Below are 230,686 nucleotides of genomic sequence, written 5' to 3'. Positions count from 1 at the left end.
TGCGCGCGATGAACAATAGCGAAAAAAACCGGCAGTTTGGCGAGGATAAGCGACGCACAATGGCACAAGAATGTGACTCCTGCTCATGGCAGTTCGCCTGTTATGGCGGTTGTCCTAAGCATCGTTTTTTGCCGTCAATATCAGGTAAAAGAAATCACAACTATTTGTGCGCGGGATTTAAGTCGTTTTTCTCTCATACCGCAATGACGATGAGTGCCATGAAAACACTCTACGAAAATGGTTTTTCACCTGTAGAGATAAAATCAGTATTTGCTTGAACGTATCGTATTCGCAGGGAGTGAATATGTTTTCCTGGATTAATGTCGATAGTTGTAAAACGCCCGGCTGCAAAAATATGGGTATGTTGAACAGCCCGGATTACCAAAACCAAGGGAAAAATATACTATGCCGGGCCTGCGGTTTTCTCTTCCCCATTATTTCGGAACGATCACTCAACCGCTTTCGTCAGTCGGTTAATCAGGCATGGAAAGGACTGATAAAATCCTGCCCCCACTGCGGGGGAATTTCACTCAAAAAGTACGGTTTTTCTGCGCAAGGAGAACCGCGTATTTACTGTCAGCGTTGTCATAAAACATTTATTTCTCCTGTCAGGCAGAAAACAGATGCGCGTCAGGATTATCTCGCCACGCTGATTCAGGAAGGTGCGACACTGGCGGATATTCGCACCGCACTCGTGCTGGATAGCACCGGGTTGAATCGGGAGTTACAGAAACTCTCTCGCAATGCAAATCTGGCGGAACGCGAATTTACTTTTCCTACGTTTGATATCGCCATGAGCACGCGCGCTTTTCGGATCAAATTTAACGGTAGTGATAGTTTTCTGTATGTGTTGGTCACTGCAGAAGAGAATACCGGTCGAATTGTTGCCGTTACGACAAATTACTCAGCTCATCCCGTAGAGGCTGAGTATCAGTATCATTCTGACTATGAAGAACGCCTGCCTCCCGGTACGTTGGCGCATATTGTGCAACGTAAAGAAGTGATAACGATGCGGCGGGAGACGCTTTTTGATGTGGATTACGGTCCTGCAATATTGCACAAAAATGATCCGGGGATGTTAGTTAAACCCGTTTTGCCAGCTTATCGCCATTTCGAGTTGGTTAAAATGCTCACGGATGAACGTTCTCTCAATATTCAGCATTACCTCGATCAGGAATGCTTTATCCTGGGAGGATGTATGATGGCGAATATACAGCATGTTCAGCAAGGGCGTTGCCACATTGCTTTTGTGAGAGAACGTGGAGAATCAGCACCGCAAAAAGATATTCCGCCAAGGTTATTTATGGGGGGCGGCATCCGTAATAACGTTTGGTGAACATTCACCACGCGTGACTACGCGCTGGCAGTATGCAACTTAACAGAGAACCGAAAAACGAGTATGCAACGCAGCGCCACGCTTGTGAGTGCGACCCGTTTTATCCATTTTATCGATACACATCCTTTTCTGGCACACCTCAACCGTATGTCTCCGGCAAATGTGACGGCAACGCTGGACCATCTCAGATACGCGTTTAATGCGCGACATCACCCAAGTGAAGGTTAACTGATACAACATTCTCTTATTATAATGCTCGGAAAAGCCGACTCATTCATCATGAATAATCTAATTTTAACGAGCTTTTTGCGGGTGTAAGATAGTAATTACGAAGTATTCACCCAATAGAGAGAATAAAAGTGAAACATCTGCATCGTTTTTTTAGTAGCGACGCCTCGGGAGGCATCATCCTGATCATCGCAGCCGCAGTCGCTATGCTGATGGCAAATATCGGGGTTACCAGTGGATGGTACCACGCCTTTCTGGAAACACCTGTCCAACTGCGGGTTGGCGCGCTTGAAATCAACAAAAATATGCTGCTGTGGATCAACGACGCGTTGATGGCGGTATTCTTCCTGTTGATTGGTCTGGAAGTGAAGCGTGAGTTAATGCAGGGCTCGCTTGCCAGCCTGCGTCAGGCGGCGTTTCCAATTATTGCCGCGATTGGCGGCATGATTGTCCCGGCGTTGCTGTATCTGGCATTCAACTATGCCGACCCTATCACTCGTGAAGGATGGGCAATCCCGGCAGCAACGGATATCGCTTTTGCATTAGGCGTGTTGGCGTTATTGGGCAGTCGCGTTCCGCTGGCACTGAAAATCTTCCTGATGGCGCTGGCGATTATCGATGACCTCGGCGCGATTGTGATCATCGCGTTGTTCTACACCAGCGATCTCTCGTTGTTGTCTCTGGGCGTCGCCGCGTGCGCAATTCTCGTCCTGGCGGCATTGAATCTGTGCGGTGTCAGACGCACCGGTATTTATATTCTGGTTGGCGTCGTGCTATGGACGGCAGTGCTGAAGTCCGGCGTGCATGCAACTCTGGCAGGCGTGATCGTTGGTTTCTTCATTCCGTTAAAGGAAAAACATGGGCGCTCACCGGCAAAGCGTCTGGAGCATGTCCTGCATCCGTGGGTGGCTTATCTGATCCTGCCGCTGTTTGCCTTCGCTAACGCAGGTGTTTCGCTGCAGGGCGTGACGCTGGATGGATTGACCTCTATCCTGCCGCTGGGAATTATCGCTGGCCTGCTTATCGGTAAGCCGCTGGGGATCAGCCTGTTCTGCTGGCTGGCATTACGTCTCAAGGTGGCGCAACTGCCTGAAGGCACGAGTTTCCAGCAAATTATGGCGGTCGGTATTCTGTGCGGCATCGGCTTTACAATGTCGATTTTCATCGCCAGTCTGGCGTTTGGTAACGTTGATCCGGAGCTGATTAACTGGGCAAAACTGGGGATCCTGATTGGTTCACTGTTGTCGGCAGTTATCGGTTATAGCTGGCTGCGTACCCGGTTGAATACGTCAGCCTGAGCAGATAACTCTTTGGTGACAATTTCAGGGAGAGAGTATGTCTCATATAAATTACAACCACCTGTATTACTTCTGGCATGTGTATAAAGAAGGATCGGTGGTGGGTGCCGCAGAAGCGCTTTATCTGACACCGCAAACTATTACCGGGCAGATCAAAGCGCTTGAGGAACGCTTACAAGGGAAGTTGTTTAAGCGTAAGGGGCGAGGGCTGGAACCCAGCGAGTTAGGCGAATTAGTTTTCCGTTATGCGGATAAAATGTTCACCTTAAGCCAGGAAATGCTGGATATCGTGAACTATCGCAAAGAGTCGAATTTGCTGTTTGATGTCGGCGTGGCGGATGCATTATCGAAGCAACTGGTTAGCAGCGTGCTGGATGCTGCTGTGGTTGAGAACGAGCAAATCCATCTGCGTTGTTTTGAATCAACACACGAGATGCTGCTGGAGCAGCTCAGCCAGCATAAGCTGGATATGATTATCTCCGATTGCCCGATCGACTCAACGCAGCAGGAAGGGCTGTTCTCGGTGCGGATTGGCGAATGCAGCGTGAGCTTTTGGTGCACCAGGCCGCTGCCTGAGAAACCGTTTCCGGCCTGTCTGGAAGAGCGTCGATTGCTGATCCCTGGTCGTCGTTCGATGCTTGGACGTAAGCTGTTGAACTGGATTAACTCACAAGGACTGAACGTTGAAATCCTTGGCGAGTTTGATGACGCCGCGCTGATGAAAGCGTTTGGCGCAACGCATAACGCGATATTCGTTGCCCCTACGCTGTATTCACACAATTTCTATGCTGATGATTCTATTGTTGAAATTGGACGCGTTGAGAATGTGATGGAGGAGTATCACGCCATATTCGCGGAGAGGATGATCCAGCATCCGGCGGTGCAGCGTATTTGCAATGCCAACTATTCAGCACTGTTCAAGCCGCCACAGGTCTAAACGCCTTCATGTTGCCGGCTGCGGTGTACTAACCGCAGCCGGGCTATGACTACAGTTTCAACATATTACGATACTGCCCGCCTTCGCGGATAAATACCGGAATTCTGTTCAGGGGAGCGTCATAGCGCAGCGTTTGTCCTCCCTGATAGCTCTCGCCGGTCGCAAAATCCGTCCATGTTTCCCCTTCTGGCAACCAAACGTCGCGTTCGCGCATACCTTCATGCATAACGGGCGCAACCAACAGATCGGGGCCGAAACAGTACTGGTCGGTGATTTCCCAGCTTTTTAGCTGATCGGGGAACTCAAAAAATAGGGTACGCATCACCGGTGTATTGTAGTTATGCGTTTCTGCCATTAACGCTTTGATGTAGGGCTTGAGCTTCTCACGCAGTGTCAGGCAACCCGTTAGCACATCACACACATCCTCACCGTAGCTCCAGATCTCGTTGGGCGCGCCGGTAGGGCACTGGGCAATCCCGTCCCGATAAGGCTGCTGCGGTAAAATCTGCGGATCGCGGTTGCCGTGCAGGCGCATCACCGGGCTAAACACGCCCCACTGGAACCAGCGAATCAGTAGCTCATGAAAGCGTGGGTCGTGAATATTGCCGCCATGAAAGCCGCCAATATCTGTTGTCCACCATGGGATACCTGCAATCCCCATATTCATCCCGGCGGCAAACTGATTGCGCAGAGAACGAAACGATGAGTGGATATCACCTGACCACACCAGCGCGCCGTATTTCTGACTTCCAGCCCAGGCGCAGCGCAGCAGGTTGATAACCTGGTCTTCGCCATTGGCTTTCATGCCGTCAAAAAAGGTTTTGGCGTACATTCGCGGGTAGATATTGCCCACTTCCAGCACCGGTCCGGCGTGGTAGCGATAGTTATCGTAGTCGTAAACGCTGAACTCCGGCTCGGCTTCATCTAGCCAGAAGAGCTTCACGCCTTTATCGTAATAGTTGCGTTTTGCTTTACTCCAGACGTAGTCGCGAGCGCCGGGATGGGTGGCATCAAAGAAAGTGGTATTGCCGAGAAAATCCATATTAATTGGCAATCCGCGCTCCGTTTGTACCAGCCAGCCGTTTTCGCGCATCTCCCGATAGCTCTCGGTGCGATTGTCCACCGTCGGCCAGACGGAGACCATCAGCTCAATACCCAGCGATTTTAACTCGGCGATCATGGCATCGGGATCGGGCCAGTCGCGCGAGTCGAACATCCAGTCCCCCTGATTTGGCCAGTGGAAGAAATCGATAACGATTACCGAGATGGGGAGATTGCGCCGTTTGTACTCGCGGGCGACTGCGAGCAGCTCCTCCTGGGTGCGATAGCGTAACTTGCACTGCCAGAAGCCCATGGCGTAATCCGGCATCATCGGCGGCGTGCCCGTGGCGAGCGCATACGCCTGGCTAATTTCTGCCGGGGTATCGCCAGCGGTGATCCAGTAGTCCAACTGTTCGCTGACCTGAGCTTCCCACTCGGTCACGTTATGGGCGAACGTCACGCGGCCGACCGCCGGGTTGTTCCATAAAAATCCGTAGCCCAGGCTTGAGAGCATAAAGGGCACCGAGGCCTGAGAGTTACGCTGGGCCAGTTCGAGCACGCATCCTTTGAGATCCAGATTGGCCTGCTGATATTGGCCCATGCCGTAAATTTTTTCCCCTTCGGCAGCTTCGAAGCGGGCTTTAATCGAATATTTTCCTCCCTGAATAGGGCGGAACTCGCGCCCTTCAAGGTTTAGGGCACTGACATACTGGCCGTGGGAAGATTCGTCCTCGCCGATTTCGCCCCGCAGACGCCAGAACTCCTGCAACAGGGGTTTGTGTGGATGGCGGTAAAAGGTAACTTGTCCTTTTTGATTGACGATAGCGATAATTTTGCCGTTGGTCAGCGTCGCTTGGTGGTGCTCATAAACGATGTGGCAGGCGCTTTCTGTGACTGGCTCCGTGAGCGCCCAGTCCTCATTTCGCATAACCGGAAGATGACGGCCACTGCGTACGCGCAGGCTGTTCTCGCCCCAGGGTTCAATCCACAAATAGCGATCGTTTTGCTGCCAGACCAGACGACGCGGGTCATGTTGCACAAATGGCATGGTGGTGCCTCCCATATTTTGAGGGTAAAGATTAAGAAAGTTATTGGGTGATGGTTTCCAGATCGTGGCGAATCGTCTCTTCCATTGCTTCGTACTTACGGAAGAAAAGTAGCGGGATCGCCGCGAGTGCGAAGAGCAGGGCGGGCGCCCAGATAAAGGCCCAGGTAATGCCTTCCAGGCCCGCAGCGCTTTGGGTCTGGTTCGGGACATAGCCAAAACTGTTCATGATCCAGGCGGCGAAAGCGGTACCCAGACCACTGCCCATCTTGATGCAGAAAGTACTGCCGAAGGCGATAAGAATGCCGGTGGCCTTGATGCCCGTTTTCCAGGCACCGAAGTCGACGGCAAAGCCCAACATGGCAAACGGTATTGAGCAGGCGATTCCGCTACCGATATTGCCGAGCACCCAGGCCGCGATGAGGAAAGGTATGTTGTCCGCCGCCAGCCACATCAAGACGCCGCCAAACGTGGCGACCAGCAAGCCGCCTACCCATATCCAGGTTTTAGCCAGGTATTTGCTAAAGAAAGGGATGGCGATGATAAACAGGATCTGAATCGTCGCCAGACTGTTAATCAGCGGAACCAGATCTTTGCGATCGAGGTTGTAGGTCAGATAATAAACAATGGTGGTGGACCGCTGTTGCAGGGCAATCCAGAAGATCAGATTGGCCAGCACCATCAGGATCCATGGCCAGTTACCTTTCATCGCCGTGAAACTTTTTTTCATCGGCAGTTTGGGTTCTTGCTGTATTTTATCCGCATCCATTTCGCGGATATTTTTAAAGGCGAAAAGCGTTAGCGAACAGGATATCGCAGCAAACAGAATCGCCGTATAAATAAATCCGGCATGATCATTTCCGTTACCTAAAAATGCAACCAGGGGTAATGCTGTGGCATTCATTAATAAAACCCCGATTTGTCCTCCGGTCATTCTCCAGGAATTTAATACCAGCCGTTCCTTAGGGGACAGGGTCATCAGAGGTAATATTGCACTGAGCGGTGTATTAAGTCCGGTAAATAAAATGCTGGCAATCATATAGGATATTGCTGCATATATGGCTTTTCCTGTCATGCTGATATCTGGAGACCAAAATGACAGCGCGCTGAATACACCAAAAGGCAGCGGCAGCCATAAAAACCAGGGACGACATTTACCGTAACGTGAACGTGTTTTATCGATAATGATCCCCCAGATTGGGGCATCTATACCATCTACGATACGCGCCAGTAGCAGGATGACACCTGCTACGGCGAGACTTATACCCGCAACGTCAGTGTAGAAATATAAGATGTAGGTTGAACCGAAACAGTACAGCAGATTACCTGCCACATCCAAAGAGCCGTAGCTAATACGCTGTAGTAAAGATAATGATGCTGACCCGCAAGACTGGGTATCCTCAATAACAGAACTCATAATAATAACTCCGATATTGGTGCGATACGCCCAGAAAAACAGCTTTTACTTTCTAAGCAGTAGGGTAGTTGTTATTTTTTATCTAAAAAATTAAACCTTTGGAGAGAAATAGTGGTTAATTGGTTTGGTGAAAAATAGTTAACACGGGCATTGTGATCAATTATCAAATCTTACATCAGGATTGCGTTTATTCGTTTTTGGGGGAGTAATTATGTCATTTGCTATGACGGTCACAATTTGATTAGCAATGAAATTAAAAAAATTAAACAGTGAAAGAAAATGACTTTCATGTGCCCGGTAAGGCGGCTGGCTGAAAAGAGAAGCGGCCCAGAGGAGTACGAACAAGGTCAGTGGATGACGGTTGCCTTCGAAGCTGGTTGTACAAACGACAGGCATAAAAAAACCCGCTTGCGCGGGTTTTTTCACAAAGCGACAACAGACAGGCGATTAAGCCAGTTTGTTGATCTGTGCAGTCAGGTTTGCTTTATGACGCGCAGCTTTGTTTTTGTGGATCAGACCTTTAGCAGCCTGACGGTCCACGATTGGTTGCATTTCGTTAAATGCTTTCAGTGCAGTAGCTTTGTCGCCAGCTTCGATAGCTGCGTATACTTTCTTGATGAAAGTACGCATCATAGAGCGACGGCTAGCGTTGTGCTTGCGGGCCTTTTCAGACTGAACGGCGCGCTTCTTAGCTGATTTGATATTAGCCAAGGTCCAACTCCCAAATGTGTTCTATATGGACAATTCAAAGGCCGAGGAATATGCCCTTTTAGCCTTCTTTTGTCAATGGATTTGTGCAAATAAGCGCCGTTTAAATTCCAGCACTCGTTGCGTAGTGATGGCGCAGGATTCTACCAGCTTGCGTGGCGTGAATACAGCTTTTCCACGAGAAAAATTGCATTGGTGTGCCCGTGAAGGGCGTCAATTTGTTTCATAACAATGAAAACCATCCTCTTTCTGTTTCGTAGAAACAATCGCCGGTTAACCTTGACCGCGGTACAGGGTATACTTTCACGATTTTCACTGTTTTGAGCCAGACATGAAGCTGATACGAGGCATACATAATCTCAGCCAGGCCCCGCATGGGTGTGTGCTGACTATTGGTAATTTCGACGGTGTGCACCGTGGCCACCGTGCGTTGCTGCAAGGCTTACGGGAAGAAGGGCGCAAACGCAATTTACCGGTGGTGGTAATGATTTTCGAGCCACAGCCGCTGGAACTGTTTGCGACGGATAAGTCGCCTGCGCGCCTTACCCGCCTGCGGGAAAAACTGCGTTATCTGGCCGAATGCGGTGTGGACTACGTGCTGTGCGTGCGTTTTGACAGGCGTTTCGCCGCATTAACGGCGCAGACCTTCATCAGCGACCTGCTGGTGAAGCGCCTTGGTGTACAATTTCTTGCCGTTGGTGATGATTTCCGCTTTGGCGCTAGCCGTGCGGGCGATTTCTTGTTATTACAGGAAGCGGGCGCTGAGTATGGTTTTGATATCACCAGCACCCAAACCTTCTGCGAAGGCGGTGTGCGCATTAGCAGCACCGCGGTACGTCAGGCGCTGGCAGAAGATAACCTGCAACTGGCCGAAAGCCTGCTTGGGCATCCTTTTACTATCTCAGGACGTGTCGTTCATGGTGATGAATTAGGGCGCACCATCGGTTTTCCGACGGCAAACTTACCGCTGCGTCGCCAGGTTTCTCCGGTGAAAGGGGTTTATGCAGTTGAAGTGATGGGACTGGGTGACAAACTTTTACCCGGCGTCGCCAACATCGGCACCCGGCCGACGGTAGCAGGCGTACGCCAGCAGTTGGAAGTGCATCTTTTGGACGTTGTAATGGACCTGTATGGTCGCCATATAGATGTAGTACTGCGTAAAAAAATACGCAGCGAACAGCGATTTGCTTCGCTGGATGAACTAAAAGCGCAGATTGCGCGTGATGAGTTGACTGCCCGTGAATTTTTTGGGCTAACAAAACCGGCTTAATGCCTATACGAGTTTTAAATACGGAACCGAGAATCTGATGAGTGACTATAAATCAACCCTGAATTTGCCGGAAACAGGGTTCCCGATGCGCGGCGATCTCGCCAAGCGCGAACCGGGAATGCTGGCGCGTTGGACTGATGATGACCTGTACGGCATCATTCGTGCGGCCAAAAAAGGCAAAAAAACCTTCATTCTGCATGATGGCCCTCCTTATGCGAATGGCAGCATTCATATTGGTCACTCGGTTAACAAGATTCTGAAAGACATTATCGTGAAGTCCAAAGGACTCACGGGCTATGACTCGCCGTACGTTCCGGGCTGGGACTGCCACGGTCTGCCGATCGAGCTGAAAGTAGAGCAGGAATACGGCAAGCCGGGCGAGAAGTTCACCGCTGCTGAGTTCCGCGCCAAGTGCCGTGAATACGCAGCGACCCAGGTTGATGGTCAGCGTAAAGACTTTATCCGTCTTGGCGTACTGGGCGACTGGTCGCATCCGTACCTGACCATGGACTTCAAAACTGAAGCCAACATCATTCGTGCACTGGGTAAAATCATCGGCAACGGTCACCTGCACAAAGGTGCGAAGCCGGTACACTGGTGCGTTGACTGCCGTTCCGCGCTGGCGGAAGCGGAAGTTGAGTATTATGACAAAACCTCCCCGTCCATCGACGTGGCGTTCCACGCTGCCGATCAGGATGCGGTGAAAGCGAAATTTGGCGTTTCTGACGTCAACGGCCCGATCTCGCTGGTTATCTGGACCACTACCCCGTGGACGTTACCGGCGAACCGCGCAATCTCTCTGGCACCTGATTTTGACTATGCGTTGGTGCAGATTGACGGCCAGGCTGTGATTCTGGCGAAAGATCTGGTTGAAAGCGTCATGCAGCGTATTGGCGCGGCTGAATACACCATTCTCGGCACCGTTAAAGGCGCTGAGCTGGAGCTGCTGCGCTTTACCCATCCGTTTATGGGCTTTGACGTGCCGGCTATCCTTGGCGATCACGTTACGCTGGACGCGGGTACCGGTGCGGTCCATACCGCTGGCGGTCACGGTCCGGATGACTACGTCATCAGCCAGAAATACGGTCTGGAAATCGCTAACCCGGTTGGCCCGGACGGCGCATACCTGGCGGGTACCTATCCGGATCTGGACGGTGTGAATGTCTTTAAAGCCAACGACAAAATCGTTGCGCTGCTGAGCGAAAAAGGCGCGCTGCTGCACGTTGAGAAGATGCAGCACAGCTATCCATGCTGCTGGCGTCACAAGTCACCGATCATCTTCCGTGCGACCCCGCAGTGGTTCGTCAGCATGGATCAGAAAGGCCTGCGCGCGCAGTCGCTGAAAGAGATCAAAGGCGTACAGTGGATCCCGGACTGGGGCCAGGCGCGTATTGAATCGATGGTTGCCAACCGTCCTGACTGGTGTATCTCCCGTCAGCGTACGTGGGGTGTGCCGATGTCTCTGTTTGTTCACAAAGACACCGAAGAGCTGCATCCGCGCGCTATCGAACTGATGGAAGAAGTGGCTAAACGCGTTGAAGTTGACGGCATCCAGGCGTGGTGGGATCTCGATCCGAAAGATATCCTCGGCGACGAAGCTGACCAGTATGTCAAAGTCCCGGATACGCTGGACGTGTGGTTCGACTCCGGTTCAACCCACTCATCCGTCGTGGATGTGCGTCCTGAGTTTGCGGGCCATGCGGCAGATATGTATCTGGAAGGTTCTGACCAGCACCGTGGCTGGTTCATGTCTTCTTTGATGATCTCCACCGCCATGAAAGGCAAAGCACCTTATCGCCAGGTACTGACCCACGGTTTCACCGTTGATGGTCAGGGCCGTAAGATGTCCAAATCTATCGGTAACACCGTTTCTCCGCAGGACGTGATGAACAAACTGGGCGCGGATATTCTGCGTCTGTGGGTTGCTTCTACCGACTATACTGGCGAAATGGCTGTTTCTGACGAAATCCTGAAACGTGCTGCCGACAGCTATCGTCGTATCCGTAACACCGCGCGCTTCCTGCTGGCGAACTTGAACGGGTTCGATCCGGTTAAAGACATGGTGAAACCGGAAGAGATGGTGGTGCTGGATCGTTGGGCAGTAGGTTGTGCGCAAGCGGCGCAGGACGAAATCCTGAAAGCCTATGAAGCTTATGACTTCCACGAAGTGGTACAGCGCCTGATGCGCTTCTGCTCCGTAGAAATGGGTTCGTTCTACCTCGACATCATCAAAGACCGTCAGTACACCGCGAAAGCGGACAGCGTGGCGCGTCGTAGCTGCCAGACTGCTCTGTTCCATATTGCAGAAGCGCTGGTTCGTTGGATGGCGCCGATCATGTCCTTCACCGCCGATGAAATCTGGGGCTACCTGCCGGGCGATCGTGAGAAGTACGTCTTTACCGGTGAATGGTACGAAGGTCTGTTTGGCTTAGGCGAAACCGAAGCGATGAACGATGCCTACTGGGACGAGCTGCTGAAAGTGCGTGGCGAAGTGAACAAGGTTATCGAGCAGGCGCGTGCGGATAAGAAAGTCGGCGGTTCTCTGGAAGCGGCAGTGACCCTGTACGCTGAACCTGAGCTGGCGGCGAAACTGACCGCGCTGGGCGAAGAGTTGCGCTTTGTTCTGCTGACCTCCGGCGCGACGGTTGCAGATTTTGCAGCGGCTCCAACTGATGCTCAGCAGAGCGAACTGCTCAAAGGTCTGAAAATTGTACTGAGCAAAGCCGAAGGTGATAAATGTCCGCGCTGCTGGCATTACACTACCGACGTCGGCCAGGTGGCGGAACATGCAGATATCTGCGGACGCTGTGTCAGCAACATCGCCGGTGATGGCGAACAACGTAAGTTTGCCTGATGAGTAAACCTCTTTGTTCAACAGGACTACGCTGGCTGTGGCTGGTGGTAGTCGTGCTGATTATCGATTTGGGCAGCAAGTACCTGATCCTCCAGAATTTTGCTCTGGGGGATACGGTGTCGCTGTTCCCGTCGCTTAATCTGCACTATGCGCGTAACTATGGCGCGGCGTTTAGCTTCTTAGCTGACAGCGGTGGCTGGCAACGTTGGTTCTTTGCCGGTATCGCGATCGGTATTTGCGTCATTCTGATGGTGATGATGTATCGCTCGAAGGCGACGCAGAAGCTGAATAACATCGCGTATGCGTTAATCATTGGCGGTGCGCTGGGCAACCTGTTTGATCGCCTGTGGCACGGTTTCGTGGTTGATATGATTGACTTTTACGTCGGTGAGTGGCATTTCGCGACATTTAACCTTGCTGATACGGCAATCTGTATCGGTGCGGCGTTGATTGTGCTGGAAGGCTTCTTACCGTCGAAAGAGCAAAAAAACGCATAAAAAAATACCGGATGGCGCTATGCTAATCCGGTCTACAATTTATCGCGATCCTTGTAGGCCCGGTAAGCGTAGCGCCTCCGGGCAAACAGGCGGCAGCAATTTTAAAGAGCAACCTGCATGTCTAAATCAGTACAGAGTAACAGTGCGGTGCTGGTGCACTTCACCCTAAAGCTCGACGATGGCTCCACCGCAGAGTCAACCCGCAATAACGGCAAGCCTGCGCTGTTTCGCCTGGGCGACGGTTCTCTGTCTGAAGGACTGGAGCAACACCTGCTGGGGCTAAAAGAAGGCGATAAAACCACCTTTGCTCTGGAGCCGGATGCCGCCTTTGGCGTATCAAGTCCGGACTTAATTCAGTATTTCTCGCGTCGGGAATTTATGGACGCGGGCGAGCCAGAAATTGGCGCTATCATGCTCTTTACCGCAATGGACGGCAGTGAGATGCCAGGTGTTATCCGCGAAATCAACGGTGACTCGATCACGGTTGATTTCAACCATCCGCTGGCTGGGCATACCGTTCATTTTGATATTGAAGTGCTGGAAGTCGAACCGGCACTGGAGGCGTAAAATGCAGATCCTGTTGGCCAACCCGCGCGGTTTTTGCGCTGGCGTAGACCGCGCTATCAGCATTGTCGAAAACGCGCTGGCTATTTACGGCGCGCCGATTTATGTCCGTCATGAAGTGGTGCATAACCGTTATGTGGTGGATAGCCTGCGCGAGCGCGGGGCTATTTTTATCGAGCAAATCAGTGAAGTGCCGGACGGTGCGATCCTGATCTTCTCTGCCCACGGCGTGTCTCAGGCGGTGCGTAACGAAGCCAAAGGCCGCGACCTCACGGTTTTTGATGCAACCTGCCCGCTGGTGACCAAAGTACATATGGAAGTCGCCCGCGCCAGCCGCCGTGGGGAAGAGTCGATTCTGATTGGTCACGCCGGTCACCCGGAAGTCGAAGGCACGATGGGCCAGTACAGCAACCCGCAAGGGGGAATGTACCTGGTTGAATCACCAGATGATGTGCTGAAACTGAATGTGAAAAATGAAGGCAAATTATCCTTCATGACGCAGACCACGCTCTCCGTTGACGACACTTCTGACGTTATTGATGCTCTGCGTCAACGCTTCCCGAAAATTGTCGGGCCGCGCAAAGATGATATCTGTTATGCCACCACCAACCGTCAGGAAGCGGTTCGCGCGCTGGCGGAGCAGGCCGATGTGGTGCTGGTGGTCGGCTCGAAAAACTCCTCTAACTCCAACCGTCTGGCTGAACTGGCACAGCGAATGGGGAAAGCGGCGTATTTGATTGACGATGCGACCGACATCCAGGAAGCGTGGGTGAAAGAGGCGAAGTGCGTAGGCGTGACGGCCGGAGCCTCGGCGCCGGATATCCTGGTGCAAAACGTGATTGCTCGCCTGCAGGAACTTGGCGGTGGGGAAGCTATTCCGCTGGAAGGCCGCGAAGAGAACATCGTTTTCGAAGTGCCGAAAGAGCTGCGTGTGGATGTTCGTGAAGTAGAGTAAGTCTTTCCGGTTACGATTATGAGAAGATGCCAGACTTAACGTCTGGCATTTTTTATGGAGAAACCATGCGCTTACCGATCATTCTTGATACCGATCCCGGCATTGATGATGCCGCCGCCATTGCCGCCGCGCTGTTTGCCCCTGAGCTGGATCTGCAACTGATGACCACTGTCGCAGGCAATGTGTCGGTGGAAAAAACCACCCGTAATGCGTTGCAACTGCTGCACTTCTGGAATGCGGATGTTCCACTGGCGCAGGGAGCATCGATGCCGCTGGTGCGACCGCTGCGTGATGCCGCTTCCGTGCATGGTGAGTCCGGTATGGAAGGGTATGAATTTGTCGAGCACGACCGCCAGGCGATGGCAAAACCCGCATTCCAGGCGATTCGCGATGCGCTGATGCATGCCCCGCAGCCCGTGACGCTGGTGGCAATTGGCCCTCTGACAAATATTGCGCTGCTGCTGACCCATTATCCTGAATGCGTATTTAACATTAAGCGCCTGGTGATTATGGGGGGCTCTGCCGGGCGCGGGAACTTCACACCCAACGCCGAGTTTAATATTGCTATCGATCCCGAGGCTGCCGCGAAAGTCTTCCAGAGCGGGCTGGAGATTGTAATGTGCGGGCTGGACGTGACCAACCAGGCGATGCTTGCGCCGGAGTATCTGGCGACGTTACCTCAGCTTAACCAGACGGGAAAAATGCTGCATGCGCTGTTCAGTCACTACCGTAGCGGTAGCATGAATACGGGGCTGCGAATGCACGATCTCTGTGCGATTGCCTGGCTGGTGCGCCCGGATCTCTTTACGCTCAAGCGCTGTTTTGTCGCCGTTGAAACGCAGGGGAAATATACCTCTGGCACAACGGTAGTAGATATCGAAGGGCGGCTGGGGCAACCCGCTAATGCCCAGGTGGCACTGGGGCTGAATGTCGAGGGGTTCCAGCAGTGGGTGGCGCACGTTCTGGCACTGGCCCCCTGATTTCCGCGTTATATAACGATATGACGCTGCTTATTCCGTGGCGTCATGCCTTTTACTGATATCTTTCCCTGTTTATCATTAAATTCTAATTATCGACGTTTTCGGCTGGCGGCGCAGCGATACGCTGGTTAATCTGAAAACGATTTACGTAAAATTAACAAAAGAGAATAGCTATGCATGATGCACAAATCCGCGTTGCCATCGCGGGAGCCGGTGGACGCATGGGGCGTCAGTTGATTCAGGCCACTCTTGGCATGGATGGCGTACAGCTTGGCGCGGCGCTGGAGCGCGAAGGCTCTTCCTTACTGGGAAGCGATGCCGGAGAGTTAGCCGGAGCCGGGAAAACGGGCGTTACGGTACAAAGTAGCCTTGAAGCGGTGAAAGATGATTTCGATGTTTTCATCGATTTTACCCGCCCGGAAGGCACGCTGGCGCATCTGGCGTTTTGCCGCCAGCATGGGAAAGGGATGGTAATTGGCACCACCGGCTTTGATGAGGCGGGAAAACAGGCTATTCGCGATGCCGCGCAGGATATTGGCATCGTCTTCGCCGCTAACTTTAGCGTCGGCGTCAACGTCATGCTGAAGCTGCTGGAGAAAGCGGCGAAAGTGATGGGTGATTACACCGATATAGAGATTATTGAAGCGCATCACCGCCACAAAGTGGATGCGCCGTCAGGCACTGCGCTGGCGATGGGCGAGGCGATTGCCGGGGCGCTGGATAAAGATCTGAAAGACTGCGCAGTCTATTCCCGTGAGGGTTACACCGGCGAGCGCGTACCGGGAACGATCGGCTTTGCCACGGTGCGGGCGGGGGATATCGTTGGTGAGCATACCGCGATGTTTGCTGATATTGGCGAGCGTATTGAGATCACGCATAAAGCCTCCAGCCGCATGACCTTTGCCAATGGCGCAGTGCGTTCGGCAATTTGGCTAAAATCAAAGCCAAATGGTCTTTTTGATATGCGAGATGTGCTTTATTTACGCAATTTGTAAGGTTTTTTACCCTTCGTGATGTGGTTATTGTAGTCATAATTATTTGATTACATGGGGCAATATTTTATTGCCCTTTATTTTATCTATTTCAAGTTTATTTTGAATTTAATGTCTTATTTTTATAAGTTTTATTGTCTTTTTGTGTTGGTTAAATGTAAATTTTGACCATTTGGTCTACTTTTTGTCTCTTGTTTCTGAGATTTAATACTCTTCCTGCCCCGCAAGCGTTTTCCACTCTAAGTTAGTTGATCTTTTTGGTGCCTGGAGGCGGGTTAATTCGTCAATGGCGCAAAATAATAATAAAAATTACCCTTTTGGGTAGACTTTTACGTGGGCTATCTCTAGAATGCCGCCGTTTGCCAGAAATCCATAGGTAAGCAAATTTGCATTGATTCATGATGTGTTAATGAATTAATATGCAAATAAAGTGAGTGAATATTCTCTGGAGGGTGTTTTGATTAAGTCAGCGCTATTGGTTCTGGAAGACGGAACCCAGTTTCACGGTCGGGCCATAGGGGCAACAGGTTCGGCGGTTGGGGAAGTCGTTTTCAATACTTCAATGACCGGTTATCAAGAAATCCTCACTGATCCTTCCTATTCCCGCCAAATCGTCACTCTTACTTATCCTCATATCGGTAATGTCGGCACCAATGAAGCCGATGCAGAATCTTCACAGGTACATGCGCAAGGCCTGGTCATCCGCGACCTGCCGCTGATTGCCAGCAACTTCCGCGATACCGAAGACCTCTCTTCTTACCTGAAGCGCCATAACATTGTGGCGATTGCTGATATCGATACCCGTAAGCTGACGCGTTTGCTGCGTGAAAAGGGTGCACAGAACGGCTGCATCATCGCGGGTGATAACCCGGATGCGGCGCTGGCATTGGAAAAAGCAAAAGCTTTCCCTGGCCTGAACGGTATGGACCTGGCGAAAGAAGTCACCACTGCGGAGCCGTATAGCTGGACGCAAGGTAGCTGGACGCTGGCCGGTGACCTGCCGGAAGCCAAATCTACCGATGAACTGCCGTTCCACGTTGTGGCGTACGATTTCGGTGCTAAACGTAACATTCTGCGTATGTTAGCGGACCGCGGCTGCCGCCTGACGGTTGTACCGGCGAAAACCTCAGCAGAAGACGTTCTGAAGATGAATCCGGACGGTATCTTCCTGTCCAACGGCCCTGGCGACCCGGCGCCGTGCGACTACGCGATTACCGCGATTCAGAAATTCCTCGAAACCGATATTCCGGTATTTGGTATCTGCCTCGGCCATCAACTGCTGGCGCTGGCGAGCGGTGCGAAGACCATTAAGATGAAGTTCGGCCACCACGGCGGCAACCATCCGGTAAAAGATATTGATAACAACACCGTGATGATCACCGCGCAGAACCACGGTTTTGCGGTCGATGAAGCGACGCTTCCGGCGAACCTGCGCGTGACGCATAAATCCCTGTTCGACCACACGCTGCAAGGCATTCATCGTACTGATAAGCCAGCCTTTAGCTTCCAGGGGCACCCGGAAGCGAGCCCCGGTCCGCACGATGCCGCACCGCTGTTCGACCACTTTATCGAGTTAATTGAGCAATACCGTCAGTCCGCGAAATAATCAGGAGTAAAAGAGCCATGCCAAAACGTACAGACATAAAAAGTATCCTGATTCTGGGCGCGGGTCCGATTGTTATCGGTCAGGCGTGTGAGTTTGACTATTCCGGCGCGCAGGCGTGTAAAGCCCTGCGTGAAGAGGGTTACCGCGTTATTCTGGTGAACTCCAACCCGGCAACCATCATGACCGACCCGGAAATGGCCGATGCCACCTACATCGAGCCGATTCACTGGGAAGTAGTACGCAAAATTATTGAGAAAGAACGCCCGGACGCGGTGCTGCCAACCATGGGCGGCCAGACCGCGCTGAACTGTGCGCTGGAACTGGAACGCCAGGGCGTACTGGCTGAGTTCGGCGTGACCATGATTGGCGCGACGGCGGATGCTATTGATAAAGCGGAAGACCGTCGTCGCTTCGACATCGCGATGAAGAAGATTGGTCTCGACACCGCGCGTTCAGGCATCGCTCACACCATGGAAGAAGCGCTGGCGGTTGCCGCTGACGTTGGCTTCCCGTGCATTATCCGTCCTAGCTTCACCATGGGCGGCACCGGTGGCGGTATCGCCTACAACCGCGAAGAGTTCGAAGAAATCTGCGAACGCGGTCTGGACCTTTCCCCAACCAACGAGCTGCTGATTGATGAATCGCTGATTGGCTGGAAAGAGTACGAGATGGAAGTGGTGCGTGATAAAAACGACAACTGCATCATCGTCTGCTCCATCGAAAACTTCGATGCGATGGGCATCCATACCGGTGACTCCATCACCGTAGCACCTGCCCAGACGCTGACTGATAAAGAATATCAAATCATGCGTAACGCCTCGATGGCGGTACTGCGTGAAATCGGCGTGGAAACCGGCGGTTCTAACGTCCAGTTTGCGGTAAACCCGAAAAACGGTCGTCTGATTGTCATCGAGATGAACCCGCGCGTATCCCGCTCCTCGGCGCTGGCATCCAAAGCTACCGGCTTCCCGATTGCGAAAGTCGCCGCCAAACTGGCTGTTGGATATACCCTCGACGAACTGATGAACGACATCACCGGCGGCCGTACTCCGGCTTCGTTTGAGCCGTCCATCGACTACGTTGTGACCAAGATTCCACGCTTCAACTTCGAGAAATTCGCCGGTGCTAACGACCGTCTGACCACGCAGATGAAATCTGTCGGCGAAGTGATGGCGATTGGCCGTACCCAGCAGGAATCGCTGCAGAAAGCGCTGCGCGGTCTGGAAGTCGGCGCGACCGGCTTCGACCCGAAAGTCAGCCTGGACGACCCTGAAGCGCTGACCAAAATTCGCCGCGAGCTGAAAGACGCGGGCGCTGAGCGTATCTGGTATATCGCCGATGCCTTCCGTGCTGGCCTGTCCGTCGACGGCGTGTTCAACCTGACCAACATCGACCGCTGGTTCCTGGTACAAATTGAAGAACTGGTGCGCCTGGAAGAAAAAGTAGCCGACCTTGGCATCAACGGCCTCGACGCTGACTTCCTGCGCGTACTGAAGCGTAAAGGTTTCGCTGATGCGCGTCTGGCGAAACTGGCCGGCGTTCGCGAAGCGGAAATCCGCAAGCTGCGCGACCAGTACAACCTGCACCCGGTCTATAAGCGCGTGGATACCTGCGCGGCAGAATTTGCCACCGACACTGCTTACATGTACTCCACTTATGAAGATGAGTGTGAAGCAAATCCGTCCGTCGATCGTGATAAAATCATGGTGTTGGGCGGCGGTCCAAACCGTATCGGCCAGGGTATCGAATTTGACTACTGCTGCGTACACGCCTCGCTGGCGCTGCGCGAAGACGGCTATGAAACCATCATGGTCAACTGTAACCCGGAAACCGTCTCTACCGACTACGACACCTCCGACCGTCTGTACTTCGAGCCGGTAACGCTGGAAGACGTGCTGGAAATCGTGCGCATCGAGAAGCCGAAAGGCGTTATCGTGCAGTACGGCGGTCAGACTCCGCTGAAGCTGGCGCGCGCGCTGGAAGCCGCAGGCGTGCCGGTAATCGGTACCAGCCCGGATGCCATCGACCGTGCGGAAGACCGTGAGCGCTTCCAGCACGCGGTTGACCGTCTGAAGCTGAAACAACCGGCGAACGCTACCGTAACGGCCATTGAACAGGCTGTTGAAAAGGCAAAAGAGATTGGTTACCCGCTGGTGGTACGTCCGTCCTACGTTCTCGGCGGTCGCGCGATGGAAATTGTCTATGACGAAGCCGACCTGCGTCGCTACTTCCAGACTGCGGTCAGCGTTTCTAACGATGCGCCGGTACTGCTGGACCGTTTCCTTGATGATGCAGTTGAAGTGGACGTGGACGCTATCTGCGACGGCGAAATGGTGCTGATTGGCGGCATTATGGAGCACATCGAACAGGCGGGCGTACACTCCGGTGACTCCGCATGTTCTCTGCCTGCGTACACGCTGAGCCAGGAAATTCAGGATGTAATGCGCCAGCAGGTGCAGAAACTGGCCTTCGAACTGCAGGTTCGCGGTCTGATGAACGTCCAGTTTGCGGTGAAGAATAACGAAGTTTACCTGATTGAAGTGAACCCGCGTGCGGCACGTACCGTTCCATTCGTCTCCAAAGCAACGGGTGTTGCGCTTGCAAAAGTCGCGGCGCGCGTAATGGTCGGAAAAACGCTGGCACAGCAGGGCGTCACCAAAGAAGTTATCCCGCCGTACTACTCGGTAAAAGAAGTGGTGCTGCCGTTCAACAAGTTCCCGGGCGTTGACCCGCTGTTAGGGCCGGAAATGCGCTCTACCGGGGAAGTGATGGGCGTGGGGCGTACCTTCGCAGAAGCGTTCGCTAAGGCACAGCTGGGCAGCAGCTCCACCATGAAAAAACAGGGTCGTGCGCTGCTCTCCGTTCGCGAAGGCGATAAAGAGCGCGTGGTTGACCTGGCGGCGAAACTGCTGAAGTTTGGTTTTGAGCTGGATGCAACGCACGGCACGGCGATTGTGCTGGGCGAAGCGGGTATCAATCCACGTCTGGTGAACAAGGTGCATGAAGGGCGTCCGCACATTCAGGACCGTATCAAGAATGGCGAGTACACTTACATCATCAACACCACCGAAGGTCGCCAGGCGATTGAAGACTCCAAGCTGATTCGCCGCAGCGCGCTGCAGTACAAAGTGCATTATGACACTACCCTGAACGGCGGTTTCGCGACGGCGATGGCGCTGAATGCCGATGCCACTGAGAAGGTGACCTCTGTGCAGGAAATGCACGCACAGATCAAAAAGTCATAAAAAATAGGTTCGGTGATAATTGCGTTAACCTGACCTGCAATATAATCTCGAAAGGGTTTCTGTAAAGAAACCCTTTTTTAAATTCGTGTAAGGTCATTCCTGGCCAAATGCACTTTCATAACCACATTTTCAATGTAATAAGCACGATATAGCTCACACTAATCAACATTCAAGTCGCATACTATCCTTTATATCCACAATTTTAATATGGCTTAGTTTTTATTAATTTGGACAGGCCGTAGCCAGATTTTTAATTTGTGAAATGGTGTGCTTATGTGTGAAAAATATGTTGAAAGACCGCTTTATTTGTTAATTGCTGACTGGATGATGGCTGAGGATCGTTGGATCACCGCAAAGGAAATTTCCCGCCATTTTGATATTGAGCACTGCAAAGCAATTAATACTCTCTCTTATATTCTGTCGGAAGTGGGAGAAATTGTTTGTGAAGTTAAGATGATCCCTAATCAGATTGCAGGCCGGGGCTGCCAGTGCCAGCGTCTGGTAAAAGTCATCAGTATTGATTCTCACCTCTACAACCGATTGAGCCACAATTTGCAGGAAAAAAAGGTGAGTGTGGCGAAAACGCCGCGGCTGTCTGCCGTTCCCCCAACAGAGCTCAACCGTGAGCAGAAATGGCAGATGATGCTCTCCAAGAGTATGCGTCGCTAATTGTCAGTTGCCTGATGGCGGTATAAACGGTGGTTGACGCGTAGGCCGGATAAGCGTGAGCGCATCCGGCATCAATTACTGTGCTGATTTGGGTTTTACGTCCGTCGTGCCTTTCAGGCGCGGCCGGTTTTTTTCGACCCGCGTTAATGGCTGCGTCTCGTGTAGGCTTGTTTGGCAGCGGGTTGCAAGGTCCTGATACTCTTTGGTGTTTAACCGTTTCCAGTGCAGTTCCTGAACCGTGACTTCACGCAATACGCGAGCAGGTGAACCGACCAGCAGTTGCCTGGCCTCCCCCTGAAAGCCGGCTTTGACAAAGCTCATGGCGGCGACAATGCTCTCTTCACCAATCACTGCGCCGTCCATAATGACGCTGTTCATGCCGATCAGCGCATCTCTGCCCACCACGCAACCGTGCAGGATTGCGCCATGGCCGATATGCCCATTCTCATGCACGATGGTGTCAGTGTCGCAATAACCGTGCATGATGCAGCCATCCTGCAAGTTAGAACCTGCCTCCAGAATCAGGCGACCATAGTCACCGCGCAGTGAGGCATGTGGGCCGACGTAGACGCCAGCCCCCACGATCACATCACCAATCAACACGGCGCTGGGATGAACATACGCCTCTGGATGCACTACCGGAATCAGGCCTTCAAAGGCGTAATAGCTCATCGGTTATCAGCGTCCTTTCCACACCGGATCGCGTTTTTCGGCAAATGCCTGCGGTCCTTCAAGCGCATCTTCGGAGTGCAGCACTGACGGATAGTGCTTCAGTACACCACTGCGGATGTAGCGGTAGCCTTCTTCCACCGGCATTTCGCTGGTCGCGCGGTAAATCTCTTTCAGTGCGGCAATAGCGAGCGGGGCGCTATTCACCAGCTGCTGCGCCAGTTCGCGCGCGCTATCCATCAGTTCGCTCTGGCTGACAACGCGGTTGACGATACCCCAACGCAGCGCTTCTTCGGCGCTCATTCGTCTGCCGGTCATCACCATTTCGTTGACGATAGCCGGTGGCAGTAGCTTCGGCAGACGCAGAACGCCGCCGCTGTCAGGTACGATCCCGAGCTTGGCTTCCGGTAGCGCGAAGCTGGCATTTTCCGCGCAGATGATAAAATCCGCCGCCAGCGCCAATTCAAAACCACCGCCAAACGCATAGCCGTTTACCGCAGCGATGACCGGTTTATCGAGGTCGAAAATTTCGGTTAAACCGGCAAAGCCGCCTGGGCCAAAATCGGCATCCGGCGCTTCACCTTCAGCTGCCGCTTTTAAGTCCCAGCCCGCAGAAAAGAATTTCTCACCGCCGCCGGTGATTATCGCTACGCGTAATTCCGGGTCATCACGAAAATGAAGAAACGCTTCACCCATGGCAAAGCTGGTTTTGGCATCAATGGCATTGGCTTTAGGCCGGTCGAGGGTAATTTCCAGAATCGGGCCGTTACGGGTCAGATGTAATGATTCACTCATAGTTCATCTCCAGATAAATAGATTTCCCGGCAGGAGGAATTCCTACCGGGAGGGTTATTTCAGATTTTTTTTGATTATTTTTCCTGAACAATTGCGCGGCAGGTCGGTTCTTATCTCCATAAACGAGGGAACCTTGAATTTCGCCATATTGTTTTCGCAGAAGCTGAAGAACTCGGCTTCGCTTAATGTTTCACCTTCATTAAGGACGATAAACGCTTTAATGGCTTCATCACGGATTGAATCTTTAATACCGACAACCACAATGTCCTGAATTTTCGGATGCGCAGAAATAATATTTTCCAGCTCGACGCAGGAGACATTTTCTCCGCCGCGTTTAATCATGTTGCAGCGTCTGTCGACGAAATAAAAATAGCCATCCGCATCCTGATAGCCCGAATCTCCGGTATGTAACCAGCCTTCAGGTTCCAGCGCTTTGGCGGTAGCCTCCGGCTGGGCATAGTACTCTTTGAAGATTGTTTTGCCCGGCACGCCTTTAATACAGATTTCGCCAATTTCTCCGGCGGGCAGGGGACGGTTGCGATCGTCACGGATTTCGGCTTCATAGCTAAAACCCACGCGGCCAATGGAGGGCCAACGCCGTTTGTCTCCGGGGCGATCGCCAATAATGCCGACGATGGTTTCGGTCATACCGTAGGAGGTCAGCAGCCTGACGCCAAAGCGTTCGGTAAAGGCGTCTTTTTCCTGTGCGGATAAATTGAGATAGAACATTACTTCGCGCAGGTGATGCTGTCTGTCGGTTGGCGCGGCAGGTTGTACCATCAGCGTTCTGATCATCATCGGAATGCATTCGGTAACCGTCACCTTATATCTATGCACCTGATTCCAGAACGCCCTGGCACTGTACTTCTCTAGCAGCACAAAGGTGCTGCCAGCGGAGAATGCGGGCATTGCGGCGGTACACTGACAGTCGATATGAAAAGCGGGCATCACCGTCATGTAGACGTCATCATCGCGCAGAGCGATTTGCCAGGAAGTGTAGTAGCCGGCAAATCGCAGGTTGTAGTGGGTAATCACCACCCCTTTAGGCCGTGAGGTGGTGCCAGAGGTAAACAGAATTTCCGCCGTATCGTCAGTGGATAACGCAGGTGTATAGCACAGCGTGGCGGACTGGCGGGATTGCAGTTGGGTAAAGTGGCTCACGCCGTCCTCAACCGGAAGCTGTTCGCCAATCAGACAGATATGATTAAGCGGTGTGGTATTTTCCAGCCGTATCTGGCGGTACATAGGATAAAACTGGGCGCTGGTGACCAGCAGGCTTACCTGGCTGTTTTGCAGGATCCAGGCGCTTTCTTCGCCCAGCAAGCGGGCATTAATCGGCACCATAATGGCGCCAATTTTTGCCAGCCCAAACCAGCAAAAAATGAATTCCGGACAGTTATCCAGATGCAATGCGACCTTATCGCCCTTGCGGATCCCTAAAGAATGGAACAGGTTTGCCGTGCGGTTAATCTCTTCATTGAGCGAGGCATAGCTAAATTGCCGAACGTTTCCTTCGCAGGATTCGAAAATTAACGCCGTTTTATCTCCGTACACCCCGGCCAGGTCGTCCCACATCAGACGTAAGTTTTGTCCGCCAACGATATCCATATTGCTTTATCCACTGAAATCAGGCGTGAGCGCTAACCCACTCGCGGGTCAGCGCGTCGCGTTTATTCCTCAACTCTGGCCAGGCCTTTGCCGACCAGCTCATTTATGTCTGCTTCGCTATATCCAATATTTTTCAGAATGGCGGCGGTATCCATGCCGTGTGACGGCATGCCACGCCAGATTTTCCCTGGGTTGTTTTTAAATTTCGGCATGATATTCGGTCCTTTGCAGGTGCGACCATCCATCGTTTGCCACTGAGTAATCGATTCACGGGCAACGTACTGCGGGTTGCCTTCCAGTTCCGGAATGGTCAGCACCTTCGCGCAGGCGATATTCAGCTCAGCAAAGCGCGCCTGGACTTCGGCGATGGTGTGCGTTGCCAGCCACGCGTCCAGTTTCTCTTCCACGAGCGGGCCGTAAGGGCATTCCACGCGATGGATAAGCTGGGTACCTTCCGGGACTTCCGGTGTGCCAAGAATGTGGGCGAGGCCAATATCTTTGAAGCACTCGTTGATTTGCGTGATGCCGACCAGCTCCATGACGATGTAACCATCGGCGCATTTATACAGGCCGCAGCCAGCGTAATACGGGTCTTTGCCTTTGGTCATGCGTGGGCAAATTTCGCCGCCGTTAAAGTAATCCATCATGAAATACTGGCCCATGCGCAACATCACCTCGTACATGGCGATATCAATGCTTTCACCTTTGCCCGTTTCGCGTACTTTGTGCAGGGCAGCCAGCGCCGCTGTCGTTGCGGTCATCCCGGAGAAGTAATCGGCGGTGTACGGGAAGGCAGGCATCGGCTGATCAACGTCACCGTTTTGAATCAGATAGCCGCTGAACGCCTGCGCGATGGTGTTGTAAGCCGGAAGATTGGTGTACTCCTCGGTACCAAACTGGCCGAAGCCGGAAAGGTGGGCGATAACCAGTTTCGGGTTATGTTCCCACAGCACTTCATCGGTAATGCCGCGACGGGCAAAGGCCGGGCCTTTACTGGCTTCAATGAAGATATCGGTGGTTTCCATCAGCTTCAGAAACGCTTCCCGACCTTCATCTTTGAAAATATTGAGCGACAGGGCGTGCAGGTTACGACGTGAGAGCTGCGGATAGTTAGGCTGTACGCGGATGGTATCGGCCCACGCAACGTTTTCAATCCAGATAACCTCAGCCCCCCATTCGGCGAACATCTGTCCGGCGAACGGACCGGCAATCTCGATCCCTGAAAAGACAACTCGTACCCCGGCAAGTGGGCCAAAGGTTGGCATTGGTAAGTGATCCATAATTTTGCTCCTGGCATTTTTTTGCGGTATGTATGCCGGATAAGCACAGCGCCATCCGGCATAATTGCCTGATGGCGACGCGAGCGTCTTATCAGGCCTACAAGGGGTCGATTAACGGTATTGCTTGAGTACCGCACGACCCAACGTCAGGATCTGCATTTCGTCAGAACCACCAGAAACACGGTCAACGCGCAGGTCACGCCAGAAGCGCGTGATGCGATGGTTACCCGCGATACCCACGCCACCCAGCACCTGCATGGCGGTGTCTACCACTTCAAATGCCGCGTTGGCGCAGAAGTATTTGCACATGGCCGCGTCGCCCGAGGTAATAGTGCCGTTATCTGCTTTCCATGCGGCTTCCAGCAGCATGTTTTTCATGGAGTTCAGTTTGATCGCCATGTGCGCGAACTTCTCCTGAATCAGCTGGAAACGGCCGATCGTTTCGCCAAACTGTACGCGTTGGTTGGCGTAGCGCGCGGCGTCTTCAAACGCGCACATTGCCGTACCGTAGTTGGTCAGCGCGACGAGGAAGCGTTCATGGTCAAACTCTTCTTTCACGCGATTGAAACCGTTACCTTCCCGACCGAACATGTCTTTCTCGTCCAGCTCAACGTCGTCAAAGGTGATTTCACAGCAGCTATCCATACGCAGACCGAGTTTCTCCAGTTTGTTGACCTTGATACCCGCTTTGCTCATGTCAACGAACCACTCGGTATAAACAGGTTTATCCGGCGATGCGCCATCTCTCGCCATCACCACGATGTACGGGGTATAGGCGCTACTGGTGATAAAGCACTTACTGCCATTAAGATAAACCTTACCATTTTTGCGTGTATAAGTGGTTTTCAGACTGCCAACATCCGATCCCGCTCCCGGTTCGGTGATGGCAGAGTTCCACATCTGCTTACCGGTTCCCTGGAACGCCATGATTTTATCGATTTGTTCCTGAGTCCCTTCACGCAGGAAGGTATTAAAACCACCCGGTAACTGGTACAGCACATAGGTTGGCGCGCCCAGGCGGCCGAGTTCCATCCAGACGGCGGCCACGGTGACAAAACCCGCTTCCAGTCCACCGTGTTCTTCCGGAATCAACAGGCTATCAATGCCCATATCCGCCAGCGCTTTCACAAAACGCTCAGGGTAGACGCTGTCGCGATCGCACTCGGCAAAATAAGCTTCCCAGTTCTCACTGGCCATCAGTTCACGAATACCGGCGACAAACAGCTCCTGCTCGTCATTTAAGTTGAAATCCATCTTTCAGCCTCTTGATCAATTGGGTTAATAAGAATTACTTGTCTTTCCAGTGCACTTTGGCGTCTTTAATAAAGGACAGCGTCACCATGATGTTGACGAAGAACAGCGGACATCCTCCGGCGATAATTGCGGTCTGAATGGGCTTCAGCCCACCCAGCGCCAGCAGAACGATGCCGATGACGCCGACCAGAACGGACCAACCGATACGCACCAACAGCGGCGGTTCTTCACCATCACGAACTTCGCGACAGGTGGACATCGCCAGGGTGTAGGAGCAGGCGTTAATTAGCGTGACGGTGGCAATAAAGCAGAGGATAAAGAATCCCCACATGGTGGCGGTGCTGAATGGCAAGGCGGCCCAGGTTTCGATAATGGCGCGCGCCACGCCGTGTTGTTCAATCAGCTGTGGGATGTTGAGAATGTTTTTATCCATCAGCAGCAGGGTATTGCTGCCAAGGACGGTCCACAGGATCCAGGTCGAAGCTGTAAGGCCCAGTACCATCCCGAAGCACAGTTCACGTACGGTACGACCACGAGAAATACGCGCCAGGAAGATACTCATCTGGATGGCGTAAATGACCCACCATGCCCAGTAGAAAACAGTCCAGCCCTGCGGGAAGCCGCCTTTGCCGATGGCATCGGTATAGAACAGCATGCGCGGCAGATACATCAGCAGCATGCCGACCGAGTCGGTGAAGTAGTTCATGATGAAGCTGGCGCCGCTGACAATAAACACCCAGCCCAGCATCAGGAAGCTCAGGTAGCTACGCACGTCGCTGGCGATCCTGACCCCTTTTTGCAGGCCGCAGGCTACGCAAATGGCGTTCAGAATGATCCAGCAGGTAATGATGATGGCATCTAATTGCAGCGTATGCGGAATACCGAACAGCCATTGCATACACTCGGTTACCAGCGGCGTCGCCAGACCGAGGCTGGTACCCATCGCAAAAATCAGCGCCACCAGGTAGAAGTTATCAACGATGGTGCCGAACAGCCCTTTCGCATGCTTTTCGCCCACTAACGGTACCAGCGTGGAGCTGGGACGGATCACATCCATCTTGCGCACAAAGAAGAAGTAGGCGAAGGCAACGGAGAGGAAGCTGTAGGTTGCCCACGGCAACGGCCCCCAGTGGAACAGGCTGTATGCCAGGCCTATCTCTTTCGCGCCGGTGGAATTGGGCGCCAGGGCGAACGGCGGGGTAGAGATATAGTAGTAGATCTCGATAGAGCCCCAGAACAGCACCGCGGCGGATGTACAGGAGGCGAACATCATAAAGATCCAGCTGGCGGTACTAAACTCCGGTTTTTCGTCGCCTAATTTCTTTTTGGCATACGGGCCAAAAACCAACCAGAACCAGCCGCCTAGCATGACGACCATATACCATTCAAATGCCCAGCCCCAGACATTGGTGACATAACTGAATACCGCATTAATAACGACGTTAGCGGCATCGAGATCTCTTACTGTTAGCCAACAAAGTATTCCAACTATTATTAATGGCGGAAAAAAAACCTTCGGTTCAATTCCCGATTTTCTCTTTTCATTTTTCATAAGTGAATTCCAGTGTGAAAACGAAATTTATTTAGCGTGCCCGTGCGTGATCGTTTGTTTATTTATTATTAATGATTTGTTGTTAACTTTTAACCTCTGGGAGCGCCTCAGTGAGTAACTCATAATGAGTATTCATTTCGGGTGGTTCTGTTATCTGTGTCACACTTTTTTATGCTGGTTAATTTGCTTAAGAATCCTGTATTTTTTGTTATTAATCAATGTATTGATTGTGTTTTTTTAACTTTTTTAAGTGACTGGCGTTCAATATTGTTGAACCCGCAGACAATATTGAAAATTTTCATATTTGACGTGACTCTTTCAATATTGGTGAGGTACGTAACACTATTGAAAGTTACGAATTTCAATGTGTGACATTTTCAATATTGGTGATTAAGGTTTTATTTCCGAATTAAAGAGCGTGATATCTGTATTTAACACCGCCGATATAAATACGTTTCCTTCATGATTTCTGGAGATGCAATGAAGATAATTACTTGCTACAAATGCGTACCTGATGAACAGGATATTGCGATTAATAATACTGATGGTTCACTCGATTTCAGCAAAGCGGATGGCAAAATCAGCCAGTACGACCTGAATGCGATCGAAGCGGCTTGTCAGTTAAAACAACAGGCAGGAGAGGCCCAGGTTGTCGCCATGAGCGTCGGCGGCAAAGCGCTGACCAATGCAAAAGGGCGCAAAGATGTGCTTTCCCGTGGCCCTGATGAACTGATTGTTGTCATTGACGATCAATTTGAACAGGCGTTACCACAACAAACGGCTACCGCGCTGGCCGCCGCCGCGCAAAAAGCCGGTTTCGATCTGATTATCTGTGGTGACGGTTCTTCCGATCTCTATGCTCAGCAGGTTGGTCTGCTGGTGGGCGAAGCGCTGAACGTTCCCACGATTAATGGCGTGAGTAAAATCCTCTCTCTTACCGATAGCACGCTGACGGTAGAGCGTGAACTGGAAGATGAAGTCGAAACACTGAGCATCCCGCTCCCGGCGGTTATCGCGGTCTCAACGGATATCAACACCCCACAAATCCCTTCCATGAAAGCCATTCTTGGCGCGGCGAAAAAACCGGTTCAGGTTTGGTCGCCTGCAGACATTGGGCTGAACAGCGTGCAGGCGTATTCCGCACAGCAGGTTGCTGCACCGAAACAGCGCGAGCGTCAGCGCGTTGTAATTGAAGGTGACGGTGAAGAACAGATTGCCGCGTTTGTCGAGAATCTTCGCAAAATCATTTAATTATCAGGGGATGTTATGAACAAATTTTCCAGTGTCTGGGTATTCAGCGATACCCCTTCTCGTCTGCCGGAACTGATGAAAGGTGCGCAGGCTTTAGGTGAAAAAGTTAACACGTTTGTGCTCAGCGATGCGGACAGCGCAACGGCATGTCATTTGGGGGCAGATCATGTCTGGTTGCTCAGCGGCAAACCAGAAGACCGTATGGTTGAAGAGTACGCCGATGTGATGGCTCAGACCATTCGTCAGCACAGCGAGGGCGGCGCAGTGCTGCTGCCGAATACACGTCGCGGCAAGCTGTTAGCGGCAAAACTGGGTTTTCGCTTGTCGGCAGCCGTTTCAAATGACGCCAGCGCAGTCGCGGTGCAGGATGGAAAAGCGGCGGTCAAACATATGGTTTACGGCGGCCTGGCGATGGGAGCAGAAACAATCGCTTCACCGTTTGCCGTGATCACTCTCAGTAGCGGAACGTTTGACGCGCAGCAACCGGATACTAACCGCCGCGGCGAGATGCATACCGTACAGTGGCAGGATCCGGCCGTTGCCGTGACCCGTACGGCAACTCAGGCGCGTCAGAGCAACAGCGTCGATCTCGACAAAGCCCGCCTGGTGGTCAGCGTGGGACGAGGTATCGGCAGCAAAGAAAATATCTCTCTGGCCGAAGCGCTGTGCCAGACGATTGGCGCTGAGCTGGCCTGTTCCCGTCCGGTGGCGGAAAACGAGAAGTGGATGGAGCACGAACGCTACGTCGGTATCTCCAACCTGATGCTCAAGCCTGAACTGTATCTGGCGGTAGGGATTTCCGGGCAGATCCAACATATGGTCGGCGCCAACGGCGCGCAGACGATTTTCGCCATTAACAAAGATAAAAATGCGCCGATTTTCCAGTATGCGGATTACGGCATCGTTGGTGATGCGCTGAAGATCCTGCCTGCGCTGACGGCTGCCTTAGCGCGTTAAACCATTTCGGGCAGGATGCTAAGGCGTCCTGCCGCTGACAGGAGTAGGTATGTCCGAAGATATCTTTGATGCCATCATCGTGGGTGCAGGTCTGGCTGGTTCGGTTGCGGCGCTGGTGCTGGCTCGGGAAGGCGCACAGGTGCTGGTTATCGAGCGCGGCAATTCTGCTGGCGCGAAGAATGTCACCGGTGGGCGCATGTATGCGCATAGCCTGGAGCGCATCATTCCCGGTTTTGCTGAGCAGGCCCCCATTGAACGCATAATCACCCACGAAAAGCTCGCCTTTATGACCGACAAAGGGGCGATGACCATCGACTATTGCAATGGCGAAGACGCCGTATCGTCGCAGGTTTCTTATTCCGTCTTACGTAGCAAATTTGACGCCTGGCTGATGGAGCAGGCCGAGGAGGCGGGCGCCCAGCTTATCACCGGTATTCGTGTGGATAACGTTGTGCAGCGCGAGGGTAAAGTCGTGGGCGTGGAAGCCGACGGCGATATTCTGGAAGCCAAAGTGGTGATCCTCGCCGACGGGGTGAATTCTCTGCTGGCTGAAAAGCTGGGTATGGCAAAGCGCGTCGAGGCATCGCATGTTGCCGTCGGCGTAAAAGAGCTGATCGAATTGCCAAAATCAGTGATTGAAGATCGTTTCCAGTTACAGGGGAACGAAGGCGCAGCCTGCCTGTTTGCCGGATCGCCAACCGATGGGTTGATGGGCGGTGGCTTTCTCTATACGAATGAAACGACCCTTTCTCTGGGGCTGGTCTGCGGCCTTCATCACCTGAAAGACGCGAAAAAATCGGTCCCGCAAATGCTGGAAGATTTCAAACAGCATCCGGCGGTTGCCCCGCTGATCGCCGGTGGCAAGCTGGTGGAATATGCCGCGCACGTCGTACCTGAAGCCGGTATCAACATGCAGCCCGAACTGGTGGGTGACGGCGTACTGATTGCCGGTGACGCAGCCGGAATGTGTATGAACCTCGGCTTTACCATTCGTGGCATGGATCTCGCCATTTCCGCAGGCGAGGTGGCGGCGAAAACGGTGCTTTCAGCCATGAAACGCGACGACTTTAGCAAGCAGTCGCTGGGTGAATACCGTCAGCATCTGGACGATGGCCCGATGCGCGATATGCGTATGTACCAGAAGCTTCCTGCTTTTCTTGATAACCCGCGCATGTTTACCGCCTATCCCGAAATGGCGGTCAGTATCGCGCGCGACCTGTTCACCGTGGATGGTTCTGCCCCGGTGCCAATGCGTAAAAAAATCCTGCGCCATGTGAAGAAAGTGGGCTTCATCAACCTGATGAAAGATGGCCTGAAAGGAGTGACCGTATTATGACATCTCCCGTCAATGTGGACGTCAAACTGGGCGTCAATAAGTTCAATGTCGATGAAGACAGCCCGCATATCATTCTCAAAACCGATCCTGATAAACAGGCGCTGGAAGTGCTGATTAAGGCCTGTCCAGCAGGGCTGTATAAAAAGCAGGACGACGGCAGCGTACGGTTTGATTACGCCGGATGCCTGGAGTGCGGAACGTGCCGCATTCTCGGGCTTGATACAGCGCTGGAAAAGTGGGAATACCCGCGCGGGACGTTTGGCGTGGAGTTCCGCTACGGCTAATAAGTACCAGGTTGTGCACCCGTAGGCCGGATAAGATGCGGTAGCGTCGCCATCCGGCAATCATGTGGCGCCAATGCCGGATGGCGGCGTAAATGCCTTATCCGGCCTACAGATGACGCTTTGCCCGTGTTGAAACAGGAAGTCGCTATGCAGCAGCCCAGGAACTTTGATGACATCAAATTTACCTCTATTCACCGCCGGATAATGCTGTGGGGAAGCGGTGGGCCGTTTCTGGATGGTTATGTGCTGGTGATGATTGGCGTGGCGCTGGAGCAGCTCACGCCAGCATTGAAACTGGACGCACAGTGGATTGGTCTGCTGGGCGCCGGCACGCTCGCCGGTCTGTTTGTGGGGACGTCGCTGTTTGGCTACATTTCCGATAAGGTCGGGCGGCGCAAAATGTTCATCATCGATATTATCGCCATTGGCGTGATATCGGCAGCAACCATGTTTGTTTCCTCGCCCGTTGAATTGTTAGTGATGCGCGTGCTGATCGGCATTGTGATTGGTGCCGATTATCCGATTGCTACCTCGATGATTACCGAGTTCTCCAATACCCGCCAGCGCGCTTTCTCCATCGGTTTTATCGCCGCGATGTGGTATGTCGGCGCCACCTGTGCCGATCTGGTCGGTTACTGTTTGTATGATGTTGAGGGCGGATGGCGCTGGATGTTGGGCAGCGCGGTGATCCCCTGCATTTTGATCCTGATTGGGCGTTTCGATCTTCCTGAATCGCCACGCTGGTTGCTGCGTAAAGGTCGGGTGAAAGAGTGCGAAGAGATGATGATCACACTGTTTGGCGAACCGGTGGTATTCGACGAAGAAGCACCGCAGGAGACGCGTTTCCTTCAGTTGTTTAATCGTCGTCACTTTCCATTTGTCCTGTTTGTTGCCGCCATCTGGACCTGTCAGGTGATCCCGATGTTTGCTATTTATACTTTCGGCCCGCAGATTGTTGGACTGTTGGGGCTTGGTGCCGGGAAAAGCGCCGCGTTGGGCAATGTGGTGATAAGCCTGTGCTTTATGCTGGGGTGTATTCCTCCCATGTTCTGGCTCAATAGCGCGGGCCGCCGACCGTTGTTGATTGGCAGCTTTATTATGATGACGCTGGCGCTGGCTGTGCTGGGGTTAATTCCTGATATGGGGGCGTGGCTGGTGGTGCTGGCGTTTGCGGTGTACGCGTTTTTCTCGGGGGGACCGGGAAACCTGCAGTGGCTATACCCTAACGAACTGTTCCCCACCGATATTCGTGCCTCTGCCGTCGGGGTGATTATGTCCTTAAGCCGTATTGGCACCATTGTTTCAACCTGGGCACTGCCGATCTTCATCACGAAATATGGGATTAATTCCGTGATGTTAATGGGGGCAGGGATTTCATTGATTGGTCTGTTGGTTTCTATTGCCTTCGCCCCGGAAACGCGAGGTCTGACGCTGGCGCAAACCAGCCAAATGACGATTCGCAGAAAACCGATGTCCAGAGCGAGCGGTTAAGAGTGTTCTGTATTTTCCCTGCAACTCAGTCAGTTAGCCTACAGTTAACGGGCATATCACTGAAAATGACTGAAAAGCAGGGAGAACACTATGCAAAAACATATTCTGATCACCTCCATTTTTACCGCCGCAACACTGTTTACCGTTGCCGGTTGCTCTTCTAATCAGGCGGTTAAAACGACCGACGGCAAAACAATCGTCACTGACGGCAAACCGCAGGTTGATGATGATACCGGCCTGGTGTCGTACAAAAACGCGCAAACAGGCAAGACGGAACAAATTAACCGCGATCAGGTTAAGGATATGAGCGAACTGGATAACTAGTTCAGTTTTCTCCATTCAGCCACTCAATAATATTGACTGTTAGCCTGTGGATTAAGTGACTAAACTCACTGTTATTACAATAATGCAGTGATACAGGCTAATCATGATTCTCATCATTTATGCGCATCCCTATCCGCAGCATTCGCATGCGAATAAGCGGATGCTTGAGCAGGTAAGGACACTGGAAGGGGTGGAGGTTCGTTCGCTCTATGAACTCTATCCCGATTTCAATATCGATATCGCCGCAGAACAGGACGCGCTGTCACGTGCTGATTTGATCATCTGGCAGCATCCGATGCAGTGGTACAGCACACCTCCATTACTCAAGCTGTGGATGGATAAAGTTCTTTCGCACGGCTGGGCGTATGGCCATGGCGGTACTGCGCTGCACGGTAAACAACTGCTGTGGGCGGTGACGACCGGCGGCGGTGAAAACCACTTCGATATTGGCTCCTATCCCGGATTTGATGTGCTTTCCCAGCCTTTACAGGCGACAGCGCTCTATTGCGGCCTCAAATGGCTACCGCCGTTTGCGATGCACTGTACGTTTATCTGCGATGATGAAACCCTGCAGGCGCAGGCGCGTCATTACAAACAACGTCTGCTGGAGTGGCAGGAGGTTCATCATGGATAGCCATACGCTGATACAGGCGCTGATTTATCTCGGATCGGCGGCGCTAATTGTGCCCATCGCCGTACGGCTGGGATTAGGGTCGGTACTGGGGTATCTCATCGCCGGGTGCATTATCGGACCCTGGGGTCTGAGGCTGGTGACGGACGCCGAATCCATCCTGCATTTTGCGGAGATCGGTGTGGTGCTGATGCTGTTTGTCATCGGTCTGGAGCTGGATCCGCAACGTTTGTGGAAACTTCGAGCCTCGGTGTTCGGCGGCGGCGCGCTACAGATGGTGGTTTGCGGCGGCTTAATTGGTTTGTTCTGTATGTTCCTTGGCCTGCGCTGGCAGGTAGCGGAACTGATCGGCATGACGCTGGCGCTTTCCTCAACGGCCATCGCTATGCAGGCAATGAATGAACGCAACCTGATGGTTTCGCAAATGGGCCGCAGCGCGTTTGCCGTGCTGCTGTTCCAGGATATCGCCGCTATTCCATTGGTGGCGATGATCCCGTTACTGGCGGCGAGCGGCGCATCGACTACGCTTGGGGCGTTTGCATTGTCAGCCCTGAAGGTAGCGGGCGCACTGGTATTAGTGGTGGTATTGGGGCGTTATGTCACACGTCCGGCCTTGCGTTTTGTTGCGCGTTCGGGCCTGCGGGAAGTATTCAGTGCCGTTGCGCTGTTCCTCGTGTTTGGCTTCGGTCTGCTCCTGGAAGAGGTTGGCCTGTCGATGGCGATGGGGGCGTTTCTGGCCGGGGTGCTGCTGGCAAGCTCTGAGTATCGCCACGCGCTGGAAAGCGACATTGAGCCATTTAAAGGATTGCTGCTGGGACTGTTTTTCATTGGCGTGGGGATGTCTATCGACTTTGGTACGCTGATTGATAATCCCTTGCGCATTATCATTTTGCTGGTCGGTTTCCTGGTTATCAAAACCGTCATGCTGTGGTTGATAGCGAAACCGTTGCAGGTGCCGAACAAGCAGCGTCGCTGGTTTGCCGTATTGTTAGGGCAGGGCAGTGAGTTTGCCTTTGTGGTGTTTGGCGCGGCACAAATGGCAAATGTGCTCGATCCTGACTGGGCGAAATCGCTGACGCTGGCGGTGGCGTTGTCGATGGCGGCTACGCCGATTTTGCTGGTGATTTTGACGCGTCTGGAAAAATCGGCGACTTCGGAAGAGCGGGAAGCCGATGAAATCGATGAGGAGCAACCGCGGGTGATCATCGCTGGATTTGGGCGATTTGGCCAGATAACCGGTCGTCTGTTGTTGTCGAGCGGGGTCAAAATGGTGGTTCTTGATCATGACCCGGACCATATCGAAACGCTGCGTAAATTCGGCATGAAGGTTTTCTATGGTGATGCGACCCGGATGGATCTGCTGGAGTCTGCCGGGGCGGCGAAAGCTGAAGTCATTATTAATGCCATTGACGATCCGCAAACCAGCCTGCAGTTAACCGAAATGGTGAAAGAGCATTTCCCGCATCTGCAAATTATTGCTCGTGCGCGCGATGTGGATCATTACATCCGCCTGCGCCAGGCGGGCGTGGATATGCCGGAACGTGAAACCTTTGAAGGTGCACTGAAGACCGGACGTCTGGCGTTGGAAGGTCTTGGGCTTGGGCGCTATGAGGCACGTGAGCGGGCCGACGTATTCCGCCGATTCAATACCATGATGGTAGAGGAGATGGTGAAAGGGGAAAATGACGCGACTTCCCGCGCGGCCGTTTATAAACGCACCAGCGCAATGCTGAGTGAAATTATTGCGGAAGATCGTCAGCACTTATCGTTAATTCAACGCCATGGCTGGCAAGGCACGGATGAAGGTAAGCATACGGGCGACGTCGCCGATGAGCCGGAAGTGAAACCGTCAGCATAGGGTAAAAAATGTGATGTTCTGCAAACTTTACTGCTAATTGGCTGTTTTTGAACTACTGTAATGCTGGCGTACCACCTTAAATAGGTCGGTTCGCCAGCAGAACGGAAAATTTTCCTGTTCATCCTCTTTCCGCCAGTCGACGAAAGATTGCGCTTTCCGTATAGTGGCGACAATTTTTTTGTATCCGGGAAATATTCAATGATCAGTCTGATTGCGGCGTTAGCGGTAGATCGCGTCATCGGTATGGAGAACGCCATGCCGTGGAACCTCCCTGCCGATCTCGCCTGGTTTAAACGTAATACCTTAAACAAGCCGGTTGTCATGGGACGCCACACCTGGGAATCCATCGGGCGACCGTTACCTGGGCGTAAAAATATCGTCATCAGCAGCAAGCCTGGCACCGACGATCGTGTGCAGTGGGTGAAGTCTGTTGATGAAGCCATTGCGGCCTGCGGTGATGAACCAGAGATTATGGTGATTGGCGGTGGGCGCGTGTATGAGCAGTTCCTGCCAAAAGCGCAGAAGCTGTATCTGACGCACATTGATGCTGAAGTCGAAGGGGATACGCATTTCCCGGACTACGAACCGGATGACTGGGAGTCTGTTTTCAGTGAGTTCCATGATGCCGACGCGCAAAACTCTCACAGCTACTGCTTCGAGATTCTGGAGCGTCGTTAATCCTGTAAATGCCGGATGGCTGCGAAACGCCTTATCCGGCCTACTCTTGTGCCAAGTGTAGGCCTGATAAGCGTAGCGTCATCAGGCATAAATCTCTCAGGCGTTGACCGCTTCACCAGGATCCAGATTCAGATGGCGATTTGATGGCTGCACAAAGTACTGTTTGTCTTCCCAGCGCAGACAGGTGAGATCGCCTCCCCAGCAACACCCCGTATCCAGCGCGTAAATACCTTCTGGCGTGCCTTTACCCTCCAGCGATGCCCAGTGCCCGAATGCAATGCTGTACGCTTCACTGACAGGTCCAGGAATGGCAAACCACGGCTTCAGCGGGGCAGGTGCGTCTTCTGGTGACTCTTTGCTGTACATATCCAGTTGACCGTTGGGGAAGCAGTAACGCATGCGGGTAAACGCGTTGGTAATAAAACGCAGGCGCGCCAGCCCCGTCAGCTCCGGGGTCCAGTTGTTCGGCATGTCGCCATACATCGCATCAAGAAAAAACGGATACGAGTCGCTCGACAGCACGGCTTCTACGTCCCGTGCGCAGTCTTTCGCGGTCTGCAAATCCCATTGAGGGGTAATGCCAGCGTGCGCCATGACCAGTTTTTTCTCTTCGTCTACCTGCAGCAGCGGCTGACGACGAAGCCAGTTGATTAATTCGTCAGCATCCGGCGCTTCGAGCAGCGATGTGACTCTGTCTTTTGGTTTATTACGACTGATGCCGGCAAACACGGCCAGCAGGTGTAAATCGTGATTACCCAATACTAACCGCACGCTGTCGCCCAGTGATTTCACGTAGCGCAAAACGTCCAGCGAACCCGGCCCACGAGCGACCAGATCGCCGGTGAGCCATAGGGTGTCTTTTTTGGAATTAAAGTCTACCTGATGCAGCAAGGCTACCAGTTCATCGTAACAACCGTGAACGTCGCCAATAAGGTATGTCGCCATAGTTATTGTTTTAATGAATGAGTGTTGGAACGGCGAGTCGGAATACGGGAATATCGATAGTAAAGGCGATGCCCTGCTCATCGATCATTTCGTAATGACCCTGCATGGTGCCCAGCGGCGTTTCAATAACGGCGCCGCTGGTGTACTGGTACTCTTCGCCAGGTTCGATATGGGGCTGAACGCCAACCACACCTTCACCCTGAACTTCGGTTTCGCGCCCATGACCATTGGTTATCAACCAATAACGCCCCAACAGCTGCACTGGCGCTCGCCCCAAATTGCGGATAGTCACGGTATAAGCAAAAACGTAACGTTCATCATCAGGTGAGGATTGCGCCTCAATGTAGACGCTTTGTACCTGAATACACACTCGGGGCGAATTGATCATGCTTAACTCTCCTTCGAAGGCGCGTTTTCTGACAGATAGTTAGCCATCCGGCAGTATTGCGCGACAGAGATATTTTCCGCTCGCATTGCCGGGTCAATGCCCAACTCTGTCAGCACTTCAACGCTGAACAGATTACCGAGGCTGTTACGTACCGTTTTACGGCGCTGATTAAACGCTTCGGTGGTAATGCGGCTCAGGACGCGAACATCTTTAACCGGGTACGGCATCGTCGCGTGAGGGACCAGGCGTACAACGGCGGAATCTACTTTCGGTGCTGGTGTGAAAGCCGACGGTGGAACTTCGAGCACCGGGATCACATTGCAGTAATATTGCGCCATGACGCTTAATCGACCATACGCTTTACTGTTTGGCCCTGCAACCAGACGATTGACCACCTCTTTTTGCAACATGAAATGCATGTCGGCAATGGCATCAGTATAGGTAAAAAGATGGAACATCAGCGGCGTGGAGATGTTGTACGGCAGGTTGCCAAATACGCGCAGCGGCTGACCCATCGTTTGTGAAAGCTCACCGAAGTTCATGGTCATGGCATCTTGCTGATAAATCGTCAGCTTCGGCCCTAAAAACGGGTGCGTTTGCAGGCGCGCGGCGAGATCGCGGTCCAGCTCAATGACCGTGAGCTTGTCCAGACGTTCGCCTACTGGTTCGGTCAATGCAGCCAGGCCCGGGCCGATTTCGACCATTGCCTGACCCTTTTGCGGGTTGATAGCAGAGACAATACTTTCGATCACAAACTGATCGTTGAGGAAGTTTTGCCCGAAACGTTTACGGGCTAAATGGCCCTGATGGACTCGATTATTCATTGGTATTAACAATCATTTTGATGGCGAGATTAAGCGCCGTAATAAAACTGCCGACATCTGCTTGTCCACGTCCCGCAAGTTCAAGCGCGGTACCGTGATCGACGGATGTGCGAATAAAGGGCAGGCCCAGCGTGATATTCACACCGCGACCAAATCCCTGGTATTTTAGCACGGGGAGGCCCTGATCGTGGTACATTGCCAGCACGGCATCCGCGTGGTCGAGATATTTAGGCTGAAACAGCGTATCTGCGGGCAGTGGACCGTTTAATTTCATCCCCTGCGCACGCAGTTCATCCAGTACCGGGATGATGGTGTCTATCTCTTCCGTTCCCATATGACCGCCTTCACCGGCATGCGGGTTAAGGCCGCACACCAGAATACGCGGATCGTTCAGGCCAAACTTAGTGCGTAGATCATGATGCAGAATACCGATCACTTCTCGCAATAATGCCGGGGTAATGGCTTCAGCAACGGCTTTAAGCGGCAGATGTGTGGTCGCCAGGGCAACACGCAGCTCTTCGGTTGCCAGCATCATGACAACCTTCTTCGCCTGTGAACGCTCTTCAAAAAACTCGGTATGCCCGGTAAACGGGACACCAGCGTCATTGATGACGCCCTTGTGAACCGGACCGGTAATCAGCGCCGCAAACTCACCTTGCAGACAACCATCGCAGGCGCGAGCCAGCGTGTCGACTACATATTGCCCATTCTCTACCGCCAGTTGGCCCGCGACGACAGGCGCGCGCAACGCAACCGGCAATAGCGTCAGCGTACCCGCTGATTGTGGTTGGGCTGGGATATCTGGAGAGTAGGGAAGGAGCGAGAGCGGTAAACCGAGCATGGCTGCCCGGTCACGGAGTAGCGTGGCATCAGCACAAACAACGAGTTCTACCGGCCACTCGCGCTGTGCAAGCTGGATCACAAGGTCCGGACCAATCCCGGCAGGTTCGCCGGGAGTGATCACAACACGTTGAATTTGAGTCATTAGTTGCTCAGAATTTTAACGTACGCACTGGCGCGCTGTTCCTGCATCCAGGTCGCTGCTTCTTCCGAGAATTTACGGTTCATCAGCATGCGATAAGCTCTGTCTTTCTGTGCCGCGTCAGTTTTATCAACATTACGCGTATCCAGCAGCTCGATAAGATGCCAGCCGAATGAGGAGTGCACCGGGGTGCTCATCTGGCCTTTATGAAGTTTAGTCAGCGCATCGCGGAAAGCCGGATCGAAAATATCGGCTGCAGCCCAACCCAGGTCACCGCCCTGGTTGGCAGACCCCGGATCCTGAGAAAACTCTTTAGCCGCTGCCGCAAAGGTGGTTTTACCGCTCTTAATATCTGCCGCGATTTGTTCCAGTTTTAGACGCGCCTGTTGATCGGTCATGATCGGCGACGGTTTCAGCAGAATATGGCGGGCATGAACTTCAGTCACGGAGATGCTCTGGCTTTGGCCACGCATGTCGTTGACTTTCAGGATATGGAAGCCGACACCAGAGCGAATTGGGCCGATGATATCGCCTTTTTTCGCGGTGCTTAACGCCTGGGCGAAGATGCCCGGCAGTTCCTGAATGCGTCCCCAGCCCATCTGGCCGCCTTTCAGCGCCTGCTGATCGGCAGAATAAGTGATGGCCAGTTTGCCGAAATCGCTACCATTACGTGCTTCATCAACCACTGAACGCGCCTGACTTTCCGCTTCGTTTACCTGATCGGAAGTTGGGTTTTCCGGCAGTGGGATCAGAATGTGGCTCAGGTTCAGTTCGGTGCTGGCATCATTTTGGTTGCCGACCTGCTGCGCCAGGGCATCAACTTCCTGTGGCAGGATCGTGACGCGACGGCGAACTTCATTATTACGCACTTCAGAGATGGTCATCTCTTTACGGATCTGGTTGCGATAGGTCGAATAACTCAGACCATCCTGAGCCAGACGGCTGCGCATTTGATCCAGCGTCATATTGTTCTGCTTGGCAATATTGGCGATGGCCTGATCTAACTGTTCATCAGAGATTTTTACGCCCATCTTCTGACCCATCTGCAGAACGATTTGATCCATGATCAAACGCTCCAGGATCTGATGACGCAGCGTGGCATCGTCCGGTAATTGCTGACCTGCCTGACCCGCGTTCAGTTTTACTGACTGCATTAAGCCATCGACGTCGCTTTCCAGAACGACGCCGTTATTGACGACGGCTGCGACTTTATCGACTACCTGTGGGGCAGCGAAACTGGTATTCGCGACCATGGCGATACCGAGAAGCAGCGTTTTCCAGTTCTTCATACTTTTTCCATTATCAATTAACCGCAATGCGGATTACGTTGTAAATCAATCAGATCATAAAGAGCTTTGATACGGCAAAATGTTCGAACGCAGCATCTGGTTGGTGCCAAGACCATAGTTAGAGCTCAGGCCGCGCAGTTCGATATTAAAGCCGATCGAGTTGTCATATACCGCGTGTTTCTGGGTGTCATCCCAACCATTCAGCTTACGTTCATAGCCGACGCGAATGGCATAACAGCAGGAGTTGTACTGTAAGCCCAGCATGGAATCCGCCACTTTGTTCACATTGGTATCGAAGTAGTAAGCTCCGACGATTGACCAACGCTCAGCGATCGGCACGCTCGCCACTGCACCCACCTGAGAAATCCCGTTTTTATACTGATCTGCCGTAGAGTAATACGACGGCAGGGTCGCCTGGATATATTCCGGGCTGGCATAGCGGTAGTTCAACTGCAGCATACGGTTTTCGTCGCGACGGTACTCGATGCTGCTGCTGCTGGTGGCGATACTGTCCAGACGTGTGTCGTATTGTATCCCACTGCGTAAACCCCAACGATCGGAGATGCGCCAGTAGGTATCGCCAGCCCATACCAGTGAACCGGTTTTGTCGTCATTCTCCCATTTAATGTTGTCATCGCCAGTGCGAGACTCGGTGAAATAGTAGATTTGACCCACAGAAATATTAAAACGTTCAATGGCCGCGTCATCATAAACGCGAGATGTGACACCTGTCGTTACCTGGTTTGCGGAGGCAATACGGTCCAGGCCGCCATAGGTGCGGTCACGGAACAGGCCGCTGTAGTCAGATTGCAGCAGGGAAGAGTCATAGTTATAGATATGACTTTGGTTGCGATACGGCACATATAAATACTGCGCACGCGGCTCCAGTGTCTGGGTATAGCCTGGCGCCAGCATTTCCATATCACGTTCGAAGACCAGCTTACCGTCAACTTTGAACTGCGGCATGACGCGGTTAGCGGAATCGTCGAGTTTATTTACGTTACTCGGATTGTTGTTATACCAGTCCAGATTGGTCTGCTGGTAGTGCGTCGCCATCAGTTTCGCTTCAGTGTTGATACTCCCCCACTGATTGGATAGCGGCAGGTTGATGGTCGGCTCAAGGTGAACACGCGTCGCTTCTGGCATGTCGTCATTGGTATTGACGAAATGCACCGCCTGTCCATAAATACGGGTATCAAATGGACCAACGTCATTCTGATAGAAGTTGACGTCTAACTGTGGCTGAGCGGAATAACTGCTGTTGTTCTGATCGTCAAAGACCTGGAACTGTTTAGTTGAGAGCGTTGCATCAAAGTTTTGCACCGCATAGCCGACGCTGAATTTCTGTGTCGCATAACCGTCGGTACTGGAACCGTACTTATTGTCAAAATCATTAAAGTAGCTGGAGTCGCTGACTTTGGTATAGTCGACGTTGAAACGCCACACCTGGTCCATCACACCGGCGTGTTGCCAGTAAAACAGCCAGCGGCGTGAATTATCATCATTCGGATGTTCGTCGTCGTAGACCCGGTCGGAATTCAGGTAGTCGAGTTCCATCAGACCTGCGCCCGCCTGGGTCAGGTAACGGAATTCGTTCTCCCACATCACGCCGCCACGGCGATGCATATAATGCGGCGTAATGGTGGCGTCCATGTTGGGCGCGATATTCCAGTAATATGGCAGGTAGAACTCAAAATAGTTCTTGGTGGAGTATTTTGCGTTCGGGATCAAGAAACCGGAACGGCGCTTATCGCCGACAGGTAGCTGCAAATAGGGGCTGTAAAACACCGGAACCGGGCCCAGTTTAAAACGGGCGTTCCAGATTTCAGCGACCTGTTCTTCACGGTCATGGATCACTTCACTACCGACGACGCTCCAGGTATTGGAACCCGGAAGACAGGAGGTAAAACTGCCGTTTTCCAGAATGGTATAGCGATTCTCACCGCGCTGTTTCATCAGGTCCGCTTTCCCGCGCCCCTGACGGCCCACCATCTGGTAATCACCTTCCCAGATGTTGGTATCTTTGGTATTCAGATTAGACCAACCCTTCGGTCCCTTCAGAATAACCTGATTGTCATCATAATGGACGTTGCCCAGCGCATCGACGGTACGTATTGGCTCCGGCTGGCCTTCAGCCTGCTTCTGATGAAGCTGTACTTCGTCGGCCTGCAGGCGGCTGTTACCCTGTGCGATGTCCACGTTGCCGGTAAACACCGCGTCATCGGGATAATTCCCTTTAGCGTTGTCGGCATTGATGGTGACGGGTAATTCATTAGTCTCGCCCTGTACCAGAGGACGGTCATAGCTCGGCACGCCCAGCATACACTGTGAGGCGAGATCGGCTGCCAGGCCCTGATGGCTATAGAGGGCACTGGCAATCATGGTGGCCAGAAGAGTGGGAATACGTTTTTTCATACGTTGTATTTATTGTTCCATCATCAGTAGCGTCGCGCGTGACAAACGGTCACAGCCTAACTTATCTCATCTTCACTGCGCTAGTGTTAATCCTGCCCATTTAGGCATCCGTGGTGTTAGGCACGGCATTGAATGACAGGTATGATAATGCAAATTATAGGCGATGTCCCACAATTGACCGCAGCCGTAAATCGGTAAAAGCACCTTATATTGTGGGACATAGCCTGGCTGAGAGCATAAAGATTTGGGGAGTCTATGCAGTATTGGGGAAAGATAATTGGTGTAGCCGTGGCCTTAATGATGGGTGGCGGCTTCTGGGGTGTGGTTCTGGGGCTGTTAGTTGGCCACATGTTCGACAAAGCCCGCATGCGCAAAATGGCGTGGTTTGCCAACCAACGTGAACGCCAGGCGCTTTTTTTTGCCACCACTTTTGAGGTGATGGGGCATCTGACCAAATCCAAAGGTCGCGTCACGGAAGCCGATATTCATATCGCCAGCCAGTTGATGGATCGGATGAATTTGCACGGTGACTCGCGAACGGCTGCACAACACGCCTTCCGGGTAGGAAAATCGGATAATTATCCATTACGTGAAAAGATGCGTCAGTTTCGCAGCGTCTGTTTTGGTCGATTCGATCTGATCCGCATGTTTCTGGAAATTCAAATCCAGGCGGCATTTGCCGATGGGTCGTTACATCCTAACGAGCGTGAAGTGCTGTATGTGATTGCTGAAGAGTTGGGGATCTCACGAGCCCAATTTGATCAGTTCCTGCGCATGATGCAGGGCGGCGCGCAGTTTGGCGGCGGATATCAGCAGCAGTCTGGCGGCGGTGGCTGGCAGCAGGCGCAACGCGGCCCGACGCTGGAAGACGCCTGTAATGTGCTGGGTGTGAAAACGACCGATGATGCGACTACCATAAAGCGCGCTTACCGTAAGCTGATGAGCGAGCACCATCCGGACAAACTGGTCGCGAAAGGTCTGCCGCCAGAGATGATGGAAATGGCGAAGCAAAAAGCGCAGGAAATCCAAAAGGCTTACGAGCTGATTAAGGAGCAAAAAGGATTCAAGTGATTGAATTGCCGGATGCGGCTAGCGCCTTATCCGGCCTACGTTAATGAATGTAGGCCGGGCAAGCGAAGCGCTCCCGGCATAAATTGGCTCAGAATTTAAAAATCCGCCGGGACTTTAAACGTCATACTGTTGCCGTATTCGGGATGCGTGATGGTTAACATCTCTGCATGCAGCAACAGGCGCGGCGCTAACGCCAGCGCTTCCGGCGGAGCATAGAAGCGGTCGCCGAGGATTGGATGCCCTAAAGCCAGCATATGTACACGCAACTGGTGGGAGCGTCCGGTAATGGGTTTGAGCACCACCCGGGCGGTATTATCCGCGGCAAACTCCACAACTTCGTATTCTGTTTGCGCGGATTTTCCGGTCTCATAACACACTTTTTGCTTTGGCCTGTTCGGCCAGTCGCAAATCAGCGGTAAATCAACCAGACCCTCGGCCGGAGCGGGATGCCCCCAGACGCGTGCAACATACTGTTTTTTCGGTTCGCGCTCGCGAAACTGGCGCTTTAGCTCGCGCTCTGCCGCTTTGGTTAGCGCGACTACAATCACGCCGCTGGTGGCCATATCCAGACGATGGACGGATTCAGCCTGCGGATAGTCGCGCTGAATACGCGTCATCACGCTGTCTTTGTGCTCATCCAGACGACCCGGCACAGACAACAAACCGCTCGGCTTATTGACCACCATAATGTGCTCATCCTGATACAGGATGACCAACCAGGGTTCCTGCGGCGGATTGTAGTTTTCCATCCCCATGTATGGCTCCGTTACTGATGCGTCACGACGATCAGGCGCAGGGCATCCAGACGCCAGCCCGCCTGATCCAGGCTTTCCATCACCTGCTGACGGTTGCTTTCAATTGCGCTGAGTTCGTCATCACGGATGTTCGGGTTAACGGCACGCAGCGCTTCCAGACGGGAGAGTTCCGCAGTCAGTTTTTCGTCCGCTTCTTTACGCGCCGCGTCGATCAGCGCGCGGGCTGATTTTTCCACCTGTGCTTCACCGAGTTGCAGAATAGCATGAACGTCCTGCTGCACGGCGTTGACCAGTTTACTGCCGGTGTGGCGGTTAACGGCGCTGAGCTGACGGTTAAAGGTTTCGAACTCAACCTGTGCAGCGAGGTTATTGCCGTTTTTATCCAGCAGCATACGTACCGGCGTTGGTGGCAGGAAGCGGTTCAGCTGCAGCTGTTTCGGCGCCTGCGCTTCAACCACATACACCAGCTCAACCAACAGAGTTCCGACCGGTAATGCTTTGTTTTTCAACAACGAAATGGTGCTGCTGCCGGTGTCACCAGAGAGGATAAGATCCAGACCATTACGGATTAACGGATGCTCCCAGGTAATAAACTGAGCGTCTTCACGCGACAGAGCGACATCACGCTCAAACGTAATGGTGCAGCCATCTTCCGGCAGTCCTGGGAAATCAGGCACCAGCATGTGATCGGACGGCGTCAGCACGATCAAATTGTCGCCACGGTCATCCTGATTAATACCAACGATATCAAACAGGTTCATCGCGAAAGCGATCAGGCTGGTATCGTCGTCCTGTTCTTCAATACTTTCAGTAAGCCGCTGAGCTTTTTCACCGCCGTTAGAGTGGATCTCCAGCAGGCGATCGCGACCTTGCTCCAGCTGTGCCTTCAGCGCGTCATGTTGCTCGCGACAGGTTTTGATCAAATCGTCAAAGCCATCGGTGTTTTCTGGCTCCGCCAGGTAGCCGATCAGATGGTTATAGACCGTGTCATAGATGGTGCGTCCGGTCGGACAGGTGTGCTCGAACGCATCCAGACCTTCGTGGTACCAGCGTACCAGCACGGACTGCGCGGTTTTTTCCAGATAAGGAACGTGGATCTGAATATCATGCGCTTGGCCAATACGATCCAGACGGCCGATACGTTGTTCCAGCAGGTCCGGGTTAAACGGCAGGTCAAACATCACCAGATTGCTGGCGAACTGGAAGTTACGGCCTTCTGAGCCGATTTCAGAACACAGCATCACCTGGGCACCGCTATCTTCTTCGCTAAACCAGGCGGCGGCACGGTCGCGCTCAATGATCGACATCCCTTCATGGAACACGGCGGCGCGGATACCTTCGCGCTCGCGCAGCACTTGCTCAAGTTGCAACGCGGTGGTGGCTTTCGCGCAGATCACCAGTACTTTCTGTGAACGGTGGCTGGTCAGGTAACCCATCAGCCATTCAACGCGCGGATCAAAGTTCCACCAGGTACCGGTATCACCTTCAAATTCCTGATAAATCTGTTCGGGGTAGAGCATGTCGCGAGCGCGATCTTCCGCGCTCTTACGTGCGCCCATAATGCCCGATACTTTGATGGCTGTCTGGTATTGGGTTGGCAGCGGCAGCTTGATGGTATGCAGTTCGCGTTTCGGGAAGCCTTTCACACCATTACGGGTGTTACGGAACAGCACGCGGCTGGTGCCGTGTCTGTCCATCAGCATCGAAACCAGTTCCTGACGCGCGCTTTGGGCGTCATCACTGTCGCTGTTCGCAGCCTGTAATAGCGGCTCAATATCCTGTTCGCCAATCATGTCGCCGAGCATGTTTAGCTCATCGTTACTCAGCTTGTTGCCAGCCAGCAGCATGGCAACCGCATCGGCAACCGGGCGATAATTTTTTTGTTCTTCAACGAACTGGGCAAAATCGTGGAAGCGGCTTGGGTCCAGCAGGCGCAAACGCGCAAAGTGACTTTCCATGCCGAGTTGTTCCGGCGTTGCGGTCAGCAGCAGGATACCCGGCACGCGCTCTGCCAGCTGTTCAATGGCCATATACTCGCGGCTGGGCGCATCTTCGCTCCATACCAGGTGATGGGCTTCATCGACAATCAACAGGTCCCATTCCGCATCACACAGATGCTCCAGACGTTGTTTACTACGACGGGCAAAGTCCAGAGAGCAGATAACCAGTTGCTCAGTTTCAAACGGGTTGTAGGCGTCGTGCTGCGCTTCCGCATAGCGTTCGTCATCGAACAGCGCGAAACGCAGGTTGAAACGGCGCAGCATTTCGACCAGCCACTGGTGCTGTAAAGTTTCAGGAACGATGATCAGTACGCGCTCGGCAGCACCAGACAGCAGTTGCTGATGCAGGATCATCCCGGCTTCAATGGTTTTGCCTAGGCCAACTTCGTCTGCCAGTAACACGCGAGGCGCATGGCGGCGGCCGACATCGTGGGCGATGTTAAGCTGGTGTGGGATCAGGCTGGTGCGCTGACCGCGCAGGCCACTCCACGGCATGCGGTACTGCTCGCTTTGAAATTTACGCGCACGATAGCGCAGTGCGAAGCGGTCCATACGGTCAATCTGGCCAGCAAACAGGCGATCCTGCGGTTTACTGAACACCAGCTTGCTGTCGAGCAGCACTTCACGCAGCATGACGCCAGTTTCTTCGGTATCGAGGCGAGTTCCGATATAAGCAAGCAGGCCGTTTTCTTCTTTTACTTCATCGACATGCAGTTGCCAGCCTTCATGGCTTGTTATCGTATCGCCAGGATTGAACATCACGCGGGTCACGGGGGAATCACTGCGCGCATACAGACGGTTTTCGCCCGTCGATGAGAAAAGTAAAGTGACGGTTCGCGCATCCATGGCGACAACGGTACCAAGTCCCAATTCGCTTTCTGTATCGCTGATCCAGCGTTGACCAAGTGTAAAAGGCATATGTGTTCGGCTCTATATCTTTAATTGCAGGCAATACTCGTCATTTTTCGGGCGAGCCCGAGGTTTTGAGAGCATACGACCCCGCTACCAGGCTAATAAATCAGTGGTAGTGGTGTTAAATGGGTCCAGGAATGGAAAGGGCGCTATGGTACTGGATGGCGGCGGTTTCGTCACGCGTCAAAATAACCCCAGTTGTCCTGTGAGTAGTGTAGCAAAATTATCATCAATAAAGGGAAGAATTCCCTCGGCAACCGGTTGGATTTGGCGAGTCAGATAGTGCTCGTAATCGAGTGCAGATTGCTGATAATCAACAGGTTCTGGGCCATTTGTCGTCCAGACATATTTAATCGTTCCACGATTCTGATACTGCGGCGGACGCCCCAGTTTGACATTCTGCTCATCGGCGAGACGTGCGGCGCGAACGTGCGGCGGAACATTCCGCTGATATTCGCTCAACGGGCGGCGCAGACGCTTACGGTACACCAGTTGTTCATCCAGTTCACCCGCCATCAGACGGCTGATAGTCTCGCGAACGAACTCCTGATAGGGCTCGTTACGAAAAATTCGCAGGTACAACTCCTGCTGAAACTGCTGGGCCAGCGGTGTCCAGTCGGTTCGTACCGTTTCCAGTCCCTTAAACACCATTCGTTGCTCAGCACCGTCCTGAATCATCCCGGCGTAGCGTTTTTTGCTGCCGGTATCGGCACCGCGAATGGTCGGCATTAGGAAGCGACAAAAATGGGTTTCAAACTCCAGCTCCAGCGCGCTGGTCAGATTTTGCTGCTTCAGCGATTGCGCCCACCAGTTATTGACATAGCTCACCAACTCACGACCAATTCTGGCGGCATTCTCTTCCGTGTGCGCACCTTTGAGCCAGACAAAGGTCGAGTCAGTATCGCCATAGATGACATCGTAACCCTGTGCTTCTATCAGCGCTTTAGTCTGGCGCATGATCGCATGGCCGCGCATGGTGATCGACGAGGCCAGGCGCGGATCAAAGAAGCGACAAGCTGTGGTGCCAAGTACGCCGTAAAATGCGTTCATGATGATTTTCAGCGCCTGCGAGAGCGGCTTATTCCCGTGGCGTTTTGCTTCATCGCGCCCATGCCAGATCCGGGTAACGATTTCCGGCAGGCAGTGCTTTTCACGTGAGAACCAGGCGTCAAGGAACCCTTCGGTGCTGTGCTCCGGATCCGGCTGCGCCATCCCTTCGATAAGCCCCACCGGATCGATTAAAAAAGTACGAATTATTGAGGGGTACAGGCTTTTATAATCCAGCACCAGTACCGAGTCGTATAAGCCTGGGCGCGAGTCCATCACGTAGCCGCCGGGGCTGGCATGAGGGGGAACTTCCCCCAGATTGGGCGCAACGTAACCGGCGCGGTGCATCCGCGGCAAGTAGAGGTGTCCGAAAGCGGCAACCGAACCACCGTGCCGGTCGGCAGGCAGACCGTTTACCGTCGAACGTTCCAGCAGAAACGGCATGATCTCGGTTTTATGAAAAATACGCGTGACCAGCTCACAGTCTTTGAGGTTGTAAGTGGCAAGAGCGGGCTTATCCTGAGCAAAACGGCGGTCAATTTCGTCCATTCTGTCCCAGGGATTATCGATCGACTTCCCTTCGCCAAGGAGTTCCTGCGATACCGTTTCCAGCGAGAATGACGAGAAATTCCAGAATGCGGATTTGAGTGCCTCAATGCCGTCAATAATCAGACGCCCTTTGGCCTGCGCGAAAAAAACACCGTTTTTAAAACCGTGTTCACGCCACTCCAGTTCGCTGTTGTCGCGACCAAAACGCAGTGGGATACGATAACGTTCAGCATGATTTTGCAGGACGCGTAAATCGAACTGCACCACGTTCCAACCGATTATCACATCGGGATCGTGACAGGCAATCCAGTCGTTAAGTTTTTCCAGCAACAGCGGGCGGCTGGCGACGTACTCAAGTTCAAAATCCAGCCGGGAGGCATCGCCATTCGGCGGGCCGAGCATATAGACATTACGCTGCCCGCAACCTTCAAGGCCGATGCAATACAGCTCGCCGTGACGCGTTGTTTCGATATCCAGCGATACCCATTTTAACGGTGGTCGGTAGTCCGGGTTCGGCTTCAGCCGCGCATTAATCAGCGTTCCGTCATGCTTGTCGCCTTCGACCCAAACCGGGGAGGTAATAAAGCGTTCCATCAGATAACGTTCTGGTGGACGCACATCGGCCTCGTAAACCGTCACACCATTTTCACGCAGCAGTTTTTCCAGCCGCATAAGCTGGCGGTGCGAACGGCAATACAGGCCCGAAACGGGCTGGCGGTGGAAATCTTGTAACTGAAGTGGCGTCAGACGATAGCCGTTCTCTGTACGTAATAATGACGTTATGCGAGGCGTCTGGTGTGTGGGGACAAACGCGACGGATTCCTGTGGCGCAAGCGTAACCCGCAGTGGCCCATTGTCTGTTGCCAGCCAGAATGAAACCTCTGTCCCCTGCGGGGTATCCCGCCAGTGTCGGGTTAAAATAAAACCAGCCTGCGCCACGCTGTGTATCCGTCAAAAAACCAGGAATTAGTATAGCCTGGTTTGCACGACTATACTGTCATTTTGTACAGTTATAAGATGGCAGGCGCGGGATGATGCGGTAGCAGTGACAGTAAAATTCTTTTCGGGTACAAATTTTCAGTGTCGAACTATTTAATATATGAATATAGTTTCTGATTATACCACCGTAAATTATTTGATTAGCCTGTTTTGATTGTTTATTTAAATTACTGCTTTTTGATTGTGTATTTTTCATAAGTTGATAGTCCGTTTCAGGCGTTTTGTTCACATTTTCAGAATAGTACTTAACCCATTCTGTTACTTATCCCTCGGTTCAGAAAAAATTGTGCTCTTTTTATTTGTTTTTATTCATGGTTAGTGTAACTATTTTAATCAAAGCATTCTGGTTGTCAGGTTGAATATAATATATTGAAGGATTGCTATTGTCTGGATAAAAAACGGATTTTCGGTTCGATTTCGTCGGGAATATCTCTCTGCATAATTTGATTTTTATCGCTTAATATAATTTATATTTATCTGGTAGCTAGGATGCTTTATATCAATAGCTTGGGTGCGTTGTGTGATGGAGTAGTATTATGAATGTTTATACTCAGGCGTTACAGGTGGGATATGATCACTATTTATTTGTTAATACTCAGCTATCTAACCCGACCATTAAGTCGGTAAGTCACTACATTGAGTATAGAACATGGTCAGGACAAATCTGGCGTACTGAGGTTATTGAGCGTGGGAATGCCTTCTTTCACTGGCAGGGACAGGACAGAATAAATGGGCATCGTGATACGGTTATTAATTATCTGTTGAATGGCCAGCGCTGGCAGTCAACAATTGCAGATTATATTTTCTTTCATTCGCTGGATGGCGAAGAGGCACTGGGACATTACGATAATGTGATTAAATACGTTTGTGCTAATAATTGTGTGTATCGAAGTGCGTTTGCGGAATATATAACCGAATAATAAGAGAGCGCGTCGCTGTTTCCGGACGCGCTTGTATTTTTTTTACTGACCGTAATAGGCTTTAGCACCGTGTTTACGCAGGTAATGTTTATCCAGCAACGTTTGCTGCATATCCGGTAACTGCGGTGCGAGTTGGCGGCAGAAAATCCCCATATAGGCGACTTCTTCCAGCACAATCGCGTTATGTACTGCATCCTCGGCATTTTTTCCCCACGCAAACGGACCGTGAGAATGCACCAATACGCCAGGCATCTGTGCGGCATCAATCCCCTGTTTCTCAAAGGTTTCGACGATCACATTCCCGGTTTCCCATTCATATTCGCCGTTAATCTCGACGTCGGTCATTTTACGCGTGCAGGGGATGGCGCCATAGAAATAGTCCGCATGCGTTGTACCCGTGGCCGGGATTGACTGGCCCGCCTGCGCCCAGATGGTTGCGTGACGAGAATGGGTGTGAACAATGCCGCCAATCGTCGGGAATGCCTGGTACAGCAGGCGGTGCGTTGGTGTATCAGAAGAGGGTTTTTTCTGGCCTTCCACCACTTCGCCTGTTGCGATACTGACAACGACCATATCGTCGGCAGTCATGACGCTGTAATCGACACCGGATGGTTTAATCACAAATACGCCGCGTTTGCGATCGACGGCGCTAACGTTGCCCCAGGTCAGGGTGACCAGATTGTGCTTAGGCAGCGCCAGATTGGCTTCCAGTACCTGACGTTTGAGATCTTCTAACATGATGCTCTCCGATGAATCTTGCCGGATGGCGCTACGCTTATCCGGCCTACAAATCGCACATTCTTGTAGGCCGGATAAGGTGTTTACGCCGTCATCCGGCAGTTGTTAACGTTTGAAGCCGTAATACACTTCGTTCCAGCGCAGCGCGTCCTTAAAGGCTGGCAGGCGGGTATCGTTATCGATCACCGCGATCTCGATATCGTGCATTTCAGCGAACTGACGCATGTCGTTCAGATCCAGCGCGTGGCTGAACACGGTGTGGTGCGCGCCTCCGGCAAGGATCCAGGCTTCAGATGCGGTTGGCAGATCCGGCTGGGCTTTCCACAGTGCGTTTGCCACCGGCAGTTTCGGCAGCTCATGTGGGGTTGGTACGGTGTCGATGCAGTTAACCAGCAGACGATAGCGATCGCCGAGATCGATCAGGCTGGCAACCACGGCCGGGCCGGTTTTGGTGTTGAAGATCAGACGGGCGGGATCGTCTTTACCACCAATGCCGAGGTGTTGTACGTCGAGGATCGGTTTCTCTTCCACCGCGATGGACGGGCACACTTCCAGCATGTGCGAACCAAGTACCAGATCGTTGCCTTTCTCGAAGTGGTAGGTGTAATCCTCCATAAATGAGGTGCCGCCCTGCAGACCGGTTGACATCACCTTCATGATGCGAAGCAGAGCGGCGGTTTTCCAGTCGCCTTCGCCAGCAAAGCCATAGCCTTGCTGCATCAGACGCTGTACGGCCAGACCCGGGAGCTGTTTCAGGCCGTGTAAATCTTCAAATGTGGTGGTGAAGGCGTGGAATCCGCCCTGTTCCAGGAAGCGCTTCATCCCCAGTTCAATACGGGCGGCTTCCAGGACGTTCTGACGTTTTTCACCGTGGACTTGCGTTGCCGCCGTCATGGTGTAAGAGCTTTCATACTCATCGATTAGTGCGTTGATTTCGCCGTCGCTAATTGCGTTCACGACCTGCACCAGATCGCCCACGGCCCAGGTGTTTACCGAGAAGCCGAATTTGATCTGCGCGGCAACTTTATCGCCATCGGTGACCGCAACTTCGCGCATGTTGTCGCCAAAACGGCAGACTTTCAGATGGCGAGTGTCCTGTTTGGACACGGCCTGTCGCATCCAGGATCCGATGCGTTCGTGTGCCTGTTTGTCCTGCCAGTGACCGGTGACCACGGCGTGCTGCTGACGCATACGTGCGCCGATGAAGCCGAACTCACGACCGCCGTGCGCGGTTTGGTTCAGGTTCATAAAGTCCATATCAATGCTGTCCCACGGCAGGGCGGCGTTAAACTGGGTGTGGAACTGCATCAGTGGTTTGTTGAGGATCGCCAGGCCGTTGATCCACATTTTCGCCGGCGAGAAGGTATGCAGCCAGACCACCATCCCTGCGCAGCGATCGTCATAGTTGGCGTCACGGCAAATAGCGGTGATTTCGTCAGGCGAGGTACCCAGCGGTTTTAAGACCAGTTTGCAGGGCAGTTTAGCTTCAGTATTCAGTGCGTTAACGACGTGCTCGGCATGTTGGGTTACCTGACGCAGGGTTTCAGGGCCATACAGATGCTGGCTACCAATCACAAACCACACTTCATAGTTATCAAAAATCGTCATTGTCGTGTCCTTAATGTGTCAGGGTTGCCTGGTTTACCGGTGTTTTTTGCGCCGGCATGGCAGTCGGAAGGTATTGTTGTTCAGCGCTTACTGCCCATTGCTGGTAGCGGCGGTAAAGCTGTTCAAAACGTTGAGCCTGGTCTGGGCGAGGTTGCATCGTCTTTTCTACGGCGCTCGCCATTTTTTGTTGGGCGGCGGGAATGTCCGCGTGGACCTTAGCGGCTACGGCGGCGAAGATAGCCGCACCGAGTGCGCAGCACTGGTCGGAAGCAACGATTTGTAGCGGACGGTTCAGCACGTCACAGCAGGTCTGCATGATGATCGGGTTTTTGCGGGCGATGCCACCTAACGCCATCACGTTATTAACCGCAATGCCCTGTTCGGTGAAGCATTCCTGAATTGCGCGCGCGCCAAAGGCCGTGGCGGCAATCAGCCCACCGAACAGCGCTGGTGCGTCGGTGGCCAGATTGAGATCGGTAATCACCCCTTTCAAACGTTGGTTGGCATTGGGCGTACGGCGACCGTTAAACCAGTCGAGTACCACCGGCAGGTGATCCAGCGACGGATTTTTCGCCCAGGCTTCGGTGAGCGCTGGCAACAGTTGTTTTTGGCTGGCTTTAATCTGGGTCTTCAGCTCCGGATGCTGCGCGGCAAGCTGCTCCAGCGGCCAGCTCAGTACGCGGCTAAACCAGGCATAGATATCGCCGAAAGCGGACTGGCCAGCTTCGAGGCCAATAAAATCAGGCACTACGCTGCCATCAACCTGGCCGCATATGCCTTTCACCGCGCGTTCGCCGACGCTGTGTTTGTCGGCAATCAGAATGTCGCAGGTTGAGGTGCCGATGACTTTTACCAGCGTATTGGGCTGTGCGCCCGCGCCGACTGCGCCCATATGGCAGTCAAAAGCGCCGCCTGCAATCACCACGCTTTCCGGTAGCCCCAGGCGCTGTGCCCACTCGGCGCACAGGGTGCCAACCGGCAGGTCGGCCGTGACGGTATCGGTAAACATTGGGTATGGCAGATGGCGGTTGAGGATGGGGTCGAGCTCATCAAAGAAACTGGCTGGCGGCAGACCGCCCCAGCTTTCATGCCACAGGGATTTGTGTCCGGCGCTGCAGCGTCCGCGGCGAATATCCTGCGGGCGTACGGTATTGGAGAGCAGGGCCGGAACCCAGTCGCACAGCTCAATCCATGAAACCGCAGCCTCTGCAACCGCATCATCCTGGCGGGTCACATGCAGGATTTTGGCCCAGAACCATTCGCTGGAATAAATACCGCCGATATAGCGGGAGTAATCGATCTTGCCCGGTGTGTGGCACAGGCGGGTGATTTCTTCGGCTTCTTCGACTGAGGTGTGATCTTTCCACAGGACAAACATGGCATTCGGGTTTTCAGCGAACTCCGGACGCAGTGCCAGTACGTTACCGTCTGCATCGATGGGCGCCGGGGTTGAGCCGGTACTGTCAACGCCGATCCCGACCACTTCCGCACGCTGTTCAGCGCTCAGTTCGACCAGCACGGTTTTCAGCGCCGCTTCCATCGATTCAATATAGTCGCGCGGATGATGGCGAAACTGGTTGTTCGGGCCATCACAATATTGCCCTTCCTGCCAACGTGGATACCACTCTACGCTGGTGGCGATTTCTTCACCGGTGGCGCATTCCACTGCCAACGCGCGTACTGAATCACTACCAAAATCGAGGCCAATTGTAATCGCCATCGTTTTACTCCATCCAAAAATACGGGTATGGATAAACAGTAGTGACCAGGGATAAAAACCGTCAGGCAGGATCCGCTAATCTTATGGATTAAAATGCTGTGGCATCACAAAGTGTGACGCCGTGCAAATAATCAATGTGGACATTTCTGCCGTAGTTATAGACACTTTTGTTAGCCGATTTTGAGGTTGGCTTGGGACATGTTTTTTACAAAGTGCTTTTCACAAGCGGGGTTGATGGTCCATTACCGCAAACACAGCGGCCCGCAGCGGCGACAGCGATTATGTCTGGCGTAATATGGACAAATTGTTTCTTGGCAGGACATAGGGAGTATTGAAATTATGGCTGAAACGCAAAACGATCCCCTGCTGCCAGGTTATTCGTTTAACGCGCATTTGGTGGCCGGATTAACCCCCATTGAGGCGAACGGATACCTGGATTTTTTTATCGACAGGCCGCTGGGGATGAAGGGCTACATCCTCAATCTCACCATCCGTGGCGAGGGGGTTATCAATAATCAGGGCCAGCAGTTTGTCTGTCGTCCTGGGGATATTTTGCTGTTTCCTCCCGGAGAAATTCACCACTACGGACGCCATCCTGACGCCAGCGAGTGGTATCACCAGTGGGTTTATTTTCGCCCGCGCGCCTACTGGCAGGAGTGGCTGGCCTGGCCGGCAATCTTTGCCCAGACCGGTTTTTTCCGCCCGGATGAAGCGCACCAGCCGCATTTTAACGAACTGTTTGGACAGATCATTCATGCCGGACAGGGGGAAGGGCGCTATTCCGAACTGTTGGCGATAAACCTGCTGGAGCAATTATTGCTCAGACGTATGGACGCCATTAATGAATCGCTGCACCCACCCATGGACAATCGCGTGCGCGATGCCTGCCAGTACATCAGCGATCATCTGGCGGACAGTAATTTTGATATTGCCAGCGTTGCGCAGCATGTCTGCCTGTCACCGTCCCGGTTGTCGCATCTGTTCCGCCAACAGTTGGGCATCAGCGTATTAAGCTGGCGCGAGGATCAGCGTATCAGCCAGGCCAAGCTATTGCTAAGTACCACCCGTATGCCTATTGCTACGGTGGGTCGCAATGTTGGCTTCGACGACCAGCTCTATTTCTCGCGCGTTTTCAAAAAATGTACCGGTGCCAGTCCGAGCGAGTTTCGCGCCGGATGTGAATAAAAAGTGAATGATGTGTCCTGAAAGTTGTCATAACTCGCAATCTATTCAGACAATTGATGGCTTGACGAAGTTGAGAAGGGTTAGCAGAATCCCTGCTTCGTAAATCTGACGGACACATTATGCAAGCATTGCTGGAACACTTTATTCTCCAGTCCGCCCTGTACTCTCTGATCGCCGTACTTTTGGTGGCCTTTCTGGAGTCGCTGGCGCTGGTTGGCCTGATCCTGCCCGGTACCGTGATGATGGCCGGGCTGGGGGCGCTGATTGGCAGTGGCGAACTGAACTTCTGGCATGCCTGGCTTGCGGGCATCATTGGTTGCTTATTGGGGGACTGGATCTCCTTCTGGCTGGGCTGGCGCTTTAAAAAGCCGCTGCACCGTTGGTCGTTCATGAAAAAGAACAAGGCATTGCTGGATAAAACCGAGCACGCGCTGCATCAGCACAGCATGTTTACTATTCTGGTGGGACGTTTTGTTGGTCCGACGCGACCGCTGGTGCCGATGGTGGCGGGCATGCTGGATCTGCCTGTCGCGAAATTTATTGTGCCCAATATCATCGGCTGCGTGTTGTGGCCGCCGTTCTATTTTCTGCCGGGGATCCTGGCGGGGGCGGCAATTGATATTCCTGCTGATATGCAGAGTGGGGATTTCAAATGGTTGCTGCTGGCGACGGCGCTACTGCTGTGGGTAGGCGGTTGGTTTTGCTGGCGGCTATGGCGCAGTGGCAAAGCGGCTGTCGATCGCTTAACGGCGTATTTCCCCCGCAGCCGTTTGCTGTATCTGGCGCCGTTGACGCTCGGGATCGGTGTGGTTGCGTTGGTGGCGTTGCTGCGACATCCACTGATGCCGGTGTATATCGATATTCTGCGTAAAGTCGTGGGTTACTGACGATTCCTTTGCCGGATGGCGGCTTCGCCTTATCCGGCCTACAGGTCGCACATTATGTAGGCCGGATAAGGCGTTCACGCCGTCATCCGGCAACGCATTATGCTTTAATGCCCAATAGCGCCGAGGCGCTAGCGTTACCGCTTAACAGATCGTCCGTATCGCCCTGCCAGGCGATGCGCCCGTCGGCGACCACAATCGAACGCGTCGCAATGCGCGCCGCATCTTCTACGCTGTGCGAAACCATCAGCAACGTAAGTTGCTTATCGCGACAGACCTCAGCCACCAGCGTTAACATCTCCTGGCGCAGCGCAGGGTCAAGCGCAGAGAACGGTTCATCAAGTAGCAAAATAGGCTGTTCGCGCACCAGGCAACGCGCCAGCGCCACACGTTGTCGCTGCCCGCCGGAAAGCTCGCCCGGAAGCCTGTCCAGCAGGTTATCAAGACCCATTTGCCGGGCGATATGGAGCATTTTCTCCCGCTGCGATGCGTTCAGCTTCAATCCTGGATTCAGGCCCAGGCCGATATTTTGCTGCACGTTCAGATGACTGAACAGGTTGTTTTCCTGAAACAGCATCGAAACCGGGCGACGAGAGGGCGGTGTGGTGGTGTGATCTTCACCTGCAATCATCATCGTGCCGCTGGCAGGTGTCAGAAAGCCGGCAATCAGATTCAGAAGCGTACTTTTCCCGGCGCCGCTTGGCCCGAGTATCGCTACCTGCTCACCGCGCGCGACCGACAACGTAAAGCGCATGGGCAAATGGTGATAAAGCCATGTGATATCAATCAGTTTTAACATTTCGACCCGGCAATTTCTCAATAACGGTAAACAGCGTAAAGCACAGGATCAGCAGTAATAACGCCGTAACCGCGCCATCCTGACTGCGATAAGAGCCAATCTGCTGATATAAATAAAACGGCAGGGTGCGGAAATCCTCATTACCAAATAACGCCACTACGCCAAAATCGCCAATCGACAGCACGCAGGCAAATGCCATCGCCTGTGCCAGCGGGCGCTTCAGGGCGCGCAGTTCAACCACTTTCAGGCGCGACCATCCCTCAATGCCCAACGACTGGCACAACATACTATAGCGCGCAGTGACGTCACGCATTGGGTTTTCCAGCACCTTCAATGCATAAGGGATCGCCATCAGCGCATTGGTAAAAATGACAATGCCGTCGGCAGATTCGGGAAGCCCAATAGTGTTATTGAGCAGCAGAAAGAAGCCGGTTGCCAGCACGATACCCGGCATGGCGAGGATCATCATGCCGCTCAACTCCAGCATCTGACCTGCCAGCATCTGCTGTCGGGCACGAAGTTCACGACTGCTCCATAACAGCATCATGGTGAGTATGACGCACAACGCACCTGCCGCCAGCGCAATGCGCAGCGAGGTTCCCAGCGCCTGCCACAGTACGGGTTGTCTAAGAACATCCAGTACATGGCGGTTTAAGCCATCGACAATCACCGCCAGCAACGGCGGAAGCAACAGCAACAGAGCGAGAACAATCAGAATTAAGTCAGCCAGACGGCTGTGCAGACGATCGTCGGGATCCCGCCAGCCCTGAACCAGCGTGGTGCCGGGGGCGATGGCGCGGCTCAAACGTTGGCTGAGCAGCACCAGTGCCAGACAACAAATCATCTGGATCAACGCCAGCATGGCTGCGCGGGCGGGATCGTAATCAAAGTTCAGCGCCTGATAGATAGCCAGTTCGATGGTGGTAGCTTGCGGCCCACCGCCCAGCGATAAAACGGTGGCGAAGCTGGCGAAGCACAGCATAAAGATGAGTGCTGCGACGGGCAGGATCTGACGACGCAGCCACGGCCATTCAACAAAACGGAAGAAATGCCAGCCGCGCATACCTAACTGAGCGGCTAACTGCCGCTGCTCGCCGGGAATATTCTCCAGCGACTGTAACAGCAGGCGGCTGGCCATCGGCAGATTGAAAAAGACGTGCGCCAGCAGAATGCCCTGCAAGCCGTACGGTGAAAACGTCCACTCTAGCCCGAAGACTTGCCAGAGCGAGGCCAGCCAACCCTGGCGACCGTAGACGCTAAGAATACCGAATACCGCGACCAGCACCGGCAGGATTAACGTCATTGCGCACAGACGCAGCAGCGCCAGACGTCCTGGAAAACGGCGACGATAGAGCGCTCTGGCAAGGAAAATCGCCGGGACAACCGACAGCACTGCGGATAAAAAAGCCTGCCAGAAAGAAAAGCGCACCACGTGCCACAGGTAGTCGTCTTGCCACAGTGAGAGCCATTCTCCCTGCGGGGCGTTAAACCACAGCGCCAGAAACGCGGCCAGCGCGACAGCCACCATCAATGTGGCAGCTGAAAGCCCTGGAACCAGCCAGCCGGGGATTAACGGCTGACGGCGCGTTGCCATTCGCTAATCCATGCCTGGCGTTGAGCTGCAACCTGCTGCGGCGTAAATTCCAGCGCGGTGGCTGGCTTAGTCAGTTGCTCGAATCCTGACGGCAGGGCGACCTGCGTCACCGGATACATCCAGTTGCCGGTCGGAATCGCATTCTGGAATGCCGGAGACACCATGAACTTCAGGAATTTCTCGGCCAGTTCCGGCTGCTTGCTGGCCGCGGTACGGGCGGCGACTTCCACCTGCAAATAGTGGCCTTCGCTAAAATTAGCGGCGGCGTAGTTGTCTTTTTTCTCGGCGATGATGTGATAGGCCGGAGAGGTGGTGTAGCTGAGCACCAGATCGCTTTCACCTTTCAGGAACAGGCCGTAGGCTTCGCTCCAGCCCTTGGTGAGGGTGACGGTTTTGGCTGCCAGTTTCTGCCACGCCTCTGGCGCTTTATCGCCATAGACTTTCTGCATCCATAGCAGCAGACCCAGACCCGGCGTGCTGGTGCGCGGATCCTGATAAATGACGCGCCATTTTTGGTCGCTTTCAACCAGTTCCTTCAGGCTTTTGGGCGGATTCTTCAGCTTGTTCTTATCATAAACGAAGGCGAAATAGCCGTAGTCAAACGGAACGAAGGTACCGTTTTTCCAGCCGCCGGGTACGTTAACGGTGTCGTTTGCTACACCACTTTTGGCAAACAGTTTGGTTTGTGTGGCGGCTTCCAGAAGGTTGTTATCCAGACCGAGTACAACGTCGGCTTTGCTGTTTTTTCCTTCCATGCGCAGGCGGTTAAGCAATGAAACACCATCTTCCAGCGCGACCAGTTTTAATTCACAGTTGCAGTCAGCTTCAAAGGCTTTTTTGATTGTTGGGCCCGGGCCCCAGTCAGCGGCGAACGAGTCGTAGGTATAGACGGTCAGTACAGGTTTGGCGAAGACAGGCGCTGCGCACAGCAGTAAAAGCGGAAGACATTTTTTAAACACTTTGCACCTCAAGAGTTGGGTGGCAAAGGACTTGAGATAAGCCTCAAATCCCTTCGCCGGCATTATCCGGATCAGGTTCGACGGGTATCTCTCAGCCCATACGCAGATCGAATGATTTTGCGTATGTTTTTATTTAGCACCCCGTTGAGAACGGCGTTAGTGTAATGATTTTGTTGCTTAGCAGCAATTAAGGATCCGGCGGAGCAAACCACGCCGATTTAAAATCAAACCAGCCGAGGGTATTCATGCGTAACCCGCGCATACTGCGCTGTCCCTGAATGATCAGCCAGTGGTGGATTAATGGCACAATGGCCTTGGTGGCGAGCAGCTGTTGGCACCATGCTGCCAGGCTCATTTCGCCCGTTCGCCAGCGAGCCGCATCGTTTTCCCAGTCCCGTGAGATACAGTTTTGCAGCAGCGGGACTTCGCACAAATGGGCGAACAGCGAGAAGTCCAGCGGTAGGGTAAAGTTGGCGCTGTTTAGCCAGATATCGCTGACGATTTCTCCCGCATGCCATTGATCGTAGTCGATCTCCTGAATAGTCAACTGCACCTGATGCGCAGCCAGCAGCGTTTTCATGATCTGCGCGATAATCCGGTGTTCGATGTGATCGCGATAGTAAGTGAGAGTCAGCGTTTCCAGCCCGGCTGGTTTTTCACCATGGCCGGGTCTGGCGTGATGCCAGCGAGGCAGTAAGCCGTAGGCGGGGAACCACAGTCGCTGATACTGTTCGTCGGCGTGGCAAATTAAATGGGTTGGCGAGAGTACGCGGCTAGCCCACTCGCGGACCTCCTGATTTGCGCCGCGGTGGGATCGTGCATCAAACAGCAGGTAGTAGCAACCTTCTTCGAGGCGACTTTCAATCGCCTTTTCATCCTCTGTGGGACCTTTTAGCGTCAAACCGCCGCCTGGCTCTTCGCCGATGTCAGGTAACACCCAAACGTTCACTTCGTCGATCAGCGCCCGGTAACCAAAGTAATCATCAAATGCGTGAATTTTCAGCTGGTTATTGGTGTTTCTCATCACCGCATATGGGCCAGTACCAATCGGGTGGCTGGAGAAGTTATTCAGCGTTTCCCATTCTCGCGGCAGGATCATGGCGGGGACTTGCCCCAATAACCAGGGAAGCCAACGGTCGGGCTGGGACAGATGGATATCCAGCGTCCAGGCCGTGGGAGAGACGATTTGTGTAATGTGCGAGTACAGAGGCAACGTGTTAATGCGGGTCAATGAGGTGATCACATCGTCCATCTCCAGCTCACGACCGTGATGAAAATGGATCCCCGGGCGCAGGAAGAATCGCCAGTGTAAAGGTGAAATCTGCTGCCAGTGATGGGCAATGTCCGCTTCCAGTTCCCCATTTTCCTCATTTACGCGAAGTAAGGCGCTGAAGATTTGTCGGGCGATATGGGTTTCGGAGCGGCGTAGCGCCGTACCAGGTAGCAGGTTGCGCATAGGACGATAATAGAGAACGCGCATGATATGCCGACCCTGACGAAAGCTGCGGCCGAGGTGGGAAACCAGCATTTGCCGTACGGCCGTTTTGTCACCGACCAGTTGCACCAGTTGATCGATGCGATCCTGTTCCAGCAGGTCTTCTGCGCGTTGCTGCTGGAGCGCCAGCCCGGTGTAGAGGAATGTCAGGCGTGAGCGTTTACCGCGTCCAACCTCGGCTTCCCACGTTAACCAACCGCGCTCCTGCATGGTATTAAGCAGGGTACGCATATGGCGGCGCGAGCAGCTAAGCAGCTCTGCCAGCTCGTTCAGCGTGGTGTCTTGCGTTTTGCCGTCACAGCATTGCCACAGACGGATGAACTGTTGTTGCAAACGACCAGAAGACATAAAAGGGGAACTCCTGCGAAAAACTCAGCAATTTTATTATCCCTATATTAAGCCAATAATAGATTCCGATGAAGCGATGAGACAACGAAGGGGTCATCTATGCGTCAATTCTGGTTGAAGTACTTTACCGCGACGGAAAAAACGTCCTGGTTGGCTTGCCTGAGCGCACCGCAGCGCTTAAAGATGCTCGAAGAACTGATGCAGTGGGAGGTGACAGCCTGACCTCTGAATTACGCATTGCAGACATCATGTGTGACTGAGTATTGGTGTAAAATCACCCGCCAGCAGATTTTTTCTGCTGGCTTTTTTCGTATCAGCCCAGCCAATAGGGATAACAATGCTCTGGATTATGACCATGGGACGGCGCCTCAATGGCGTTTACGCGGCATTTATGCTGGTCGCTTTTATGATGGGCGTGGCAGGGGCGTTGCAGGCCCCCACGCTGAGCCTGTTCCTGAGCCGCGAAGTCGGGGCGCAACCATTTTGGGTCGGGCTGTTTTACACCGTCAATGCGATTGCCGGGATCGTGGTTAGCCTCGGGCTTGCAAAACGATCCGACAGCCAGGGCGATCGGCGCAAGCTGATCATGTTTTGCTGCCTGATGGCGATTGGCAACGCGCTGCTGTTTGCGTTTAATCGCCATTATCTCACGTTGATCACCTGCGGTGTGCTGCTGGCCTCGCTGGCGAATACCGCCATGCCGCAGCTGTTTGCGCTGGCGCGGGAATATGCGGATAACTCCGCGCGTGAAGTGGTGATGTTTAGTTCGGTGATGCGTGCGCAGCTTTCGCTGGCCTGGGTGATCGGACCGCCGCTGGCCTTCATGCTGGCGCTGAATTACGGCTTTACGGCGATGTTTTCCATTGCCGCAGGGATTTTTGCCATTAGCCTGGTGCTGATTGCGCTGATACTGCCGTCTGTCGCTCGGGTGGAGCAGTCCGTTGACGTGCCGCTGGAACAGACCGGCGGTTGGCAGGACAAAAATGTGCGGATGCTGTTTATTGCCTCCACGCTGATGTGGACCTGCAATACCATGTACATCATCGATATGCCGCTGTGGATTAGCCAGGATTTAGGGCTGCCCGATAAGCTGGCGGGCATTTTAATGGGGACGGCTGCCGGGCTGGAAATTCCGGCGATGATTCTGGCGGGCTACTACGTGAAGCACTTTGGTAAACGGCGAATGATGATCGTCGCCGTGGCGGCCGGCGTGCTGTTTTATCTGGGGCTGATCTTCTTTCATAGCCATACGGCTCTGCTTATTTTGCAACTGTTTAACGCCGTATTCATCGGTATTGTCGCTGGGATAGGGATGCTGTGGTTTCAGGATCTGATGCCCGGACGCGCGGGTTCAGCGACCACATTATTTACCAACAGTATTTCGACCGGCGTCATTCTGGCGGGGGTGATTCAGGGTGCTGTTGCGCAAAGTTACGGACATTTTGCCGTTTACTGGGTAATCGCGGCGATTTCAGTGGTTACGTTGGTGATGACCGGGCGGGTGAAGGATGTTTGATTTATAAAGTGCCGGATGGCGGCGTAAACGCCTTATCCGGCCTACAATTGGAGCGCATATGTAGACCGGATAAGCGCAGCGCATCCGGTATAACAAAAGACTAGCGCATAAACGCTGGCTGCTCGTTTTCGTACTCGGTGATGGCCGCTTCATGCTGCAGCGTCAGCCCGATGCTGTCGAGACCATTCAGCATGCAGTGACGGCGGAAGTCGTCGATTTTAAAGCTGTAAGACTTATCGCCCGCTTTCACCACCTGCGCTTCCAGATCCACTTCAAATTTAATGCCTGGATTGGCTAACACCTGCGCAAACAGTTCATCCACCTGCGCATCACTCAGGGTGACCGGCAGCAGTTGGTTATTGAAGCTGTTACCGTAGAAGATGTCGGCGAAGCTTGGGGCGATCACCACTTTAAAGCCGTAATCGGTCAGTGCCCACGGCGCATGTTCGCGAGAAGAGCCGCAGCCAAAGTTTTCCCGCGCGAGCAGAATGGACGCGCCTTTATATTCCGGGAAGTTCAGCACGAACTCAGGATTAGGCTGTTGACCTTTTTCGTCCAGAAAACGCCAGTCGTTGAACAGATGGGCGCCAAAACCGGTACGCGTCACCTTCTGCAAAAACTGTTTGGGAATAATGGCGTCGGTATCAACGTTGGCGGCATCCAGTGGGACAACCAGGCCGGTATGCTGGGTAAATTTCTCTGCCATGGTAGTTTCCTTATTTGATGCTGCGAATGTCGGCAAAATGACCGGTAACGGCGGCTGCGGCGGCCATGGCCGGGCTGACTAAATGCGTGCGACCACCACGGCCCTGACGGCCTTCAAAGTTACGGTTGCTGGTGGAGGCACAGCGCTCACCCGGATTCAGGCGGTCATTGTTCATCGCCAGACACATCGAACAGCCCGGTAAACGCCATTCAAACCCAGCTTCGATAAAAATCTTATCCAGACCTTCTGCTTCCGCTTGCGCTTTCACCGGACCAGAACCCGGCACCACCAGCGCCTGTACGCCCGGTGCGACTTTACGGCCTTTGGCGATTTCCGCTGCGGCGCGTAAATCTTCAATACGCGAGTTGGTGCAGGAACCGATGAACACTTTATCGATAGCAACTTCTGTTAACGGAATGCCCGGTTTTAATCCCATGTAAGCCAACGCTTTCTCAGCCGATGCGCGTTCCACCGGATCGGTAAATGATGCCGGGTCGGGAATATTATCGTTTACCGAGATGACCTGACCCGGGTTCGTTCCCCAGGTGACTTGCGGCGCGATCTCTTCTGCCTGCAGGGTGACGACGGTATCAAAGGTGGCACCATCGTCGGTTTTCAGCGTTTTCCAGTACTCAACCGCGTGGGTAAAATCTTCGCCCTTCGGTGCGTGTAAACGCCCTTGCACATAGTTAAAGGTGGTTTCATCCGGTGCGACCAGACCCGCTTTGGCACCCATTTCAATGGCCATGTTACACAGGGTCATACGGCCTTCCATGCTCAGTTCGCGAATGGCTTCGCCGCAAAACTCAACCACGTGCCCGGTGCCGCCCGCGCTACCGGTTTTACCGATAATCGCCAGCACGATATCTTTGGCGGTAATACCAGGGGCTGCTTTACCGTTGACTTCAATCTTCATGGTTTTGGCGCGCCCTTGTTTCAGGGTCTGCGTCGCCAGCACGTGTTCAACTTCAGAGGTGCCAATACCAAAGGCCAACGCGCCGAACGCGCCGTGGGTGGCGGTGTGGGAGTCGCCGCAGACGATGGTCATACCCGGCAACGTCACGCCTTGTTCAGGCCCCATTACGTGGACGATCCCCTGATACGGATGATTCAGGTCGTACAGTTCGACGCCAAATTCATTACAGTTTTTGATCAATTCCTGCATCTGAATACGCGCCATCTCGCCGGAGGCGTTAATGTCTTTCGTTTGTGTCGAAACGTTGTGGTCCATGGTGGCAAAGGTTTTACCCGGCTGGCGCACCTGGCGGCCATGCGCACGCAGCCCATCAAACGCCTGCGGAGAGGTCACTTCATGCACCAGATGTCTGTCGATATACAACAGCGGGGTTTCGTTTTGCGCCTCAAAGACGACGTGCGCATTAAACAATTTTTCGTATAACGTCTTGGCCATGATTACACCCCTTCAGCGACGTAGCGAGCGATGATATTGCCCATCTCATCGGTACTGACTGCGGCAGCGCCACGGGCTAAGTCACCGGTGCGAATACCTTCTTCTAATGCGCGGTTGATGGCGCTCTCAATGGCGGTTGCCGCATCATTGGCATCCAGGCTGTAACGCAACAGCAGCGCCAGCGACAGGATTTGCGCGATAGGATTGGCAATATTCTTCCCTGCGATATCGGGTGCAGAACCGCCAGCGGGCTCGTACAGGCCAAAACCCTGCTCATTCAGGCTGGCAGACGGCAACATCCCCATTGAGCCCGTGATCATGGCGCATTCGTCAGACAGAATGTCACCAAACAGGTTAGAGCACAGCAACACGTCGAACTGGGAGGGATCTTTGATCAATTGCATCGTCGCGTTGTCGATGTACATATGCGCCAGTTCAACGTCCGGATATTCATTCGCAATTTCATTGACGATTTCGCGCCACAGAATCGATGTTTGCAGTACGTTCGCTTTATCAATCGATGTGACTTTACGGCGACGCTGGCGAGCGGATTCAAACGCGATACGCGCAATACGTTCGATCTCGAAACGGTGATAAACCTCGGTATCAAACGCTTTTTCATGTTGTCCGCTGCCTTCGCGGCCTTTTGGCTGACCGAAGTAGATCCCGCCGGTCAGTTCACGTACGCACAGGATGTCGAAACCGTTAGCTGCAATGTCGGCGCGCAGCGGGCAAAAGGCTTCCAGCCCCTGGTACAACTTCGCCGGACGCAGGTTACTGAATAATTTGAAGTGCTTACGCAACGGCAGCAGTGCACCACGCTCGGGTTGCTGGTTAGGCGGCAGATGTTCCCATTTCGGGCCGCCAACGGAGCCAAACAAAATGGCATCAGCTTGCTCACAGCCTTCAACCGTCGCTGGCGGCAGCGGCTGGCCGTGGTTATCAATGGCCGCACCACCCACATCGTAGTGGCTGGTGGTAATGCGCATGTTAAAACGGTTGCGGATTGCGTCCAGTACCTTCAAGGCTTGCGCCATCACTTCCGGGCCAATACCGTCACCCGGCAAAACAGCAATATGATAATTCTTCGACATCACACGGTTTCCTTGTTGTTCTCGTTGTTCTGAGCTTTGCGTTGCAATTCTTTTTCGACTTCTTCAGCGCGCCAGATGTTGTTCAGCACATGGACCATCGCTTTCGCGGAAGATTCGACGATATCCGTTGCCAGACCGACGCCGTGGAAGCGGCGACCGTTATAGTTGGCGACGATATCCACCTGACCCAGCGCATCTTTACCGTGCCCTTTGGCGGTCAGGCTATATTTCACCAGTTCAATGTTGTATTCGGTAACACGGTTGATGGCCTGATAAATGGCATCGACCGGGCCGTTACCGTTCGCCGCTTCGGCTTTCACTTCTTCACCGCAGGCCAGCTTGACGGAGGCGGTGGCGATGTCATTTGAGCCGGACTGCACGCTGAAGTAATCCAGACGGAAATGCTCTGGCTCTTCTTGCTGTTTGTTAATAAAGGCCAGCGCTTCCAGGTCGTAATCAAATACCTGACCTTTTTTGTCCGCCAGTTTCAGGAAGGCGTCGTACAGGTTGTCCAGGTTGTATTCATTTTCTTTATATCCCATCTCGTCCATACGGTGTTTTACCGCAGCGCGTCCGGAACGGGAGGTCAGGTTTAACTGTACCTGGTTCAGGCCGATGGATTCAGGCGTCATGATTTCGTAGTTTTCACGATTTTTCAGCACACCGTCCTGATGGATACCGGAAGAGTGGGCAAACGCGCCGCTACCGACAATCGCTTTGTTGGCCGGGATAGGCATGTTGCAGATTTGGCTGACTAACTGACTGGTACGCCAAATTTCCTGGTGATTAATGCGGGTCTGTACGTTCAGAATATCTTTGCGTACTTTGATCGCCATGATCACTTCTTCCAGTGAGCAGTTACCGGCGCGTTCGCCGATACCGTTCATTGCGCCTTCCACCTGGCGAGCACCGGCGTGAACGGCCGCCAGCGCGTTGCCAACGCCCAGACCTAAATCATCATGGGTGTGCACGGAGATGATGGCTTTATCGATATTCGGTACGCGTTCATACAGGCCAGAAATGATTCCACCAAACTCAAATGGCATGGTGTAACCGACGGTATCAGGGATATTGATGGTTTTGGCACCGGCGTTAATGGCGGCTTCGACCACGCGGGCCAGATCGGCGATAGGAGTACGTCCCGCATCTTCACATGAGAACTCCACGTCATCTGTATAATTACGCGCACGCTTAACCATATAGATTGCTCGTTCGATCACTTCATCCAGCGTGCTGCGTAATTTCGTCGCGATATGCATCGGCGAGGTGGCGATAAAGGTATGAATGCGGAAAGCCTCAGCGACCTTCAGCGATTCCGCGGCAACGTCGATATCTTTTTCTACGCAGCGTGCTAAGGCACACACGCGGCTGTTCTTAACCTGACGAGCGATGGTTTGTACGGACTCAAAGTCACCTGGAGAAGAGACCGGGAAACCCACTTCCATCACGTCAACGCCCATACGCTCGAGGGCCAGAGCTATCTGCAGTTTTTCTTTCACACTCAGGCTTGCCTGTAACGCCTGTTCACCATCGCGTAAGGTGGTATCGAAAATAATGACTTGCTGGCTCATGGTTTAAGTCCTTGGTGTTTAGGGCGCCTTGCTTCGAGCATAAAAAAACCCGCGCAATGGCGCGGGTTTTTGTCTTAACTGGAGCTGACTTAATGCTGAATGTCGTCCACCAGTCTACCGCGCAATGAGAATGCGTTTAGTAGTAGTAGACCGTTAAAACGAGCAATGTAAGTCATCAATCAAGCTCCAGGCGAATGCGATATGCTTTTAGTGGTACTGGATATGAAGATTGATGTCAACCCCATCCCCCACAAATGCCCCCACTCGGCGGAAAAAATCTCCTGAACTTTGAGCGAATTGTGCTGAATTTTTATGGTTGTATAAAATAAATCAGCGTGTGGATTACATACTTTCACGATTTGACATATTTGAGCATATTTGTTTTCAGCTATTGTAACGGCATATTGAAGAGATAACTTGTGGATGGATTTTCTATCTTTATGATTTATTGGTTTTTATATTAATTCTGAATAGATTTGAGGTGCCGTGGGAAAAATGATTGATAAATAAATGTTAAGCATCGCGGTGTTAATGATATAAACATTTAATTAAATCTTAAATATACATTCACTTCGTGCATGATTGTGTATTTGTCATGGTTATGTTTATATTGTTTTCGACATTTAAACGTATGAATCATCGTGCAGCGACCTCTGCCCCACTGCGCTCGCATTGGTTTTTGTTCATTCAGGCCAGGGTCTTTATGTTTTCCTAATTTTAATGCTTTCCCTTTTTCTTATTTTATATGCATGGTAAATCATATTAGCGGAGGTTATTTCTGAGCTCCGTCTGGGAAAAGGGAGTTTTGAGTGACAGTGGAGTTAAATATGCCAGAAGAAAAAATAATAGATAAATCTAATATTTTAGAGATGGGGAAACCGCAGCTGCGCATGGTTGACCTTAATTTATTAACCGTTTTTGATGCGGTGATGCAAGAACAGAATATTACTCGCGCAGCGCATTCTCTGGGTATGTCGCAGCCTGCAGTCAGCAACGCAGTCGCGCGTCTGAAAGTTATGTTTAATGATGAGCTCTTTGTGCGCTATGGCCGAGGCATCCAGCCCACTGCACGGGCTTTTCAGCTATTTGGCTCTATTCGTCAGGCGCTGCAATTGGTGCAGAATGAACTGCCAGGGTCCGGTTTTGAACCCGCCAGCAGCTCACGTGTATTTAATCTCTGCGTCTGTAGCCCATTGGATAATATCCTCACGTCATTGATTTACAATCGCATTGAGCAAGTTGCACCTAATATTCATGTTGTATTTAAATCATCGCTCAACCAAAATACAGAACATCAATTACGGTATCAGGAAACAGAGTTTGTTATTAGCTATGAAGAATTCCGCCGTCCTGAATTCACCAGCATTCCGTTATTCAATGATGAGATGGTGTTAGTCGCAAGTAAAAAACACCCGCGCATTAGCGGTCCATTACTCGAGAGTGATGTCTATAATGAACAACATGCCGTGGTTTCGCTCGATCGCTTCGCATCTTTCAGCCAGCCGTGGTATGACACACCAGATAAACAATCCTGCGTGGCTTATCAGGGAATGGCATTAATCAGCGTACTGAATATCGTATCCCAAACTCATTTGGTTTCTATTGCGCCACGCTGGTTAGCTGAAGAGTTCTCCGAGGCTTTAGAACTGCAAATATTACCGCTACCGTTAAAACTGAATAGCCGGACTTGTTATCTTTCCTGGCATGAAGCCGCAGGTCGGGATAAAGGACATCAATGGATGGAAGAGCTGTTAGTCTCCATCTGTAAGCAGTGACCTATGGCAGAGTAAATCCGATGACGCGTCTGGTTTATTCTGCTTTTTTATTTTTATTTGAAATTTTATGCTGAAATCTGCTTTCGGTTTTTGCCTGGGAGGGTGAAAAAATAGAGTAATCGCTGTAAGTGCTCATTTTTAAGCGATTATTTGTCATTTCATTTGCTTATACTGGTTTAATTCTCCGTTTATTCGATTCTTTCCTCCGTTTTATTCTTATCCGCTGTTACACCACCACTTCGGTGTTAATTGCCATGCCTTATCGTCAGCGGTTAATGTGTTGTTAAACCGTTATTCATTATAAGAGTGGAGGCAAGCCATGGAGATGTTGTCTGGAGCCGAGATGGTCGTCCGATCGCTCATCGATCAGGGTGTGAAGCAGGTATTCGGGTATCCTGGGGGCGCAGTCCTCGATATTTATGATGCTTTGCATACGGTCGGTGGTATTGATCATGTGCTGGTCCGCCATGAGCAGGCAGCGGTCCATATGGCCGATGGTCTGGCACGTGCGACGGGGGAAGTGGGCGTTGTGTTGGTCACCTCAGGGCCGGGAGCAACCAATGCGATCACGGGTATCGCAACGGCGTACATGGACTCCATCCCGCTGGTGATCCTCTCCGGGCAAGTGGCTACCTCTCTGATTGGCTACGATGCCTTTCAGGAGTGCGACATGGTGGGGATTTCTCGTCCGGTGGTAAAACACAGCTTTTTGGTCAAGCAAACGGAAGATATACCTCAGGTGCTGAAGAAAGCCTTCTGGTTGGCCGCAAGCGGTCGCCCTGGTCCTGTGGTTGTGGACTTGCCGAAGGATATTCTGAATCCAGCTAAGAAACTGCCTTATAGCTGGCCGGAGTCGGTGAGCATGCGTTCGTATAATCCGACGACAACTGGACATAAAGGGCAGATAAAACGTGCTCTGCAGACGTTAGTCGCGGCTAAAAAACCGGTTGTGTACGTGGGTGGTGGCGCCGTTAATGCCGCCTGCCATGAGCCGTTGGGCCAGATCGCTGAAGCACTTAATCTGCCAGTTGTTTCCTCGCTGATGGGGTTAGGCGCGTTTCCGGCAACGCATCGTCAGGCGCTGGGCATGTTGGGCATGCACGGTACTTATGAAGCAAACATGACCATGCATCATTCCGATGTGATCTTTGCCGTCGGCGTGCGCTTTGACGATCGTACAACCAATAATCTGGCAAAATATTGCCCGAATGCGACCGTGTTACATATCGATATCGACCCCACCTCTATTTCAAAAACCGTGACTGCGGATATTCCAATCGTGGGTGATGCTCTCCTGGTGCTGGATCAGATGCTTGAGCTGCTGGAGCAGGAGAAATCGCAGCAGCCGCTGGACGATAACCGTGACTGGTGGCAACAGATTGAGCACTGGCGCGCCCGTCAGTGCCTGAAATACGACACTCAAAGCGAAAGTATTAAACCGCAGGCGGTGATCGAAACCATCTGGCGTCTGACAAAAGGGGATGCATATGTGACCTCTGACGTTGGTCAGCATCAGATGTTTGCTGCGCTGTACTATCCGTTTGATAAACCGCGCCGCTGGATCAACTCAGGCGGCCTCGGCACCATGGGATTCGGTTTACCTGCGGCGTTAGGGGTGAAAATGGCTTTGCCGGATGAAACGGTAGTGTGCGTCACCGGGGATGGCAGCATTCAGATGAATATCCAGGAACTGTCGACGGCGCTGCAATATGAGCTGCCGGTGCTGGTACTCAACCTTAACAACCGCTATCTCGGCATGGTGAAACAGTGGCAGGACATGATCTATTCCGGGCGTCATTCGCAGTCTTATATGCAGTCGCTACCTGATTTTGTTCGTCTTGCTGAAGCATATGGGCATATTGGTATCCAGATAAATCATCCGGATGAGCTGGAAAGCAAACTGGGGGAAGCACTGGAACATGTGCGCAACCACCGGCTGGTGTTTGTTGATGTCACCGTCGATGGCAGTGAGCATGTCTACCCGATGCAAATTCGAGGGGGCGGTATGGATGAGATGTGGTTAAGCAAAACGGAGAGGACCTGATTATGCGCCGGATATTATCAGTATTACTGGAAAACGAGTCTGGGGCATTATCGCGCGTAATAGGCCTCTTCGCTCAGCGTGGTTACAACATTGAAAGCCTGACCGTCGCGCCGACTGACGATCCGACCTTATCACGGATGACGATCCAGACCGTGGGCGATGAAAAGGTCCTCGAGCAAATTGAAAAGCAACTGCACAAGCTGGTGGACGTTCTGCGCGTCAGCGAACTGGGGCAGGGCGCCCACGTTGAACGAGAAATTATGCTGGTGAAAATTCAGGCCAGCGGGTATGGCCGGGAAGAGGTGAAACGCAACACGGAGATTTTTCGTGGGCAAATTATCGACGTTACGCCGTCTATCTACACCGTACAACTGGCGGGCACCAGCGATAAGCTGGATGCGTTTCTGGCAACGCTGCGTGAAGTCGCTAAAATTGTGGAAGTTGCCCGTTCCGGCGTGGTGGGACTCTCCCGAGGCGATAAAATCATGCGTTAATAGCCGACTGTAGGCCTGATAAGCACAGTGCCATCAGGCATCATCGTGGAGGTCATGCCGGATGGCGGCGTAAATGCCTTATCCGGCCTACAGGTAACGTACCCGTTTTCGCTGATGCTACCTGTTGCGCTTTTTTTTGCGAAATCAGCAGTAACCAGAGACAAAAGCGGTTGCCGCAGTCATTATTCTGCGCTTAGATGTTAATAAATTTAACCCATGCCATCTTAAAGGTTATGGTTTGTACATTTTACGCAAGGGGCAATTGTGAAACTGGATGAAATCGCTCGGTTGGCCGGCGTTTCGCGAACTACTGCAAGCTACGTTATTAATGGCAAAGCAAAGCAATACCGCGTAAGCGACAAAACGGTCGAAAAAGTCATGGCGGTGGTGCGCGAACATAATTACCACCCTAATGCTGTGGCGGCCGGGCTCCGTGCTGGACGCACACGTTCTATCGGGTTAGTAATCCCGGACCTGGAGAATACGAGTTATACCCGCATTGCAAACTACCTGGAACGTCAGGCGCGTCAGCGTGGGTATCAACTGCTGATTGCCTGCTCTGAAGATCAGCCGGATAACGAAATGCGCTGTATTGAGCACCTTTTGCAGCGTCAGGTTGACGCCATTATTGTGTCTACCTCATTACCGCCGGAACATCCGTTCTATCAGCGCTGGGCGAACAGTTCATTCCCGATTGTGGCGCTGGATCGTGCGCTGGATCGTGAACACTTCACCAGTGTTGTCGGCGCAGACCAGGATGATGCGGAAATGCTGGCGGAGGAATTGCGTAAATTCCCTGCTGAAACCGTGCTCTATCTGGGGGCGCTCCCTGAATTATCGGTCAGTTTCCTGCGCGAACAGGGTTTCCGTACCGCGTGGAAAGACGATCCTCGTGACGTGCACTTCCTGTATGCCAATAGCTATGAGCGGGAGGCAGCAGCGCAGCTGTTTGATAAATGGCTGGAAACACATCCGATGCCTCAGGCACTGTTCACCACCTCATTTGCGCTATTGCAGGGGGTGATGGATGTGACATTGCGTCGCGATGGGCAACTGCCATCCGATTTAGCCATTGCCACGTTTGGCGATCACGAACTGCTCGACTTCCTGCAATGTCCGGTGCTGGCAGTGGCACAGCGCCACCGAGATGTGGCTGAACGTGTGCTGGAGATTGTCCTTGCAAGCCTTGATGAACCGCGTAAACCAAAACCAGGATTAACGCGCATTCGGCGTAATCTGTACCGCCGCGGCATCCTTAGCCGTAACTAAGTGGTTGCTATTGATGGCATTGGAGAGAATGCTTCGATGCCATCAAATATTTTATTCTCAGAAATAACCTTATTCTATTTAAGAATATTCTTTAGAATTATCTGAAATTTATTCTTTAATTATCCTAATTTAAAAATGCAACTATCCTTTTTTGGGTTATTGATACGTAACGGCGCGTTACGTTTGTATTATTTTGTTACATGCTTGTGTGGATTTGCCGAATTAACAAACACTTTGCCGCCGAATTGCGGCAATCTCTCACCTTCCTTGGCCGTACGGGCCGTACAGACCGATGAACTGGTACTGTTATCTCGCTGCATATTGTCCTAAAATGCCGCTCGCGTCGCAAACTGACACTTTATATTTTCCTCGGTTGATATTGAGTTGTTTTAAACAATGATGAGTTGTTGGATTTTTTTCTTACAAATATTCATGACGTTAATTTGCTTCGTTTGCTGTACGGAATTTGTTCAACGCAGATATTAGCCGTAAACAATGGGTTTTTTGCTCCGCTAAGCGCCGTGACTTGCTTGACAAGGTTTTCCTCCGCTCCGTAAACTCCTTTAAGTGGGATTTTGTGGGATAAAGTGGTGATTGGGGGTGAGACTGGCATGTTCCGGGGAGCAACGTTAGTTAATCTCGACAGTAAAGGGCGCTTATCAGTGCCTACCCGTTATCGGGATCAACTGCTTGAGAGCGCTACCGGTCAAATGGTTTGCACCATTGACATCCATCACCCGTGCCTGCTGCTGTACCCCCTGCCTGAATGGGAAATTATCGAGCAGAAGTTATCGCGTCTGTCGAGCATGAATCCAGTTGAGCGTCGCGTACAGCGCCTGTTGTTGGGTCATGCCAGCGAATGTCAGATGGATAGCGCTGGTCGATTATTGATAGCGCCCATTCTGCGGCAACACGCAGGGTTAACGAAAGAAGTGATGCTGGTTGGGCAGTTCAATAAGTTTGAGCTGTGGGATGAAACGACCTGGTATCAACAGGTCAAGGAAGATATCGACGCTGAGCAGTCTGTGACCGGCGCGCTGTCGGAACGATTGCAGGACTTGTCTCTATAAGATGATGGAAAATTATAAACACACCACGGTGTTGCTGGATGAAGCCGTAAATGGCCTGAATATTCGTCCAGACGGCATCTACATTGACGGGACATTTGGTCGCGGTGGTCATTCACGTCTGATCCTCTCACAGCTTGGTGAAGAGGGACGTTTACTGGCCATCGATCGCGATCCGCAGGCTATTGCCGTTGCCCAGACGATTACCGATCCCCGTTTCTCCATCATTCATGGACCTTTCTCTGCGCTGGCTGATTATGTCGCCGAGCGTGGACTTACCGGCAAGATCGACGGGATTCTTCTCGATCTTGGCGTGTCTTCTCCGCAGCTTGATGACGCTGAGCGCGGATTCTCATTTATGCGTGACGGTCCGTTAGATATGCGTATGGACCCCACACGCGGTCAGTCAGCGGCCGAATGGCTGCAAACCGCCGATGAAGCAGACATTGCCTGGGTGATTAAAACCTTTGGCGAGGAGCGCTTCGGCAAACGTATTGCCCGTGCCATCGTGGAGCGCAACCGCATAGAACCGATGACCCGTACCAAAGAACTGGCGGAAGTCATTGCAGCGGCAATGCCGGTGAAAGACAAATTCAAACATCCCGCGACCCGTACCTTCCAGGCGGTGCGCATTTGGGTAAACAGTGAACTGGAGGAGATAGAGCAGGCGCTAAAAAGCTCGCTCAGCGTGCTGGCACCAGGTGGTCGCCTTTCGATAATCAGTTTCCATTCGCTTGAAGATCGCATTGTGAAACGCTTTATGCGTGAACAAAGCCGCGGCCCTCAGGTTCCGGCTGGAATACCGATGACCGAAGCGCAGATCAAAAAGCTGGGCGGTCGTGAGTTGAGAGCACTAGGCAAGTTGATGCCGGGTGAAGAAGAGGTAGCTGAGAATCCTCGTGCCCGTAGTTCAGTTCTGCGTATTGCAGAGAGGACGAACGCATGATCAGCAGAGTGACAGAAGCCCTCAGCAAAGTTAAAGGATCGATAGGAAGCAACGAGCGCCATGCTTTGCCTGGCGTGATCGGTGACGATCTTTTGCGGTACGGGAAGCTGCCACTCTGCCTGTTCATTTGCATTATTTTGACGGCGGTTACCGTCGTGACAACCGCACACCATACGCGGTTACTGACCGCGCAGCGTGAGCAGCTGGTTCTGGAGCGAGATGCGCTGGATATCGAATGGCGTAACTTGATTCTTGAGGAGAACGCGCTCGGTGATCATAGCCGTGTTGAACGGATCGCAACGGAAAAGCTGCAAATGCAGCATGTTGATCCCTCACAAGAAAATATCGTAGTACAAAAATAAGGATAAACGCGACGCATGAAAGCAGCGGCAAAAACGCACAAACCAAAACGTCAGGAAGAACAAGCCAACTTTGTCAGTTGGCGTTTTGCGTTACTGTGCGGCTGTATTTTGCTGGCGCTGGGTTTTCTGCTGGGGCGTGTTGCCTGGCTGCAAATCATCGCGCCAGACATGCTGGTGCGTCAGGGAGACATGCGTTCTCTGCGCGTCCAGGAAGTGTCTACATCACGCGGGATGATTACCGACCGCTCAGGTCGTCCGCTGGCGGTGAGTGTTCCGGTGAAGGCGATTTGGGCCGACCCAAAAGAAGTTCATGACGCAGGCGGCGTGAGCGTTGGCGAACGCTGGAGAGCGCTGTCGACTGCGCTGAACCTCCCGCTTGATCAACTGGCTTCCCGTATTAACGCCAACCCGAAAGGGCGCTTTATCTATCTGGCGCGTCAGGTAAACCCTGACATGGCCGACTACATCAAGAAGCTGAAGCTGCCAGGCATTCACCTGCGCGAAGAATCCCGCCGTTACTATCCTTCCGGAGAAGTGACCGCTCACCTCATTGGTTTTACCAACGTCGACAGCCAGGGGATTGAAGGCGTTGAGAAGAGCTTCGACAAATGGCTCACCGGACAACCGGGTGAACGTATTGTACGTAAAGACCGCTATGGCCGCGTCATTGAAGATATCTCCTCTACCGACAGCCAGGCGGCACATAACCTCGCGCTGAGCATCGATGAGCGTTTACAGGCGCTGGTTTACCGTGAACTGAATAACGCCGTGGCGTTCAACAAGGCGGAGTCAGGCAGTGCGGTCCTGGTGGATGTGAACACCGGTGAAGTGCTGGCAATGGCGAACAGCCCGTCTTACAACCCGAACAATCTCACCGGTACGCCGAAAGACGCGATGCGTAACCGGACCATTACCGACGTGTTTGAGCCGGGTTCTACCGTCAAACCGATGGTGGTGATGACCGCGCTGCAGCGTGGCGTGGTACGTGAAAATACCGTACTTAACACCATTCCTTACCGAATTAATGGTCACGAAATTAAAGACGTGGCACGTTATAGCGAATTGACCCTTACCGGGGTTTTGCAGAAGTCGAGTAACGTCGGTGTTTCCAAACTGGCGTTAGCGATGCCGTCCTCAGCGTTAGTAGATACTTACTCACGTTTTGGGCTGGGAAAAGCGACCAATTTGGGGTTGGTCGGAGAACGCAGTGGCTTATATCCTCAAAAACAACGGTGGTCTGACATAGAGAGGGCCACCTTCTCTTTCGGCTATGGGCTAATGGTAACCCCGTTACAGTTAGCGCGAGTCTACGCAACTATCGGTAGCTATGGCGTTTATCGCCCGCTGTCGATTACTAAAGTTGACCCTCCCGTTCCGGGCGAGCGTATCTTCCCGGAGTCGACCGTACGCACTGTGGTGCACATGATGGAAAGCGTGGCGCTGCCGGGCGGTGGCGGCGTGAAGGCGGCGATTAAAGGCTATCGCATCGCGATTAAAACCGGTACGGCGAAAAAAGTCGGGCCAGATGGCCGCTACATCAATAAATATATTGCTTATACCGCAGGTGTTGCGCCTGCGAGTCAGCCGCGCTTCGCGCTGGTTGTTGTTATCAACGATCCGCAGGCGGGTAAATATTACGGTGGCGCCGTTTCCGCGCCGGTCTTTGGTGCCATCATGGGCGGCGTTTTGCGCACCATGAACATCGAGCCGGATGCGCTGACAACGGGCGATAAAAATGAATTTGTGAATAATCAAGGCGAGGCAACAGGTGGCAGATCGTAATTTGCGCGACCTTCTTGCTCCATGGGTGCCGGGTGCACCGGAGCGAGCACTGCGAGAGATGACACTCGACAGCCGTGTGGCTGCATCGGGCGATCTCTTTGTCGCAGTATTGGGTCATCAGGCGGACGGGCGTCGGTATATCCCGCAGGCGATAGCGCAAGGTGTGGCTGCCATTATTGCAGAAGCAAAAGATGAAGCTGCTGACGGTGAAATCCGCGAAATGCACGGTGTACCGGTTATCTATCTGAGCCAGCTTAACGAACGCTTATCTGCACTGGCGGGCCGTTTTTACCACGAGCCTTCTGAAAAAATGCGTCTGGTCGGTGTGACCGGAACGAACGGTAAAACCACCACCACCCAACTGCTGGCACAGTGGAGCCAACTGCTTGGTGAAACCAGTGCGGTAATGGGAACGGTAGGTAATGGCCTGCTGGGTAAAGTGATCCCGACGGAAAATACTACTGGTTCAGCCGTTGACGTTCAGCATGTGCTGGCGGGTCTGGTTGAACAGGGCGCGACCTTTGGCGCGATGGAAGTTTCATCGCATGGTCTGGTTCAGCACCGCGTGGCGGCGCTGAAATTTGCGGCCTCAGTATTTACCAACTTAAGCCGTGACCATCTCGATTATCACGGCGATATGGAGCACTACGAAGCCGCGAAATGGCTGCTGTATTCCACGCACCATTGCGGGCAGGCCATTGTTAATGCGGATGATGAAGTCGGTCGCCGCTGGCTGGCTAAACTTCCCGATGCGGTTTCCGTATCAATGGAAGACCACATTAACCCGAACTGTCACGGTCGTTGGTTAAAAGCGATTGACGTGGATTATCACGATAGCGGCGCGACGATTCGATTTGCTTCCTCATGGGGCGACGGCGAAATTGAAAGCCGCCTGATGGGGGCGTTTAACGTCAGCAATCTGCTGCTGGCGCTGGCAACGCTGCTGGCGCTGGGGTATCCGTTAGCTGATTTACTGAAAACGGCGACACAATTGCAGCCGGTTTGCGGGCGTATGGAAGTGTTCAGCGCGCCGGGTAAAACCACCGTGGTTGTTGATTACGCCCATACGCCAGATGCGCTGGAAAAAGCGCTACAGGCGGCACGTTTGCACTGTACTGGCAAACTGTGGTGCGTCTTTGGCTGCGGCGGCGATCGCGATAAAGGCAAACGTCCGTTGATGGGCGCAATTGCCGAGCAGTTTGCCGATGTTGTTGTGGTGACCGATGACAACCCGCGTACCGAAGAGCCGCGCGCCATTATTAACGACATTCTGGCGGGTATGCTGGATGCCGGACAGGCGAAGGTGATGGAAGGTCGCGCAGAAGCGGTGACAAACGCCATTATGCAGGCGAAAGAAAATGATGTGGTGCTGGTGGCCGGTAAAGGTCATGAAGACTACCAGATCGTTGGTTCACAGCGCCTCGATTATTCTGACCGCGTCACGGCAGCGCGTCTGCTGGGGGTTATCGCATGATTAGCGTAACGCTCAGCCAACTGGCGGATATCCTCCGTGGCGAATTGAAAGGGGCCGATCTGACCCTTGATGCCGTAACAACCGATACGCGTAAAGTGACGCCAGGCTGCCTGTTTGTGGCGCTGAAAGGCGAACGCTTTGATGCCCATGATTTTGCAGACAAAGCGCAAGAGAGCGGGGCTGGTGCGCTGTTGGTCAGCCGCCCGTTGGACACCAACCTGCCGCAGGTGATTGTTAAAGATACGCGTCTGGCGTTTGGTGAACTGGCGGCGTGGGTTCGCGCCCAGGTTCCGGCGCGCGTTGTCGCGCTGACCGGCTCATCCGGTAAAACGTCCGTCAAAGAGATGACGGCTGCCATTCTGAGCCAGTGTGGTAACACCCTATATACCGCGGGCAACCTGAATAACGACATCGGTGTACCGATGACGCTGCTGCGCTTAAACAACGATTACGACTATGCCGTGATTGAACTCGGTGCCAACCATCAGGGCGAAATCGCCTGGACCGTCGGCCTGACGCGTCCGGAAGCGGCGCTGGTGAACAACCTGGCCGCCGCGCACCTGGAAGGCTTCGGCTCTCTGACGGGCGTTGCGAAGGCAAAAGGTGAGATTTTTACCGGCCTGTCAGCGAACGGTATCGCCATTATGAATGCCGACAACAACGACTGGCTGAACTGGCAAAGCATCATCGGCGATCGCAAAGTCTGGCGTTTTTCCCCGAATGCGGCCAATAGCGACTTTTCGGCGACCAACGTTCATGTGACCTCGCATGGCACGGAGTTTTCGTTGCAAACGCCAACCGGAAGCATTGATGTTCTGCTACCGCTGCCGGGTCGCCATAACATTGCTAACGCCCTGGCGGCGGCTGCACTCGCGATGGCGGTAGGCGCGACGCACGAAGCAGTGAAAGCGGGTCTGAAGGATTTGCAAGCGGTCCCGGGGCGTCTGTTCCCGATTCAACTGGCAGAAAACCAGTTGCTGCTGGACGACTCCTATAACGCTAACGTCGGATCAATGACCGCAGCGGTACAGGTGCTGTCCGAAATGCCCGGCTACCGCGTGTTGGTGGTTGGCGATATGGCAGAGCTTGGCGCGGAAAGCGAAGCATGTCACGTGCAGGTGGGTATCGCCGCGAAGGCGGCGGGTATCGACTGTGTGCTGAGTACAGGGAAACTGAGTCAGGCAATTAGCCATGCCAGCGGCGTTGGTGAGCATTTTGCGGATAAAACCGCGCTGACCGCACATCTTAAAGCGCTGATTGCAGAACATCAGATCATGACGATTTTAGTGAAGGGTTCACGTAGTGCCGCCATGGAAGAGGTAGTACGCGCATTACAGGAGAATGGGACATGTTAGTTTGGCTGGCCGAACATTTGGTCAAATATTATTCCGGCTTTAACGTCTTTTCCTATCTGACGTTTCGCGCCATCGTCAGCCTGCTGACCGCGCTGTTCATCTCTTTGTGGATGGGCCCGCGTATGATTGCCCGCTTGCAAAAAATGTCATTTGGTCAGGTCGTGCGTAACGACGGTCCGGAATCGCACTTCAGTAAACGTGGTACGCCGACCATGGGCGGCATCATGATCCTCACCGCGATTGTTATCTCCGTGCTGCTGTGGGCCTACCCATCCAACCCGTACGTGTGGTGCGTGCTGGTGGTGCTGATTGGCTACGGCATTATCGGTTTTGTCGATGACTACCGCAAAGTGGTGCGTAAAGACACCAAAGGCCTGATAGCGCGCTGGAAATATTTCTGGATGTCGGTCATTGCATTAGGGGTCGCGTTTGCGCTGTATCTGGCAGGAAAAGACACCCCGGCAACTGAACTGGTGGTGCCGTTCTTTAAAGATGTCATGCCGCAACTGGGGCTGTTCTACATCCTGCTGGCGTACTTCGTCATTGTCGGTACCGGGAATGCGGTAAACCTTACCGACGGCCTGGATGGCCTGGCCATTATGCCGACCGTGTTTGTGGCCGCCGGTTTTGCGCTGGTGGCATGGGCGACCGGTAACATGAACTTTGCTAACTATCTGCACATTCCTTATTTACGCCACGCTGGCGAATTGGTGATTGTCTGTACGGCGATTGTCGGCGCAGGTTTAGGCTTCCTGTGGTTTAACACCTATCCGGCGCAGGTCTTTATGGGCGACGTCGGTTCACTGGCGCTGGGTGGCGCGCTGGGCATTATTGCCGTGCTGCTGCGTCAAGAATTCCTGCTGGTAATCATGGGCGGCGTATTTGTTGTGGAAACGCTGTCGGTCATTCTGCAGGTTGGCTCCTTTAAGCTGCGCGGACAGCGCATCTTCCGTATGGCGCCGATTCACCACCACTATGAACTGAAGGGCTGGCCGGAACCGCGCGTTATTGTGCGCTTCTGGATTATTTCGCTGATGCTGGTGCTGATTGGCCTGGCAACGCTGAAGGTACGTTAATCATGGCTGATTACCAGGGTAAAAAAGTCGTCATTATCGGTCTGGGATTGACCGGGCTGTCCTGCGTGGATTTCTTTCTGGCGCGTGGCGTGACGCCGCGTGTGATGGATACCCGCGCAACGCCGCCTGGCCTGGATAAATTACCGGAAGCGGTTGAGCGTCATGTTGGCAGCCTGAATGATGACTGGCTGCTGGCTGCCGATCTCATCGTCGCCAGCCCTGGTATTGCCCTGGCGCATCCTTCGTTGAGCGCCGCTGCTGATGCAGGGATTGAAATTGTTGGCGACATTGAGCTGTTTTGTCGCGAAGCACAGGCGCCGATCGTCGCGATCACCGGGTCCAACGGTAAAAGCACCGTCACGACGCTGGTTGGCGAAATGGCGAAAGCGGCCGGAGTAAACGTCGGCGTTGGCGGTAATATTGGCCTGCCTGCGCTGATGCTGCTGGATGACGAACGTGAACTGTATGTTCTGGAACTGTCCAGCTTCCAACTGGAGACAACCTCCAGCTTACGGGCTGTCGCGGCCACCATTTTGAACGTCACTGAAGATCATATGGACCGTTATCCGTTTGGACTGCAGCAGTACCGTGCAGCCAAACTGCGCGTCTATGAGAACGCGAAAGTATGCGTGGTCAACGCCGATGATGCGCTGACTATGCCGGTTCGTGGTGCAGATGAGCGTTGCGTGAGCTTTGGCGTCAATATGGGGGACTATCACCTGAATCGTCAGCAGGGCGAAACCTGGCTGCGAGTGAAAGGGGAAAAAGTCCTCAACGTGAAAGAGATGACGCTTACCGGCCAGCATAACTATACCAACGCCCTGGCAGCGCTGGCGCTGGCGGATGCTGCGGGTCTGCCACGGGCGTCGAGCCTGAAAGCACTGACCACCTTTACCGGTCTGGCGCACCGTTTTCAGTTGGTGCTGAACCATAACGGCGTACGCTGGATTAACGATTCGAAAGCCACCAACGTGGGCAGTACCGAAGCCGCGCTGAATGGCCTGCACGTTGACGGCACGCTGCACCTGCTGCTGGGCGGCGACGGAAAATCCGCTGATTTTATGCCGCTGCAACGTTACCTGAGCGGCAACAATATTCGTCTGTACTGCTTTGGCCGCGATGGCGCGCAACTCGCCGCTCTGCGACCTGATGTTGCGGAACAAACTGAAACCATGGAGCAGGCTATGCGTCTGCTTGCGCCGCGCGTGAAGCCGGGCGATATGGTGCTGCTGTCGCCAGCCTGCGCCAGCCTTGACCAGTTCAAGAACTTTGAGCAACGTGGTGACGTCTTCACCCGTTTGGCGAAGGAGTTGGGTTGATGCGCTTATCTCTCCCTCGTCTGAAAATGCCGCGCGTACCGGGACTGGGTGTCCTGGCGTGGATCTTCGCGGCACTTAAAGGCTGGGTGATGGCTTCGCGTGATAAAGACGCCGACAGCCTGATCATGTATGACCGCATGCTGCTGTGGCTGACCTTTGGTCTGGCAGCGATTGGTTTTGTGATGGTGACATCAGCATCGATGCCTGTAGGGCAACGCCTGGCGGGCGATCCTTTCCTGTTTGCTAAGCGTGACGCGTTGTACATCTTTCTCGCGTTTTGTCTGGCGATGGTGACGCTGCGTCTGCCGATGGAGTTCTGGCAAAAGTACAGTACGACGATGCTGATAGCCTCAATCATCATGCTGCTGATCGTACTGGTGGTGGGTAGCTCCGTTAACGGGGCGTCGCGCTGGATTGCGTTGGGCCCGCTGCGTATTCAGCCTGCGGAATTTACCAAGCTGTCGCTGTTCTGTTATCTCGCCAATTATCTGGTGCGTAAAGTGGATGAGGTGCGTAACAACCTGCGCGGCTTCTTAAAACCGATGGGCGTGATCCTGGTGCTGGCTATTTTACTGCTGGCGCAGCCTGATCTCGGTACGGTGGTGGTGCTGTTTGTTACCACGTTGGCGATGCTATTTTTGGCTGGCGCCAAATTGTGGCAATTCATCGCCATCATCGGCATGGGGATTTCGGCGGTCGTACTGCTGATCCTTGCCGAGCCGTATCGTATTCGCCGCGTAACTTCCTTCTGGAACCCGTGGGAAGATCCGTTTGGCAGCGGCTATCAGCTGACACAGTCTCTGATGGCTTTTGGTCGCGGTGAAGTGTGGGGCCAGGGATTGGGTAATTCAGTACAAAAACTGGAGTATTTACCTGAAGCGCACACCGACTTCATCTTCGCCATCATTGGGGAGGAGCTGGGTTATATCGGTGTGGTATTGGCACTTTTAATGGTATTCTTCGTCGCTTTTCGCGCGATGTCGATCGGTCGTAAGGCGCTGGAAATTGACCACCGTTTTTCAGGTTTCTTAGCCTGCTCCATCGGGATTTGGTTTAGCTTCCAGGCGCTGGTAAACGTCGGCGCGGCGGCGGGTATGCTGCCAACGAAAGGTCTGACGTTGCCGTTGATCAGTTATGGTGGTTCAAGTTTGTTGATCATGTCGACAGCCATCATGTTTTTGTTACGTATTGATTATGAAACGCGTCTGGAAAAAGCCCAGGCGTTTACACGAGGTGCACGATGAGTGGTCAACCGAAGCGGTTAATGGTGATGGCGGGCGGTACCGGTGGACATGTCTTCCCGGGGCTGGCGGTTGCGCACCATTTAATGGCCCAGGGCTGGCAGGTTCGTTGGCTGGGCACCGCCGATCGTATGGAAGCGGACTTAGTGCCGAAACACGGCATTGAAATTGACTTTATTCGCATCTCCGGTTTGCGTGGCAAAGGTGTTAACGCGCTGCTTGCCGCCCCCGTGCGTATTTTTAATGCCTGGCGTCAGGCGCGCGCCATCATGAAGCAGTTTAAGCCTGATGTGGTGCTGGGTATGGGCGGCTACGTGTCCGGCCCTGGCGGTCTGGCGGCCTGGTCATTAGGCATTCCGGTAGTTCTGCATGAGCAGAACGGTATTGCGGGATTAACCAACAAATGGTTGGCGAAGATCGCGACGAAGGTGATGCAGGCCTTCCCTGGTGCTTTCCCGAATGCGGACGTGGTGGGGAATCCAGTGCGTACTGATGTCCTTGCACTGCCGTTACCCGAAGAACGTTTGGCTGGGCGTGAAGGTCCGGTGCGCGTGCTGGTTGTCGGAGGTTCGCAGGGCGCGCGCGTGCTGAACCAGACGATGCCTCAGGTCGCCGCAAAACTTGGCGACGCAGTGACTATCTGGCATCAGAGCGGTAAAGGCGCGCAGCAAACCGTTGAGCAGGCTTATGCCGATGCGGGACAACCGCAACACAAGGTCACTGAATTTATTGATGATATGGCGGCAGCCTACGCGTGGGCGGATGTTGTGGTCTGTCGCTCAGGCGCGCTGACGGTGAGCGAGATTGCTGCCGCAGGTTTGCCGGCGTTGTTTGTGCCGTTCCAGCACAAAGACAGACAGCAGTACTGGAATGCGCTGCCGCTGGAGAAAGCGGGCGCTGCCAAAATTCTTGAGCAGCCGCAGTTTACTGTGGATGCCGTCGCCAGCACCCTTGCCGGGTGGTCGCGAGAAACCTTATTAACCATGGCAGAACGTGCGCGCGCCGCATCCATACCGGATGCCACAGAGCGTGTTGCAACTGAAGTGAGCCGGGCTGCCCGGGTGTAATTGTTGTGATGCCTTTTGCATCGCATGAACTGAGAAGTTAATGGCTAAAGAATGAATACACAACAACTGGCAAAACTGCGTTCCATCGTGCCCGAAATGCGTCGCGTTCGGCACATCCACTTTGTCGGCATCGGTGGTGCCGGTATGGGCGGTATTGCCGAAGTTTTGGCCAATGAAGGTTATCAGATCAGCGGTTCTGACTTAGCACCGAATCCGGTGACGCAGCAGTTGACGAATCTGGGCGCCACGATTTTCTTTAATCATCGCCCGGAAAACGTGCGTGATGCGAGCGTGGTGGTGGTGTCCAGCGCTATTTCTGCGGATAACCCGGAAATTGTTGCGGCCCATGAAGCGCGTATCCCGGTGATCCGCCGTGCGGAGATGCTGGCAGAGTTGATGCGTTTTCGTCACGGTATCGCCATTGCCGGGACCCACGGTAAAACCACGACCACGGCGATGGTCTCCAGCATCTATGCGGAAGCGGGTCTGGATCCGACTTTCGTCAACGGCGGTTTGGTGAAAGCAGCAGGCGTCCATGCTCGTCTGGGTCATAGCCGTTATTTGATTGCCGAAGCGGATGAGAGCGACGCGTCGTTCCTGCATTTGCAGCCGATGGTGGCGATTGTCACCAATATCGAAGCTGACCATATGGATACCTACCATGGCGATTTCGAAAATTTAAAGCAGACGTTTATTAATTTCCTGCATAACTTGCCGTTTTATGGCCGTGCGGTGATGTGCGTTGACGATCCGGTTATTCGCGAGCTGTTACCGCGAGTTGGCCGTCAGACCACGACCTATGGTTTCAGCGATGATGCTGACGTTCGCGTAGAAGATTATCAACAGATCGGCCCACAAGGGCACTTCACGCTGCTGCGTCAGGGGATGGCCGATTTACGTGTGACATTGAACGCACCGGGCCGTCACAATGCGCTGAACGCGGCGGCGGCGGTGGCAGTTGCAACAGAAGAAGGCATTGAAGACGAGGCTATTTTACGCGCGCTGGAAAGTTTCCAGGGGACCGGGCGTCGTTTTGACTTCCTCGGCGAGTTCCCGCTTGAGCCGGTGAACGGGAAAGCCGGAACTGCGATGCTGGTCGATGACTATGGCCATCACCCAACGGAAGTGGACGCCACGATCAAAGCCGCACGCGCAGGTTGGCCGGACAAAAATTTGGTGATGCTGTTCCAGCCGCACCGCTTCACGCGTACGCGCGATCTGTATGACGACTTTGCCAACGTGCTGACCCAGGTCGATGCGCTGTTGATGCTGGATGTATACGCCGCGGGTGAAGCCGCGATTCCGGGGGCCGACAGCCGCTCGCTGTGCCGTACGATCCGTGGTCGCGGTAAGATCGACCCGATTCTGGTATCCGATCCGGCTCAGGTGGCAGACATGCTGGCGCCGGTATTAACCGGCAACGATCTGATTTTGGTGCAGGGCGCTGGAAATATCGGCAAAATCGCGCGTTCCTTAGCTGAAATCAAACTGAAGCCGCAAAACCCGGAGGAGGAACAACATGGCTGATAAAATCGCGGTCCTGTTAGGGGGCACCTCCGCAGAACGAGAAGTGTCGCTGAATTCTGGCGCGGCTGTACTCGCCGGGCTGCGTGAAGGTGGTGTAGATGCCCATCCGGTTGACCCGAAAGAGGTTGATGTCACTCTTCTGAAATCAATGGGTTTTCAGAAGGTGTTTATTGCTCTGCACGGTCGCGGCGGTGAAGATGGTACGTTGCAGGGCATGCTGGAGCAGATCGGCCTGCCGTATACCGGTAGCGGCGTTATGGCATCGGCTATCTCAATGGACAAGCTGCGCAGCAAGCTGCTGTGGCAGGGGGCTGGATTGCCCGTTGCGCCATGGGTGGCATTGACCCGTGCTGAGTTTGAAAAAGGACTTAGCGATGAAGTGGTTACGAGAGTTTCTGCGTTAGGCTTGCCGTTGATTGTGAAGCCAAGCCGTGAAGGTTCCAGCGTCGGGATGTCAAAAGTTGAAGAAGAAAATGCTTTGCAAACTGCATTAGCATTGGCTTTTCAGCATGATGAAGAAGTACTGATTGAAAAATGGCTCAGTGGGCCAGAATTCACAGTTGCGATACTCGGCGAAGAAATTTTACCGTCAATACGTATCCAACCCGCGGGAACCTTCTATGATTATGAGGCGAAGTATCTGTCTGATGAGACACAATATTTCTGCCCTGCAGGTCTGGAAGTTGGCCAGGAGGCCGAATTACAGGCGTTAGTCCTGAATGCGTGGAACGCATTGGGCTGTAAAGGCTGGGGCCGTATTGACGTCATGCTGGACAGCGATGGCCAGTTTTATCTGCTGGAAGCGAATACCTCTCCGGGTATGACCAGCCACAGTCTGGTGCCGATGGCGGCACGTCAGGCGGGCCTGAGCTTCTCGCAGTTGGTGGTTCGAATTCTGGCGTTGGCGGACTGATATGTCGCAGGCTGCGCTGAACACGCGAAACGGTGATGAAGAAGAAGTAAACTCCTCACGCCGCAATAATGGAACGCGTCTTGCAGGAATACTGTTCCTGCTGACAGTGCTGTGCACCGTGTTTGTCAGCGGCTGGGTCGTGTTGGGATGGATGGAAGATGCGCAGCGTTTGCCATTGTCGAAGCTGGTATTGACCGGTGAGCGACATTACACGCGCAATGACGATATCCGTCAGTCCATCCTGGCGCTGGGCGCTCCGGGAACCTTTATGACTCAGGATGTGAACATCATTCAGAGTCAGATTGAACGCCTTCCCTGGATTAAGCAGGCGAGTGTCAGAAAGCAGTGGCCTGATGAATTGAAGATTCATCTGGTTGAATATGTGCCAATAGCGCGTTGGAATGACCAACATATGGTGGATGCCGATGGCAATACATTCAGCGTCCCAACCGGTCGGGCCAATAAGCAGGTATTACCCATGTTGTACGGTCCGGAAGGTAGCGCGAGTGAAGTGTTGCAAGGGTTCCGCGATATGGGGCAGGTGCTGGCTAAGGATAGATTCACCCTGAAGGAAGCGGCGATGACCGCTCGTCGTTCCTGGCAGTTAACGCTTAATAACGATATTAAGCTCAATCTTGGCAGGGGCGATACGATAAAACGTTTGGCTCGCTTTGTGGAACTCTACCCGGTTTTACAGCAGCAGGCGCAAACCGATGGCAAACGGATTAGCTACGTTGATTTGCGTTATGACTCAGGAGCGGCAGTAGGCTGGGTTCCCTTGCCTCCTGAGGAATCTAATCAGCAACAGAATCAGGCACAGGCAGAACAACAATGATCAAGGCGACGGACAGAAAACTGGTAGTTGGACTGGAGATTGGCACCGCGAAGGTAGCCGCTTTAGTAGGGGAAGTTCTGCCCGACGGTATGGTCAATATCATTGGCGTGGGCAGTTGCCCATCGCGAGGTATGGATAAAGGTGGGGTGAATGACCTTGAGTCAGTGGTGAAATGCGTACAGCGTGCCATTGACCAGGCTGAACTGATGGCAGATTGCCAGATTTCCTCAGTGTATCTGGCGCTTTCCGGTAAACATATTAGCTGTCAGAATGAAATTGGTATGGTGCCCATTTCCGAAGAGGAAGTGACCCAGGAAGATGTGGAAAATGTTGTGCATACGGCAAAATCCGTACGTGTGCGCGATGAACATCGTGTACTGCACGTTATTCCACAGGAATACGCCATTGACTACCAGGAAGGCATTAAAAATCCGGTCGGTCTTTCCGGCGTGCGTATGCAGGCGAAAGTACATCTGATTACCTGCCACAACGACATGGCGAAGAACATCGTCAAAGCCGTTGAACGCTGTGGCCTGAAAGTTGACCAACTGATATTTGCCGGGTTGGCAGCCAGTTATTCCGTGTTAACGGAAGACGAACGTGAGCTGGGTGTCTGCGTGGTCGATATTGGTGGTGGTACAATGGACATCGCCGTTTATACTGGCGGGGCGTTGCGCCATACCAAAGTAATCCCTTATGCAGGGAATGTGGTCACCAGCGATATCGCGTATGCCTTTGGTACGCCGCCGAGCGATGCTGAAGCCATCAAAGTGCGTCATGGTTGTGCGCTGGGTTCTATCGTTGGTAAAGATGAGAGCGTTGAAGTGCCAAGCGTCGGTGGTCGTCCACCACGCAGTCTGCAACGTCAGACTCTGGCTGAGGTCATTGAGCCGCGTTATACCGAGCTGCTTAACCTGGTCAACGAAGAAATTTTACAATTACAGGAACAACTTCGCCAGCAGGGTGTGAAACATCATCTGGCGGCGGGGATTGTGTTAACCGGTGGTGCTGCGCAAATTGAAGGTCTTGCGGCCTGCGCTCAGCGCGTGTTTCATACGCAGGTGCGTATTGGTGCGCCGCTCAATATTACCGGTCTGACAGATTATGCCCAGGAGCCGTATTATTCAACGGCAGTGGGGTTGCTTCATTACGGGAAAGAATCCCATTTAAGTGGTGAAGCTGAAGTTGAAAAACGTGTAACGGCATCAGTTGGCTCGTGGATTAAACGACTCAATAGTTGGCTGCGAAAAGAGTTTTAATTTTTATGAGGCCGGCAATAATTACGGCCTCAGGCGACAGGCACATACACAACGTCATTCAAGTTGCATCGCGACGGCAACTGAGCGAATCTCCTGGAACATAGTTTACTATGTGACGGGAGTGAGTGAAGGCAGCCAACAAAGAGGCGGCTTGAAGGATAAAGTGTAAAACGGAGAGAGAAACTATGTTTGAACCTATGGAACTGACCAATGACGCGGTGATTAAAGTCATCGGCGTCGGCGGCGGCGGCGGTAATGCCGTTGAACACATGGTGCGCGAGCGCATCGAAGGTGTTGAATTCTTCGCGGTGAATACCGACGCCCAGGCGTTGCGTAAAACGGCGGTTGGACAGACCATTCAGATTGGTAGCGGCATCACCAAGGGTCTGGGCGCGGGTGCAAACCCGGAAGTCGGTCGCAATGCGGCAGACGAAGACCGTGAAGCTCTGCGTGCAGCGCTTGACGGCGCAGACATGGTGTTCATCGCAGCAGGCATGGGCGGCGGGACCGGGACCGGTGCAGCGCCAGTGGTTGCTGAAGTAGCAAAAGATTTAGGTATTCTGACCGTTGCTGTCGTGACTAAGCCTTTCAACTTTGAAGGCAAGAAGCGTATGGCATTTGCGGAGCAGGGTATCACCGAGTTGTCCAAACATGTGGACTCTCTAATTACTATTCCGAACGACAAACTGCTGAAAGTGCTGGGTCGCGGTATCTCCCTGCTGGATGCGTTTGGCGCAGCGAATGATGTGCTGAAAGGCGCAGTCCAGGGTATCGCTGAACTGATTACGCGTCCGGGCCTGATGAACGTCGACTTTGCAGACGTGCGCACCGTGATGTCCGAAATGGGCTATGCGATGATGGGTTCTGGCGTGGCGAGCGGTGAAGATCGCGCTGAAGAAGCGGCTGAAATGGCTATCTCTTCACCTCTGCTGGAAGATATCGATCTGTCTGGCGCGCGTGGCGTGCTGGTTAACATTACTGCGGGCTTCGACCTGCGTCTGGATGAGTTTGAAACCGTGGGTAACACCATCCGTGCCTTTGCATCGGATAACGCGACCGTGGTAATCGGTACCTCTCTGGACCCGGATATGAACGACGAACTGCGCGTAACCGTTGTTGCGACTGGAATTGGTATGGACAAGCGTCCTGAAATCACTCTGGTAACCAACAAGCAGGTACAGCAGCCGGTCATGGATCGTTACCAGCAGCACGGTATGGCGCCGTTGACGCAAGAGCAGAAGCCGGTAGCGAAAGTGGTTAACGACAATACGCCGCAAACCACTAAAGAGCCGGATTATCTGGATATCCCTGCATTCCTGCGTAAGCAAGCTGATTAAGAATTAGCTGGAATTTGGGAATTGTGGCTCTTTGTGCTAAACTGGTCCACCGAATGTATAGTACACTTCGGTTGGATAGGTAATTTGGCGAGATTATACGATGATCAAACAAAGGACTCTTAAACGTATCGTTCAGGCGACTGGTGTCGGTTTACATACCGGCAAAAAAGTCACCCTGACATTACGCCCTGCGCCGGCCAACACCGGGGTCATCTATCGTCGCACCGACTTGAATCCTCCGGTAGATTTCCCGGCCGATGCCAAATCTGTGCGTGATACCATGCTCTGTACGTGTCTGGTCAATGAGCATGATGTGCGGATTTCAACCGTAGAGCACCTGAATGCTGCTCTGGCGGGCTTAGGTATCGATAACATCGTTATTGAAGTTAACGCCCCGGAAATCCCGATCATGGATGGTAGTGCTGCTCCATTCGTCTACCTGCTGCTTGACGCAGGTATTGAAGAACTGAACAGTGCGAAGAAATTTGTCCGCATCAAAGAGACCGTTCGCGTCGAAGATGGCGACAAGTGGGCTGAATTCAAGCCGTTTAATGGTTTCTCGTTGGATTTTACCATCGACTTTAACCATCCGGCGATTGATGCCAGCACGCAGCGCTATGCGATGAACTTCTCTGCTGATGCGTTCATGCGCCAGATCAGCCGTGCGCGTACTTTCGGCTTCATGCGTGATATCGAGTATCTGCAGTCCCGTGGCCTGGCCCTGGGCGGCAGCTTCGATTGTGCCATCGTTGTTGACGATTATCGCGTACTGAACGAAGACGGCCTGCGTTTTGAAGATGAATTCGTTCGTCACAAAATGCTCGACGCGATTGGTGACTTGTTCATGTGTGGTCACAACATTATTGGTGCATTTACCGCGTATAAATCCGGTCATGCATTGAATAACAAACTGTTGCAGGCGGTCCTGGCAAAACAGGAAGCCTGGGAATATGTGACCTTCCAGGACGACGCAGAACTGCCTCTGGCGTTCAAAGCACCTTCGACTGTACTGGCATAATAACTATACACAAAATCATTCAAGTTGCATCAAAGCGGCAACTGAGCGAATCCTCAGGAACGTACGACCAGTACGTGACTGGGGTGAGAGAAGGTAGCCAACAAAGAGGCAGCTTGAAGGATGAAGTGTATATCTGTCGTATAAATTCGACTGGTCAATCTGGCACTCTCTCCGGCCAGGTGAGCCAGTCGTTTTTTTTTATCCTCCGATAGCTCACCGTCTTTTTCGATGCGACTTTTTTCCCGCTGTCAGATTAAAATACAGCGCGATAGCTGCTTTCTTAAGCATATTTAACCACGGCTTGCTGTCATTACTGCTGTGGAGTGCGCGCTTTAATGATAAGATTCGTGCGCAAAAAAAATGTTTTGCATTCGTAACCCCAAATGCAGGGTATATCAGGTGGCAAAAACGTGAGTGGAATACTGACGCGTTGGCGACAGTTAGGCAGACGGTACTTCTGGCCGCATCTCTTATTAGGGATGGTCGCGGCAAGTTTTGGCCTGCCCGCGATCGGTAATGCCGCTGAACCGAATACGCCCGCGAAAGCGACCGCCAGCAACCACGATCAATCCGCTAAGGTTAACTTTAGCCAGCTTGCTTTGCTGGAAGCCACTAACCGTCGCCCGAATTTTACTGTCGATTACTGGCATCAACATGCCATTCGTACGGTTATCCGCCATCTTTCTTTTGCCATGGCGCCTCAGGCGTTGCCTGTTGCCGAAGAGCCGTTGCCAATCCAGGCGCACCATCTTGCGTTACTGAATACGCTCAGCGCGATGCTGACGCAAGAAGGCACTCCGCCCGCGACAGTAAGTCGCGTGACATACGCCCACTTTACTTCTCAGGCCGCGTTTAGCGTTCCGGTCTGGATCAGCCAGCTGCAGGGTATCCGCGCTGGTCCTCAACGCCTCAGCTAAAAAAGAACCTTCCAACTTATAATTTTTGACTCCGCATCGCGGGGCGTTTGAGATTTTATTATGCTAATCAAATTATTAACCAAAGTATTCGGTAGCCGTAACGAGCGTACGCTGCGTCGTATGCGTAAAGTGGTCAATGTCATCAACGCGATGGAACCGGAGATGGAAAAACTCTCCGATGATGAACTGAAAGCGAAGACCGCTGAATTCCGCGCCCGTCTGGAAAAAGGTGCCAGCGTTGAGAGCCTGATCCCGGAAGCGTTCGCAGTGGTGCGTGAAGCGAGTAAACGCGTGTTCGGTATGCGCCACTTCGACGTTCAGCTGCTGGGCGGTATGGTGCTTAACGATCGCTGCATCGCGGAAATGCGTACTGGTGAAGGTAAAACCCTGACCGCGACGCTGCCAGCCTACCTGAATGCATTAAGCGGGAAGGGCGTACACGTGGTTACTGTGAACGACTACCTGGCTCAGCGTGATGCCGAAAATAACCGCCCGCTGTTTGAATTCCTCGGCATGACCGTTGGTATCAACATGTCTGGCCTGCCAGCGCCAGCCAAGCGTGAAGCCTACAACGCCGATATTACTTACGGTACCAACAACGAATACGGCTTTGACTACCTGCGCGACAACATGGCGTTTAGCCCGGAAGAGCGCGTTCAGCGTAAACTGCATTATGCGCTGGTCGATGAAGTCGACTCCATCCTGATCGATGAAGCACGTACTCCGCTGATCATTTCCGGCCCGGCTGAAGATAGCTCGGAAATGTACAAGAAAGTGAACAAAATCATTCCAAACCTGATCCGTCAGGAGAAGGAAGATTCTGACACATTCCAGGGCGAAGGCCACTTCTCTGTCGATGAGAAATCGCGCCAGGTTAACCTTACCGAACGTGGTCTGGTTCTGATTGAAGAACTGCTGGTGAAAGAAGGCATTATGGATGAAGGCGAGTCGTTGTACTCTCCGGGCAACATTATGCTGATGCACCACGTGACTGCCGCACTGCGTGCGCACGTGCTGTTTACCCGCGATGTTGACTACATCGTGAAAGACGGCGAAGTTATCATCGTTGATGAACACACCGGCCGTACCATGCAGGGGCGTCGCTGGTCCGATGGTCTGCACCAGGCTGTTGAAGCTAAAGAAGGCGTAGAGATCCAGAACGAGAACCAGACGCTGGCATCTATTACCTTCCAGAACTACTTCCGTTTGTACGAAAAACTGGCCGGTATGACCGGTACAGCAGATACCGAAGCCTTTGAATTTAGCTCCATCTACAAGCTGGATACCGTAGTTGTACCAACTAACCGTCCGATGATCCGTAAGGATTTACCGGATCTGGTGTACATGACCGAAGCGGAAAAAATTCAGGCCATTATCGAAGATATTAAAGAGCGTACCGCGAATGGTCAGCCGGTGCTGGTGGGGACTATCTCCATTGAAAAATCTGAAGTGGTCTCTAACGAGCTGACCAAGGCAGGCATCAAACATAACGTGCTGAACGCCAAGTTCCACGCTAACGAAGCAGCAATCGTCGCACAGGCGGGCTATCCTTCAGCCGTGACCATTGCCACTAACATGGCGGGTCGTGGTACGGATATCGTGCTGGGCGGTAGCTGGCAGGCAGAAGTCGCCGAGCTGGAAAATCCGACAGAAGAACAAATCGCACAGATTAAAGCTGACTGGCAGGTGCGTCACGACGCGGTGTTGGCCTCCGGTGGTTTGCACATCATTGGTACCGAACGTCATGAATCTCGCCGTATCGATAACCAGCTGCGTGGCCGTTCCGGTCGTCAGGGGGATGCGGGTTCTTCTCGTTTCTACCTGTCGATGGAAGATGCGCTGATGCGTATTTTTGCCTCCGACCGCGTGTCTGGCATGATGCGTAAATTGGGTATGAAGCCAGGTGAAGCGATTGAACATCCATGGGTAACCAAAGCGATTGCTAACGCGCAGCGTAAAGTAGAAAGCCGCAACTTCGATATTCGTAAACAGCTGTTGGAATACGATGACGTTGCCAACGATCAGCGTCGTGCCATCTACAGCCAGCGTAATGAACTGCTGGATGTGTCCGACGTTAGCGAAACCATCAACAGCATTCGCGAAGATGTCTTCAAAGCCACCATTGATGCGTATATTCCGCCGCAGTCCCTGGAAGAAATGTGGGATATTCCGGGTCTGCAGGAACGTTTGAAAAACGATTTCGACCTCGAGATGCCGATTTCAGAGTGGCTGGATAAAGAGCCTGAGCTGCACGAAGAAACGCTGCGCGAACGTATTCTGGCAAACGCCGTAGAAGTTTATCAGCGTAAAGAAGATGTTGTGGGCGCAGAGATGATGCGTCACTTCGAAAAAGGCGTGATGCTGCAAACTCTCGACTCCTTGTGGAAAGAGCACCTTGCGGCGATGGACTATCTGCGTCAGGGTATCCACCTGCGTGGTTATGCGCAAAAAGATCCGAAGCAGGAATATAAACGCGAATCCTTCTCTATGTTTGCATCAATGCTGGAATCACTGAAGTACGAAGTGATCAGCACCCTGAGCAAAGTTCAGGTGCGTATGCCTGAAGAAGTAGAAGCGATGGAGCAGCAGCGTCGCGAAGATGCTGAGCGTTTAGCGCAGATGCAGCAGCTGAGCCACAAAGATGATGATTCTGCTGCGGCAGAAGAGCTGGCGGCACAAACCGGCGATCGTAAAGTGGGTCGTAACGATCTGTGCCCTTGCGGTTCCGGTAAAAAATACAAACAGTGCCATGGCCGTCTGAGCTAAGAAAATAACTCACTGAAAAGGCGCAGAATTCTGCGCCTTTTTTATGGACGATAAATATGAAAGTACTGCAAATCGCTGTTGGAATTATTCGTAATAAGCACAACGAGATTTTTATCACTCAGCGTGCCGCCGATGCTCATATGGCAAATAAGCTGGAGTTCCCCGGCGGAAAAATAGAAGCGGGCGAAACGCCGGAACAGGCGCTGGTTCGCGAGCTACAGGAAGAAGTTGGTATTACGCCGACTCAAAGCTCATTGTTCGAAAAGCTGGAGTATCAGTTTCCGGACAGACATATAACGCTGTGGTTCTGGCTGGTTGAAAGCTGGGAAGGAGAGCCATGGGGAAAAGAGGGGCAGCCAGCGCAGTGGATTGCGCAAGCCGCTCTGAATGCGCAGGATTTCCCGCCCGCGAATGCGCCGGTCATTGAAAAGTTGATTGCTGGCTAATGGTGTTGTAGGCCGGATAAGGCAACGCCGCATCCGGCAAATTATTGCGGGGACGCAACGCTTATCCGGCCTGCCGTTGTCGCTGAATTACTTCTGCTCTTCGCTCCAGTCATCGCTTTCTGACAGATCGCCGGAGCTTGGGATACGCTTCTCTTCCGCGGCCCATTCACCCAGGTCGATTAACTGACAACGTTTGCTGCAGAATGGACGAAACGGACTGACTTCTGCCCACACGACTGCTTTACCGCAGGTTGGGCAGTTTACGATAGTTTGTTCAGACATCTTAACTCCTTAACAGCACGCCAGATCGAAATCGAGGCGCTCAGGCACCTGACCATTCTCGCTATCCAGTGGCATAAAGCGAATGGCAAAGCGGCTCTTATGACCCGATATTTGCGGATAAAGCTGCGAAGCGAGCGGCAACTGTAAACGCAGTAGGTCTGCATCATCGCCGTTGTCCTGGTAAAAACCATTCAGGCTGGTTTGCTTACGAAACGGTGCTGAGTTGCGGATTAAATCCAGGACCAGAGACAATGCCTGGTTGAGCGGGTTCAGGCTGGCAAGCCAGGTCTCAACCTGTGTGTCACGCTGAGTCTGTGACAGATGCAGCCAGATATGTAAAGTCGGCAAATCAAAACTGCAGCATCCGCCGGGAATACTTAAACGCTGACGAACAAGGCCAATCAGACGGTCTTCACGCAGGGTTTGTCCGATGCGCGGGGCAGAAATCAGAATACTGCCCGCACTTTTTAATTGCTGACGTAAAGAGTCGATTCTGCTTTGATCGACGCCCGGAACTTCAACCCAGGCCTGAAGTTTTCGCTGCTGTCTTTCCAGCTCTTTGAGGAGTTCAGTACGGACTTCGCCACGTTCAAATACATCCAGTAAATCCCCCACATTGCGGAAAAAATGCAGTGCACCTGCGTGATCCACAATGGGCAAATTAATGGAGAGTTGTTGGATCAGAAACTCAATGCGCAACCATGTACGCATCTTCTCATTGAGAGGGTGTTCAAAAAGGACCTGGGTGTGCATTACGGTTTTTCCTGTGAGACAAACTGCGACGCGAATTGCAAATAGAGTGCGTGCAGGCGGGCGACATCCGAGACGATAGCATCCGGTGCGCCATTATTATCAATAACATCATCTGCCACGGCAAGGCGTGCTTCACGTGTTGCCTGGGCAGCCAAAATTTGTTCAACGTGCTCGCGCGTAACATCATCGCGCTGCATGGTTCGCCTGAGTTGAGTCTCAGGGGTGACATCCACGACGAGTACACGATCGGCTTTTTTATACAGCGCGTTTTCTACCAACAAGGGGACGACCCATAACAGATAAGGAGAGGTCGCTTGCTGAAACTGACGCTGTGTTTCCTGCTGAATAAGTGGGTGGAGCAAGGCATTTAGCCATTTTTTCTCATCAGGATCGGAAAAAATGCGTTCGCGTAAAATGCGTCGCTGCAACGATCCGTCCGTGGCTATCACCTCGGAACCAAAATGTTCTGCAATCGCCTTAAGGGCGGGTGTGCCGGGTTCAACCACCTGGCGCGCAATAATATCTGCATCAATGATGTTTATTCCGAGGTCAGCGAACGCATTTGCAACGGTACTTTTACCACTGCCAATGCCGCCGGTTAAGGCTACCGTATACCTCATAGATGCAGATCCTGGAGTTTAAGTTTGATTATCAAACAGTTAAAAGTTAAGCGTGCGAAGGCGAGGCTGCTGCAGGATTAACCTACTATTCGCCAGGTAAATTTATGGGATTGTAGCGTAAAAAAAGAGAATTTCGCAGTCTTGCGCGGCATTGATTAGTGCGTATGATAGCGTCACTGGAGTTGTGAGTTTCGATTTTTCGCCATTAACCCCAGGAATCCGCACATGCGTATCGAAGAAGATCTGAAGTTAGGTTTCAAAGACGTTCTTATCCGCCCTAAGCGTTCTACTCTCAAAAGTCGTTCCGATGTTGAACTGGAACGTCAATTCACCTTTAAACATTCAGGTCAGACCTGGTCCGGCGTGCCGATTATCGCCGCGAACATGGACACCGTTGGGACGTTTGCCATGGCAACGGCGCTTGCCTCCTTCGACATCCTGACCGCTGTGCATAAACACTATTCTGTTGAAGACTGGGCCGCTTTCATTGCAGATTCCTCAGCCGATGTACTGAAACACGTGATGGTTTCAACCGGGACGTCGGACACTGATTTCGAAAAAACCAAACAGATTCTGGCACTGAATCCAGCGCTGAACTTTATCTGCATTGATGTGGCAAATGGCTATTCAGAGCACTTTGTTCAGTTTGTGTCGAAAGCACGTGCGGCCTGGCCGACAAAAACGATCTGTGCTGGCAACGTGGTCACCGGCGAGATGTGTGAAGAACTGGTGCTTTCCGGTGCTGATATCGTCAAAGTGGGCATTGGCCCAGGTTCTGTATGTACCACCCGCGTAAAAACTGGCGTTGGCTATCCGCAGCTTTCTGCCGTCATTGAATGTGCTGATGCAGCGCACGGCCTGGGTGGCATGATTGTCAGCGACGGTGGCTGCACAATGCCGGGTGATGTGGCAAAAGCGTTTGGCGGTGGTGCGGACTTCGTGATGCTCGGCGGCATGCTGGCCGGCCATGAAGAAAGCGGCGGTAAAATCGTTGAAGAGAACGGTGAGAAATTCATGCTGTTCTACGGTATGAGCTCTGAGTCTGCTATGACGCGCCATGTTGGTGGTGTTGCTCAGTATCGTGCCGCTGAAGGTAAAACCGTTAAGCTGCCTCTGCGCGGCCCGGTTGATAATACCGCTCGCGATATCCTTGGCGGACTGCGTTCTGCTTGTACTTATGTCGGTGCATCCCGTCTGAAAGAGCTGACCAAACGTACAACGTTTATTCGTGTACAGGAACAAGAAAACCGCGTTTTCAATAGCCTGTAAGAACAGGTCGTACTGTTAAACGCCTGATGGCGCACAGCTTATCAGGCCTACGCTCATGCTCTGTGTAGGCCTGATAAGGCGTTTATGCCGTCATCCGACATTTAAATTTATCCCACACCACTCATTGCATCTCCCAGATGAAAAATCGGTAGATACATTGCCACAACCAGCGTACCGATAATCAACCCCGTAATGACAAGCAAGGCTGGCTCAAGTAATGACGCCAAATTTTCGGCCTGAGATAGCGTGTACTCGCTGTGATGTCGGGCGAGGTTTTGCAACATCGCATCCAGAGAGCCGGAAGCTTCACCGGTTCTCACCAGTTGCAAGCAAAGCGGACTAAATTCACCGCTATTTTTAAGCGCCAGCCATACCGGCTTCCCGGCACTGATATCGTGATGCACCTGTGCCAAACGTTGGGACCAATAAGGGCAGTTAAGGGTTTCAGTGACACTCTCCAGACCTTGCAGAAAGGGAATGCCCGCGTTTTGTGTTAATGCCAGTACGGTGAAGATCTGTGTAAGTTTTTGCCCCCTGACCATCGGCCCGATGATGGGGAAGTGCAGCAGTGTTTTCTGACGCAGAATAAGCCAGTAGGGTTTCTGCTTTATCAATCCGTATGTTGTTCCCAGCACCAGGCATAGCAACCCTGCCAGCCATCCCCATCGACTGCTGTAGTGTGCCGCGGCCATAATCCACTGAGTGAGCGTCGGTAGCGGGGTGTTGAACGTGCGATAGATGGCGGCAAATTCAGGTAACACAAAATGCAGCATCGCCAGCACGACCATTATCGCCATGGCAAGAATGATAATGGGGTAGCGTAGTGCTTTTTTGACTTTATCAGCGAGTTGCTGTTGGTTTTTTTGCTGACGGGCAAGTTCAAAGCAGCAGTCGTCCAGTTTGCCCGTTAGTTCTCCGGTGCGGATCATTGCCTGGTACAGCGGGGGAAATACGTGTTGCCACCGCGAAAGCGAGGCTGACAGCGCAATGCCTTGTTCCATATCGTAAGCCAGCGTGCGCAGTAATGCCTGCCACTGGTTGCTGGGATGCTGTTCAGCGAGCAGAGTTAACCCAGCGGAAAGCGTCAATCCCGCTTTAAGCAGTGTTGCCAACTGGCGTATGGCTTCGGCACTGTTTGCTCTGCTCCAGTGCGAGGTTTTAACGCGCATCCGGTTAATGTGAATTGGCGTAATCTGCTGCTGTTCGAGCACAAACAGGAGCGATGGTCGGGTATCAGCCCATAGCATCCCTGCTACAGGTTGACCTTCGTGGGTTATTCCTTGCCAGCGCCAGAGGTGTTTAGTTGGCATGGGGCGTGCCCAGTACGCGGATCAGTTCTTCAAATGTCGTTAACCCTTGTTCCACCGCCTGACAGCCATCCTCGAAAAGAGTACTCATACCGGCTTGCTGAGCATCCGATTCCACAACGTCTGCGGATGAACCATCGGCAATACGTTGCCGCAACGCAGGCGTAATGGGCAGTACTTCAAACAGAGCGGTTCGACCATAAAACCCGTGATAGCAGTGTTGGCAACCGGGTGCCTGCCAACGCGGTAGTGGCGTGGGCCAAAGTGTTGCCGGGAGTGTTATGGGAGTATCAAGTCGTCGCCGACAATGTGGGCATAATTTTCTGACTAATCGCTGCGCAACTATTAATGTCAGCGCGGAGGCAATCATCCAGCGTGCCACCCCCATTTGCTGCAGGCGTATCAGTGTTTCACTGGTGGAATTGGTATGCAGTGTCGAAAGAACCAAATGACCGGTTTGTGCGGCTTTCAGGGCAATCTCAGCTGTTTCGCCGTCGCGGATTTCGCCTACCATAATAATGTCGGGATCCTGGCGCAGTAGTGCACGTAATACACCCTGAAAATTAAGTCCGGCGCGAGGATGGATTTGTGTCTGATTGAGTCCTTCAATGGGGATCTCGACCGGATCTTCTACGCTACAGAGATTCACATCGGGGGTGTTTCGGGTTTGTAGCGCACTGTACAGGGTAACCGTTTTGCCGCTCCCGGTCGGCCCGGTGACCAGAATCAAACCCTGTGGTTGCTGTAATGCTTGTGAAAACGCAGCCAACTGTGCCTCATGCATGCCCAGTGCGTTGACCTCCAGCGTTTGATTAACCTGATGAAGCAGGCGTAGCACTACTTTTTCACCCCATCGGCAAGGCAGCGTGGCGATGCGAAACGAAATGGGGTCACCTGAAATCTCCACGGTAAATTGTCCATCTTGCGGGAGTCGGTGCTCGGCAATATCCAGACTGCCTAATACCTTTAATCTTGCAGCGAGAGCAATGCCCATCTCGGTTGTGACTTCCGGTAATGTGTGTAGTACGCCATCCACACGTATCCTGATCCGGTAGTGATTCTCCGCAGGTTCAATATGAATATCAGAAGCCCGTTGTGCCAACGCGGATTGAAAAGCATGGTTCAACAACCCTGCGGCAGTTGCGCTGCTTTCTGTGATGATGGCCGGGAGCATTTTACGCGGCGCGTGTGTGTGGCCCTCCATTTGCTGACGCGTCCAGCACACAATATCGATGCGTCGGGTCGTGGCAAAATGCAATGCATCCAGCAGTTCGTGGGAAGGGGCATCCACAACGGCGATATGCACCGCGTCATTGTCTGCATCCAGTAATATGGCCTGATAGCGCTGGCACAGCGCCGTTAGTTGGGTGGTATTCATCTCTTTTCCTTAGTTGGCATCAAAACGAAAAACGTCTTCGCAAGCCTGTTGCAGCGCGCTGTCATTCTGGATAGCGCAGTTGCGATTCCAGCCCGTTATGCCGTTGGCGTTGTCCCAACCCGGCGTCATGGTGATGCTTAGCCCGTTCAGGCTTTCCTGCCCGCTGAGGCTGACCACGCCTTTTTCCACGCTCATACCTGAGACATAGCGGGTGGTGGTCACTGAGGGGATGCCATTTGTTCCGGCATCACAGGTTTCTGTTCCGCCGTGCTCCAGCGCGCAGAGTTCGACGGCAGTACGGTAGGGGACAAAGGTTTGCAGCATGTCTGTCAGCGCGGCTTTGCGCAGATAGTTTTGATAAGCGGGGATACCGATAGCGCTGAGGATGGCAATGATGCCAATGACCACCATCAGTTCGATAAGCGTGAAGCCTCGTTGTTTGTCCATTGTTGATTTGCTCCTTGAGTTAGCTGGCGCTACTTTGGCAAATCGAAGGGATTTTAGGCGAGGGGCAAAAAATAGAACGAGAAGGCCGGTTCAGATGAATGTTACGAAATTACAGAATCAGACAACGTATTTGCGAAGATGCTCGAATAAACTGCCGATCGGCGGCGGGGCTGTAGGCCCGATACGCGAAGCGCCATCGGGCAGAACAGTCAGCGATTAGCGAAAACGCATCGAGAGGTCGAGTGCGCGAACGTGCTTGGTCAGCGCGCCCACAGAGATGAAATCCACGCCGGTTTCCGCGAATTCGCGTAGCGTTTCATAGGTGACGTTACCAGATACTTCCAGACGCGCCTGGCCGTTGGTACGTTTGACCGCTTCGCGCATTTGGTCGGTTTCGAAATTGTCGAGCATGATGATGTCCGCCCCGGCTTTCAGCGCGTCGTCCAGTTCATCCAGGCTTTCTACTTCGACTTCAACCGGCACATCCGGGTGCAGCCAGAAGGCTTTTTCTACGGCCTGTTTCACCGAACCAGACGCAATAATGTGGTTTTCCTTGATCAGGAAAGCGTCAGAAAGCCCCAGACGATGATTTGCGCCGCCGCCGCACAATACCGCGTATTTCAGCGCCGTACGCAGCCCAGGCAGGGTTTTACGCGTATCCAGCAGCTGGGTTTTTGTCCCCGCCAATAGGTCGACGTATTTACGGACTTCACTCGCTACGCCAGACAGCGTTTGCACAAAGTTGAGTGCGGTACGTTCACCGGTCAGCAGTACGCGGGAAGGGCCGTCCAGTTCAAACAGCGGCTGATTAGCCTTAATGCTGTCGCCATCTTCGACATGCCAGGTGACGCTGACATCATCGCCAGCCAGTTGAATAAAGACCTCTTCCACCCAACGCTTCCCACAAAAAACGCCATCTTCACGGGTGATTACGGTAGCGTGGGAGCGCATATCTTCGGGTAAAAGCTGTGCGGTGATATCGTTATTGGCATCAACTTCTCCGCCTAAATCTTCACGCAGCGCCTGAGCGACAGCGGCAGGGATATCCAGATTTATGCGTTCCAACAGCGCGTCACGTCGGTAGTCAGGGTTATAGCGGCGAGGCGGCATGATAAAACTCCAAATTGCTAACGAATCATAAGGTGGAAACATGCTACCCTGAACCTGATATGAGCACCACCAATAAGGAGATTCTGCATGTTGTTAGACGAGGGCTGGCTGGCAGAGGCGCGACGCGTTCCCTCTCCGCATTACGATTGCCGCCCGGATGACGAAACCCCTTCTCTGCTGGTGGTGCATAATATCAGCCTGCCACCCGGTGAATTTGGCGGCCCATGGATCGACGCGCTGTTTACGGGCACGATTGATCCCAATGCCCATCCTTATTTTGCCGGAATCGCCCATTTGCGCGTTTCTGCCCATTGTCTGATCCGCCGTGATGGTGAGATCGTGCAGTATGTCCCCTTTGATAAACGCGCCTGGCATGCCGGCGTCTCGAGCTATCAGGGCCGCGAACGCTGTAATGATTTCTCAATTGGTATTGAGCTTGAAGGGACGGATACGCTGGCTTATACCGATGCGCAGTACCAGCAACTGGCTGCCGTGACGCAGACGCTGATTCAGCGTTATCCGGCGATTGCCAGTAACATGACTGGGCATTGCAATATTGCGCCCGAGCGTAAGACCGATCCCGGCCCCTCATTTGACTGGGCAAGGTTTCGCGCCCTGGTCACCCCCTCGTCACACAAGGAGATGACATGACGCTGTTTACAACATTACTGGTGTTGATTGTTGAACGCCTGTTTAAGCTGGGTGAGCACTGGCAGCTTGATCACCGGGTTGAAGCTCTTTTCCGTCGGGTTAAGCATTTCTCGATGATGCGTACGGTAGGCATGGCCCTGGTTGCGATGGGGGTGACGTTCCTGCTGCTGCGCGCACTCCATGGGCTGCTGTTTAACGTGCCCTTGCTGGTGGCGTGGATCTTAATTGGCCTGCTGTGCATCGGCGCTGGCAAGACGCGTCTTCATTATCATGCCTATCTGAACGCGGCGGCTCGCGATGACGCTCACGCCCGTGAGGCGATGGCCAGCGAATTGACGCTGATTCATGGCGTGCCGCCGGACTGCGATGAGCGTGAGTTTTTGCGTGAACTGCAGAACGCGCTGTTATGGAACAACTTTCGCTTTTATCTGGCGCCGTTATTCTGGCTGATCGTCGGTGGTCCGTGGGGACCGGTGACGCTGGTGGGTTATGCTTTTTTACGTGCCTGGCAGTCCTGGCTGGCGCGCTATCAGACGCCGCATCAGCGTCTGCAATCGGGTATCGATGCAATTCTGCATGTGCTGGACTGGATCCCGGTGCGCCTGGCGGGCGTGGTCTATGCGCTGTTAGGACACGGCGAGAAAGCGCTACCGGCCTGGTTTGCCTCGCTTGCGGATATGCATACTTCGCAGTATCAGGTGTTGACGCGCCTGGCGCAGTTCTCGCTGGCGCGCGAACCCCATACCGATAAAGTCGAAACGCCAAAAGCTGCCGTTTCGATGGCGAAGAAAACTTCGTTTGTGGTGGTGGTGGTCATTGCGCTGCTGACCATTTATGGGGCATTAGTATAGCGTTGTGCCGGATGGCGCCAACGCTTATCCGACCTACAATGAAAAAACGTGTAGGCCTGGTAAGCGTTAGCGCTACCGGACAGTGCAACGGCTTAGTTCGTATCAGCAGGCGGCACGCCAAAATCTGGCATGCCGTTTTCGCCCCAACGCACGAGTTTCAGACGAGTGTGGCGGTTTGGGTCGTACAGCGGATCGCCTTCGATTTCGGTGTAATTTCTCGCGTGGTACACCAGCACATCTTCACCTTCCGGCGTTTGCGTAAAGCTGTTGTGTCCTGGGCCGAACTGGCGGTTTTCGTAGCTGGTGGTAAAGACCGGGCGCGGTGATTTGTGCCAGTTCTGCGGGTTGAGTGGATCGGCGTTGAGGTCAATCCACAATAATCCCATACAGTAATTCTCATCGGTGGCGCTGGCGGAATAGCTGATGAACAGCTTGTCGCCGTGAACCATGACGGCCGGACCTTCGTTGACCCAAAAACCCCGGCATTCCCAGTCATATTCTGGATGGCTGAGCATCACTGGCTCGCCTTTAATCGTCCATGGATTTTCCAGCTCAGCGAGGTAGATATTGGAGTTCCCGGCGATATCGGGCGATTTCTGCGCCCACAGATACCACTGTTTTCCCTGATGGTTAAAGGTTGTGGCATCAAGCGCGAAGGTATCAAACTGGGTTTTAATTTGCCCCTTTTCAACCCACTTACCACTTAGCGGATCGGCATCTGCGCACTCCAACGCAAACATGCGATGCTGGAACATACCCAACGTATCGAGCGCCTGAGTGTGCGTGGCCGCAAAGTAGATGTACCACTTACCTGCCAGATGATGGATTTCAGGCGCCCAGATGAGTTGGCTCATAGGGCCGCTGTCCGGTTTGTGCCAGACAACAACGGGTTCCGCGGTGCGTAATTCCCCCAGAGAGTCTGCCCGGCGGATCTCCAGGCGATCGTATTCGGGCACTGAAGCAATGAAATAGTAGTGGCTACCGTCACGTAAAATAAACGGGTCGGCACGTTGTTCAATAAAGGGGTTAGGCCACTGATTCATCAGGCTTTCCTTACGGTTTCAGTTGTTTTTATCTCGTGGTATTCATTCAGTTCACGGTAATTGGCGCGGCGCTTTTCTAAATCTGTCTGGATTTGCTGCATGAACTCGCGGTCAACCTTCAGCAGGCGAACCACGCCTGCAGTAATCAGGTAGCCTACGCCCGGAATAATAGTGAACAACAGCATAATGCCGTTAATCGCGGAGTCGCTTTGCGCTTTAGCGCCTGCATCGTAGCCGTACCAGGAAAGCAGGAAGCCCACCATCGCGCCGGCAATCGCCAGCCCCAGTTTCAGGAAGAACAGGTTGCCGGAGAAGCTGATCCCGGTGATGCGTTTACCGGTTTTCCACTCGCCGTAGTCATCGACATCCGCCATCAGCGACCAGTGCAGCGGGGATGGGATCTGATGCAGGATGTTGAGCAGGAAGTAGAGCACCATAATCATCATGGTTGCTTTCGGATCGAAGAAGTAAAATGCGACGGAGAAAATCGCCAGGATGATGTTGGTCCAGAAGAAGACTTTCAGTTTGCACCAGCGATCGGTTAATACCTTCGCGAGCATACTGCCGATCATCATGCCGACAACGCCAAGGCTGATAAACAACGTTGCGAACTGTGTGCTTTGCTGCATAACCCAGGTGACGTAGTACATGGTGGCGGCCATACGAATAAAGCCCGGACAGACGTTGCACAAGGTTAATAGCAGGATTTTCACCCACTGATCGTTCTTCCACACGTCTTTCAGATCGGCTTTCAAATCGTCGTTCGTGGGTACCGCAGGGCGTACACGTTCGCGCACGGTCGCGAAACAAAACAGGAACATGCACATACCAATGAAAGCCAGCACGGCCATCGCCATCTGATAGCCTTTGGCTTTATCTTCCCCGCCAAACCAGTCTGCCATTGGCAGTAGCGTGAGTGAGAGTAGCAGAGTTGCAATCCCGACCAGCACGAAGCGATACGACTGGCAGGCGACGCGTTCTTTCGGATCGTTGGTGATGACGCTACCAAGTGAACAGTAGGGAATGTTAATTGCTGTATAGGTAATAGAGAGCAGGAAGTAGGTGACAAACGCATAGATAACTTTGCTGTTATACGTCCACTCCGGAGTGGTAAACATCAATACGCTGAATAATGCGTAGGGGAAAGCCATCCACAGAAGCCATGGACGAAACCGACCATATTTACTGCGGGTACGATCGGCCATTGCACCCATGATAGGGTCAGTAACGGCATCAATAACGCGTACAGAAAGCAGCAATACGCCGACAAGTGCAGGCGCAAGACCAAAAATATCTGTGTAAAAATAGTTAACAAACAGCATGATAGCGCCGAATATGATGTTGCATCCGGCATCGCCCATTCCATAGCCGATCTTTTCTTTCACCGACAGCTTTCTGGTTTCCATCAAGCGCACTCCATTAATGTGATATGGAGAGAATTATTGTCTGGTGTTGGTGTTTTTGCGTTGCAGGATAGCGCCGCTGATATGGACTAAACAGTCATCTGTGGGAAAGTGTGAGGCAGGTAACAACCCCCACCTGGTGCAGGTGGGGGGAAGGATTAATGCGCTTTCACGGCACCGGCCGTTTTCTGTTTGCACAGATAGCCAATGCCAAGAATGGCAATCCATACCGGGATCAGGTACACAGAGATCGCCATGCCCGGCGTCATCAGCATAATCACCAGTACTGCAGCCATGAAAATCAGGCACACCCAGTTACCCAGCGGATAGAGCAGTGCCGGGAAGCGGGTGGTAACCCCCTGCTGCTGTTTTGCTTTGCGGAACTTCATGTGCGCCAGGCTGATCATTGCCCAGTTGATCACCAGGGCGGAAACCACCAGCGCCATCAGCAGGCCAAAGGCGGATTCTGGCGCCAGATAGTTGATCAGCACACATAGAGCCGTAACCAGCGCGGAAACCAGAATGGTGTTCACCGGTACGCCGCGTTTGTCGACGTTCATCAGCGCTTTTGGCGCGTTGCCCTGTTGAGCCAGGCCGAACAGCATACGGCTGTTACAGTAGACACAGCTGTTATAGACAGAAAGGGCAGCGGTCAGCACCACGATGTTCAGCGCATTGGCAACAAAGGTGTCGCCCAGTTCGTGGAAAATAAGGACAAACGGGCTGGTATCAGCCGTAACACGCGTCCATGGCATCAGGGAAAGCAGTACAGCCAGCGAACCCACATAGAAAATCAGGATACGGTAAATGACCTGGTTGGTGGCTTTAGGAATGCTTTGCTCCGGGTTATCGGCTTCTGCTGCGGTGATCCCGACCAGCTCCAGCCCACCGAAAGAGAACATAATAATCGCCATCATCATTACCAAACCGGTGAAGCCGTGCGGCAGGAAGCCACCCTGGTCCCACAGGTTACTGACGCTGGCCTGCGGCCCGCCGTTGCCGCTGAATAGCAGCCAGCCGCCGAAGATGATCATCGCGACTACGGCAATGACTTTAATAATGGCAAACCAGAACTCCATCTCACCGAACACTTTCACATTGGTGAGGTTAATGGCGTTAATAATCACGAAGAAGGCGGCCGCAGAGGCCCAGGTTGGGATCTCCGGGTACCAGAACTGAATGTATTTACCCACGGCCGTCAGCTCAGCCATGGCAACCAAAACGTACAGCACCCAGTAGTTCCAGCCAGAGGCGAAACCTGCGAAACTGCCCCAGTATTTATAAGCAAAGTGGCTAAAGGAGCCTGCTACCGGCTCTTCAACCACCATTTCACCTAGCTGACGCATAATTAAAAAGGCGATAAATCCGGCGATAGCGTAACCCAGAATAATACCCGGCCCTGCAGACTGAATAACGGATGCGCTCCCGAGGAATAACCCGGTACCAATCGCGCCACCCAGCGCGATAAGCTGTATATGGCGGTTTTTAAGGCCGCGCTTTAGCTGATCGCCATGCTGTTGACTTTCCATCATGAAACCTCGTGTGTGGTTTTACTCTTCATCTTTCGAGTACTTATATTTTGAACCACGCAGTGACGCGTGTGTAAGTTTGCAATTCCGTTTGTTGTATTAATTTATTTACAGTAATGAATTATGAAATGTTGCCTAAAGACTTTTGTCTTGATCAGAATAATGTTATGCGAGCGCGAATGCACCTGCTTTATGCGGCGTGAGAGACGAGTTGAATAAAAAGAAACCATTTGTAAGCGCGAGTTTATCTACCACAAAATTTCCAATTTGAATTTTTATTCGAAAATAGTGATTGATAAATCGATAAATAAGCAGGTGAATCGGTTCAGATAATATATTTTTTCGTTTCAATTCGGTTAAAACTACCTCGGGATGGGTAAATTTAACATTTGTGCATAGTTACATGTTTGAAACGTTATTTCTGTAATGTTGTTAAAATATGCCTCCTTTACTGATTTCAATCAAAACCTGTATGGACAGAAGGTGAATACTTTGTTACTTTAGCGTCAAGAACATGAAATTGGTAAGACCAATTGACTCCGGGCAAATGGCTTAAGACAGGAAATCATGGCCTACAGCAAAATCCGCCAACCAAAACTCTCCGATGTGATTGAGCAGCAGCTGGAGTTTTTAATTCTTGAGGGGACACTTCGCCCCGGAGAAAAACTCCCACCGGAACGCGAGCTGGCAAAACAGTTCGACGTCTCCCGCCCCTCCTTACGCGAGGCGATCCAACGCCTTGAAGCGAAGGGGTTACTGCTTCGTCGTCAGGGTGGTGGCACTTTTGTTCAGAGCAGCCTGTGGCAAAGCTTTAGCGACCCACTGGTAGAGCTGCTCTCCGACCATCCTGAATCCCAGTTTGACCTGCTTGAGACGCGCCATGCGCTGGAAGGTATTGCTGCCTATTACGCTGCACTGCGCAGCACGGATGAAGACAAAACGCGAATCCGTGAACTCCACCATGCGATCGAGCTGGCTCAACAGTCCGGCGATCTTGACGGCGAATCTGATGCGGTACTGCAGTATCAAATTGCTGTCACCGAAGCGGCACATAATGTGGTGCTGCTCCATTTGCTAAGGTGTATGGAGCCGATGCTGGCCCAGAACGTTCGGCAAAACTTCGAATTGCTGTATGCGCGTCGCGAGATGCTGCCGCTGGTAAGCAGTCACCGTACCCGTATCTTTGAAGCAATTATCGCCGGGAAGCCGGAGGAGGCGCGTGAAGCGTCGCACCGTCACCTGGCCTTTATCGAAGAGATCCTGCTGGACAGAAGCCGTGAGGAAAGCCGTCGTGAACGCGCCTTACGCCGTCTGGAGCAACGAAAGAATTAGTGATTTTTCTGGCAGAACGTTAACCAGAAGATGTTGTAAATCAAGCGCCATATAAAGTGCGCGGCAACTAAACGCAGAACCTGTCTTATTGTGCTCTCGCGAGCGAGAACACAATGGGACAGGTTCCAGATAACTCAACGTATTAGATAGATAAGGAATACCCCCATGTCAGAACGTTTCCCAAATGACGTGGATCCGATCGAAACTCGCGACTGGCTACAGGCGATCGAATCGGTCATCCGTGAAGAAGGTGTTGAGCGTGCTCAGTATCTGATCGACCAACTGCTTTCAGAAGCCCGCAAAGGCGGCGTGAAAGTAGCGGCAGGTGCAGGGGCCAGCAATTATGTAAACACTATTGCCGTTGAAGATGAACCGGAATACCCGGGCAATCTGGAGCTGGAACGTCGTATTCGTTCTGCTATCCGCTGGAACGCCATCATGACCGTACTGCGTGCGTCTAAAAAGGACCTCGAGCTGGGTGGCCACATGGCATCCTTCCAGTCCTCCGCAACGGTATATGACGTTTGTTTCAACCACTTCTTCCGTGCACGCAATGAGCAGGATGGCGGCGACCTGATTTACTTCCAGGGCCACATCTCTCCGGGCATCTACGCTCGCGCATTCCTGGAAGGTCGTCTGACTGAAGAGCAGATGAACAACTTCCGTCAGGAAGTACATGGCAAAGGCCTGTCTTCCTACCCGCACCCGAAACTGATGCCTGAATTCTGGCAGTTCCCGACCGTATCTATGGGTCTGGGCCCAATCGGTGCTATCTACCAGGCTAAATTCCTGAAGTATCTGGAACACCGTGGCCTGAAAGATACCTCTAAACAAACCGTTTACGCCTTCCTGGGCGACGGTGAGATGGACGAGCCAGAATCTAAAGGTGCGATCACCATCGCCACCCGTGAAAAACTGGACAACCTGGTCTTTGTTATCAACTGTAACCTGCAGCGTCTTGACGGCCCGGTCACCGGTAACGGCAAGATTGTTAACGAACTGGAAGGCATCTTCGCAGGTGCTGGCTGGAATGTTATCAAAGTCATGTGGGGCGGTCGTTGGGATGAGCTGCTGCGTAAAGACACCAGCGGTAAACTGATCCAACTGATGAACGAAACCGTTGATGGCGACTACCAGACCTTCAAATCCAAAGACGGCGCATACGTACGTGAGCACTTCTTCGGTAAATACCCGGAAACCGCAGCGCTGGTTGCTGACTGGACTGACGAGCAGATTTGGGCTCTGAACCGCGGTGGTCACGATCCGAAGAAAGTCTACGCTGCACTGAAAAAAGCGCAGGAAACCAAAGGCAAAGCAACTGTAATCCTCGCCCATACCATCAAAGGTTACGGCATGGGTGACACCGCCGAAGGTAAAAACATCGCTCACCAGGTTAAGAAAATGAACATGGACGGCGTACGTTACATCCGCGACCGTTTCAACGTTCCTGTGACCGATGAGCAGGTTGAAAACCTGTCTTACATCACCTTCCCGGAAGGTTCTGAAGAGCACACCTATCTGCACGCTCAGCGTCAGAAACTGCACGGCTACCTGCCTGCTCGTCAGCCGAACTTCACCGAGAAGCTGGAACTGCCGGCTCTGGAAGACTTCGGTGCGCTGCTGGAAGAGCAGAACAAAGAAATCTCCACCACTATCGCTTTCGTTCGTGCCCTGAACGTGATGCTGAAGAACAAGTCGATCAAAGATCGTCTGGTGCCGATCATCGCTGACGAAGCGCGTACTTTCGGTATGGAAGGTCTGTTCCGTCAGATCGGTATCTACAGCCCGAACGGTCAGCAGTACACCCCGCAGGACCGTGAGCAGGTTGCTTACTATAAAGAAGACGAGAAAGGTCAGATCCTGCAGGAAGGTATCAACGAGCTGGGTGCTGGCGCATCCTGGCTGGCTGCTGCGACCTCTTACAGCACCAACGATCTGCCGATGATCCCGTTCTACATTTACTACTCCATGTTCGGGTTCCAGCGTATCGGTGACCTGTGCTGGCAGGCTGGCGACCAACAGGCTCGCGGCTTCCTGATCGGTGGTACTTCCGGTCGTACGACGCTTAACGGCGAAGGTCTGCAGCACGAAGATGGTCACAGCCATATTCAGTCTCTGACTATCCCGAACTGTATCTCTTACGATCCGTCTTACGCGTACGAAGTTGCGGTCATCATGCACGATGGTCTGGAGCGTATGTACGGTGAGAAACAAGAGAACGTTTACTACTACATCACCACGCTGAACGAAAACTACCACATGCCGGCAATGCCAGCAGGTGCCGAGGAAGGTATCCGTAAAGGTATCTACAAACTCGAAACCCTCGAAGGTAAGAAAGGTAAAGTTCAGCTGCTGGGCTCCGGTTCTATCCTGCGTCACGTCCGTGAAGCAGCACAGATCCTGGCGAACGACTACGGCGTAGGCTCTGACGTGTACAGCGTGACTTCCTTCACTGAACTGGCGCGTGATGGCCAGGATTGTGAGCGCTGGAACATGCTGCACCCGATGGAAACGCCGCGCGTTCCGTACATCGCTCAGGTGATGAACGACGCTCCGGCAGTAGCATCTACTGACTATATGAAACTGTTTGCCGAACAGGTTCGTACTTATGTACCGGCTGATGATTATCGCGTACTGGGTACTGACGGTTTCGGTCGCTCTGACAGCCGTGAAAACCTGCGTCACCACTTCGAAGTTGATGCTTCCTATGTGGTTGTAGCGGCCCTGGGCGAACTGGCTAAACGTGGCGAAATCGATAAGAAAGTGGTTGCTGACGCAATCACCAAATTCAACATCGATGCAGATAAAGTTAACCCGCGTCTGGCGTAAGAGGTAAAAGAATAATGGCTATCGAAATCAATGTACCGGACATCGGGGCTGATGAAGTTGAAATCACCGAGATCCTGGTCAAAGTAGGCGACAAAGTTGAAGCTGAACAGTCGCTGATCACCGTAGAAGGCGACAAAGCCTCTATGGAAGTTCCGTCTCCTCAGGCTGGTATCGTTAAAGAGATCAAAGTCTCTGTTGGCGATAAAACTGAGACCGGCAAACTGATCATGATTTTCGATTCCGCCGACGGTGCAGCAGCAGCTGCACCTGCTCCGGCAGAAGAGAAGAAAGAAGCGGCTCCGGCAGCAGCACCTGCTGCAGCAGCGGCGAAAGAAGTACACGTACCGGACATCGGTGGTGACGAAGTTGAAGTTACCGAGATCATGGTTAAAGTGGGCGACACCGTTGCGGCTGAACAGTCTCTGATCACCGTAGAAGGCGACAAGGCTTCCATGGAAGTTCCAGCGCCGTTCGCGGGCGTGGTGAAAGAGATCAAAATCAACACCGGCGACAAAGTGTCTACCGGCTCCCTGATTATGGTCTTCGAAGTGGCGGGCGCAGCGCCTGCTGCAGCACCGGCTCAGGCGGCTGCTCCAGCAGCAGCGGCGGCTCCGGCTGCTTCCGGTTCGAAAGAAGTTAACGTACCGGATATCGGCGGTGACGAAGTGGAAGTCACTGAAGTGATGGTTAAAGTGGGCGATAAAATTGCCGCTGAGCAGTCACTGATCACCGTTGAAGGCGATAAAGCGTCAATGGAAGTTCCGGCACCGTTCGCGGGTACCGTAAAAGAAATCAAAATCAGCACCGGCGACAAAGTTAAAACCGGTTCTCTGATTATGGTCTTCGAAGTCGAAGGCGCAGCACCGGCTGCTGCCCCTGCACAAGCTGCTGCTCCGGCTCCGGCCGCTGCACCTGCACCTGTTGCAGCACCGGCTCCGGCCGCGAAAGCAGAAGGCAAATCTGAATTTGCTGAGAACGACGCTTACGTCCACGCTACGCCGCTGATTCGTCGCCTGGCGCGCGAATTTGGTGTTAACCTGGCGAAAGTGAAAGGATCTGGCCGCAAAGGTCGTATCCTGCGTGAAGACGTTCAGGCTTACGTGAAAGACGCTATCAAGCGTGCTGAAGCGGCTCCGGCTGCAGCAGCAGGCGGCGGTATCCCGGGCATGCTGCCTTGGCCGAAAGTGGACTTCAGCAAGTTTGGTGAAATCGAAGAAGTGGAACTGGGCCGTATCCAGAAAATCTCGGGTGCTAACCTGAGCCGTAACTGGGTGATGATCCCGCACGTTACTCACTTCGATAAGACCGATATCACCGATCTGGAAGCGTTCCGTAAACAGCAGAACGCCGAAGCTGAAAAACGTAAACTGGACGTGAAATTCACCCCAGTAGTCTTCATCATGAAAGCCGTTGCCGCAGCTCTGGAACAGATGCCGCGCTTCAACAGCTCCCTGTCTGAAGACGGTCAGCGCCTGACCCTGAAGAAATACATCAACATCGGTGTGGCGGTAGATACGCCGAATGGTCTGGTTGTTCCGGTCTTCAAAGACGTGAACAAGAAGAGTATTACCGAGCTGTCTCGTGAACTGACCGTGATCTCCAAGAAAGCGCGTGATGGCAAGCTGACTGCTGGCGAAATGCAGGGCGGTTGCTTCACCATCTCCAGCATCGGTGGCCTGGGTACTACCCACTTCGCGCCGATTGTGAACGCGCCGGAAGTGGCTATCCTCGGTGTCTCCAAGTCCTCTATGGAGCCAGTGTGGAACGGTAAAGAGTTTATGCCGCGTCTGATGATGCCGATTTCGCTCTCCTTCGACCACCGTGTAATTGACGGTGCTGATGGTGCGCGCTTTATCACCATCATCAACAACATGCTGTCTGACATTCGCCGCCTGGTGATGTAAGCGAAAAAGCCGGCCCGACGGCCGGCTTTTTTCTGGTAATCTCATGAAGTCAGTGAGGTTATTGTGCGAAAGACAAATCGGTTGCCGTTTGTTGTTTCAAAATTGTTAACAATTTTGTAAAATACGGGCGGATAGAACGACCCGGTGGACGACGGGTATAAATTAAGAGGTCATGATGAGCACTGAAATCAAAACTCAGGTCGTGGTACTTGGGGCAGGCCCTGCAGGTTACTCTGCTGCCTTCCGTTGCGCAGATTTAGGTCTGGAGACCGTCATCGTAGAACGTTACAGCACCCTTGGTGGTGTTTGTCTGAACGTCGGCTGTATCCCTTCTAAAGCGCTGCTGCACGTAGCAAAAGTTATCGAAGAAGCCAAAGCGCTGGCTGAACACGGTATCGTTTTTGGCGAGCCGAAAACTGATATCGACAAGATTCGTACCTGGAAAGAAAAAGTTATCACTCAACTGACCGGCGGTCTGGCGGGTATGGCCAAAGGCCGTAAAGTGAAAGTGGTTAACGGTCTGGGTAAATTTACCGGGGCGAACACCCTGGAAGTTGAAGGCGAAAACGGCAAAACCGTGATCAACTTCGACAACGCAATCATCGCGGCGGGTTCCCGTCCGATCGAACTGCCGTTTATTCCGCATGAAGATCCGCGCGTGTGGGATTCCACCGATGCACTGGAACTGAAAACTGTTCCTAAGCGCCTGCTGGTTATGGGCGGCGGTATCATCGGTCTGGAAATGGGTACCGTGTACCATGCGCTGGGTTCAGAGATCGACGTGGTTGAAATGTTCGACCAGGTTATCCCGGCTGCCGATAAAGACGTGGTTAAAGTCTTCACCAAGCGCATCAGCAAGAAATTCAACCTGATGCTGGAAACCAAAGTGACCGCCGTTGAAGCGAAAGAAGACGGTATCTACGTTTCCATGGAAGGCAAAAAAGCGCCTGCTGAAGCTCAGCGTTACGATGCTGTGCTGGTGGCTATCGGTCGTGTACCGAACGGTAAAAACCTCGATGCGGGCAAAGCTGGCGTGGAAGTTGATGACCGTGGCTTCATCCGCGTTGACAAACAGCTGCGCACCAATGTGCCGCACATCTTTGCTATCGGCGATATCGTCGGTCAGCCGATGCTGGCGCACAAAGGTGTTCACGAAGGTCACGTTGCCGCTGAAGTTATCGCCGGTAAGAAACACTACTTCGATCCGAAAGTTATTCCATCCATCGCGTACACTGAACCAGAAGTTGCATGGGTTGGCCTGACTGAGAAAGAAGCGAAAGAAAAAGGCATCAGCTACGAAACCGCCACCTTCCCGTGGGCTGCTTCTGGCCGTGCTATCGCTTCCGACTGCGCGGATGGTATGACCAAACTGATTTTCGACAAAGAATCTCACCGTGTTATCGGTGGTGCGATTGTCGGTACCAACGGCGGCGAGCTGCTGGGCGAAATCGGTCTGGCGATCGAAATGGGCTGTGACGCTGAAGACATCGCGCTGACCATCCACGCGCACCCGACTCTGCACGAATCTGTGGGCTTGGCGGCAGAAGTGTTCGAAGGTAGCATCACCGACCTGCCAAACCCGAAAGCGAAGAAGAAGTAATCTTCCCGCTTTTGTGAAAACGCCTCTTCGGAGGCGTTTTTTTTGCCTTAAGATTCACCGCAATTTTCCCGGCAGTCTCTTAATGACGAGACAACCAATGCGTTGGCTGTTCAGGGCGCTACGGGATGCCAGGTTTTTTCAGGGCTGTACTCAGTCATCGCCTGTGCTTTCTGTTGTGATGCTTCGCCAAGGTTGGCCTGATAAACATTGTCATCGCCGCTAATCATAAAGCTCATCACTCCGGTGTGACCGTAGCTAATCGGCCATGCAATCATGGCGAAACCACTGGCTTTGTCCGGCAGTATGCGGAAACGATAACCGTGATAACCCGTGCCGGGTTCTTGTGGGCTGAAGGCGGGTCCCAGAGGGCTTGGCGCTTCGCCTGGTGTGACGGGCCAGTAAAGCCCATCTTTTTTACCTTCGCTACTGACAATTTTTTGCGCATACGATTTGTTCAGCGCGTAATAGCTTTGCTGCGCGTCAACGTAGGCGTGCAGCGCTTCGATGGCTGAAAGCTCGTTGCGACCGATCGTTCGAGTGAGGATCTCCTCCTGGGCTTCGGTCATATCGAACGCCCAGCCTTTGCTGGTTTTCACCATCGGTATGGGTAACTGCCAGTCATCTTGCCCTACGTTGAGATGCGCCATATTGCCCTGCAGCACAATGTGATGGCTCACCTTCCAGTCGCGATTAAAGCGTGCCACTGCTTCCGGATCGGCCCCTTCTGGTGGCAAAAAATGTCGCCAGTTTTCACCCAGTAGCGCCGTGAGCTGCTTTTCATTTTGCTGCGTCACCGCAGCGGCAAATGCCCTTGCCGCGTCTTCGGGGGAGGTGAACGCCTGTTGCGCATAGCTCACCAGCGGCAAGGAGAGCAACAGGGCGCTTAACATAATTTTTTTCATCATCGGCTCCGGTTAACGACGGCGAAATTCGTGGTGCTCAGAAAAATTTTCACGTGCCGCAGCGCGCTGCCCGCTGTTGAGGTTGCCCGCGCGACGGCTTTCCTGCCCACGCAGTTGCTGGGACTGCCACGACGGTGAGCGACTGTCATTCCCGCTGAAGACGTTTGAATGCGTATTCTGACGGGAGGCCAGACGTTGTTGCGAGTTGGATGATTCAACGCGTTGGCGAGCGGTTTCCCTTTGCTGCTGTGAAACCGGATGCTGCTGAGCTTTTGACTTCAGTTCAGAGCGGTGCTGCTGTTGCGTAGTGGATTTATTCAGCGTCTTCTGTGCTGCTTCACGACGGCTGTTGTTTTGTGTTTCGTCATAGCCACGATAGTTATTGCGCTGGGCAATTTGATTTAGCTGTGAAGAGGCTGCTTTGCGTTGAGCATCCCGCGATGTCTGACCCGACAAGTTTGCCGGGGAGGTCTGGCTACGCTGTTGGAACTGCGTCATTGCGGCCTGACGCTGGCTGTCTCGTGTGGCAGTGGTGGTCGGTGTATGTTGAGTGGCGCTTAATCCCCCGCTAACGTTGGTCTGATGAAAACGTTGTGCGACCGCGTCGTTCTGGTAAGGCACGCCGTTACGGTACGCAGGGTTGTGCTGCCAGGCAATGTTTTGCCCTTTAAGGTTTTGTCCGGATATATGGTTGAAATTGTTAACATCAATATTGATGTTATCTCCGTTGTGCTGGTAGCCATTACCGCCGTGAGGGGCGTCATGGTCATGATAGTCATCATCATGGTGATGGTCGTCGTCATCCCAGTCGATGTTACTGAACAGTGCATACGTCGTCGCAACGCCCAGGCTATAGCCGAAACCTTTGACGAAGCTATCGGCAAACTGCTCGCCCGGAGGGGGCGGCAGATAGACAGGGGGGTAGGCGGTATTAGGCCAACTGCCGTAAACAACGGTTGGATTGTAGTTCGGCACATATACCACCTGTGGATCGGTCGGCTCAATTTTGATAACCGTCGAGGTGGGCGCGCTGCTGGTCACTTTCGTCGTTGATGATGACGGCGTCTGAATCACGGTTGTTTTCTGGGTGTTCGTGACCGTTTGCTGCGGAGTGGATTTTAGCGAGCCTGTTTGCTGAGCCAGCAAACGCAGGCGCTGTACGGCATCCATCACGTCCTGTGGTTGTGCCAGAAACGCATTCCCCAGGTTTTGTACCCAGTCAGGGTTTTCGCCCATCAAGGCCATCAATTGCGGAAATGCCACCAGCGACTTCACGCTGGGGTCCCATGACTGGCCGGACACTGCCTGAATGGCGGCGTCACCTTGCAGTGTCGGATTATCACGAGACCACTGAACCGCCTGCACCACGTTCGATGGATATGTTGAGGCCATCAGCACCTGAGACAGCAACGGGTCAGGGTAGAGCGCAACAGGGGCAACCCACTGATCGAGTTGAGCTGTGGTATACGTTGTTGGCGCCACCGGGGCTACTGCGGGAGCCGCCGCAACGGTCGGTTGAGGCGCTGCTGCCGGGGCAGGCTGAGAGGGGGCTTCTGGTGTGCGGCTGTTTACATACAGCACGCCCGCACCGACAAATAACCCTGCACTGCACGCCAGAGCAATGATATGGGGCTTAAAGGGCAACGTCATTTTATCTCTCCCGACTCATTAAGAATCGTCATAGTCATTATGCCTGCCGCCAGTGGGTGCAGTGTTCCGTGAGTATAAAGAGACAATAGTTTAATTTTTGACGAATCTTGGGATCGTTAACGCAAGTTTATTACCAGGGAGCTAAATAATGTGACTAAACATTGCGGGCGAAATTATCATTCCCCTTCTGCCATGACGAAGAGCGTTAGACCATCCTTAACGATTCAGCCAATTTTTTATGTTGCTTTTTTGTAAACAGATTAACACCCAACGAAAATCCTGTTATTGTGCCTTTTGCGGTACCGGGCATTTACCCTACTAACTGCTGTCTCACAGGAGCGTGAAGAGAATCGCCCATATACAAAAGCGCCGCATTATGACAATGAGAGCGAGGAGATATCGTCGTGCTAGAAGAATACCGTAAGCACGTAGCTGAGCGTGCTGCCCAGGGGATTGTGCCGAAACCCTTAGACGCAACCCAAATGGCTGCACTTGTCGAGCTGCTGAAGACCCCGCCTGTGGGCGAAGAAGAATTCCTGTTAGACCTGTTGATTAACCGCGTTCCCCCTGGTGTAGATGAAGCCGCTTACGTTAAAGCCGGTTTTCTCGCCGCTGTCGCTAAAGGTGACACTACCTCTCCGTTGATCACGCCAGAAAAAGCCATTGAACTGCTGGGCACCATGCAGGGTGGTTACAACATTCATCCGCTGATCGACGCGCTGGATGATGCCAAACTGGCGCCGATTGCCGCCAAAGCGCTCTCTTCAACGCTGCTGATGTTCGATAACTTCTACGATGTGGAAGAAAAAGCCAAAGCGGGCAACGAATATGCGAAGCAGGTCATGCAGTCCTGGGCTGATGCCGAATGGTTCCTCAACCGTCCGGCTCTGGCTGAAAAAATCACCGTTACCGTCTTTAAAGTGACCGGTGAAACCAACACCGATGACCTCTCTCCGGCACCGGACGCATGGTCCCGCCCGGATATCCCGCTGCACGCGCTGGCGATGCTGAAAAACGCCCGCGAAGGTATCGAACCGGATCAGCCGGGCGTGGTAGGCCCAATCAAACAGATCGAAGAACTGCAGAAAAAAGGTTACCCGCTGGCCTATGTGGGTGACGTTGTCGGTACTGGTTCTTCGCGTAAATCTGCGACCAACTCCGTGCTGTGGTTTATGGGTGATGATATTCCTCATGTACCGAACAAGCGCGGTGGTGGCTTGTGTCTGGGTGGCAAAATTGCACCTATTTTCTTCAACACTATGGAAGATGCGGGCGCGCTGCCAATTGAAGTGGACGTAAGCAACCTGAACATGGGCGACGTGATTGACGTTTACCCGTTCAAGGGCGAAGTGCGTAACCACGAAACCAACGAACTGCTGGCTACCTTCGAACTGAAAACCGATGTGCTGGTTGACGAAGTACGTGCCGGTGGCCGTATTCCGCTGATTATCGGTCGTGGCCTGACCACCAAAGCGCGTGAAGCGCTGGGGCTGCCGCACAGCGATGTATTCCGTCAGGCGAAAGATGTAGCGGAAAGCAGCCGCGGCTTCTCTCTGGCACAGAAAATGGTTGGCCGCGCATGTGGCGTGACCGGCGTCCGTCCGGGGGCCTACTGCGAACCGAAGATGACTTCCGTCGGCTCTCAGGATACCACTGGCCCAATGACCCGCGATGAACTGAAAGACCTGGCGTGCCTGGGCTTCTCTTCTGACCTGGTGATGCAGTCGTTCTGTCATACCGCTGCGTATCCGAAACCTGTTGACGTGACCACCCACCATACTCTGCCTGACTTCATCATGAACCGTGGCGGCGTGTCGCTGCGTCCGGGCGACGGCGTTATCCACTCCTGGTTGAACCGTATGCTGCTGCCGGATACCGTAGGTACCGGTGGTGACTCTCATACCCGTTTCCCGATCGGTATCTCTTTCCCGGCGGGTTCTGGTCTGGTCGCGTTTGCGGCTGCGACCGGCGTGATGCCGCTGGATATGCCGGAATCTGTTCTGGTGCGTTTCAAAGGCAAAATGCAGCCGGGTATCACCCTGCGTGACCTGGTTCACGCCATTCCGCTGTATGCGATCAAACAAGGTCTGCTGACCGTTGAGAAGAAAGGCAAGAAAAACATCTTCTCTGGCCGCATTCTGGAAATTGAAGGTCTGCCGGATCTGAAAGTTGAGCAAGCATTTGAACTGACCGATGCATCCGCTGAGCGTTCCGCTGCGGGTTGTACCATCAAGCTGAACAAAGAGCCGATCGTTGAATACCTCAGCTCTAACATCGTTCTGCTGAAATGGATGATCGCCGAAGGTTACGGCGATCGCCGTACGCTGGAACGTCGTGTGCAGGGCATGGAAAAATGGCTGGCGGATCCGCAGTTGCTGAAAGCTGACGCTGACGCAGAATACGCGGCAGTGATCGACATCGATCTGGCGGATATCAAAGAGCCGATCCTGTGCGCGCCGAACGATCCGGATGACGCGCGTCTGCTGTCTGACGTGCAGGGCGAGAAGATCGACGAAGTGTTCATCGGTTCCTGCATGACCAACATCGGTCACTTCCGTGCGGCGGGTAAGCTGCTGGATGCGCATAAGGGCCAGTTACCGACCCGTCTGTGGGTGGCTCCACCAACGCGTATGGATGCGGCACAGCTCACCGAGGAAGGCTATTACAGCGTCTTTGGTAAGAGCGGGGCGCGTATTGAGATCCCAGGCTGTTCACTGTGCATGGGTAACCAGGCGCGCGTGGCGGACAACTCAACCGTGGTGTCGACTTCTACTCGTAACTTCCCGAACCGTTTAGGGACTGGGGCGAACGTCTACCTGGCTTCTGCGGAGCTGGCAGCGGTCGCGGCACTGATTGGCAAACTGCCAACGCCGGAAGAGTATCAGACCTATGTGGCACAGGTAGATAAAACGGCTGTCGACACCTACCGTTATCTGAACTTCGACCAGCTGTCTCAGTACACTGAGAAAGCGGAAGGTGTGATTTTCCAGACGGCGGTATAATTCGCTAGCGCATTTTGCGCAAAAACGCATCAATGCCCGGAGAGGTCAGCTTCTTCGGGCATTTTTATTTCTATTCCTTATACCCGCTACGCTTTTTTTCTGCCGCGCTGCTGCGATAATTACAGCAAGGTGCAGTGCGGTATTGGCGCACTGCCGGGAGCAGAGGAACACATTATGGATTACGAATTTCTGCGCGATATTACCGGAGTGGTAAAGGTGCGTATGTCCATGGGCCACGAAGTGGTGGGGCACTGGTTTAATGAAGAAGTGAAAGATAACCTGGCCTTACTTGATGAAGTGGAACAGGCGGCGCGTGCGGTAAAAGGCAGTGAACGTTCCTGGCAGCGAGCAGGGCATGAATACACGCTCTGGCTGGATGGCGAAGAGGTTATGGTTCGCGCCAATCAACTGGAGTTCACGGGCGATGAAATGGAAGAAGGAATGAATTACTACGACGAAGAGAGTTTATCTCTGTGCGGCGTTGAAGATTTCTTGCAGGTGGTTGCCGCGTATCGTGAATTTGTGCAACAGCGTTAATTCGCACTCGGCTCTGCCGGGGGACGCTGCGTTTACCCGGCATGGCGCAACGATGTCATTCCCGGTTCGTAGGCCCGATAAACGTAGCGCCATCGGGCACGGTGCCTTATTTAACGTAAGCCAACAGGCTTAAGGAGTCGCGCGCCAGCGCTTTGCATTTCTTTGCCGTAGGGATGCCGATACCGCTGAGATCGCGATAGCTGTCTTCACCGAGTGCTTTCATATTGAAGGTGTCGTAGTTACTGAGGTCCCACTGGTTCTGTTGAGCAAAAAAGACCAGTGCGCGACGTATCTGCCCGTTGGGCAAATTCTGGTATCCACAGTCATTTTTCAGAAAAACAAAAACTGCCGTTAAATCGGCCATATCTTCGGCTTCGGACTCACTCAGCGCATAGCTGTTTGCGCATACGGCCATCAGGCTGCCGAACAAAACTGTTCTGAAAAACGTCTTCATTGCTTCTACCACTGCATCACGGAAATTAAACGTTAGCATACTGCGAGCGAAGCGACGACCTTTATTATCAGCCGTTCACTTGACCTTCCCGTAGGGGGAGGGCTTATGCTTAAAAGATAGCCTGCTTAAGCTGCTGAATATAAGGAAATGAATATGCAACGTCGTGACTTTTTAAAGTATTCCGTGGCGCTGGGCGTCGCGTCAGCTTTACCTTTGTGGAGCCGCACCGCTTTTGCGACTGACCGTCCTGCGTTACCCATTCCAGACCTGTTAACTGCGGATGCTTCTAATCGCATACAACTGATTGTGAAAGCCGGGCAGTCGACGTTTGCGGGGAAAACCGCCACCACCTGGGGATATAACGGTAACCTGCTCGGACCCGCAGTAAAACTGAATACAGGTCAGGCGGTGAGCGTGGATATCCATAATCAGCTGGCCGAAGAGACGACGTTGCACTGGCATGGGCTGGAAATCCCTGGAGAAGTCGATGGCGGGCCGCAAGGTGTTATTCCGGCGGGCGGGAAGCGTTCAGTGACCTTTACCCCCGCGCAACGGGCTGCAACCTGTTGGTTCCATCCGCATCAACACGGGAAAACCGGACGTCAGGTTGCGATGGGCCTGGCTGGGTTGGTACTGATTGAAGATGACGAGATCCGCAAACTATTGCTACCGAAGCAGTGGGGTATCGACGATGTGCCGGTGATTATTCAGGACAAACAGTTTTCCGCTGACGGACAAATTAATTATCAGTTGGATATGATGACCGCCGCCGTCGGTTGGTTTGGCGATACGCTGCTAACCAATGGGGCGATTTACCCACAACATGCCGCGCCACGCGGCTGGTTGCGCCTGCGTCTGCTGAATGGCTGTAACGCACGCTCACTGAATATCGCGGCCAGCGATAACCGTCCCCTGTACGTGATTGCCAGTGATGGTGGATTGTTAGCTGAGCCGGTAAAAGTGACCGAACTACCGATGCTGATGGGTGAGCGTTTTGAAGTATTGGTGGATGTGAGCGACGGAAAAGCTTTCGATCTGGTCACATTGCCTGTCAGTCAGATGGGGATGGCGATCGCGCCATTTGATAAGCCACATCCGGTGATGCGCGTTCAGCCGCTGCTGATTACCGCCTCCGGCACGCTGCCGGATACGCTGACAGCTATGCCGGCGCTGCCGTCGCTTGATGGGGTGACGGTACGCAAACTGCAGTTGTCTATGGATCCGATGCTCGACATGATGGGCATGCAAATGCTGATGAAGAAATACGGCGGGCAGGCCATGGCAGGGATGGATCATGGGCAGATGATGGGCCATATGAATAACGACAATATGGGCCACGGAAACATGGATCATGACAATATGAACCACGGTGAGATGGGGAATATGCAGCATGGCGGCATGGGCAACATGAAGCAGGATGGCACATTCGATTTCCATAATGCCAACCGGATTAACGGGCTGGCGTTTGATATGAATATACCGATGTTTGCCGCGACGAAAGGCCAGCATGAACGCTGGGTCATTTCTGGTCAGGGCGACATGATGCTGCACCCGTTCCACATTCACGGCACGCAGTTCCGCATTTTGTCTGAAAATGGCAAAGCGCCTGCTGCGCACCGTACGGGATGGAAAGACACTGTGCGGGTAGAGGGCGGCGTCAGCGAGGTACTGGTGAAGTTTGACCACGATGCGCCGAAAGAACATGCCTATATGGCGCACTGCCATCTGCTGGAGCACGAAGACACCGGCATGATGCTCGGTTTTACGGTTTAAACAACGACGTCTCTGCGCTTGCCCGGCCTGCAGGATATTTCTTGTCGGCTGGGTAAGGCACATCCCCTGCATATTCTGCCATTGAACATAAAGTAATCGCCTTTGGGGCCGATAATCATCACATACCCAATGTGAGTTCAATGGATGAAAAAACGTGATTAAACATATTCGTGTTATTACCGGTATTCTGCTGGTTCTCGCCATTTTCTGTTTACTGCAGGCCGTTACGGGAAGCCTGTTTTACTCTGCGGTAAACAATGACAGGCATAATTTCCAGAACTCAGGCACCCTCAACGCTCAGCAAGAAAATCTGAGTGACAGCGTCAATACGTTGATTAAAACCCGTGTTACGGTGACGCGCGTCGCCATCCGCTTTTTAAAAAATCAGCGCGATCCCGCCTCGTTGGCCGCGATCAACACGCTGCTCAATACCGCCAGTGATTCAATGAAGAAGGCCGAAGGCTATTTCGCCCAGTATCAGGGATTACCGCAGGTGACAGGGCAAGATCCGCAGATCGCCAGTGAAATGGAAAAGCAGTATCGCCAGATGCACGAAGTGATGAAATTATCGATTGAGTATCTGCGAGCGAATAACTATCAGGCTTATGGCGATCTTGATGCCCAGAAAGCGCAGGATGAGATGGAAACGAGCTATGATCACTGGCGAAACGAGAATAATGCGCTGCTGCAGCATGCTGCTGCGGAGAATCAGCTCAGTTTTTCCCGTATGCAGTGGACACTGGGAGGCATCGTTCTGGTTGTGCTGATCGTTCTGGGCATGATCTGGAGCGGGTTGCAACACATCCTGCTTAAACCGCTGGCGCAGATTATGGAGCATATTCGCGTCATTACCGGTGGAGACTTAACCCATAAGCTCAATGTTGAAGGTCGCAACGAAATGGGCCGACTGGCGATGGGGTTGGAAGAGATGCAACAGTCGCTGATTTCGACAGTCACTGCCGTACGCAATAGCTCGGAGTCAATTCATACCGGGGCCGCTGAAATATCCTCGGGCAACAACGACCTTTCTTCGCGCACCGAGCAGCAGGCGGCCTCGCTTGAGGAAACGGCCGCCAGCATGGAGCAGTTGACCGCGACAGTGAAGCAGAATACGGACAATGCGAAACAGGCAACCCAATTGGCGAAAAACGCCTCTGATACTGCCGCTCGCGGTGGTCGTGTTGTTGATACCGTTGTGCATACGATGAGTGAAATAGCGGACAGCTCGCAGCAAATCGCGCAGATCACGAACGTTATCGACAGTATTGCCTTCCAGACCAACATTCTGGCGCTGAACGCCGCGGTAGAAGCGGCCAGAGCCGGAGAGCAGGGGCGCGGTTTTGCGGTTGTGGCAGGTGAAGTCCGGACTCTGGCAAGCCGTAGTGCCCAGGCAGCAAAAGAGATCAAAGCGCTGATTGATAATTCAACCCACTGTGTAGGCATGGGATCGCAGCAGGTTTCGGATGCCGGTAAAACCATGGCAGAAATTGTCGCGGCGGTGACCCGTGTGACCGATATCATGGGCGAAATTGCGTCTGCTTCTGAAGAGCAGAGTCGGGGGATTGAACAGGTTAGCCTCGCGGTTTCGCAGATGGACAGCGTGACCCAGCAAAACGCCGCGCTGGTGGAGGAGTCTGCGGCGGCGGCGGCCTCTCTGGAGCAACAGGCCGAGCAGTTGCGGCAGGCCGTTGCGGTATTTCGTATTACCCGCGAGAAGGCGGTGAGTGGGGCTCGAAAACCACTGCAGGACGCTCCGCGCCAGGATCGCGTTGTCTCTACTACCCAGGATCAACATTGGGAAACGTTCTGACCTGAAAAAGTCCGATTTTGCTCACGCTAAAAGCCGGGTTCGTTGCCCGGCTTTCGTGTATTCAGAGCGCGTTAAAATGCGTGCGCAGGCTCTCTGAGTAACTATCAGAGGAATGCGGTCTCTTTGCTGGTATACTTCATCCACTGAATTGTTTGTATGCTGTCGCAAGTTTTGTGGTTAGTGCGAGCCACCGTCTCTTTGGCGGTGTATCAAGGTAAGTGCTTTCTTTCGATTTGCATGATGTGTTAACTGATAAAAATCAGTGAGTTATTTCTTTTATGAAACATACTGTAGAAGTCATGATCCCGGAAGCGGAGATCAAAGCGCGTATTGCCGAACTGGGACGTCAGATTAACGAGCGTTACAAGGACAGCGGCAGTGATATGGTGCTGGTAGGCCTGTTACGCGGTTCATTTATGTTTATGGCTGACCTGTGCCGTGAAGTGCATGTCTCCCACGAAGTCGATTTCATGACCGCCTCCAGCTACGGCAGCGGAATGTCCACCACGCGTGATGTTAAAATCCTCAAAGACCTGGATGAAGACATTCGTGGCAAAGACGTGCTGATTGTTGAGGACATCATCGACTCCGGCAACACGCTCTCAAAAGTGCGTGAAATCCTGAGCCTGCGTGAACCTAAATCTCTGGCGATTTGTACGTTGCTGGATAAACCTTCTCGCCGTGAAGTGAACGTACCGGTCGAGTTTATCGGTTTTTCCATTCCAGATGAGTTCGTTGTTGGCTACGGCATTGACTATGCACAACGTTATCGCCATCTGCCGTATGTTGGCAAAGTGGTGTTGCTGGACGAGTAATGGGCTGGAGCGCCTGATGGCGCTTCGCTTATCAGGCCTACGGCGCTGATTTGTAGGCCGGGTAAGGCGTAACCGCCACCCGGCAATATCACCTTACTTATGGTTGCTGTGCTTCTGGCTGAGGTTCGACAACCCCTGTCGGTAGCGTTGCTCCAGTGTTTCGCGGCTGGTAGCCGTGACGTCCAGATCGCGCAGCAGACCATCATGAATACCGTAAGCCCAGCCGTGAATTGTCACTTTCTGACCGCGTTTCCAGGCTGAACGCATAATGGTTGAGTGGCCCAGGTTATAGACCTGCTCCATAACATTCAGTTCGCACAGGGTGTCCATGCGACGTTCCTGCGGCATTTCGCCCAGCAGTGAGCTGTGTTTAAACCAGATATCGCGGATATGCAGCAACCAGTTATCAATCAGCCCCTGTTCTTTATTTTCAATAGCCGCCTGGACGCCGCCGCAACCATAGTGGCCACAAATAATAATGTGTTCCACTTCCAGCACATCCACCGCATACTGAACCACTGAGAGACAGTTCAGGTCGGTGTGAATGACCAGATTAGCAACATTACGGTGAACAAACAGTTCACCCGGTTCAAGACCGGTTAAACGTTCAGCGGGAACGCGGCTATCGGAACATCCAATCCATAGAAAACGCGGATTCTGCGCATGCGTCAGCGTTTCAAAAAATCCGGGATCCTCTTCTATCAGCATCTTTGACCATAGTGCATTGTTGCTGATGAGTGTATCTATGTCTTTCATGGAGTTGTACAACCCGAAGCCAGATAAATTCGATGGGCTAATATAGGGTAACTCCGGCATTATTTAAACTATATATAAAATGTCAGAACGTAAGGTAAGTAAAAAAACATGACCATTGCTCTGGAACTTCAACAACTTAAAAAAACCTATCCCGGTGGCGTTCAGGCGTTGCGTGGCATAGATTTGCAAGTCGAAGCGGGTGATTTCTATGCGCTGCTAGGTCCCAATGGCGCGGGGAAGTCCACCACCATCGGTATTATCAGCTCGCTGGTGAATAAAACCTCCGGGCGGGTGAGCGTGTTCGGCTACGATCTCGATAAAGACACGGTTAACGCCAAGCGTCAGCTTGGGCTGGTGCCGCAGGAGTTCAACTTTAACCCGTTTGAAACCGTGCAGCAGATCGTGGTCAACCAGGCCGGTTACTACGGCGTAGAGTATAAAGAGGCGGTTAAACGCAGTGAAATTTATCTAAAACAACTCGACCTGTGGGAAAAACGTAACGAGCGTGCGCGCATGCTTTCCGGCGGGATGAAGCGCCGCCTGATGATTGCCCGTGCGCTGATGCACGAGCCAAAATTACTCATCCTTGATGAACCAACTGCCGGTGTTGATATTGAATTACGCCGCTCAATGTGGGGCTTTTTAAAGGATTTAAACGATAAAGGTACGACGATTATTCTAACCACCCACTACCTTGAAGAAGCGGAAATGCTGTGTCGCAATATCGGCATTATTCAGCACGGCGAGCTGGTGGAAAACACCTCGATGAAAAATCTGCTCTCTAAGCTCAAATCTGAGACGTTTATTCTCGATCTGGCGGCGAAAAGTCCGCTACCTAAGCTGGAAGGCTATCAATACCGCCTGGTTGATACCTCCACGCTGGAAGTTGAAGTTCTGCGCGAACAGGGGGTGAACAGCGTGTTCTCGCAGCTGAGCGCTCAGGGTATTCAGGTATTGAGTATGCGGAACAAGGCGAACCGGCTGGAAGAGCTGTTTGTTTCTCTGGTTCATGAAAAACAAGGAGATCGCGCATGATGCAGCTTTACTGGGTCGCGCTGAAAAGCATCTGGGCGAAAGAGATCCACCGCTTTATGCGTATCTGGGTGCAAACCCTGGTGCCGCCCGTTATCACCATGACGCTCTATTTTATTATCTTTGGTAATTTGATTGGCTCACGGATCGGTGAAATGCACGGTTTTAGCTACATGCAGTTTATCGTGCCGGGGCTTATCATGATGGCGGTGATTACCAACTCGTACGCTAATGTGGCGTCGTCGTTCTTTAGCGCCAAGTTTCAGCGCAACATTGAAGAACTGTTGGTTGCACCGGTACCGACGCACGTAATCATCGCCGGTTTTGTCGGCGGTGGCGTGGCTCGCGGTCTGTGTGTGGGCATTCTGGTCACTGCTATCTCACTGTTCTTCGTGCCGTTCCAGGTGCACTCCTGGGTCTTCGTGGCGCTGACGCTGGTGCTGACGGCGGTGCTGTTTTCGCTGGCGGGCTTGCTGAACGCGGTTTTCGCCAAAACCTTTGACGATATCAGTCTGATCCCGACCTTCGTGTTAACGCCGCTGACCTATCTGGGGGGCGTTTTCTACTCGTTAACGCTGTTACCGCCGTTCTGGCAGGGACTGTCGCACCTGAACCCGATTGTCTACATGATTAGCGGGTTCCGCTACGGTTTCCTCGGCATTCACGATGTGCCGCTGGTGACGACCTTCGGTGTGCTGGTGGTGTTTATCGCCGCGTTTTATTTACTGTGCTGGTATCTGATTCAGCGCGGGCGCGGACTGCGCAGCTAACCTCTTTTCCTCTCCCTGAACGGGAGAGGAAACTTTTGATGTTTATCACCCTTACATATTTATCACCCTGATAAACTACTTGCCTGCTAAGGAGGTAGGCGATGCTAGGTTGGGTAATTACCTGTCATGACGATAAGGCACAGGATATGCTGCAGCGTCTGGAAAAAAAGCACGGCCCTTTGGTCCAGTGTCAGGCGGTGAGTTTTTGGCGAGGTCTCAGCTCGAACATGCTAAGCCGTATGATGTGCCATGCCCTGCATGCCACAGACTCAGGCGAGGGCGTGATATTCCTGACCGATATGGCCGGGGCTGCGCCTTACCGCGTGGCTTCGTTAATGAGCCATAAACATCCCCAGTGTGAAGTCATTTCTGGTATCAGCTATTCATTACTTGAGCGAATGATTTCGTCGCGGGAATCAATGAGCAGTTCTGCGTTCCGCGATTGCATCGTTGCGCTTGGCGGGCCTGAAGTCTCCAGTCTCTGGCATCAGCAACAAAAAAATCCCCCCTTCGTGTTGAAGCATGATTTGTATGAGTATTAATCATTGGTATTGATGGCGCTTTTGCTACAATAGCCGGGGTTTCTCGCCTCGGTTATCTCATATGGTTATGCGCCTTCTGCTTGTTTTATTGCTCCTGTTCTCTGGCAGCGTTGCTGCGGCGTTGCCTGCTCGTTATATGCAAACGACCGAAGCGGCTGCCGTGTGGGCGCAGATTGGTAATAAGATGGTGACGGTCGGGAATATTCGCGCCGGGCAAATCCTCGCCGTTGAGCCCATTGCGGCAGATTATTACGAATTCCCCTTTGGCTTTGGTACCGGGTTTATCGATAAGGGACACCTGGAGCCTGTTCAGGGCCGGCAGAAGGTTGACGATGGTTTAGGCGACCTCAACAAGCCGCTCAGCAATCAAAGCCTGGTAACCTGGAAAGACACGCCCGTTTATAATGCTCCGGATGTCGGTAGCGCCCCGTTTGGCGTACTGGCGGACAACCTGCGCTATCCCATCATTAGTAAGCTCAAAGACCGACTTAATCAGACCTGGTTTCAGATCCGCATTGGTGGCAGGCTGGCCTATATCAGTGCGCTGGATGCGCAGGAAGACCACGGTATTCCCGTGTTGACCTACCATCATATTCTGCGTGATGAAGAGAATACCCGTTTTCGCCACACCTCCACGACGACTTCTGTGCGTGCGTTCAGTAACCAGATGGCCTGGCTCCAGGATCGTGGTTACACCACGTTGACGATGTATCAACTGGAAGGCTACGTGCAGAATAAAATGAACCTGCCTGCACGGGCGGTGGTGCTGACTTTTGATGATGGTCTCAAGTCGGTGAGTCGTTATGCTTATCCGATTCTGAAGCAGCACGGCATGAAGGCAACAGCGTTTATCATCTCCTCACGCATCAAGCGGCACCCGCAGAAGTGGGATCCGAAATCGCTGCAGTTTATGAGCATCTCTGAACTGAATGAGATCCGGGACGTGTTCGACTTCCAGTCGCACACCCATTTTTTACATCGGGTTGATGCGAATCGCCGGCCGATCCTGCTGAGTCGCAGCTATCACAATATTTTGTTCGATTTCGCCCGTTCGCGCCGGGCACTGTCCCAGTTTAACCCTCACGTCCTGTATCTTTCGTACCCGTTTGGCGGTTATAACGCCACGGCGGTAAAAGCAGCAGGCGACGCGGGATTCCACATGGCGGTCACCACGGTGAGAGGGAAGGTTAAGCCGGGAGATAATCCGTTCTTATTGAAAAGACTTTATATTTTAAGAACGGATTCGCTGGAGACGATGTCGCGGCTGATAAGCAACCAGCCGCAGGGGTAAGGCTATCAGGCAACCTGTACCGGAATAGCTTTCGCGGTACGCTTCATTTCGTTGTCGCCTTCAAAGTAAGCCACTTTCGGGCGCCATGTACGGGCTTCTTCATCAGACATGGTGACGAAGCTGGCGATAATCACAATGTCGCCAACCTCTGCACAATGCGCTGCCGCACCGTTCACCGAGATGATTCTGGAGCCGCGTTCAGCCGCAATTGCATAGGTTGAGAAACGTTTCCCATTCGTCACGTTCCAGATATCAATAGCTTCATTTTCCAGAATACCGGAGGCATCAAGGAAATCCTGGTCGATGGCGCAGGAGCCTTCATAGTGCAGGTCCGCCTGCGTGACTTTTACACGGTGGAGCTTGCCTTGCAGCATGGTGCGAATCATAACTTCTATACCCTGTCGTTTACCTTGGCTAAGCAGGTGCTACTGACCTGCTTTGAGAATTTTCAGGCAGTATTGCCTGATTTTTAACCCCTGTCTACTGGGCTAATGTAACGCTTTGATTATCGATCAGACGAGCCTGACCCAGCCAGGCGGCAACCAAAATCACTGCGCGTTTACTGCTTTCAGTCAGTTCAAGCAGCGTGTCGGCGTCGCGGATCTGAATGTCGTCGGCGCGGAAGCCTTTTTCATTCAGCTCGTGTTCAGCAATGGCGATAATCTCTTCCAGATCGCGTTCCCCAGCCTGTAATTTTTCGCCAATGCGGCTCATCACTTTGTACAAGCCAGGGGCGACTTTACGCTGCTCTGCCGTGAGATAGCCGTTACGCGAGCTTAGGGCTAAGCCGTCTTTGGCGCGAATAATCGGTACGCCGACGATCTCAATGTCATAACCCATATCCGCCACCATTTTGCGGATCAGCGCCAGTTGCTGGAAATCCTTCTCGCCAAAGCAGGCGATATCTGGCTGGATCAAATTAAACAGCTTGCTGACGATAGTGGAAACACCACGGAAGTGACCCGGACGGCTGGCGCCTTCAAGCATGGTAGACAGTCCCGGAACATCAACATAGGTATGACCTTCCGTGCCCTGCGGATAGATTTCTTTCTCTGATGGCGCAAAGACGATATCGACTTTGCGTTTGTTCAGCTTTTCGCAATCTTCCTGCAGCGTGCGTGGATAGCGCGCCAGGTCTTCCACACGGTCAAACTGCATTGGGTTGACAAAAATACTGACGATCACCACATCAGCCTGAGCCTTTGCTTCATCAACCAGCTTCATATGGCCGTCGTGCAGGTTGCCCATTGTCGGAACCAGCGCGACGCGTTTGCCTTCCTGACGCAGACGACGAATGTGCTGGCGCAGCAGCGGCAGAGTTTCAATAATTAACACTTGGACTCCTTAATGGAAACTGTGTTCTTCACCCGGATAGACGCCGGATTCAACCTCAGCAATATACTGCCGTACTGCGGCGCGCATGTCGCCCGCTTCAGCGAGGAAATTTTTGGCAAATTTAGGGATATGGCCGCCGGTAATGCCAAATGCATCGTGCATGACGAGGATTTGTCCATCAGTGACGTTACCTGCGCCAATACCAATAACCGGAATCGACAACGCATCGGTGACGCGCTTCGCCAGCTCAACCGGTACGCATTCCAGCACCAGCAACTGAGCGCCAGCCGCTTCCAGCGCCAGCGCGTCGTCGAGCAGCGTTTGCCCGGCATCACCACGGCCTTGCACCTTATAGCCACCATAAATGTTGACGGACTGCGGGGTCAGCCCCAGATGACCGCACACCGGGACCGCGCGTTCGGTGAGCATTTTCACCGTATCGACCAGCCACGCACCGCCTTCTACCTTGACCATGTTGGCGCCCGCACGCATAACCACCGCGGCATTTGCAAAGGTTTGTTCTGGCGTAGCGTAGGCCATAAACGGGAGATCGGAAAGCAGCAGGCAGTTGGGTGCCCCGCGACGCACGGCGCGGGTGTGGTAGGCGATATCTTCAACGGTGACGGGGAGGGTAGAATCATGGCCCTGAACGGTCATGCCCAGCGAGTCGCCAACCAGCATCACATTGATACCTTCGTCGGCAAAGAGTTTCGCGAAGCTGTAGTCGTAAGCCGTAATCGTCGCGAAGCGTTTCTTCTCTTGCTTGTATTTTTGCAGCAATGAGATTGTTGTCGGTTTCATAACATTTCCTGATGGTGAAAGTCATATTTAACGGCATTCTAGCAGTCACATTCAGGGGGGCAATTGATTTAAGCAATCGTTTGGCGCGAAAGCAGTAAACGCTAAAGGGAAAGGATTACTTTACCAGTGTGCAGGTTTTGCTGCACCGAGTTGGGCGAGGTGTTGATGTAGGCTGGTTCCGTCCGGGAAGCTCAGTTCAGGCGCAATTTCATACAGCGGCCACAGCATGAAGCCGCGGTTCTTCATGTCGTAGTGCGGCACGGTCAGACGTTCGGTGTTAATCACTTCATCGCCAAACAGCATGATGTCGAGGTCCAGCGTACGCGGGCCCCAGCGTTCAGCTTTACGTACGCGACCCTGCTGTAGCTCAATGCGTTGGGTGTGATTAAGCAGTTCTTCGGGCGCGAGAGTCGTTTCCAGCGCCACGGCCGCGTTCAGGTAGTCTGGCTGATCCTGTGGGCCTAACGGCGGCGTACGGTAAAACGAGGAAACGGCGACGATGCGGCTGTCGGGAATGTCGCCGATCGCTTGCACGGCAGCATTAACCTGCTCCAGAGGTGAGGCTAAATTGCTGCCGAGCGCAATATAAGCGAGGGTCACGCGGAACCTTCGCGACGTGGCGCACGTTTGCGCGGACGACGATGGCGGCGGCGTTCTGGTTCTTCGTCGAGTTCGTTCAACATGCCTTTTTGTTCCGGCGGCGCGGAAACCTGGAATTCGCCCCACCACTGCGCCAGACGCTGCAGTTCGGCGTTATTTTCCACTTCGGCACGCAGGGCCAACAAGTCGTAGGCAGCGCGGAATTTTGGATGCTCCATCAGCTTCCAGGCGCGTTTGCCCTGACGACGGGACATGCGTAACTGAAGCTGCCAGATATCACGGGTGAGCGACGTCAGACGCTTAGGAATAGCCAGCGAGCGGCAGGCTTCGTCCAGTACATCGTTCATCGCCAGTGCGAAAGCGTCGTAATAGGCCAGACCGCTTTCCTGTGCGATTTTCTGCGCTGCTTCCAGTAACGGGTACCAGAACATCGCCGCAAACAAGAATGCCGGATTCACGCGCATATCATTGTGGATACGGGTGTCGGTATTCTTTAGTACCTGGGCAATGATGCGTTCCATCGCGCTGTCACCGTCTTCGGTGAAACAGCGGGTGATGGTTGGGAACAGCGGCTGGAACAGGCTGTACTCACGCAGTTTTTTATAGGTTTCATACCCGTAGCCCGCCTGTAACAGTTTGAGCGCTTCTTCAAACAGGCGTGCGGGGGGAATATCGTTAAGCAGCGTTGCCAGACGTGGGATCGGCTCTGCGGTTTCCGGGCTGATACGCATGTCGAGTTTGGCGGCAAAGCGCACGGCACGCAGCATACGTACAGGATCTTCGCGGTAGCGCGTTTCCGGATTACCAATCAGGCGGATGACGCCATCCTCGAGATCCTGCATGCCTCCGACGTAATCACGCACGGTGAAATCGGCCACGCTGTAATACAGGCTGTTAATCGTGAAGTCGCGGCGCTGGGCATCTTCTTCGATGGAGCCGAAGATGTTGTCACGCAGCAGCATACCGTTTTGCCCGCGCTGTGACGTTGTGCGATCGGACTCACTGCCTTCATGGTGTCCACGAAAAGTCGCAACTTCGATAATTTCCGGGCCAAACATGACATGGGCCAGACGGAATCGACGCCCAACCAGGCGACAGTTACGAAACAGTTTTCGCACCTGATCTGGCGTTGCATTGGTGGTGACATCAAAATCTTTCGGCTTTTTGCCCAGCAAAAGATCGCGTACGCCACCGCCTACCAGCCATGCCTCGTATCCGGCCTTATTGAGCCTGTACATTACCTTCAGGGCATTTTCACTGATATCTTTGCGGGAGATAGAGTGCTGCTCACGCGGGATTACCGTCATATGCGGACGGGCGACGGCAAGCTCGGCCTCGCGCTCCTCACGGCTTAGCACCTTGCGGCAAAAATTAGCGACTCGGGTAAAAATAGTGCACCTCGGTAGTGTCAAACTTCAGTCAGAACAAGTGTTGCTGTGTAAAAATCGCGGCTAATCATAGCTCAGCATGAGTCATTTGAGAATGCCGGATTTACATTCACTGAACCCGGCACAGTCGTAAGCGTCCAATTTTGCACCGCAGTTTGCAGTAATTCTTCCACACTCAGCGCTTGCCACGGTATTACAGTGTTCTGGCCGAGGAAGCGCAACGCGTTAATGAGAACCGGGCGTGGATCGCCTTGCGGCAGGGCAGGCGCATGATTCTGTTTAGAAAGTTTAGCGCCTTGCTCGTTGAGCGCCAACGGCAGATGAATATAGTCCGGTACTTGCCAACCGAACTGTTGATACAACGAAATTTGGCGTACAGTCGGTTCGATGAGATCCGCGCCGCGTACAATCTCTGTTACTCCCTGGAAGTGGTCATCAACCACTACTGCAAGGTTATAAGCAAACAGTCCGTCGCGTCGGTGGATAATAAAGTCTTCCCGTGCAAGCTCTGGGTCGGTGTGAATATTGCCGCGCAGCAGGTCGTTAAAGTGTAAAACGGGATGCTGTTGCTTGATGCGTACCGCTGCATTTTCCGGCCCGTGGCGTAACGCACGGCAATGACCGTCGTAAATCCCGCCAATACTCTGAATACGGGCGCGTGTGCAGGTACAGTAGTAACTTAAATCTTGTTGTTGTAACCAGGACAGTGCCTCACGGTAGGCGTCATGGCGTTGCGACTGCCACATGATTTCGCCATCCCAGTGCAGCCCGTAATGTTCCAGCTGACGCAGAATCGTCTCTGCAGCACCGGGAACTTCACGAGGGGGATCGATATCTTCAATGCGCACCCGCCAGATTCCGCGCTGTGCACGGGCCTGCAAATAACTGCCGAGGGCGGCTACCAGGGAACCAAAATGCAGTTCACCGGAAGGTGAAGGGGCAAAACGGCCAATGTAGGGTTTGTCTGTCATGTCGATGGATAATATAAAAGAATAAGGCGGGAGAAACTCCCGCCCAGGTACTGTCGGATTAGCGTAATGCTACCCGGCATGCAACAGTCTACGGGATTAACCCGCCATCTGTTTTTCGCGAATTTCTGCCAGCGTTTTGCAGTCGATGCACAGATCGGCCGTTGGACGGGCTTCCAGACGACGAATACCAATTTCTACGCCGCATGATTCGCAGTAGCCGAAATCTTCGTCTTCTACTTTCTTCAGTGTCTTCTCGATCTTTTTGATCAGTTTGCGCTCACGGTCACGGTTACGCAGCTCAAGGCTGAATTCTTCTTCCTGTGCGGCACGGTCAACCGGATCAGGGAAGTTAGCCGCTTCGTCCTGCATATGAGTCACAGTGCGATCGACTTCATCCCTGAGTTGATTACGCCATGCTTCAAGAATACGCCTGAAGTGCGACAGCTGGGCTTCGTTCATATACTCTTCGCCCGGTTTCTCCTGGTACGGCTCCACCCCAGCGATGGCGAGAATACTCAGGGACGATGTTTTACGGTTTTGCCCTTCTTGCATGTTGCTTCTCCTTAACACGCACTATCGATCCCCATGTTCGGGGGAAAAATCAGGTCGCTATAAATAGCAGATGCTTTTCCGGATAGCAATTATCTATACGTAACACTTGACAACCCTGTGAGGAAAAGCGTATTTGCGCACGCGGCCAGAATATTAATTAACCCGTTGTTTACACCATTACAAGGCAATGGGCAACGGCTCTTTAAGAGTCATACCATGGGCAGAAAGTTCCGCTTTATAAACCAGAATTTCGACCCCCTTTAGCTGTGCTTCGACTAATAACTGCGCATATTTTGCATCGATATGGCGCGCGGGTGAAAACCGTGTAATGGCTGAATGTAGTACCGCGAAAAATATGACGGCACGTTTACCTTCAGCCGCTACGCTCATCAATTCCCGAAGATGTTTCTGACCTCGTTCAGTTATGGCATCGGGAAAATAACCATACTCTTTTTCCGCCAACGTGACTGATTTTACTTCAATATAGCAGTCAGTCCGGGAATCTGCCTGTAACAAAAAATCAATACGGCTGCCTTCTGCGCCGTATTTTACTTCACTTTTCAACACGCTGTAGCCAGAAAGCTCCGCAATGAGTTCATTCTGAATAGCCTCTTTCGTTAAGCGATTGGCCCATAGCGTGTTAACACAAATAAATGCATCAGATGCGGTTTGCGTTAATTCCCAGGTATGTGGATATTTCCGCTTAATATTTTCTGATGTTGAATACCAGACGGTATCACCCGGAGTTGCGCATCCGGTCATTGCTCCGGTATTTGGGCAGTGTAGCGTCAAGGTTGTGCCATCCGGTGTGATCACATCCGCTAAAAAACGTTTATAGCGCTGAATTAGCGTAGCGCGTTGTAAAGGGGGAGAAAATTGCATGAATAATACCCTTGATTATTTGCTCAGCACCCAGCGTTGCAAGGTTGAATAGCGAGTGCGTCCTCGCTCAAATGACGAGGCGTAAAGCGCAAACTCCGTAACCGGAAATGACCAGCAAAAACCGGGTGGCGGGATGGCGACTGCATGACTGGCATCGCGCAAGAGCGTGATATGCGGGTGAAAGGGCTGTGGGCTCTGGTAGCATCCGCTGCGTGCGGCCTGTGCTCGCAGCATATTGGCCAGTTGCAATAACCCGCGTGGCGGCTGACGCATTCCCAGCCACACAACCCGCGAACGCAGCCATTGCCCTGCATCGTCCAGCCTGAGCGTGAACGCCGGCTGGCGAATGCGTCCAGCCAGTTGTGATAGCGCCTGCTGTTTCTCGGCACTCACATTCCCTAAAAAAGCCAGCGTCAGGTGCAGATTGTCTGCGGCGACCGGACGGCCCGCCTCTGGCGGAAATTGTGCGGCTCGCCAGTGGATGAGCTGCTCCCGAACCTCAGCAGGCAATTCAATGGCAAAGAACAGCCGTTTCGGCTCAGACATGATGGATACTCGGTTATGAATTAACGCGATGCTACAATGCAGCGCGAAGAATGTTAACCCTCTGGAGTCATTTGTGACGTCGTTGCCCGTTGCCGCCATAGTGCCTGAACTGCTTACCGCCCTTGATGCTTCACCGCAGGTCCTGCTGACCGCGCCGACCGGTGCCGGGAAATCGACCTGGCTGCCGCTACAGCTTCTGGCGCATCAGGGGATATCGGGGCGCATTATCCTGCTGGAACCGCGTCGCCTGGCGGCTCGCAATGTGGCACAACGACTGGCGGAGTCGCTGAACGAAAAGCCCGGCGAAACCGTGGGCTATCGCATGCGTGCGCAAAGCTGCGTGGGGGCGCAGACCCGGCTGGAAGTGGTGACGGAAGGTGTGCTCACACGCATGATCCAACGTGATCCAGAATTGCAGGGCGTTGGTCTGGTGATCCTTGATGAATTTCACGAGCGCAGCCTGCAGGCGGATCTGGCACTGGCGCTGCTGTTGGACGTACAGCAAGGCTTGCGGGACGATTTAAAACTGCTGATTATGTCAGCCACACTGGACAACGGGCGTTTGCAGCAGCTGTTGTTTGAAGCGCCTACCCTTGTTTCCGAAGGACGTGCGTTTCCTGTTGAACGGCGCTACCAGCCGCTGGCGACGCATTTACGTTTTGATGAGGCGGTTGCCATTGCCACCGCGGAGTTGCTGCGTAACGAGAGTGGCTCGTTGCTGCTGTTTTTACCCGGTGTAGGGGAAATTCAGCGCGTGCAGGAACAGCTGGCAGGCCGCGTGGGTAGCGATATTCTGTTGTGTCCGCTGTACGGCGCATTGACGCTTGCCGAGCAGCGACAGGCCATTTTGCCCGCGCCACCGGGGCGACGTAAAGTCGTACTGGCAACCAATATTGCTGAAACCAGCTTAACGATTGAAGGCATCCGGCTGGTGGTGGACTGCGCCCAGGAGCGCGTGGCGCGTTATGACGCGCGCACCGGTTTAACGCGGTTGATTACCCAGCGCATCAGCCAGGCATCGATGACCCAGCGAGCCGGGCGTGCAGGTCGTCTGGAGCCCGGTATCTGTCTGCATCTGCTTGCCAAAGAGCAGGCGGAAAGAGCGGCGGCGCAAGGCGAGCCGGAAATCGTACAGAGCGATCTGTCCGGTCTGCTGATGGAACTGTTGCAATGGGGATGCACCGATCCTGCACAGTTGAACTGGCTGGATACGCCGCCCGCTATCAACCTGCAGGCGGCAAAACGGCTGTTACAGATGCTGGGTGCGTTGGAGGGCAACAGGCTAAGTGCCACGGGGCAGAAAATGGCGGCGTTGGGTAATGATCCCCGTTTAGCGGCTATGCTGGTTAGCACCAACAATGATAACGAAGCGGCAACGGCGGCGAAACTGGCCGCGATTCTGGAAGAGCCGCCGCGCGGCGGCAGTACCGATTTAGCCGTCGCATTTTCACGAAATCAGCCCGCCTGGCAACTGCGTAGCCAGCAGCTATTGAAGCGCCTGAATGTGCGGGGAGGCCAGCCCGATAGCGAACGGTTAGCACTTTTACTGGCGCAGGCGTTTGCCGACAGGATCGCGCGCCGTCGCGGGTTGGATGGACGTTATCAACTGGCCAACGGGATGGGGGCGATGCTGGATTCCGATGACGCCCTGGGGCGCCATGAGTGGTTGATTGCGCCGTTGTTATTGCAAGGAAGCGCGTCACCGGATGCGCGTATTTTGTTAGCGTTGCCGCTGGATATTGAAGCGTTGATGCAGACGTGTCCTGAACTGCTGCAACAGTCCGACACCATCGAATGGGATGAAGCCCAGGGAACGTTAAAAGCACTGCGCCTCACGCGGATAGGCCAGTTGACGCTAAAAGTGCAGCCGTTGGCTAAACCTTCGGAAGACGAGTTGCATCAGGCGATGCTGAATGGTATTCGCGATAAAGGGCTAAGTGTGCTCAACTGGACGCCGGAGGCTGAACAGTTTCGGCTGCGCCTGCATTGCGCGGCAAACTGGTTGCCGGAGTACGACTGGCCTGCGGTAGATGAGGATTCTCTTCTGGCGGCGCTGGAGAGCTGGCTATTGCCGCATATGAGCGGTGTGCACTCTTTACGCGCGCTCAAAGCATTAAATGTGGCTCAGGCATTGCGCGGTTTGCTGGACTGGTCAATGCTGCAACGTCTGGATAGTGAACTGCCTGCGCATTACACTGTGCCGACGGGAAGCCGGATAGCCATCCGCTATCACGAGGATAATCCCCCGGTGTTGGCGGTCAGGATGCAGGAAATGTTTGGCGAAGCGAATACGCCAACCATCGCCGGGGGGCGTGTGCCGTTGGTGCTGGAGCTGCTTTCTCCGGCCCAGCGACCGCTACAGGTCACCAGCGATCTGAGCGCATTCTGGAAAGGATCGTACCGTGAGGTACAAAAAGAGATGAAAGGGCGTTATCCCAAACACGTCTGGCCGGACGATCCGGCGAATACCGCGCCAACGCGGCGCACCAAAAAGTATTCATAAATTGAGAGATTTCTTCTTCTGTCGCCTGACGGAAGAACAGAGAATCGGGCCTTTGCGCCTGAATGTTGCGGAGAAAAAGCATGGCGGGGAATGACCGCGAGCCAATTGGACGTAAAGGGAAACCGTCACGTCCGGTGAAACAAAAGGTGAGCCGTCGTCAACTCAGAGATGACGAGTATGACGACGATTATGATGATGACTATGAGGATGAAGAACCGATGCCGCGTAAGGGTAAGGGCAAAGGGCGTAAGCCTCGTGGTAAGCGTGGCTGGTTCTGGCTGCTGGTAAAACTGTCGATCGTCTTTTTGGTGCTGATCGCGATATATGGCGTGTACCTGGACCAAAAAATCCGTAGCCGTATTGATGGCAAAGTCTGGCAACTGCCTGCGGCTGTTTATGGCCGGATGGTTAACCTTGAGCCAGAAATGCCCATCGGCAAGAACGAGATGGTGAAACTGCTGGAGGCGACACAGTACCGTCAGGTGACGAAAATGACGCGCCCGGGCGAATTTACCGTGCAGGCGAAGAGCATTGAGATGATCCGCCGTCCGTTTGATTTCCCGGACAGTAAAGAAGGGCAGGTGCGTGCGCGTCTGACCTTTGATGGCGATCATCTGGATACTATTGAGAATATGGATAACAACCGCCAGTTCGGTTTCTTCCGTCTCGATCCGCGTTTGATCACCATGCTGTCTTCCCCTAACGGTGAGCAGCGTCTGTTCGTTCCGCGTAGCGGCTTCCCGGATTTGTTGGTAGATACGCTGCTGGCGACCGAAGACCGCCATTTCTATGAGCACGACGGCATCAGCCTCTATTCCATTGGACGTGCGGTGCTGGCGAATCTGACGGCCGGTCGTACGGTACAGGGGGCCAGTACGCTGACACAGCAACTGGTGAAAAACCTGTTCCTGTCCAGCGAGCGCTCGTACTGGCGTAAAGCGAACGAAGCCTATATGGCGCTGATCATGGATGCGCGCTACAGCAAAGACCGCATTCTTGAGCTGTACATGAACGAAGTTTATCTCGGTCAAAGCGGCGATAATGAAATTCGCGGCTTCCCGCTGGCGAGCCTCTATTATTTCGGTCGTCCGGTGGAAGAACTGAGTCTCGACCAGCAGGCGTTGCTGGTGGGGATGGTTAAAGGGGCATCAATCTACAACCCATGGCGTAATCCGAAGCTGGCGCTGGAGCGTCGTAATCTGGTGCTGCGCCTGCTGCAACAGCAGCAGATTATCGATCAGGACCTGTATGACATGCTGAGCGCGCGCCCGTTAGGCGTGCAGCCGCGTGGCGGGGTGATTTCACCACAACCAGCGTTTATGCAGATGGTACGCCAGGAGCTACAGGCGAAGCTGGGCGATAAAGTCAAAGATCTCTCCGGTGTGAAAATTTTCACCACCTTTGATTCCGTGGCACAGGATGCGGCAGAAAAAGCGGCGGTGGAAGGCATTCCGGTGCTGAAGAAACAGCGCAAGCTGAGCGATCTGGAAACCGCGATTGTGGTCGTTGACCGCTTTAGCGGCGAGGTTCGTGCGATGGTCGGCGGCGCAGAACCGCAGTTTGCGGGCTATAACCGCGCGATGCAGGCTCGTCGTTCCATCGGTTCTCTGGCAAAACCGGCAACCTATCTGACGGCGCTGAGCCAGCCGAAGCTGTATCGCCTGAATACCTGGATCGCCGATGCGCCGATTGCGCTGCGCCAGCCGAACGGTCAGGTGTGGTCGCCGCAGAACGATGACCGTCGCTATAGCGAAAGCGGTAAAGTGATGTTGGTGGATGCGTTAACGCGTTCAATGAACGTCCCGACCGTCAATCTGGGGATGGCGCTGGGTCTGCCCGCTGTTACCGAGACCTGGACGAAACTGGGCGCACCGAAAGATCAGCTCAATCCGGTTCCGGCGATGCTACTGGGGGCGTTGAACCTGACGCCAATTGAAGTGGCGCAGGCGTTCCAGACCATCGCCAGCGGGGGTAACCGTGCGCCGTTGTCAGCACTGCGTTCGGTCATTGCTGAAGATGGGACCGTGCTGTATCAAAGCTTCCCGCAGGCAGAGCGCGCCGTTCCGGCGCAGGCGGCCTATATGACACTGTGGACCATGCAACAGGTGGTTCAACGCGGTACGGGTCGTCAACTGGGCGCGAAGTACCCAGGGCTGCATCTGGCAGGGAAAACCGGGACCACCAACAACAACGTGGATACCTGGTTTGCCGGTATCGACGGCAGCCAGGTGACGATTACCTGGGTAGGCCGCGATAACAACCAGCCAACCAAGTTGTACGGTGCCAGCGGCGCGATGTCGATTTATCAGCGTTATCTGGCGAACCAGACACCAACACCACTGGTGCTGACGCCGCCGGAGGATGTTGTTGATATGGGCGTAGATTACGACGGTAACTTTGTGTGCAGTGGTGGTATGCGTACGCTGCCAGTGTGGACTACCGATCCGGATTCGTTGTGTCAGCAAGGTGAGATGCAGCAGCAGTCAGGTAATCCGTTCGATCAATCTTCCCAGCAGCCGCAGCAACAGCAGCCTCAACAGCAGCAACCGCCGCAGCAGGAGAAGAAAGATGGTGACGGCGTCGCAGGCTGGATTAAAGACATGTTCGGCGGTAACTAGCACACCGCAATAAGCTAAAAGCCGGTCAACATTGACCGGCTTTTTTATTAACACGAAAATCTTATATTTAATAAGATTTAACTCATTCTTAAGAATAAATAATTTAGTCATTATTGGTATAAAAAACAGCATATTAGATATTGTGATTGTTTAGCTTTTTTTTTGAACATCTGGACGCGTTTTGTATAGTCTGGTTTAATCATTCAACACAACAAATAATATATAAAAATGCCGTTTTTGTTCATTTATCTATTTTATCTGTGGTTTGCAATCCCTGTCATCTCCTGGGACGATAAAGATTATTTATTTGAAATTGAATGGATTTTAACGTTTTCATCTATAAGGAACATAGTTATGAAAAAAATGAGTGTTGCGTCATTATTATCGGTGTGTATTGTTGCAGCATTATCCATGCCAGTGATGGCCAGTGATTCGGGGACAGTGAATTTTGCCGGGAAAATTGTGGCAGATACCTGTGAGGTGAATGTTGATGATTCTGGCGCTACGGTTTCGACGGTAACGTTCGCGGATACGTATCCTTCTGATTATGGTATTGACGGCAAAGTAGGAGCTTCAAAGGATTTTAAAATTGAGGTCTCTAAGTGTGACCCGTTGGTAGCGAATCTCAACCTGAAATTTAGCGGCTCTACAACCGATGCAGGTTATAAGCGGTTACAAAACGATCTGACCGGTGAGGGCAATGCAACCAACGTTGGCATCACTGTAAGCAACAATAACGGCAGTAAAGGCGATGTATTGTTTGATGGTTCGGTTCCTGACAGTGGAACAGATGTAGCCAACGATCCTGACGGGCTAACAGCGTCTGTCTTTAATTATACCGCCAATGTTATTCAGGTAGGAGATACCGTTCCCACTGCGGGTCATTATGCGGCATCAGCAACGTTCGAAGTTATGTATCGTTAGATTATAAAGGGCAGCCTTTCTGGCTGCCCTGTCTGGAATCATTAATTTCATGAATATTTTATCGAAAATATTATGTGGCTGTTTATTTGTTAGCTGCTTTTCAGCACAGGCCAGTATTGTTCTGGGTGGCACCAGAATTATTTATTCAGCGAATAAATCTGAGGTGCAAATTGCACTGAAAAATAAAGATCCGCATACGCGTTATTTAGTGCAAAGCTGGATAAGTTATCCCGATGACGTTAAGGCGCCTTTTGTGGTGACGCCTCCGGTTTATAAGCTGCAGGAAAACCGTCAGACCCTGCTACATATTATTTACACGGGGGATAAAAATGCGTTGCCAAACGATCGGGAGTCCCTTTTTGTCGCCAACGTAAAATCGGTTTCTGCGATATCCCCTGAATTAAAAGATAAGAACACGCTGCAGTTTGCGATGAAAACGCGTCTCAAGCTGTTTTGGCGTCCGGCGCAGCTAAAAGAAGCCGACGCCTTGCAGGCGTGGGAGAACATCACTTTTCGTCGTCAGGGCAGCCAGCTCATTGCGAAGAATCCAACGCCTTTTTATGTCTCATTTGGCGAGCTCGCGGTAGGCGGTAAAGCTATCCCGGTTGTTGAAACCAAAACTACGCCTGGTGCGATTTCAATGATGGTTGCTCCATTCAGTGAACAGACGTTTACAGTGCCAAAAGGTGCGAACGGGCCTGTGACCTGGACCGCCATCAGTGACTATGGCGCCCAAACTCGCCAGCGGCAGCAGGCGTTATAAATCATGTTGGTAAGGTATGTCATTCTCTTCACTCTACAGGACGCTTCTTAACGCAACAGCGTGTATGTTGCTGACGGTAGGCCAGTCAGCAAGTGCAGATGATGAGTTCAACCTGCGTATCCTCGAGCTGGATACGCCGCTGGAAAATACCTCAACGCTAAAAAACTTCATCAGTAATAACAGTTTATTAGCCGGAAACTACCCCACCACCATTATGTGGGGCAAGGATGTTCTTGATAAGCGCACGGTAACGTATGTGCTTTCGCACGATAAGCAGCAGTTGTTGCCGAAGCTAACGAAAGCCGACCTGCGCGAGCTGGGCGTAAAAGTTGATACTTTGCCGGATATGAAAGATCTGGATGATAACGCCGGGATCGAAGACATCTCCCACTATATCACCGATGCGCGTTACGATTTTAATCAGGATAATCAAACCCTGAACCTCGTTATTCCCCAGATTTACCGTGACCAGACGGCAGCAGGAACCATTAATCCTAAATACTGGGATGATGGCGCTCCCGTTGCCTGGGCGAGCTACCAGTTAAGCAGTTCACAGCAGCATACCGATACGGGCAAAACGTCTTCAACCTGGCTTGGCCTGGATTCGGGAATCAATCTTGGCGCATGGCGGCTGCGTAACAACAGCACATGGAGCGATTCCTCCAGTTGGGAGGCCATTAGCACCAGCCTGCAACGGGATATTAAAGCACTGAAAAGCCAGCTTGAGATCGGTCAGACGGCAACGAACGGTGAGCTTTTTGACAGCGTGCAGATGATGGGGGTGAAGCTGGAAACCGACACCTCTATGCTTCCTACCAGCCAACAGGGGTTTGCCCCGGTGGTGCGTGGGATTGCCAACAGCGACGCCAGGGTCACCATCAAACAAAACGGTTACACCATTTATCAGACCAACGTCTCCCCTGGACCATTTGAAATCCGTGATTTAAGCCAGGTAACCTCGGAAGCCGATCTGGAAGTTACCGTAGAAGAGGCGGACGGTAGCGAGCACAGCTTTATTCAGGCCAGTGCGTCGGTGCCGGTTTTGCAGCGCGAAGGTGGTTTTAAGTATTCGCTGGCGGCCGGTACGTTTCGTGGTGACGAAGGAGAAGAAGAGCCAGGTTTTGCGCAGGGGACCGCCATCTATGGGTTGCCTTACGGCGTCACGGTCTATAGCGGGGCGTTAGGGGCGTCGTTGTATCACGCGCTATTAGCCGGAGTGGGGGCTGATTTAGGCCATTTCGGCTCTGCGTCAGTGGATGTTACAGCGGCTCGAACCTCTTTTGATGATGAGCGTGACGACGCAAATGGTATGTCGTGGCGAACACAGTACGCCAAAGATATTCCGGACACGGATACGACGGTCACGCTTGCCAGCTATCGCTACTCAACGTCGGGGTTTTATACCTTCCAGGAGGCTATCGATCAGCGTGACAGCCACATTGATGATGGCATTTATACCTATCGTCGGGAGAACAATCGCCGTAGCCGTATGCAGGTGAATCTGTCCCAGCGTCTGGGTGAATGGGGATCGGCGTATCTGAACGGCTACCAGCAAAACTACTGGAATTTGGGGGGGCATGAACGCAGCGTGAGCGCAGGGTTTAGCTCCAGCTGGCGCGATATTTCCTGGTCACTCAGCTACAGCCTGACCCGGACACCAAATGCGGATGATGACCGGCAGATGGCGCTGATGGTTAATATTCCGTTCTCGCGCTGGCTGGCAAATTCATGGGCAACGTACAGCGTGAGTTCTGCCAGCGGCGGCTATACCTCGCATCAGTTAGGGCTCGGCGGCACGGCGCTGGAAAACAATAACCTTAGCTACAACCTGCAGCAGAGCTACACCAACAATAACACCGGCTATGGCGCCAGTATGTCGGGTCGCTACAGTGGTTCTGCCGGAGAAGTGGGGATGGGTTACAACTATGCAGGAAGCAATAAACAGTGGAACTATAGCGCGAAAGGGTCGGTTGTGGCGCACGAGCACGGCGTAACGCTGGGGCAATCGGTGCGTGACGCTTTTGCCATCGTGCATATCAAAGACGGGGACAACGTCAAAGTACAAAACGGGCGCGGTATTTATACCGACTACTTCGGTAACGCTATTGTGCCAACGCTGACGGCCTACCGGCACAACACCGTATCGGTGAATACCCAGGATCGCGAAGATATCGATATTGAAGCCGCTGCGCAGGATTTGGTGCCAACCAAAGGCGCAGCTGTGTCGGCGAATTTTGACGCCAGGGTAGGGCAGCGAGCGCTGATTACGCTGCTCTATCTCGGTAAACCGGTGCCGTTTGGGGCCATTGTGGCGCTGGATAATACCACCGCGATTGTGGGCGACGACGGGGAAGTCTGGCTGACCGGTTTGCGTGATTCAGTTTCCTTCAACGTGCAGTGGGGGGAGGACGCCGGGCAGCAGTGTAAAGGGACACTTACTGTACCCTCCGAGGGTGCCGCTAACATTTTAACATCGACGGTGCATTGCCGTTAGGAGTGGGGGACAGATGGCGAATTTCTCATCACTGGCGCGTGTTCTTTTTTGCGTAACTTTACTGGGTTTGGCCGCTGAGCTGCCGTCTGCGTATGCCAGCACATGCACCGGGGACTACCAGGGAAATGGCGTAATGACGTTTCAACTCCCTGCAAGTATTCGGGTGGAGCCTGATACCGCCGTTGGGACCATCATTTATGAAGACAGTATTGAAAGCTCAAATGTTAAAATAGAGTGTCAGAGTACCGGGAACAAATATAAAGGTTACGTAACGCTAACCAGTTCTGATGCCCGCAATGGGGTGTTGGAAGGTGTCTATCAAACCAACGTACCGGGTATTGGTATTCGCATGGCCGAAACGAGTGATAATGTCCCCTCTTTTAGTTCAACTGATATCGTCACTCCGATGCATTTTTATAGTTATGGATCCAGCGGGTGGAGTGTTCTTGATACCATATTTCGTGCGTCACTTCAGTTAGTTGTTACTGGCGACATTGAAGAAGGATACATTGATACCTCAAGACTGGCAGCAGAAGAAAAGTGGGGAAATGATGTTATAGCCCAACTATTGGTTTCTCCCACGAGCATCTATATCCAGACCAATACCTGTAACCTGGTGGATAAGAATATCTATGTGCCGCTGAGAACCGTTCATGCCAGTGATTTCGATGGTCAGTATTCTGACGTGCTGACGGACGACAGTTTCAAAATCGAAATCTCAGACTGCCGGGCTGGTACTCAAATCGACTATCAGTTTAACAGCGCAGGCTCAACGGGGGTTACCGACGGTAACATTTTGGATATCGCCAGTGGAGAGAGCGCGGCGAGCGGTGTGGGTATCCAGATTCTGGACAACAACGATACTGTGCTGAGTTTTGACAGGGCTTATACCGCTGTCAGCAGCACCAGCGCTAACGAGGTGGCGGAAATCCCGCTGAAAGCACGCTACGTCAAAACCGGCGATGTCAAAGCCGGAAAAGTGGACGCCGTCGCCACTTTTGAAGTCTTTTACCGCTAATCCCTGGCGACCCGTTTTGGCGGGGTGCCTGAGCCCTGACATTTCAGCCTAATTTATTAACCCTTTCTTTTCATCTGGTTATTTCTTAACCCCTTAGTTTTAGTAGGGGCGCATATTGCTTGCGATCGTAACGGCGTTTCGAATATTATGCTCTCGTTATAATAATAATTCTCGTTTACGTTATCATTCACTTTCATCAGAGAAATACCAATGGCGCGTCTTAAAACTGCTCAGCCAAACGCCTCACTGCGCAAAATTGCAGTCGTGGTAGCCACAGCGGTTAGCGGCATGTCTGTGTATGCACAGGCGGCGGTTCAACCGAAAGAAGAAACAATCACCGTAACTGCAGCACCTGCCGCACAAGAAAGCGCATGGGGGCCTTCGCCGACGATTGCCGCGAAGCGTTCCGCCACTGCCACCAAAACGGATACGCCTATCGAAAAGACCCCGCAGTCTGTTTCGGTTGTGACGCGTGAAGAGATGGATATGCATCAGCCTGGGTCGGTAAAAGAGGCTTTAGCCTATACCCCTGGCGCTGCTGTTTCTACGCGTGGTGCTTCCAGCACTTATGATTTCGTTATTATTCGTGGCTTCTATACACCGGGCCCCACACCAAACAATTACCTTGATGGCGTCAAGTTACAGGGTGATTACTACAGCTCTGCCGTTGTTGATCCTTATATGCTTGAACGCGTCGAACTGATGCGCGGACCAACGTCTGTACTTTACGGGAAAAGTAATCCGGGTGGCTTGATCTCCATGGTCAGCAAAAGCCCCACATCAGAGCCGTTAAAAGAAATTCAATTCAAAATGGGTTCGGATAATCTGTTCCAAACCGGTTTTGATTTCAGTGATTCCCTGGATGATGATGGTGTCTATTCTTACCGTCTGACAGGGTTGGCACGTTCTAATGACGAACAACAGGATTTCGCGAAGCAGAAGCGTTATGCCATTGCTCCCGTGTTTAGCTGGAAGCCTGATGACAGAACCAACCTGACTCTGCGAGCAAACATTCAGAATGAGCCTTCAACAGGTTATTACGGCTGGCTGCCGAAAGAAGGTACGGTTGATCCGTTACCTGATGGTTCCCGTTTGCCGGTGAGCTTTACGGACTATGCGCCGAACAATACCTATTCGCGTTACGAGCGAATGGTTGGCTACAGTTTTGAACACAGTTTTGATGACACCTTCACTGTGCGCCAGAATTTACGTTATAGCCAAATCAAAACATCTCAACAGAGTGTGTATGGCTTCGGCGCAGTGGGTAATCAATTGACCCGTCAGATTATCGTCGCCGATGAACGCTATAATGATTTTGGCGTAGATACTCAGTTGGAAAGCAAGTTTGCGACGGGAGATGTTGGACACACTCTGCTTACCGGTGTCGACTATTCACGTCTACGAAATGATATTGATAACGCCTACGGAAGTGCGCCTCCGTTAGATATGAATAATCCGGTATATGAGGATGTAGATTTCCCGGATGCGAAGCCGTTCCAGCTTAACACGCAGCACCAAACCGGTGTGTATGTACAGGACCAACTGGAATGGAATAAATGGGTTGCGACGCTGGGTGGACGCTATGACTGGTCTCAGCAGGCAACCACTATTCGCTCCAGCAATCAAAAAGTTGAACGCAACGATGAGCAGTTCACCTGGCGCGGTGGGATTAACTATCTCTTTGACAATGGTATTACGCCATACTTCAGCTACAGCGAATCTTTCGAACCGAACCCATCTAAAGCATGGGCAGCAACACCGGCTGACAACGTTGCTTACGCGCCGTCAAAAGGTAAGCAATATGAAGCTGGCGTGAAATATGTTCCAAAAGATCTGCCCGTTGTTATGACTGCAGCGGTTTATGAGCTGACGAAAACGAATAACCTGACTACCGACCCGCTTAACCCGTATGCGCAGGTTCCGGCGGGTGAAATCCGTTCTCGTGGCGTTGAATTAGAAGCAAAAGCCGCAGTGAATGCGAACATTAACCTGACAGCGTCTTATACGTATACCGATGCAGAATATACAGAAGACACGACGCTTAAAGGTAAAACACCTGTCCAGGTACCAAAAAATATGGCCTCTCTGTGGGGGGATTACACCTTCTATGAAGGCCCGCTGTCTGGATTAACGTTGGGAACAGGTGGTCGTTATGTTGGTTCTAGCTATGGTGATCCGGGAAATACCTTCAAAGTGGGGAGCTCAACAGTGATGGATGCTGTCGTTAAATACGATCTCGCACGCTTGGGTATGGCGGGTTCTAGCGTTGCGGTTAACGTTACCAACCTGTTTGACCGTGAGTATGTTGCCAGTTGCTTCGACACTTATGGCTGTTTCTGGGGCGCAGAACGTCAGGTCGTTGCAACAGCAACCTTCCGTTTCTAATTTCTCTTTGGGCACGCTTTGCGTGCCCGTTTTACAAGTTGGCCGCTATGCAGGAAAACAGATCCCATCCCGACACGACGTTTGCGTTGAATAATGTCTCCTTCCGTGTGCCTGGCCGCACGCTTTTGCATCCTCTCTCGTTAACCTTTCCTGTGGGTAAAGTGACGGGTCTTATCGGCCACAACGGCTCCGGTAAATCCACCTTATTGAAAATGCTGGGACGCCATCAGCCGCCGTCAGAAGGTGAAATCCTGCTTGATGAGCAGCCGCTGGAGAGCTGGAATAGCAAAGCGTTTGCCCGTAAGGTTGCCTATTTACCCCAGCAGTTACCGCAGGCCGAAGGGATGACGGTACGTGAGCTGGTAGCGATTGGGCGTTATCCCTGGCATGGCGCGCTGGGACGTTTTGGCGTGGCCGACAGAGAGAAAGTAGAAGAGGCTATTTCGCTGGTCGGCTTAAAGCCGCTGGCGCATCGACTGGTAGATAGCTTGTCTGGCGGCGAGCGTCAGCGTGCGTGGATCGCCATGCTGGTGGCACAAGACAGCCGTTGCCTGCTGCTTGACGAACCGACCTCGGCGCTGGATATCGCGCATCAGGTTGACGTGCTGGCGCTGGTGCATCGCTTAAGCCAACAACGCGGGTTGACGGTGGTTGCCGTACTGCATGATATCAACATGGCGGCCCGCTACTGTGATTACTTAGTTGCGCTGCGCGGCGGTGAAATGATTGCACAGGGAACGCCTGCTGAACTGATGCGTAGTGAAACCCTGGAACTGATTTACGGTATCCCGATGGGCATTTTGCCGCATCCGGCCGGTGCCGCACCCGTGAGTTTTGTCTATTAATGATTGGATTACCTCATCTTTCCCGTCGACGGCTGCTAACGGCAATGGCGCTGTCGCCGCTACTGTGGCAAATGAATACAGCCCGCGCGGCGGCGGTTGATCCACAGCGTATAGTGGCGCTGGAATGGCTTCCTGTTGAGCTGTTGTTGGCGCTGGGTGTTACACCTTACGGCGTCGCGGATGTTCCAAACTACAAACTGTGGGTCAACGAACCCGCGTTGCCGGACTCCGTCATCGATGTCGGTTTACGTACGGAACCTAACCTCGAACTGCTGACCGAAATGAAACCCTCATTTATGGTCTGGTCGGCAGGTTACGGTCCTGCACCTGAGAAGCTTGCACGTATCGCGCCAGGTCGCGGCTTTAACTTCAGCGATGGCAAAAAGCCGCTGGCCGTTGCGCGACAATCGCTACAGGAAATGGCGCAATTGTTCAATCTGCAAGCCTCTGCTGAACGCCATCTGACCGAGTACGATCGCTTTATCGCCAGCCTGAAACCGCGCTTCATTCAACGTGGCGCGCGCCCTGTACTTCTCACTTCCCTGCTCGATTCACGACATATGCTGGTGTTTGGCCCAAACAGCCTGTTTCAGGACGTGCTGGATGATTATGGGATCCCCAACGCCTGGCAGGGAGAGACAAACTTTTGGGGCAGCACTGCCGTGAGTATTGACCGTCTGGCCGCCTTTCAGGATGCTGATGTTTTGTGTTTTGACCACGGCAACGATAAAGAGATGGCTGCGCTGATGTCTACGCCGTTGTGGCAGGCGATGCCGTTTGTTCGCGCCGGACGTTTTCAGCGTGTTCCCGCCGTCTGGTTCTATGGTGCAACGCTATCGGCGATGCATTTTGCCCGCATTCTGGATAATGCGCTGGGAGGCAAAGCGTGAGTAAACGAATTGCGCTGTTCCCAACGCTTCTTCTGGCGGTTCTGTTTGTCGCTGCCTGTTGGCTGACCTGGGTAAACTTCTCTGTTGCGTTACCGCGCAGTCAGTGGCAACAGGCTATCTGGTCACCGGATATCAATGCTATTGAGCAGATGGTTTTCCACTACAGTCTGCTGCCGAGGCTGGCGATTTCACTACTGGTTGGTGCCGGACTGGGGCTGGTCGGTGTCTTGTTTCAGCAGGTGCTGCGTAACCCACTGGCAGAGCCCACTACGTTAGGTGTCGCAACCGGGGCACAGTTGGGCATTACGGTTACCACGCTGTGGGCTATTCCCGGTGCGCTGACCACGCAATTTGCGGCGCTGGCGGGAGCATGTGTTGTTGGGGCACTGGTGTTTGGCGTTGCCTGGGGCAAACGTCTTTCTCCGGTGACGCTGATCCTTGCCGGGCTGGTGGTCAGCCTGTACTGCGGGGCAATTAACCAGTTGATGGTTATCTTCCATCACGATCAGCTGCAAAGCATGTTTTTATGGAGCAGCGGTACGCTAACGCAAACCGACTGGAGCGGCGTACAGCGCCTGTGGCCGCAGTTGCTGAGCGGCGTGATGCTGACGCTGCTGTTACTGCGCCCGATGACGCTGATGGGACTGGATGACGGCGTGGCGCGCAACCTCGGTCTGGCGTTATCGCTGGCGCGCCTGGCAGCCTTGTCGCTGGCGATTGTGCTGAGTGCTTTGCTGGTTAACGCGGTGGGGATTATCGGTTTTATCGGCCTGTTTGCGCCGCTGCTGGCGAAAATGCTCGGCGCGCGGCGTTTGTTGGCGCGTCTGATGCTGGCTCCGCTGATTGGGGCATTGATCCTCTGGCTCTCTGACCAAATTATTCTGTGGCTGACCCGCGTATGGATGGAAGTCTCCACCGGTTCGGTGACGGCGCTTATTGGCGCGCCGCTGTTGCTGTGGCTGTTGCCGCGATTGCGCAGCATGAGTGCGCCGGATATGAATGCCAGCAACCGTATCGCCGCTGAGCGTCAGAATGTACTGATGTTTGCCCTGGCAGGCGGGGCGATATTGCTGCTGACCGTTATTGTGGCGCTCGCGTTTGGTCGCGATGCGCACGGCTGGACATGGGCCAGTGGTGCAATGCTGGATGAGTTGATGCCCTGGCGCTGGCCGCGTATTCTGGCTGCACTGGTGGCTGGCGTAATGCTGGCTGTGGCGGGTTGTATTATTCAGCGTCTGACCGGAAACCCAATGGCCAGCCCGGAAGTATTAGGCATTAGTTCCGGGGCGGCATTTGGCGTGGTGTTAATGCTATTTCTGGTCCCCGGAAATGCCTTTGGCTGGCTGATGCCGGCCGGGAGCCTCGGGGCGGCAGCCACCTTGCTTATTATTATGATTGCCGCCGGGCGCGGGGGCTTTTCACCGCACCGCATGTTGCTGGCAGGGATGGCGCTCAGCACGGCGTTTACAATGCTGCTGATGATGCTGCAGGCCAGCGGCGATCCGCGCATGGCGGGTGTGTTGACCTGGATCTCCGGTTCAACCTATAACGCGACGGGCGAACAGGTGCTGCGCACCGGAATTGTAATGGTTATCCTGCTGGCAATGACGCCGCTGTGCCGTCGTTGGCTGACGATTTTACCGCTTGGCGGCGATACGGCGCGGGCTGTCGGTATGGCTATCACGCCATCACGCGTGGGGTTACTGCTGCTGGCGGCAGGGCTGACGGCGACAGCCACCATGACCATTGGACCGTTGAGCTTTGTCGGGCTGATGGCGCCGCATATTGCTCGTATGATGGGCTTTCGCCGGGCGATGCCGCATATGCTGATTTCGGCGCTGGCGGGAGGCGTGTTGCTGGTGTTTGCCGACTGGTGTGGGCGTATGGTGCTGTTTCCGTATCAGATCCCAGCGGGGCTGCTGTCGACGTTTATTGGCGCGCCGTACTTTATCTATCTGCTGAGAAAACAGAGTCGTTAATATGCCGGATGGCGGCATAAATGCTTTATCCGGCCTACGGGGGCAAATGTAGGCCGGGTAAGCGTAAGCGCCACCCGGCAATTCATCACTTACAATTTCGCAAACACCCGGCGTGCGGCGTCGATGGTGTTATTGATATCGTCTTCGCTGTGCGCGACAGACATAAAGCCCGCTTCGAAGGCGGACGGCGCCAGGTAAACGCCTTCATCCAGCATCATGTGGAAGAAACGCTTGAAGCGTTCAACATCGCAGGCCATCACGTCCTGATAGCAGGTCACGGTTTCGGCATCGGTGAAGAAAATCCCGAACATCCCGCCGACATGGTTAACCACCAGTGGAATATTTGCTTCTTCGGCAGCTTCCAGCAGACCTTCCGCCAGACGCGTCGTCAGTTCGTTCAACGTCTCATGAATCCCCGGCTGGGCGACTTCGGTCAGACAGGCGAATCCGGCCGCCATCGCAATTGGATTACCGGAAAGCGTCCCCGCCTGGTAAACCGGTCCGGTCGGCGCCAGTGCGTCCATCACATCGCGACGGCCACCGAATGCGCCAACGGGCATTCCGCCACCGATGATTTTGCCAAGACAAGTCAGATCCGGTACTACGCCGTAATAATCCTGCGCACCGGCCAGCGCGACGCGGAAACCGGTCATCACTTCATCGATGATCAACAGCGCGCCAAACTCATCGCACAGCGCACGCAGGCCTGGCAGGAATTCCGGCAGCGGCGGGATGCAGTTCATGTTGCCCGCGACCGGCTCAACGATGATGCAGGCGATCTCCTGCGGATACTGTTCGAATGCCGCACGTACTGAGGCAAGATCGTTATAGGTGCAGGTCAGGGTATGTTTTGCGAAATCTGCCGGAACGCCCGGGGAGTTAGGCTGACCCAGCGTTAACGCGCCGGAACCGGCTTTGACCAGCAGGCAGTCGGCATGACCGTGGTAGCAGCCTTCAAATTTGATGATCTTATCGCGACCGGTGAAACCGCGCGCCAGACGGATCGCGCTCATTGTGGCTTCGGTACCGGAGTTCACCATACGTACCATATCCATGGTTGGCACTAACTCAGTGACCAGCGCCGCCATTTTTACTTCCATTTCGGTCGGCGCGCCGAAGCTTAAACCGCGCTCTGCCGCTTCAATCACGGCATTGCGAATTGCCGGGTGGTTGTGACCCAGCACCATCGGCCCCCAGGAGCCGACATAATCGATATAGGCTTTACCATCGACATCATACAGATATGCGCCGTCAGCTTTTTCAATAAACAGCGGAGTACCACCCACGCCAGTAAAGGCGCGAACGGGGGAGTTAACGCCGCCTGGGATAAGTTCGCGTGCTGCGCTGTAGAGATTTTCAGACTTACTCATGGATGGGGTCCTGGTTCGTAGAAAAAGTAAATGCCCGCTATTCTAGTTATTCAGAGAAGGTTATGAAAGTTTTGCGTATTTGAAACAATACGATTTACAGGGGATTTTCACGAAACGTGCGAGTAGAATGCCGTTTCCGTATTTGTATTACCAATTAATGATTATCTGATGAAAACAGACACCCCTTCTTTTGAAGCACAACAAATTGTGCGTTTACGGCGCAGGGATCAGATCCGTCGACTCCTTGATCGTGACAAAACGCCGTTGGCGATCCTCTTTATGGCCGCCGTGGTGGGGACAGTGACGGGGTTGGTGGGTGTGGCGTTTGAGAAAGCCGTGACCTGGGTGCAGAATCTGCGTATTGGCACGCTGGCACAGGTTGCTGACCACGCCGTCCTGGTATGGCCTTTGGCGTTTATTCTTTCTGCATTGCTGGCGATGGTGGGTTATTTTCTGGTGCGTAAATTTGCCCCGGAAGCCGGTGGTTCGGGGATCCCTGAGATTGAAGGCGCATTGGAAGAGCTCCGCCCGGTGCGCTGGTGGCGTGTGCTGCCGGTAAAATTTATCGGCGGTATGGGTACGCTGGGTGCCGGAATGGTGCTTGGGCGAGAAGGACCAACCGTGCAGATTGGTGGCAATATCGGGCGCATGGTGCTGGATATTTTCCGCATGCGTAGCGCCGAAGCGCGGCACACCTTACTGGCAACCGGTGCGGCTGCGGGGCTGTCAGCCGCGTTTAATGCGCCTTTGGCCGGCATTCTGTTCATTATTGAAGAGATGCGACCACAGTTTCGTTATAACCTCGTGTCGATCAAAGCCGTATTTACCGGCGTGATTATGTCGAGCATTGTATTTCGTATTTTCAACGGCGAGGCCCCGATTATTGAGGTCGGGAAACTCTCCAATGCGCCGGTTAATACGCTGTGGTTGTACCTCATCCTCGGGATTATTTTTGGTTGCGTCGGGCCGTTGTTCAATACCATGGTGTTGCGTACCCAGGATATGTTTCAACGCTTTCACGGTGGTGAAATTAAAAAATGGGTGCTGATGGGCGGTGCGATCGGCGGCCTGTGCGGGATCCTCGGTTTGATTCAACCTGAAGCGGCAGGCGGTGGATTTAACCTGATCCCGATTGCCGCTGCGGGCAATTTCAGCGTGGGCCTGCTGCTGTTTATCTTTATCGCCAGGGTGATCACCACGCTGCTGTGCTTCTCATCCGGCGCGCCTGGTGGGATATTTGCCCCAATGCTGGCGTTAGGCACATTGCTGGGAACTGCATTTGGCATGGCTGCAGCAGCCTCTTTTCCGCAGTATCATCTGGAGGCGGGGACGTTTGCTATTGCCGGGATGGGGGCATTGCTGGCCGCTTCAGTGCGTGCGCCGTTAACGGGCATTGTGCTGGTGCTGGAAATGACGGATAACTATCAGCTCATTTTGCCAATGATTATTACCTGTCTTGGCGCAACACTATTAGCCCAGTTTATGGGTGGAAAACCGCTATACTCGACTATCCTTGCCCGCACGCTGGCTAAACAGGAAGTGGAGCAGGCGGCAAAAAGCCAGAGTACCGCCACGGGCGAGAATACTTGAACGAAATACCAGGGTATTAGATAATGGCCTTAACCATTGGGTTATAATTTGCCCAATTGCCAATGTCGTTTGGAGCAAAATATGAGTGATGACGTAGCGCTGCCACTGCAATTTACTGAAGCAGCAGCCAATAAAGTAAAAAGCCTGATCGCTGACGAAGATAACCCGAATCTGAAATTACGCGTGTATATCACCGGCGGTGGTTGCAGCGGTTTCCAGTACGGTTTTACCTTTGATGATCAGGTAAACGATGGTGATATGACCATTGAGAAACAAGGTGTTGGTCTGGTGGTTGACCCGATGAGCCTGCAATATCTGGTGGGCGGCGCGGTTGACTATACCGAAGGTCTGGAAGGTTCCCGCTTCGTTGTGACTAACCCGAATGCGAAAAGCACCTGCGGGTGTGGTTCTTCTTTCAGCATCTGATTGCTGTCTGTAATACCAGTGGTCTGATGGTGTAGGCCCGGTAAGCGTAGCGCCACCGGGCAATGTGCCGGATGGCGGCGTAAACGCCTTATCCGGCCTACATATTCTGCATCATCATGTCAACGTCCGTTATCATCCAGCGCAAACGTCGGCAATTTCAAATGCCAGCGAATGGCGGCAAGCCGAATCAACAGGGTGACAATCATCCCCATCATACTGGCGTTTTCCAGCGATACATTAAAGGTATAAAACGCTGTCGCATGCACGATCCCGCCGATAATACACGCCGTGGCGTAGATTTCGGTGCGCAAAATCATCGGCACTTCACGCGCTAACACGTCGCGAATAATTCCGCCGCCGACGCCGGTAATCACTCCCATACAAATCGCCACCAAGGGTCCTGTTCCTGCGAGAAAGGCCTTGTTGACGCCAATACCCACGAACACCGCCAGGCCAACGGCATCCAGCACCGGAAGGATCCATTTCGGCAGGCGTCTTGGTTGACGTACCAACAGGATCGTTAGCATGCTGGTGATCATCGCCACGACCAGATCGGTTGGATCTTTAACCCAAAAAACCGGTCCATTATCCAGCGCCATATCGCGGATCGTACCTCCACCGACGGCGGTAACCACGCCGAGGACCAGGACGCCAAACGGATCCATACGTAATTTTCCGGCCAGTAATACGCCAGAGATTGCAAATACCGCGGTGCCGACAATATCAAGCCAATAGACGAGCATTTTTAAATCCTCACAACAGACCTGGTGGGGGCAGGCGCTAATTTACTTGTGAAAGCGCATTACAGAGTTGTTTTGCGGCGAGGATAATACGCGGGCTCGCGCGTTCGAACCAGTCACTATTAAGTGTAATAATGGGTATTTTTAGCTGGTTTCCCCAGTATTGCTCAATTTTCAGAGTTTCGCCCGGACCGCCGGTTGCAACAATAGCCTGGGGGGCTCGTGCCAGGACCTGCTCACGGCTAACCTGCGGCCAGGGAACCCGACTACCGGCAAAGATGTTTTCTCCGCCGCATACCTCAAGAACTTCGTGCTGAATAGAACCTTTTCCACTGGTAAACAGAGGATTGGCACCAAACTGGAGAAACACGCGTTTTTTCGGTTTGTTAGCATACTGAGATTTAAGTACAGCATAGTCATCAAGCATGGTTTGCGCCGCCTGTTTAGCTTGTTCAGGCTTGGGGCTCCACGCAGCCAACTGGCGTAACGCATCGGCGACCTGCTCAATGGTAACGGCATCCACCCAGATGACCTTAATTCCCAGGGAGGTCAGTTGATTCACCTGCCGCTCAGCATTTCCCCCGCGCCAGGCGACGACCAAATCAGGTTTCAGCGCCACAATACGTTCAAGATTCATACCTTGCCAGGTTGAGACCTCTTCAATATTTTTGGCCTCGGGCGGGTAGTTTGAATAGCTGCTGACGCCAACGGGGGTAATACCGGCGGCGAAGGCCAGTTCAGTGTTGGCTGGGGAAAGCGAAATAACGCGCGGCGCGGCGTAAAGCCACGCCGGAAGAATGAAAAGCAGGGCGACCAGCGCCCTGGAGATGTATTTAGCCATGCGCCAGTTTCTGCACCAGCGTTTCAACCATCAGGCTTGACTGCTTCGCGGCAACGACCAGGAACTCGTCAAAGCTGAGATGGGACTGCTGATCGGCAACGTCTGAGATAGCGCGAACCACGACAAATGGCACCTTAAAGTTGTGGCAAACGTGCGCAATTGCGGTCGCTTCCATCTCAACGGCAATCGCCTGCGGGAAGTTATGCTTAATTTTAGCCAGCCCCACGGAACCATTAATGAATGCATCGCCGCTGACGATAAGTCCGCGAACAGCGTTCAGATTGAGTTCTGCGATGCAGGATTCTGCGGCTGCAATCAACGCAGGATCGGCTTTAAAACCAGCCGGGCAACCCGGTAGCTGACCAAATTCATAACCAAAGGCAGTGACATCGGCATCGTGATAGCGCGCTTCATCAGAAACTACGATATCGCCGACTTTCAGCGTAGAGGCCAGGCCGCCCGCGGAACCGGTATTAATGATGGCGTCCGGCTTGCAGCGTTCAAGCAGCAGCGTAGCGCCGAGCGCCGCAGCCACTTTACCGATACCTGATTTCAGAAGCGCAACCTCAGTACCATTCAGTTGGCCGGTGTAAATTTCACAACCGCCGAGCGTGATGGTCTGACGGTTTTCGATTTTGTCACGCAGCAGCGTAACTTCTTCTTCCATTGCACCAATGATGCCGATTTTCATAGATTTACTCGCGATAAGCCAGATTTGAGGGCATAGTCTATCATGCGCTTAAGGGGTAGCGCATTTCTCAGGCGGGAGAGGATATGGTACAGATCGATTTCCGAAAAAAAATAAACTGGCATCGCCGTTACCGTTCGCCGCAGGGCGTGAAGACGGAGCATGAGATCCTGCGAATTTTTGAAAGCGATCGTGGACGTATTATCAATTCTCCGGCTATTCGCCGGCTGCAACAAAAAACCCAGGTCTTTCCGCTGGAGCGTAATGCAGCGGTGCGTACGCGCCTGACGCACTCGATGGAAGTGCAGCAGGTTGGGCGCTATATCGCGAAAGAGATCCTCAGCCGACTGAAAGAGCTAAAGCTGCTGGAGCAGTATGGTCTGGATGAACTGACGGGACCGTTTGAGAGTATTGTCGAAATGTCCTGCCTGATGCATGACATTGGTAATCCTCCGTTTGGCCATTTTGGCGAAGCGGCGATTAATGACTGGTTTCGCCAGCGGTTGTATCCCGCCGACGCGGAAAGTCAGCCCCTGAGTGATGACCGCTGCCAGGTGACGCCATTACGTTTGCGTGAAGGTGAAGAGTCGCTGAATGATATTCGCCGCAAGGTGCGCCAGGACTTGTGTCATTTTGAAGGCAATGCGCAGGGTATTCGTCTGGTGCATACTTTGATGCGTATGAACCTTACCTGGGCGCAGGTTGGCGGTATTTTAAAATATACCCGTCCGGCATGGTGGCGCGGCAGTGCACCCGAGACGCACAACTATTTAATGAAGAAGCCTGGTTATTACCTTTCTGAGGAACCGTATATTGAGCGGTTACGTAAAGAATTATCATTAGCACCTTACAGTCGTTTTCCATTAACCTGGATTATGGAAGCTGCCGATGATATCTCATATTGCGTGGCCGACCTGGAAGACGCCGTTGAGAAAAGAATCTTTAGCGTCGAGCAACTTTATCACCATCTGCATGAAGCGTGGGGGCATCACGAAAAAGGCTCTCTGTTTAGTCAGGTTGTTGAGAACGCCTGGGAAAAATCACGTTCAAATACATTAAGCCGCAGCACCGAAGATCAGTTCTTTATGTATTTACGCGTCAATACGCTGAATAAACTGGTTCCGTATGCGGCCCAGCGGTTTATTGATAATTTGCCGCAGATTTATGAAGGTAGCTTTAATCATGCGCTGTTAGAAGATGCCAGTAGCTTCAGCCAGTTACTGGGCGTTTATAAGAATGTGGCGGTAAAACATGTGTTTAGCCATCCGGATGTTGAGCAACTGGAATTACAGGGCTATCGGGTGATCAGCGGGTTGCTGGAGATCTATCAACCGTTATTGAAAATGTCTCAGTCAGATTTTACTGAACTGGTCGACAATGAAAGAGTAAAACGTTTTCCTATCGAGTCCCGTTTATTTCAGAAGTTGTCTACCCGCCATCGTCTTGCGTATGTTGAGGCGGTTAGTAAAATATCGACGGGGTGTGCCGAGTATTCGGTTCTGGAATATTATTATCGCTGCCGGTTGATCCAGGATTATATCAGCGGGATGACAGATTTGTATGCCTGGGATGAATATCGTCGCTTGATGGCCGTAGAACAATAAATACTCATTTGTAAAGACGGCCAATAAAATTTTACTTTTTCCTTAAACTTAATTCTGGAACTTAGCGTTATAAAACGACTCTGACGTATACAGCAATTTTGCGTTACCTGTTAATCGAGAACGAAACACATGAAAAAAACCACATTAGCAATGAGTGCACTGGCTCTGAGTTTAGGTTTGGCGTTGTCCCCCCTGTCTGCAACTGCGGCTGAGACGTCGTCTTCAGCAATGACCGCCCAACAGATGCCAAGCCTGGCCCCGATGCTCGAAAAAGTGATGCCATCGGTGGTAAGTATTAACGTCGAGGGGAGCACGACGGTGAATACGCCGCGTATGCCGCGTAATTTCCAGCAGTTCTTTGGTGATAATTCACCGTTCTGCCAGGACGGATCTCCGTTCCAGAGTTCACCGTTCTGCCAGGGCGGCGCACCGGGCGCTGGTAATGGCGGCGGCCAGCAGCAGAAATTTATGGCGCTGGGTTCCGGCGTAATTATTGATGCTGCGAAAGGTTATGTCGTGACCAACAACCACGTGGTGGATAACGCTACGGTAATTAAGGTTCAGTTGAGCGATGGCCGCAAATTTGACGCGAAGATCGTGGGCAAAGATCCACGCTCCGATATCGCGCTGATCCAAATTCAGGATCCGAAAAACCTGACGGCGATTAAGCTGGCAGATTCCGACGCGCTGCGCGTGGGTGATTACACTGTAGCGATTGGTAACCCGTTTGGCCTCGGTGAAACGGTGACATCAGGTATCGTTTCTGCACTGGGGCGTAGTGGCCTGAATGCCGAAAACTACGAGAACTTTATCCAGACGGATGCGGCGATCAACCGCGGTAACTCTGGCGGTGCGCTGGTTAACCTGAATGGTGAGTTGATCGGGATTAACACCGCGATCCTCGCGCCGGACGGTGGCAACATCGGGATCGGTTTTGCTATCCCAAGCAACATGGTGAAAAACCTGACTTCGCAGATGGTTGAGTTCGGCCAGGTTAAACGCGGTGAGCTGGGTATTATGGGGACTGAGCTGAGCTCTGAGCTGGCGAAAGCGATGAAAGTGGATGCCCAGCGTGGGGCATTCGTCAGCCAGGTTATGCCGAACTCTTCTGCAGCGAAAGCCGGTATCAAAGCTGGGGACGTGATTACCTCCCTGAACGGTAAACCAATCAGCAGCTTCGCTGCCCTGCGTGCGCAGGTCGGCACCATGCCAGTGGGTAGCAAAATTAACCTTGGCCTGCTGCGCGACGGTAAGCCGGTAACGGTGAACCTGGAACTGCAGCAGAGCAGCCAGACTCAGGTTGATTCCAGCTCTATCTTCAAAGGCATTGAAGGTGCGGATATGAGCAACAAAGGCCAGGACAAAGGTGTCGTGGTAAGCGATGTGAAACCGAATTCGCCAGCGGCACAGATTGGCCTGAAGAAAGGGGATGTCATCATTGGTGCTAACCAGCAACCGGTGAAAAACATCGCGGAACTGCGCAAAATTCTCGACAGTAAACCGGCTGTTCTGGCGCTGAACATTCAGCGTGGTGACAGCTCTATCTATCTGTTGATGCAATAATCCCTCTGAACCCCTTCCCATATCAGGGAAGGGGTTTCTTTTTGTGATACCTACCACAACTCCATACTTCTCTCTTCTGCTTTGTGCATTTGCACAATGTCGCAGCCTGTTTTCTTCCCTATGCTTGAGCACTGCTCACAGGAGGGCTTTATGGCTGGCTGGCATCTCGATACCAAAATGGCGCAGGATATTGTGGCGCGAACCATGCGCATCATTGATACCAATATCAACGTAATGGATGCCCGTGGGCGGATAATCGGCAGTGGCGATCGCGAACGTATTGGTGAATTGCACGAAGGGGCACTGCTGGTGCTCTCACAGGGCCGGGTAGTCGATATTGATGATGCGGTAGCGCGACATTTGCACGGCGTGCGTCAGGGGATAAACCTGCCGCTGCGGCTCGAAGGCGAAATCGTTGGCGTTATTGGCTTAACCGGTGAGCCGGAGCATTTGCGTAAATACGGTGAACTGGTGTGTATGACCGCCGAAATGATGCTGGAGCAGTCGCGTTTGATGCATCTGCTCGCTCAGGACAGTCGTCTGCGCGAAGAACTGGTGATGAACCTGATTCAGGCTGAAGAAAACACCCCGGCGCTGGTGGAATGGGCGCAGAGGCTGGGTATAGATCTGAACCAGCCGCGCGTGGTAGCGGTGGTGGAGGTCGACAGCGGTCAGCTTGGTGTAGACAGTGCCATGGCTGAACTACAGCAATTACAAAATGCGTTGACGACACCAGAACGAAATAACCTGATTGCGATTGTTTCACTGACTGAGATGGTAGTTCTGAAACCCGCACTGAATCAGTTTGGCCGCTGGGATGCAGAAGATCATCGCAAGCGTGTTGAACAGTTGATCGCCCGTATGAAAGAGAACGGACAACTACGCTTTCGCGTATCGCTGGGCAACTATTTTACCGGGCCGGGCAGCATTGCCCGTTCGTATCGCACCGCACGTACAACCATGATGGTCGGCAAGCAGCGCATGCCGGAAAGCCGCAGCTATTTTTACCAGGATTTAATGCTGCCAGTGCTGCTGGACAGCCTGCGCGGCGGCTGGCAGGCTAATGAGCTGGCCCGTCCGCTGGTTCGGCTGAAAGCGATGGATAACAACGGCTTGCTGCGTCGGACTTTAGCGGCGTGGTTTCGGCATAACGTTCAGCCGCTGGCGACCTCAAAAGCGTTGTTTATCCACCGTAATACGCTGGAATATCGCCTGAATCGAATTTCAGAGCTGACCGGGCTGGATTTAGGGAATTTTGACGACCGATTGCTGCTGTATGTCGCGCTACAACTGGATGAGCAGCATTAATTCCTTGCCTGTTGGCGCTACGCTTATCAGGCAAAATGCCGGGGGGCGGCTTCGCCTTACCCGGCCTACGAACACATTCACTCGCGGTTATTTACGCGTTAGTTTTTCCAGATCGGCTTCAATTTCGCTGATCTTGTTGGTCACGACGCTTTCCAGATGACGTAAATCATCGAGGATCTTGCGTTTAAGATCGACTTCACTGCGATCGCGCTGGCAGATCTGATCCAGTTCGTCGATCACATAGCGCAGGTTTGGACTGATCTCCTGCACTTCTTTGTAGCCCTGACCGACGCCATCGGCGACAACCGTTTTACGCTGACGGGGATATTTGAACTTCACGCTCTTGGCAAAAAACTCACCTTTATCCTTTTGGAAATAGATTTTCAGGATATCGTTGTTGGCTTCTTGCCGCAGGCTGTAACGATCGATCTCTTCAGGATTAGTAATGCCCAGACTTTTCAGATTGTCATACATAGCGGTACCCTTAAGCTCACTATAACCATTGAATAATTAACGAAAAGCCTTGTTTATGCCACTCGCAGATGTAAAAAAAGCGGGCTAAGCCCGCTTTTTCAAATTGCTGTTAGTCGATGGTACGTAACAGTTCGTTGATACCCACTTTGCCACGCGTTTTAGCGTCGACTTTCTTCACGATCACCGCGCAGTACAGGCTGTATTTGCCATCTTTCGACGGCAGGTTGCCGGAGACAACCACAGAGCCCGCCGGAACGCGGCCATAATGCACTTCGCCGGTTTCACGATCGTAAATACGGGTGCTCTGACCAATGTACACGCCCATAGAGATAACAGAGCCTTCTTCGACGATCACGCCTTCAACCACTTCAGAACGTGCGCCGATGAAGCAGTTGTCTTCGATGATGGTCGGGTTAGCCTGTAACGGCTCCAGTACGCCACCGATGCCAACGCCGCCGGACAGGTGAACGTTTTTACCAATTTGCGCGCAGGAACCCACGGTCGCCCAGGTATCAACCATCGTACCTTCATCCACATAAGCGCCGATGTTCACGTAAGACGGCATCAGCACGGTGTTACGGGCGATAAACGCACCCTGGCGTACGGCCGCTGGCGGAACCACGCGGAAACCTTCTTTCTGGAAGCGTGCTTCGTCGTAGTTGGCGAATTTCATCGGCACTTTATCGAAGTAACGGCTTTCCGCACCCTCGATAACCTGATTATCGTTAATACGGAAAGAGAGCAGGACCGCCTTTTTCAGCCACTGATGCGTGACCCACTGACCCTCAATCTTTTCTGCGACGCGCAGTGCACCGGAATCCAGTAAAGCAATAACCTGATTCACCGCTTCGCGGGTTACGGTATCTACATTTGCCGGAGTAATGTCGGCACGGCGCTCAAAAGCGGACTCAATAACGTTCTGTAACTGCTGCATTGTTAAACTCTTTCCATAATAAATAAAAACATTACCCTTTATCGTTTGGATTGAGGGCCTCTGTCAACCGTTGATGTACTTCCTGCTGCAGCTCATTATTAAGGGCACGCCGGTCGGCGGTGGCGATTATGAATAAATCTTCTACTCGTTCGCCAATAGTTGTAATTCGGGCGCCATGCAGCGAAATTCCCAGATCGGCAAAAATCTGCCCGACCCGCGCCAGCAGTCCAGGCTGGTCGAGAGCGATAAGCTCAAGGAATGATTTACGGTCGGTATGGGTCGGAAGAAAAGTGACCTCGGTATCGACGGTAAAGTGGCGTAATTTTGCCGGCTGACGACGTGGTTGCGGTGGCTGCCAGCTGCGCTGCGTGATGGCCTGTTCCAGTCCAAAACGGATCGCTTCGTGCCTGTCTGACGACAGCGGACTGCCGTCCGGCTCCAGAACGATGAACGTATCCATCGCCATGCCATCACGGGTGGTGAAAATCTGTGCATCGTGAACGCTAAGATTACGTCTGTCCAGTTCGGCGCAGACGGCGGCGAACAGGTAAGGGCGGTCCGGGCTCCAGATGAAAATCTCCGTTCCGCCTCGCGTTGCCTGCGGGCTGAGTAAAATTAGTGGTTTACTGAGATCGTGCTGCAGCAGATGACGCGCATGCCAGGCCAGTTGATTTGGGCTGTGGCGCACGAAATAGTTGGCGCGACAGCGCGACCAGATGTGGTGCAGCGCTTCTTCATCAATGTTGTCCATACGCAGTAGCGCCAGTGCCTGCAGCTGATGATGGCGCACACGCTCGCGCATATCCGGTGTATTTTGCATCCCACGACGCAGCTGTTTTTCCGTGGCGAAGTATAATTCGCGCAACAGGCTTTGCTTCCAGCTATTCCACAGTGTTTCGTTAGTAGCGCAAATATCTGCGACGGTCAGGCACACTAAAAAGCGCAGACGATGTTCCGTTTGTACTTCTTCAGCGAATTGCTTGATCACCTCCGGATCCTGAATATCACGGCGCTGAGCGGTCACCGACATTAGCAGATGCTGGCGCACCAGCCACATGACCAGATTTGTTTCACGCGAGTTGAGTCCGTGTAATTCGGCGAACTTGAGTACGTCCTGAGCCCCCAGAATAGAGTGATCGCCGCCACGTCCTTTGGCGATATCGTGGAACAGCGCAGCAATCAGAATGAGTTCCGGTTGACGCAGGCGCGGCCACAGATCCACACACAGCGGATGGCGCGGGCGAGTCTCTTCCCTGGCAAAACTTTCCAGCTTGAGCATTACGCGGATGGTGTGCTCATCCACCGTATAAGCATGAAACAGGTCAAACTGCATTTGACCGACAATGTGTGACCACTGCGGCATATAGGCCCATAACACGCTGTGGCGATGCATTGGCAACAGGCCGCGACTCACTGCACCCGGATGGCGCAACATGCTGAGAAATAGCGAGCGCGCTTCCGGAATGTAGCACAGCGGTTGAGTTAAATGACGGCGGGCATGACGCAAATGACGCAGTGTGGTGGAGTAAATTCCGGTGATCGCGCTATTGCGTACCATGATGTAAAACATCCGCAAAATAGCCTCGGGCTCGCGGATAAACAGGTCGTCATTGCGCAGGTCAATCAATGTGCCACGCAACTGAAAGTCGTCATCAATTGGGCGCGGTTTTTCATCAGCCGGCATGGCGAGGATCGCCTCGTCAAACAGCTGGAGCAGCATGTGGTTCAGTTCACTCACTCGTCGCGTGACCCGGAAATAGTCTTTCATCATCCGCTCGATCGGCTCATTGCCTTCACCGCCATAATTGAGGCGTTGAGCCACGCTGAGCTGTCGATCAAACAGCAGACGATTATCGTAACGGTTCACGATCAGATGCAATGCAAAGCGAATGCGCCACAGAATATGCAAACATTCATTCAGTTCGGCGCGCTCCGCCAGCGTCAGGAAGCCGAAGCCGACCATCTCATCCAGCGACGTGGCACCAAAATGACGGCGGGCGACCCATTGCAGGGTGTGGATGTCGCGCAGTCCACCAGGACTGCTTTTGATATCCGGCTCCAGGTTGTAGCTGGTGCCGTGATAGCGCTGATGGCGTTGATTCTGTTCTTCCACTTTGGCAGCGTAAAATTTATCGGACGGCCAGAAACCTTCGCTAAAAATATGCTTTTGTAGCTCCAGAAACAGCGCCACATCGCCGATAAGCAGGCGTGTTTCAATCAGGTTGGTGGCGACGGTTAAATCCGATAGCCCCTCCAGCAGACACTCTTCCAGCGTCCGCACGCTGTGCCCAACCTCTAGCCTCACGTCCCATAGCAGCGTTAACAGCTCGCCGACTTTTTCGGCCTGTGCGTCAGGGAGCTTTTTACGACTCAGGATCAGTAGGTCAATATCGGAAAGGGGATGCAGTTCGCCGCGTCCGTAACCGCCAACAGCAACCAGCGCCAGATCGGCAATCTGACCGAAACCGGCTTCAATCCACAGACGCTGAAGTAACTGGTCAATAAACTCGGTGCGGGCCTCAATGAGTTGTTCTGCGGAGATCCCGCTGTCAAACGCTTCGCCTAACCAGTGCTGGAAAGCGTCGATATGCGCTTTAATGCCGGGGCAGTTGAGGTCGTGCTGTGGCCATGTCCCTGGGTTTTGCGGTTGGCCAGGCAGGGTGGGGAGGGCAGTATTTGCGTGCTGTTCAGGAAGAGTATTCATTATGCGCCACCCATTAAAAAGCCGGATGGCGGCTAATGCGCCTTACCCGGCCTACGGATTTACTCTTCATCCTTCAAGCTGCTTCTACGTTGGCTGCGCTCGTTCACTCCAGTCACGTACTTTTGTACGCTTCTGGAGATTCACTCTCTTGCCGTCTTGAAGCAACTCGAATGATTTTGAGTAAAGGTGCAATTTGTAGGCCTGATAAGATGCAGGGGCATCGCCATCAGGCAAAACATTATTCGCCGTGTGTGATGATCGCCGGGATGGTATCATCCGTGCGTAACGTCAGAATTTCACAGCCGTTTTCCGTCACCACAATAGTATGCTCGTACTGAGCAGACAAGCTCCGGTCTTTGGTTTTCACCGTCCAGCCGTCTTTCATGGTGCGGATACGGTAATCACCGGCATTCAGCATCGGTTCTACGGTGAAGGTCATGCCCGGCTGCAGTACCACACCGCCGTCGTCCGCATCGTAATGCAGAACCTGCGGTTCTTCATGGAAGCCGCGACCAATGCCGTGACCGCAGTATTCACGGACCACAGAGAAACCTTCGCCTTCCGCGTATTTCTGAATTGCAGCACCCAGGGTACGCAGGCGAATACCTGGTTTTACCATGCGCAGCGCCAGGTACAGGCTTTCCTGCGTGACGCGGCACAGACGCTCGCCAAGAATGGTCGGTTTCCCGACGATAAACATTTTGGACGTATCGCCGTGGTATTCGTCTTTAATCACTGTGACGTCAATGTTGACGATATCGCCGTCTTTCAGGAGCTTGGCATCGTCCGGGATCCCGTGGCACACGACTTCATTAATAGAGATGCACACGGATTTCGGATAACCGTGATAGCCCAGGCATGCGGAAATGGCCTGCTGTTCATTCACGATGTAGTCGTTACAAATGCGATCCAGCTCGCCGGTGCTGACGCCCGGTTTAACAAACGGTGCGATCATTTCCAGTACATCAGCGGCCAGGCGGCCTGCGACGCGCATTTTTTCGATTTCTTCAGGGGTCTTGATTGAGATAGCCATGAATTCTGTCCATCAGTGCCGATGATATCGGCAATAATTGTTTAAGTGCTGCCAATGGTATCAGTCCCGCATACATGCTGCCAAATTGAGAATCATTCTAAACTTCGCCTTTCGTGCCACAGGTGCGTTGGCTGTATTTTTTCACTCCAGTCACTTACTACATGTAAGCTCCTGGAGATTCAAAAATTTGCCGCCTTCCTGTAACACGAAATTCATCGTTCATTCAGCACACAGTACCAACAATTATTGGTGTCGACGGCGTATTTGTGGTATAAAGCGCGCCGGACTTCCGTTCTATTCGCAGACTACACACGATGGACGGGAGCGACAAATCTCACTTTGTGTAACAACACACACGTATCGACACATATTCCGGGGTGCCCTTAAGGGTCGGTAATATGGGATGCGTGGAGGCTTAACCCCAACTTTTATATATAGAGGTTTTAATCATGGCAACTGTTTCCATGCGCGACATGCTCAAGGCTGGTGTTCACTTCGGTCACCAGACCCGTTACTGGAACCCGAAAATGAAGCCGTTCATCTTCGGTGCGCGTAACAAAGTTCACATCATCAACCTTGAGAAAACTGTACCGATGTTCAACGAAGCTCTGGCTGAACTGAACAAGATCTCTGCTCGTAAAGGTAAAATCCTTTTCGTTGGTACTAAACGCGCTGCAAGCGAAGCGGTGAAAGACGCTGCTAACAGCTGCGACCAGTTCTTCGTGAACCATCGCTGGCTGGGCGGTATGCTGACTAACTGGAAAACCGTTCGTCAGTCCATCAAACGTCTGAAAGATCTGGAAACTCAGTCTCAGGACGGTACTTTCGAAAAGCTGACCAAGAAAGAAGCGCTGATGCGCACCCGTGAGCTTGAGAAACTGGAAAACAGCCTGGGCGGTATCAAAGACATGGGCGGCCTGCCGGACGCTCTGTTCGTAATCGATGCTGACCACGAGCACATTGCTATCAAAGAAGCAAACAACCTGGGTATCCCGGTATTTGCTATCGTTGATACCAACTCTGATCCGGACGGTGTTGACTTCGTTATCCCGGGTAACGACGACGCAATCCGTGCTGTGACCCTGTACCTGGGCGCTGTAGCTACTACCGTTCGTGAAGGCCGTTCTCAGGATCTGGCTTCCCAGGCGGAAGAAAGCTTCGTAGAAGCTGAATAATAAGGCACGCTCGTTAGAGCGACCCCTTATATATCCTAGATAATTCGAGTTGCTGGAAGGCGTTGACGCAACGAATCCCCCGGAGCTTACGTCAGTAAGTGACTGGGGTGAGTAAGGAAAACAACGCACCAGCAGCTTGAAGAATGACGGATATAGGCCAGGTAGTATCACGTTTGGTTAGGGGGCCTGTATATGGCCCCCTTTTTCACTTTTAAATCTGTGCGGTTTCATGCCGGGCAGATCAAATCTTCCGAGGATTTTAGAATGGCTGAAATTACCGCATCCCTGGTAAAAGAGCTGCGTGAGCGTACTGGCGCAGGCATGATGGATTGCAAAAAAGCACTGACTGAAGCTAATGGCGACATCGAGCTGGCAATCGAAAACATGCGTAAGTCCGGTGCTATTAAAGCAGCGAAAAAAGCAGGCAACGTTGCTGCTGACGGCGTAATCAAAACCAAAATCGACGGTAATATCGCTTTCATTCTGGAAGTTAACTGCCAGACTGACTTCGTTGCTAAAGATGCTGGTTTCCAGGCATTTGCTGACAAAGTACTGGACGCTGCCGTTGCTGGCAAAATCACTGACGTTGAAGTTCTGAAAGCACAGTTCGAAGAAGAACGTGTTGCTCTGGTTGCTAAAATCGGTGAGAACATCAACATCCGTCGCGTGGCTTCCCTGGAAGGCGAAGTACTGGGTAGCTACCAGCACGGTGCGCGTATCGGTGTTCTGGTTGCTGCAACTGGCGCTGATGAAGAACTGGTTAAACAGCTGGCAATGCACATTGCTGCAAGCAAACCAGAATTCGTTAAGCCGGAAGACGTTTCTGCTGAAGTAGTAGAAAAAGAATACCAGGTTCAGCTGGATATCGCGATGCAGTCTGGCAAGCCGAAAGAAATCGCAGAGAAAATGGTTGAAGGCCGCATGAAGAAATTCACCGGCGAAGTTTCTCTGACTGGTCAGCCTTTCGTTATGGAACCGAGCAAATCTGTTGCTCAGCTGCTGAAAGAGCACAACGCTGACGTAACTGGTTTCATCCGCTTCGAAGTGGGTGAAGGCATCGAGAAAGTTGAGACTGACTTTGCAGCAGAAGTTGCTGCGATGTCCAAGCAGTCTTAATTTTAAAAGGAGCCGCCTGAGGGCGGCTTCTTTTTGCGCCCGACTTGTAAATTCAGCTAAGCGCTATAGTGGCAGGGCTGAAAAGCGACATACAATGTCGCTGGAATTAACTCATCTCATTCGTTGACAGTCTCAGGAAAGAAACATGGCTACCAATGCAAAACCCGTCTACAAACGTATTCTGCTTAAGTTAAGTGGCGAAGCTCTGCAAGGTTCAGAGGGCTTCGGTATTGATGCAAGCATACTTGACCGTATGGCTCAGGAAATCAAAGAGCTGGTCGAGCTGGGAATCCAGGTTGGCGTAGTGATCGGTGGTGGTAACCTGTTCCGTGGTGCTGGTCTGGCGAAAGCAGGGATGAACCGCGTCGTGGGCGACCACATGGGCATGTTAGCCACCGTAATGAACGGTCTGGCGATGCGCGATGCGCTTCACCGCGCCTATGTGAACGCTCGCCTGATGTCCGCTATCCCTCTGAACGGCGTGTGTGATAACTACAGCTGGGCGGAAGCGATCAGCCTGTTGCGTAACAACCGCGTGGTTATTTTGTCCGCTGGTACAGGCAACCCGTTCTTCACCACTGACTCCGCAGCCTGCCTGCGTGGTATTGAAATTGAAGCGGATGTGGTTCTGAAAGCCACTAAAGTTGATGGTGTGTTTACCGCCGATCCAGCTAAAGATCCAACAGCAACCATGTACGAACAGTTGACCTATGCTGAAGTACTGGATAAAGAACTGAAAGTGATGGATCTGGCTGCGTTCACGCTGGCTCGTGACCACAAATTACCGATTCGTGTCTTCAACATGAACAAACCGGGTGCGTTGCGCCGCGTTGTGATGGGTGAAAAAGAAGGCACGTTAATCACGGAATAATTCCCGTTGCGGCTAAATGCAGGTAATATTCCGCTTTAATGTCGCGGGATACGTCCCTCAAAATTAATCAAGACTATACTTGTCACATCTTGCGTGGTGGGTATGGTCTGACTGAAACAAGCTTTCAAGGATTCGTAACGTGATCAACGATATCAGAAAAGATGCTGAAGTACGCATGGACAAATGCGTCGAAGCATTCAAAAATCAAATCAGCAAAATTCGCACGGGTCGTGCTTCTCCCAGCCTGCTGGATGGCATTATCGTAGAATATTACGGCACGCCGACTCCGCTGCGCCAGCTGGCAAGCGTAACGGTTGAAGATTCCCGTACCCTGAAAATCAACGTGTTTGACCGTTCTATGGGTCCGGCTGTTGAGAAAGCGATTATGGCTTCTGACCTCGGTCTGAACCCAAGCTCAGCGGGTTCTGACATCCGCGTTCCGCTGCCACCGCTGACCGAAGAACGTCGTAAAGATCTGACCAAGATCGTACGTGGTGAAGCTGAAGGCGCGCGTGTTGCTGTGCGTAACGTACGCCGTGACGCCAACGACAAAGTGAAAGCGCTGCTGAAAGATAAAGAGATCAGCGAAGATGACGATCGCCGTTCTCAGGACGACGTACAGAAACTGACCGATGCTGCAATCAAGAAAGTTGATGCGGCGCTGGCAGAGAAAGAAGCGGAACTGATGCAGTTCTGATTCGCCTGTACGCTAAAAACGCCGCTTAGAAGGCCTGAGAAGGCTGGATGGCGGCGTTTTGCTTTTTTATCCTGTCTCAATTCTTCTGGATGTCTCATGAAGCAATTAACCATCCTGGGCTCAACCGGCTCTATTGGTTGCAGTACGCTCGATGTAGTACGCCATAACCCGGATAAATTTCGTGTTGCTGCGTTGGTAGCGGGTAAAAATGTCGCCCGTATGGTGGAGCAATGTCTTGAGTTTTCCCCCCGCTACGCGGTGATGGATGACGATAAAAGTGCAGCGCTGGTGAAATCCGCATTGCGGGATCATGGAAGTCGCACCGAGGTTATGTGCGGGCAGCAGGCAGCCTGTGATATGGCCGCGCTGGATGATGTCGATCAGGTCATGGCGGCGATAGTCGGCGCGGCAGGTTTGTTGCCAACGCTTGCGGCAATCCGCGCGGGCAAAAACATTTTGCTGGCGAATAAAGAGTCTCTGGTAACCTGCGGGCGTCTGTTTATGGACGACGTGAAACGGCATAAAGCGCAGCTTTTGCCGGTAGATAGCGAACATAACGCGATTTTTCAGAGTTTACCGCAACCTATCCAACACAATCTGGGATACGCTGACCTTGAGCAAAACGGCGTTGTGTCCGTTCTGCTTACCGGGTCTGGTGGCCCTTTCCGTGAAACGCCATTGCCCGATCTGGCTCTAATGACTCCCGATCAGGCATGCCGTCATCCGAATTGGTCGATGGGACGAAAAATCTCCGTCGATTCCGCCACCATGATGAATAAAGGTCTGGAATACATTGAAGCGCGTTGGTTGTTTAATGCCAGTGCAAGCCAGATGGAAGTGCTGATCCATCCACAGTCGGTTATTCACTCTATGGTCCGTTATCAGGATGGTAGCGTCCTGGCCCAGTTGGGTGAGCCTGATATGCGCACGCCTATCGCCCATACGATGGCATGGCCGGAACGTGTGAGCTCTGGCGTTAAGCCTGTCGATTTTTGCCAACTCAGTGCGTTGACGTTTTCCGCACCTGATTATCAGCGTTATCCGTGCCTGAAACTGGCGATGGACGCGTTTGAGCAAGGACAGGCTGCGACAACTGCGCTGAATGCCGCAAATGAGATTACCGTTGCCGCATTTTTGGCGCAGCAGATTCGATTTACGGATATCGCCGATCTTAATTTGTCCGTACTGGATAGGATGGATTTGCAGGAACCGCAGAGCGTTGACGATGTGCTGAGGGTCGATGCCATCGCCAGAGACGTCGCGACAAAACAAGTGACACGACTCTCAAGCTGATGATAATCCCTCTGTGAGGGATCGTGCTATTTGTTAGCGTTGGGCTTCAGTGATATAGTCTGCGCCACCTGATCGCAGGTATTTGCTTTTTTTCGATCGGGTAAGCCGTGGTTTGACACGGCTTTTTTGTGGATAGGCTTCAGTATTCCTGAGTACCGTATAATCCTTTCAGGGACTAAAAACGCGTTATGTTGTCTGCAACTAAACCATTAAGCGAGAACTTGCCAGCACATGGTTGTCGCCATGTCGCAATTATTATGGATGGCAATGGCCGCTGGGCGAAAAAGCAAGGGAAGATCCGCGCCTTCGGGCATAAGGCCGGAGCAAAATCCGTCCGCCGGGCTGTCTCTTTTGCTGCCAATAACGGTATTGATGCGTTAACGCTGTATGCCTTTAGCAGTGAGAACTGGAACCGACCAGCGCAGGAAGTCAGTGCGTTAATGGAATTGTTTGTGTGGGCACTTGATAGCGAAGTGAAAAACCTGCACCGCCATAACGTGCGCCTGCGTATTATTGGGGATATCAGTCGATTTAACACACGTTTGCAAGAACGGATTCGCAAGTCGGAAGCGCTTACCGCCCAGAATACTGGGTTAACGCTGAATATTGCCGCGAATTACGGTGGACGGTGGGATATTGTCCAGGGCGTCAGGCAACTGGCACAACAGGTGCAGGAAGGTCTGTTGCGTCCAGAGCAAATTGATGAAGAGATGCTTGGTCAGCAAGTGTGTATGCATGAGCTGGCTCCTGTGGATTTAGTGATAAGGACTGGGGGAGAGCATCGAATTAGTAATTTTTTGTTGTGGCAAATTGCCTATGCCGAACTTTACTTTACGGATGTTCTCTGGCCCGATTTCGATGAACAAGACTTTGAAGGTGCGCTACATGCCTTTGCTAATCGTGAGCGTCGTTTCGGCGGCACCGAGCCCGGTGATGAAAAAGCCTGATGGGGGTCGCTTTTGCTGAAGTATCGCCTGATTTCTGCTTTTGTTTTAATACCCGTTGTCATCGCGGCGTTGTTTTTGTTGCCGCCGGTGGGGTTCGCCATTGTTACGCTGGTCGTTTGTATGCTGGCCGCCTGGGAATGGGGACAGTTAAGTGGTTTTGCCACTCGTACACAGCGAGTTTGGTTGGCGGTTTTGTGCGGGCTATTGCTGGCACTGATGCTATTTTTGCTGCCTGAGTATCATCATAATATTCACCAACCGCTGGTTGAAGTGTCGCTTTGGGCGTCGCTGGGCTGGTGGGCCGTGGCGCTATTACTGGTGCTGTTTTACCCCGGTTCAGCCTCGGTCTGGCGTAATTCCAAAACATTACGCATAATTTTCGGCGTGTTAACCATTGTTCCTTTCTTTTGGGGAATGCTGGCGCTGCGTGCCTGGCACTATGATGAGAATCATTATAGTGGCGCGCTATGGCTGCTGTATGTCATGATCCTCGTCTGGGGAGCGGATTCCGGTGCATATATGTTTGGTAAGTTGTTTGGCAAACATAAGCTGGCGCCGAAGGTTTCTCCGGGTAAAACCTGGCAGGGTTTTATTGGCGGACTCGCCACTGCGGCTGTGATCTCATGGGGTTACGGCATGTGGGCGAATCTTGAAGTTGCGCCTGTCACCTTGCTCATTTGCTCCATCGTTGCAGCCCTGGCCTCCGTGCTGGGTGACCTGACCGAGAGTATGTTTAAGCGTGAAGCAGGTATTAAGGATAGTGGTCACTTAATCCCAGGACACGGTGGTATTCTGGATCGTATTGACAGCCTGACGGCTGCGGTGCCGGTCTTTGCTTGCCTGTTGTTACTGGTATTCAGGACGCTCTAACGGATGGTCTTATGCTGAGTATTCTCTGGAATCTGGCTGCATTCATCGTTGCACTTGGTGTACTTATCACCGTGCATGAATTTGGTCATTTCTGGGTTGCACGGCGCTGCGGAGTCCGCGTCGAGCGCTTTTCCATTGGCTTTGGAAAAGCGCTTTGGCGCCGTACCGATAAACAGGGTACGGAATACGTGATCGCCTTAATTCCCCTCGGCGGTTACGTCAAAATGCTGGATGAGCGCGCTGAGCCCGTTGTACCGGAGCTGCGCCACTATGCTTTCAACAATAAAACAGTTGGGCAGCGCGCGGCCATTATCGCTGCAGGCCCGATTGCAAATTTCCTCTTCGCTATTTTTGCCTACTGGCTGGTGTTTATCATCGGTGTCCCTGGCGTTCGTCCGGTTGTTGGTGAAATAACACCCAACTCGATTGCTGCCCAGGCGCAAATTCAGCCAGGTACGGAACTAAAAGCGGTTGATGGTATCGAAACCCCTGATTGGGATACCGTCCGATTGCAGCTGGTAGCTAAAATTGGTGATGAGCAGACTATCCTCAGCGTGGCACCGTTTGGTAGTAACCAGCGACAGGATAAAACGCTGGATTTGCGCCAATGGGCATTTGAGCCAGACAAACAGGATCCCGTCACGAGTTTGGGCATTCGTCCTCGTGGTCCGCAGATTGAACCGGTGCTGTCAGAAGTGCAGGTAAACTCCGCGGCAAGTAAGGCGGGTTTGCAAGCTGGCGACAGGATCGTTAAAGTCAATGGTCAGCCGCTGACGCAATGGATGACGTTCGTGACGTTGGTGCGCGATAATCCGGATAAGCCGTTAGCGCTAGATATTGAAAGACAAGGAAGTTCCTTGTCTTTAACGTTAACCCCAGATTCAAAACAGGTTAACGGGAAGGCCGAAGGTTTTGCGGGCGTAGTGCCTAAAATTATCCCTCTGCCTGATGAGTATAAGACTGTACGCCAGTATGGGCCATTCAGCGCCATCCTCGAAGCCTCGGATAAAACGTGGCAGTTGATGAAGCTAACGGTCAGTATGCTGGGAAAATTGATTACCGGTGATGTAAAACTGAACAACCTCAGTGGGCCGATTTCTATCGCCCAGGGGGCTGGGATGTCAGCGGAGTTCGGGGTTATTTATTACCTGATGTTCCTTGCGCTTATCAGCGTGAACTTAGGGATAATCAACCTGTTTCCGTTGCCCGTTCTTGACGGGGGGCATCTGCTGTTCCTGGCGATTGAAAAGCTGAAGGGCGGTCCGGTATCCGAGCGGGTTCAAGACTTTAGTTATCGCATTGGCTCTATCTTGCTGGTGTTGTTAATGGGGCTTGCACTTTTCAATGATTTCTCTCGGTTGTAAGAGAGTGTTAGGAAGAACGCATAATAACGATGGCGATGAAAAAGTTGCTCATAGCGTCGCTGCTGTTTAGCAGCGCCACCGTATACGGTGCTGAAGGGTTCGTAGTGAAGGACATTCATTTCGAAGGCCTACAGCGAGTCGCCGTTGGTGCGGCTCTCCTCAGTATGCCGGTGCGCACAGGCGACACGGTTAATGATGAAGATATCAGTAATACCATTCGTGCTCTGTTCGCCACCGGTAACTTTGAGGATGTCCGCGTCCTGCGCGATGGTGATACCCTTCTGGTTCAGGTAAAAGAACGTCCGACGATTGCCAGCATCACTTTCTCCGGTAACAAATCGGTGAAAGATGACATGCTGAAACAAAACCTCGAGGCGTCTGGCGTACGTGTTGGCGAGTCTCTGGATCGCACAACGCTTGCCGATATCGAAAAAGGTCTGGAAGATTTCTACTATAGCGTCGGTAAATACAGCGCCAGTGTGAAAGCAGTGGTCACGCCGTTGCCGCGTAACCGCGTTGACCTCAAACTGGTCTTCCAGGAAGGCGTTTCGGCGAAGATCCAACAGATCAATATCGTCGGCAACCATGCCTTCACAACCGACGAGCTTATCTCTCACTTCCAACTGCGCGATGAAGTACCGTGGTGGAACGTGGTGGGCGATCGTAAATACCAGAAACAGAAACTGGCGGGCGACCTTGAAACCCTGCGCAGCTACTATCTGGATCGCGGCTATGCTCGCTTCAATATCGATTCCACACAGGTTAGCCTGACGCCGGATAAAAAAGGTATCTACATCACCGTTAACATCACAGAAGGCGAGCAGTACAAGCTTTCTGGGGTCCAGGTGAGTGGTAATCTGGCCGGGCACTCTGCCGAAATTGAGACCCTGACGAAAATCGAACCGGGTGAACTCTATAACGGCACTAAAGTGACCAAAATGGAAGATGATATCAAGAAGCTACTGGGACGCTATGGTTATGCCTACCCGCGTGTACAGTCGCAGCCTGAAATCAACGATGCAGACAAAACCGTTAAATTGCGTGTAAACGTGGATGCGGGTAACCGTTTCTATGTGCGTAAGATCCGTTTTGAAGGTAACGACACCTCGAAAGATTCCGTGCTGCGTCGCGAAATGCGCCAGATGGAAGGTGCCTGGTTGGGCAGCGATCTGGTTGACCAGGGTAAAGAGCGTCTGAACCGTCTGGGTTACTTTGAAACTGTCGATACCGATACTCAACGTGTTCCGGGCAGTCCTGATCAGGTTGATGTGGTTTATAAGGTGAAAGAGCGCAACACCGGTAGCTTTAACTTCGGTGTGGGTTACGGCACTGAAAGTGGCGTGAGCTTCCAGGCGGGCGTTCAGCAGGATAACTGGTTAGGTACCGGTTATTCCGTCGGGATTAGCGGCACCAAAAACGACTATCAGACCTATACTGAGCTGTCTGTCACCAACCCGTACTTCACCGTCGATGGTGTGAGTCTCGGTGGCCGTGTCTTCTATAACGACTTCCAGGCGGATGATGCAGATCTGTCCGACTATACCAACAAAAGCTATGGTACGGACGTAACGCTGGGCTTCCCGGTCAACGAATACAACACGTTGCGTGCAGGCCTGGGTTATGTACATAACAAACTGTCCAACATGCAGCCGCAGATTGCGATGGATCGTTATCTTGAATCCATGGGTGAAGACAATACCAACAGCTTTGCCGCGGATGATTTCACCTTCAACTACGGTTGGACCTACAACAAGCTGGACCGTGGGTATTTCCCTACGGAAGGTACGCGTGTCAACCTGAACGGTAAAGTGACCATCCCGGGTTCTGATAACGAATACTATAAAGCGACGTTGGATACGGCGACCTATGTGCCGATTGATGACGACCACAAATGGGTGGTTTTGGGACGCACCAAGCTGGGTTATGGTGATGGCATTGGCGGCAAAGAGATGCCGTTCTATGAGAACTTCTACGCGGGTGGTTCCAGCACTGTACGTGGCTTCCAGTCAAACACCATTGGTCCAAAAGCAGTCTACTTGCCAGGTGCTAAATCGGATTCCAATTCGAGTAACTATGAAGAGTGCTCGAGAACTGACAATAAACCTTGTCAATCAGACGATGCAGTCGGCGGTAACGCCATGGCTGTAGCGAGCCTGGAATTTATCACACCTACGCCGTTTATCAGCGATAAATATGCTAACTCGGTCCGTACTTCCTTCTTCTGGGATATGGGTACCGTGTGGGATACGAACTGGCAGAATACCGCTGACACCCGTGCAGTTGGCGTGCCAGACTACAGCGATCCGAATAATATCCGTATGTCTGCGGGTATCGCGTTACAATGGATGTCCCCATTGGGGCCGTTGGTTTTCTCCTACGCCCAACCGTTCAAGAAGTACGATGGAGACAAAGCGGAACAGTTCCAGTTTAACATTGGTAAAACCTGGTAATTGTTCTTCGCAAAGGAATGTAGTGGTAGTGTAGCGCTGACTTTAGGCGATCTTGCATGGGATCGCCTGGCCACGCAAAGAACTGCACCTTCGGGTGCAAATGGGATGGTAAGGAGTTAATTGTGAAAAAGTGGTTATTAGCTGCAGGTCTCGGTTTAGCGATGGCAACGTCCGCACAGGCTGCTGACAAAATTGCAATCGTCAACATGGGTAGCCTGTTCCAACAGGTTGCACAGAAGACGGGTGTTTCTACTACGCTGGAAAATGAGTTCAAAGGCCGCGCCAGCGAACTGCAGCGTATGGAATCCGACCTGCAATCTAAAATGCAGCGTCTGCAATCAATGAAAGCAGGCAGCGACCGTACCAAGCTGGAAAAAGACGTAATGGCTCAGCGCCAGACTTTCTCTCAGAAAGCGCAGGCTTTCGAGCAGGATCGTCAACGTCGTTCTAACGAAGAACGCGGCAAGCTGGTTAATCGTATCCAGACAGCTGTGAAATCTGTTGCGAGCAGCCAGAGCATCGATCTGGTTGTTGACGCGAACACCGTTGCATACAACAGCAGCGATGTAAAAGACATCACCGCTGACGTACTGAAACAGGTTAAATAAGTAATGCCTTCAATTCGACTGGCTGATTTAGCAGAGCAGTTGGATGCAGAATTACACGGTGATGGCGATATCGTCATCACCGGCGTAGCGTCCATGCAATCTGCGCAAACTGGCAATATCACGTTCATGGTGAATCCAAAGTACCGTGAGCACCTGAGTGCATGCCAGGCTTCTGCCGTTGTGATGACGCAGGACTCCCTTCCATTTGCTAAGAGTGCTGTGCTGGTAGTGAAGAATCCCTACCTGACCTATGCACGAATGGCGCAAATTTTAGATACCACGCCTCAGCCTGCGCAAAATATTGCACCGAGTGCAGTAATCGATGCGACGGCGAAGTTGGGTAACAATGTTTCTGTGGGCGCGAATGCGGTCATTGAGTCTGGCGTAGAACTGGGCGATAACGTGGTTATCGGCGCAGGTTGCTTCGTTGGAAAAAACACAAAAATCGGCGCAGGTTCACGCTTGTGGGCGAATGTGACGATTTACCACGACATTCAGATCGGTGAAAATTGCCTGATCCAGTCCAGCACCGTTGTCGGATCCGATGGATTTGGTTACGCGAACGATCGCGGGAACTGGGTGAAGATCCCTCAATTGGGTCGCGTGATTATTGGCGATCGTGTTGAGATTGGCGCATGTACCACCATTGACCGTGGTGCGCTGGACGATACGGTGATCGGTAATGGTGTTATCATTGATAACCAGTGCCAGATTGCGCATAACGTCGTGATTGGCGACAATACGGCTGTAGCCGGTGGCGTCATTATGGCGGGTAGCCTGAAGATTGGCCGTTACTGCATGATTGGCGGCGCCAGCGTGATTAATGGGCATATGGAAATATGCGACAAAGTCACGGTAACTGGCATGGGTATGGTGATGCGTCCTATCACTGAACCGGGCGTCTACTCCTCAGGCATTCCGCTACAACCCAACAAGGTATGGCGTAAAACAGCTGCACTGGTGATGAATATTGATGATATGAGCAAGCGTCTCAAAGCGATTGAGCGCAAGGTTAATCAACAAGACTAAAACATCGTTTTACGCATGTCTGACTTTACGGCCTGTCACATTCCTGGGATTGCGGCAGGCCGTGTTATTATTGCCTTTTAGTATATTTAGACAGGAAGAGTATTTTGACTACTAACACTCATACTCTGCATATTGAAGAGATTTTAGAACTTCTGCCGCACCGTTTTCCGTTTTTACTGGTAGACCGCGTGCTGGATTTTGAAGAAGGTCGTTTTCTGCGCGCAGTGAAAAATGTATCCGTTAACGAGCCTTTCTTTCAGGGCCACTTCCCGGGTAAACCGATTTTTCCTGGCGTGTTGATTCTGGAAGCGATGGCGCAGGCCACGGGTATTCTGGCGTTTAAAAGCGTAGGAAAACTGGAACCGGGCGAACTGTATTATTTCGCCGGTATTGATGAAGCACGCTTTAAGCGTCCCGTCGTGCCTGGCGATCAGATGATCATGGAAGTGACTTTCGAGAAAACGCGCCGCGGCCTGACCCGTTTCAAAGGGGTTGCGCTGGTCGACGGTAAAGTTGTGTGCGAAGCAACGATGATGTGTGCCCGTAGCCGGGAGGCCTGATACGTGATTGATAAATCCGCCTTTATTCACCCAACAGCCATTGTCGAAGACGGCGCCAGCATTGGCGCGAATGCTCACATTGGCCCATTTTGTATTGTTGGACCCCATGTTGAAATTGGTGAGGGTACCGTACTGAAGTCTCACGTTGTCGTGAATGGCCATACAAAAATTGGTCGCGATAACGAGATTTATCAGTTTGCCTCCATTGGCGAAGTAAACCAGGATTTGAAGTATGCTGGTGAACCGACCCGTGTGGAAATTGGCGATCGCAACCGCATTCGCGAAAGCGTCACCATTCATCGTGGCACAGTGCAAGGCGGTGGGTTGACGAAGGTGGGCAGCGATAACTTACTGATGATTAACGCACACGTTGCGCATGATTGTACGGTAGGTAACCGCTGCATTCTGGCGAATAACGCGACACTTGCCGGACATGTTTCACTTGATGATTTTGTTATCATCGGCGGCATGACCGCAGTGCATCAGTTCTGCATTATTGGTGCACACGTGATGGTGGGTGGCTGCTCTGGCGTAGCCCAGGACGTCCCGCCATACGTTATCGCCCAGGGCAACCACGCGACGCCATTTGGCGTTAACATCGAAGGTCTGAAACGCCGCGGATTCACCCGTGAAGCCATTACTGCGATCCGCAACGCCTATAAAGCGTTGTACCGCAGCGGTAAAACGCTTGAGGAAGTGAAACCGGAAATCGCCGAACTGGCGAAGCAGTACCCCGATGTTCAGGCTTTTAGTGACTTCTTTGAACGCTCAACGCGTGGTCTGATTCGTTAATGACTGAGCAGCGTCCTTTAACGATTGCCCTTGTCGCCGGAGAAACCTCCGGCGATATTCTTGGTGCCGGTTTAATTCGTGCACTCAAGGCTCGTGTTCCCAATGCGCGGTTTGTTGGCGTTGCGGGTCCATTGATGCAGGCGGAAGGCTGTGAAGCCTGGTACGAAATGGAAGAACTGGCAGTAATGGGCATTGTAGAAGTGCTCGGGCGCCTGCGCCGTTTACTGCATATCCGTGCCGATCTCACTCGCCGATTCACCGACCTTAAGCCGGATGTTTTCGTCGGGATTGATGCGCCTGATTTCAACATTACCCTCGAAGGCAACCTGAAATCGCAGGGCATAAAAACTATTCATTACGTCAGTCCTTCTGTGTGGGCCTGGCGACAGAAACGCGTTTTCAAAATAGGCAGATCCACCAATATGGTGCTGGCCTTTCTGCCTTTCGAAAAAGCGTTTTATGACAAATTTAACGTCCCGTGCCGCTTCATCGGCCACACTATGGCGGATGCCATGCCGCTGGATCCGGATAAAAACGCAGCGCGTGATGTGTTAGGCATTCCTCATGATGCTCACTGCCTGGCGCTTTTGCCTGGGAGTCGCGGTGCAGAAGTGGAGATGCTCAGCGCCGATTTTCTGAAAACGGCGCAGCTATTACGTCAGCATTATCCGGATCTCGAAGTCGTCGTGCCGTTGGTCAATGCCAAACGGCGCGAGCAATTTGAACGTATCAAGGCTGAGGTTGCCCCGGAACTTTCCGTGCATATGCTCAATGGAATGGGACGCGAAGCAATGGTCGCCAGTGATGCTGCGCTGTTGGCCTCTGGCACGGCTGCACTGGAATGTATGCTGGCGAAATGCCCGATGGTGGTTGGCTACCGTATGAAACCTTTCACTTTCTGGTTGGCAAAACGTCTGGTGAAGACTGATTACGTTTCGCTACCTAACCTGCTGGCGGGAAGAGAACTGGTTAAAGAGCTGTTGCAGGATGAATGTGAGCCGCAGGCGCTGGCGCACGCGTTGCTGCCTCTGTTGGCGAACGGTAAAACCAGCCATGCGATGCACGACACGTTCCGCGAATTGCACCAGCAGATCCGTTGCAATGCGGATGAGCAGGCGGCGGATGCAGTCCTGGAGTTAGCACAATGATTGAATTTGTTTATCCACATACGCATTTGGTAGCGGGTGTGGATGAAGTTGGACGTGGTCCATTGGTTGGCGCGGTAGTGACTGCCGCGGTCATTCTGGATCCGGCTCGTCCTATTATTGGTCTGAACGACTCAAAAAAACTGTCGGAAAAGCGTCGTCTGTCACTTTACGATGAAATCAAAGAAAAAGCGTTAAGCTGGAGTTTGGGTCGTGCGGAACCGCATGAAATCGACGAGCTGAACATTTTGCATGCCACCATGCTGGCGATGCAGCGTGCGGTTGCGGGTTTGCATATTGCGCCGGAATACGTACTGATTGACGGCAATCGTTGCCCGGCATTACCGATGCCGTCAATGGCGGTGGTCAAAGGTGATAGCCGCGTGGCGGAGATTAGCGCTGCGTCGATACTGGCAAAAGTCACCCGTGACGCTGAAATGGCGGCGCTGGATACGGTTTTCCCGCAGTATGGCTTTGCACAGCACAAAGGTTATCCGACCGCTTTTCATCTGGAAAAGTTGGCACTGCATGGCGCAACAGAGCACCATCGCCGTAGTTTTGGCCCCGTCAAACGCGCACTGGGACTCACGTCCTGATTCTTGTGTCGAAGGAATCTGAAGATGTCTGAACCTCGTTTCGTCCACCTGCGGGTGCACAGCGACTACTCCATGATCGATGGGCTGGCGAAAACCGGGCCGCTGGTGAAAAAGGCGGCCGCGTTGGGCATGCCTGCGCTGGCGATCACCGATTTTACCAACCTGTGTGGTCTGGTGAAGTTTTACGGAGCGGGTCATGGCGCAGGTATTAAGCCGATTGTTGGCGCAGATTTTCATGTCCGTAGCGAACTATTGGGTGATGAACTCACGCAACTGACTGTACTGGCTGCTAATAATACGGGCTACCAGAACCTGACGTTGTTGATATCAAAAGCCTATCAGCGCGGCTATGGTGCAGAAGGGCCGGTGATCGACAGAGACTGGCTGGTTGAGCTAAAAGACGGGTTAATCTTGCTTTCCGGCGGCCGTATGGGCGACGTCGGACGCAGCCTGTTGCGTGGGAACAACGCACTGGTCGACGAGTGCGTGGCGTTTTATGAAGAGCATTTCCCTGATTGCTACTTCCTTGAGCTGATCCGTACCGGTCGACAGGATGAAGAAAATTACCTGCATGCTGCAGTAGCGCTGGCCGAAACACGCGGCCTGCCGGTGGTCGCGACCAACGATGTTCGCTTCCTTGAAACCGGTGACTTTGACGCGCATGAAATCCGCGTAGCAATCCACGACGGGTTCACTCTTGATGATCCCAAACGCCCGCGTAACTATTCGCCGCAGCAGTACATGCGCAGTGAAGAGGAGATGTGCGAGCTGTTCTCCGATATCCCGGAAGCGCTGGAAAACACCGTCGAGATTGCCAAACGTTGCAACGTGACGGTGCGCCTGGGTGAATACTTCCTGCCGCAGTTCCCGACTGGCGACATGACCACCGAGGATTTCCTCGTCGCGAAATCGCGTGAAGGCCTGGAAGAACGTCTGGAATTTTTGTTCCCCGATCCTGAAGTTCGCGCGCAGAAGCGCCCGCCTTATGATGAACGTCTGGAAGTTGAACTTAAAGTTATCAACCAGATGGGCTTCCCGGGTTACTTCCTGATCGTAATGGAATTTATCCAGTGGTCGAAAGATAACGGTGTACCGGTAGGCCCTGGACGTGGTTCCGGTGCAGGCTCGCTGGTGGCCTACGCGCTGAAAATTACCGACCTTGATCCGCTGGAATTCGACCTGCTGTTCGAACGTTTCCTGAACCCGGAACGTGTCTCAATGCCCGACTTCGACGTTGACTTCTGTATGGAGAAACGCGACCAGGTCATCGAACACGTGGCGGAAATGTACGGTCGTGATGCGGTTTCGCAGATTATTACCTTCGGTACGATGGCGGCAAAAGCGGTTATCCGCGACGTGGGCCGCGTACTGGGTCACCCGTATGGCTTTGTTGACCGTATTTCGAAACTGGTGCCGCCCGATCCGGGCATGACGCTGGCTAAAGCCTTTGAAGCCGAACCTCAACTGCCGGAAATCTATGAGGCAGATGAAGAGGTTAGAGCGCTTATTGATATGGCGCGCAAGCTGGAAGGTGTCACGCGTAACGCGGGTAAGCACGCCGGTGGCGTGGTTATCGCACCGACCAAAATTACCGATTTTGCGCCGCTGTACTGCGATGAGCAGGGGCTGCACCCGGTTACCCAGTTTGATAAGAACGACGTGGAATACGCCGGCCTGGTGAAATTCGATTTCCTCGGTCTGCGTACGCTCACCATCATTAACTGGGCGCTGGAGATGATCAACGCGCGGCGTGAGAAGAACGGCGAACCGCCGCTGGATATCGCCGCGATTCCGCTGGACGACAAGAAAAGTTTTGACATGCTGCAACGCTCGGAGACAACAGCCGTCTTCCAGCTTGAATCCCGCGGCATGAAAGATCTGATCAAACGTCTGCAGCCTGACTGCTTCGAAGATATGATAGCCCTGGTGGCCCTGTTCCGACCGGGTCCGCTACAGTCAGGGATGGTAGATAACTTTATCGACCGTAAGCATGGCCGTGAAGAGATTTCCTACCCGGACGTACAATGGCAGCATGAGTGTCTGAAACCGGTACTGGAGCCGACCTACGGCATTATCCTGTATCAGGAACAGGTTATGCAGATTGCCCAGGAGCTGTCCGGATACACCCTTGGCGGCGCGGATATGCTGCGTCGTGCGATGGGTAAGAAAAAGCCGGAAGAGATGGCCAAGCAGCGCGGCACCTTTGAAGAGGGGGCGAAAAAGCGCGGCGTAGACGGCGAACTGGCGATGAAAATCTTTGACCTGGTGGAGAAATTCGCCGGTTACGGATTTAACAAATCGCACTCCGCTGCCTATGCGCTGGTTTCTTACCAGACGCTGTGGCTGAAGGCGCATTATCCTGCCGAGTTTATGGCGGCGGTAATGACCGCCGATATGGATAACACAGAGAAAGTCGTCGGACTGGTGGATGAATGCTGGCGCATGGGGCTCAAAATCCTGCCGCCGGACATCAACTCCGGGCTTTATCATTTTCACGTGAATGATGATGGCGAGATTGTCTACGGCATCGGCGCGATAAAAGGCGTGGGTGAAGGGCCAATTGAGGCTATTATTGAGGCGCGAAATGAAGGTGGTTACTTCCGCGAGCTGTTTGATCTCTGTGCGCGTACGGATATCAAAAAACTCAACCGCCGGGTGCTGGAAAAGCTAATCATGTCCGGGGCGTTTGACCGCCTTGGTCCGCATCGCGCTGCGTTGATGAACTCGCTCAGCGATGCCCTAAAAGCCGCCGATCAGCATGCGAAAGCCGAGGCAATTGGTCAGGCTGATATGTTTGGCGTACTGGCGGAAGAGCCGGAACAAATTGAACAGTCTTATGCCAACTGTACGCCGTGGCCGGAGCAGGTGGTATTAGACGGTGAGCGTGAAACGTTAGGTCTTTACCTGACGGGACATCCTATCAATCAGTATTTAAAAGAAATTGAGCGCTATGTTGGAGGCCACAGGCTGAAAGACATGCATCCGACAGAACGTGGTAAAGTCACCACGGCTGCGGGGCTCGTCATTGCTGCGCGGGTAATGGTCACCAAGCGCGGCAATCGTATCGGCATCTGTACACTGGATGACCGTTCCGGGCGTCTGGAAGTGATGTTATTTACCGATGCTCTGGATAAATACCAGCAATTGCTGGAAAAAGACCGCATACTTATCGTCAGCGGACAGGTCAGCTTTGATGACTTCAGCGGCGGGCTTAAAATGATGGCCCGTGAAGTCATGGATATTGACGAAGCCCGGGAAAAATATGCTCGCGGGCTTGCTATCTCGCTGACGGACAGGCAAATTGATGACCAGCTTTTAAACCGACTCCGTCAGTCTCTGGAACCCCACCGCTCGGGGACAATTCCAGTACATCTCTACTATCAGAGGGCGGATGCGCGTGCGCGTTTGCGTTTTGGCGCAACGTGGCGTGTCTCTCCGAGCGATCGTTTGCTAAACGATCTCCGTGGCCTTATTGGTTCGGAGCAGGTGGAACTGGAGTTTGACTAATACAGGAATACTATGAGTCTGAATTTCCTTGATTTTGAACAGCCGATTGCAGAGCTGGAAGCAAAAATCGATTCTCTGACTGCGGTTAGCCGTCAGGATGAGAAACTGGATATTAACATCGATGAAGAAGTGCATCGTCTGCGTGAAAAAAGCGTAGAACTGACGCGTAAAATCTTCGCCGATCTTGGCGCATGGCAGGTAGCCCAACTGGCGCGCCATCCACAGCGTCCGTACACCCTGGATTATGTCCGCCTGGCATTTGATGAATTTGATGAGCTGGCGGGCGATCGTGCCTATGCGGATGATAAAGCTATCGTCGGCGGCATCGCGCGTCTGGATGGCCGTCCGGTGATGATCATTGGTCATCAGAAAGGCCGTGAGACCAAAGAAAAAATCCGTCGTAATTTCGGCATGCCAGCGCCGGAAGGTTATCGCAAAGCGCTGCGTCTGATGGAAATGGCTGAACGTTTCAATATGCCGATCATTACCTTCATCGACACCCCAGGGGCATACCCGGGCGTGGGCGCGGAAGAGCGTGGCCAGTCTGAAGCGATTGCGCGCAACCTGCGTGAAATGTCGCGTCTGAGCGTGCCGGTTATCTGTACCGTAATCGGTGAAGGTGGCTCCGGCGGCGCGCTGGCGATCGGCGTGGGTGATAAAGTGAATATGCTGCAGTACAGCACCTATTCCGTTATCTCTCCGGAAGGCTGCGCCTCCATTTTGTGGAAAAGCGCCGACAAAGCGCCGCTGGCCGCAGAAGCGATGGGCATCATCGCCCCGCGTCTGAAAGAGCTGAAGCTGATTGACTCTATCATCCCGGAACCGTTGGGCGGCGCCCATCGTAACCCGGAAGTGATGGCTGCATCCCTGAAAGCACAGCTGCTGGCCGATCTCGCCGATCTCGACGTGTTAAGCAAAGAAGATTTGAAAAACCGTCGTTACCAGCGTCTGATGAGCTATGGTTACGCGTAAACTGCATTAATTCTGAAAAGGGCCACAACGCTGTGGCCCTTTTTTTTACCTGCAGTTTGACCAGGCTATGCTTAACTAAGGTTTTTCCAGGAGGAACGCATGAATATCATTGCCATCATGGGACCGCATGGCGTCTTTTATAAAGATGAGCCCATCAAGGAACTTGAACGTGCACTGCAGCAGCAGGGGTTTCAGATTATCTGGCCGCAGAATAGCGTCGATCTGCTGAAGTTTATCGAACATAACCCGCGAATTTGCGGCGTCATTTTTGACTGGGATGAATACAGTCTGGAGCTGTGCAGCGACATCAACCAGCTCAACGAGTATCTCCCGCTCTACGCTTTTATTAATACCCATTCGACGATGGATGTCAGCGCACACGACCTGCGCATGGCGCTGTGGTTCTTTGAGTACGCATTGGGCCAGTCTGACGATATTGCTACGCGTATTCGCCAGTACACCAATGAATATCTCGACAACATTACGCCACCTTTTACCAAAGCGCTGTTTACCTATGTGAAGGAAGGGAAGTATACCTTCTGCACGCCTGGGCACATGGCGGGAACGGCGTACCAGAAAAGTCCTGTCGGCTGCCTGTTCTATGATTTCTTTGGCGGTAATACGCTGAAAGCCGACGTGTCCATTTCGGTGACCGAGCTGGGCTCATTGCTTGATCATACCGGTCCGCACCTGGAAGCGGAGGAGTATATCGCGCGTACTTTTGGTGCCGAGCAGAGCTATATGGTGACCAACGGCACCTCGACATCGAACAAGATTGTCGGTATGTATGCTGCACCTGCAGGCAGTACGCTCCTGATTGACCGCAACTGCCATAAGTCACTGGCGCATTTGCTGATGATGAGTGATGTGGTGCCAATCTGGCTGAAGCCTACGCGTAACGCGCTGGGGATCCTCGGTGGTATACCCCGTCGGGAATTTACCCACGCAAGCATTGAACGCAAAGTTGAGGAAACCAATCAGGCGCAATGGCCGGTCCACGCGGTGATCACCAACTCCACCTATGATGGCCTGTTGTATAACACCAACTGGATCAAACAAACGCTGGATGTGCCCTCCATCCATTTTGATTCAGCCTGGGTGCCGTATACCCATTTTCATCCGATCTATCAGGGGAAAAGCGGGATGAGCGGCGAACGGGTACCGGGAAAGGTGATTTTTGAAACCCAGTCCACCCACAAGATGCTGGCGGCGTTGTCACAGGCTTCGCTGATCCACATTAAGGGCGACTATGATGAAGACACGTTCAACGAAGCCTTTATGATGCACACCTCCACGTCTCCGAGCTACCCGATTGTGGCATCGATAGAAACGGCGGCGGCAATGCTGCGTGGCAATTCAGGTAAGCGGTTAATCAATCGTTCGGTGGAACGGGCGCTGCATTTCCGTAAAGAAGTGCAGCGTCTGCGTGAAGAGTCAGATGGCTGGTTCTTTGACATCTGGCAGCCGGAAAGGGTGGATGAAGCAGAGTGCTGGCCGGTAGCGCCAGGTGAAGACTGGCACGGATTTGTCGATGCTGACGCCGACCACATGTTCCTCGACCCGGTGAAAGTGACCATTCTGACGCCGGGAATGGATGAACAGGGAAATATGAGCGAAGAGGGGATCCCCGCAGCGCTGGTGGCGAAATTCCTCGATGAACGCGGCGTCGTCGTCGAGAAAACGGGACCGTATAACCTGTTGTTCCTGTTCAGCATTGGTATTGATAAAACCCGGGCGATGGGGTTGCTGCGCGGCCTGACGGAATTTAAACGTTCATACGACCTGAATTTACGCGTGAAAAATATGCTGCCGGATCTGTATGCCGAAGATCCTGATTTCTATCGTAATATGCGTATTCAGGATCTGGCGCAGGGGATCCATCAGTTGATCCGCCAGCACGATCTCTCCGGGCTGATGCTGCGGGCATTTGATACCTTACCGGAAATGAAAATGACACCTCACCAGGCCTGGCAGCGGCAGATCAAGGGTGAAGTCGAAACGGTAGCACTTGATCAACTGGTGGGGCGCGTTTCCGCCAATATGATCCTGCCTTACCCTCCCGGTGTGCCGCTACTGATGCCCGGAGAAATGATCACTGCCAAAAGCCGCGCTGTACTCGATTTCCTGCTGATGCTGTGCTCGGTGGGGCAGCGCTACCCTGGATTTGAAACCGATATCCATGGCGCTAAACTGGGTGAGGACGGCGTGTATCGTGTGAGAGTCCTGAAAATGGCATAACGACTTGCCTGAACCCGTTGCGCACGAGTAACGTGCTGAGAGTAAAATTAAAGAGGCGAAGAGCATGCTGGGGTTAAAACAGGTTCACCATATTGCCATTATTGCGACGGACTACAGGGCCAGTAAGGCATTTTACTGCGATGTATTAGGTTTCACGTTAATGAGCGAAGCCTACCGGGAAGAGCGTGACTCCTGGAAAGGCGATCTGGCGCTGAACGGCCAGTACGTGATTGAGCTGTTTTCTTTTCCGTTTCCGCCTTGCCGCCCGAGTCGACCGGAAGCCTGCGGTTTACGCCATCTGGCGTTCAGCGTCGAGGATGTGGAAAAGTCGATTGCTCATCTTGAAGCCCATCATGTGAAATGTGAGCCGGTGCGCATCGATCCGTTTACCGGCAAACGCTTTACGTTTTTTAACGATCCAGACGGATTACCGCTTGAACTGTACGAGCTGTAAGGCTTGTCATTGTGGCGTTAGCCCGGTAACGTGCCGGGCAATGCTATTGTAAGCAATCATTATGACGACACTTACACTGAACACTTCACTTCTGAACACTAACGCGATCCTCGTTGCCTTTAGCGGCGGCCTCGACTCTACCGTACTACTGCATCAGTTGGTGCTGTGGCGAGCGCAGCATCCTGATGTCGCCCTACGCGCAATCCATATTCATCACGGATTAAGCCCGCACGCAGACAGTTGGGTACAGCACTGTGAGTCGGTATGTGCGCAGTGGCAGGTGCCGCTGGTGGTTGAACGGATCCATCTTGAGGATGATGGTCTGGGCATCGAAGCCCAGGCGCGACGCGCGCGCTATCAGGCGTTTGCGCAGACCTTACTACCGGGCGAGGTGCTGATGACCGCACAGCATCTCGATGACCAGTGTGAAACCTTTCTGCTGGCGCTTAAGCGCGGCAGTGGTCCTGCCGGACTTTCCGCCATGGGGGAAAGCTATCCGTTTGCCGGAACCCAACTGATTCGACCGCTGCTGGCGCAAACGCGAGAGGCGCTTGAAGCATGGGCACGGCAGCATGAATTATGCTGGATTGAAGATGAAAGCAATCAGGATGATACCTACGATCGCAATTTCCTCAGATTGCGCGTTACCCCATTGCTCCAACAGCGCTGGCCGCACTTCGCGCAAGCCACTGCTCGCAGCGCCGCGCTGTGCGCCGAGCAGGAGAGTTTATTGGATGAACTGCTGGCCAGCGATTTAGCCGATTGCATCACATCCCGCGGAACACTGTTACTGACGCCATTAATGATGATGAGCGGCGTGCGGCGTGCCGCGCTGCTTCGTCGCTGGCTGGCGGGGTTAAATGCGCCGATGCCTTCCCGTGATGGGCTGGAACGTATCTGGCAGGAAGTGGCACTGGCGCGGGAAGATGCGTCACCAAGTTTTCGCCTCGGGGAGTACGAGGTCCGTCGTTATCAGTCACAGCTGTGGTGGGTGAAGTCAGTCGATGGGCAAAGCGAAACTGTTATCCCGTGGTTAGAGTGGAAAACACCGTTGGCGCTGCCTGCCGGATTGGGTTCGGTTCAGTTAATCTCTGCGGGTGATTTGCGCTTGCCGCAAGCGGATGAAGTCGTCAGTATCCGTTTTAAAGCGCCAGGGGTATTGCATATTGTCGGGCGTAACGGCGGACGGAAATTAAAGAAAATCTGGCAGGAGCAGGGGATCCCGCCCTGGCGACGAGATATCACACCGCTGCTGTTTTACGGCGAAACGTTGATTGCGGCTGCGGGTGTTTTCGTGACGCGTGAGGGGGCGGCGGAAGGCGAAGAAGGCGTGAGTCTGGTATGGCATGCCTGATGGTGCTGCGCTTAACAGGCCTACGTATCACATGGAAAGCAGGCCGGATAAGGCGAAAAAAAGTTAAGATTCGCTGACCACCACGGTACCGATCTGCGGGTGGCTGAAGCTGGCAATTTTGTCGAGACGAAGCTCCCGGGTTTCACCTGCGACATCTGCGACCAGATACTCCACGTTTTTGCGTGAAACCAGGTCGTTCGCTTTCGCCTGCAAAACTTCGCCATCTTTTAGTGCCAGCGTCAGTAACAAATGGTGCTGGCAGGCGAGTTCAAGATTGTCGTAATCATCGCAGTTGATGGGTTGATACGTTTCATTCATTGACATAATCGCTCACCAGTAAGTTCGCGGCAGCATACGCCGCTTTTTCCCTGACCGACTCTGGAAGGGCGCTGTCTGCCGCCACTTCATTAAGCACCTTCAATACGCAACCCAGCGCATCCGGGATATACCCTAAGTCTCCGCTGGCGATTTCCGCGTACCGCTTGCGTATTAACTCACAATATTTTTCCACATGCCCTCCTGTCAGCACTCTGACTTAACCGTGGATGCAAGTCTAAGCCTACGAAGATAAACTCTGTTTAGCAAGGTGACTATACCATACTCATTCAAGCAATATCAGCGCCTTGATAGAGGAGCAGTTAGCAGCCTTTTGCCGCAGTTTTCGCTACAATGTGCGCCTGATTCGAAAGGAGTTCTCTCATGGCGCTTAAAGCGACAATTTATAAAGCCGTCGTCAACGTAGCGGATCTTGACCGCAACCAGTTCCTTGACGCGACATTGACGCTGGCGCGTCACCCTTCAGAAACCCAGGAACGCATGATGTTGCGTCTGTTGGCATGGATTAAATATGCTGACGAGCGGCTGCAATTCACGCGGGGTTTAAGCGCTGAAGACGAACCCGAAGCATGGTTGCGCAACGACCACCTGGGCATTGATCTCTGGATTGAACTCGGCTTGCCGGATGAGCGTCGCATTAAGAAGGCGTGTACCCAGTCTGCTGAAGTCGCTTTGTTTGCCTATAACAGCCGTGCAGCGCAAATCTGGTGGCAGCAGAACCAAAGCAAATGCGCGCAGTTTAAGAATCTTACCGTGTGGTATCTGGATGATGAACAACTGGCACAACTGAGTGACTTTGCCGGTCGTACAATGGCGCTACAGGCGACTATTCAGGATGGCGCTATCTGGCTGTCTGATTCTCAGAATAATCTGGAAATTCACCTGACCACGTGGCAGCCGCGTTCATGATTGTTATCTCCCGAAATGTCTCTATCCCAGATAACGAGCTGGAAATCACGGCGATTCGGGCACAGGGTGCAGGTGGACAGCACGTTAATAAGACCTCGACGGCTATCCATTTGCGCTTTGACATTCGGGCCTCTGGCCTGCCAGAGTATTACAAGGAACGCCTGTTGGCTGCCAGTCATCATCTGATTACAGGCGATGGCGTGATTATTATTAAGGCGCAGGAATACCGTAGCCAGGAGTTGAACCGGGAAGCGGCAATCTCCCGACTGGTGGCGGTGATAAAAGAATTAACCGCAGTGCAAAAAAGCCGACAGGCAACTCGCCCTACACGCGCCTCGAAAGAGCGCAGGTTGTCATCGAAGGCGCAAAAATCCACAGTGAAAGCACTGCGTGGGAGAGTTCGTCGAACGCAAGACTGACGAGCGGGAATAAAAATTTATAAGGAATTGATAGTGAAAACAGCAATATTGTCCGTAGTCGCTGCATGCACGCTTTTTTCCTTGATCGGCTGTAATAACCGTACTGAAGTTGAAGTACTACAGCCGACGCGGGCGGCAGAATTAAAACCGATGCAGCAAAGCTGGCGTGGCATCTTACCTTGCGCGGACTGTGAAGGGATTGAAACCTCTCTGTTTCTGGAAAAAGACGGTACATGGGTGATGAACGAACGTTATCAGGGCGTGCGGGATGAACCGTCTTCGTTTGCCTCTTATGGCACATGGGCGCGCACTGCCGACAAGCTGGTGCTGACCGACAGCAAAGGTGAAAAGTCGTACTACCGGGCTAAAGGCGAGGCGCTGGAAATGCTCGATCGTGAAGGTAACCCGATTGAGTCACAGTTTAACTACACGCTCCAGCCAGTTTCTGCCAGCTTACCGGTGACGCCAATGCCGATGCGAGGCATGTATTTCTATATGGCTGACGCGGCAATCTTTACCGACTGCGCAACGGGTAAACGGATGCCGGTGGCGAATAATGCTCAGCTTGAACGTGACTATTTAGCTGCGCGTGCAGAAAACGGACAGTCCGTATTGCTGACGCTTGAGGCGCATTTCACGCTGGAGTCAAACCCGGATACGGGTGAGAAAGTGAAAACGTTGATGGTGGATAAAGACGCGAAATTTATCCCCGGTAAAGCGTGTAATTAATCGATAGAAAAAAGGCCCTGATAATCAGGGCCTTTTTGTTGGTATTAGCCTTTAATGGCTTTGACCAGGAAGTCGACGATGTCGCCGGTTTTAATCAGCTCTTTCTCGCCGTTACGACGGTATTTGTATTCGATATCGTCGTTGTCGAGGTTACGGTCGCCCAGCACGATAGTGTGCGGAATACCGATCAGTTCCATATCGGCAAACATCACGCCCGGACGCTCTTTACGGTCGTCCATCAGCACTTCAATGCCCTGAGCGCGCAGCTCAGCGTACAGTTTTTCAGCCAGTTCCTGCACGCGGTAGGACTTGTGCATGTTCATTGGCAAAATCGCGACCTGGAACGGGGCAATGGCGTCTGGCCATACGATGCCGCGATCGTCATAGTTCTGTTCGATAGCAGCAGCAACCACGCGAGTCACCCCGATACCGTAGCAACCCATGGTCAGGATCTGGTTACGACCATCTTCGCCCTGTACGGCGGCTTTCATCGCTTCAGAGTACTTGGTACCTAACTGGAAGATGTGGCCGACTTCGATACCGCGTTTGATCATCAGCGTACCTTTGCCGTCCGGGCTCGGGTCGCCGGCGACCACGTTACGGATATCTGCAACTTCCGGGGTAACTACGTCGCGATCCCAGTTGATACCGAAATAGTGTTTACCGTCGATGTTGGCGCCGGCAGCGAAATCGCTCATTACTGCGACGGTACGGTCGATAACCACCGGAATCGGCATATTCACTGGACCGAGCGAGCCTGGACCTGCTTTTACCAACGCACGAATTTCTTCTTCGGTGGCAAAGGTCAGCGGGCTGGCAACCTGCGGCAGTTTTTCCGCTTTGACTTCGTTCAGCTCGTGATCGCCGCGAACCAGCAGGGCGACCAGCGGGTAGCTGCTGCCTTCAACCGCTTTCACCAGCAGGGTTTTCACGGTTTTTTCGATAGGCAGGTTGAACTGCTCAACCAGTTCGGCGATGGTTTTGGCGTTCGGAGTATCAACCAGCGTCATTTCCTGAGTTGCTGCTGCGCGCGGCTCTTTCGGCGCAACGGCTTCAGCAAATTCGATGTTGGCAGCAAAATCGGAGCTGTCGGAGAATACAACGTCATCTTCGCCGCTCTGTGCCAGTACCTGGAATTCGTGAGAAGCGCTACCGCCGATAGATCCGGTATCAGCCTGTACTGCGCGGAAATCCAGGCCCATACGGCTAAAGATTTTGCTGTACGCGGCATACATCGCGTCGTAAGTTTCCTGCAGAGATTCCTGAGAAGTATGGAAAGAGTACGCATCTTTCATCAGGAATTCGCGGGAACGCATCACGCCGAATCGTGGGCGAACTTCGTCACGGAATTTCGTCTGGATCTGATAGAAGTTCAGCGGCAGCTGTTTGTAAGAGCTCAGCTCATTACGGATCAGGTCGGTGATGACTTCTTCATGCGTTGGGCCGAGTACGAATGAACGATCGCCACGGTCTGCGATACGCAGCAGTTCCGGGCCGTACTGTTCCCAACGACCGCTCTCTTCCCACAGTTCAGAGGGCTGAACGACCGGCATCAACACCTCGATCGCACCGGCGTTGTTCATTTCTTCACGCACGATGTTTTCGACTTTTTTCAGGACGCGCACGCCGGTCGGCAGCCAGGTGTATAACCCGGAGGCCAGCTTGCGGATCATCCCGGCGCGCAGCATCAGCTGGTGGCTGATGACTTCGGCGTCGGCAGGTGTCTCCTTCAGAGTGGAGAGCAGATATTGGCTAGTACGCATGTTGTTACGGTTCCAGTTGAACGATCGAACAGGCTGGATGCCAGCCTGACACAAAAAAAGTGGTTTAGTTTACCAGCGAGAAAGGGATGTCAAAAGAGAAGGGCATGAAATTAGCGGGGTTCAAGCGCAAAGACTTCAAAACCTTCTTCCGTTACGCGCCAGCGCACGTTGAAATCGTGTAGCCAGACGGCATATGTTTTGCCTGTCTCTTCACCCTTACGATACGCAGGACGTGGATCCTGTGCCAGTACTTCGCCGATAAATGTTTTCAGCAATGGATAACATTTTTCCAGCGTCAGGAGCTGTTGTTCAACCTCTGTAGTGAAACTTACCGCCATTTCGGCAACCGGCGCATGCTGCGCGTAGCTGGCAGTGGCGTCAGGCAGTGCTTCTGCAAATGGCAGATAAGGTTTGATGTCGACCACCGGCGTTCCGTCGACCAGGTCCAGACTACCCAGTTTCAGAATGACGCTCTCTTTGTGGCAGACAATTTCTTTTAACTCAACCAGCGACATACCGACAGGGTTAGGACGAAAGGTCGAACGCGTGGCAAAGACGCCCATTCTGGCGTTACCGCCCAGACGGGGTGGGCGCACGGTTGGACGCCATCCACCTTCCATTGTCTGATGAAAAACAAAAATCACCCACAAATGGCTGAATGCTTCCAGGCCGCGAACAGCATCGGCCTGGTTATAGGGCGCGAGCAAATGCAGTTCGCCGTTGGCGCTTTTCACCAGACCCGGCTGGCGCGGCACAGCGAACTTTTCTTTATAAGGAGAGCGGATAACGCCTATTTGCTCGAACTGAAAATGACTCATTTAGACGAAATGTTCAGAGCAGAACCGATGCAAACTGCCTGACGATAGCAGCCCGGCGTCCCACTGGTTACTTCGCAGCTGTGCAGCAATACCGCATTTGCTTTCATTTTAGAGGCGTTAATCTGCATGCGTTTGCGTGCGGTTGGAATGCTCGGCGGGGAATCCTGGTTGGATGCCTGGCAGGATTCGCCGCTGACTTCGCCGAGATCGCGGAACGGTTTGCCCACTAAATCTTCAGCGTTAGTGATGATTCTTACCGGCGTCGCGCGCGGTGCTTTTGGTTTTTCCGGCTCCGCTTTTGGCGGGGTAGCGGTGCTTTGAACGGGTTCAACAGGGGATCTGCTTAACATAGAACAGCCGCTCAGCATGAGTGCTACTAAACAGATCGGTAAAGCACGCATAATATTTCCTCAATGAATGATCTAAACGTCAGATATTGAATCAGGTGCTTGCATAAATGACAAGACGGGCAAGCGCCCGTCCTGATGATATTACAGATTGTGAAAACAGCCTAAAATTACCAGCCTTTAACAGCACCGCCGTTGAAGACTTTGTTTGCCGCTTCGTAAACTTCGTCTGACTGGTATGCTTCAACGAATTTCTTCACGTTCTCAGCATCTTTATTGTCTTCACGCGTCACGATCAGGTTTACGTACGGAGAATCTTTATCTTCAACAAAGATACCGTCTTTTGCTGGCGTCAGGCCGATCTGGCTGGCATAGGTGGTGTTGATGACTGCCAGCGCGATTTGCGCGTCATCCAGTGAGCGTGGCAACTGCGGCGCTTCCAGTTCAACCAGCTTCAGGTTTTTCGGGTTTTCAATCACGTCCAGCGCGGTCGGCAGAAGGCCAACGCCATCTTTCAGTTTAATCAAACCGACTTTCTGCAGCAGTAGCAGGGAACGGCCGAGGTTAGTCGGGTCGTTTGGAATAGCGACCTGAGAGCCATCCTGCAGTTCATCCAGTGATTTGATTTTTTTGGAGTAACCTGCAATCGGATAAACAAAGGTATTACCTACGGCAACCAGTTTGTAACCACGATCTTTGATCTGCTGATCCAGGTACGGTTTGTGCTGGAAGGCGTTAGCATCGATATCGCCTTTGCTCAGCGCTTCGTTAGGCAGAACGTAATCGTTAAACGTGACCAGCTCAACATCCAGACCGTATTTTTCTTTAGCTACTTTCTGCGCGACTTCTGCAACCTGCTGCTCTGCGCCAACAATAACGCCCACTTTGATGTGGTTAGGATCTTTTTCATCCTGACCGCAACCCACAAGTGCCAGAGAACCGATCAGGGCTCCAACTGCCGCAAAGGTTTTGAATTTGAACGCCATGCTTATTTCCTTTTCTTAATGAGTTTTTAGTGTTGTGTGCAACGTTATTTGTGCGTGACAGCCCGGACGATGCGATCGCCGGATAACTGAATTAAATAAACCAGAACGACGAGCAATACCAGTACTGTATTCATTACTGTAGCGTTGTAACCAATATAGCCGTACTGATAACCAATCTGCCCAAGACCACCGGCACCGACGGCACCGCCCATCGCGGAGTAACCAACCAGCGTGATAAGGGTGATGGTGGCCGCATTGACCAGTCCTGGCAGCGCTTCTGGCAGTAATACCTTACGTACAATTTGCAGCGGCGTGGCGCCCATCGCACGAGAGGCTTCTATCAGCCCGGTCGGGATTTCGAGCAGCGCGTTTTCCACCATACGGGCGATAAACGGCGCGGCGCCGACGGTCAGCGGGACGATAGCGGCCTGCAGTCCGATAGAGGTGCCTACGATCATGCGGGTGAACGGAATCATCCACACCAATAAGATGATGAACGGGATGGAACGGAAAATGTTCACCAGCGCAGAGAGCGTACGATAGAGCTTCGCGTTCTCAATGATTTGCCCCGGACGCGTTACGTACAGCAACACGCCAACCGGCAGACCAATCACAAAACCAAAAAAACCGGACACAAAGGTCATTGCCAGCGTTTCCCATACGCCGCGAACCAGCAGCCACATCATCGGCTCAGACATAACCCAGTACCTCTACTTTTACATGGTGTTCCTGCAACCAGTTGATGGCTGCTTGTGTATCTTCCTGTGTGCCGTGCATTTCAGTCAGCATGATGCCGAATTTCACACCGCCGGCGTAATCCATCTGCGCGCTAATAATGTTGTTATTCACGTTAAAGCGACGGGCCGTCTCAGAAAGTAGCGGCGCATCGACCGAATGACCGGTGAATTCCATACGCAACATCGGCACACTGTCTGCTTCTGGCTTGGCTTTTAACCGTTCCAGATAATCTTCCGGGATATCCAGGTGCAGCGTGGACTGGATAAATTTCTGTGCCAGCGGCGTTTTCGGATGAGAGAAAACTTCGCTGACGGTGTCTTGCTCAATCAGTTCACCATTACTGATGACCGCGACGCAGTCACAAATGCGTTTTACAACGTCCATCTCATGGGTAATCAGCAGAATGGTGAGACCCAGGCGACGGTTAATGTCTTTCAACAATTCCAGAATCGAGCGGGTTGTTGCTGGGTCAAGGGCGCTGGTGGCTTCATCGCACAGCAGTACTTTGGGATTACTTGCCAGAGCACGGGCGATCGCCACACGCTGTTTTTGTCCACCGGAAAGGTTGGCCGGGTAGCTGTCGTGCTTGTCGCCAAGACCGACTAAATCCAGCAGCTCTGTTACACGGCGTTTAATCTCTTCTTTTGGTGTGTTATCCAGTTCCAGCGGCAGCGCAACGTTGCCAAACACGGTGCGGGAAGAGAGCAGGTTAAAGTGCTGGAAAATCATGCCAATTTGACGGCGCGCTTTAGTCAGCCCGGATTCAGATAGCGTCGTCAGCTCCTGGCCGCCGACCTGAACACTGCCTTCGGTGGGGCGCTCTAGCAGGTTTACGCAGCGGATGAGCGTACTTTTACCGGCACCGGAGGCGCCAATAACGCCATAAATCTGCCCGGCAGGAACATGCAGGCTGACATTGTTTAGCGCCTGAATGGTGCGAGTCCCCTGCTGGAACACTTTGGTGATATTCGAAAGTTTAATCATTGGTTATTTATTATCGTAATTAAGTTAGCCGTGGCATTTTCGTCTGTCTGGGACGGTCGACGCCGTCAACAAGATGGATGTTAAGGCATCCAGACGTCTAAATCAATCTAGCTTTGCACGATGAGCACTTTCTTGCCCGCCGAAACATGCGATACTAGAGCCACATGCCTTATTCAGGAGCTATAAAAGGTGGCAAAATCTGTACCCGCAATTTTTCTCGACCGTGACGGCACTATTAATGTGGACCACGGTTACGTCCATGAGATCGACGAGTTCGAATTTATCGACGGCGTTATTGATGCCATGCGTGAACTTAAAAAGATGGGTTATGCGCTCATTATTGTGACGAACCAGTCTGGTATCGCGCGTGGTAAATTTACTGAGGCGCAGTTTGAAACGTTGACCGAATGGATGGACTGGTCGCTGGCCGATCGCGACGTTGAGCTGGATGGTATCTATTATTGTCCTCATCATCCGCAGGGCACAGTCGAAGAGTACCGCCAGGTCTGCGACTGCCGTAAACCGCATCCGGGTATGTTTATCTCAGCGCGAGACTTTCTGCACATCGATATGGCTGCTTCTTATATGGTGGGCGATAAGATAGAAGATATGCAGGCGGCGACAGCTGCAAATGTAGGAACGAAGGTATTAGTGCGCACTGGCAAGCCAGTCACTCCGGAAGCAGAAAATGCGGCAGATTTAGTGCTAAATAGTCTGGCGGACCTGCCAATGGCGATAAAAAAGCAGCAAAAGTAAGCGTTATGGATAAAAGGTGAGCGGTTGAAACAAAAATGCATTTTTCCGCTTGTCTTCCTGAGTCGACTCCCTATAATGCGCCTCCATCGACACGGCGGATGTGAATCACTTCACACAAACAGCCGGGCCGGTTGAAGAGAAAAACCTGAAAATGAGGGTTGACTCTGAAAGAGGAAAGCGTAATATACGCCACCTCGCGACAGAGCGCTAAAGCGCGTCGCAACTGCTCTTTAACAATTTATCAGACAATCTGTGTGGGCACTCGAAGATACGGATTCTTAACGTCGCAAGACGAAAAATGAATACCAAGTCTCTGAGTGAACATACGTAATTCATTACGAAGTTTAATTCACGAGCATCAAACTTAAATTGAAGAGTTTGATCATGGCTCAGATTGAACGCTGGCGGCAGGCCTAACACATGCAAGTCGAACGGTAGCACAGAGAGCTTGCTCTTGGGTGACGAGTGGCGGACGGGTGAGTAATGTCTGGGAAACTGCCCGATGGAGGGGGATAACTACTGGAAACGGTAGCTAATACCGCATAACGTCGCAAGACCAAAGAGGGGGACCTTCGGGCCTCTTGCCATCGGATGTGCCCAGATGGGATTAGCTAGTAGGTGGGGTAACGGCTCACCTAGGCGACGATCCCTAGCTGGTCTGAGAGGATGACCAGCCACACTGGAACTGAGACACGGTCCAGACTCCTACGGGAGGCAGCAGTGGGGAATATTGCACAATGGGCGCAAGCCTGATGCAGCCATGCCGCGTGTATGAAGAAGGCCTTCGGGTTGTAAAGTACTTTCAGCGAGGAGGAAGGTGTTGAGGTTAATAACCTTAGCAATTGACGTTACTCGCAGAAGAAGCACCGGCTAACTCCGTGCCAGCAGCCGCGGTAATACGGAGGGTGCAAGCGTTAATCGGAATTACTGGGCGTAAAGCGCACGCAGGCGGTCTGTCAAGTCGGATGTGAAATCCCCGGGCTCAACCTGGGAACTGCATCCGAAACTGGCAGGCTAGAGTCTTGTAGAGGGGGGTAGAATTCCAGGTGTAGCGGTGAAATGCGTAGAGATCTGGAGGAATACCGGTGGCGAAGGCGGCCCCCTGGACAAAGACTGACGCTCAGGTGCGAAAGCGTGGGGAGCAAACAGGATTAGATACCCTGGTAGTCCACGCCGTAAACGATGTCGACTTGGAGGTTGTGCCCTTGAGGCGTGGCTTCCGGAGCTAACGCGTTAAGTCGACCGCCTGGGGAGTACGGCCGCAAGGTTAAAACTCAAATGAATTGACGGGGGCCCGCACAAGCGGTGGAGCATGTGGTTTAATTCGATGCAACGCGAAGAACCTTACCTACTCTTGACATCCAGAGAACTTTCCAGAGATGGATTGGTGCCTTCGGGAACTCTGAGACAGGTGCTGCATGGCTGTCGTCAGCTCGTGTTGTGAAATGTTGGGTTAAGTCCCGCAACGAGCGCAACCCTTATCCTTTGTTGCCAGCGGTTCGGCCGGGAACTCAAAGGAGACTGCCAGTGATAAACTGGAGGAAGGTGGGGATGACGTCAAGTCATCATGGCCCTTACGAGTAGGGCTACACACGTGCTACAATGGCGCATACAAAGAGAAGCGACCTCGCGAGAGCAAGCGGACCTCATAAAGTGCGTCGTAGTCCGGATTGGAGTCTGCAACTCGACTCCATGAAGTCGGAATCGCTAGTAATCGTGGATCAGAATGCCACGGTGAATACGTTCCCGGGCCTTGTACACACCGCCCGTCACACCATGGGAGTGGGTTGCAAAAGAAGTAGGTAGCTTAACCTTCGGGAGGGCGCTTACCACTTTGTGATTCATGACTGGGGTGAAGTCGTAACAAGGTAACCGTAGGGGAACCTGCGGTTGGATCACCTCCTTACCTTAAAGAAACGTTCTTTGAAGTGCTCACACAGATTGTCTGATGAAAAGTAAATAGCAAGGCGTCTTGCGATTGAGACTTATACGTCCCCTTCGTCTAGAGGCCCAGGACACCGCCCTTTCACGGCGGTAACAGGGGTTCGAATCCCCTAGGGGACGCCACTTGCTGGTTTGTGTGAGTGAAAGTCGCCGGCCTCAGTATCTCAAAACTGACTCCTGAGTCATGTTTGAGATATTTGCTCTTTAAAAATCTGGATCAAGCTGAAAATTGAAACGACACACTGTTTCATTTCTCCGTAATAAGAAATGAAAAATAGTGTGTTCGAGTCTCTCAAATTTTTGCAAGTCGATGATGAATCGAAAGAAACATCTTCGGGTTGTGAGGTTAAGCGACTAAGCGTACACGGTGGATGCCCTGGCAGTCAGAGGCGATGAAGGACGTGCTAATCTGCGATAAGCGTCGGTAAGGTGATATGAACCGTTATAACCGGCGATTTCCGAATGGGGAAACCCAGTGTGATTCGTCACACTATCATTACGTGAATCCATAGCGTAATGAAGCGAACCGGGGGAACTGAAACATCTAAGTACCCCGAGGAAAAGAAATCAACCGAGATTCCCCCAGTAGCGGCGAGCGAACGGGGAGCAGCCCAGAGTCTGAATCAGCTTGTGTGTTAGTGGAACGGTCTGGAAAGTCCGACGGTACAGGGTGATAGTCCCGTACACCAAAATGCACAGGTTGTGAACTCGAAGAGTAGGGCGGGACACGTGGTATCCTGTCTGAATATGGGGGGACCATCCTCCAAGGCTAAATACTCCTGACTGACCGATAGTGAACCAGTACCGTGAGGGAAAGGCGAAAAGAACCCCGGCGAGGGGAGTGAAAAAGAACCTGAAACCGTGTACGTACAAGCAGTGGGAGCCTCTTTATGGGGTGACTGCGTACCTTTTGTATAATGGGTCAGCGACTTATATTCTGTAGCAAGGTTAACCGAATAGGGGAGCCGAAGGGAAACCGAGTCTTAACTGGGCGTTAAGTTGCAGGGTATAGACCCGAAACCCGGTGATCTAGCCATGGGCAGGTTGAAGGTTGGGTAACACTAACTGGAGGACCGAACCGACTAATGTTGAAAAATTAGCGGATGACTTGTGGCTGGGGGTGAAAGGCCAATCAAACCGGGAGATAGCTGGTTCTCCCCGAAAGCTATTTAGGTAGCGCCTCGTGAACTCATCTTCGGGGGTAGAGCACTGTTTCGGCTAGGGGGTCATCCCGACTTACCAACCCGATGCAAACTGCGAATACCGAAGAATGTTATCACGGGAGACACACGGCGGGTGCTAACGTCCGTCGTGAAGAGGGAAACAACCCAGACCGCCAGCTAAGGTCCCAAAGTCACAGTTAAGTGGGAAACGATGTGGGAAGGCACAGACAGCCAGGATGTTGGCTTAGAAGCAGCCATCATTTAAAGAAAGCGTAATAGCTCACTGGTCGAGTCGGCCTGCGCGGAAGATGTAACGGGGCTAAACTGTGCACCGAAGCTGCGGCAGCGACACTATGTGTTGTTGGGTAGGGGAGCGTTCTGTAAGCCGTTGAAGGTGTGTCGTGAGGCATGCTGGAGGTATCAGAAGTGCGAATGCTGACATAAGTAACGATAATGCGGGTGAAAAACCCGCACGCCGGAAGACCAAGGGTTCCTGTCCAACGTTAATCGGGGCAGGGTGAGTCGACCCCTAAGGCGAGGCCGAAAGGCGTAGTCGATGGGAAACAGGTTAATATTCCTGTACTTGGTGTTACTGCGAAGGGGGGACGGAGAAGGCTATGTTAGCCGGGCGACGGTTGTCCCGGTTTAAGCATGTAGGCGGGTGTTTTAGGTAAATCCGGAACACTACTAACGCTGAGGTGTGATGACGAGGCACTACGGTGCTGAAGTAACAAATGCCCTGCTTCCAGGAAAAGCCTCTAAGCATCAGGTAACACGAAATCGTACCCCAAACCGACACAGGTGGTCAGGTAGAGAATACCAAGGCGCTTGAGAGAACTCGGGTGAAGGAACTAGGCAAAATGGTGCCGTAACTTCGGGAGAAGGCACGCTGATATGTAGGTGAAGTGATTTACTCATGGAGCTGAAATCAGTCGAAGATACCAGCTGGCTGCAACTGTTTATTAAAAACACAGCACTGTGCAAACACGAAAGTGGACGTATACGGTGTGACGCCTGCCCGGTGCCGGAAGGTTAATTGATGGGGTTATCCGTAAGGAGAAGCTCTTGATCGAAGCCCCGGTAAACGGCGGCCGTAACTATAACGGTCCTAAGGTAGCGAAATTCCTTGTCGGGTAAGTTCCGACCTGCACGAATGGCGTAATGATGGCCAGGCTGTCTCCACCCGAGACTCAGTGAAATTGAACTCGCTGTGAAGATGCAGTGTACCCGCGGCAAGACGGAAAGACCCCGTGAACCTTTACTATAGCTTGACACTGAACACTGGTCCTTGATGTGTAGGATAGGTGGGAGGCTTTGAAGTGTGGACGCCAGTCTGCATGGAGCCAACCTTGAAATACCACCCTTTAATGGCTGGTGTTCTAACGTGGACCCGTAATCCGGGTTGCGGACAGTGTCTGGTGGGTAGTTTGACTGGGGCGGTCTCCTCCTAAAGAGTAACGGAGGAGCACGAAGGTTAGCTAATCCTGGTCGGACATCAGGAGGTTAGTGCAAAGGCATAAGCTAGCTTGACTGCGAGAGTGACGGCTCGAGCAGGTGCGAAAGCAGGTCTTAGTGATCCGGTGGTTCTGAATGGAAGGGCCATCGCTCAACGGATAAAAGGTACTCCGGGGATAACAGGCTGATACCGCCCAAGAGTTCATATCGACGGCGGTGTTTGGCACCTCGATGTCGGCTCATCACATCCTGGGGCTGAAGTAGGTCCCAAGGGTATGGCTGTTCGCCATTTAAAGTGGTACGCGAGCTGGGTTTAGAACGTCGTGAGACAGTTCGGTCCCTATCTGCCGTGGGCGCTGGAGAATTGAGGGGGGCTGCTCCTAGTACGAGAGGACCGGAGTGGACGCATCACTGGTGTTCGGGTTGTCATGCCAATGGCATTGCCCGGTAGCTAAATGCGGAAGAGATAAGTGCTGAAAGCATCTAAGCACGAAACTTGCCCCGAGATGAGTTCTCCCTGAGACTATAAGTCTCCTGAAGGAACGTTAAAGACGATGACGTTGATAGGTCGGGTGTGTAAGTGTAGCGATACATTGAGCTAACCGATACTAATGAACCGTGAGGCTTAACCTTACAACGCCGAAGATGTTTTGGCGAAAGACAGACATCAGATTCAGCTTGATACAGATGACATCAGAACGCAGAAGCGGTCTGATAAACAGAATTTGCCTGGCGGCTGTAGCGCGGTGGTCCCACCTGACCCCATGCCGAACTCAGAAGTGAAACGCCGTAGCGCCGATGGTAGTGTGGGGTCTCCCCATGCGAGAGTAGGGAACTGCCAGGCATCAAATTGCAGTAAACCGGGATGAAGAATCCGGGTAGTGACAAAGAAATTCGGTGGAGCGGTAGTTCAGTTGGTTAGAATACCTGCCTGTCACGCAGGGGGTCGCGGGTTCGAGTCCCGTCCGTTCCGCCACTTATTAAGAGCCCTGAGCTAACGCTCAGGGCTTTTTCTTTGTTTACGATTTAATTATTGCTAAATCCGCAAAAATCATCTGCATTTTTCACTATTTTTCTATAAAGAGCTTAAGCTCATAATCCTCTTAGTTAACGAACATAGTGATTAAAAAGAGGAATTCTATGGCTATCCCTGCATTCGGTTTGGGTACTTTCCGCCTGAAAGACGACGTGGTTATCGCTTCTGTTAAAACGGCGCTTGAGCTGGGCTACCGTGCTGTCGACACTGCGCAAATCTATGATAATGAAGCGGCTGTTGGGCAGGCGATTGCCGAAAGCGGCGTACCGCGTAACGAACTGTACATCACCACCAAGATCTGGATTGAAAATCTCAGTAAAGGAAAACTGATCCCAAGTCTGAAAGAAAGCCTGAAGAAACTGCGTACAGATTATGTCGATCTGACGCTGATCCACTGGCCATCTCCAGGAGATGCTGTATCTATTGAGGAATTCATGCAGGCGCTGCTCGAAGCAAAACAGCAGGGACTGACTCGTGAAATTGGTATCTCAAACTTCACCATTCCGCTGATGGAAAAAGCCATCGCCGCAGTAGGTGCAGAGAATATCGCGACCAACCAGATTGAGCTTTCTCCGTATCTTCAGAGCCGTAAGGTGGTTGACTGGGCGAAAGCACACGGTATCCACATCACCTCATACATGACGCTGGCTTACGGTAAGGCGCTGAAAGATGAAGTGATTGCTGGCATTGCGGCTAAACATAACGCGACGCCGGCCCAGGTGATTCTGGCATGGGCGATGGGGGAAGGTTACTCTGTGATCCCTTCTTCTACCAAGCGTGAAAACCTGGCAAGCAACCTGCTGGCGCTGGAACTGCACCTTGATGCGGAAGACAAAGCGGCAATCGCTGCTCTGGATTGCAACGACCGCCTGGTTAGCCCGGAAGGTCTGGCGCCTGAGTGGGATTAATTGCCTGACCCCTCTGGGCCTTTAACCCTCTTTTACAGCTCCTTCGGGAGCTGTTCTTATATATTCACTTAAAAAATCGATGAATGCCCGAATACGAGTACTGACGGCACGATCGCTGTAATACACCGCGCTGAAAGGCATCTCGACTGGCAGTCGTTTATCCGCCATCAATTCGACCAGCTTACCCTGAGCGATCTCCTTATCAATCATATAATCTGAAAGACAAGCAATACCGTTGCCGTTCAGGCAAAGCTGCTTCAGCGTTTCGCCACTGTTCGAAGACAGGCCGCACTCAACCTCATGTAATTGTCCGTCACTACAGGCAATGGGCCATGTATTGAGCGAAATGGGTTCAGAAAACCCCAGACACAGATGCTGCTTTAACTCTTCAACAGTCTCTGGCTTACCGAAGCGGGCAATATAGTCAGGTGAAGCAATAATCTTGCGGTAGCTGGTAAAGAGTGGACGTGCGCGCAGACTTGAGTCAGTCAAGGCACCGGCACGTATCGCAACATCCACTTTTCGTTCAATAAGATTGATAAATGTCTCTGAGGAAACCAGCGACAACGTCATCTCGGGATAGCGCTCACGGAAAGGTTTGATCAGGGGCATCAGGAAATGCAACATCACCGGTGTTGCCGCATCGATACGTAGCAGACCGCGCGGAGTATTACGCGACTCGATGATTTCCATTTCTGCAGCTGCCATTTCCTGCAGTACCTGCTGCACACGTCTGAAGTAACGCTCTCCTTCTTCAGTCAGGCTTAGCTGTCGGGTTGTGCGATTCAGCAAACTGACGCCCAGTTTCATCTCCAGCTTTTTTACTGCCCGACTGACCGCGGAATTGGCTTGTCCAAGCTGTTCTGCCGCCCGGCTAAAGCTACCGCTTTCAACTACGGCTACAAAAATCGCAAGTTCATCGGATGTCGCTTTCATTTTTGCACCTGAAGCAAAATTATATTGAGATTTTGAATGTTTTTGTCATTAAAACATCCCGGCATACTACGTGTCATCTGATTATTGATGATATGGAGCTATTTATGCCTCTCGCTTTATTTGCACTCACAATAAGTGCCTTCGCTATTGGCACGACTGAATTTGTGATTGTCGGCCTGGTGCCGACCATTGCTGAACAACTGGCGATCTCTTTACCTTCTGCCGGGATGCTGGTTTCAATCTATGCGCTGGGTGTCGCGATCGGGGCGCCAGTATTGACTGCCCTGACCGGACGTCTGCCACGTAAGCAACTGTTGGTTGCGCTGATGGTTCTGTTTACGGCGGGGAATTTGCTGGCATGGCAGGCACCCGGGTATATGACACTCATTGTCGCCCGCCTGCTGACAGGCCTGGCACACGGCGTATTCTTCTCGATTGGTTCTACCATCGCGACAAGCCTGGTGCCAAAAGAGAAAGCCGCTTCCGCCATCGCCATTATGTTTGGTGGCTTAACGGTGGCGCTGGTGACGGGCGTGCCTCTGGGTACGTTTATCGGTCAGCACTTTGGCTGGCGCGAGACTTTCCTTGCTGTATCTCTGTTGGGTGTTATTGCACTGATTAGCAGCCAACTGCTGATCCCAGCCAACATCCCGGGTCGGGCGGCCGCCAGCATTCGCGACCAGGTGAAGGTGTTGACTCATCCCCGTCTGTTGCTGATTTATGCTGTTACAGCACTGGGCTACGGCGGTGTATTCACGGCATTCACCTTCCTGGCTCCTATGATGCAGGACCTGGCTGGCTTCTCGCCGGCAGCGGTAAGCTGGATCTTACTGGGCTATGGCGTATCAGTCGCTATCGGTAATATCTGGGGAGGTAAGCTGGCGGATAAACATGGTGCTGTCCCGGCGCTGAAATTTATCTTCGCTGCGCTGTTCGTCCTGCTGATGGTCTTTCAACTGACAGCCTCTACGCAATACGCTGCGTTAGTGACGATTCTTGTTATGGGGATCTTCGCCTTTGGTAACGTACCGGGGTTGCAGGTCTACGTGGTACAGAAAGCGGAACAATTTACGCCTAATGCTGTAGATGTGGCGTCAGGGTTGAACATTGCGGCGTTTAACATTGGCATTGCACTGGGTTCAGTGATTGGTGGACAAACGGTCGAGCATTATGGTCTGGCGCAGACGCCGTGGATTGGCGCACTTATTGTCCTGGTTGCTTTCCTGCTGATGGGACTCAGCGGTCGTCTTGATAAGCCCGCGCGCGTTGCTTTGGGGTAAATCATTGATGTAAGCGCCCACTTACAAAACAAACTGCAATTGTTCGTTGAAAGTGAGTGCTAAAATCCCTATAACAGAAGAACCAGTCCGGCTGCGGACTGGTTGACGTTACAGAGGTTTGAAAGTCTAAAGTGCGAAAAAACACCTATGCCATGCGCTATGTTGCCGGACAGCCCGTTGAGCGGATTTTACCGCCTGGGTCATTTGCGCATATCGGCCAGGCATTACCTGCAGGCGTGCCGTTAAGCAGTGAAGATCGCATTCGCGTGCTGGTGTGGAATATTTTTAAGCAACAACGGGCAGAATGGCAGTCGGTGTTGAAGAATTTTGGCAAAGACGCGCATCTGGTGTTATTGCAGGAAGCGCAAACCACGCCAGAACTGGTGCAGTTTGCGACCGCTAACTATCTTGCTGCCGATCAGGTTCCGGCCTTTGTGCTGCCTCAGCATCCCTCTGGCGTCATGACGCTTTCCTCCGCCCACCCTGTTTACTGCTGCCCATTGCGCGAGCGTGAGCCGATTTTACGGCTGGCGAAATCGGCGCTGGTGACGGTGTACCCATTGCCTGACACTCGGCTATTAATGGTGGTGAATATCCACGCGGTTAACTTTAGCCTTGGCGTTGATGTCTATAGCAAGCAGTTACTTCCGATTGGCGATCAGATTGCTCATCACAGCGGTCCGGTGATCATGGCCGGCGATTTTAATGCCTGGAGCCGTCGACGGATGAATGCGCTGTACCGCTTTGCGCGTGAAATGTCACTGCGCCAGGTACGCTTTACTGACGATCAGCGCCGCCGCGCGTTTGGTCGTCCTCTCGATTTTGTGTTCTATCGCGGTCTGAACGTGAGTGAAGCCTCTGTGCTGGTCACCCGCGCATCTGACCACAACCCGCTACTCGTTGAATTCAGTCCCGGCAAACCTGAACAATAACGGTGTGTCAGGTCTGCCGTAGGGCAGGCCTGTGATGGTGCTGCTCTTCATATTTCACAACAACCGAAGGACAACACAATGACAACACGCTCCCACCATGACAACGTCGAAAAGCAGTTTGGCTCTCAGGCTAATGCCTATTTAACCAGCACCGTACATGCTACGGGTCGTGATTTACAACGACTGGCGGAAAGGCTGTCTGCTTTTCCACAGGCACGGGTACTGGATATGGGATGTGGAGCGGGGCACGCCAGCTTTGTGGCCGCACAACACGTACAGCAGGTCGTGGCTTATGATTTATCGTCGCAGATGCTTGAAGTGGTTGCTGAGGCGGCAAAAGACCGAGGTCTGGGAAATATCGCTACACGGCAGGGGTATGCTGAAAGCCTGCCATTTGAAGATAACGTATTTGATGTGGTGATTAGCCGCTATTCCGCGCATCACTGGCATGATGTCGGGCGCGCGCTGCGGGAAGTGAACCGCGTTCTGAAGTCCGGCGGTGTGCTGATTGTGATGGATGTGATGTCGCCAGGCCATCCTGTACGTGATATCTGGTTGCAAACTGTCGAGGCGTTACGTGATACCTCGCACGTTCGCAACTATTCCAGCGGAGAGTGGTTGTCGTTAATCAATGATGCCAATCTGATTGCCGATACGTTGTTAACTGACCGTCTGCCGCTGGAGTTCAGTTCGTGGGTGGCACGGATGCGCACGCCTGCAGCGTTGAGCGACGCGATTCGTGTTTACCAACAGAGTGCTTCTGTTGAAGTGAAAACCTACTTTGCGTTGCAGGAAGATGGCTCGTTTACCAGCGACACGATCATGGTTGAGGCGCATAAAGCGGGATAAATAAAAAAGGCACTGGGGGGAAGCCAGTGCCTTCATTTCTACAATGCTATCAGGAGTCCGGCATGCCGTTGTTTTTCACAAACAACGTGAGCTGATCGCCTGGCTGCAGATTGTCCGTATCGTTGTTCCAGCGCATCACATCCTTGATGTTAACCCCGTGGCGTTTGGCAATGCTCGACAGCGAGTCGCCTTTACGCACACGATAGGTGATGCTATCGCTGTTATTAGCCAACCGCTGCGCGCTGGTACCCGCACCTACGGTCAGGCTTTGGCCCACTTTCAGCGATGATCCACGCAGATTATTCCACTGCTGCAGATCCTTCGTGCTCACGCCAAGACGTGCAGCGACGCCGGAAAGCGTATCGCCAGAGCGAACTTTGTAGCTACGGCTGTTCAGCGGCGTGTTATCCGCAACCAGCGTTGACTGTACGGCTGCAATTTCGCCGGAAGCCAAAGACTCACGCAGCTTCTCTGCATGCTTCTTTGGTACCATCACGTATTGCGGACCGCTGGCACCCAACGTGGAGCCTTTCACGCCTGCATTGAAGGTCTTCAGCTTGCTGACGGAAATACCCGCCATATCGGCAACCTGAGCCATCTCAACCGGGCTGTTCAGGCGAACACGTGCCAACGCGCGGCTTTCATCTGTTGTTGGCAGACGTACGCCATAGCGTTTGCTGTTTTTGAGTATATCGCTCAATGCCAGCATTTTGGGCACGTATAGCTTCGTTTCCTGAGGCAATGGCAACGACCAGAAGTCAGTGGGTTTACCACGAGCTTTGTTCGTTTTGATTGCCTTCATGACACGACCTTCACCGCTATTATACGCGGCAACAGTCAGCAGCCAGTCGCCATCAAACATCTTGTTCAGACGCTGCATCATGTCCAGTGCGGCGGTGGTGGAAGCCACAACGTCGCGACGTGCATCATAATTGCGGGTCTGTTTTAAACCATAATTGCGCCCCGTGCTCGGAATGATCTGCCAAATACCTGCGGCATTGGCGCCAGACGTTGCGTGAGGATCAAAAGCGCTCTCCACTATGGGTAGTAGTACCAGTTCCATTGGCATGTTACGTTTCTTAACCTGCCCGGCTATCCAGTACATATACGGCTCTGCCCGTAAAGTTACATCGTGGAGATAGCTCTTATTACGTAAATACTTCTGTTTCTGTTCGCGAATCCGGTTGTTTTCCGGAATTCCCATCTTTAGCTCGTCACCAATGAAAGCCCACAAATCTTGATCAGCTGCGATAGATGTTCCATCGTCCATCCATCGCGCCTGACTTGTAAACTTTCCTGCTTCCCCTTGACCAGCTGCAGAAAGGCTCTGTGCGTGTTGTTGGACGTTACCAGTATTCTGGCACCCAACAAGCAGGACAGAGGCGAGTAATATCGCTTTTGCCTTCATGTGTGTGTCAATAGTTGCTTAAAAGACGACCGATCATAACGGCGAAGTTTTCAAAAGGCAACCCGGAATTGTCAGAACGTATCTTTCTTTGACCTTAACCAGGCAAAACGCTCTTCAGGTTGTTGCAATATTGTTTCTTTGTTTATTTCATTAATTAAATCAATATCTTCCGTTCTTAAAAAAAGATTATTTCGTCGTTCATTTTTCAGAATTACGGGTAGTGTTATTTGTTTTTTTGCCCGTAACTCATTAACTTTACGATAATATTCATTAATAAACGAATCGTGCGGCAGAATGCTTAAGGCAAACTTCATGTTTGCTAATGTGTACTCATGGGCGCAGCAGATCAATGTATCATCAGGAAGCGCACTTAATTTATTAAGTGATTGATACATCTGTGAAGCTGTACCTTCAAATAGTCTGCCACAGCCGCCTGAAAAGAGCGTATCTCCACAAAATAGATAAGGTTGGCTAAAGTAACAGAGATGTCCTAAAGTGTGACCCGGCGTAGCAATTACCTTAAATTCATGCCCTAAAACGAGTGCAATATCGCCATCTTTGACTATATGGGTCGTTCCCTTATCTTGCGTTTCAGCCGGTCCGTAAACCACTAATTGTGGGAAATGTTGCAAAAGTTCTTTCACACCGCCTACGTGATCCTGATGGTGATGAGTCAGGAGAATGGCCTCCGGCACCCAGTGATGTTCTGCAATGGCTTTCAAAACGGGAGCGGCTTCGCCCGGGTCCACAATCAGACAATGTTTGTCATTATTCGACAGGACCCAGATGTAATTGTCCTGAAATGCGGGAATACTGTTAAGATTCATAAATTACCTCTCAATGCGTAGCGGAAGGTTGTGATGAAACCGGCAAGGCTCCCTCAAACTGCCATAGCACCCGTTAGCTGGGATGATTTACCCTGGGGCGAATACTATCGTGAGGCGCTGGAACATCAGCTTAATCCGTGGTTCGCAAAAATGTACGGTTTTCATCTGCTTAAGATTGGTAATTTAAGCGCAGAAATCGATTCCGAAGCGTGCGCGGTTTCTCATCAGGTAAATGTTTCATTGCAAGGCTCTCCTATGCAGGTGGCGGCCGATCCTTTGCATCTTCCCTTTGCCGATAAGTCCGTGGATGTCTGTTTATTGGCCCATACGCTACCGTGGTGTTCCGATCCCCATCGCTTACTGCGTGAGGCCGATCGCGTGCTTATTGATGACGGCTGGTTGATTCTGAGCGGTTTTAACCCAGTAAGCCTGATGGGGTTGCGTAAACTGGTGCCCGTGTTGCGTAACGCCTCGCCCTACAACAGCCGGATGTTTACGCTCATGCGGCAATTGGACTGGCTTTCATTGCTGAATTTTGAAGTGCTGCACTACAGTCGTTTTCACGTCCTGCCCTGGAATAAGAAGGGCGGAAAAATGTTAAGCGCCCATATCCCTGCGCTGGGATGTTTGCAGCTGGTGGTTGCGCGTAAGCGAACCATTCCGCTTACGCTCAACCCGATGAAACAAAATAAAAGTAAGGCACGCATCCGCCAGGCTGTTGGAGCCACCCGACAATACCGCAAGCCAGACGCTTAAGACTCTGCCTGATACCCAACATCATCCTGGGTGGGACTCATTGCCGCAGCACGAGCAAGCTCATCGCAGCGTTCGTTTTCCGGATGGCCCGCATGCCCTTTCACCCATTCCCATTTGATTTGGTGCGGTCCCAGCGCGGCATCCAGACGTTTCCACAGATCGACGTTCTTCACCGGTTTTTTATCTGCGGTTTTCCAGCCGCGCTTTTTCCAGTTGTGGATCCACTGCGTAATGCCCTGACGCACATACTGGCTGTCCGTGCTGAGTATCACTTCACACTGTTCTTTCAGGGCTTCCAGCGCAACGATTGCCGCCATCAGCTCCATGCGATTATTGGTAGTGAGGTTGTAGCCTTCGCTAAAGGTTTTTTCGCGCCCGCGATAGCGTAAAATCGCCCCGTAACCACCTGGCCCTGGATTTCCCAGGCATGAACCGTCGGTGAAAATTTCTACCTGTTTAAGCATCTCTGGTAGACTTCCTGTTTTAGCAAATCGAAATCAAACGATAAGTCTGACATAAATGACCGTTATGAGCACTGGAATTACACGACAGGTAGTCCTCGATACCGAAACCACCGGTATGAACCAGATTGGCGCCCACTACGAAGGCCACAAGATCATTGAGATCGGTGCGGTTGAAGTGGTGAACCGCCGCCTGACCGGAAATAACTTCCACGTTTACCTGAAGCCGGATCGGCTGGTGGACCCGGAAGCGTTTGGCGTACACGGAATCGCCGATGAATTCCTGCTTGATAAACCCACGTTCGCCGATGTTGCCGATGAGTTTCTCGACTATATCCGTGGCGCGGAGCTGGTTATCCATAACGCATCGTTTGATATCGGCTTTATGGATTACGAATTCGCGAAACTCCATCGCGATATCCCGAAGACGAACACCTTCTGTAAAGTGACCGATAGCCTGGCGTTGGCGAGGAAAATGTTTCCTGGCAAGCGTAATAGCCTTGATGCGTTATGCTCGCGCTATGAGATAGACAACAGCAAGCGTACCCTGCACGGCGCATTGCTCGATGCCCAGATTCTGGCCGACGTTTATCTGATGATGACCGGTGGGCAGACCACCATGGCGTTCTCAATGGAAGGTGACAGTCAGCAGCAGAATGATACGGGGATCCAGCGCATTGTGCGTCAGTCCAGTAAATTACGCGTTGTTTTCGCCACTGATGAAGAGCTGGCAGCCCATGAGTCGCGCCTTGACCTGGTACAGAAGAAGGGCGGAAGTTGCCTCTGGCGGGCCTAGTTCTGGTATTTACAGTACAGAAATGGTCATTCGGGTGATTTTTGCAGCAAACGATTAAAAAACGTGAGAAAAAGCGTTGACGAGGCGCGAGGCAATCCGTAATATTCGCTTCGTTCCCAAGCGGAACACAACGCGGAGTGGTAGTTCAGTTGGTTAGAATACCTGCCTGTCACGCAGGGGGTCGCGGGTTCGAGTCCCGTCCATTCCGCCACTATTCAGAAAGCCTGAATCAGAAATGATTCAGGCTTTCGTCGTTTTTACTGCTCAAAAAATAAAAGCCTGCAACCATATGTTATTGCAGGCCTTGCTGTTACTCGCTCAGCGTCTGTGCGATATCTTTTTGCACCTGCTGGCGTTGTTCTGGGGTCAGCACTTTGTTCAGGTCAAAATAGTATTTCACGCGGTAATAACGCGCCTGCTGTTCGATGTTGCTGAACGCCGAAAGCTGTTTTTTGACGGCTGATTCATCCCATTTCCCGGACTTAATGACGTCAATCAACGCGCCGTCTTTAACATCCTTCACCGAAATCTGCCCGACATTGGTTTCAAGCTGCTGGTGTAGTTTTTTAATCTGCGCAACCTGGTCAGTGCTCAGCTTAAGATGTTGTACTATCGGATCCTGGGCAGGAGCCGGAACATTAGATGTGGTTGCTGCAAGCGTGCTAAAAGAAGCGCCAGCCACGGTAACTGCCAGCAAAGTCATGCGTACGAAGTTTTTCATTATTGAAATCCTGATAAGGGAATTATCGACATTGTCTGCCACTCGCCGGTGACGAGTGATTATCCCTTGCAGAATACGTTGCCAGAAGCGTGTCGCCACGCGAATTTGTTTTGCGGTTGGTTACGGAGTGAAACAATCCCGCCGTGGATACATGGTCCGTGGCGGGAGGGTAGGTGATAGTTATAGCGTGAACGGGTCGGCATCCTGCCAGGCAGGAAATTTCTCGCGGTACTCGCGTAGCGCCGAAAGCGACAGCTCAGCATCAATTCGCGTTGCCTGATGCGGCTCGGCGGTGGCGATGACTTCACCCTGTGGGTTGATGACCCGGCTGTCACCGCGATAATGATGGCCGTTACCATCGGTTCCCACACGGTTACATCCTGCTACATACGCCTGATTTTCAATTGCCCGTGCGGTGAGCAGAATCTGCCAGTGCAGCGAGCGCGGCGCTGGCCAGTTGGCAACATACAAGGCGAGGTCGTAGTCGTTACGGTTACGTGACCACACCGGAAAACGCAGGTCATAACAGACCAATGGCAGAATGCGCCAGCCGCGCCATTCAAATATCACCCGCGCGTCACCGGCCTGATAATGCTGATGCTCATCCGCCATACGGAACAGATGGCGTTTGTCATAGAGATGCACGGTACCTTCGGGTTCAACCAGCAAAAAACGATTCACCGGCCCCCGTTCAGACTGTATCGCCGCGCTACCTGCTATCAGGGCATTCGTCTGCCGCGCTTTGCTACGCATCCAGCTTACAATCTCCTCTTGCGGCAACGATTTGTTTGCCGCTTCCATCGCAAATCCGCTGGTAAACATCTCGGGCAACACAATGACATCACGCCCGTTGACGGTTTCCAGTTGGCGGTCAAAATGGCGCAGGTTAGCCGGGCCATCCATCCAGCTCAGCGGTTGTTGCAGCAGCGTAATTTTCAAACCAGGCACGATCGAGGCTCCTCGTTGAACAACATTTTGACACTGTAGCATGAGCTTTAACGAAAATGTGGCAATAAAAAGCCCCGCATTGAGCGGGGCTAAACGTTGTGCGTGTGTCGTTATGCGGCTTCGACTTTACGCACCTTCTCTGGCAGCTTTACCGGCTGAGTCGCCAGCTCCTCGGGTTCAAAGTCATCCACGTTGATGCTGCGCAGACGACTCGCCTCGGCTTTCACCAGAATTGCGGCTTCGTCTTTATCAATCAGCCCTTTAGCCAACGCATTGTGCGCCAGTTCATCCAGGCGGGTAAACGGTAGATTTTTACCTAACTCTTTGCAGATCCGCTGGTGGATAGGGTCGGCTGCAATCACATCCAGCAGAGCCTCTTCCAGCAAACCAACCGGGTTATGCTCGCTCGGCGTCAGGTATTGACCGCGACCAAGGCGAGAACGGGTGGCGCTCGGAACCTGTAAAATCTTCGCAACCTTATGATCCAATTTGTCAGACGGTGCATGGTAGTGGCGACCGGTAGGGAAGATAACCACATTCAGCAAGCCCGCGACCAGACGGTTCGGGAAGTTTTTCAGCAGGTCGTCCATCGCCTGTTCTGCTTTGTACAACGCATCCTGAACGCCCCAGTGAACCAACGGCAGGTCTGCTTCATTACGGCCTTCATCGTCATAACGCTTCAGCACCGCAGAGGCCAGATACAGCTGACTTAACACATCGCCCAGACGCGCGGAGATACGTTCACGGCGCTTCAGGCTACCGCCCAGCACGGCCATGGACACATCTGAAAGCAGGGCCAGGTTGGCGCTCAAACGGTTCAGGTGCTGGTAGTAACGTTTGGTCGCATCGCCGGTTGGTGTGCTGCTGGTTAAGCCACGCGTCAGGCCAAGCCAGAAGCTGCGCACCTTGTTACTGCCGACGTGACCGATGTGTTTGAACAGCAGCTTGTCGAACGCATTCACATCGTTACTCTGTGCCGCAGCCATCTCTTCCAGAACATACGGATGGCAGCGAATCGCACCCTGACCGAAGATCATCATGCTACGGGTCAGAATGTTGGCACCTTCAACGGTAATAGCGATTGGCGCACCTTGATAAGCACGGGCAAGGAAGTTGCTTTCGCCAAGCATAATGCCTTTACCGCCAGTGATATCCATTGCATCGATGATTGACTGTTGCCCACGGTGGGTACAGTGGTACTTCACGATGGCCGACAACACTGCTGGTTTTTCACCCAGCATAATACCGTAGGTAATCAGCGACGCCGCAGCGTCCATCACGTAGGCGTTACCCGCAATACGTGCCAGCGGCTCTTCAATACCTTCCATCTTACCGATAGAGATTTTGAACTGGCGACGAATGTGCGCATACGCGCCGGTAGCCATCGCGACCGATTTCACACCGCCCGTCGAGTTAGACGGCAGGGTAATACCGCGTCCCACGGACAGACATTCCACCAGCATACGCCAGCCCTGACCGGCCATTTTGGGGCCACCGATGATGTAATCAATCGGTACGAAGACATCTTTACCCAGCGTTGGACCGTTCTGGAACGGTACGTTCAGCGGGAAGTGACGACGTCCAATTTGTACGCCCGGCGTTGAGGTTGGGATCAGCGCACAGGTAATGCCAAGATCTTCTTCGCCACCCAGCAGTTTTTCCGGGTCGGAGAGTTTAAATGCCAGACCCAGTACAGTAGCGATAGGAGCCAGCGTGATATAGCGTTTGTTCCAGGTCAGGCGCATACCCAGCACCTGCTGCCCCTGCCAGTCGCCCATACAAACCACGCCGGTATCAGGGATCGCGCCCGCGTCGGAACCCGCTTCCGGGCTGGTCAGGGCAAAGCATGGGATCTCCTGACCACGTGCCAGACGTGGCAGGTAATGATTCTTCTGCTCTTCGGTGCCGTAATGCTGCAACAGTTCGCCAGGGCCTAATGAGTTAGGTACGCCAACGGTGATCGCCAGGATCCCGGAAACGCCGGAGAGTTTCTGCAGAACGCGAGCCTGAGCATAGGCGGAGAATTCCAGCCCGCCGTATTCTTTCTTAATGATCATTGCGAAGAAGCGGTGTTCTTTCAGATACGCCCACAGCTCCGGCGGTAGATCCGCGAGTTCGTGGGTTATCTGGAAGTCGTTCGCCATGCGGCAGGCTTCTTCCACCGGGCCATCAATAAACGCTTGTTCTTCAGCAGTCAGATGCGGCTGAGGATAGTTATGCAGTTTTTTCCAGTCTGGCTTGCCCTGGAACAGGTCGCCTTCCCACCAGGTCGTACCGGCATCAATCGCTTCTTTCTCGGTGCGTGACATCGGCGGCATGACTTTACGGAAACCGCGGAACACCGGCGCAGAGATCATGGATTTGCGCATCGGCGTAAAGTTAAACGGTACGAGGATAATGGCCAGAGGAACCAGCAGCCAGACTGACCACAGGCCAGCCACGCCAAGCGCGGCCGTCCAGGCGAGCAAAATTAAGCTGCTGAGGAATAAGCTCACGCGGTGATAAAACAGAACGCTGAGCAGAACAACCGTAGCGATAATACTCAAAATCATCATAACGAAAAGCTCCCTTGCTTGTAGGAGGTCTGACCACTTGTGATGATATGGTTGTAGTGGATGTGAATTCTTTTAGCAATGTGTTTACAAAATAATTACAACAAAGCTCACATTGTTGTTGTTTTAACCGGCACAAAAAATCAAAAGCGACAGCCATTCCTGTGGCTTGTACTTCTCGCTGGTAGCGCTATCCGGTACACTGCATCTTGTCATTTACATTCATGCTGAAGGATATCCTCATGTACCAGGATCTTATTCGTAACGAACTGAGCGAAGCGGCGGAAACGCTGGCTAATTTTCTTAAAGATGACGCCAATATTCACGCCATTCAACGCGCGGCGGTCCTGTTGGCAGACAGCTTCAAAGCCGGCGGTAAGGTACTTTCTTGCGGTAACGGCGGCTCCCATTGCGACGCGATGCACTTCGCCGAAGAGCTAACCGGACGCTATCGCGAAAACCGTCCGGGCTACCCGGCGATCGCTATCTCTGACGTCAGCCATATCTCCTGCGTCAGCAACGATTTCGGTTACGATTATGTATTCTCCCGCTACGTGGAAGCCGTGGGCCGCGAGGGCGATGTCCTGTTAGGCATCTCCACTTCGGGTAACTCCGGTAACGTGATTAAAGCGATTGCCGCAGCGCGTGAGAAAGGGATGAAAGTTATCACCCTGACCGGTAAAGATGGCGGCAAAATGGCGGGCAGCGCGGATATCGAAATTCGCGTGCCGCACTTTGGCTACGCTGATCGTATTCAGGAAATTCATATCAAAGTGATTCATATCCTGATCCAGTTGATCGAAAAAGAGATGGTTAAACCATAAGAAGACGATTGCCGGATGGTGGCTGAAGCCGTATCCGGCCTACATGAGCGCCACGTAGGCCTGATAAGCGCAGCGCCATCAGGCAGTTCACGGTTTTAAGGTAGGTGATGTATGTGCGAACTGCTCGGGATGAGCGCCAATGTGCCAACCGATATCTGCTTTAGCTTCACCGGGCTGGTCCAGCGCGGCGGAGGTACCGGGCCGCACAAAGACGGCTGGGGTATTACGTTTTATGAAGGTAAGGGCTGCCGTACGTTTAAAGATCCGCAACCCAGCTTTAATTCGCCTATCGCCAAACTGGTACAAGACTATCCCATCAAATCCTGTTCCGTGATTGCCCATATTCGTCAGGCGAATCGTGGAGAAGTAGCGCTGGAAAATACCCATCCATTTACCCGTGAACTATGGGGACGTAACTGGACGTATGCCCATAACGGGCAACTCAGCGGTTATAAATCACTGGAGACCGGTAATTTCCGCCCGGTCGGTGAAACCGACAGCGAAAAAGCCTTCTGCTGGCTGCTCCACAAGCTGACGGAGCGTTATCCACGCACGCCTGGCAATATGACGGCAGTATTTAAATATATCGCGATGCTGGCAGGTGAACTGCGGGAGAAGGGAGTCTTCAACATGCTGCTATCTGACGGGCGTTATGTGATGGCCTTCTGTTCGACCAACCTGTTTTGGATCACGCGGCGTGCGCCATTTGGCGTAGCGACGTTGCTGGATCAGGATGTGGAAATCGATTTTAGCTCAGAGACCACACCCAATGATGTGGTCACCGTGATTGCCACACAGCCGTTAACCGGCAATGAAACCTGGCAAAAGATTATGCCAGGCGAGTGGGCATTATTTTGTCTCGGGGAGCGCGTAGTTTGATGCCAGCTGCGGCTGAACGACTTCGTGACTCAACGGCTTGCTGATAACATAACGGCCATCGACGACGGAAACAGTTGGTGGCTTACGCGTTTGTTCGAAGTAATCGTATCCCGGTTTTAGTTGCGACCAGAACTCTTTGTAATACGAGAACTTATGACGCTGCATGTTGGCGTCGGTCATACGGAACGGATAAATGCTGACCTGCACACTGGACTGCCCAAACACCAGCGCGCCGGTGACAAACTGGAAAATCTCATCAATGCCGTTATCGGTCATCGCGTAGCAGCCGACGGAAACGCAGGCACCGTGAATCATCAGGTATTTACCTTCATAACCGTGTGCGCGGTCGTAGGCGTTAGGGAAACCAATGTTAATCGCTTTGTAGAAGCGGCTATCCGGTTTCAGCTGTCCACGCTGTACGCTGTAAAACCCTTCCGGACTTTTGAAATCACCCTGACGCTGTTTCGGCCCTAAGCCGCCGGAATAATTGCAGATCTTATAGCTGTCGAGCAATTGATACTGTTCGCCCATCTTGACGTACAGATCCAACGTTCGCTCTTCTTTGAAGATCTGAATATAGACAGGGGAGCCCATTAATTGCTGCTTATATTCTTTGCTGACAGGCGTGGTCGGGCTGCTGCTGCTCAGCAAACCGGCAAACGAAACGCACGGCAATAAAAGCATCGCAAGAAAAAATGCGATTTTACGCATACTGCTTATTCCTTGATAAAACGATTACACACGCCAGGACGGCAAAAAGAGTCCCCAAATCGGATAAATCTGGATCTGGAGCGCTCACATTATCACCCAGAGAGTTTTTCGCAAGTCTCTCGTGCTGCGTTTACACTTTAGATTTTCTTTATACGGAAAATTGTGCTTAAAGTCTGTCAGACACCGGCGTATTTTGCGGGTGAGCGAACGTCATTGAGTCTTTTTAGTGCAGAATTTCTAATGTATTGAATTTAAAAAATTAATAATTTAATAATCGAATATTAAAATGGAATACCCGGCAATAGCGGTAGACTGCGCCGAACGTGTTTGATTAGGTATTTTTGTTTTCATGTCTTTTGTCTCTGCACCCCGACGCTTTTTGCCGGGTCTGCTGTCTTTGTGTGTTGTGTTGTCATCACCGTCTGTCGCCAAAGTTCAGCCCCTCTTATCTGACGCCCATCTAAGCTATGCGGCGCAAATGCGCATGCGTAATCGTGCCCGGCTGCTGAAGCAATACCACGCGCAGGTAAAAAAGCAGGCAAGTTATGTGGTGGTAGGTAATGCGCAAAGTAAAAGCGCGCTGCGCCAGCAGAACAGGACGCTGATTAAACAGCACCCGGAGTGGTTCCCTGGGCCGCTGAAAGCGAGCGATCATCGCTGGCAGGAGCTGGCGGAGAATGATCATTTTCTCAGCAGCGACCATCTGCACAACATGACCGAAGTGGCAATCCACCGTCTTGAGCAGCAGTTAGGTAAACCCTATTTGTGGGGAGGGACCAGCCCGGATCAAGGATTTGACTGCAGTGGGCTGATTTTTTATGCCTACAACAAAATCCTGGCGGCAAAATTGCCGCGTACGGCGAATGAAATGTATCACTACCGGCGGGCGACCATCGTCGCCAATCGCGACCTTCGTCGTGGTGATTTATTGTTCTTTCATATTCACAGCCGGGATATTGCCGATCATATGGGGGTCTACCTGGGACAGGGGCAATTTATTGAATCGCCGCGTACGGGAGAAACTATTCGGGTGAGTCATTTATCCGATGACTTCTGGCAGGATCATTATCTCGGCGCCCGTCGTATTCTGACGGAAAATACCATTCTGTAATCAATAAGGCGGTGCGAATGGCACCGCCTTGCCACGGGTTAACTCAGCGCCCCCATGATTTTTAATTCCAGCTCATCCGGAACTTCGTTATAAGACAGTACCTGCAAACCCGGTGCAAACAGGCGGGCATAACGCGCGAGCAGAGGACGAAGCTGCGGTGCGACCAACAGCACCGGCTCTTTACCCGCCGCTTTCATCTGTTCTTTAATCTGCGGCATATTGGTCTGGAACTGATTGAGCATATTCGGATCGACCGGTACGCTATCGAGCACTACTTTGCCGCTTTGCTGCGCCTGATTCACCACATTCGCCAGCAGATTCTCCAGCTCATTATTCAGCGTGTACACCGCCAGTTCATCTTTGCGCACAAACGGATGGGTAATACTGCGACGAAGCGCCAGACGCACATCGGCCGTTAACAGAATATGATCTTTGGTGACGGCGCTACTGGCGACCAGGACGGTGGCAATGGTGACGATATCGCGCAGCGGCACGCCTTCAACCAGCAGTGCCCGGTAAACCTTCAATAGCTGGCTGTAATTCAGCGCTGCGCTCAGATCTTCCGCCAGGCGAGGTGCCATTGAAGAGAGGCGGTTATGCAGTTGCGTAATATCATCGTAGTTAAACAGGTCGGGAATATAGCTGCGAATGACCTTATTCACATGCGTCGCAATAACGCTGGCGCTATCGATAACCTGATACCCCATATTTAACGCTTTGGCTTTTTGCGCTGGGACAATCCACGTGACCGGCATACCGTAGGCCGGATCGTGGCCTAAAACACCATCGATCTCACCGTAGGTTTCACTGGAGGGCAGCGCCATCAGCTTATCTGAGGGAATATCGGCCTCATCAGCCTTGATCCCATTGATAAAAATGGCGTACTGGGTCGGTTTCAGACGGAAGTTTTCGCGGATGCGAATTTCCGGCAGCAGCACGCCGTTGGTGTCTGAGATAACCTGTCGCACGCCGCGAATACGTTGAGTGAGCGGATTCCCTTTGGACTTGTCCACCAACGCCACGAGTTTGTATCCTAGGCTCAGGCTGATTGGCTCAATTAAGGGGATGGTTTCCCAACTGACCTGTTGCTCGGTGGTTTCAACGATGGTTTTGGTCAGCGTCTCAAGATTTTTTTCTTCGGTCTCCGCCACCTTCGGGCGCTTGCTCATACGCCAGGCGGTAAACCCCAGCAGGGCGCTGAATACCAGGAACGGGAAATGCGGCATTCCCGGCACCACAGCCAGGACAAACATGATGCTGGTGGCGGTATAAAGTACGGAGGGGCTTGCCAGCAATTGGCTACGAACGTCGGTGGCGATATCGCCGCTGTCGCTCACGCGAGTAACGATAATTGCCGCTGCCGTCGATAGCAGCAGAGAGGGGATCTGGGCGACCAGGCCGTCACCGATGGTCATCAGGACATATTGCTGGAAGGCGGCTTCAGCGCTTAAATCGTATTTAAAAATACCGATACAGACCCCGCCGATCAGGTTGATGGCCAGAATCATCATCCCGGCGATGGCATCACCGCGCACGAACTTCGACGCGCCGTCCATTGCGCCATAGAAATCCGCTTCGCCCGCCACATCTTTACGTCGGGCCTGCGCCTGGGCCTGATTAATCAGCCCCGCGTTCAGATCGGCGTCGATCGCCATCTGCTTGCCGGGCATGGCGTCCAGCGTAAAGCGGGCCGAAACTTCGGAGATACGCTCGGCACCTTTGGTCACCACGATAAAGTTGATTGTGAACAGCGTCAGTAAGGCCGATCGTGAAAACATCGTCGCGGCGCTGCATGGACAGTCTATTTTTAACGGTGGCGGCATGGCACCGTTAAACAAGCTCGGCAAACAGCCGATAGCGCCAGGCGCGCAGAAGAAAAACGTCACGCGCAACAAGCTGGATAAAACGGTTAACCCGCAAGAGACGGCGAAAATCACCGAAGATAACGCCAAAAAAGCGCTGGATGTGAATGAAAAAGCGGTGCTGCTGAAGCAAAAATCAGCCCGTGAATTGGGTGAGCTGGCGACCGACATTAACGTCATCGCCCGCAATGCGCATATGGAAACCAACCTTGAGATGGAGATTGTTCCTCAGGGGCTGCGCGTGCTGATTAAAGATGACCAGAACCGGAATATGTTTGAACGCGGTAGCGCCAAAATTATGCCGTTCTTTAAATCGCTGCTGGTTGCGCTGGCCCCCGTGTTTGACTCGCTGGACAACAAGATAATCATCACCGGCCATACGGATGCGATGAGCTATAAGAGCAACATTTACAACAACTGGAACCTCTCTGGCGACCGTGCTTTGTCAGCACGACGCGTGCTGGAAGACG

The 230,686-nt window shown here is 52.7% G+C and carries 191 protein-coding genes, 3 tRNA genes, 3 rRNA genes, 5 pseudogenes and 1 riboswitch (2 of these 203 only partly in view); of the genes and pseudogenes, 125 read left to right on the top strand and 77 right to left on the bottom strand.

All coding sequences use genetic code 11. The features are described from left to right. From HV041_RS16730 to nhaR, 4 genes and pseudogenes are all read left to right on the top strand, one after another. Positions 1 to 278, top strand: partial view of an anaerobic sulfatase maturase gene (locus HV041_RS16730; RefSeq protein WP_121584171.1) — the final stretch only. It extends 919 nt beyond the left edge of the window; only the last 278 of its 1,197 coding nucleotides appear in the window; the start codon falls outside the window, past its left edge; it ends in the stop codon at positions 276 to 278. 26 nt (positions 279 to 304) lie between these two features. Further along, positions 305 to 1,564 (top strand): annotated as a pseudogene (locus HV041_RS16725) (cytoplasmic protein). Positions 1,565 to 1,695: 131 nt separating this feature from the next. Further along, the gene (gene nhaA, locus HV041_RS16720; RefSeq protein WP_048212745.1) at positions 1,696 to 2,862 is read left to right on the top strand and encodes a Na+/H+ antiporter NhaA; all 1,167 of its coding nucleotides are present in this window, start codon (positions 1,696 to 1,698) and stop codon (positions 2,860 to 2,862) included. A 37-nt stretch (positions 2,863 to 2,899) separates the two neighbouring features. Further along, complete coding sequence (nhaR, locus tag HV041_RS16715; protein ID WP_048212744.1) at positions 2,900 to 3,799, top strand: transcriptional activator NhaR; 900 nt, start codon at positions 2,900 to 2,902, stop codon at positions 3,797 to 3,799. Positions 3,800 to 3,848: 49 nt separating this feature from the next. Here the strand turns inward: nhaR and HV041_RS16710 are convergent, their stop codons facing one another. The 3 genes from HV041_RS16710 to rpsT all read right to left on the bottom strand — a co-directional run bounded on the left by HV041_RS16710 (position 3,849) and on the right by rpsT (position 8,013). Further along, positions 3,849 to 5,888, bottom strand: coding sequence for a glycoside hydrolase family 31 protein (locus HV041_RS16710; protein ID WP_121584172.1), 2,040 nt, complete (start codon positions 5,886 to 5,888; stop codon positions 3,849 to 3,851). Positions 5,889 to 5,928: 40 nt separating this feature from the next. Then, on the bottom strand, positions 5,929 to 7,302 hold the full coding sequence (locus tag HV041_RS16705; RefSeq protein WP_121584173.1) for an MFS transporter: 1,374 nt from the start codon (positions 7,300 to 7,302) through the stop codon (positions 5,929 to 5,931). A 447-nt stretch (positions 7,303 to 7,749) separates the two neighbouring features. Next, entirely contained in the window at positions 7,750 to 8,013 is a 264-nt protein-coding gene (gene rpsT, locus HV041_RS16700) for a 30S ribosomal protein S20 (RefSeq protein ID WP_003018940.1), read from the bottom strand. 117 nt (positions 8,014 to 8,130) lie between these two features. On the opposite strand from rpsT, the pseudogene HV041_RS25115 reads away from it, so the two are divergent. The 11 genes and pseudogenes from HV041_RS25115 to caiF all read left to right on the top strand — a co-directional run bounded on the left by HV041_RS25115 (position 8,131) and on the right by caiF (position 21,642). Beyond that, positions 8,131 to 8,334: pseudogene (locus HV041_RS25115) on the top strand (DUF2575 domain-containing protein). Between the two features lie 7 nt (positions 8,335 to 8,341). Next, positions 8,342 to 9,280: a bifunctional riboflavin kinase/FAD synthetase gene (gene ribF, locus HV041_RS16695; RefSeq protein WP_121584174.1), complete on the top strand. Its 939-nt coding sequence runs from the start codon at positions 8,342 to 8,344 to the stop codon at positions 9,278 to 9,280. Positions 9,281 to 9,317: 37 nt separating this feature from the next. After that, positions 9,318 to 12,134, top strand: a complete 2,817-nt coding sequence (gene ileS, locus HV041_RS16690) for an isoleucine--tRNA ligase (RefSeq protein WP_121584175.1) — start codon at positions 9,318 to 9,320, stop codon at positions 12,132 to 12,134. Then, positions 12,134 to 12,631, top strand: a complete 498-nt coding sequence (gene lspA, locus HV041_RS16685) for a signal peptidase II (RefSeq protein WP_121584176.1) — start codon at positions 12,134 to 12,136, stop codon at positions 12,629 to 12,631. The genes ileS and lspA overlap by 1 nt, the downstream gene beginning before the upstream one ends. A 117-nt stretch (positions 12,632 to 12,748) precedes the next feature. Next, on the top strand, positions 12,749 to 13,198 hold the full coding sequence (gene fkpB / locus HV041_RS16680) for an FKBP-type peptidyl-prolyl cis-trans isomerase (RefSeq protein WP_003018929.1): 450 nt from the start codon (positions 12,749 to 12,751) through the stop codon (positions 13,196 to 13,198). A gap of 1 nt (position 13,199) precedes the next feature. Then, positions 13,200 to 14,150, top strand: coding sequence for a 4-hydroxy-3-methylbut-2-enyl diphosphate reductase (ispH, locus tag HV041_RS16675; RefSeq protein ID WP_003018925.1), 951 nt, complete (start codon positions 13,200 to 13,202; stop codon positions 14,148 to 14,150). A gap of 65 nt (positions 14,151 to 14,215) precedes the next feature. After that, entirely contained in the window at positions 14,216 to 15,130 is a 915-nt protein-coding gene (gene rihC, locus HV041_RS16670) for a ribonucleoside hydrolase RihC (RefSeq protein WP_165712596.1), read from the top strand. Between the two features lie 173 nt (positions 15,131 to 15,303). Next, positions 15,304 to 16,125: a 4-hydroxy-tetrahydrodipicolinate reductase gene (gene dapB, locus HV041_RS16665; protein ID WP_182294246.1), complete on the top strand. Its 822-nt coding sequence runs from the start codon at positions 15,304 to 15,306 to the stop codon at positions 16,123 to 16,125. A 454-nt stretch (positions 16,126 to 16,579) separates the two neighbouring features. Continuing rightward, on the top strand, positions 16,580 to 17,728 hold the full coding sequence (gene carA, locus HV041_RS16660; RefSeq protein ID WP_115643905.1) for a glutamine-hydrolyzing carbamoyl-phosphate synthase small subunit: 1,149 nt from the start codon (positions 16,580 to 16,582) through the stop codon (positions 17,726 to 17,728). A gap of 17 nt (positions 17,729 to 17,745) precedes the next feature. Next, a complete protein-coding gene (carB, locus tag HV041_RS16655; protein ID WP_048212736.1) occupies positions 17,746 to 20,973 on the top strand; it encodes a carbamoyl-phosphate synthase large subunit in 3,228 nt (1,075 codons plus the stop codon). 273 nt (positions 20,974 to 21,246) lie between these two features. Further along, positions 21,247 to 21,642, top strand: coding sequence for a carnitine metabolism transcriptional regulator CaiF (gene caiF / locus HV041_RS16650; RefSeq protein WP_003018912.1), 396 nt, complete (start codon positions 21,247 to 21,249; stop codon positions 21,640 to 21,642). A 75-nt stretch (positions 21,643 to 21,717) separates the two neighbouring features. Here caiF and caiE read toward each other — a convergent pair whose 3' ends face one another. The 6 genes from caiE to caiT form a co-directional block, all read right to left on the bottom strand. Beyond that, a complete protein-coding gene (caiE, locus tag HV041_RS16645) occupies positions 21,718 to 22,314 on the bottom strand; it encodes a carnitine operon protein CaiE (protein WP_060855456.1) in 597 nt (198 codons plus the stop codon). A 6-nt stretch (positions 22,315 to 22,320) separates the two neighbouring features. Then, on the bottom strand, positions 22,321 to 23,106 hold the full coding sequence (gene caiD / locus HV041_RS16640; protein WP_060855457.1) for a crotonobetainyl-CoA hydratase: 786 nt from the start codon (positions 23,104 to 23,106) through the stop codon (positions 22,321 to 22,323). Between the two features lie 54 nt (positions 23,107 to 23,160). After that, positions 23,161 to 24,714, bottom strand: a complete 1,554-nt coding sequence (gene caiC, locus HV041_RS16635; protein ID WP_121584178.1) for a crotonobetaine/carnitine-CoA ligase — start codon at positions 24,712 to 24,714, stop codon at positions 23,161 to 23,163. 62 nt (positions 24,715 to 24,776) lie between these two features. Next, a complete protein-coding gene (caiB, locus tag HV041_RS16630) occupies positions 24,777 to 25,994 on the bottom strand; it encodes an L-carnitine CoA-transferase (RefSeq protein WP_048212732.1) in 1,218 nt (405 codons plus the stop codon). Positions 25,995 to 26,105: 111 nt separating this feature from the next. Next, positions 26,106 to 27,248, bottom strand: coding sequence for a crotonobetainyl-CoA dehydrogenase (gene caiA, locus HV041_RS16625; RefSeq protein WP_003018898.1), 1,143 nt, complete (start codon positions 27,246 to 27,248; stop codon positions 26,106 to 26,108). A gap of 34 nt (positions 27,249 to 27,282) precedes the next feature. Next, positions 27,283 to 28,800: an L-carnitine/gamma-butyrobetaine antiporter gene (gene caiT, locus HV041_RS16620; RefSeq protein ID WP_048212731.1), complete on the bottom strand. Its 1,518-nt coding sequence runs from the start codon at positions 28,798 to 28,800 to the stop codon at positions 27,283 to 27,285. A 480-nt stretch (positions 28,801 to 29,280) separates the two neighbouring features. Here caiT and HV041_RS16615 point away from each other — a divergent pair, with 480 nt between their 5' ends. The 9 genes from HV041_RS16615 to folA all read left to right on the top strand — a co-directional run bounded on the left by HV041_RS16615 (position 29,281) and on the right by folA (position 37,610). After that, positions 29,281 to 30,051 (top strand): electron transfer flavoprotein FixA, encoded by a 771-nt coding sequence (locus tag HV041_RS16615; RefSeq protein ID WP_121584180.1) that lies wholly within the window; start codon positions 29,281 to 29,283, stop codon positions 30,049 to 30,051. Between the two features lie 15 nt (positions 30,052 to 30,066). Beyond that, positions 30,067 to 31,008: an electron transfer flavoprotein subunit alpha/FixB family protein gene (locus HV041_RS16610; protein WP_121584181.1), complete on the top strand. Its 942-nt coding sequence runs from the start codon at positions 30,067 to 30,069 to the stop codon at positions 31,006 to 31,008. 49 nt (positions 31,009 to 31,057) lie between these two features. Then, on the top strand, positions 31,058 to 32,344 hold the full coding sequence (locus HV041_RS16605) for an FAD-dependent oxidoreductase (protein WP_121584182.1): 1,287 nt from the start codon (positions 31,058 to 31,060) through the stop codon (positions 32,342 to 32,344). Next, positions 32,341 to 32,628 carry a ferredoxin-like protein FixX gene (fixX, locus tag HV041_RS16600; protein ID WP_000203736.1) on the top strand — a complete coding sequence of 96 codons (288 nt, stop codon included), beginning with the start codon at positions 32,341 to 32,343 and terminating at the stop codon, positions 32,626 to 32,628. The genes HV041_RS16605 and fixX overlap by 4 nt, the downstream gene beginning before the upstream one ends. 147 nt (positions 32,629 to 32,775) lie before the next feature. After that, on the top strand, positions 32,776 to 34,119 hold the full coding sequence (locus tag HV041_RS16595; RefSeq protein WP_121584183.1) for an MFS transporter: 1,344 nt from the start codon (positions 32,776 to 32,778) through the stop codon (positions 34,117 to 34,119). A gap of 90 nt (positions 34,120 to 34,209) precedes the next feature. Next, entirely contained in the window at positions 34,210 to 34,443 is a 234-nt protein-coding gene (locus HV041_RS16590) for a YgdI/YgdR family lipoprotein (RefSeq protein WP_121584184.1), read from the top strand. Positions 34,444 to 34,546: 103 nt separating this feature from the next. Further along, positions 34,547 to 35,077 carry a glutathione-regulated potassium-efflux system oxidoreductase KefF gene (kefF, locus tag HV041_RS16585; RefSeq protein WP_121584185.1) on the top strand — a complete coding sequence of 177 codons (531 nt, stop codon included), beginning with the start codon at positions 34,547 to 34,549 and terminating at the stop codon, positions 35,075 to 35,077. Beyond that, a complete protein-coding gene (kefC, locus tag HV041_RS16580) occupies positions 35,070 to 36,932 on the top strand; it encodes a glutathione-regulated potassium-efflux system protein KefC (RefSeq protein WP_003018875.1) in 1,863 nt (620 codons plus the stop codon). Before kefF ends, kefC begins: the two co-directional genes overlap by 8 nt. Before the next feature lie 198 nt (positions 36,933 to 37,130). Next, entirely contained in the window at positions 37,131 to 37,610 is a 480-nt protein-coding gene (folA, locus tag HV041_RS16575) for a type 3 dihydrofolate reductase (protein WP_003018873.1), read from the top strand. A 96-nt stretch (positions 37,611 to 37,706) separates the two neighbouring features. Here the strand turns inward: folA and apaH are convergent, their stop codons facing one another. Genes apaH through lptD form a run of 6 tightly spaced genes read right to left on the bottom strand, consistent with a single transcriptional unit; the run spans position 37,707 to position 44,453 of the window. Then, positions 37,707 to 38,555, bottom strand: a complete 849-nt coding sequence (gene apaH / locus HV041_RS16570; protein ID WP_061067221.1) for a bis(5'-nucleosyl)-tetraphosphatase (symmetrical) ApaH — start codon at positions 38,553 to 38,555, stop codon at positions 37,707 to 37,709. Positions 38,556 to 38,565: 10 nt separating this feature from the next. Continuing rightward, positions 38,566 to 38,943, bottom strand: coding sequence for a Co2+/Mg2+ efflux protein ApaG (apaG, locus tag HV041_RS16565; RefSeq protein WP_003018867.1), 378 nt, complete (start codon positions 38,941 to 38,943; stop codon positions 38,566 to 38,568). A gap of 2 nt (positions 38,944 to 38,945) precedes the next feature. Continuing rightward, positions 38,946 to 39,767 carry a 16S rRNA (adenine(1518)-N(6)/adenine(1519)-N(6))-dimethyltransferase RsmA gene (rsmA, locus tag HV041_RS16560; protein WP_048212723.1) on the bottom strand — a complete coding sequence of 274 codons (822 nt, stop codon included), beginning with the start codon at positions 39,765 to 39,767 and terminating at the stop codon, positions 38,946 to 38,948. Further along, positions 39,760 to 40,752, bottom strand: a complete 993-nt coding sequence (gene pdxA / locus HV041_RS16555) for a 4-hydroxythreonine-4-phosphate dehydrogenase PdxA (protein WP_121584186.1) — start codon at positions 40,750 to 40,752, stop codon at positions 39,760 to 39,762. The genes rsmA and pdxA overlap by 8 nt, the downstream gene beginning before the upstream one ends. Then, positions 40,752 to 42,038 carry a peptidylprolyl isomerase SurA gene (gene surA, locus HV041_RS16550; RefSeq protein WP_048212721.1) on the bottom strand — a complete coding sequence of 429 codons (1,287 nt, stop codon included), beginning with the start codon at positions 42,036 to 42,038 and terminating at the stop codon, positions 40,752 to 40,754. The genes pdxA and surA overlap by 1 nt, the downstream gene beginning before the upstream one ends. A 54-nt stretch (positions 42,039 to 42,092) precedes the next feature. Next, entirely contained in the window at positions 42,093 to 44,453 is a 2,361-nt protein-coding gene (gene lptD, locus HV041_RS16545) for an LPS assembly protein LptD (RefSeq protein WP_048212720.1), read from the bottom strand. 255 nt (positions 44,454 to 44,708) lie between these two features. On the opposite strand from lptD, the gene djlA reads away from it, so the two are divergent. Next, the gene (djlA, locus tag HV041_RS16540) at positions 44,709 to 45,524 is read left to right on the top strand and encodes a co-chaperone DjlA (RefSeq protein WP_048212719.1); all 816 of its coding nucleotides are present in this window, start codon (positions 44,709 to 44,711) and stop codon (positions 45,522 to 45,524) included. 95 nt (positions 45,525 to 45,619) lie between these two features. Here djlA and rluA read toward each other — a convergent pair whose 3' ends face one another. The 3 genes from rluA to polB all read right to left on the bottom strand — a co-directional run bounded on the left by rluA (position 45,620) and on the right by polB (position 51,726). Next, positions 45,620 to 46,279: a bifunctional tRNA pseudouridine(32) synthase/23S rRNA pseudouridine(746) synthase RluA gene (gene rluA, locus HV041_RS16535; protein WP_003018849.1), complete on the bottom strand. Its 660-nt coding sequence runs from the start codon at positions 46,277 to 46,279 to the stop codon at positions 45,620 to 45,622. An 11-nt stretch (positions 46,280 to 46,290) separates the two neighbouring features. Next, on the bottom strand, positions 46,291 to 49,197 hold the full coding sequence (gene rapA / locus HV041_RS16530; RefSeq protein WP_121584187.1) for an RNA polymerase-associated protein RapA: 2,907 nt from the start codon (positions 49,195 to 49,197) through the stop codon (positions 46,291 to 46,293). 177 nt (positions 49,198 to 49,374) lie between these two features. Then, entirely contained in the window at positions 49,375 to 51,726 is a 2,352-nt protein-coding gene (polB, locus tag HV041_RS16525; protein ID WP_121584188.1) for a DNA polymerase II, read from the bottom strand. A gap of 596 nt (positions 51,727 to 52,322) precedes the next feature. Here polB and HV041_RS16520 point away from each other — a divergent pair. Next, entirely contained in the window at positions 52,323 to 52,706 is a 384-nt protein-coding gene (locus HV041_RS16520) for a DUF4751 family protein (protein ID WP_048212716.1), read from the top strand. A 42-nt stretch (positions 52,707 to 52,748) separates the two neighbouring features. Here the strand turns inward: HV041_RS16520 and araD are convergent, their stop codons facing one another. The 3 genes from araD to araB form a co-directional block, all read right to left on the bottom strand. Beyond that, positions 52,749 to 53,444 carry an L-ribulose-5-phosphate 4-epimerase gene (araD, locus tag HV041_RS16515; protein ID WP_048212715.1) on the bottom strand — a complete coding sequence of 232 codons (696 nt, stop codon included), beginning with the start codon at positions 53,442 to 53,444 and terminating at the stop codon, positions 52,749 to 52,751. A 105-nt stretch (positions 53,445 to 53,549) separates the two neighbouring features. Next, complete coding sequence (gene araA, locus HV041_RS16510; protein ID WP_121584189.1) at positions 53,550 to 55,052, bottom strand: L-arabinose isomerase; 1,503 nt, start codon at positions 55,050 to 55,052, stop codon at positions 53,550 to 53,552. A 10-nt stretch (positions 55,053 to 55,062) separates the two neighbouring features. Further along, the gene (araB, locus tag HV041_RS16505) at positions 55,063 to 56,772 is read right to left on the bottom strand and encodes a ribulokinase (protein ID WP_121584190.1); all 1,710 of its coding nucleotides are present in this window, start codon (positions 56,770 to 56,772) and stop codon (positions 55,063 to 55,065) included. A gap of 339 nt (positions 56,773 to 57,111) precedes the next feature. Here araB and araC point away from each other — a divergent pair, with 339 nt between their 5' ends. Together araC and HV041_RS16495 are read left to right on the top strand one after the other, a co-directional pair. Continuing rightward, positions 57,112 to 57,957: an arabinose operon transcriptional regulator AraC gene (gene araC / locus HV041_RS16500; RefSeq protein ID WP_048212712.1), complete on the top strand. Its 846-nt coding sequence runs from the start codon at positions 57,112 to 57,114 to the stop codon at positions 57,955 to 57,957. A 119-nt stretch (positions 57,958 to 58,076) separates the two neighbouring features. Beyond that, positions 58,077 to 58,844, top strand: a complete 768-nt coding sequence (locus tag HV041_RS16495; protein WP_061067229.1) for a DedA family protein — start codon at positions 58,077 to 58,079, stop codon at positions 58,842 to 58,844. A gap of 97 nt (positions 58,845 to 58,941) precedes the next feature. Here the strand turns inward: HV041_RS16495 and thiQ are convergent, their stop codons facing one another. From thiQ to sgrR, 4 genes are all read right to left on the bottom strand, one after another. After that, positions 58,942 to 59,640 carry a thiamine ABC transporter ATP-binding protein ThiQ gene (gene thiQ / locus HV041_RS16490; protein WP_101741373.1) on the bottom strand — a complete coding sequence of 233 codons (699 nt, stop codon included), beginning with the start codon at positions 59,638 to 59,640 and terminating at the stop codon, positions 58,942 to 58,944. Beyond that, the gene (gene thiP / locus HV041_RS16485) at positions 59,624 to 61,234 is read right to left on the bottom strand and encodes a thiamine/thiamine pyrophosphate ABC transporter permease ThiP (protein WP_121584191.1); all 1,611 of its coding nucleotides are present in this window, start codon (positions 61,232 to 61,234) and stop codon (positions 59,624 to 59,626) included. The genes thiQ and thiP overlap by 17 nt, the downstream gene beginning before the upstream one ends. Further along, positions 61,210 to 62,193, bottom strand: coding sequence for a thiamine ABC transporter substrate binding subunit (thiB, locus tag HV041_RS16480; RefSeq protein ID WP_121584192.1), 984 nt, complete (start codon positions 62,191 to 62,193; stop codon positions 61,210 to 61,212). The genes thiP and thiB overlap by 25 nt, the downstream gene beginning before the upstream one ends. Before the next feature lie 30 nt (positions 62,194 to 62,223). Then, a riboswitch (TPP riboswitch) is annotated at positions 62,224 to 62,347 on the bottom strand. 33 nt (positions 62,348 to 62,380) lie between these two features. Further along, entirely contained in the window at positions 62,381 to 64,036 is a 1,656-nt protein-coding gene (sgrR, locus tag HV041_RS16475) for an HTH-type transcriptional regulator SgrR (RefSeq protein WP_086523579.1), read from the bottom strand. A 99-nt stretch (positions 64,037 to 64,135) separates the two neighbouring features. Between sgrR and sgrT the strand changes: the two genes are divergently transcribed. Both sgrT and HV041_RS16465 read left to right on the top strand, forming a co-directional pair. Next, positions 64,136 to 64,258 (top strand): glucose uptake inhibitor SgrT, encoded by a 123-nt coding sequence (gene sgrT / locus HV041_RS16470; protein ID WP_048212707.1) that lies wholly within the window; start codon positions 64,136 to 64,138, stop codon positions 64,256 to 64,258. 115 nt (positions 64,259 to 64,373) lie between these two features. After that, positions 64,374 to 65,552 (top strand): sugar efflux transporter, encoded by a 1,179-nt coding sequence (locus HV041_RS16465; RefSeq protein ID WP_048212706.1) that lies wholly within the window; start codon positions 64,374 to 64,376, stop codon positions 65,550 to 65,552. Between the two features lie 100 nt (positions 65,553 to 65,652). On the opposite strand, the gene leuD is transcribed toward HV041_RS16465, so the two are convergent. From leuD to leuA, 4 genes are read right to left on the bottom strand one after another with little or no spacing between them, the layout of a single operon-like run. Further along, the gene (gene leuD, locus HV041_RS16460; protein WP_048212705.1) at positions 65,653 to 66,258 is read right to left on the bottom strand and encodes a 3-isopropylmalate dehydratase small subunit; all 606 of its coding nucleotides are present in this window, start codon (positions 66,256 to 66,258) and stop codon (positions 65,653 to 65,655) included. A gap of 10 nt (positions 66,259 to 66,268) precedes the next feature. After that, on the bottom strand, positions 66,269 to 67,669 hold the full coding sequence (gene leuC, locus HV041_RS16455; protein WP_048212704.1) for a 3-isopropylmalate dehydratase large subunit: 1,401 nt from the start codon (positions 67,667 to 67,669) through the stop codon (positions 66,269 to 66,271). A 2-nt stretch (positions 67,670 to 67,671) separates the two neighbouring features. Then, complete coding sequence (leuB, locus tag HV041_RS16450) at positions 67,672 to 68,763, bottom strand: 3-isopropylmalate dehydrogenase (RefSeq protein WP_048212703.1); 1,092 nt, start codon at positions 68,761 to 68,763, stop codon at positions 67,672 to 67,674. Then, positions 68,763 to 70,334 carry a 2-isopropylmalate synthase gene (leuA, locus tag HV041_RS16445; RefSeq protein WP_048212702.1) on the bottom strand — a complete coding sequence of 524 codons (1,572 nt, stop codon included), beginning with the start codon at positions 70,332 to 70,334 and terminating at the stop codon, positions 68,763 to 68,765. Before leuA ends, leuB begins: the two co-directional genes overlap by 1 nt. A gap of 827 nt (positions 70,335 to 71,161) precedes the next feature. Here leuA and leuO point away from each other — a divergent pair. The 23 genes from leuO to mutT all read left to right on the top strand — a co-directional run bounded on the left by leuO (position 71,162) and on the right by mutT (position 98,623). Continuing rightward, positions 71,162 to 72,109, top strand: a complete 948-nt coding sequence (gene leuO / locus HV041_RS16435; RefSeq protein WP_121584193.1) for a transcriptional regulator LeuO — start codon at positions 71,162 to 71,164, stop codon at positions 72,107 to 72,109. A gap of 319 nt (positions 72,110 to 72,428) precedes the next feature. Continuing rightward, positions 72,429 to 74,153 carry an acetolactate synthase 3 large subunit gene (ilvI, locus tag HV041_RS16430; RefSeq protein WP_121584194.1) on the top strand — a complete coding sequence of 575 codons (1,725 nt, stop codon included), beginning with the start codon at positions 72,429 to 72,431 and terminating at the stop codon, positions 74,151 to 74,153. 2 nt (positions 74,154 to 74,155) lie between these two features. Continuing rightward, complete coding sequence (gene ilvN / locus HV041_RS16425; protein WP_003829566.1) at positions 74,156 to 74,647, top strand: acetolactate synthase small subunit; 492 nt, start codon at positions 74,156 to 74,158, stop codon at positions 74,645 to 74,647. A 264-nt stretch (positions 74,648 to 74,911) separates the two neighbouring features. Beyond that, positions 74,912 to 75,916, top strand: coding sequence for a catabolite repressor/activator (gene cra / locus HV041_RS16420; protein ID WP_005124558.1), 1,005 nt, complete (start codon positions 74,912 to 74,914; stop codon positions 75,914 to 75,916). 611 nt (positions 75,917 to 76,527) lie between these two features. Then, a complete protein-coding gene (gene mraZ / locus HV041_RS16415; protein ID WP_005124560.1) occupies positions 76,528 to 76,986 on the top strand; it encodes a division/cell wall cluster transcriptional repressor MraZ in 459 nt (152 codons plus the stop codon). A gap of 1 nt (position 76,987) precedes the next feature. Then, complete coding sequence (gene rsmH, locus HV041_RS16410; protein WP_121584195.1) at positions 76,988 to 77,929, top strand: 16S rRNA (cytosine(1402)-N(4))-methyltransferase RsmH; 942 nt, start codon at positions 76,988 to 76,990, stop codon at positions 77,927 to 77,929. After that, complete coding sequence (ftsL, locus tag HV041_RS16405; protein WP_006686695.1) at positions 77,926 to 78,291, top strand: cell division protein FtsL; 366 nt, start codon at positions 77,926 to 77,928, stop codon at positions 78,289 to 78,291. Before rsmH ends, ftsL begins: the two co-directional genes overlap by 4 nt. Before the next feature lie 15 nt (positions 78,292 to 78,306). Then, entirely contained in the window at positions 78,307 to 80,073 is a 1,767-nt protein-coding gene (gene ftsI, locus HV041_RS16400; RefSeq protein ID WP_121584196.1) for a peptidoglycan glycosyltransferase FtsI, read from the top strand. Further along, the gene (gene murE, locus HV041_RS16395; RefSeq protein ID WP_121584197.1) at positions 80,060 to 81,547 is read left to right on the top strand and encodes a UDP-N-acetylmuramoyl-L-alanyl-D-glutamate--2,6-diaminopimelate ligase; all 1,488 of its coding nucleotides are present in this window, start codon (positions 80,060 to 80,062) and stop codon (positions 81,545 to 81,547) included. The genes ftsI and murE overlap by 14 nt, the downstream gene beginning before the upstream one ends. Next, positions 81,544 to 82,902 (top strand): UDP-N-acetylmuramoyl-tripeptide--D-alanyl-D-alanine ligase, encoded by a 1,359-nt coding sequence (murF, locus tag HV041_RS16390; protein ID WP_121584198.1) that lies wholly within the window; start codon positions 81,544 to 81,546, stop codon positions 82,900 to 82,902. The genes murE and murF overlap by 4 nt, the downstream gene beginning before the upstream one ends. Beyond that, on the top strand, positions 82,896 to 83,978 hold the full coding sequence (gene mraY, locus HV041_RS16385; RefSeq protein ID WP_005124610.1) for a phospho-N-acetylmuramoyl-pentapeptide-transferase: 1,083 nt from the start codon (positions 82,896 to 82,898) through the stop codon (positions 83,976 to 83,978). Before murF ends, mraY begins: the two co-directional genes overlap by 7 nt. A 2-nt stretch (positions 83,979 to 83,980) precedes the next feature. Continuing rightward, the gene (murD, locus tag HV041_RS16380; protein ID WP_121584199.1) at positions 83,981 to 85,297 is read left to right on the top strand and encodes a UDP-N-acetylmuramoyl-L-alanine--D-glutamate ligase; all 1,317 of its coding nucleotides are present in this window, start codon (positions 83,981 to 83,983) and stop codon (positions 85,295 to 85,297) included. Continuing rightward, on the top strand, positions 85,297 to 86,541 hold the full coding sequence (gene ftsW / locus HV041_RS16375) for a cell division protein FtsW (RefSeq protein WP_115600969.1): 1,245 nt from the start codon (positions 85,297 to 85,299) through the stop codon (positions 86,539 to 86,541). Before murD ends, ftsW begins: the two co-directional genes overlap by 1 nt. Then, a complete protein-coding gene (gene murG, locus HV041_RS16370; RefSeq protein WP_115600968.1) occupies positions 86,538 to 87,605 on the top strand; it encodes an undecaprenyldiphospho-muramoylpentapeptide beta-N-acetylglucosaminyltransferase in 1,068 nt (355 codons plus the stop codon). The genes ftsW and murG overlap by 4 nt, the downstream gene beginning before the upstream one ends. A gap of 51 nt (positions 87,606 to 87,656) precedes the next feature. Beyond that, positions 87,657 to 89,132, top strand: coding sequence for a UDP-N-acetylmuramate--L-alanine ligase (gene murC / locus HV041_RS16365; RefSeq protein ID WP_121584200.1), 1,476 nt, complete (start codon positions 87,657 to 87,659; stop codon positions 89,130 to 89,132). Continuing rightward, complete coding sequence (locus HV041_RS16360; protein WP_121584201.1) at positions 89,125 to 90,045, top strand: D-alanine--D-alanine ligase; 921 nt, start codon at positions 89,125 to 89,127, stop codon at positions 90,043 to 90,045. Before murC ends, HV041_RS16360 begins: the two co-directional genes overlap by 8 nt. A 1-nt stretch (position 90,046) precedes the next feature. Continuing rightward, positions 90,047 to 90,880, top strand: a complete 834-nt coding sequence (ftsQ, locus tag HV041_RS16355) for a cell division protein FtsQ (RefSeq protein ID WP_048212692.1) — start codon at positions 90,047 to 90,049, stop codon at positions 90,878 to 90,880. Next, positions 90,877 to 92,139: a cell division protein FtsA gene (gene ftsA / locus HV041_RS16350; protein ID WP_003018755.1), complete on the top strand. Its 1,263-nt coding sequence runs from the start codon at positions 90,877 to 90,879 to the stop codon at positions 92,137 to 92,139. Before ftsQ ends, ftsA begins: the two co-directional genes overlap by 4 nt. Before the next feature lie 185 nt (positions 92,140 to 92,324). After that, positions 92,325 to 93,476 (top strand): cell division protein FtsZ, encoded by a 1,152-nt coding sequence (ftsZ, locus tag HV041_RS16345; protein ID WP_003018753.1) that lies wholly within the window; start codon positions 92,325 to 92,327, stop codon positions 93,474 to 93,476. Between the two features lie 100 nt (positions 93,477 to 93,576). Continuing rightward, positions 93,577 to 94,494: a UDP-3-O-acyl-N-acetylglucosamine deacetylase gene (gene lpxC / locus HV041_RS16340; RefSeq protein WP_003018750.1), complete on the top strand. Its 918-nt coding sequence runs from the start codon at positions 93,577 to 93,579 to the stop codon at positions 94,492 to 94,494. 410 nt (positions 94,495 to 94,904) lie between these two features. Further along, entirely contained in the window at positions 94,905 to 95,411 is a 507-nt protein-coding gene (secM, locus tag HV041_RS16335) for a secA translation cis-regulator SecM (RefSeq protein ID WP_121584202.1), read from the top strand. Between the two features lie 60 nt (positions 95,412 to 95,471). Further along, positions 95,472 to 98,177: a preprotein translocase subunit SecA gene (gene secA, locus HV041_RS16330; protein WP_121584203.1), complete on the top strand. Its 2,706-nt coding sequence runs from the start codon at positions 95,472 to 95,474 to the stop codon at positions 98,175 to 98,177. Between the two features lie 56 nt (positions 98,178 to 98,233). Next, a complete protein-coding gene (gene mutT / locus HV041_RS16325) occupies positions 98,234 to 98,623 on the top strand; it encodes an 8-oxo-dGTP diphosphatase MutT (protein WP_048212688.1) in 390 nt (129 codons plus the stop codon). 87 nt (positions 98,624 to 98,710) lie between these two features. On the opposite strand, the gene yacG is transcribed toward mutT, so the two are convergent. From yacG to coaE, 3 genes are read right to left on the bottom strand one after another with little or no spacing between them, the layout of a single operon-like run. Then, positions 98,711 to 98,905, bottom strand: coding sequence for a DNA gyrase inhibitor YacG (gene yacG, locus HV041_RS16320; RefSeq protein WP_005124648.1), 195 nt, complete (start codon positions 98,903 to 98,905; stop codon positions 98,711 to 98,713). 9 nt (positions 98,906 to 98,914) lie between these two features. Continuing rightward, the gene (zapD, locus tag HV041_RS16315) at positions 98,915 to 99,658 is read right to left on the bottom strand and encodes a cell division protein ZapD (RefSeq protein ID WP_048212687.1); all 744 of its coding nucleotides are present in this window, start codon (positions 99,656 to 99,658) and stop codon (positions 98,915 to 98,917) included. Then, on the bottom strand, positions 99,658 to 100,278 hold the full coding sequence (gene coaE / locus HV041_RS16310; RefSeq protein ID WP_048212686.1) for a dephospho-CoA kinase: 621 nt from the start codon (positions 100,276 to 100,278) through the stop codon (positions 99,658 to 99,660). The genes zapD and coaE overlap by 1 nt, the downstream gene beginning before the upstream one ends. Positions 100,279 to 100,503: 225 nt before the next feature. Between coaE and HV041_RS16305 the strand changes: the two genes are divergently transcribed. Continuing rightward, positions 100,504 to 101,547, top strand: a complete 1,044-nt coding sequence (locus HV041_RS16305; RefSeq protein WP_040229985.1) for a GMP reductase — start codon at positions 100,504 to 100,506, stop codon at positions 101,545 to 101,547. A 107-nt stretch (positions 101,548 to 101,654) separates the two neighbouring features. On the opposite strand, the gene hofC is transcribed toward HV041_RS16305, so the two are convergent. The 4 genes from hofC to nadC all read right to left on the bottom strand — a co-directional run bounded on the left by hofC (position 101,655) and on the right by nadC (position 105,789). Then, positions 101,655 to 102,857, bottom strand: a complete 1,203-nt coding sequence (gene hofC, locus HV041_RS16300; RefSeq protein ID WP_121584204.1) for a protein transport protein HofC — start codon at positions 102,855 to 102,857, stop codon at positions 101,655 to 101,657. Beyond that, entirely contained in the window at positions 102,847 to 104,232 is a 1,386-nt protein-coding gene (gene gspE, locus HV041_RS16295) for a type II secretion system protein GspE (protein WP_121584205.1), read from the bottom strand. Before gspE ends, hofC begins: the two co-directional genes overlap by 11 nt. 9 nt (positions 104,233 to 104,241) lie before the next feature. Beyond that, positions 104,242 to 104,679, bottom strand: a complete 438-nt coding sequence (ppdD, locus tag HV041_RS16290; protein WP_101741392.1) for a prepilin peptidase-dependent pilin — start codon at positions 104,677 to 104,679, stop codon at positions 104,242 to 104,244. Between the two features lie 216 nt (positions 104,680 to 104,895). Beyond that, positions 104,896 to 105,789 carry a carboxylating nicotinate-nucleotide diphosphorylase gene (nadC, locus tag HV041_RS16285; protein ID WP_048213473.1) on the bottom strand — a complete coding sequence of 298 codons (894 nt, stop codon included), beginning with the start codon at positions 105,787 to 105,789 and terminating at the stop codon, positions 104,896 to 104,898. Between the two features lie 87 nt (positions 105,790 to 105,876). Between nadC and ampD the strand changes: the two genes are divergently transcribed. Continuing rightward, positions 105,877 to 106,440: a 1,6-anhydro-N-acetylmuramyl-L-alanine amidase AmpD gene (gene ampD / locus HV041_RS16280; protein ID WP_061067253.1), complete on the top strand. Its 564-nt coding sequence runs from the start codon at positions 105,877 to 105,879 to the stop codon at positions 106,438 to 106,440. Further along, positions 106,437 to 107,291, top strand: a complete 855-nt coding sequence (gene ampE, locus HV041_RS16275; RefSeq protein WP_048212681.1) for a beta-lactamase regulator AmpE — start codon at positions 106,437 to 106,439, stop codon at positions 107,289 to 107,291. The genes ampD and ampE overlap by 4 nt, the downstream gene beginning before the upstream one ends. A 92-nt stretch (positions 107,292 to 107,383) precedes the next feature. On the opposite strand, the gene HV041_RS16270 is transcribed toward ampE, so the two are convergent. The 3 genes from HV041_RS16270 to aroP all read right to left on the bottom strand — a co-directional run bounded on the left by HV041_RS16270 (position 107,384) and on the right by aroP (position 111,269). Beyond that, positions 107,384 to 108,334: a family 43 glycosylhydrolase gene (locus tag HV041_RS16270; protein WP_116360679.1), complete on the bottom strand. Its 951-nt coding sequence runs from the start codon at positions 108,332 to 108,334 to the stop codon at positions 107,384 to 107,386. Continuing rightward, positions 108,334 to 109,740, bottom strand: a complete 1,407-nt coding sequence (locus HV041_RS16265) for an MFS transporter (protein WP_121584206.1) — start codon at positions 109,738 to 109,740, stop codon at positions 108,334 to 108,336. The genes HV041_RS16270 and HV041_RS16265 overlap by 1 nt, the downstream gene beginning before the upstream one ends. Positions 109,741 to 109,895: 155 nt before the next feature. After that, positions 109,896 to 111,269, bottom strand: a complete 1,374-nt coding sequence (gene aroP / locus HV041_RS16260) for an aromatic amino acid transporter AroP (protein WP_086523581.1) — start codon at positions 111,267 to 111,269, stop codon at positions 109,896 to 109,898. A gap of 564 nt (positions 111,270 to 111,833) precedes the next feature. Between aroP and pdhR the strand changes: the two genes are divergently transcribed. From pdhR to lpdA, 4 genes are all read left to right on the top strand, one after another. Further along, entirely contained in the window at positions 111,834 to 112,598 is a 765-nt protein-coding gene (pdhR, locus tag HV041_RS16255; RefSeq protein WP_003018699.1) for a pyruvate dehydrogenase complex transcriptional repressor PdhR, read from the top strand. A 165-nt stretch (positions 112,599 to 112,763) separates the two neighbouring features. Then, a complete protein-coding gene (aceE, locus tag HV041_RS16250; RefSeq protein WP_115643881.1) occupies positions 112,764 to 115,427 on the top strand; it encodes a pyruvate dehydrogenase (acetyl-transferring), homodimeric type in 2,664 nt (887 codons plus the stop codon). A gap of 14 nt (positions 115,428 to 115,441) precedes the next feature. Next, positions 115,442 to 117,331, top strand: coding sequence for a pyruvate dehydrogenase complex dihydrolipoyllysine-residue acetyltransferase (gene aceF / locus HV041_RS16245; protein WP_121584207.1), 1,890 nt, complete (start codon positions 115,442 to 115,444; stop codon positions 117,329 to 117,331). Between the two features lie 175 nt (positions 117,332 to 117,506). After that, positions 117,507 to 118,931: a dihydrolipoyl dehydrogenase gene (lpdA, locus tag HV041_RS16240; protein ID WP_003018686.1), complete on the top strand. Its 1,425-nt coding sequence runs from the start codon at positions 117,507 to 117,509 to the stop codon at positions 118,929 to 118,931. 110 nt (positions 118,932 to 119,041) lie between these two features. On the opposite strand, the gene HV041_RS16235 is transcribed toward lpdA, so the two are convergent. Together HV041_RS16235 and HV041_RS16230 are read right to left on the bottom strand one after the other, a co-directional pair. Beyond that, a complete protein-coding gene (locus HV041_RS16235) occupies positions 119,042 to 119,836 on the bottom strand; it encodes a DUF2950 family protein (protein WP_121584208.1) in 795 nt (264 codons plus the stop codon). Between the two features lie 9 nt (positions 119,837 to 119,845). Then, positions 119,846 to 121,483, bottom strand: coding sequence for a DUF3300 domain-containing protein (locus HV041_RS16230; protein WP_121584209.1), 1,638 nt, complete (start codon positions 121,481 to 121,483; stop codon positions 119,846 to 119,848). Between the two features lie 404 nt (positions 121,484 to 121,887). Here HV041_RS16230 and acnB point away from each other — a divergent pair, with 404 nt between their 5' ends. Together acnB and yacL are read left to right on the top strand one after the other, a co-directional pair. Then, a complete protein-coding gene (acnB, locus tag HV041_RS16225; protein WP_121584210.1) occupies positions 121,888 to 124,485 on the top strand; it encodes a bifunctional aconitate hydratase 2/2-methylisocitrate dehydratase in 2,598 nt (865 codons plus the stop codon). A 174-nt stretch (positions 124,486 to 124,659) separates the two neighbouring features. After that, positions 124,660 to 125,022, top strand: a complete 363-nt coding sequence (yacL, locus tag HV041_RS16220; RefSeq protein ID WP_048212673.1) for a protein YacL — start codon at positions 124,660 to 124,662, stop codon at positions 125,020 to 125,022. 106 nt (positions 125,023 to 125,128) lie between these two features. Here the strand turns inward: yacL and HV041_RS16215 are convergent, their stop codons facing one another. Continuing rightward, entirely contained in the window at positions 125,129 to 125,476 is a 348-nt protein-coding gene (locus HV041_RS16215) for a YacC family pilotin-like protein (RefSeq protein WP_003018667.1), read from the bottom strand. A gap of 153 nt (positions 125,477 to 125,629) precedes the next feature. On the opposite strand from HV041_RS16215, the gene cueO reads away from it, so the two are divergent. From cueO to hpt, 3 genes are all read left to right on the top strand, one after another. Beyond that, positions 125,630 to 127,249, top strand: coding sequence for a multicopper oxidase CueO (gene cueO / locus HV041_RS16210; protein WP_121584211.1), 1,620 nt, complete (start codon positions 125,630 to 125,632; stop codon positions 127,247 to 127,249). A 154-nt stretch (positions 127,250 to 127,403) separates the two neighbouring features. After that, on the top strand, positions 127,404 to 129,059 hold the full coding sequence (locus tag HV041_RS16205; protein ID WP_121584212.1) for a methyl-accepting chemotaxis protein: 1,656 nt from the start codon (positions 127,404 to 127,406) through the stop codon (positions 129,057 to 129,059). A gap of 278 nt (positions 129,060 to 129,337) precedes the next feature. Beyond that, positions 129,338 to 129,874 (top strand): hypoxanthine phosphoribosyltransferase, encoded by a 537-nt coding sequence (hpt, locus tag HV041_RS16200; RefSeq protein WP_003018658.1) that lies wholly within the window; start codon positions 129,338 to 129,340, stop codon positions 129,872 to 129,874. Positions 129,875 to 129,967: 93 nt separating this feature from the next. Here hpt and can read toward each other — a convergent pair whose 3' ends face one another. Beyond that, on the bottom strand, positions 129,968 to 130,630 hold the full coding sequence (can, locus tag HV041_RS16195; protein WP_008786227.1) for a carbonate dehydratase: 663 nt from the start codon (positions 130,628 to 130,630) through the stop codon (positions 129,968 to 129,970). A gap of 108 nt (positions 130,631 to 130,738) precedes the next feature. On the opposite strand from can, the gene HV041_RS16190 reads away from it, so the two are divergent. The 4 genes from HV041_RS16190 to HV041_RS16175 all read left to right on the top strand — a co-directional run bounded on the left by HV041_RS16190 (position 130,739) and on the right by HV041_RS16175 (position 134,265). Continuing rightward, positions 130,739 to 131,665, top strand: coding sequence for an ABC transporter ATP-binding protein (locus HV041_RS16190; protein WP_048212670.1), 927 nt, complete (start codon positions 130,739 to 130,741; stop codon positions 131,663 to 131,665). Continuing rightward, the gene (locus HV041_RS16185) at positions 131,662 to 132,432 is read left to right on the top strand and encodes an ABC transporter permease (protein WP_003829467.1); all 771 of its coding nucleotides are present in this window, start codon (positions 131,662 to 131,664) and stop codon (positions 132,430 to 132,432) included. The genes HV041_RS16190 and HV041_RS16185 overlap by 4 nt, the downstream gene beginning before the upstream one ends. A 101-nt stretch (positions 132,433 to 132,533) precedes the next feature. Then, complete coding sequence (locus tag HV041_RS16180; RefSeq protein ID WP_048212669.1) at positions 132,534 to 132,974, top strand: PTS sugar transporter subunit IIA; 441 nt, start codon at positions 132,534 to 132,536, stop codon at positions 132,972 to 132,974. Between the two features lie 61 nt (positions 132,975 to 133,035). Then, on the top strand, positions 133,036 to 134,265 hold the full coding sequence (locus HV041_RS16175) for a polysaccharide deacetylase family protein (RefSeq protein WP_121584213.1): 1,230 nt from the start codon (positions 133,036 to 133,038) through the stop codon (positions 134,263 to 134,265). Positions 134,266 to 134,270: 5 nt separating this feature from the next. On the opposite strand, the gene panD is transcribed toward HV041_RS16175, so the two are convergent. From panD to thpR, 9 genes are all read right to left on the bottom strand, one after another. After that, positions 134,271 to 134,651 (bottom strand): aspartate 1-decarboxylase, encoded by a 381-nt coding sequence (panD, locus tag HV041_RS16170; protein WP_000621526.1) that lies wholly within the window; start codon positions 134,649 to 134,651, stop codon positions 134,271 to 134,273. A gap of 94 nt (positions 134,652 to 134,745) precedes the next feature. Next, entirely contained in the window at positions 134,746 to 135,600 is an 855-nt protein-coding gene (gene panC, locus HV041_RS16165; protein ID WP_061067264.1) for a pantoate--beta-alanine ligase, read from the bottom strand. A 9-nt stretch (positions 135,601 to 135,609) separates the two neighbouring features. Further along, on the bottom strand, positions 135,610 to 136,401 hold the full coding sequence (panB, locus tag HV041_RS16160; protein WP_048212666.1) for a 3-methyl-2-oxobutanoate hydroxymethyltransferase: 792 nt from the start codon (positions 136,399 to 136,401) through the stop codon (positions 135,610 to 135,612). 120 nt (positions 136,402 to 136,521) lie between these two features. Beyond that, a complete protein-coding gene (gene folK, locus HV041_RS16155; RefSeq protein ID WP_048212665.1) occupies positions 136,522 to 137,001 on the bottom strand; it encodes a 2-amino-4-hydroxy-6-hydroxymethyldihydropteridine diphosphokinase in 480 nt (159 codons plus the stop codon). Further along, positions 136,998 to 138,392 carry a polynucleotide adenylyltransferase PcnB gene (pcnB, locus tag HV041_RS16150; RefSeq protein ID WP_220471089.1) on the bottom strand — a complete coding sequence of 465 codons (1,395 nt, stop codon included), beginning with the start codon at positions 138,390 to 138,392 and terminating at the stop codon, positions 136,998 to 137,000. The genes folK and pcnB overlap by 4 nt, the downstream gene beginning before the upstream one ends. A gap of 71 nt (positions 138,393 to 138,463) precedes the next feature. Beyond that, positions 138,464 to 139,360, bottom strand: coding sequence for a tRNA glutamyl-Q(34) synthetase GluQRS (gene gluQRS, locus HV041_RS16145; RefSeq protein WP_121584215.1), 897 nt, complete (start codon positions 139,358 to 139,360; stop codon positions 138,464 to 138,466). 96 nt (positions 139,361 to 139,456) lie between these two features. Next, entirely contained in the window at positions 139,457 to 139,912 is a 456-nt protein-coding gene (gene dksA / locus HV041_RS16140) for an RNA polymerase-binding protein DksA (RefSeq protein ID WP_003829221.1), read from the bottom strand. 177 nt (positions 139,913 to 140,089) lie between these two features. After that, positions 140,090 to 140,794 carry a DNA/RNA nuclease SfsA gene (sfsA, locus tag HV041_RS16135; protein ID WP_061067266.1) on the bottom strand — a complete coding sequence of 235 codons (705 nt, stop codon included), beginning with the start codon at positions 140,792 to 140,794 and terminating at the stop codon, positions 140,090 to 140,092. Positions 140,795 to 140,809: 15 nt separating this feature from the next. After that, complete coding sequence (gene thpR, locus HV041_RS16130; protein ID WP_048212662.1) at positions 140,810 to 141,340, bottom strand: RNA 2',3'-cyclic phosphodiesterase; 531 nt, start codon at positions 141,338 to 141,340, stop codon at positions 140,810 to 140,812. A gap of 73 nt (positions 141,341 to 141,413) precedes the next feature. On the opposite strand from thpR, the gene hrpB reads away from it, so the two are divergent. The 10 genes from hrpB (at position 141,414) to fhuB (ending at position 157,759) form a co-directional block, all read left to right on the top strand. Next, positions 141,414 to 143,843, top strand: coding sequence for an ATP-dependent helicase HrpB (hrpB, locus tag HV041_RS16125; protein ID WP_121584216.1), 2,430 nt, complete (start codon positions 141,414 to 141,416; stop codon positions 143,841 to 143,843). Between the two features lie 80 nt (positions 143,844 to 143,923). Next, a complete protein-coding gene (gene mrcB, locus HV041_RS16120; protein ID WP_121584217.1) occupies positions 143,924 to 146,461 on the top strand; it encodes a bifunctional glycosyl transferase/transpeptidase in 2,538 nt (845 codons plus the stop codon). 354 nt (positions 146,462 to 146,815) lie between these two features. Further along, the gene (locus HV041_RS16115) at positions 146,816 to 147,385 is read left to right on the top strand and encodes a fimbrial protein (RefSeq protein WP_121584218.1); all 570 of its coding nucleotides are present in this window, start codon (positions 146,816 to 146,818) and stop codon (positions 147,383 to 147,385) included. 49 nt (positions 147,386 to 147,434) lie between these two features. After that, positions 147,435 to 148,148, top strand: coding sequence for a molecular chaperone (locus HV041_RS16110; protein ID WP_121584219.1), 714 nt, complete (start codon positions 147,435 to 147,437; stop codon positions 148,146 to 148,148). A gap of 16 nt (positions 148,149 to 148,164) precedes the next feature. Next, complete coding sequence (locus HV041_RS16105; RefSeq protein ID WP_165712449.1) at positions 148,165 to 150,642, top strand: fimbria/pilus outer membrane usher protein; 2,478 nt, start codon at positions 148,165 to 148,167, stop codon at positions 150,640 to 150,642. Between the two features lie 13 nt (positions 150,643 to 150,655). Then, on the top strand, positions 150,656 to 151,660 hold the full coding sequence (locus tag HV041_RS16100; protein WP_153070197.1) for a fimbrial protein: 1,005 nt from the start codon (positions 150,656 to 150,658) through the stop codon (positions 151,658 to 151,660). 210 nt (positions 151,661 to 151,870) lie between these two features. Further along, complete coding sequence (fhuA, locus tag HV041_RS16095) at positions 151,871 to 154,045, top strand: ferrichrome porin FhuA (protein ID WP_121584220.1); 2,175 nt, start codon at positions 151,871 to 151,873, stop codon at positions 154,043 to 154,045. A gap of 47 nt (positions 154,046 to 154,092) precedes the next feature. Beyond that, a complete protein-coding gene (gene fhuC / locus HV041_RS16090) occupies positions 154,093 to 154,890 on the top strand; it encodes a Fe3+-hydroxamate ABC transporter ATP-binding protein FhuC (protein ID WP_121584221.1) in 798 nt (265 codons plus the stop codon). Further along, positions 154,890 to 155,780, top strand: coding sequence for a Fe(3+)-hydroxamate ABC transporter substrate-binding protein FhuD (fhuD, locus tag HV041_RS16085; RefSeq protein WP_121584222.1), 891 nt, complete (start codon positions 154,890 to 154,892; stop codon positions 155,778 to 155,780). Before fhuC ends, fhuD begins: the two co-directional genes overlap by 1 nt. Then, positions 155,777 to 157,759, top strand: a complete 1,983-nt coding sequence (gene fhuB / locus HV041_RS16080; protein WP_121584223.1) for a Fe(3+)-hydroxamate ABC transporter permease FhuB — start codon at positions 155,777 to 155,779, stop codon at positions 157,757 to 157,759. The genes fhuD and fhuB overlap by 4 nt, the downstream gene beginning before the upstream one ends. Positions 157,760 to 157,848: 89 nt before the next feature. Here the strand turns inward: fhuB and hemL are convergent, their stop codons facing one another. Continuing rightward, on the bottom strand, positions 157,849 to 159,129 hold the full coding sequence (gene hemL / locus HV041_RS16075) for a glutamate-1-semialdehyde 2,1-aminomutase (protein ID WP_116360691.1): 1,281 nt from the start codon (positions 159,127 to 159,129) through the stop codon (positions 157,849 to 157,851). A 168-nt stretch (positions 159,130 to 159,297) separates the two neighbouring features. Between hemL and clcA the strand changes: the two genes are divergently transcribed. From clcA to erpA, 3 genes and pseudogenes are all read left to right on the top strand, one after another. Continuing rightward, complete coding sequence (gene clcA / locus HV041_RS16070) at positions 159,298 to 160,719, top strand: H(+)/Cl(-) exchange transporter ClcA (RefSeq protein WP_121584224.1); 1,422 nt, start codon at positions 159,298 to 159,300, stop codon at positions 160,717 to 160,719. 23 nt (positions 160,720 to 160,742) lie between these two features. Then, positions 160,743 to 160,808, top strand: a pseudogene (gene yadW, locus HV041_RS24905) (small protein YadW). Continuing rightward, entirely contained in the window at positions 160,801 to 161,145 is a 345-nt protein-coding gene (gene erpA / locus HV041_RS16065; protein ID WP_003018581.1) for an iron-sulfur cluster insertion protein ErpA, read from the top strand. Before yadW ends, erpA begins: the two are co-directional and overlap by 8 nt. Before the next feature lie 119 nt (positions 161,146 to 161,264). On the opposite strand, the gene HV041_RS16060 is transcribed toward erpA, so the two are convergent. The 3 genes from HV041_RS16060 to mtnN are packed head-to-tail and all read right to left on the bottom strand — an operon-like array spanning position 161,265 to position 163,417. Beyond that, on the bottom strand, positions 161,265 to 161,888 hold the full coding sequence (locus tag HV041_RS16060; RefSeq protein ID WP_121584225.1) for a TRIC cation channel family protein: 624 nt from the start codon (positions 161,886 to 161,888) through the stop codon (positions 161,265 to 161,267). Between the two features lie 37 nt (positions 161,889 to 161,925). Beyond that, entirely contained in the window at positions 161,926 to 162,726 is an 801-nt protein-coding gene (gene btuF / locus HV041_RS16055; protein WP_121584226.1) for a vitamin B12 ABC transporter substrate-binding protein BtuF, read from the bottom strand. Then, positions 162,719 to 163,417 carry a 5'-methylthioadenosine/S-adenosylhomocysteine nucleosidase gene (mtnN, locus tag HV041_RS16050; protein ID WP_003018572.1) on the bottom strand — a complete coding sequence of 233 codons (699 nt, stop codon included), beginning with the start codon at positions 163,415 to 163,417 and terminating at the stop codon, positions 162,719 to 162,721. Before mtnN ends, btuF begins: the two co-directional genes overlap by 8 nt. A gap of 83 nt (positions 163,418 to 163,500) precedes the next feature. On the opposite strand from mtnN, the gene dgt reads away from it, so the two are divergent. From dgt to cdaR, 3 genes are all read left to right on the top strand, one after another. Then, the gene (gene dgt, locus HV041_RS16045) at positions 163,501 to 165,018 is read left to right on the top strand and encodes a dGTPase (RefSeq protein ID WP_121584227.1); all 1,518 of its coding nucleotides are present in this window, start codon (positions 163,501 to 163,503) and stop codon (positions 165,016 to 165,018) included. Between the two features lie 129 nt (positions 165,019 to 165,147). Beyond that, positions 165,148 to 166,581: a serine endoprotease DegP gene (gene degP, locus HV041_RS16040; protein ID WP_121584228.1), complete on the top strand. Its 1,434-nt coding sequence runs from the start codon at positions 165,148 to 165,150 to the stop codon at positions 166,579 to 166,581. A gap of 150 nt (positions 166,582 to 166,731) precedes the next feature. After that, positions 166,732 to 167,889, top strand: coding sequence for a DNA-binding transcriptional regulator CdaR (gene cdaR, locus HV041_RS16035; RefSeq protein ID WP_005132128.1), 1,158 nt, complete (start codon positions 166,732 to 166,734; stop codon positions 167,887 to 167,889). 87 nt (positions 167,890 to 167,976) lie between these two features. On the opposite strand, the gene HV041_RS16030 is transcribed toward cdaR, so the two are convergent. The 4 genes from HV041_RS16030 to map form a co-directional block, all read right to left on the bottom strand. Beyond that, on the bottom strand, positions 167,977 to 168,363 hold the full coding sequence (locus HV041_RS16030; RefSeq protein ID WP_003018562.1) for a DUF3461 family protein: 387 nt from the start codon (positions 168,361 to 168,363) through the stop codon (positions 167,977 to 167,979). Positions 168,364 to 168,472: 109 nt separating this feature from the next. Further along, positions 168,473 to 169,297 carry a 2,3,4,5-tetrahydropyridine-2,6-dicarboxylate N-succinyltransferase gene (dapD, locus tag HV041_RS16025; protein ID WP_003837532.1) on the bottom strand — a complete coding sequence of 275 codons (825 nt, stop codon included), beginning with the start codon at positions 169,295 to 169,297 and terminating at the stop codon, positions 168,473 to 168,475. A 31-nt stretch (positions 169,298 to 169,328) separates the two neighbouring features. After that, positions 169,329 to 172,001, bottom strand: coding sequence for a bifunctional uridylyltransferase/uridylyl-removing protein GlnD (gene glnD / locus HV041_RS16020; protein WP_048212649.1), 2,673 nt, complete (start codon positions 171,999 to 172,001; stop codon positions 169,329 to 169,331). Positions 172,002 to 172,239: 238 nt separating this feature from the next. Then, entirely contained in the window at positions 172,240 to 173,034 is a 795-nt protein-coding gene (map, locus tag HV041_RS16015; protein ID WP_048212648.1) for a type I methionyl aminopeptidase, read from the bottom strand. A gap of 449 nt (positions 173,035 to 173,483) precedes the next feature. Here map and rpsB point away from each other — a divergent pair, with 449 nt between their 5' ends. The 20 genes from rpsB to tilS all read left to right on the top strand — a co-directional run bounded on the left by rpsB (position 173,484) and on the right by tilS (position 197,072). Then, entirely contained in the window at positions 173,484 to 174,209 is a 726-nt protein-coding gene (rpsB, locus tag HV041_RS16010) for a 30S ribosomal protein S2 (RefSeq protein WP_005132117.1), read from the top strand. A 264-nt stretch (positions 174,210 to 174,473) separates the two neighbouring features. After that, entirely contained in the window at positions 174,474 to 175,325 is an 852-nt protein-coding gene (gene tsf / locus HV041_RS16005; RefSeq protein WP_005132116.1) for a translation elongation factor Ts, read from the top strand. Positions 175,326 to 175,470: 145 nt separating this feature from the next. After that, positions 175,471 to 176,196, top strand: a complete 726-nt coding sequence (gene pyrH, locus HV041_RS16000; RefSeq protein WP_005132114.1) for a UMP kinase — start codon at positions 175,471 to 175,473, stop codon at positions 176,194 to 176,196. A 139-nt stretch (positions 176,197 to 176,335) separates the two neighbouring features. Next, positions 176,336 to 176,893: a ribosome recycling factor gene (frr, locus tag HV041_RS15995; protein ID WP_005132113.1), complete on the top strand. Its 558-nt coding sequence runs from the start codon at positions 176,336 to 176,338 to the stop codon at positions 176,891 to 176,893. A 96-nt stretch (positions 176,894 to 176,989) separates the two neighbouring features. After that, positions 176,990 to 178,186 (top strand): 1-deoxy-D-xylulose-5-phosphate reductoisomerase, encoded by a 1,197-nt coding sequence (ispC, locus tag HV041_RS15990; RefSeq protein ID WP_005132112.1) that lies wholly within the window; start codon positions 176,990 to 176,992, stop codon positions 178,184 to 178,186. A gap of 188 nt (positions 178,187 to 178,374) precedes the next feature. Next, positions 178,375 to 179,133: a (2E,6E)-farnesyl-diphosphate-specific ditrans,polycis-undecaprenyl-diphosphate synthase gene (ispU, locus tag HV041_RS15985; RefSeq protein ID WP_040230029.1), complete on the top strand. Its 759-nt coding sequence runs from the start codon at positions 178,375 to 178,377 to the stop codon at positions 179,131 to 179,133. Positions 179,134 to 179,145: 12 nt separating this feature from the next. After that, on the top strand, positions 179,146 to 180,003 hold the full coding sequence (gene cdsA, locus HV041_RS15980; protein WP_040230031.1) for a phosphatidate cytidylyltransferase: 858 nt from the start codon (positions 179,146 to 179,148) through the stop codon (positions 180,001 to 180,003). A gap of 11 nt (positions 180,004 to 180,014) precedes the next feature. Continuing rightward, a complete protein-coding gene (gene rseP, locus HV041_RS15975; RefSeq protein ID WP_121584230.1) occupies positions 180,015 to 181,367 on the top strand; it encodes a sigma E protease regulator RseP in 1,353 nt (450 codons plus the stop codon). A 29-nt stretch (positions 181,368 to 181,396) separates the two neighbouring features. Further along, on the top strand, positions 181,397 to 183,817 hold the full coding sequence (gene bamA / locus HV041_RS15970; protein WP_061067279.1) for an outer membrane protein assembly factor BamA: 2,421 nt from the start codon (positions 181,397 to 181,399) through the stop codon (positions 183,815 to 183,817). A 122-nt stretch (positions 183,818 to 183,939) separates the two neighbouring features. Then, entirely contained in the window at positions 183,940 to 184,425 is a 486-nt protein-coding gene (gene skp, locus HV041_RS15965; RefSeq protein WP_005132103.1) for a molecular chaperone Skp, read from the top strand. Positions 184,426 to 184,428: 3 nt separating this feature from the next. Next, on the top strand, positions 184,429 to 185,454 hold the full coding sequence (gene lpxD, locus HV041_RS15960; protein WP_040230032.1) for a UDP-3-O-(3-hydroxymyristoyl)glucosamine N-acyltransferase: 1,026 nt from the start codon (positions 184,429 to 184,431) through the stop codon (positions 185,452 to 185,454). 104 nt (positions 185,455 to 185,558) lie between these two features. Next, complete coding sequence (gene fabZ, locus HV041_RS15955; RefSeq protein ID WP_003018528.1) at positions 185,559 to 186,014, top strand: 3-hydroxyacyl-ACP dehydratase FabZ; 456 nt, start codon at positions 185,559 to 185,561, stop codon at positions 186,012 to 186,014. A gap of 3 nt (positions 186,015 to 186,017) precedes the next feature. Then, entirely contained in the window at positions 186,018 to 186,806 is a 789-nt protein-coding gene (gene lpxA / locus HV041_RS15950; RefSeq protein ID WP_005132096.1) for an acyl-ACP--UDP-N-acetylglucosamine O-acyltransferase, read from the top strand. Further along, positions 186,806 to 187,954, top strand: coding sequence for a lipid-A-disaccharide synthase (gene lpxB / locus HV041_RS15945; RefSeq protein WP_061067280.1), 1,149 nt, complete (start codon positions 186,806 to 186,808; stop codon positions 187,952 to 187,954). The genes lpxA and lpxB overlap by 1 nt, the downstream gene beginning before the upstream one ends. Continuing rightward, positions 187,951 to 188,547 (top strand): ribonuclease HII, encoded by a 597-nt coding sequence (gene rnhB, locus HV041_RS15940; RefSeq protein WP_048212642.1) that lies wholly within the window; start codon positions 187,951 to 187,953, stop codon positions 188,545 to 188,547. The genes lpxB and rnhB overlap by 4 nt, the downstream gene beginning before the upstream one ends. 24 nt (positions 188,548 to 188,571) lie before the next feature. Beyond that, positions 188,572 to 192,054 (top strand): DNA polymerase III subunit alpha, encoded by a 3,483-nt coding sequence (gene dnaE, locus HV041_RS15935; protein ID WP_086523582.1) that lies wholly within the window; start codon positions 188,572 to 188,574, stop codon positions 192,052 to 192,054. 12 nt (positions 192,055 to 192,066) lie between these two features. Further along, positions 192,067 to 193,026: an acetyl-CoA carboxylase carboxyl transferase subunit alpha gene (gene accA / locus HV041_RS15930; protein WP_061067282.1), complete on the top strand. Its 960-nt coding sequence runs from the start codon at positions 192,067 to 192,069 to the stop codon at positions 193,024 to 193,026. Positions 193,027 to 193,125: 99 nt separating this feature from the next. Further along, the gene (ldcC, locus tag HV041_RS15925) at positions 193,126 to 195,264 is read left to right on the top strand and encodes a lysine decarboxylase LdcC (protein WP_121584231.1); all 2,139 of its coding nucleotides are present in this window, start codon (positions 193,126 to 193,128) and stop codon (positions 195,262 to 195,264) included. A 64-nt stretch (positions 195,265 to 195,328) separates the two neighbouring features. Continuing rightward, complete coding sequence (locus HV041_RS15920; protein ID WP_048212638.1) at positions 195,329 to 195,718, top strand: VOC family protein; 390 nt, start codon at positions 195,329 to 195,331, stop codon at positions 195,716 to 195,718. Between the two features lie 61 nt (positions 195,719 to 195,779). Next, positions 195,780 to 197,072 (top strand): tRNA lysidine(34) synthetase TilS, encoded by a 1,293-nt coding sequence (gene tilS, locus HV041_RS15915; protein WP_121584232.1) that lies wholly within the window; start codon positions 195,780 to 195,782, stop codon positions 197,070 to 197,072. Positions 197,073 to 197,135: 63 nt separating this feature from the next. Here the strand turns inward: tilS and rof are convergent, their stop codons facing one another. Beyond that, the gene (rof, locus tag HV041_RS15910) at positions 197,136 to 197,396 is read right to left on the bottom strand and encodes a Rho-binding antiterminator (RefSeq protein ID WP_003018503.1); all 261 of its coding nucleotides are present in this window, start codon (positions 197,394 to 197,396) and stop codon (positions 197,136 to 197,138) included. Further along, complete coding sequence (locus HV041_RS15905) at positions 197,383 to 197,583, bottom strand: YaeP family protein (RefSeq protein WP_003018499.1); 201 nt, start codon at positions 197,581 to 197,583, stop codon at positions 197,383 to 197,385. The genes rof and HV041_RS15905 overlap by 14 nt, the downstream gene beginning before the upstream one ends. Before the next feature lie 188 nt (positions 197,584 to 197,771). Between HV041_RS15905 and HV041_RS15900 the strand changes: the two genes are divergently transcribed. Genes HV041_RS15900 through nlpE form a run of 3 tightly spaced genes read left to right on the top strand, consistent with a single transcriptional unit; the run spans position 197,772 to position 199,465 of the window. Next, a complete protein-coding gene (locus tag HV041_RS15900) occupies positions 197,772 to 198,317 on the top strand; it encodes a YaeQ family protein (protein WP_061067286.1) in 546 nt (181 codons plus the stop codon). Beyond that, a complete protein-coding gene (arfB, locus tag HV041_RS15895) occupies positions 198,314 to 198,736 on the top strand; it encodes an alternative ribosome rescue aminoacyl-tRNA hydrolase ArfB (RefSeq protein WP_121584233.1) in 423 nt (140 codons plus the stop codon). The genes HV041_RS15900 and arfB overlap by 4 nt, the downstream gene beginning before the upstream one ends. A gap of 30 nt (positions 198,737 to 198,766) precedes the next feature. After that, on the top strand, positions 198,767 to 199,465 hold the full coding sequence (gene nlpE / locus HV041_RS15890) for an envelope stress response activation lipoprotein NlpE (protein ID WP_121585461.1): 699 nt from the start codon (positions 198,767 to 198,769) through the stop codon (positions 199,463 to 199,465). A gap of 44 nt (positions 199,466 to 199,509) precedes the next feature. Here nlpE and proS read toward each other — a convergent pair whose 3' ends face one another. The 6 genes from proS to metN all read right to left on the bottom strand — a co-directional run bounded on the left by proS (position 199,510) and on the right by metN (position 205,101). Then, on the bottom strand, positions 199,510 to 201,228 hold the full coding sequence (proS, locus tag HV041_RS15885) for a proline--tRNA ligase (RefSeq protein WP_115600943.1): 1,719 nt from the start codon (positions 201,226 to 201,228) through the stop codon (positions 199,510 to 199,512). 110 nt (positions 201,229 to 201,338) lie between these two features. Beyond that, complete coding sequence (gene tsaA / locus HV041_RS15880; protein ID WP_121584234.1) at positions 201,339 to 202,046, bottom strand: tRNA (N6-threonylcarbamoyladenosine(37)-N6)-methyltransferase TrmO; 708 nt, start codon at positions 202,044 to 202,046, stop codon at positions 201,339 to 201,341. Further along, positions 202,043 to 202,447, bottom strand: coding sequence for an Rcs stress response system protein RcsF (gene rcsF / locus HV041_RS15875; RefSeq protein WP_040230040.1), 405 nt, complete (start codon positions 202,445 to 202,447; stop codon positions 202,043 to 202,045). The genes tsaA and rcsF overlap by 4 nt, the downstream gene beginning before the upstream one ends. A 116-nt stretch (positions 202,448 to 202,563) precedes the next feature. Beyond that, entirely contained in the window at positions 202,564 to 203,379 is an 816-nt protein-coding gene (gene metQ / locus HV041_RS15870) for a methionine ABC transporter substrate-binding lipoprotein MetQ (protein WP_003829145.1), read from the bottom strand. A 44-nt stretch (positions 203,380 to 203,423) separates the two neighbouring features. Further along, entirely contained in the window at positions 203,424 to 204,077 is a 654-nt protein-coding gene (locus HV041_RS15865; protein WP_003018471.1) for a methionine ABC transporter permease MetI, read from the bottom strand. Further along, positions 204,070 to 205,101 carry a methionine ABC transporter ATP-binding protein MetN gene (metN, locus tag HV041_RS15860; RefSeq protein ID WP_121584235.1) on the bottom strand — a complete coding sequence of 344 codons (1,032 nt, stop codon included), beginning with the start codon at positions 205,099 to 205,101 and terminating at the stop codon, positions 204,070 to 204,072. Before metN ends, HV041_RS15865 begins: the two co-directional genes overlap by 8 nt. 189 nt (positions 205,102 to 205,290) lie before the next feature. On the opposite strand from metN, the gene gmhB reads away from it, so the two are divergent. From gmhB to dkgB, 7 genes are all read left to right on the top strand, one after another. Beyond that, a complete protein-coding gene (gmhB, locus tag HV041_RS15855; RefSeq protein ID WP_115600940.1) occupies positions 205,291 to 205,857 on the top strand; it encodes a D-glycero-beta-D-manno-heptose 1,7-bisphosphate 7-phosphatase in 567 nt (188 codons plus the stop codon). Positions 205,858 to 206,223: 366 nt separating this feature from the next. After that, positions 206,224 to 207,763: ribosomal RNA gene (locus HV041_RS15850) — 16S ribosomal RNA — on the top strand. A gap of 85 nt (positions 207,764 to 207,848) precedes the next feature. Next, positions 207,849 to 207,924, top strand: a tRNA-Glu gene (locus HV041_RS15845). A gap of 221 nt (positions 207,925 to 208,145) precedes the next feature. Next, a 23S ribosomal RNA gene (locus tag HV041_RS15840) occupies positions 208,146 to 211,052 on the top strand. Positions 211,053 to 211,147: 95 nt separating this feature from the next. Further along, positions 211,148 to 211,263: ribosomal RNA gene (rrf, locus tag HV041_RS15835) — 5S ribosomal RNA — on the top strand. Together the 16S, 23S and 5S rRNA genes with 2 tRNA genes alongside form the textbook arrangement of a ribosomal RNA operon. A 55-nt stretch (positions 211,264 to 211,318) precedes the next feature. Then, positions 211,319 to 211,395: transfer RNA gene (locus HV041_RS15830), tRNA-Asp, on the top strand. 164 nt (positions 211,396 to 211,559) lie between these two features. After that, positions 211,560 to 212,363 (top strand): 2,5-didehydrogluconate reductase DkgB, encoded by an 804-nt coding sequence (gene dkgB / locus HV041_RS15825; protein ID WP_121584236.1) that lies wholly within the window; start codon positions 211,560 to 211,562, stop codon positions 212,361 to 212,363. A gap of 21 nt (positions 212,364 to 212,384) precedes the next feature. Here the strand turns inward: dkgB and yafC are convergent, their stop codons facing one another. Beyond that, positions 212,385 to 213,299, bottom strand: coding sequence for a DNA-binding transcriptional regulator YafC (gene yafC, locus HV041_RS15820; protein ID WP_061067293.1), 915 nt, complete (start codon positions 213,297 to 213,299; stop codon positions 212,385 to 212,387). Positions 213,300 to 213,403: 104 nt separating this feature from the next. Between yafC and HV041_RS15815 the strand changes: the two genes are divergently transcribed. The 3 genes from HV041_RS15815 (at position 213,404) to HV041_RS15805 (ending at position 216,360) form a co-directional block, all read left to right on the top strand. Continuing rightward, positions 213,404 to 214,579 carry an MFS transporter gene (locus HV041_RS15815; RefSeq protein WP_121584237.1) on the top strand — a complete coding sequence of 392 codons (1,176 nt, stop codon included), beginning with the start codon at positions 213,404 to 213,406 and terminating at the stop codon, positions 214,577 to 214,579. A gap of 131 nt (positions 214,580 to 214,710) precedes the next feature. Then, entirely contained in the window at positions 214,711 to 215,511 is an 801-nt protein-coding gene (locus tag HV041_RS15810) for an endonuclease/exonuclease/phosphatase family protein (RefSeq protein WP_048212545.1), read from the top strand. Between the two features lie 78 nt (positions 215,512 to 215,589). Then, a complete protein-coding gene (locus HV041_RS15805; RefSeq protein WP_121584238.1) occupies positions 215,590 to 216,360 on the top strand; it encodes a class I SAM-dependent methyltransferase in 771 nt (256 codons plus the stop codon). A gap of 49 nt (positions 216,361 to 216,409) precedes the next feature. On the opposite strand, the gene mltD is transcribed toward HV041_RS15805, so the two are convergent. Together mltD and gloB are read right to left on the bottom strand one after the other, a co-directional pair. Then, entirely contained in the window at positions 216,410 to 217,768 is a 1,359-nt protein-coding gene (mltD, locus tag HV041_RS15800) for a murein transglycosylase D (protein WP_121584239.1), read from the bottom strand. A gap of 71 nt (positions 217,769 to 217,839) precedes the next feature. Beyond that, complete coding sequence (gene gloB, locus HV041_RS15795) at positions 217,840 to 218,595, bottom strand: hydroxyacylglutathione hydrolase (RefSeq protein ID WP_040232875.1); 756 nt, start codon at positions 218,593 to 218,595, stop codon at positions 217,840 to 217,842. A 33-nt stretch (positions 218,596 to 218,628) separates the two neighbouring features. Here gloB and HV041_RS15790 point away from each other — a divergent pair, with 33 nt between their 5' ends. After that, complete coding sequence (locus tag HV041_RS15790; RefSeq protein ID WP_121584240.1) at positions 218,629 to 219,351, top strand: class I SAM-dependent methyltransferase; 723 nt, start codon at positions 218,629 to 218,631, stop codon at positions 219,349 to 219,351. Here the strand turns inward: HV041_RS15790 and rnhA are convergent. After that, positions 219,348 to 219,926, bottom strand: a pseudogene (gene rnhA, locus HV041_RS15785) (ribonuclease HI). The gene HV041_RS15790 and the pseudogene rnhA overlap by 4 nt on opposite strands. Between rnhA and dnaQ the strand changes: the two are divergent. Next, on the top strand, positions 219,880 to 220,608 hold the full coding sequence (gene dnaQ, locus HV041_RS15780; protein ID WP_075551413.1) for a DNA polymerase III subunit epsilon: 729 nt from the start codon (positions 219,880 to 219,882) through the stop codon (positions 220,606 to 220,608). The pseudogene rnhA and the gene dnaQ sit on opposite strands and share 47 nt — an antisense overlap. A 134-nt stretch (positions 220,609 to 220,742) precedes the next feature. Next, positions 220,743 to 220,819 (top strand) — tRNA-Asp (locus tag HV041_RS15775). 99 nt (positions 220,820 to 220,918) lie between these two features. Here the strand turns inward: HV041_RS15775 and HV041_RS15770 are convergent. From HV041_RS15770 to fadE, 3 genes are all read right to left on the bottom strand, one after another. Next, a complete protein-coding gene (locus HV041_RS15770) occupies positions 220,919 to 221,329 on the bottom strand; it encodes a Spy/CpxP family protein refolding chaperone (protein ID WP_040232868.1) in 411 nt (136 codons plus the stop codon). 180 nt (positions 221,330 to 221,509) lie between these two features. Then, positions 221,510 to 222,277, bottom strand: a complete 768-nt coding sequence (locus HV041_RS15765) for an amidohydrolase (RefSeq protein WP_121584241.1) — start codon at positions 222,275 to 222,277, stop codon at positions 221,510 to 221,512. A gap of 110 nt (positions 222,278 to 222,387) precedes the next feature. Then, complete coding sequence (gene fadE, locus HV041_RS15760) at positions 222,388 to 224,832, bottom strand: acyl-CoA dehydrogenase FadE (RefSeq protein WP_121584242.1); 2,445 nt, start codon at positions 224,830 to 224,832, stop codon at positions 222,388 to 222,390. 239 nt (positions 224,833 to 225,071) lie between these two features. Here fadE and lpcA point away from each other — a divergent pair, with 239 nt between their 5' ends. Continuing rightward, positions 225,072 to 225,653: a D-sedoheptulose 7-phosphate isomerase gene (gene lpcA, locus HV041_RS15755; protein WP_003031390.1), complete on the top strand. Its 582-nt coding sequence runs from the start codon at positions 225,072 to 225,074 to the stop codon at positions 225,651 to 225,653. 111 nt (positions 225,654 to 225,764) lie between these two features. Then, a complete protein-coding gene (locus HV041_RS15750; protein ID WP_003031388.1) occupies positions 225,765 to 226,532 on the top strand; it encodes a class II glutamine amidotransferase in 768 nt (255 codons plus the stop codon). Here HV041_RS15750 and dpaA read toward each other — a convergent pair. Further along, a complete protein-coding gene (gene dpaA / locus HV041_RS15745; protein ID WP_003843847.1) occupies positions 226,503 to 227,243 on the bottom strand; it encodes a peptidoglycan meso-diaminopimelic acid protein amidase in 741 nt (246 codons plus the stop codon). The two genes, HV041_RS15750 and dpaA, sit on opposite strands and share 30 nt — an antisense overlap. A 349-nt stretch (positions 227,244 to 227,592) precedes the next feature. On the opposite strand from dpaA, the gene HV041_RS15740 reads away from it, so the two are divergent. Then, the gene (locus HV041_RS15740) at positions 227,593 to 228,354 is read left to right on the top strand and encodes a C40 family peptidase (protein ID WP_048212535.1); all 762 of its coding nucleotides are present in this window, start codon (positions 227,593 to 227,595) and stop codon (positions 228,352 to 228,354) included. 38 nt (positions 228,355 to 228,392) lie between these two features. Here HV041_RS15740 and HV041_RS15735 read toward each other — a convergent pair. Continuing rightward, a pseudogene (locus HV041_RS15735) lies at positions 228,393 to 230,096 on the bottom strand (flagellar biosynthesis protein FlhA); the annotation flags it as partial. Between HV041_RS15735 and lafU the strand changes: the two are divergent. Next, positions 230,023 to 230,686: the 5' portion of a putative lateral flagellar export/assembly protein LafU gene (lafU, locus tag HV041_RS15730; protein ID WP_197081314.1), read on the top strand. The gene runs 251 nt beyond the window's last position; 664 of the gene's 915 nt are visible here — the first part of the coding sequence; its start codon is at positions 230,023 to 230,025; its stop codon lies beyond the right edge, outside the window. The pseudogene HV041_RS15735 and the gene lafU overlap by 74 nt on opposite strands.

Origin of the sequence: Citrobacter sp. RHBSTW-00029, from assembly GCF_014104295.1 — a bacterium.
In the GTDB taxonomy this organism is placed as follows: domain Bacteria; phylum Pseudomonadota; class Gammaproteobacteria; order Enterobacterales; family Enterobacteriaceae; genus Citrobacter; species Citrobacter youngae.
The sequence above is the reverse complement of the archived record's forward strand: the minus strand, read 5'-3'. Positions and strand labels throughout refer to the sequence as shown.

What these genes read in the sequence shown, in the direction of transcription:
- murC (WP_121584200.1), top strand. Translation starts at nt 87,657, where the DNA reads ATGAATACACAACAACTGGCAAAACTGCGTTCCATCGTGCCCGAAATG.
- HV041_RS15790 (WP_121584240.1), top strand. Translation starts at nt 218,629, where the DNA reads ATGAAACCGGCAAGGCTCCCTCAAACTGCCATAGCACCCGTTAGCTGG.
- ribF (WP_121584174.1), top strand. Translation starts at nt 8,342, where the DNA reads ATGAAGCTGATACGAGGCATACATAATCTCAGCCAGGCCCCGCATGGG.
- rsmA (WP_048212723.1), bottom strand. Translation starts at nt 39,767, where the DNA reads ATGAATAATCGAGTCCATCAGGGCCATTTAGCCCGTAAACGTTTCGGG.
- gspE (WP_121584205.1), bottom strand. Translation starts at nt 104,232, where the DNA reads ATGAATACCACCCAACTAACGGCGCTGTGCCAGCGCTATCAGGCCATA.
- sgrT (WP_048212707.1), top strand. Translation starts at nt 64,136, where the DNA reads ATGCGTCAATTCTGGTTGAAGTACTTTACCGCGACGGAAAAAACGTCC.
- thpR (WP_048212662.1), bottom strand. Translation starts at nt 141,340, where the DNA reads ATGTCTGAGCCGAAACGGCTGTTCTTTGCCATTGAATTGCCTGCTGAG.
- sfsA (WP_061067266.1), bottom strand. Translation starts at nt 140,794, where the DNA reads ATGCAATTTTCTCCCCCTTTACAACGCGCTACGCTAATTCAGCGCTAT.
- gloB (WP_040232875.1), bottom strand. Translation starts at nt 218,595, where the DNA reads ATGAATCTTAACAGTATTCCCGCATTTCAGGACAATTACATCTGGGTC.
- proS (WP_115600943.1), bottom strand. Translation starts at nt 201,228, where the DNA reads ATGCGTACTAGCCAATATCTGCTCTCCACTCTGAAGGAGACACCTGCC.
- metN (WP_121584235.1), bottom strand. Translation starts at nt 205,101, where the DNA reads ATGATTAAACTTTCGAATATCACCAAAGTGTTCCAGCAGGGGACTCGC.
- rcsF (WP_040230040.1), bottom strand. Translation starts at nt 202,447, where the DNA reads ATGCGTGCTTTACCGATCTGTTTAGTAGCACTCATGCTGAGCGGCTGT.
- HV041_RS15740 (WP_048212535.1), top strand. Translation starts at nt 227,593, where the DNA reads ATGTCTTTTGTCTCTGCACCCCGACGCTTTTTGCCGGGTCTGCTGTCT.
- mraY (WP_005124610.1), top strand. Translation starts at nt 82,896, where the DNA reads ATGTTAGTTTGGCTGGCCGAACATTTGGTCAAATATTATTCCGGCTTT.
- cueO (WP_121584211.1), top strand. Translation starts at nt 125,630, where the DNA reads ATGCAACGTCGTGACTTTTTAAAGTATTCCGTGGCGCTGGGCGTCGCG.
- cdaR (WP_005132128.1), top strand. Translation starts at nt 166,732, where the DNA reads ATGGCTGGCTGGCATCTCGATACCAAAATGGCGCAGGATATTGTGGCG.
- ftsI (WP_121584196.1), top strand. Translation starts at nt 78,307, where the DNA reads ATGAAAGCAGCGGCAAAAACGCACAAACCAAAACGTCAGGAAGAACAA.
- lpcA (WP_003031390.1), top strand. Translation starts at nt 225,072, where the DNA reads ATGTACCAGGATCTTATTCGTAACGAACTGAGCGAAGCGGCGGAAACG.
- sgrR (WP_086523579.1), bottom strand. Translation starts at nt 64,036, where the DNA reads ATGTCTTCTGGTCGTTTGCAACAACAGTTCATCCGTCTGTGGCAATGC.
- HV041_RS16230 (WP_121584209.1), bottom strand. Translation starts at nt 121,483, where the DNA reads ATGACGTTGCCCTTTAAGCCCCATATCATTGCTCTGGCGTGCAGTGCA.
- caiC (WP_121584178.1), bottom strand. Translation starts at nt 24,714, where the DNA reads ATGGATATCGTTGGCGGACAAAACTTACGTCTGATGTGGGACGACCTG.
- HV041_RS16605 (WP_121584182.1), top strand. Translation starts at nt 31,058, where the DNA reads ATGTCCGAAGATATCTTTGATGCCATCATCGTGGGTGCAGGTCTGGCT.
- metQ (WP_003829145.1), bottom strand. Translation starts at nt 203,379, where the DNA reads ATGGCGTTCAAATTCAAAACCTTTGCGGCAGTTGGAGCCCTGATCGGT.
- rof (WP_003018503.1), bottom strand. Translation starts at nt 197,396, where the DNA reads ATGTCAATGAATGAAACGTATCAACCCATCAACTGCGATGATTACGAC.
- aceF (WP_121584207.1), top strand. Translation starts at nt 115,442, where the DNA reads ATGGCTATCGAAATCAATGTACCGGACATCGGGGCTGATGAAGTTGAA.
- ftsW (WP_115600969.1), top strand. Translation starts at nt 85,297, where the DNA reads ATGCGCTTATCTCTCCCTCGTCTGAAAATGCCGCGCGTACCGGGACTG.
- ftsA (WP_003018755.1), top strand. Translation starts at nt 90,877, where the DNA reads ATGATCAAGGCGACGGACAGAAAACTGGTAGTTGGACTGGAGATTGGC.
- carB (WP_048212736.1), top strand. Translation starts at nt 17,746, where the DNA reads ATGCCAAAACGTACAGACATAAAAAGTATCCTGATTCTGGGCGCGGGT.
- ppdD (WP_101741392.1), bottom strand. Translation starts at nt 104,679, where the DNA reads ATGGACAAACAACGAGGCTTCACGCTTATCGAACTGATGGTGGTCATT.
- HV041_RS16610 (WP_121584181.1), top strand. Translation starts at nt 30,067, where the DNA reads ATGAACAAATTTTCCAGTGTCTGGGTATTCAGCGATACCCCTTCTCGT.
- rpsB (WP_005132117.1), top strand. Translation starts at nt 173,484, where the DNA reads ATGGCAACTGTTTCCATGCGCGACATGCTCAAGGCTGGTGTTCACTTC.
- HV041_RS16190 (WP_048212670.1), top strand. Translation starts at nt 130,739, where the DNA reads ATGACCATTGCTCTGGAACTTCAACAACTTAAAAAAACCTATCCCGGT.
- leuO (WP_121584193.1), top strand. Translation starts at nt 71,162, where the DNA reads ATGCCAGAAGAAAAAATAATAGATAAATCTAATATTTTAGAGATGGGG.
- pyrH (WP_005132114.1), top strand. Translation starts at nt 175,471, where the DNA reads ATGGCTACCAATGCAAAACCCGTCTACAAACGTATTCTGCTTAAGTTA.
- lpxC (WP_003018750.1), top strand. Translation starts at nt 93,577, where the DNA reads ATGATCAAACAAAGGACTCTTAAACGTATCGTTCAGGCGACTGGTGTC.
- tsaA (WP_121584234.1), bottom strand. Translation starts at nt 202,046, where the DNA reads ATGAGTCATTTTCAGTTCGAGCAAATAGGCGTTATCCGCTCTCCTTAT.
- surA (WP_048212721.1), bottom strand. Translation starts at nt 42,038, where the DNA reads ATGAAGAACTGGAAAACGCTGCTTCTCGGTATCGCCATGGTCGCGAAT.
- lpxD (WP_040230032.1), top strand. Translation starts at nt 184,429, where the DNA reads ATGCCTTCAATTCGACTGGCTGATTTAGCAGAGCAGTTGGATGCAGAA.
- leuC (WP_048212704.1), bottom strand. Translation starts at nt 67,669, where the DNA reads ATGGCCAAGACGTTATACGAAAAATTGTTTAATGCGCACGTCGTCTTT.
- HV041_RS16360 (WP_121584201.1), top strand. Translation starts at nt 89,125, where the DNA reads ATGGCTGATAAAATCGCGGTCCTGTTAGGGGGCACCTCCGCAGAACGA.
- panB (WP_048212666.1), bottom strand. Translation starts at nt 136,401, where the DNA reads ATGAAACCGACAACAATCTCATTGCTGCAAAAATACAAGCAAGAGAAG.
- ampD (WP_061067253.1), top strand. Translation starts at nt 105,877, where the DNA reads ATGTTGTTAGACGAGGGCTGGCTGGCAGAGGCGCGACGCGTTCCCTCT.
- ilvI (WP_121584194.1), top strand. Translation starts at nt 72,429, where the DNA reads ATGGAGATGTTGTCTGGAGCCGAGATGGTCGTCCGATCGCTCATCGAT.
- djlA (WP_048212719.1), top strand. Translation starts at nt 44,709, where the DNA reads ATGCAGTATTGGGGAAAGATAATTGGTGTAGCCGTGGCCTTAATGATG.
- mrcB (WP_121584217.1), top strand. Translation starts at nt 143,924, where the DNA reads ATGGCGGGGAATGACCGCGAGCCAATTGGACGTAAAGGGAAACCGTCA.
- hpt (WP_003018658.1), top strand. Translation starts at nt 129,338, where the DNA reads ATGAAACATACTGTAGAAGTCATGATCCCGGAAGCGGAGATCAAAGCG.
- caiF (WP_003018912.1), top strand. Translation starts at nt 21,247, where the DNA reads ATGTGTGAAAAATATGTTGAAAGACCGCTTTATTTGTTAATTGCTGAC.
- HV041_RS16110 (WP_121584219.1), top strand. Translation starts at nt 147,435, where the DNA reads ATGAATATTTTATCGAAAATATTATGTGGCTGTTTATTTGTTAGCTGC.
- HV041_RS16185 (WP_003829467.1), top strand. Translation starts at nt 131,662, where the DNA reads ATGATGCAGCTTTACTGGGTCGCGCTGAAAAGCATCTGGGCGAAAGAG.
- rapA (WP_121584187.1), bottom strand. Translation starts at nt 49,197, where the DNA reads ATGCCTTTTACACTTGGTCAACGCTGGATCAGCGATACAGAAAGCGAA.
- gluQRS (WP_121584215.1), bottom strand. Translation starts at nt 139,360, where the DNA reads ATGACAGACAAACCCTACATTGGCCGTTTTGCCCCTTCACCTTCCGGT.
- zapD (WP_048212687.1), bottom strand. Translation starts at nt 99,658, where the DNA reads ATGCACACCCAGGTCCTTTTTGAACACCCTCTCAATGAGAAGATGCGT.
- rnhB (WP_048212642.1), top strand. Translation starts at nt 187,951, where the DNA reads ATGATTGAATTTGTTTATCCACATACGCATTTGGTAGCGGGTGTGGAT.
- HV041_RS16030 (WP_003018562.1), bottom strand. Translation starts at nt 168,363, where the DNA reads ATGTATGACAATCTGAAAAGTCTGGGCATTACTAATCCTGAAGAGATC.
- dkgB (WP_121584236.1), top strand. Translation starts at nt 211,560, where the DNA reads ATGGCTATCCCTGCATTCGGTTTGGGTACTTTCCGCCTGAAAGACGAC.
- ispU (WP_040230029.1), top strand. Translation starts at nt 178,375, where the DNA reads ATGTTGTCTGCAACTAAACCATTAAGCGAGAACTTGCCAGCACATGGT.
- HV041_RS16270 (WP_116360679.1), bottom strand. Translation starts at nt 108,334, where the DNA reads ATGAATCAGTGGCCTAACCCCTTTATTGAACAACGTGCCGACCCGTTT.
- aroP (WP_086523581.1), bottom strand. Translation starts at nt 111,269, where the DNA reads ATGATGGAAAGTCAACAGCATGGCGATCAGCTAAAGCGCGGCCTTAAA.
- HV041_RS16175 (WP_121584213.1), top strand. Translation starts at nt 133,036, where the DNA reads ATGGTTATGCGCCTTCTGCTTGTTTTATTGCTCCTGTTCTCTGGCAGC.
- tsf (WP_005132116.1), top strand. Translation starts at nt 174,474, where the DNA reads ATGGCTGAAATTACCGCATCCCTGGTAAAAGAGCTGCGTGAGCGTACT.
- clcA (WP_121584224.1), top strand. Translation starts at nt 159,298, where the DNA reads ATGAAAACAGACACCCCTTCTTTTGAAGCACAACAAATTGTGCGTTTA.
- HV041_RS15920 (WP_048212638.1), top strand. Translation starts at nt 195,329, where the DNA reads ATGCTGGGGTTAAAACAGGTTCACCATATTGCCATTATTGCGACGGAC.
- bamA (WP_061067279.1), top strand. Translation starts at nt 181,397, where the DNA reads ATGGCGATGAAAAAGTTGCTCATAGCGTCGCTGCTGTTTAGCAGCGCC.
- caiE (WP_060855456.1), bottom strand. Translation starts at nt 22,314, where the DNA reads ATGAGCTATTACGCCTTTGAAGGCCTGATTCCGGTAGTGCATCCAGAG.
- apaH (WP_061067221.1), bottom strand. Translation starts at nt 38,555, where the DNA reads ATGGCGACATACCTTATTGGCGACGTTCACGGTTGTTACGATGAACTG.
- HV041_RS16100 (WP_153070197.1), top strand. Translation starts at nt 150,656, where the DNA reads ATGGCGAATTTCTCATCACTGGCGCGTGTTCTTTTTTGCGTAACTTTA.
- lptD (WP_048212720.1), bottom strand. Translation starts at nt 44,453, where the DNA reads ATGAAAAAACGTATTCCCACTCTTCTGGCCACCATGATTGCCAGTGCC.
- araA (WP_121584189.1), bottom strand. Translation starts at nt 55,052, where the DNA reads ATGACGATTTTTGATAACTATGAAGTGTGGTTTGTGATTGGTAGCCAG.
- mutT (WP_048212688.1), top strand. Translation starts at nt 98,234, where the DNA reads ATGAAAGTACTGCAAATCGCTGTTGGAATTATTCGTAATAAGCACAAC.
- dgt (WP_121584227.1), top strand. Translation starts at nt 163,501, where the DNA reads ATGGTACAGATCGATTTCCGAAAAAAAATAAACTGGCATCGCCGTTAC.
- ftsQ (WP_048212692.1), top strand. Translation starts at nt 90,047, where the DNA reads ATGTCGCAGGCTGCGCTGAACACGCGAAACGGTGATGAAGAAGAAGTA.
- mraZ (WP_005124560.1), top strand. Translation starts at nt 76,528, where the DNA reads ATGTTCCGGGGAGCAACGTTAGTTAATCTCGACAGTAAAGGGCGCTTA.
- can (WP_008786227.1), bottom strand. Translation starts at nt 130,630, where the DNA reads ATGAAAGACATAGATACACTCATCAGCAACAATGCACTATGGTCAAAG.
- leuD (WP_048212705.1), bottom strand. Translation starts at nt 66,258, where the DNA reads ATGGCAGAGAAATTTACCCAGCATACCGGCCTGGTTGTCCCACTGGAT.
- apaG (WP_003018867.1), bottom strand. Translation starts at nt 38,943, where the DNA reads ATGATCAATTCGCCCCGAGTGTGTATTCAGGTACAAAGCGTCTACATT.
- HV041_RS16060 (WP_121584225.1), bottom strand. Translation starts at nt 161,888, where the DNA reads ATGCTCGTCTATTGGCTTGATATTGTCGGCACCGCGGTATTTGCAATC.
- folA (WP_003018873.1), top strand. Translation starts at nt 37,131, where the DNA reads ATGATCAGTCTGATTGCGGCGTTAGCGGTAGATCGCGTCATCGGTATG.
- HV041_RS16520 (WP_048212716.1), top strand. Translation starts at nt 52,323, where the DNA reads ATGAATGTTTATACTCAGGCGTTACAGGTGGGATATGATCACTATTTA.
- kefF (WP_121584185.1), top strand. Translation starts at nt 34,547, where the DNA reads ATGATTCTCATCATTTATGCGCATCCCTATCCGCAGCATTCGCATGCG.
- yafC (WP_061067293.1), bottom strand. Translation starts at nt 213,299, where the DNA reads ATGAAAGCGACATCCGATGAACTTGCGATTTTTGTAGCCGTAGTTGAA.
- btuF (WP_121584226.1), bottom strand. Translation starts at nt 162,726, where the DNA reads ATGGCTAAATACATCTCCAGGGCGCTGGTCGCCCTGCTTTTCATTCTT.
- coaE (WP_048212686.1), bottom strand. Translation starts at nt 100,278, where the DNA reads ATGAGGTATACGGTAGCCTTAACCGGCGGCATTGGCAGTGGTAAAAGT.
- HV041_RS16465 (WP_048212706.1), top strand. Translation starts at nt 64,374, where the DNA reads ATGCTCTGGATTATGACCATGGGACGGCGCCTCAATGGCGTTTACGCG.
- pdhR (WP_003018699.1), top strand. Translation starts at nt 111,834, where the DNA reads ATGGCCTACAGCAAAATCCGCCAACCAAAACTCTCCGATGTGATTGAG.
- caiB (WP_048212732.1), bottom strand. Translation starts at nt 25,994, where the DNA reads ATGGATCACTTACCAATGCCAACCTTTGGCCCACTTGCCGGGGTACGA.
- HV041_RS15750 (WP_003031388.1), top strand. Translation starts at nt 225,765, where the DNA reads ATGTGCGAACTGCTCGGGATGAGCGCCAATGTGCCAACCGATATCTGC.
- HV041_RS16615 (WP_121584180.1), top strand. Translation starts at nt 29,281, where the DNA reads ATGAAGATAATTACTTGCTACAAATGCGTACCTGATGAACAGGATATT.
- ldcC (WP_121584231.1), top strand. Translation starts at nt 193,126, where the DNA reads ATGAATATCATTGCCATCATGGGACCGCATGGCGTCTTTTATAAAGAT.
- fkpB (WP_003018929.1), top strand. Translation starts at nt 12,749, where the DNA reads ATGTCTAAATCAGTACAGAGTAACAGTGCGGTGCTGGTGCACTTCACC.
- thiP (WP_121584191.1), bottom strand. Translation starts at nt 61,234, where the DNA reads ATGGCAACGCGCCGTCAGCCGTTAATCCCCGGCTGGCTGGTTCCAGGG.
- mltD (WP_121584239.1), bottom strand. Translation starts at nt 217,768, where the DNA reads ATGAAGGCAAAAGCGATATTACTCGCCTCTGTCCTGCTTGTTGGGTGC.
- HV041_RS15900 (WP_061067286.1), top strand. Translation starts at nt 197,772, where the DNA reads ATGGCGCTTAAAGCGACAATTTATAAAGCCGTCGTCAACGTAGCGGAT.
- araC (WP_048212712.1), top strand. Translation starts at nt 57,112, where the DNA reads ATGGCTGAAACGCAAAACGATCCCCTGCTGCCAGGTTATTCGTTTAAC.
- dnaQ (WP_075551413.1), top strand. Translation starts at nt 219,880, where the DNA reads ATGAGCACTGGAATTACACGACAGGTAGTCCTCGATACCGAAACCACC.
- HV041_RS16705 (WP_121584173.1), bottom strand. Translation starts at nt 7,302, where the DNA reads ATGAGTTCTGTTATTGAGGATACCCAGTCTTGCGGGTCAGCATCATTA.
- caiT (WP_048212731.1), bottom strand. Translation starts at nt 28,800, where the DNA reads ATGAAAAATGAAAAGAGAAAATCGGGAATTGAACCGAAGGTTTTTTTT.
- nhaR (WP_048212744.1), top strand. Translation starts at nt 2,900, where the DNA reads ATGTCTCATATAAATTACAACCACCTGTATTACTTCTGGCATGTGTAT.
- dksA (WP_003829221.1), bottom strand. Translation starts at nt 139,912, where the DNA reads ATGCAAGAAGGGCAAAACCGTAAAACATCGTCCCTGAGTATTCTCGCC.
- dapB (WP_182294246.1), top strand. Translation starts at nt 15,304, where the DNA reads ATGCATGATGCACAAATCCGCGTTGCCATCGCGGGAGCCGGTGGACGC.
- erpA (WP_003018581.1), top strand. Translation starts at nt 160,801, where the DNA reads ATGAGTGATGACGTAGCGCTGCCACTGCAATTTACTGAAGCAGCAGCC.
- HV041_RS16305 (WP_040229985.1), top strand. Translation starts at nt 100,504, where the DNA reads ATGCGTATCGAAGAAGATCTGAAGTTAGGTTTCAAAGACGTTCTTATC.
- nadC (WP_048213473.1), bottom strand. Translation starts at nt 105,789, where the DNA reads ATGCCGCCTCGCCGCTATAACCCTGACTACCGACGTGACGCGCTGTTG.
- fhuD (WP_121584222.1), top strand. Translation starts at nt 154,890, where the DNA reads ATGATTGGATTACCTCATCTTTCCCGTCGACGGCTGCTAACGGCAATG.
- yacG (WP_005124648.1), bottom strand. Translation starts at nt 98,905, where the DNA reads ATGTCTGAACAAACTATCGTAAACTGCCCAACCTGCGGTAAAGCAGTC.
- caiA (WP_003018898.1), bottom strand. Translation starts at nt 27,248, where the DNA reads ATGGATTTCAACTTAAATGACGAGCAGGAGCTGTTTGTCGCCGGTATT.
- dapD (WP_003837532.1), bottom strand. Translation starts at nt 169,297, where the DNA reads ATGCAGCAGTTACAGAACGTTATTGAGTCCGCTTTTGAGCGCCGTGCC.
- HV041_RS16495 (WP_061067229.1), top strand. Translation starts at nt 58,077, where the DNA reads ATGCAAGCATTGCTGGAACACTTTATTCTCCAGTCCGCCCTGTACTCT.
- rseP (WP_121584230.1), top strand. Translation starts at nt 180,015, where the DNA reads ATGCTGAGTATTCTCTGGAATCTGGCTGCATTCATCGTTGCACTTGGT.
- ilvN (WP_003829566.1), top strand. Translation starts at nt 74,156, where the DNA reads ATGCGCCGGATATTATCAGTATTACTGGAAAACGAGTCTGGGGCATTA.
- araD (WP_048212715.1), bottom strand. Translation starts at nt 53,444, where the DNA reads ATGTTAGAAGATCTCAAACGTCAGGTACTGGAAGCCAATCTGGCGCTG.
- arfB (WP_121584233.1), top strand. Translation starts at nt 198,314, where the DNA reads ATGATTGTTATCTCCCGAAATGTCTCTATCCCAGATAACGAGCTGGAA.
- lspA (WP_121584176.1), top strand. Translation starts at nt 12,134, where the DNA reads ATGAGTAAACCTCTTTGTTCAACAGGACTACGCTGGCTGTGGCTGGTG.
- fhuA (WP_121584220.1), top strand. Translation starts at nt 151,871, where the DNA reads ATGGCGCGTCTTAAAACTGCTCAGCCAAACGCCTCACTGCGCAAAATT.
- leuB (WP_048212703.1), bottom strand. Translation starts at nt 68,763, where the DNA reads ATGTCGAAGAATTATCATATTGCTGTTTTGCCGGGTGACGGTATTGGC.
- rluA (WP_003018849.1), bottom strand. Translation starts at nt 46,279, where the DNA reads ATGGGGATGGAAAACTACAATCCGCCGCAGGAACCCTGGTTGGTCATC.
- HV041_RS16105 (WP_165712449.1), top strand. Translation starts at nt 148,165, where the DNA reads ATGTCATTCTCTTCACTCTACAGGACGCTTCTTAACGCAACAGCGTGT.
- accA (WP_061067282.1), top strand. Translation starts at nt 192,067, where the DNA reads ATGAGTCTGAATTTCCTTGATTTTGAACAGCCGATTGCAGAGCTGGAA.
- HV041_RS16590 (WP_121584184.1), top strand. Translation starts at nt 34,210, where the DNA reads ATGCAAAAACATATTCTGATCACCTCCATTTTTACCGCCGCAACACTG.
- HV041_RS15805 (WP_121584238.1), top strand. Translation starts at nt 215,590, where the DNA reads ATGACAACACGCTCCCACCATGACAACGTCGAAAAGCAGTTTGGCTCT.
- kefC (WP_003018875.1), top strand. Translation starts at nt 35,070, where the DNA reads ATGGATAGCCATACGCTGATACAGGCGCTGATTTATCTCGGATCGGCG.
- glnD (WP_048212649.1), bottom strand. Translation starts at nt 172,001, where the DNA reads ATGAATACTCTTCCTGAACAGCACGCAAATACTGCCCTCCCCACCCTG.
- dpaA (WP_003843847.1), bottom strand. Translation starts at nt 227,243, where the DNA reads ATGCGTAAAATCGCATTTTTTCTTGCGATGCTTTTATTGCCGTGCGTT.
- HV041_RS16710 (WP_121584172.1), bottom strand. Translation starts at nt 5,888, where the DNA reads ATGCCATTTGTGCAACATGACCCGCGTCGTCTGGTCTGGCAGCAAAAC.
- dnaE (WP_086523582.1), top strand. Translation starts at nt 188,572, where the DNA reads ATGTCTGAACCTCGTTTCGTCCACCTGCGGGTGCACAGCGACTACTCC.
- HV041_RS16265 (WP_121584206.1), bottom strand. Translation starts at nt 109,740, where the DNA reads ATGGAAACCAGAAAGCTGTCGGTGAAAGAAAAGATCGGCTATGGAATG.
- fhuC (WP_121584221.1), top strand. Translation starts at nt 154,093, where the DNA reads ATGCAGGAAAACAGATCCCATCCCGACACGACGTTTGCGTTGAATAAT.
- ileS (WP_121584175.1), top strand. Translation starts at nt 9,318, where the DNA reads ATGAGTGACTATAAATCAACCCTGAATTTGCCGGAAACAGGGTTCCCG.
- murD (WP_121584199.1), top strand. Translation starts at nt 83,981, where the DNA reads ATGGCTGATTACCAGGGTAAAAAAGTCGTCATTATCGGTCTGGGATTG.
- murF (WP_121584198.1), top strand. Translation starts at nt 81,544, where the DNA reads ATGATTAGCGTAACGCTCAGCCAACTGGCGGATATCCTCCGTGGCGAA.
- mtnN (WP_003018572.1), bottom strand. Translation starts at nt 163,417, where the DNA reads ATGAAAATCGGCATCATTGGTGCAATGGAAGAAGAAGTTACGCTGCTG.
- murG (WP_115600968.1), top strand. Translation starts at nt 86,538, where the DNA reads ATGAGTGGTCAACCGAAGCGGTTAATGGTGATGGCGGGCGGTACCGGT.
- lpxB (WP_061067280.1), top strand. Translation starts at nt 186,806, where the DNA reads ATGACTGAGCAGCGTCCTTTAACGATTGCCCTTGTCGCCGGAGAAACC.
- panD (WP_000621526.1), bottom strand. Translation starts at nt 134,651, where the DNA reads ATGATTCGCACCATGCTGCAAGGCAAGCTCCACCGTGTAAAAGTCACG.
- lpdA (WP_003018686.1), top strand. Translation starts at nt 117,507, where the DNA reads ATGAGCACTGAAATCAAAACTCAGGTCGTGGTACTTGGGGCAGGCCCT.
- pdxA (WP_121584186.1), bottom strand. Translation starts at nt 40,752, where the DNA reads ATGACTCAAATTCAACGTGTTGTGATCACTCCCGGCGAACCTGCCGGG.
- ampE (WP_048212681.1), top strand. Translation starts at nt 106,437, where the DNA reads ATGACGCTGTTTACAACATTACTGGTGTTGATTGTTGAACGCCTGTTT.
- HV041_RS16115 (WP_121584218.1), top strand. Translation starts at nt 146,816, where the DNA reads ATGAAAAAAATGAGTGTTGCGTCATTATTATCGGTGTGTATTGTTGCA.
- hofC (WP_121584204.1), bottom strand. Translation starts at nt 102,857, where the DNA reads ATGCCAACTAAACACCTCTGGCGCTGGCAAGGAATAACCCACGAAGGT.
- secA (WP_121584203.1), top strand. Translation starts at nt 95,472, where the DNA reads ATGCTAATCAAATTATTAACCAAAGTATTCGGTAGCCGTAACGAGCGT.
- map (WP_048212648.1), bottom strand. Translation starts at nt 173,034, where the DNA reads ATGGCTATCTCAATCAAGACCCCTGAAGAAATCGAAAAAATGCGCGTC.
- HV041_RS15865 (WP_003018471.1), bottom strand. Translation starts at nt 204,077, where the DNA reads ATGTCTGAGCCGATGATGTGGCTGCTGGTTCGCGGCGTATGGGAAACG.
- HV041_RS15815 (WP_121584237.1), top strand. Translation starts at nt 213,404, where the DNA reads ATGCCTCTCGCTTTATTTGCACTCACAATAAGTGCCTTCGCTATTGGC.
- HV041_RS15770 (WP_040232868.1), bottom strand. Translation starts at nt 221,329, where the DNA reads ATGAAAAACTTCGTACGCATGACTTTGCTGGCAGTTACCGTGGCTGGC.
- leuA (WP_048212702.1), bottom strand. Translation starts at nt 70,334, where the DNA reads ATGAGCCAGCAAGTCATTATTTTCGATACCACCTTACGCGATGGTGAA.
- degP (WP_121584228.1), top strand. Translation starts at nt 165,148, where the DNA reads ATGAAAAAAACCACATTAGCAATGAGTGCACTGGCTCTGAGTTTAGGT.
- ftsZ (WP_003018753.1), top strand. Translation starts at nt 92,325, where the DNA reads ATGTTTGAACCTATGGAACTGACCAATGACGCGGTGATTAAAGTCATC.
- HV041_RS16180 (WP_048212669.1), top strand. Translation starts at nt 132,534, where the DNA reads ATGCTAGGTTGGGTAATTACCTGTCATGACGATAAGGCACAGGATATG.
- ftsL (WP_006686695.1), top strand. Translation starts at nt 77,926, where the DNA reads ATGATCAGCAGAGTGACAGAAGCCCTCAGCAAAGTTAAAGGATCGATA.
- caiD (WP_060855457.1), bottom strand. Translation starts at nt 23,106, where the DNA reads ATGAGTGAATCATTACATCTGACCCGTAACGGCCCGATTCTGGAAATT.
- araB (WP_121584190.1), bottom strand. Translation starts at nt 56,772, where the DNA reads ATGGCGATTACAATTGGCCTCGATTTTGGTAGTGATTCAGTACGCGCG.
- hemL (WP_116360691.1), bottom strand. Translation starts at nt 159,129, where the DNA reads ATGAGTAAGTCTGAAAATCTCTACAGCGCAGCACGCGAACTTATCCCA.
- aceE (WP_115643881.1), top strand. Translation starts at nt 112,764, where the DNA reads ATGTCAGAACGTTTCCCAAATGACGTGGATCCGATCGAAACTCGCGAC.
- thiQ (WP_101741373.1), bottom strand. Translation starts at nt 59,640, where the DNA reads ATGTTAAAACTGATTGATATCACATGGCTTTATCACCATTTGCCCATG.
- HV041_RS16235 (WP_121584208.1), bottom strand. Translation starts at nt 119,836, where the DNA reads ATGATGAAAAAAATTATGTTAAGCGCCCTGTTGCTCTCCTTGCCGCTG.
- yacL (WP_048212673.1), top strand. Translation starts at nt 124,660, where the DNA reads ATGGATTACGAATTTCTGCGCGATATTACCGGAGTGGTAAAGGTGCGT.
- fadE (WP_121584242.1), bottom strand. Translation starts at nt 224,832, where the DNA reads ATGATGATTTTGAGTATTATCGCTACGGTTGTTCTGCTCAGCGTTCTG.
- ispC (WP_005132112.1), top strand. Translation starts at nt 176,990, where the DNA reads ATGAAGCAATTAACCATCCTGGGCTCAACCGGCTCTATTGGTTGCAGT.
- HV041_RS16215 (WP_003018667.1), bottom strand. Translation starts at nt 125,476, where the DNA reads ATGAAGACGTTTTTCAGAACAGTTTTGTTCGGCAGCCTGATGGCCGTA.
- rsmH (WP_121584195.1), top strand. Translation starts at nt 76,988, where the DNA reads ATGATGGAAAATTATAAACACACCACGGTGTTGCTGGATGAAGCCGTA.
- ispH (WP_003018925.1), top strand. Translation starts at nt 13,200, where the DNA reads ATGCAGATCCTGTTGGCCAACCCGCGCGGTTTTTGCGCTGGCGTAGAC.
- tilS (WP_121584232.1), top strand. Translation starts at nt 195,780, where the DNA reads ATGACGACACTTACACTGAACACTTCACTTCTGAACACTAACGCGATC.
- HV041_RS16595 (WP_121584183.1), top strand. Translation starts at nt 32,776, where the DNA reads ATGCAGCAGCCCAGGAACTTTGATGACATCAAATTTACCTCTATTCAC.
- fixX (WP_000203736.1), top strand. Translation starts at nt 32,341, where the DNA reads ATGACATCTCCCGTCAATGTGGACGTCAAACTGGGCGTCAATAAGTTC.
- rihC (WP_165712596.1), top strand. Translation starts at nt 14,216, where the DNA reads ATGCGCTTACCGATCATTCTTGATACCGATCCCGGCATTGATGATGCC.